Consider the following 230,686-nt stretch of genomic DNA (forward strand, 5'->3'; position numbering starts at 1 on the left):
AGGACCAGAAGCCGAGTAACCATGCCAACTGGAGGCCGGTTGGCAGTGCGGACTTCAGTCAGGGTTACGACCCGATCTCGCCGGTGTATCCGGGCAAGACGGGTACGCAGTACACGGTGCAGGAGGGCGACACCTTGCAGGGCATCGCGCAGGCGGTGTGGGGGGATGGTGCGCTGTGGTTCCTGATTGCGGATGCGAACGGGCTTGGCAGCAGTGAGGCGTTGGTGGCGGGGACGGTGTTGAGCCTGCCGAACAAGGTGACCAACGTGCACAACACCAGCGGGACGTTCCGTCCGTACAGTCCTGGTGAGGCGATGGGGGACACCAGTCCCACCTTGCCTGCGGCGCCTGCCCCACCGGGGCTGGGCGGCTGTGGCGGGCTGGGGGCGATCATCGTCATTGTCATCGTGGTGGTCGCTACCGTCATGACCGCAGGGGCATTGGCACCAGTAAGCGCCAGTATTGCAGCTGGTACAGGCGGCGTTGCTGCTGGTACCTTTGCGACTGGGGTTGCTGTGCTGGGAGGAACGGCTGGCTTAACTGCTGGGGTCGGTCTCAGTATCGGGCTGGCTGCCGGTGCCATTGGCTCGATTGCAGGACAAGTCGCCGGCATGGCCATGGGTGTGCAGGACAAGTTCAGCTGGAGCGCCGTAGCAACAAGCGCCATTGGTTCAGGCTTGGGGGCAAGCGGTGCACTAGGTGGAGTCCTTGGGAAAGTACCAGGCGGGGCGTATGGTCGAGCGATTAGTGGCAATGTAATCAACCAGGGTATTGGGATGATCACTGGCGCGCAAAAGGGCTTCAGCTGGGCAGGTGTTGCCGCAGCAGCCATTGCTGCCCCCATCACCGACAAGATCAGTCAGGGCATTAAAGGCGCTGACTTTGCACAGACCAATCAACTCAATGCAGGTATCGCAGGCGCAGCAGCAGGCGTTGCGACCGGCACGATCAATGAGTTCACCCGTATCGTCATCGAAGGCGGCAAGGTGAGCTGGATGAATGTGGCTGCCGAAGGTATCCGGGAAGGGATCTACAGCTATGGAGGAAAGCTTGGAGAAGGTGATCCCAATAGAGCCACCGCGCGTATCAATCAATTCAAAGGACCAGATGGGGAGCCTCTCTGGAAGAACGAAGATCAGCGTGCGGCATTGATAGATTTGCTTAACCAAGACCCAGCAATGACGCCTGAAAAGTTTGCGCATGACCAAAAGATGGCCATGCTGGCGGATGCAGCTTATCTCAATGATGTGAAAAATCCGCAACTGGGTTTCCGCGACACAGCCCCAGAGCATGTCGTCCGTGTAACTAACTTTGGAGAGGGAGACTTGGCAGGCTTCACTCAAAGTGATTTCGAAAACGATGAAATCGGGTTCAGTGCCAGTCTGTTCCGGGACACGCGCGATGGCAACTACACACTTAGCTATCGAGGTACTGATGACAGTCCTGACTGGCGGAATGGCAACGTACAAGCGCTTAGTCCAAGTGCACCTCAGTACAAACAGGCAATCAATTTGGCGCAGAGGCTGCAGGCTGCGCTCGGTGACCGGTTCACAGATATTACAGGCCATTCATTAGGAGGTGGTGCAGGCGCTGCTGCCTCAATGTTAACTGGCATTCGAGCGACTACCTTCAATGCAGCAGGTCTTAATCCAGAGACCGTCACCAGCCGCGGAGGAACGTGGGATCCAGCCTTAGCCAAAAGCCTGATCACAAACTATCGTGTGAATGACGAGGTACTAACCAGTATGCAAGAACGTGGTTCCATCGGTTCTTTACCACTGTCTTTATTAACGCCAATCATTGGTCCACCTGCAGTCGTCCTAAACGGGCTTGCTGCTGCTTTGCCTGATGCCGCTGGCCGTCAGATTACGATTAACGCTTTTGATCAAAATAACCGGAGCATGTCGTGGTTGGGGCGAAATAATTTATTCAAAATGCAACCCATAGCCCTGCACGGTATGGATTACATCATGCGTGGTATGCTGATAAATAAGGTGAAGGGCTCTCAATGATACGAACCAGTACAGCAGCATTAGCGACATTACTCATGATTGGATGCACGGGATTGGTGAATGGTATGTCCGCGGAAGAACTCATCTTTGAAAAATCGCCCTATGTTGAAGCCGCTAAAGCGGCTAGGCAAGATGACGTAGCTGCGCTTGAAAAACTCATCAAGCAAGGTATCAATGTCAACCATGAAGGCAAGGAGACCAGAACCCCTTGGGGAAGAGACACTGTAACGCTATTGTTATGGGCTACTCTGTCCGAGAGCGAAAGGGGGACTGAAGTGCTGCTCAAGGCTGGTGCTGATCCGAACAAGGCCACGCGCCACGGAATGGTACCGTTGATCGCTGCGTCGGGCTCGAAAAGCGATTCTCTCTTTGAGTTACTTCTAATAAGTTACAAAGCAGACCCAAACAGAATTCTCCGAAATGGTCCCTCTAATACAGCACTGACAGTGGCGTTAGAAGAAAGAAATAACTTGGGAGAAAAGCGATTCGATCGTGCTGAGACCCTGATCAAATACGGTGCAGATGTTAACTTGGACATGGATAGAGGAGCGACCGCAGCTATTGTCTTCAGCATTTTGGGAGACTGGCGTGCCGTATTCTGGCTACTGGAACATGGCGCCAATGTCGAGGTGCGGGACAGTGTGCGTGGCACGATGATGTGTTATCTACGAAACAGCTATCGAGCCAATACACTAGCCCCTTCTGAAGCCTACAGCTACCGTGAAAAAGTTCGAGATTGGTTGCTTGCGCACGGTGTAATGCGTTCTCGCCTTGATCCTGCGCTGCACCCAAGTGCAAAGTGTGACGATTAAAGCGCCCTGCTTTTTCATCGCAGTAAACGTAGGGCAGTCTCGCTTTAGCAGTCTGCCGTAGATGCGATAGCTGCCCAGACTATCTAACGCCGCTAGCGTTACAATGCGTTTGGTGAGATCGCTCAAGAGATTGACGGCCGCGACAATGTGACGGACTTTGCGTATACGCACTATGCCAATGGCTATGTGCAGTCCATCCACGACAAGGCACTCGGCATGTACACCTACTATGCCTACGATGCCAACGGCAACAAGACGGTGGAAGGCTACATCAGCCTAACCAATCCCCTTGACCTCACCTTTGGTGCGACGGATCTCTACCAATACAGCACCATCCGTTACGACAGCCATAACCGCATCGTCGATATCCTCGATCCCAAGATCAACATCCACTACGAATACGATGCGGTGGGCAACCGCCGCATGGTGAAGAGCGTGTACCACGAGGTGGGGACCGGTACCCGGCGCACGCAGGAGTACTGGTACCGCTATGACAACATGGACCGCTTCACGGTCACCATGGGGCAGCTGGGCACGCTGGAGAACGGCATCTTCACGCCTTCTGGCCGGGCGACTTCGGCAGCCGATACCGATGTCTTTATCAACAAAGGGGTTCCCGGTGGGGATGGGCTCGCCATCAGCTACAACTTCGCAGGTGAGCGTGTGCAGGTGGTCAATGCGAGTAACGGCAGCCGGGAGCACTACACCTACACCGCCGATGGCTACCTCGAAGAGGTCAGGATCGACGGCAACCTGCGTGCACTTCGTGTCAACGATGCGCTGGGCCGGGTCACCACCTACCACGAATACACGCCGGATGGCACCACGGTCAACTACACCAAGTCCACGGTGTATCACAAGGATGGCCGCCTGTTCAGTGAGAGCGGCACGGATGGCAACACCCTCTATGAGTATTACCTCGCCAAGGGCGAAACCGACCCGAGTGGGAACCTGTTTGCGCAGAGCGGCAAAGGCGCCTTGGCACACATCTACAACGACGCGAACGGCGATCAGAACGGTGGCACGCTCACCAACACCTATTATGCGTATGCGTATTGGGACGAGGCCAAGGTCAATGCCATACAGACCGAGGCCTACAACCAATCGATCGGCAAGAACCACACCAAATGGAAGCCCGGCTACAGCGACATCAACTTTGATGTCAACGGGCACATCAAGAACGCGATCGACCGGGTGGGCAACCGTACCATCCAGTATGTGAGCGATGCACAGGGCATGATCCTGCTGCGGGACGAGATCACCGGCACCATCACCCCACCCAACTATCGCCATCACCCTGCCAACTACAACCCAGGCACGGCCGCCAACAAGGTGGCCCGCTACTACTACGTGGACGGTCAGCGTGTGGGGGACATCAGCAATACCGGGGACAGCCGGGTGGACTACCTGCAGTCCTTGAAGGACCGCAAGGACAAGAAGAGCGGCAACTACGCGGACTGGACACCGATCGCGAGTGCGGACTTTGATCAGCGCTACACCCCCATTGGGGCGAACACCCCGGGCAATGTGGCGGGAAGTTATACGGTCAGGAGCGGGGACACCCTGCAGAGCATCGCGCTCAGTGTGTGGGGTGACAGTGCGATGTGGTTCTACATTGCGGATGCGAACGGGCTGACGGACACCGATGTGCTGGTTGCGGGGACGGTGTTGACCCTGCCCAACAAGATCACCAACGTGCACAACAACAGCGGGACGTTCCGTCCGTACAGTCCGGGTGAGGCGATCGGGGACACCAGTCCGACCCTGCCTGCGGCGCCTACCACGATGCCATGGGCTATTTATTCAAGGGTCTTAGGAAGCAATACACCTGTTGAGGTGTGATAACTTCCTAATATGGTTGATAAAAATAGGTACTACCGCTGTTCTAAGATTGGCGAAGCTAAATTCAGGCAACTTGTCAGGTGTTTTGCCCTGGATTTCACGGCGACCAGTAGCGCAGAATTGACTGGGATTTCGGTCAGGTCGGTAAACAGTATTTACCTGAAGATTCGGGCACGTATTGCTGATTCTTGCGAACTGGAATCGCCGCTGCAAGGCGCGGTAGAAGTCGATGAATCGTACTTCGGTGCGCATCGTGTTCGTGGCAGGCGCGGTCGTGGGCCTTATGGCAAGACCATTGTATTTGGACTCTTGAAGCGTCAAGGCAAGGTCTACACCGAAATCATGCCGGACTGCTCCAAAGCCACGCTGCAGGGCATTATCCGCGGCCATGTGGAACCCAGTACCGTGATTCACTCCGATGGCTGGCGCGGCTATGACGGTTTGGTGGGCATTGGTTTTGATAAGCACTTTAGGGTGCATCATGGTGGGAATGAGTTTGCGAACGGTGAGCGACATATCAATGGCATTGAGTCTTTCTGGAGCTATGCAAAGCGCCGTCTGGCCAAGTTTAACGGCGTCGCCAAACATACGTTTTACTTGCACCTGAAAGAAACTGAATTTCGATTCAACCATCGTCGTGATAATCTTTACCTTGAGATACTCAAACTTTTAAGAAAAACCCCGCTTTAGCTTCCTAAGACCCAAAATAATTAATAGGGTTGGAGTGATCTTACCCACGTTTGGTGGACACCTTAACAAGTGGTGCTATGGTTTTCACGATTGACAGACAGTCGACTTGGTTTCTCAGCAGATTCTAGATAGCCACTATCGGGAGATTTAGATGCACAGCCTTTCATTCATCGCCGCATTAACATTCCACCTTGCAGTTTCATCGACGGCCTACGCTCAGGCGCCCGCTGCCGTTCAAGTCGAATTCGTCCAGCCAGAGCAGTTTACCGATGCGGGGGATAGTTTTAATCAGGTAAGGCCGGGCACCTTGAAGTTATTGAGTAATTATCTGGTTAAACAAGCACAGAGCAAGCTGCCAGCCGGTCAGCGCCTCAACATCGCCATCACCGATATCGACCTTGCTGGCAATTTTGAGCCATGGAACTGGCAAGCCCGCGATGTGCGTATCGTGCGTGATATCTATCCGCCGCGCATCGCGCTGCGCTACACCTTGCAGGATGCGGATGGTACGGTGCTGCGTGAGGGTGAGCGTGTGTTACGCAATGCTGCGTTCCAGATGACGGTACTGGGGAGTTCCAGTGACCTGGTGCGTTACGAGAAGGCGCTGCTTGCTGACTGGTTAGCCTCGGAGTTTCCGTTAACACAGTGAACGTCAGTGAGCACTGAGCGCAATTAAAACAAACGCAACACGCAGCAGCAAACAAGCCAGGCCAAGCGCACATTGTGTAAGCTTCTGTTACATAAGGTTACCTTGCCGAAACATCCTGGAAATCATTTGTTTACAACTGACCCCCATACTGTGCTCTGACTAAGTCCACATGATTTAGATCATCTCCTCCATTTGCTAGGCAACCCCCGGGTTGCCTATCTTTTTTTGTGCGTCCGATGTTCAAACGCCCACATGTATCCAGCCGCCTGATCTGCATAATCCGCAGGCAATCCGGTCAACTAGGCTAAAATACGTGTCTCCCAATCCGGCATGCCAGCACGGCACTCGCACACGACCAGCACATGAACGTTTTTTACGAAGAAGATGGCAGTTTCAAGGTGGCCTCGGTAATGACCGAGAACCCCGGTTCGCTGCAGGTGGAATCCATCAGCGGCAAGCGCTCCAAGATCAAGACCAACAATGTGCTGCTGCGTTTTGAAGGCGCATTGTCCGGCTTTATGGAGGGCGCGCAGGCCGAAGCGGAGTCACTGGAAACTGATTTTCTGTGGGAATGTTGCGGCGAAGACGAATTCGCATTCGATGCGCTGGCCAAGGAATATTACGGTCAGGTGCCCAGCCCCACACAGGCAGCGGCGGTGGCTATTCGTTTGCACGGCGCGCCTGTGTATTTCTATCGCAAGGGCAAAGGGCATTACAAGGCGGCACCTGCTGACACGCTGAAAGCCGCCCTGGCGGCGCTGGAAAAGAAGCGCCTGCAAGCCGAGATGCTGGCGCAGTGGGTGGAACAATTAAAGGCTGGCACGCTGCCCGAACCCATGGCTGGCAAGCTGGATATGCTGCTGTACGAGCCGGACAAGAACACCTTGGAATGGAAGGCGCTGGAGCAGGCCGCGGGCGAACTCAATCTGCCTGTCGTGCAGGTGCTGTCGCAGTGCGGTGCCATTCCGTCCCCGCACGATTACCATCTGGGTGCGTTCCTGCGTGAATATTTCCCCAAGGGCAGCATGTTCCCGGCCTTTGAACCGGTTATTGCGCCAGATGATCTGCCGCGTGCCGATGTGGAAGCGTTCAGTATCGACGATGCCACCACCACCGAGATCGACGATGCGTTCTCGGTGACCTGGCTGGCAGATGGCGAGGTGCGTGTGGGCATCCATATCGCGGCGCCGTCGCTGGGCATACTGCCGCATAGCCCGCTGGATGGTGTGGTCATGCAGCGTTTGTCCACCGTGTACATGCCCGGTCACAAGATCACCATGCTGCCTGAGCAGGCCATCACGCCGTTCAGCCTGAACGAAGGCGACTGGCATCCGGCTTTGTCTTTGTACCTGCATGTGGCGGCTGACCTCAGCATCGTTTCCCACCATACCTGTGTGGAGTTGGTGCACATGACGGCCAACCTGCGTCACGACACGCTGGAGCCGTACTTCAACGAGACCACGCTGGAAAGTGACAGCGGTCACCCGTACTGGCCCAGGCTGCAATGCTTGTTCAGGTTGGCGGAAGCGCTGGAAAAAGGCCGCGGCAAAGATGACCCGACCCGTCCGCCGCAGAGCGATTACAACTTCTATGTGCAAGACGGCAAGGTGCGCATCGTCAACCGTCTGCGCGGTTCGCCCATGGACAAACTGGTGGCTGAGCTGATGATCGCCGCCAACAGCCACTGGGGTGGTCTGCTGGCTGAATATGGCTTGCCTGGCATCTACCGTGCCCAGAACGGCGGCAAGGTGTACATGACCGTGAAAGCCGAGCCGCATCAGGGCCTGGGGGTGCCGCAATATGCCTGGTGCACCTCGCCGCTGCGCCGTGCGGTGGACCTGGTCAACCAGCGTCAGATCATCGCGGCAGTGCAGGGCAGCGAGCCGGTCTATCCGCAAGATGCTGATGCGCTGACCGACATCATGCGTCAGTTCGACCTGACCTATAACGCGTATAACGAATTCCAGACGCGCATGGAGCGCTACTGGTGCCTGCAATACCTGATCCAGGAAGGCATAGAGGACGTCACCGCCACGGTGTGGCGCGAGAACCTGGTGCGTCTGGAAGCCTTGCCTTATATGACCAAGGTGTTCAGCCTGCCCGAGCTGGCACCTGGCACCCGGGTTCGCCTGGCCGTGAAGCGCGTCAACCCTTTGCTGATGGAGCTGGATTGCAAGTTCATAACAGTGGAAGCGCCGGCCGATCCCCTGGCTGCTGAAGCTGTCGTGGAGACGGAGGCCGCAGAAGCCCAGGTACCGGCGACCGCAGCCCCAGCTACGCCGCCAGCGGAGCAAGCCTGATGTTCAGCATGGGACGACGCATCCACCGCGATCTGCGCAATAAAACTGCCGATAACGACAGTGTGGATGTCAGCGAGCTGAACGGCATCCGTTCCCTGCACCTGGGCACGGACACCATCCAGAGTTCCATGCGCGTGAAAGCGCCCTACGACTTGGAGCTTACCTACACGCGCGGCATGATGATGTTTCTGCCCTTTGTGGACGAGGTGCGCGATGTGCTGTTGATCGGGCTTGGTGGCGGCTCCATCGCCAAGTTCATCTACCACTACCTGCCCGCCATGCGCACCACGGCGGTGGAGATCAACCCGCGTGTCATCGCCACGGCACGCAGTCATTTCTATCTGCCGGACGACGATGCGCGTCTGCGCGTGATCGAAGGTGACGGCATCGCGCATGTGATGAACAACCCGAACAGTTGCGATGTGCTGATGCTGGACGCCTTCGGCAGTGATGGCATCGCTGAAGCCATGTGTTCCCAGGGCTTTTTCGATCATTGTGCAGCAGCGTTGACACGCAACGGCGTGTGCATGGTCAACCTGTGGGGTTCAGACCCCAATTTCGAGCTATACCGTCAGCGCATCGCGCTGAGTTTCGAAGGCCGTGCACTGGTGCTGCCGACCGGCCGCCCCGGCAACATCGTGGTGATGGGCTTCCGTCAGCTGCCCGCCGAGCTGCGCTGGACCAGCCTGCGCGACCGTGCGCGTACCTTGCAGGTGCTGTACAAGATCGAGTTTGTCGACTTTATTGAAAAGCTGCGCGATCACAATCCGGGCACTGCCCACCGATTACAACTTGGAGTTGAGCCATGAGCGCCAGCCTGTCATTTTTTGCTACCTGTCCGCGTGGACTGGAAGCCTTGCTCAAGGATGAGCTCACCGCACTGGGTGCCACACAGCTGGATGCCACCGACGGTGGCGTCGGTTTCGCTGGCGATCTGGCGCTATGTTATCGCGCCAATCTGCACAGCCGCCTGGCTACCCGCATCCTGTGGCGTGTGGGCAAGGGCAAGTACCTGAACGAAGAAGACATCTACAAAGCGGCATTCGCACTGAACTGGCCTGGCTGGTTCGCGGTGGGTAAAAACTTCATGGTCAAGGTGACGGCCACCAAATCGCCAGTCAAGAGCCTGGAATTCGTCACCCTGCGCATCAAGGACGCCGTGTGTGACCGTTTCCGCGAAGCAGTCGGCAGCCGCCCGTATATCGATACCAAGACGCCGGATGTGCGCGTGCATGCTTACCTGACCGACAGCGCTTACGAGTTGTTTGTGGATACCTCGGGCGCTGCGCTGTACCAGCGCGGCCTGCGTCGCAACAGCATCGAAGCACCGCTGCGCGAGAACCTCGCGGCTGGTATCCTCAAACTGTCTGGCTGGCAGCCCGGCACGCCCTTGCTGGACCCGATGACAGGCAGCGGCACTTTCCTGCTGGAAGCCGCCATGATGGCGCTGAATATCGCACCCGGCAGCAAGCGCAAGTTCGGCTTCGAGAACCTTAAGAACTTCGATGCCACGCTCTGGCAGAAGCTGCAGCAGCAGGCCCTGCAACAGGCGCAGCCGGTCAGCTTCCAGAAGCTGTATGGCAATGATATGGACTTGCGTGCGGTGCGCATCGCGCGTCAGAATCTGCAACAAGCTGGCCTGCTGGACGCGGTACAGCTCACCAATGTCGATTTCACTGTGCTGGTGCCGCCCACCGATCACGGTGTGCTGGTGGCCAACCCGCCGTACGGCGTACGCATCGGTGAAGATGAGGAACTGGCGGCTTTGTATCCCAAGATGGGCGAGGCGCTGAAGCGCCGGTTTGCCGGCTGGAACACCTATTTCCTCACCAACGACATGCGCATGCCCAAGCTGATGCGTCTGGCGCCATCCAAACGCACGCCCATGTTCAACGGTGCGCTGGAATGCCGCCTGTTCGAGATCAAGATGGTGGCCGGTTCCAACCGCAAAGAGGCCAAGGAATGAAGATAGATCAGCAAACCACGGATAGCCTGAGTGCATTGCGCGCCCGCATCAATGCCTTTGTGGCCGAACGCGACTGGGAGCAGTTCCACACCCCCAAGAACCTGGCCATGGCCATGATCGTGGAAGCGGCCGAGCTGGTGGAGCATTTTCAGTGGGATACGGCAGAGGAAAGCCAGCGACTCAGCGCCGACAAGCGCGAACAGGTCGGGCATGAACTGGCGGATACGTTTGTTTATCTGCTGCGCATCGCCGAAGTCTGCGGCATCGACCTGATTGCGGCAGCAAATGCCAAGATCGAGCTCAACGCGCTGAAATATCCGGCGGAAAAAGCCAAAGGCAGTAACGCCAAATACACCAGCTACATACAGGATGATGATTGAACCGCGCGCTTGAGCGCAGGCGCACAGGGATCAACACCGCAAATAAAAACGCCAGCATCACGCTGGCGTTTTGAATTACACACGCCTATTTGGCAGTGACAATGTCTTTACGATATTTCTGCAAACCTGCCATCAACTCATTGATTTCCTTGGTTGGTACGTTGAACGTATAGAACGTATGCAAGCATTCATTCATGATGATATCGAACTCCCGGTCTGTGATTGCCAGATGCGGATGTGAGTTTTTCATTGATTTTCCGCGCCCGAACTGGTCCGGCTGGTAAATCTTGGGCCCGCCGGTCTCCTGAACCACCCAGTTTGTCAGCATTACCTTGAAGCCAGCCTTACTGGCTTTATTGGCGTGGACGGCAGCCAGCTTGGGATTGGCGTTCAAGCCCTGATTCTCATAAATCTTGTCGACAAGATGGTCCACAGTGGATGCAATTGGGTAAGTACCACCCAAGCGCTCATACAACGATGCTTCTTCTGCGGACGTATGCAAACTTCCCAACATCATGATTGTACTGATTAGCAACAAGCTGCTGAGCTTTGCTGCCCGTTTTTGTTGAATCTCCATGCTTTCATCTCCTCTGATCATTGATTTATATGTTGTACCTGACCTTGTTGAAGCAGCTGCTTTGCTTTTTATTTTGCGACTTTACAAGCAGCCCTATAATTATTATCAAATAAATAATTTGTGCGCAATATAAATATTAAAAATAGCGGCCAGTATGTACTGCAATGAAATGTTATGTAGTGCCAAGCAACAGGTGAGTGCTGCTGAAAGAAATAACCTTGAGCGCACATGCTCACCAGGCAAGCCGCCAGCGCATATAAAAAAACGCCAGCATGCTGCTGGCGTTTTTTGTTCCCAGCTTGGGCTGGGCATTCAGAGCTGACAATTACTTCAGCACAGCCAGAGCCGCTTCGTAGTTTGGTTCGTCAGCGATCTCGCTCACCAGTTGGCTATGCAGTACCTTATTATCGGCACCCAGCACCACAACGGCACGAGCCAGCAGACCAGCCAGGCTGCTGTCCTTGATCAGCACGCCGTAGCTTTCGCCAAAAGCAGCGGTGTTGCGGAAGCTGGACAGGTTGACCACGTTCTCGATGCCTTCTGCGGCGCAAAAACGGCCCTGCGCGAAGGGCAGGTCAGCCGAGATGTTGACGACCACCGTGTTGTCCAGTGAGGCAGCGCTCTTGTTGAAGGCGCGTACCGACATCGCGCAGGTCGGGGTGTCGATGCTAGGGAAGATGTTCAGTACTTTGCGCTTGCCAGCGAAGCTGGCCAAGTTGGTGTCGGCGCGGGATTTATCGGCCAGGGTGAAGTCCGGGGCGCTTTGGCCAGATTGCGGCAGATTGCCGGCAAGATTAACGGGATTGCCTTTGAGCGTAACGGTCGCCATGGTGTTTTCCTTGTGTCGGGTTGGACGAATAGGTGTCTCGCGCGGCGCACGGACACGGATTGCTGACTGATTATCCCACGCCAGTGTTAATTTTCAACCTTGGCCGTAAAGCGGTCATGGCAAAAAACGCCGTTCATGAGCGCGGTCACCACGCAAATTACGGGTAAAATTCAGCCCATGCAACAACCGAAATTCATCCATCTGCGCTGCCACAGCGAGTATTCCATCGCCGACGGCACGGTGCGTATCGACGATTATGTGGCGGCCGCACGGCGCGACCACATGCCCGCACTGGCATTGACCGACCTCGCCAACCTGTTCGGTGCCGTCAAGTTCTACAAGGCCGCCCGTGGCAAAGGCATCAAGCCTTTGCTGGGCTGCGATGTCTGGCTGCAGAACGACAGCAACCGTGACCAGCCATACCGTCTGCTGCTGCTGTGCCAGAATCACGCAGGTTATTTGCGCTTGTGTGAGCTGCTCACCCAGGCTTATCTGCATAACCAGCACCGTGGCCGCGCCGAGATCAAGCGCGAATGGCTGGCTGACAACACCAATGGCCTGATCATGTTGTCGGGCGGCTTGCTGGGCGATATCGGTCAGGCGCTGTTGCAGGGCAACACGGCACTGGCCAGCAGCTGCGCCAGCGAGTGGGCCGCCATGTTCCCGCAGCGTTTCTACCTGGAGTTGCAGCGCGTCAACCAGCCGCAGCAGGACGCAATGGTCAACCAGACCTTGCATATCGCCACAGCGCTGGGCTTGCCCGTGGTGGCTACCCAGCCCATCCAGTTCATGGAAGCGGATGATTACAAGGCCCACGAAGCGCGTGTCTGCATCGCCGAGGGTTATGTGCTGGCAGACCGCAGACGTCCGCAGCATTTCACGCCTGTGCAGCACTTCAAGACCCAGGACGAGATGGCCGCGCTGTTCGCCGATATCCCGGAGGCGCTGGCCAACAGCGTGGAGATCGCCAAACGCTGTAATCTGAGCCTGACGCTGGGCAAGAGTTATCTGCCGCAATTTCCCACCCCGAACGGTGAAAGCCTGGAGCAATACCTGCGTGAGCAGGCAGAGCAGGGCCTGGCCGAGCGGCTGGAGCTGCTTTATCCGGACGTCACGGTACGCGAGGTGCGTGCGCCTGACTATGCCAAACGGCTGGCCTTCGAAGTGGACATCATCATCCAGATGGGCTTCCCCGGTTATTTCCTGATCGTGGCGGACTTCATCAACTGGGCCAAGCATAACGGCGTGCCCGTGGGGCCGGGCCGGGGTTCCGGTGCGGGTTCCGTGGTGGCCTGGAGCCTGGGCATCACCGACCTCGATCCCTTGCAATATGCCTTGCTGTTCGAGCGCTTCCTGAACCCGGAACGGGTTTCCATGCCCGACTTCGATATCGACTTTTGCATGGACGGCCGCGACCGCGTGATTGATTACGTCAAGCAGAAGTATGGCCGCGACTCGGTATCGCAGATCGCCACCTTCGGTACCATGGCCGCCAAGGCGGTGATCCGGGATGTGGGCCGGGTGCTGGATCTGCCGTTCAATTTTGTCGATGGCATCGCCAAGCTCATTCCCAATGAGTTGGGCATCACCCTCAAGGACGCGCTGGAAAAAGAGCCGCAACTCAAGGAAAGGCGCGAGCAGGAAGAAGAAGTCAACGAGCTGCTGGAGTTGGCGCTGCGTCTGGAAGGGCTGACGCGTAACGTGGGCATGCACGCGGGTGGGGTGCTGATCGCGCCCGGCCGTATCTCGGATTTTTCGCCTATCTACTGCCAGGCCAGTGGCGAAAGCGTGGTGAGTCAGTACGACAAGGACGACGTGGAAGCGGTGGGTCTGGTCAAGTTCGACTTTCTGGGCCTGCGTACGCTGACCATCCTTGACCTGGCCATGCTCAATGTCAACAAGCAGCGTGCGCAGCTGGGCCAGCCGCCACTCGATTTTGCCACCTTGCCGCTACGTGACAAACCGACTTTCGATCTGCTCAAAACTTCCAATACCACGGCCGTGTTCCAGCTGGAATCACGTGGCATGAAGGACATGCTGAAACAGGCCAAGCCGGACTGTTTCGAGGACATCATCGCGCTGGTGGCGCTATACCGTCCTGGCCCCATGGACCTGATCCCGGATTTTTGCCGCCGCAAGCACGGTCTGCAGCGCGTGGAGTACCCGCACCCGGCCACCGAATCCATCCTCAAGGAGACCTACGGCATCGCGGTCTACCAGGAACAGGTGATGCAGATCGCCCAGGTGGTCGCAGGCTACAGTCTGGGAGGCGCGGATCTGCTACGCCGCGCGATGGGTAAGAAAAAGCCGGAAGAGATGGTCGCCCAGCGCGCCATCTTCAACGAAGGTGCGCAGAAGAATGGCCTGACGGAGAAGCAGGCCAACGAGCTGTTCGATTTGCTGGAAAAGTTCGCTGGTTACGGTTTCAACAAGTCGCACGCAGCAGCCTATGCACTGGTGGCTTACCACACGGCTTACCTCAAGGCGCATTACCCGGCCGCGTTCCTGGCCGCCACCATGTCGGCGGACATGAACAACACCGACAGCGTGCACATCTTCTTTGATGACTGTGCCCCCAACAAGGTGGAGGTGCTGGCGCCGGACATCAACCGCAGCGGTTTCCGTTTCGAGCCGGTCAGTGCCACGCAGGTGCTGTACGGACTGGGTGCTGTCAAGGGCACAGGCTGGGCCGCTATCGAGGTGATCCTGGCGGCGCGTGAACAGGACGGGCCGTTCAAGGACCTGTTCGATTTCTGCCAGCGTCTGGATCTGCGCAAGGTGAACCGCCGTGTGATCGAATCGCTGATCCGTGCGGGCGCCTTCGACCAGCTGGAACCCAACCGGGCAGCCTTGCTGGCTGGCGTGGGGCTGGCGATCAGCGCGGCAGAGCAGAGCGGCGCGGCATCGGGCCAGAACAGCCTGTTCGGCGCCATCAGCGACAGCGTGGCGCATGTGCTGCCCGCCATGCCGGCCTGGAGCGATCAGGAACGTCTGCAACAGGAAAAAGCAGCGTTGGGCTTCTATTTTAGCGGCCATCCATTCCAGGCCTGGCAGCCGCAGGTGCAAGCCTTTGTGCGCAATGACCTGGCCAGCCTGAGCCCGCAGGAGCAGCCTCAGCTGATGGCGGGCGTAGTGATGGGTGTACGTATCCGCATGACGGCGCGGGGCAAGATGGCCATCGTCACGCTGGACGATGCTGTGACGCGCATCGAGATCGTGGTGGGCAATGAGCTGCTGAACCAGAGCGCGCATCTGCTCAAGGAAGACCAGTTGCTGGTGGTGGAGGGCCGTGTCAGCCATGATGATTTTTCCGGTGGTCTGCGCGTCAATGCGCGCCGTTTGTATGACCTGGCCGCTGCGCGCAGTGCGCACGCCAGCATGCTGAAGATCTCCTGTAACGGTCAGGCCGATGCCTACAAGCTGCGCGAGTTGTTGCAACCTTATTGCCGCAAGACCAGTGAAGAGCGTGGCGGCTGCATGGTGAAGGTGGAATACCAGAACCAGGCGGCACGCGTGGAGGTGATGCTGGGCGAGCAATGGCGCGTCGAATTGCATGACGAATTACTGAGCGGACTTAAACGCTGGTTGTCGGATGACAACGTCAAAATCCTCTATAATTAAACTAACGTGTTGCCAACCAAAGGTTGTTTATGAAAACCAGTTTCCTCGATTTTGAGCAGCCGATCGCCGAGCTTGAAGCCAAGATCGAACAGCTGCGCTATGTGCAGGATGATTCCGCGCTGGACATCTCGGAAGAGATCAACAAGCTGCAACAAAAGAACCAGAACCTGACCAAGGACATCTACGCCAAGCTGAATGCCTGGCAGATCTCCCAGGTGGCGCGTCACCCGCAGCGCCCGTATACCCTGGACTATATTCAGGGCCTGTTCACCGATTTTGAAGAACTGCACGGTGACCGTGCCTATTCGGACGACCCGGCCATCGTTGGCGGTATCGCCCGTTTTGAAGGTCAGTCGGTGATGGTCATCGGTCACCAGAAGGGCCGCGACGTCAAGGAACGCCAGTACCGCAACTTCGGCATGCCACGCCCGGAGGGCTACCGCAAGGCGCTGCGCCTGTACCGTCTGGCCGAGAAATTCAATCTGCCCATCATCACACTGATCGACACGCCGGGCGCTTATCCCGGCATCGGTGCCGAAGAGCGTGGTCAATCCGAAGCCATCGCCCGCAATCTGTATGTGATGGCCGAGCTCAAGACCCCCATCATCGGTGTGATCATCGGCGAGGGTGGCTCCGGTGGTGCGCTGGCGCTGGGTGTGGTGGATCATCTGATGATGCTGCAATACGCGACCTATTCGGTGATCTCGCCGGAAGGCTGTGCCTCCATCCTGTGGAAGAGCGCCGACAAAGCTTCCGAAGCAGCAGAAACATTGGCCATCACCTCCACGCGTCTCAAGACGCTGGGCCTGGTGGACCGCATCGTGACCGAGCCCATGGGCGGTGCGCACCGCGACCCGGAAGTGATGATGCAGAGCCTGCGCCGCGCCCTCGCGGACGAGCTGCACCGTCTGCGTGTCAAAACCATCCCCAACTTGCTGCAAGCGCGTCTGGAGCGTCTGATGAGCTACGGCAAGTACAAAGAAGGCAGCGCGAGATAAGCGCCCGCCGTTTTGTCCGCGACTGCATCGCCTGACCAGATCGTGTCCCAGCTCAGCGGGCTGGCTCTAGTCGAGCCTGTTGAGCTGCAAGACAGTGCCCAGCACAGCGCCGACCTTGCTAACCTTAATCAGCACGCGCCACATCACCAGCTGCGTGATGCCGTGCAGAAAAACCAGTCCACACAGTCCACAGCAAGCCAGACAGCGGCCTTGCAGCAGCAGGTCCTGAGCTTCCTGACTCCGTATCTGCACCCGCAGCCTGTGCTCACGCTGGCCTTCAGCGGCGGTCTGGATTCCCGTGTGTTGCTCCATCTTCTGCATCAGCTGCGTGCTGACCAGTCCTTCCAGCTGCAAGCCGTGCACATTCACCATGGCCTCAATCCCGATGCGGATGCCTGGGCGGCGTTTTGTGCCGCTGAATGCGAACGTCTGCAAGTGCCCTTGCAAATAAAACATGTGCAGGTGCCACGTGACAGCGGGCTGGGTGTCGAAGCCGCTGCCCGCGCTGCGCGCTATGCAGCATTGGCAGAGGCGGGTGGTGATTATCTGCTGCTGGCCCAGCATGAGGACGATCAGGCCGAAACCGTATTGCTGCAGTTGCTGCGCGGTGCGGGTTTGCGTGGCCTGGCTGGCATGGCGGCGGCGGATGTGCAGCGCCGCTTGTTGCGACCCTTGCTGAATTGCTCACGTGCCAGCCTGCTGGCTTGTGCGCGTGAACAGGCGCTGGACTGGGTGGAAGACGGCAGCAATGCCGACCCGCATTACGACCGCAATGACTGGCGGTTGCGTCTGTTGCCGGCCATCCGCGAACGTTACCCGGCTGCCAACACCACCCTGGCGCGTGCCGCCAGGCATCTGGCCGAGGCCGCTGAGCTGCTGGACGAGCTGGCAATGCTGGATGCAGGCGAGCACGCCCAGGCGGCGACCTTGCCGGTGGCGCGACTGACATTGCTATCGGAGGCGCGTGCCCGTAATCTGCTGCGCAGCTGGCTGGCATGGCATGGCGTACAGCCGCCCAGCAGCGTGCGGGTGCAGCAGATGCTGCATCAACTGCTGCATGCCAGGGCTGATGCCGCGATCAAGATCGTGTTGCATGGCCTGGACACTGAAGCCTGGTTGCGCCGCTATCACGGCATGATCTATATCGAGACCAACAACCCCTGGCAGGACAGACCGTTACGCTGGCATGGCGAGGAGGAACTGGCCTTGCCGGACGGCGGCGCTTTGCAGTTTTTGCGGCGCACGGGGGAAGGGCTGAGTCTGCAGTTGCTGCAGGACAAGATATTGGCTATCCGTTTCCGTCAGGGGGGCGAACGCTTCAAGCCAGTGGCGACGCGCCCGACACGCACACTGAAGTATCTGCTGCAGCAGATCGAACTGCCGCCCTGGCAGCGTCAGCGCCTACCCCTGCTGTATGCGGAAGATAGTCTGGTGGTGGTGCCTGGCGTCGGTGTGGCCTGGGATTGGCAAGCCCAGCCCGGCGAGCCGGGTGTGGTGGTGCGCTGGCGTTGCGCGCGTTGATAGTTGACTGGTTTTAAGCGCTGCGTTGCGCGTCTGCTTGCGTAGCTGAGGTTCAAGCACCGGCCAGATGCGGTCAAGGATCAGGCCTTGTGCCTGTGCGTTCGGATGTATGCCATCTGCCTGATTGAGCGCGCGATCACCTGCGATACCCTCCAGCATGAACGGCACCAGCGGCAGGCCGAACTCCATGGCCAGTTTGCTGTAAGACTGCATGAAATCCAGACTGTAGCGTATGCCGTAATTAGGCGGGATGCGCATGCCGACCAGCACCACCGTCGCACCGGCTTGCTGGCTGCTGCGTATCATGCTGCGCAGATTGTCTTCCATGTCTTTCATAGGCAGGCCGCGCAGGCCATCATTGGCGCCCAGTTCCAGGATGACCGTAGAGGGCTGATGGGTTTTCAGTGCAGCGGGCAGGCGTGTAAGGCCGCCACGTGTGGTTTCGCCGCTGACACTGGCGTTTACTACTTGATGGGCGAATCCCTGCTGTTTGATGCGTTGCTGCAGCAGGGCGACCCAGCCTTGCTCTACCGGCATGCGGTAAGCGGCGGACAAGCTGTCACCAAACACCAGCACGGTTTGTGCATGGGCACTGGCACCAAATCCGAATATGGCAGTCAATAAAACCAGAACCATACTAGATAGCGATAACGCGGCGCACTGATGCAGGCGCTTGAACCTGTTTTTGAACTGGAACCTCATGCACAAACCTCCGGCTGTTGAAGCCCTTGAACTTGATAAACATATTAGCAGCAGCACCGCTACCCTCACCATCCTCAACGGCTTGCAGCTCCGCGTAGAACAAGGCGAGCGGCTTGCCATCATTGGTCGTTCCGGCTCTGGAAAATCCACGTTGCTGGCGCTGCTCGCCGGGTTGGACTTGCCCAGTACCGGTAAAGTGCGCATCCTGGGTGAAGATATCGTGGAGCTGGATGAAGATGGTCGCGCCGCAGTACGTGGGCGCAGCATGGGCTTTGTGTTCCAGTCGTTCCAGCTGCTGCCCTCCCTGACAGCCCTGGAGAACGTGATGTTGCCCTTGCAGCTGACCGGTCGCCGTGATGCCGCTGCGCTGGCGCAGGCAGCACTGGCGCAAGTGGGCTTGTCCGCCAGGCTCAGTCACTACCCGCGGCAGCTGTCTGGCGGTGAACAGCAGCGCGTGGCGATCGCGCGTGCCTTCGCACCACAACCGCAGATCCTGTTCGCCGACGAGCCTACCGGCAACCTTGATGCCAGCACTGGCCAGCACATTATTGATCTGTTGTTCCAACTCAACGAGGCGGCGGGTACCACCCTGATCCTGGTCACCCACGACATGGCGCTGGCCAGTCGCTGCGAGCGCATATTGACGCTGCAGGACGGTCAGTTGCAGCAAGTGCCACAAACGCCTGCCCGGAGCGGGCGCTGATGCTGGCGCTGAATCTTGCCTGGCGTCAGCTGCGCAGTCTGTGGGCCTCTGGCGAGGTGCGTGTGCTGTTCCTGGCCCTGGTGCTGGCGGTGGCGGCCACCACCACAGTCGGCCTGTTCACCGACCGTGTCGCCTCCGCACTGGTGCGTGAGGGCGGTTTGCTATTGGGCGGTGATATGGTGGTGCAGGCCGATCACCCCTTGCCTGCACAATTCGTTGAGGCGGCCGAGCAGCAGCGCTTGCACACTGCGCAGACGATGGAATTCCCCAGCATGGTGAGCGATGGCGAGCAGAGCCAGCTTGCCGAGATCAAGGCGGTGAGTGACAGCTTTCCTTTGCGGGGCGAGCTCACCATTGCGGCAGCGCCTGCGACTAGCGGCATCGCAGCCCGCAGTGTGCCGCAACCCGGCAGTGTCTGGCTGGAGCCGCGTCTGGCTGGCCTGCTGGCACTGGCGGTTGGCGATCATGTACAACTGGGTGAATCGAAGTTGCGGGTGGCCGCTTTGTTACAACAGGAGCCGTCGCGTGGCGGTGACATGTTCAGCTATGCGCCCAGGCTGATGATGAACCTGGCGGATGTAGAAGCGACCGGGCTGGTGCAGTACGGCAGCCGTGTACGCTATCAGCTGTTGCTGGCCGCAGGGTCGGGCCCGCTGGCGGATTACAAAGCCTGGGCTGAAGCACGGCTAGGTGACGGCGAAAAACTCATGGATGTGAGCACGGCGCGGCCGGAGATGCGCAGTGCACTGGATAAATCCAGCCAGTTCCTGGGCTTGGCCGCCATGGTGGCGGTATTGCTGGCCATGGTGGCCATGTACCTGGCCAGTTTGCCTTATGTGCAGAACAGCTTTGACAGCTATGCCATGATGCGCTGCCTGGGGGCGAGTCGGGCGCTGATGCTGAAGGTGTTGTTGTATCAGGCGTTGTTGCTCGCTGCGTTAGGCGCCCTGCTGGGGGCAGCGATCGGCTATGTTGCGCAGTCCGGCTTGTCCATGCTGGCGGGCCGACTGTTCGCGGAAGCCTTGCCTGCGGCTGCCTGGACGCCATTGCTGCTGGGCTGTCTGGCCGGATTGCTGATCCTGCTGGCCGTGCTGTGGCCGCAATTGCTGCGCCTGGCACAGGTGCCGGCACTGCGCATCCTGCGTCGTGACCTTGAACATAGCCCCAGCGAGGGTAAGCGCTGGTTGCAGCGCCTTTCCTTGCTGCCGGCCTTGCTGGTGATGGCGCTGCTATTGCTGTGGCAATCCGGTGACTGGAAATTGGGCGGCGCCATGCTGGTGGCTTTATGCGGCTTGCTGGCGGTGACCACGGGGCTGGCACGGCTGGGGAGCAGCATGTTGCAGCGACTGCCGGGCTCGCATAGTGGCTGGCGACTGGGCCTGGCCGGTTTGCGCCGACGTCCCTGGCTGGCTGCGGCACAGGTCAGCGCACTTAGCCTGGGTCTGATGGCCTTGCTGCTGCTGGCACTGATACGTAGCGATCTGCTTAATAACTGGCAGCAATCGCTACCCGCTGATGCACCCAACCGCTTCATGATCAACATCCAGCCTGACCAGCTTGATGCCATCCAGCAGCGCCTGCACCAGGCCGGGCTGCAAGACACCCAGCTGTTCCCCATGGTGCGTGGCCGCTTGACGGCGGTGAACGGCGAACCTGTGCTGGTAGACAATTACACCGACGACAGGGCACGCCGACTGGCCGAGCGCGAGTTCAATTTGTCCTGGGCGGCCGATATGCAGGCCGATAACCAGTTGTTGCAAGGGCGCTGGTGGACCGCGTCGCAGCACGGTCAGCCGCTGGTGTCACTGGAGCAGGACCTGGCGACGGCGCTGGGATTGAAAGTGGGTGACAGGTTGCGCTATGACATCGCTGGCAGTCCGCTGGAACTGACGGTTTCCAGCATACGCAAGGTGGAATGGGACAGCATGCGTGCCAACTTCTTCGCCGTGACGCCGCCAGGCGTGCTGGATGGCTTCGATGCCAGCTATATCAGCAGTTTCCATTTGCCCATAGGCAATGACACGCTGATCAATTCCCTGGTCAAGGCCATGCCTAACCTGACCGTACTGGATATCGCTGCCATCATGCAGCAAGTGCGAGGCGTGATGGCGCGCATGACACACGCAGTGGAGTATGTGTTTGCCTTCAGTCTGCTGGCGGGTATCGCGGTGCTGTATGCCGCGCTGGCTGCCACCCGTGCCGAGCGCACACGCGAGATGACCTTGCTGCGCGTGCTGGGCGCGCGTTCGCGCCAGTTGTATCAGGCGGTGTTCACCGAGTTCGCTGTGATCGGCCTGCTGGCAGCGCTGGTCGCCGTGCTGGTCGCCAATCTGCTCGCTTATTACGTGAGTGTGCAAGTACTGGGTATCGTCTATGCGTTCAATCTGCGCTTCAGTTTGTTGCTGCTGATGCTGGCTGCGTTGCTGGTGCCGACGGCGGCCTGGTTCGGTGTGCGCAGTGACTTGCAACAGCCACCACGGCACTTGCTGCAGAGCGTGTAAAGCGGGATCCAGTCAGGGTTTGGTTGCCAAAGATGGTTGCTGGTGGCTGTAAACAGCCAATATTATGGTTGTATACAGCCAATTAACGCTGTTAGACTGGTGCATAACCATGCTTAGTCACTGATTGTTAAGCAAACAATCAGGCAGGCCCCCGATGGCATGGAACTTGATAGATAAAACGCTGAATCTATCAATCAAATAATCTGGGGAGATTATGATGTACCGCAATACAAGGTTTCAGCGTAAATTGATTCTGATGTTGGTGGCTAGCACCCTGAGTGCGCAGGCCTGGGCCGAAGAGGCTGCCGACACCAAGAATAAGTCCACAGTCAAAACGGATAAGGTGGAAGTGATCAGCACCACACCACTGCCAGGCATAGGCATCGACATCGACAAGGTCCCTGCCAACGTGCAAGTGGTGAAGGGCGAAGAGCTGGAACGCCAGCAAAGCCTCACCATCGCTGACTACATGATGCAGAACATGGTGGGTGTGAACATCAACGACACCCAGAACAACCCGTTCCAGCCGGATGTGAATTTCCGTGGCTTCTCCGCATCGCCATTGCTAGGCACGCCGCAAGGCCTGTCGGTGTTCATGGACGGTGTGCGTATCAACGAACCATTCGGTGATGTAGTGAGCTGGGACCTGATCCCCATGAACGCACTGGCGGGCATGCAACTGGTGCCAGGTTCCAACCCGCTGTTCGGCCTGAATACCTTGGGCGGTGCCATCTCCATGCAAACCAAGCGCGGTGCCACTCACCGCGGTGGTGCGATCGAGTTCTCCGGCGGTTCCTGGGGGCGCCGTCATAGTCAGTTCGAATATGGTGGCAAGGAAGCCAACGGCCTCGATTACTTCATTTCCGGTAATTACTTTGATGAAGATGGCTGGCGTGATGGCTCACCTTCCGAAGTGAAGCAGCTGTTCGGTCAGCTGGGCTGGCAGAACGAGACCACGGATCTGAACCTGACCGTGGCGCTGGCAGACAACAACCTGATCGGTAACGGCCTGGTGCAACGCGAGTTCCTGCGTGCACAGGGCTACGACAGCATCAACACCAAGCCGGACCAGACCGAGAACAAGATGGGGTTCGTGACCCTGAACGGTAGTCATTGGTTGAGCGATACGGTGATGTGGAGCGGCAACGCCTACTACCGTAACGTACGTACCAACACGCTGAATGGTGACGGCAACGATGATATCGATACCGACGCCTTTGCCGGGCTGGGTTTTGCGGGCGATATCAATGATGTCAACCAGCGCAACGCCTTCATCATGAGTCAGTGCGTGGGCGGTGCAGATGAAGACACGGCTGAGGCGGTGTGTAGTGGCGCACTCAACCGCAGCAAATCCAGACGTACTGGTTATGGCACGACGGGTCAATTCACCTTCAATCAGGATGTGTTCGGCCGCAACAACCAGTTCGTGGTGGGCATGGGTTACGACCGCAGCCGTACCGATTTCGAGCAGAGCACCGAGTTCGGCTTGCTGAGCCCCAGCCGCGGTGTGAACGGCGTGAGTGTGTTCGGTGACGAGAACGTGGTGGATCTGCGTGGTGTGAACCGTACCTGGAGCATCTTCGCTACGGATACCTTCTCCATCAACGAACTGTTGCACCTGACCATGTCCGGTCGTTACAACTACACCAGCGTGCAGAACCGTGACCGTATCAACCCGATCCCGGATCCTGATCCAACCCAGAACGAATCGCTGACCGGCAATCACACCTTTGGTCGCTTCAATCCGTCCATCGGCCTGGCCATCACGCCAAACAAGACTACCTCCATCTATGCCAACTATAACGAAGGCAGCCGCGCGCCAACCTCGATCGAGCTGGGTTGCGCCAACCCGGATCAGCCTTGCAAGCTGCCTAATGCGCTGGCCGGTGACCCGCCATTGAGTCAGGTGGTGTCCAAGACCTTTGAAACCGGTGTGCGTGGTAAATTCAGCCCCGAGTTCGGCTATAGCGCCAGCCTGTACCGTACCCAGAACACCGACGACATCCAGTTCATCGCCTCCAACTCGTCTGGTGCTGGCTTCTTCGACAACGTAGGCAGAACCCGTCGCATGGGCCTGGACCTTGGCTTGAATGGTGATGTGGGCCGCTTCCGCTGGTTCGCCGGCTACAGCTACATCAAAGCCACCTACGAGAGCGAGTTCAATATCGTCAATGAAGTCAACACCTCCACCGAAGTGGTGGGTGTGGATGCAAATGGTGAGGATGTTGAAGCGATCCGGGTACGTCGTGGCGACAACATCCCTGGCATCCCGCGTCATCAGTTCAAGTTGCGCGCCCAGTGGCAGGCAACCCCGAACTGGACGATAGGCACCAACGTGCTGGCCTTCGCTGACCAGTTTGCGCGTGGTAATGAAAACAACCGTGATGATGGCCCGGGTGCCAAGATCGCAGGCTATACCGTCGTGAACCTTGATACGCGTTATCGTTTTGGCAACAGTGGCTGGCAGGCCTTTGCCCGCGTTAACAATATCTTTGATCGCGAATATTTCACTGGTGCTTTGCTGGGTGAGACCTTCTTCAATGCGGCCGGGCAATACCAGGGTGGTGAAGACGACCGCTCTTCGTTGGTGGCACCGGGTGCGCCGCGTGCAGCCTGGATCGGTGTGCGTTATGAGTTTGGTGGCAGGAACAGCAACACGGCTTCTGCCAGCAGTAAATAAACCAACAGGAGTTGACTGACTGATTATGCTCGCAGGTGATTTGATGGAAAACGGGTCCTCCACAACGACCCTGCGTAGCACTCAGGTCCTGCTGGTCGAGGACGAGACCCTGTTCGCGCGTGCGGTGGTCAAACGCTTGCAGAAAGCGGGTTGTGTGTGTGAGCACGCGGCGACCATCGCCGATGGTCGGGCGCTGGCCCGGCAGTTCATCCCCGATATCGTGTTGCTGGACATGCGTTTGCCGGATGGCAATGGTTTGGACCTGCTCAACGAATTCGTGGCCAGGAACATGCCCGTGATCGTGATGACGGCTTACGGCGAAGTCAATGATGCCGTCAATGCCATGAAAATGGGCGCCATCGATTACCTCAAGAAACCGGTCGATCTGGAAGAGTTGCTGCTGGTCATCGAGAAGGCGGCCAACTCCACCAAGCTCAAGCATCATGTGGATTTCGCCAAGCAGCGCAATGCCCATGCTGCCGAAGGTGTGGAGCTGATAGGCGACAGTCCGGCCATGCGCAGTGTGCGCATGCAGATCGAGCGTATCGCACAACTTGGCGCCATGGCGGATGCAACGCCGCCTACCGTGCTCATCAATGGCGAGACTGGCACCGGCAAGGATGTGGCGGCCCGTCTGCTGCACCTTTCCTGCAGTCGCAGTGACAAACCCTTCGTGCATGTGGATTGCGCATCACTGCCCGGCGAGCTGATCGAGAGCGAGCTGTTCGGGCATGAGAAGGGCGCGTTCACCAGTGCACAAGGGTCGCGCGCCGGTCTGATCGAGGCAGCCGAAGACGGCACTTTGTTCCTGGACGAGATCGGCGAATTGCCCTTGCCTTTGCAAGCCAAATTGCTCAATGTGCTGGAACGCCGTGTGGTGCGGCGTGTAGGTTCAACACGCGAGCGTCCGGTGGCCGCACGCTTCATTGCGGCAACCAACCGTGACCTGCATCAAATGGTGCAGGAAGGGCGTTTCCGTTCGGACCTGTATTACCGCCTGAATGTGTTGACCATGATGATGCCGCCCTTGCGTGAGCGCGCAGACGATATGTTGATCCTGGCGCAGCACTTCACTGCGCAGACCGAACGTCGTTATGGCTTGCCACGCCGCATCTTCACAGCCGATGCCATCGAAATGCTCAAACACTACCGTTGGCCTGGCAATGTGCGCGAACTGCGACACCAGATCAGCCGCGCGGTGCTGCTGTGTCGTGGCGATGCGCTCACCGCTGAAGATCTGGCGCTGGTGAACACGGCCAGTCACCATGCAGAAGCCAGCGCTCCGGCCGCGGTGGCCGACGTGACGCTGGACGCAGCGGAACGCATGCTGATCGAAGGTGCATTGCGTCAGGTAAACGGCAATGTCTCGGAGGCGGCGCGCAAGCTCGGCATCACGCGCATGGCGATGCGCTACCGCATGGAAAAGCACGGCATCAGCAGCTAAAGCCAGCGCCTCATCATGCTATCATCTGCGGCAATTCGCGTTCCGGAGCCGCTCATGTCCATTGGTACCCCCCTTAGTAAAAACGCCACCCGCGTCATGCTGCTAGGCAGCGGCGAACTGGGCAAAGAAGTCATCATCGCCCTGCAACGCCTGGGTGTCGAAGTCATTGCCGTAGACCGTTATGCCAACGCCCCTGGTCACCAGGTCGCCCACCGTGCCCACGTCATCGACATGACCGATGCGGTGGCCTTGCGTCAGTTGGTTGAGCAGGAACGTCCACACCTGATCGTGCCCGAGATCGAAGCACTGAATACCGCAGTACTGGCCGATATCGAACAGCAAGGTCTTGCCACGGTGATCCCCACCGTCAAGGCAGTGCAGCTCACCATGAACCGTGAAGGTATCCGCCGCCTGGCCGCCGAGACGCTGGGACTGGCGACGTCACCGTATGCCTTTGCCGGCAGTCTGGCTGAATTGCAGGCTGCCATCGATGCTGGCATAGGCTATCCCTGTTTCATCAAGCCCACCATGTCATCGTCCGGCAAAGGCCAGTCGCGCATCACCAGCGCTGACGAGGTCGCCACTGCCTGGGACTATGCCGCCACTGGCGGCCGCGTCAATCAGGGCCGCGTGATCGTGGAAGGGCAGATCGATTTCGATTATGAGATCACCTTGCTCACGGTGCGTGCCCGTAACGCCGATGGCGTGATCGAAACCTGTTTCTGTGCGCCCATCGGCCACCGTCAGGTCAAGGGCGACTATGTGGAGAGCTGGCAACCGCAGCCCATGCTGCCACTGGCGCTTGAGCGTTCGCAGCATATCGCCAAGGCAGTCACGGATAGCCTGGGTGGCCTGGGCCTGTTCGGGGTGGAATTGTTCATCAAGGGCGAGGATGTCTGGTTCTCGGAAGTGAGCCCGCGTCCACACGATACCGGCATGGTCACCATGGCCAGCCAGCGCTTCAGTGAATTCGATCTGCATGCGCGTGCCATCCTCGGCCTGCCGGTGGATGTCGGTCTGCGTGACCCTGCAGCCAGTGCCGTCATCTATGGTGGCGCGGACAGCAAGCAACTGCGCTACGAGGGCATCGCCGCGGCACTGGCCGTGCCAGCCTCGGATATTCGCCTGTTCGGCAAGCCGGAGTCATTCGCACGTCGCCGCATGGGCGTAGCGCTGGCGACCGGCGCCGACATCGATCAGGCGCGCGAGCGCGCCACGCTGGCAGCCAGTCTGGTCAAACCCGTTAGCGATGATGCCTGATGCTGGATAAGGTCGGCGAGCCTGGCAGCAGTCAGGCTACTTTCCATACCCTGTTGGGCGGTACGGAAGTGGTGCGTCAGTTGGTGGAGGCCTTTTACGACATCATGGATGCGGATCCGCGTGCAGCTGGCGTACGTGCCATGCATCCGGCGGACCTCACCGGTTCACGTGAAAAGCTGTTCATGTTCCTGACCGGCTGGAGTGGTGGGCCACAACTCTATATCGAACGCTATGGCCATCCGTTCTTACGCAGACGTCATCTGCCGTTTTCGATAGGCGAATCCGAGCGCGACCAATGGATGTATTGCATGGTGAGTGCGATGCAGCGCATCGGGGTGGAAGAGGCGGTGATGCTGAAACTGGCCGAAGCCTTGTGGGGAGTGGCCGATTTCATGCGAAACCGGCCGGGTTGATAAGGCTGTTCATGCGCACTTTGATGCGCATGAACGCGCTAGCCCGCAACGATAAATGATAGAACGGGCAACAGACAACCTGTGCAACGGGCTTGCCATACAGCTTGCTGAATGCCAGGTAGTTCAGCCAGTTATTAACTAACGGGCCGCTCAGCTAACTAAAGGGGCCCATCAGCCAGCCAAGTCAGCTGCTAGCGAGTCAAGCCACCCAGTAGCGCAGCCAGTTCGCGTTTGGGCTTGCTGCTGCGTTGACGTGGTTCAGGTTGCGGCGCATCCGCAGCAGGCTGATACGGCTGATCGAACCAGGGGTCACTGCTGGGTTTGCGTGTGCTGCGTACCGGCGTACGACGCGGTTCTTCATCGCGTGAGCTTGAATCACGGCCTGTTGAACGTGCCGGACGTGCTGCCACCACGGGCTGAGCCTGTTCCTTGGTGATCTCGCGCTTGATCAGCTTCTCGATCTCCTTCAGATACTTCTCTTCCTCAGGCGACACCAGCGAGATGGCCGTGCCGGAAGCCCCGGCGCGGCCGGTTCTGCCGATACGGTGCACATAATCCTCAGGCGCACTGGGGATCTCGTAGTTGATCACCATGGGCAGTTGGTCGATATCCAGACCGCGTGCCGCCACATCGGTGGCGACCAGCACGGCGACCTTGCCCTGCTTGAACGCATCCAGAGCATCGATACGTTCTTTTTGGCTCTTGTCACCGTGGATCGCATCGGCACTGATGCCGTCACGCTGCAGCTGGCGCGCCAGCTTGCTGGCCGTGAGCTTGGTCTTGGTGAACACGATCACCTGCTTGGCATCGGCCCCTTGCAGCAGTTGCGACAGCAACAAATGCTTCTCGGCTTGCGCTACCAGATACACTTTTTGCGTCACATTCTCTGCCGTGGCATTGCTGCGCGCGACTTCAATGAGCTGCGGATTGGTCAGAAAATCTTCAGACAGTTTCTTGATATCGTTGGAGAAGGTGGCCGAGAACATCAGGTTCTGACGTTTTTTCGGCAGCAAGGCCAGAATGCGTTTCAGATCGGGCATAAAGCCCATATCCAGCATGCGGTCGGCTTCGTCCAGTACCAATATCTGTACTTGACCCAGCTGCAGCGTACGCTGCTCCACATGATCCAGCAGTCGGCCCGGTGTCGCTACCAGCACCTCGACACCCTTCATCAGGGATGGCGTCTGGGTGCGGATATCCACACCACCGAACACCACCAGAGAACGCAAGGGCGTGTGCTTGGCATAGGCCTTGACACTTTCTTCGACCTGGATCGCCAGTTCGCGGGTGGGGGTCAGGATCAGGGCACGGATAGGATGGCGCGCAGGCGAAGCACTGCTGCTCGCAAGCGGCAGCAGCTTCTGCAACACAGGTAACGCAAACGCGGCGGTCTTGCCGGTACCGGTTTGCGCGCCTGCCATCAGGTCGTGACCTGCCAGCACCACCGGGATGGCCTGCGCCTGTACCGGTGTGGGTTTGGTATAGCCGCTTTCAGTCAGCGCCTGTAACAGAGGCGCTGCCAGTCCGAGGCTGTCAAAACTACTGTGCTCGGCGCTGCTCATCATCAAGCGAAAGTACGTGGACGACGATTGCCACGGTCATTGTCGGTGCGCTTGGCAAAACGGTCACCATTGCCGTTACCGTTACCCTTGTTGGCGGGTTGGCGGTCAGCAAAGCTGCGCTTGGCATCTGGTTTGCCTGCATCGTGGCGAGGTGCGTCATGGCGTGGCTTGAAGCCTGGCTTGCCGCGTGGACCAGCCGGACGGTCGGTACGCGGTGCAGCACGCTTGGGTTCCATGCCGGGGATGACCGATGGCTCCAGGCGTTGGCCGGTGAACTGTTCGATCTTGCGAACCTGGTAACGGTCTGCATGCGAAGCGAACGAGATCGCCACGCCAGTGTTGTTGGCGCGACCGGTACGACCGATACGGTGTACATAGTCTTCCGCAAACTTGGGCAGATCGTAGTTGATGACATGGGTGATGCCGTGCACATCGATGCCGCGTGCCGCGACATCGGTGGCCACCAGGACCTTGACGTCGCCATGACGCAGCTTGGTCAGCGTGCGGTTGCGTGCGCCCTGGGTCATGTCGCCATGCAGTGCGGCGGTCTTGTGACCGGCCGCATACAGGTCTTCTGCGAGCAGGTCGGCATGACGCTTGGTAGAGGTGAACACGATAGCTTGATTGACTTCCGGGTCGATCAGCAGATGCTCAAGCAGTTTGTTCTTGTGCCCCATGTCGTCGACGAAGTGCAGACGTTGTTCGATATTGGCGTGCTTTTCCTTTTGTGCGGCAACCTGGATGGTCTTGGGGTTGCGCAGGATCTGGCGGGCGATGGTGCCGATGTTGCCGTCCAGCGTGGCCGAGAACAGCAGGGTTTGACGTTCTGCGGTCAGCTGGTTGCAGATGCGCTCTACATCGGGCATGAAACCCATGTCCAGCATGCGGTCGGCTTCATCCAGGATCAGCATTTGCAGACGCGACAGGTCGATACGGCCGCGTTCCATGTGGTCCAGCAGGCGGCCTGGTGTTGCCACCAGGATATCCAGCGGTTGCGAAAGCAGCTTGTTCTGCAGTGGGTAAGGCATGCCGCCTACGATGCTGACGCAACGGGCGCGGATGTGCTTGCCGTACTTGCGTGCGGCTTCGTTGACTTGAGCAGCCAGTTCACGCGTTGGCACCAGTACCAGAATACGTGGGCCACGGCTCTTGGAAGGGTGTAGGGTGGCCAGCAGGTTGAGGGCTGGCAGTGCAAAGGCGGCCGTCTTGCCGGTACCGGTCTGGGCCGAAGCCATCAGATCATGGCCCGCCATGATCTCCGGAATGGCTTGCGCCTGGATTGGGGTTGCGGTGGTGTAACCTGATTCCTCGACAGCGCGCAGGATGGATGGATGCAGGTTCAGTGAGGCAAAGGTGGTGCTAACTTGTTCAACAGACACAGAGATTCCCTAAAATGATAAAGCTATAAAGGGCGCAAGCAGACGCAGTCGCGTGATAGACACACGAAGCGCAGAATACTCATGGGGTTGAGTATGCAGATTTACCGGCGCACGGGCATAGCCACTAACCAGTAAAATGCACAAGAACTAATGCAAGAAAGCCAAAAACTGCAACAGGCTTAAGAAGGCTAGGGCGATGATTCATTGATGCATAGCCACAGGGGGCTATCACCAAATCAGGCTCGCAGTATACGCAGATGCCGCAGATTGTCAAAGCATTTGTCGAAATTGTAGAAGCACTTATGTGTTAGAATCGCGCCCTTTCAATGAACTGAAACTGCCACTCATGTCCCGCAATCTTCGCAATATCGCCATCATCGCCCACGTTGACCACGGCAAAACCACCATGGTGGACAAGCTGCTGCAACAGGCTGGCACCTTCGCCTCTCACCAGGCCGTCACCGAGCGTGTGATGGACTCCAACGATCTGGAAAGAGAACGCGGTATCACCATTCTGGCCAAGAACACGGCAGTGAATTTCGATGGTACCCACATCAATATCGTTGACACCCCAGGTCACGCGGACTTCGGTGGTGAAGTCGAACGCGTACTGGGCATGGTCGATGGTGTGCTGCTGCTGGTCGATGCGGTGGAAGGTCCGATGCCGCAAACGCGTTTCGTGACCAAGAAAGCACTGGCACTGGGCCTCAAGCCTATTGTGGTGATCAACAAGGTGGACCGTCCCGGTGCACGTACCGATTGGGTCATCAACCAGACCTTCGATCTGTTCGCCAACCTCGGTGCCACCGATGACCAGCTGGATTTCCCAGTGGTGTATGCCTCGGCATTGAACGGTTATGCCACGCTGGACATGAACAAGCCCTCCGAGACCATGCGTCCGCTGTTCGAAACGGTACTGAAACATGTAGAGCCACCGGTCGGTGACCCTGAAGCGCCTCTGCAGTTGCAATTGTCTGCGCTGGATTACTCCAGCTACACCGGCCGTCTGGGCGTAGGCCGTATCCGCAATGGCCGTATCAAGCCAGGCCAGGCTGTGGTGGTCATGCACGGTGAAAAGCAAGTCGCACAAGGCCGTATCAACCAAGTACTTGGCTTCCGTGGCCTGGAGCGTGTCGCAGTAGAACAAGCCGAAGCGGGTGATATCGTGATCATCTCCGGTATCGACGAGATCGGCATCGGCGTGACCATCGCAGACCGTGAAAATCCGGTCGGCCTGCCAGTGTTGGGCGTGGACGAACCCACTTTGACCATGGACTTCATGGTCAACACCTCGCCGCTGGCCGGCACCGAAGGCAAGTTCGTGACCAGCCGCCAGATCCGTGACCGCCTGACCAAAGAGCTGCTGACCAATGTGGCGCTGCGTGTCGAAGACACCGGCGATGCGGACGTGTTCCGTGTTTCCGGTCGTGGTGAGTTGCACCTGACTATCCTGCTGGAAAACATGCGCCGTGAAGGTTTCGAGATCGCTGTCGGCAAGCCGCGTGTGGTGTACCGCGAGATTGATGGCGAGCGTTGCGAGCCGTACGAGATCCTGACCGTGGACCTGGAAGATGACTGTCAGGGTGCCGCCATGGAAGAGCTGGGTCGCCGTCGTGGCGAGCTGCAGAACATGGAATCCGATGGTAACGGCCGTACCCGTCTGGAATACAAGATTCCGGCACGCGGACTGATCGGTTTCCAGAGCGAGTTCCTGACCATGACGCGCGGTACCGGTCTCATGGCCCATATCTTTGATGAATATGCACCGGTCAAGGCGGACATGCCTGGCCGTCGCAACGGCGTGCTGATCTCGTCCGAGCAGGGCGAGGCGGTGGCTTATGCGCTATGGAAGCTGCAGGACCGTGGCCGTATGTTCTCCGTGCCTGGCGACAAGTTGTACGAAGGCATGGTGATCGGCATCCATAGCCGTGACAACGATCTGATCGTCAACCCGATCAAGGGCAAGCAGTTAACCAACGTGCGAGCTTCGGGTACCGATGAAGCGGTGCGTCTGGTGCCAGCCGTACAGCTCACGCTGGAATCGGCCGTGGAGTTCATCGATGATGACGAGCTGGTCGAGATCACGCCCAAGAACATCCGTATCCGCAAGCGCTATCTGCTGGAACACGAGCGCAAGCGTGCGGCGAATGCCAAGCTGTAAGCGACAGCACCCGGCAGACTAATGAAAAACGGCCACTGATGTGGCCGTTTTTTTATGCCAGCAACAGGTGTTGTGCTGGCTGGCTGATATTGCATGGGTGGCAGGGTTTACTTGGGCAGGGCTTTCAGTGCCTTGTCGGTGATATCCACCCCTTTTTTGCCTACATAAGCGGCGGTGCCATACAGTACCAGATCGTAACCTTCCGCCTTGGCGATGCTTTCCACCGCCTTGTTGACGCGGTCCTGCAGCTTATTGCGTTCCTGCTCTTTGCGCAGTTCGAAATCTTCCGCCAGCTCGCGTTGTTTGCGGTTGTAATCCACCTTCTGATTGTTGAGTGCTTCGGTACGCTTGTCGAAGTCGGCTTTGGCCAGTTTGGCGCTTTCCTTGGTGAGCGCAGCTTCTTTGGCGTCGATCTCCTTCTTGAGCTTTTCGAGGGCTGCCTGGCGACCGGAGAATTCCTTGAGCAGCAGTTTGCCGCTTTCGTCTGCTTGTGGCGATTGCATGATCTTGACCAGCTGGATATAGCCTATCTTGGTCGCTGCATACGCTTGTGCACACAGCAGACAGCTGCCCAGCAGCATGGTTAATGTGAGCCATTTTTTCAATGTGATTCTCCTCCTTCGTTTTGCTAGCCAGTCCATGATAACCCAAACCTGGCTGCGTGGTCGCCGTCAGCTTGCCGCCCCGCCATGAAAAGTTTGCCCCGAGACACCCGCGCTGTCAGGGCCCAGCAGGTACAGATATAGAGGCAGCAAAGTGGATGCTGACGGCAGGGCTGCATGCTTTTCACCCGGATGGGAGCGCCTGCGTTGCGGTGATTGTACCGGGCCGGGGATCAGCGTGTTCAAGCGCAGTTGCGGCTGATTTTCCAGCTCTTGTGCCCACAACTGCCACATGAAGTGCGCAGCATGTTTGCTGACGGCGTGGCTACCCCAGTAGGCGCCTGGCGTTTCTGCAGCGCTGCTCGCGGTATATACCACACTGGCATCCTTGGCACCTTGCAGCAACGGCAGGCAGGCCTTGGTGAGTGCAAAGGGGGCGGTCAGATTGACGCGCAGCATCTGTTCCATGCCTTGCTGGGTTTCGCGCTGTAGCGGCGTGAGGGTGTCAAACTGCGCTGCATTGTGCAGGATGCCATCCAGACGCCCCAGTTGCTGATAAACGCCTTCGGCCAGGTTGAGGTGATCCTGCTCGGTCGCCTTGGCCAGATCCATGGGAAAGAGCAGGGGTTCTGCGTGCCCGGCCGCTACGATGTCGTCATAGACCGCTTCCAGCATGCGGGTCTTGCGGCCCAGCAGGATCACCGTGGCGCCATAGGCGGCACAATGTTTGGCAACTTCTGCACCCAGGCCCTGGCCTGCGCCAGTGATCAGGATGACGCGTTCAGCCAGCAAGCCGGCTAGTGGCTGGTAATGCGAGTAATCAAATGCCATGGGTTCAGTCTTGTTGCCTGCGTGTGAATCTGCCGAAATGCAGCATGATGGTCGGTAATATCAATAGATTAAGTATCGTGGAGGTGACCAGGCCGCCGACGATGATGGTGGCCATGGGGCCCTCGATCTCGCGGCCTGGCTGTCCGCTGCCAGCCGCCAGCGGTAGCAATCCCAGCGCGGTGACCAGTGCCGTCATCAGGATGGAAGGCAGGCGTTCGCTGGCGCCACGTATCGCCGTTTCCAGACCCCATACGCAGCCTTCATGGTCGACCAGGTGCTGAAAATGCGAGACCAGCATGATGGAGTTGCGCAACGTGATGCCGAACAGGGTGACAAAGCCGACCAGCGAGCCCAAGGATACCCAGCCGCCGGTCAACATCACCGCCAGTACGCCGCCTATCAGTGCGAACGGCAGGTTGGCGAAGGTCAGCAGCAGGTTACGCAGACGTCCGAACGCGATGTACAGCATCAGGAAAATGCCCGCCGCTGCAAAAATGGAATGCACGATCAGGTCTTCGCGGGCCTGTGATTGGGCTTCTGCTGCCCCGGTGAACTCCAGGTAGTTGCCTGGGCTGATGCGTACCTCCTGGTTGATGCGTTCGCGCAGGTCTTTGCTGAAGGCACTGAGGTCGCGCTCATGGATGTTGGCCGTCACGGTCTGGATGCGTTTGGCACCGGAATGCAGGATCTTGGAGCGGCCGTTCTCCTGACGGATGTCGGCGACATCCTGCAGACGCAGCAAGCGTCCGTCCGGCGTCAGCAAGGGCAGTTCTGCCACTTGCAGGATATGCTGGCGCGCTTCGGGCGCCAGCACCACGCTCACCCCGACGACCTTGTTGCCCTGATAGACCTGGGTGACTGGCACGCTTTGGTAAGCGACGCGTATGGTTTCCAGCACATCCACCGCTTGCAGTCCCCATTGCAGCAATTTTTCGTTGCGCAGGCGTATCACCAGCTGCGGACTACCCGGCGGCGACTGCACGGTCACATCGGTGGCACCTGGCACGCTGGCTAGGGCCGCCGCCACGGCTTGCGCATCACGGTCCAGTGCGTCCAGATTCAGGCCGTAGATGTTGATGACCACGGCGGCGGCATAACCGGAGATGGTTTCTTCGATACGCTCCGTCAGAAAGGTGTTGATGGCAAACGTGACGCCGGGAATGGGCGCGCGCTGGATTGTGCCGGGTGTGCTGCCGTCGGCGATGTTTTCAGCACTGGGTTCGCGCTCATCGCCATCATCATCCAGATCCTGGCCCGCCAGTGTTTCACGAATCTCTTCCAGAACGCGGCGTTGTTCTTCACCCGAAATGGGGCCCATTTCGATCTCGAATTCACTGTAATGGGTGCCAAAGGTGTCCGCCCCGTTCTCGGCACGACCTACCCACTGCACGATGGAACGTATGCCTTCGATCTTGCTGAGCATTTCTTGTATTTGCTTGCCTATGCGCAGCGATTCCTGCTCCGAAGTGCCCGGCACCGTGGTCATGTGCATGATGTAATGGCCTTCATGCAGGTTGGGGATGAACTGGCTTTTGAACAGGATCAGGATGCTCAAGCCTACAGCAATCAACACCACGGACAGGCCTATGGTAAGGCGGTAACGGTGTTCAATCCGGCGTAGCAGGGACACATAACGCTGCTTGATGCTGCGGATCACCGGCGAATCCTCGCTGTCCAGTCTGGCTTTGCCCAGCATCAGATAGCACAAGGCAGGCGTCAGTGTCAGTGCGACCACCAGCGAAGCCAGGATGGCGGCGATGTAGGCAAGACCGAGTGGCGTGAACAGCTTGCCAGCCACGCCCCCCAGTGTCAGCAGCGGCACGAACACCAGCGCCACGATGATGGTCGCATACACCACAGAGCTACGCACTTCCATGGAAGCGGTGTAGACCACCTGGAAGATACTGCGTGGGCTTTCCAGCAGACGGTTCTCGCGCAAGCGGCGGAAGATGTTCTCGGTGTCGATGATGGCGTCGTCCACCACTTCACCCAGTGCGATAGCCAGGCCACCCAACACCATGATATTCAAGCCGATATTGAAATGATGGAGGATCACGATCGCCGATAACAGGGACAGCGGGATGGCGGTGGCCGAGATGAAGGCGGTACGTGCGTTGAACAGGAACAGGAACAATACGGCGATGACCAGTATCGAGCCGATAATGATGTCGGTACGCACGCCTTCGATCGCGGTCTCGATGAAATTCGATGGCCGGAACAAGCCTTCGTGCAGTTTCACCTGTTCTGCTTCCAGCGATGGTTTCAGTGCCTGCAGGGATTTTTCGATGGCTTGGGTCACCGCATAGGTGTTGGCGCCTAGCTGACTCTGTATGGAGAGATAGATGCCGGATTTGCCGTCGATGGCAGCCGCACTGATGGACGGTGCCGCGCCTTCGACCACACGGCCCACATCCCCCAGGCGTATGGTCTGGCCATTACGCTGCAGTAGCGTGGTCTGTGCCAGCTGCTCCGGTGTGAGCGCCTGGCCCTCACTGTTGATGACGATGCGCTGGTTGCTGTTCTCGATATAGCCGTTGCCACGCACCCCGGTGGCTTTTGCGGCGGCATCCGTCACTTGCTGCAGTGACAAACCATAGTGCACCAGCTTGTCCGGTTCCACCTGTATCTGGTATTGCCGGACCTGGCCACCGAACACATTGACATCAGCGACGCCGGGAATGGCCAGCAGGTGCGGGCGTACCGTCCAGTCCACCAGGGTACGCAGTTCCATCAGGCTGCGTTTGTCTGAAGTCAAGCCTATGCCCAGCACCGTGCTGGCTGAGGAGGTGAGCGGGGTGATGTTGGGGGTGATGCCGCGTGGCAGGCGGTTGCTCAGCGTGGCCAGGCGTTCGGCGATGACCTGGCGGTTGCGGTACACATCGGTATCTTCATCGAAGATGATGGTCACAATGGACAGGCCGGGAATGGACTGCGAACGCATGCTGGCGATGCCCACGGTGCCTGCGATGCTGTTCTCGATGGGCTGCGTGACCAGTGATTCCACCAGTTCGGCGGACAGGCCCACCGACTCGCTCTGGATCACCACCTGGGTGGGCGAGAACTCCGGGAACACATCCAGATTGCTGCGACTCAGCGTGAAGATGCCATACAGCACCAGCAGGCTGGCGAGTGCGATGATCACGCCACTGAAGCGGATGGAGAAGCGGACCAGTGCCGACATCATGAGCGGCTAGCCTTTACCGCGTCTGCGTCGTCATGGCGCGACTGCAGGGGTATGGGCCGAGGCTGAAATGACAGGCTCATGTCAGTCTTCATTCTCGTTCTTGATCTGATATTTGAACTCTTCGGACAGCAGCAACTGCACGCCACTGGTGACCAGTCTGTCGCCTGCCTGCAGGCCATCGCTGACGAACCAGCCATCACTGGCCTGTGCATCGGTGTCGATCAGCACGCGCACGAAACGCTCGGCGCTCTCCTGCTTGTAGACCCAGGCCTTGCCGCCATACCAGACCACGGCGGTATGTGGCACGACAACACCGCTAAGCTGCGCATTCTGTTGCTGCATGCGCACGGTGACGCGCATACCGGCACGCAGCTCCTGCGCCGCCGTGCGGTAGTAATAGGTTTTGCCTGGCATGCCGGTGTCGATCACGGCGGCCGGGGAGACGAATTCAGCACTCAGGCTGCGGTTGGGTGCACTGGTCGGGCTGACGCTGATGGTGCTGCGCAGTTGTGGCGCAGGCGCTTCATAGGGCAGGGTGACCTGGATCAAGGCATCCTGATGTTCAAGCAGACGGCGTAAAAAGCTGTCCGGCGTGTCCTGAGTGGCCGCGCTGGCGAGACGTTCACCCCATTGCTGGCGCATGCTGTCGCGCAGATTCAGCGCAGTACGTTCAGCAGCCAGCTGGCGTGCCTGTTCACTCTTCAGCGCTGAACGTGCCAATGCCACAGCGCGTTCGGAGACATTGCGCTCATCCTGATTCAGCAATTTGAGGCGCTCATATTCCTGCGTACTGGTTTCCACCGCCGCCGCCTGCACGGCGGCTTCTGCCCTGGCTTCCAGATAACGTGTACGCAGTTCGAGCAGCGGTTGCAGATTGACCACGATGCCCAGGCTGTTGAGCGTGGTCAAATGGCTGCTGCTCTGGATGCTGCTGGTCGCGATACCGCTCTGCTGCTGGGTCAGTGCGTTCAGGGTCACGATGGTGGCGCCATTGTCGGTGCTGACCAAGTTAGGGGTTTCTATCTCTTCTTCAGTCTCGCCTATCATCGCGTTGTATTCATCCTGGCCGTAGAAGATCAGCATCCAGAACAGGATGATGATCAGCAAGGCCTGCAGCGCCACGATGGCGGTGGTTCTTTTTGTGGTGATGGTGTTTGTGCTCATTGCCCGGGCTCCTGCCGCGTCGATGCATCATTGCGCTGTGCCTGTGGCGGTGTGCCCGATTTTGATGGGGCAGAGGCCGCTGTCAGGTCGTTTCCAATATCGCTGCGCGGGCCAATATCGCTGCGCGGCTTCGTATCGCTGCGCAGTCCGGGTGGCACGCTGGAGTCGCTGTGCAAGGGCCGTTGCAGCACCTGTTCCAGTTCCAGTGTGGCGCGTTGTAACTGTTCTGCGGCCAGCAGCTTGTTCTCGCGGCTTTGCAGGCGATTGAGGTCGGCTTCGGCCAGTTGCAGGCGGTCGATGAGTCCGCGTTCGAACTGGCGCTGCAGTTGGGAGAAATGCTGGTCTTCGGCCTGATACAGACGTTCGGCCTGCGCCAGAAAATCAAGCGCAGCGCCATAGTTGGCGCGACTTCTGGCAAGGTTGGCCAGTACGCCCGCTTGCAATACATCGAATTGTGCTGCTTCGGTCTCGCGCAAGGCGCGTGCTTCGGCGATCAGCCCCTGATTCTTGTTGGCGATATTGAGCAGGCTGGCGATGCCAAGTTGCCACAAGCGATCACCCTGGTCGAACATATAGCCCGGTGACAGCGAGAAATCCGGGTATTGGCGTGCGATCTCCAGCCGCAGACCGGCCTCGGCCGCACTGTAGCGCGCCAGAGCAGCGCGGATATCCAGCCGGTTGAGCAACGCGGCCTGCTGCAATGCAGCGCTATCCAGTGGCGGAGCCTGTTGCATGCGTTCAGGCTCCCAGTCACGCAGGGGAAGCCGCTCCAGTGTCGTCTCGCTAAGTCCGCTACTGTAAGCAAGCGCGGCCTTGCGGGCGGGCAGTTTCGCTTGTTCGATGCCCAGCAGTTGCTGACCTCGCAACAGTTCCAGTTTGACGCGATTGAGTTCGCTGCTGCCCAGCATGCCCAGTTCAAAGCGTTTCTGCAGCATGTCGGCTTGCGCCTGTTGCACCGCCACACGTTGCTGATAGTAAGCGATGCGTTGCAGTGTCATCTGATAATCCAGCCAATGGCTGGCAACACGGCTATACACTTGCCAGGCGGCCTGGGCGATCTCGATGCGCCTGGCTTCTGAAAGAGCGATCGCGCGTGCTGTGCGCGCTTCGATCTTGCCTGCCGTGATGATGGGGATCTCCAGCGACAAACCGAAGGTCCAGGGGGACTCGCCGGACTGGGCTTCCCGGTTGTTCTCGATCTCTGCACCCAGTTTTGGGTTGGGCCGCTGGCGCGCCGTGATCTCGGCGGCCACCGCAGCCTGCCACTGCGCGCGCGCCAGTTGCAGATCCGGGTGGAAATACAGTGCAGTGAGGCCGAGTTCAACCAACCCCCATTGCTGCAACGGTAGCGATTGATAGCCGTAACTGCTCAGGTAGGCCTGGAACTCCTGGCTGAACGGGTCAGCAGACTGCAGTCTGGTAGCACGGTCTTCGGCTTGCAGGGGCTTGGGCTGGTAGGTTTGCAGGCCGCAGCTGGCGAGCAGCAGCGCAGCCAGTGCATAGCCCAAGTAGCGTGTGCGGTGACTTAGGCCATGCATGATGCGTTGGGCGGCCTTAGCCTGCGATACTGGCCTGGACTGAACTTAGCGCATCGCGCAACGTCTCTTCGGTAAGCGTGTTGATGCTGGCAGCCAGCAGCTCTGCGGCTTCCATGCTGCCTTTGGGCAGGTCATGGCTGTCCAGTTCAGCGACCAGGCCGGCAGCAGCGCCAGTGACCTTGAGTAGGGCGTGGCGTTCTTTCATCAGCAGTTCGAGTTCTGCACGCAGCATGTTGACTTCTTCGGGATTGATCGTGCTGTGCATGATGACTTTCTGTAAAAACTTTAAATGTAGTTGGTCGTGCGGTTTGACCCAGCATCTTGCTATCGGGATGGGGGTGCTGTCAATTGCCATCAGCCGTGTATGCAACTTGCGTAGAACTGCAGCAGCAAACTAAGGTGGATGACAGTTTAAGCACGTTCAGCCATTTTCGACACCGTCAGAACTAGGCTATAATCGACGACTGTTTACGGATTGTACGTAGAGGGCTGGCGAAATTTCTGCCAGTATCACCGACAACTAGATGGCGAAAGTGGCGGAATTGGTAGACGCACTGGATTTAGGTTCCAGCGCCGCAAGGCGTGAGAGTTCGAGTCTCTCCTTTCGCACCAGATTATTAAGAGTTTAAGGATCTCAGCATGTCAGCAACTGTTGAAACCATCAGCAATCTTCAGCGCCGCATTACGGTTTCCGTACCATTGCAGCCCATACAGGAAGAAATGGCACAGCGCATCAGCCGCCTGGCCCGCACCGTCAAATTGTCCGGCTTCCGTCCGGGCAAGGTGCCGCTCAAGCTGGTGCAGCAGCAATATGGCGCGCAAGTGCGCGACGAGGTGCTGAGCAATACGGTCGAAAAGACCTTCACCGATGCCGTCAACGAGAACAAGCTGCGTGTGGCCGGTTTTCCGGATATCGAACACAAGCCGTTCGCTGAAACCGAGGGCGAGTTCCAGTATGTGGCGACGTTTGAAGTGTTTCCGGAAGTCGTTGTTGGCGACCTGAGCAAGATCAAGATCGAGCGTGCTGTGGTGGAACTGACCGACGCCGATGTGCAGAAGACCATCGACGTGCTGGTCAAGCAGCGTGCCACCTTCGAGCCAGTCAAGCGTGCCAGCAAGAAGGGTGACCGTATCAACATCAGTCTGACCACCACCATCGCCGGTGAAGTGGTTGAAACCAGTGGGCCGGAAGGCATCAATCTGGTGGTGGGTGAAGATGGCCGTGTGGAAGAGTTCGAGGCACAACTGACCGGTAACAAGCCAGGCAGCAGCAAGACTTTCGAGATCACCTATCCGGAAGATCACAACCCGCCACAACTGGCCGGCAAGACCGTCAGTTACGAGGTGACCTTCAACACCGTAGCGCAGCCTGTGCTGCCGCCGGTGGATGAAGAATTCGCACGCTCACTCGGTGTGGCCGACGGTGATGTCGAGAAGATGCGTGGCGAGATCCGCGACAGCCTGATGCAGGAAGTCGACAAGCGCGTACGTGGTGGTGTCAAGGAACAAGTGTTCCAGGCCCTGCTGGACAACGTGGAAGTGGAGCTGCCTAACGCGTTGATCGCCGTCGAGGTGAACCGCCTGATGGAGATGGCCAAGCAGAATCTGCAGCAACGTGGTGTGGATGTCAGCACCGTGAATCTGGATCCGGCCGTGTTCGAAGAGCAAGCCAAGCGCAACACCAAGCTGCGCCTGATCCTGTCCGAGCTGGTCAGCACGCATTCCCTGCATGCTACTGCCGAGCAGGTGCGCGCCATGGTCGATCAGTTCGGCCAAAGTTTTGAGCAGCCGGAAGAAGTGGTGCGCTGGTACTACGCCGACGTGAAGCGTCTGGACGAGCCTGCGGCCCTGGCGACCGAAGAGAATGTGGTGGCCTGGGTGCTGGCAACGGCCAAGGTCTCCGATAAAAAGACCAAGTTCGATGCATTGATGGGAAGGGATTAAGTCATGGATGCAAGGCAGTGGGAACCGCAAAGCCTGGGATTGATTCCCATGGTGGTCGAGCAGAGCGGTCGTGGTGAGCGTTCTTATGACATCTACTCACGCCTGCTCAAAGAGCGCGTCATTTTTCTGGTAGGCCCGGTCAATGACATGACCGCCAACCTGGTGGTGGCGCAGCTGTTGTTCCTCGAAGCCGAGAATCCGGACAAGGACATCTCCCTGTATATCAACTCGCCGGGTGGTTCGGTCACGGCCGGCATGGCGATCTACGACACCATGCAGTTCATCAAGCCGGATGTCAGCACCTTGTGCACCGGCCAGGCCGCCAGTATGGGCGCTTTGCTGTTGACCGCTGGCGCCAAGGGCAAGCGCTTCGTGCTGCCCAACTCGCGCGTCATGATCCATCAACCGCTGGGTGGTTTCCAGGGCCAGGCATCGGACATCGAGATCCATGCCCGCGAGATCCTCTACCTGCGTGAAAAACTCAATCAGATCATGGCGAACCACACAGGTCAGCCTATCGATGTGATCGCCAATGACACTGACCGCGACAACTTCATGAGCGCGGAGCAGGCAGCCAGTTATGGTTTGGTAGACAAGGTGATTGCCAGCCGTGCTGATGCTAGCTAAGATGAAATCGTATTTAAACTGGAACCTGAAATGACCACTGCTGCCAGCGGAGACAAACTGCTTTATTGCTCGTTCTGCGGCAAAAGCCAGCACGAGGTCAGGAAACTGATTGCAGGGCCTTCGGTATTCATCTGTGATGAATGCGTAGACCTGTGCAACGACATCATCCGTGAAGAAGTGCAGGGCGCTGAAGGCGGCAAAGGTCGCAATGCCGGCCTGCCTTCCCCCAAAGAGATCTGCGATACGCTGGACCAGTACGTGATCGGCCAGATGTCCGCCAAGAAAAGTCTGGCGGTCGCCGTCTACAACCACTACAAGCGTCTGGAACAAAGCACCGAAAAAGACGATGTCGAAATCGCCAAGAGCAACATCCTGCTGATCGGCCCGACCGGTTCCGGCAAGACCTTGCTGGCACAAACGCTGGCACGTGTGCTGGATGTGCCGTTCGTGATCGCCGACGCCACCACGCTGACCGAAGCTGGCTATGTTGGTGAAGATGTCGAGAACATCATGCAGAAACTGCTGCAGAAGTGTGATTACGATATCGAGAAAGCACAGCGCGGCATCGTCTATATCGATGAGATCGACAAGATCACACGCAAGTCCGAGAACCCCTCCATCACGCGTGACGTGTCGGGTGAGGGCGTGCAGCAGGCCTTGCTCAAGCTGATCGAAGGCACTATCGCTTCCGTGCCGCCACAAGGTGGTCGCAAGCACCCCAACCAGGAGTTCGTGCAGCTCGATACCACCAATATCCTGTTCATTTGCGGTGGCGCATTCGATGGTCTGGACAAGATCATCCAGCGTCGTTCGCAAAAGGGCGGCATCGGTTTCGGTGCCGAAGTGAAGAGCAAGGAAGACGCACGTGCCATCGGTGAAGTGCTGCGCGATGTCGAGCCTGAAGATCTGATCAAGTTCGGTCTGATCCCGGAATTCGTCGGCCGTCTGCCTGCGGTGGCTACACTGGAATCGCTGGACGAAGCCGCCCTGATGACCATCCTGGTCGAACCCAGGAACGCGCTCACCAAGCAATATATGAAGCTGTTCCGCATGGAAGGCGTGGATCTGGAGTTCCGTGAATCGGCATTGCTGCTTATCGCCACCAAGGCGCTGGAACGCAAGACCGGTGCGCGCGGCCTGCGTTCCATCCTGGAACATGCCCTGCTCGACATCATGTTCGATCTGCCGTCGATGACCAACCTCAACAAGGTGGTGGTCGATGAGGGCGTCGTGCGTGGTGACACACCTCCTATCCTGATCTATTCCGAGCAGCCCCGCGTTGCCGAATCGGCCAGTTAAGTACTACCCATCTGCCCAGCCCTTGAACTGCCGACAGGTGCCCCCAGCTATTTGCTGTAGGCACCTGTCCACTAGCCATTATTGAGGTCTTTCATGTCAGAGCAAACACTGCCCAGTTTCACCCCAGATAGCGGACTGCTGCCTTTGCTGCCGCTGCGCGACGTGGTGGTCTACCCGCACCTGGTCGTGCCCCTGTTCGTGGGACGCAGCAAATCCGTACGTGCCCTGGAGATCGCCTCCGAAGGCGACAAGCAGATCCTGCTGGTCGCACAGAAGTCACCCAACAAGGAAGACCCGGACGCCAGCGACCTGCATGAGGTCGGTACCATCGCCACCGTGCTGCAGATGCTCAAGCTGCCTGACGGTACGGTGAAGGTGCTGGTCGAAGGCGTGCATCGCGCCAAGGTGCTGGAGTTCGTCGATACCGAAGATTGCTTCGCGGCACGTTCCGAAAAGATCGAGGCCGAAGACGACAGCGATAACGAGACCCAGGCGCTGATGCGCACGGTGTTCACGCAGTTCGACCAGTACGTCAAACTCAATAAGAAGATCCCGCCTGAAGTGCTGACCTCGCTGGCCAGTATCGACGACGCCGGTCGTCTGGCCGATACCATCACGGCGCATCTGACCCTGAAGCTCGAAGAGAAGCAGTCCATCCTGGAGATGTTCAGCGTGGCCAAGCGCATCGAGCATCTGCTAAGCCTGCTGGAAGCCGAGATCGATATCCTGCAGGTGGAAAAACGTATCCGTGGCCGCGTGAAGCGCCAGATGGAAAAGAGTCAGCGCGAGTATTACCTCAACGAACAGGTCAAGGCCATCCAGAAGGAGCTCGGCGAGCAGGACGAGAACGCCGAGATGGAAGAGCTGGAAGCGCGCATCAAATCGGCCCGCATGCCCAAAGACGCGCTGGCCAAGGTGCAATCCGAATTCAAGAAGCTGCGTCTGATGTCGCCCATGTCGGCCGAGGCGTCAGTGGTGCGTAACTACATCGACACGCTGGTCGGCTTGCCCTGGAAGAAAAAGACCAAGATCAGTGCCAACCTGCTCAAGGCTGAAGAGATCCTGGATGCCGACCACTATGGCCTGGAAAAGGTCAAGGAACGCATCGTTGAGTACCTCGCCGTGCAGCAGCGCGTGGATAAGTTGAAAGCACCTATCCTGTGCCTGGTCGGCCCACCTGGTGTGGGCAAGACCTCGCTGGGGCAGAGTATCGCCAAGGCTGTGAACCGCAAGTTCGTACGCATGGCGCTGGGCGGCGTGCGCGATGAATCCGAGATCCGTGGTCACCGCCGTACCTATATCGGCTCCATGCCGGGCAAAGTGCTGCAAAGCATGAGCAAGGTCGCGGTCAAGAACCCGCTGTTCCTGCTGGATGAAGTGGACAAGCTGGGCCAGGATTTCCGCGGTGACCCTTCGTCTGCCTTGCTGGAAGTGCTGGACCCGGAACAGAACCACACCTTCGTCGACCATTATGTCGAAGTCGAGTATGACCTGTCTGATGTGATGTTCGTAGCCACTGCCAACTCGCTCAATATCCCGGCGCCCTTGCTGGACCGTATGGAGATCATCCGTCTGGCCGGGTATACCGAAGACGAGAAGGTCAATATCGCCATGCGCTATCTGTTGCCCAAGCAGCTCAAGACGCATGGCCTCAAGCAGGAAGAGATCAGCGTATCCGAGGCGGCGGTGCGTGATGTGGTGCGCTACTACACGCGCGAAGCCGGGGTGCGTAGCCTGGACCGCGAAATTTCCAAGATCTGCCGCAAGGTGGTCAAGGAGTTGCTGACCAACAAGGCCAAGGCGGGTGCCAAGGCGGCGCGCAAGATCAGTGTCACGCCGCGCAATCTGGAAAAGTATCTGGGTGTGCAACGCTATGACTTCGGTATCGCAGCCAAGGATAACCAGGTAGGGCAGGTCACTGGCCTGGCCTGGACCGAGGTGGGTGGCGAGCTGCTGACCATAGAAGCGACCTTGATGACGGGTAAGGGCAATATCATCCGCACCGGCCAGCTGGGCGATGTGATGAAGGAGTCGATCGAAGCGGCACGTACCGTGGTGCGCAGCCGAGCCAAGCGGCTGGGTATCTCGGAAGATTTCCACGAGAAGAACGACATCCATATCCACTTGCCGGAAGGCGCCACTCCCAAGGACGGCCCGAGTGCAGGCATCGCGATCACCACGGCGCTGGTGTCGGTGCTGACCAATATTCCGGTGCGTGCGGATGTGGCCATGACCGGTGAGATCACGCTGCGTGGTGAAGTGTTGCCTATCGGCGGTCTTAAGGAAAAATTGCTGGCGGCCCACCGTGGTGGCATCAAGACCGTGCTGATCCCGTCACAGAACGTGAAGGATCTGGTCGAGATTCCCGACAACATCAAGAACTTCCTCGACATCCATCCGGTAAAGTGGATTGATGACGTGCTGAGCCTGGCGCTGGAGCGCCCGCCTGTTGCCATCGAAGCAGGAGAGGTGGTCGAAGTGGAGGCTGTCGATGCAGAAACCAGTGTGCCGGTGGTGATCACCAAGCATCAACGCAGGCTCGCCTGTTAAGTCCTTGACACCGGCTTTTCAGGCTTGTTATAAAGCGGGTGCAGGTGACTGCCTGACATCAACGTACATCGAAAGGGGATTTCGCATGAACAAGTCTGAACTGATTGATCAAATCGCCGCAGCTGCCGGCATATCAAAAGCGGCGGCGGGACGCTCACTGGACGCCACCACACTGGCCATCACCAAATCCTTGAAAAAGGGTGATCTGGTGACCTTGGTCGGCTTCGGTACGTTCTATGTTGGTACGCGCGCTGCACGTAGTGGCCGCAATCCGCGTACCGGTGCTTCGATCAGCATCAAGGCCGCAAATTCTCCTAAATTTAGGGCTGGCAAATCGCTAAAGGATGCTGTAAACTAGCGTTCTTTCGTAGGACGAGCGGGTGCTTAGCTCAGTTGGTAGAGCGTCGCCCTTACAAGGCGAATGTCGGCGGTTCGACCCCGTCAGCACCCACCAAAAACTACGAAATGTGACAACAGCTGAGCTGTTAAAATAATAAAAACTGGAGTGGTAGTTCAGTTGGTTAGAATACCGGCCTGTCACGCCGGGGGTCGCGGGTTCGAGCCCCGTCCACTCCGCCAAATGCAAGTACAAAAAACCATGTTAGCGATAACATGGTTTTTTTGTTTTTATGCCCGGTAACTTCCTTACAGGTGAACAGATGGCCAAGTTCCATGTCATCGTACCCGCAGCCGGTGTCGGTGCCCGCATGGCATCCGCCGTGCCCAAACAATACCTGCCTTTACTCGGCAAACCGGTGCTGGCACATGCCATCGCCGCCTGCCTGCAACATCCGCGCATCAGCAGTGTCACGGTTGTGCTGGATGCGAATGACGCATACTGGCCTTCAGCCGGTATTCCCCCTGCAGACAAGCTGCGTGTGCTCTATTCTGGTGGTGCCACGCGCGCTGATACGGTCTGTAACGGCTTGCTGGCTTTGGATGCCGAGTTGCATGCACAAGACTGGGTTTTGGTACACGACGCAGCCAGGCCAGGGCTGACCATTACGCTGCTTGACCGCCTGCTGGATAGTCTGCAAGATGATGTGGTGGGTGGTTTGCTGGCCATACCAGTCGCTGATACCTTGAAGCGAGCCGACGTGGCTCAGCGTGTGCTGAACACCGAACCCAGGGAACACTTGTGGCAGGCACAGACGCCGCAGATGTTCCGCTACGCCATTCTGAGGCAGGCATTGGCTGCAGCACGCCTCAATGGCACGCCGACGGACGAGGCGCAGGCTGTGGAGGCGCTAGGCTATAGTCCCAAGCTGGTGGCGGGCGAGTTGCGCAACTTGAAGATCACCTACCCGCAGGATCTGCCACTGGCAGCGGCGATACTGCAAGCCGACCAGCAAGCATAAGCCTGTGAACACGGGCAACCAGGAGGAGCGAACATGATACGGGTCGGACACGGATTCGACGTGCACCAGCTGGTGGCAGGCCGTCCCTGCATCATCGGCGGTGTCAACATCCCCTATGAAAAAGGCCTGGATGGCCATTCGGATGCAGACGTGTTGCTGCACGCTATTTGCGATGCCTTGCTGGGTGCTGCGGCGCATGGCGATATCGGCAAGCACTTCCCCAACACCGACGAGCGTTACCGCGGCATCGATTCACGCCAGTTGCTGCGCCACGTGGTGAACCTGCTCAAGCATAAACGCTATTCCATTGTGAACATCGACGCCACCGTGATCGCAGAAGCACCCAAGATGGCGGCGCATATCGCGCAGATGTGTGCCAATATCGCACAGGATTGCAACCTGATGCCGGATGCGGTCAATGTCAAAGCCACCACCACTGAAAAGTTGGGTTTTACCGGCAGGGGTGAGGGTATCGCGGCAGAAGCCGTGTGCCTGATCCAGTGTTTCCACCTTTAGTTGTTATTCATTGTTTTAATGTTGGCTGGTACTGCATCCGCATGATTTGCAATCTGAGAGGAGAGCAGCATGAAGCATGTCGTTACGCGCGGTGGTTCGCTGGTCAAGATCGCCAAACGCTACAAGGTCAGCCTCAACGCGCTGCTGGCCGCCAACCCGGTCTATAAAGCCAATCCCGACCTGATCAAGGTCGGTGATGAGGTCATCATCCCGCCAGCGGCGGAAACAATACCGTCTACCCCAGATACCGCGAACGAAAAACCTAACACAGGCCGCGCTGAAACCGTTCCTGAGGCGGGCAGTGGCGATCCGTTCCGGGTCGGGCACGGTCAGCTCACCTTCGATGCCGAAGGCCAGGAAACCCCAGGGCCGTATTTCAGTCGCTCACCGCATGTGCCAGGCCCCAGCTCCGGCGTGACCATAGGCCGTGGTTATGATCTCAAACATCGTTCCACGCAGGGCGTGGCAGCTGACCTGCATCACGCAGCTATCGCCCCTGCTGCGATCAGTGCCTTGACGGGATGCTGCGGACTGCAAGGCGTGCGCGCCAGGCAGTATCTCGAAGCGCAGGGCCTGCTTGCGCTGACCATCACCCCGGCACAACAAAAAGCCTTGTTCATGCTGGTCTACGCGGAGCTGGAAGGGGATGTGATGCGCATCTGCAACAAGGCCGATGTGGTGGACAAGTTCGGTGCGGTGCACTGGCGACAGTTGTCTGCCAAATTGCGGGATGTGGTGGTGGATCTGCGTTACCGAGGGGATTACACGCCGGCCACACGTGAGTATGTACAGCCCTTGGTGGTAGCCAACGATATGGCCGGAATGGCCAGGCTGATGGCGGATCATCGCATCTGGATGCAACGGTTCACCGTGCCTAGAGACCGCTTTCTGCGGCGCAGGGATTATCTGGCCGACTAGGCTGGCGCTCAGGTTTTTAGCGCTTAGGTTTTAGTACTCAGGCCTTAAGCAATACGATGACGGCGCCGCTGCCGCCATCTTCGCGCCGCGCCTGTGCATAGGCGATCACTTCATCCTTCTGCATCAACCAGTTACGCACTTTGTGCTTCAGGATGGGCTCGCGGTTACGCGAACCCAGGCCTTTGCCATGCACGATGCGCACACAACGGATGCCACGTTTTTTGCAATCGGCCAGAAAACTGGCCACATACAGACGTGCTTCATCGGCGACCAGGCCATGCAGGTCGATGGCCGCCTGCACCACCCAATGGCCACGGCGCAACTTGCTCAAGATGTCGGGCGCATGACCATTGCGCAGGTAAAGCAGCTCTTCACCGTTTTCCAGTTCGTGCGCGGGGATGTAATGGTCGCTGAGCGAATCAAGCAGGGCCTGACGCTCGTCACGGATGAACTGATGTGGCACCGGCTTGGGCCGCGCCGGTGGGTGGTGCAGTCGGCGCGGCGCGTTCAACGGGCGTGCATCCTTGACGGCTGCACGGAACAGCGCATGCGCGTCATCGTCCTGTTCTGGCCCGGCCATGGGCGATCAAGCGCTCAGCTCAGCTGAGCCAGATAGCGCTCGGCATCCAGCGCCGCCATACAGCCGGTGCCCGCGCTGGTCACCGCCTGACGGTAGATGTGGTCCTGGACATCGCCGGCAGCGAACACGCCGGGCACGCTGGTCGCCGTGAAGTTGCCTTCACGACCTGCCTGGGTGACGATGTAGCCCCCCTCCATGTCCAGCTGGCCCTCGAAGATGTCGGTGTTGGGCTTGTGGCCGATAGCGATGAACACACCTTTTAGCGCGATATCGCGGCTTTCTCCGCTCTGCACATTCTTGACGCGCATGCCGGTCACACCGGTGTCGTCGCCCAGCACCTCGTCCAGTGTGGAATACAGCTCCAGCACGATCTTGCCTTCGTTCACGCGCTCCATCACCTTGTCGATGAGGATGGCTTCTGCCTTGAATTTGTCACGTCTGTGCACCAGCGTGACCTTGCTGGCGATGTTGGACAGATACAGTGCTTCCTCGACAGCGGTGTTACCGCCACCGATCACGGCGACCTCCTGATTGCGATAGAAGAAACCATCGCAGGTGGCGCAGGCGGATACACCCTTGCCCGCAAACAGCTCTTCGGAGGGCAGGCCCAGATACTTGGCGGACGCACCGGTCGCGATGATGAGCGCATCGCAGGTGTATTCACCCGAATCGCCCACCAGGCGAATCGGTTTTTCATTCAGATGGGTGGTGTGGATATGATCGAAGATCATCTCGGTATTGAAGCGCTCCGCATGACGCTGGAAGCGTGCCATCAGCTCCGGCCCCATCACGCCCTCCGCATCGGCTGGCCAGTTATCCACTTCGGTGGTGGTCATCAGCTGACCGCCCTGGGCGATGCCGGTGATCAGCACCGGTTTGAGGTTGGCGCGGGCAGCGTAGACAGCGGCGGAATAGCCTGCCGGGCCGGAGCCCAGGATCAACAGGCGAGCGTGTTTTGCGGACATACCTTGATTACTCCAATGATTGAATTGCCTAGATGTGGACTCTGTCTGCGATTTCAAGTCGGCTGGCTTGCAGTCGCTTGCCTGAAACAGGCAGGCGCCCATCAAAATAGTAGTTTACCGCCATGTGGCTAGACTGAATGCGCAGATCGGCTGTTTATGGCGACAAACAGACGGCTTGTTCACTTTTCCAGCAGGCTGCGCAGCATCCAGGCAGTCTTTTCATGCAACTGCAAACGCTGCGTGAGCAGGTCGGCCGTGGCTTCATCCGCGGCTTTTTCGGCCGCCGGGAACACCGATCGTGCGGTACGCACCACGGCTTTGTGACCAGCCACCAGTTCGCGTATCATGTCTTCGGCCTTGGGCACGCTTTCACTCTCCTTGATCGAGGCCAGCTTGACGAAGTCGCGGTAAGTGCCCGGTGCATAGAAATCCAGCGAACGGATACGTTCGGCCACCAGGTCAACCGCCAGTGCCAATTCGGTGTACTGGGCTTCGAACATCAGATGCAGGGTGTTGAACATGGGCCCGGTCACGTTCCAGTGGAAGTAATGGGTCTTCAGGTACAGCGTGTAGGTGTCAGCCAGCAGATGGGATAACCCTTCTGCGATCTTCTTGCGGTCTTTTTCGTTGATACCGATATCCATAAAAGCCTCCTTGGTTGATGGTGAAGTTGACGAGATTGATGCAGGTATATTGCAAGAGGGCGAGTCATCAGCTGCGTTATATCCTGACGGTTAGCCAGGTCCAGCTTTCGCCCGTGTCTATTGAGTGACAAGCGCTGTCAGTGACAGTTCGTTTAATGTTCCGCTGGCAACCCCAGTCCGCGGATGCCGCTCAGCTTGGCGTCCAGGATGGCCTGACGGACTAGCTCGACCGCTTGCGGACGCGGGAAACTCTTGCGCCAGGCCAGCGCCATGCGCCTGACCGGTACCGGTTCAGCGAAGGATTTGAACACCAGCATGCGGTTCTCTTCACGCGTGGGGATGCAGGCCGTGCTGGGCAGGATGGTGATGCCGGCACCGGAGGCCACCATGTAGCGTATGGTTTCCAGCGAGCTGCCTTCCAGCGTCTGCTGCATACCGTTGGCGGTCTGACTGACCCCCAGTTGCGGGCACATCTTGAGTACCTGGTCACGAAAGCAATGCCCGGCACCCAGCAGCAGGACCGTCTCGTCACTGAGCGATTCCGCTTCTATACTGCTGCGCTTGCCCCATTCGTGGTCTGCCGGCAGCGCGATCTGGAAGGGTTCGTCGTACAAGGCTTGTGTGACCACGCCGGGCTCGGTGAAAGGCAGCGAGATGATGATCAGATCCAGCTTGCCGCGTTTGAGTTGCTCGCGCAGGTCGGCGGTGTAGCTTTCCTGGATGATGAGCTGCATATTGGGTGCACGTTGGCGCAGCAGGGGCAGGATCTGCGGCAACAGATACGGGCCGGCAGTGTAGATGGCGCCCAGCCGCAGCGGATGCCCGAGTGGATCGCCGCTCTGCTGGGCGATGGCTTTGATGCCTGCGGCCTCTTCCAGGATGCGTCCCGCCTGTGCCACGATGAGCTCGCCCACTGCAGTCAGGGTGATTTCGCTGGAACCACGCTCGAAGATGGCGATGCCCAGCTCTTCTTCCAGTTTCTTGATACCCACACTGAGTGTGGGCTGGCTCACGAAACAGGCTTCTGCAGCGCGGCCAAAATGGCGCTCGCGCGCCACGGCCACCACATAGCGCAGCTCGGTCAAGGTCATCGTTATAGCCTATGCTGAATCACAATGTGATAGATTTTACGCGGCTTTTGTCTCATCACGACAGTCTGTTGATGCTGTTATAATTAAAATCACTTCCAAACACCTTCCGGCCAGTCAAACATTTTGTTTTTCCGCAAAAAATCTGCCCCGCTGAATCGCCGACGTGTCACACCGACCGAGAAGGCGGCACCGTCCCGGTCTGCACCGGCGACGCCCGCGACACCTCTGCACCCGGTGGTACGCGAAGCCTGGTGGCTGGTGCTGGTTACCATAGGACTGTATCTGGCAGTCGTGCTGTTCAGTTACAACCCGGATGATGCGTCCTGGTCGCACAGCGTCAATGAAGCCGCCCAGGTGCACAACGCGGGCGGTAGTTTTGGTGCCTGGCTGTCCGATGTACTGCTTTACCTGTTCGGGAGTTCGGCCTGGTGGCTGGTGGTACTGGCTTTCTATGCCATGTGGCTGATCTATCTGCGGCTGGATACCGACACCGCAGCCCAGCGTCCGGTGCTATGGTTCAACGGCATCGGTTTTCTGCTGCTGTTGCTGGCGTCCGCTGCACTGGAAGCCGGCCACTTCGTGAGTCTGGGCGCGGATCTGCCCGAAGCGCCTGGTGGCGTGCTGGGCCTGGCGGTGGATGCGGGCTTGCGCAACATATTCGGCTTCACCGGTTCTACTTTGATCTTGCTGGTGACGGCGGCGGCCGGTTTCAGCCTGTTCACGGGCTGGTCCTGGCTGATGATGACCGAAAAACTGGGGACTGCGCTGGAAGTCAGCTTCCTGTTCCTGCGTGAGCGCTGGCAGGACTGGATGGACAGGCGTGCAGGCAAGCAGGTGGAAGCCAAGCGCAACCGCTATGTGCAGGAAGAGCGCAAGCGCACCGAAGACCGTCCGCTGGTGCAGATCGAAACACCGGCCTTGCAGATCATCCAGAGTGACCGCGTGGAAAAAGAGCGCCAGGTGCCGCTGTTCCAAGGGCTGCCAGATTCACCCTTGCCGCCGCTGCATCTGCTGGATGAGCCGCAGGGCACGGTGGAGGTGCAATCGGCCGAGACGCTGGAATTCACTTCGCGCCTGATCGAGCGCAAGCTCATGGACTTCGGTATCGAGGTCAAGGTGCTGACTGCCTTGCCCGGCCCGGTGATCACGCGCTACGAGCTGGAACCGGCAGCAGGCGTCAAAGGCAGTCAGGTCACCAACCTTTCCAAGGACCTGGCGCGTGCCTTGTCAGTCGTGAGCATACGCGTGGTGGAGACCATCCCCGGCAAGAGCTGCATGGGCCTGGAGATCCCCAACCCCAAACGTCAGGTGGTCTACCTGTCGGAGATCCTCGGCTCGCAAGTCTATGCCGATGTGCATTCACCACTGGCCATGGCGCTGGGCAAGGACATCGCTGGCAAGCCGGTGGTGGCCGACCTGGCCAAGATGCCGCACGTGCTGGTGGCAGGGACCACCGGTTCCGGCAAGTCGGTCGCCATCAATGCGCTGATCCTCAGCCTGCTTTACAAGGCCGAAGCCAGTCAGGTGCGCCTGATCCTGGTCGACCCCAAGATGCTGGAACTGTCGGTTTACGAAGGCATCCCGCATCTGCTGGCACCGGTGGTCACCGACATGCGTCAGGCCGCCAGTGCGCTCAACTGGTGTGTGGCCGAGATGGAGCGCCGCTACAAACTGATGTCGGCGCTGGGCGTGCGTAACCTGGCCGGCTACAACCAGAAGATCCGTGACGCCCAAAAAGCTGGTACGCCGCTCACCCATCCATTCTCGATCACGCCAGACAGCCCGGAGCCGCTGGACGAGATGCCGCTCATCGTGGTGGTCATCGACGAGCTGGCTGACCTGATGATGGTGGTCGGCAAGAAGGTGGAAGAACTGATCGCCCGACTGGCACAGAAGGCACGTGCTTCCGGCATCCATCTGGTGCTTGCCACGCAGCGTCCTTCGGTGGATGTCATCACTGGCCTCATCAAGGCCAATATCCCTACCCGCGTGGCATTCCAGGTATCCAGCAAGATCGACTCGCGTACCATCCTCGACCAGATGGGCGCAGAAGCGCTGCTGGGGCAGGGTGACATGCTGTATCAGCCGCCCGGCACCAGCTATTCGCAGCGTATCCACGGCGCTTTCGTTTCCGACCAGGAAGTGCATCGCGTGGTGGAGAACCTCAAGGCCCATGGCGAACCAAATTACATCGAGGGCATTCTCACTGGAGCCAGTGAAGAGAACGAAGAGGGCGGCAGCCCGTCTGGTGAAGGTGGCGGCGAGACCGACCCCCTTTACGACGAGGCGGTGGCCATCGTGCTCAAAACACGACGTGCTTCCATCTCTGCGGTGCAGCGTCATCTGCGCATCGGTTATAACCGCGCTGCGCGGCTGATCGAAGAGATGGAACGCGCCGGTCTGGTGTCCTCCATGCAGAGCAACGGCAACCGCGAGGTGCTGGCTCCCAATCACGCCGAATGACAGAGGCTTTATGAAACGACTCCTGATGTTGTTATTGCTGCTACCCGCACTTGCTCATGCAGGCGGCACCGAGCAGCTCAAAACCTTTTTCCGTAGCACCAGTGCCATGAAAGCCCAGTTCCTGCAGGTGGTGACCGATTCCCAAGGTCGCAAGGTGCAGCAGGTGGATGGCAGCATGCAGTTGCAGCGCCCGGGCAAATTCCGCTGGGATTACAACAAGCCCTTCGTGCAGCAGATCATCGGTGATGGCAAACGTGTCTGGCTGTATGACCCGGAGCTGAATCAGGTGACGGTGCGCGACATGGGGCAGGCGCTGGGTTCCAGCCCCGCCGCCTTGCTGGCGGGCAGCAAGGAAATCGAGAACAGCTTCGTACTCAAGGATGAGAAGCGCAGCGATGGGCTGGAGTGGGTATCCGCCACCCCCAAGCAGCAGGAGAGCGGCTTCGAACGCGTGCTGTTGGGCTTTGCTCAGGGCCAGTTGCGCGAGGTGGAGATGCATGACAGCTTCGGTCATCTGACCCGCATCCAGTTCTCCAGCATAGAAGTGAACCCCGGCCTGAGCGCACAGAGCTTCCGCTTCGTGGCGCCCAGCGGCGCGGACGTGGTGGGTGAATAGTCTGTTCGAAACGCCTGCCCCGCAGGCGCCACTGGCAGAACAACTGCGTCCCAAGACGCTGGCGGATGTGGTCGGTCAGTCGCATCTGCTCGGGGAAGGCAAGCCGCTGCGTCTGGCGTTCACCTCCGGCAAGCTGCCGTCCATGATCCTGTGGGGGCCGCCTGGCGTGGGCAAGACCACGCTGGCGCGCCTGATCGCCAACACCGCCGATGCCGAGTTCATCCCCCTGTCGGCGGTGCTGGCAGGGGTCAAGGACATCCGCGACGCAGTGCAACGTGCCGAACATACGCTGCAGCAATCCGGGCGCCGTACCATCATGTTCGTGGACGAGGTGCACCGCTTCAACAAGTCGCAGCAGGATGCCTTCCTGCCTTTCGTCGAGAGTGGTTTGCTCACCTTCATCGGCGCCACCACCGAAAATCCGTCTTTTGAAGTGAATAGCGCTTTGCTGAGTCGTGCCCAGGTGTATGTGCTGAATGCACTCTCCGAAGCCGAGCTGTCACAACTGCTGGATCGCGCGCTCGACGTGGCCGGGCAGGGCGTGACGCTGAGTGCCGAGGTGCGCGAGCAGGTGCTGGGCTATGCCGATGGCGATGCACGCCGCTTGCTCAACTTTGCCGAGGGCTTGTTCAACGCCGCTCATGCGGCGGCGCTCAGGGAAATCGATGTCGACTTCCTGCAATCCACGCTGGGTAGCAAGCTGCGCCGCTTTGACAAGGGCGGCGAGGCGTTTTATGACCAGATCTCCGCGCTGCACAAGTCGGTGCGCGGCTCCAATCCGGATGCGGCACTGTATTGGTTCCTGCGCATGATCGATGGCGGCGCCGACCCGCGATATCTGGCACGCCGCCTCGTGCGCATGGCCGTGGAAGATATCGGCCTGGCTGATCCACGCGCGCAGACCATGGCGCTGGAAGCCAGCGAGATTTTCGAGCGGCTGGGTTCACCCGAAGGCGAACTGGCCTTGTCGAATGCCGTGATCTATCTGGCTGTGGCCGCCAAGAGCAACGCGGCCTACAACGCCTACAATGAGGCCAAGGCCTTTGTCGCCAGCGACCAGTCGCACCCGGTGCCGCTGCATCTGCGCAATGCGCCCACCAAGCTCATGAAGTCGCTGGATTACGGCAAGGAATACCGTTACGCCCATCATGAGCCCGACGCCTACGCGGCAGGCGAGCGCTATTTTCCGGACCAGATGTCGCCACGGCAGTTCTACCTGCCTACGCCGCGCGGGCTGGAAGCCAGGATCGGTGAAAAACTGGCACACCTCAAACAGCTGGATGCGCAGTATCATGCCCGCAATCCTGATAAGAACGATCCCAAAAAGAAATAAACGCAGCGATCAGCTTTACTTGAAATCAACCTTACCTAGAATCAACTTTACAAGAAACAACAGGAATTCCCATGCTCGACATTCAAGCTTTGCGTAATGATCTGGATCAGGTGGCCGCCCGCCTGCAAGCGCGTGGCTACGCCCTCGATATCGCCGCTTTCAACCGTCTGGAACAGGAACGCAAAACCGCGCAGACCCAGACCCAGGACCTGCAAGCCAAGCGCAATACCAGTTCCAAGCAGATCGGTATCGCCAAATCCAAAGGTGAGGACGTCAGTGCCATCCTGGCGGAAGTAGCGGGCCTGGGCGAACAGCTCAAGGCCAATGAGGCCCGTCTCGCCGACGTGCAGGCTGAACTGCAAAGCCTGTTGCTGAACGTACCCAACCTGCCGCACAGCAGCGTGCCAGTGGGTAAATCCGAGGCGGATAATGTGGAAGTGCGCAAGGTGGGCACGCCGCGCCGCTTTGATTTCGAGATCAAGGACCACACCGATGTGGGCACGCCGCTGGGGCTGGATTTCGACACCGGTGCCAAGCTGTCGGGTGCACGCTTCACGCTGATGCGCGGCCAGATCGCCCGTTTGCACCGCGCGCTGGCCCAGTACATGCTGGACGTGCAGACTGAGCAGCATGGCTACACCGAATGCTATACGCCTTATTTGGTAAATAGAGAAACTTTAGTTGGTACGGGACAGTTGCCCAAGTTTGAAGAAGACTTGTTTAGAACAAAATCTTTAAATACGAGTTTAGATTTTGAAGATAACGAGTTACGGGACTTACAAACTGCTTTTCAGTCAGGCGATTTTGACGATACCTTAACAAGGATGAGTAGTTGGTTCGACAGGCAAGGTGGGTTGTACCTGATCCCCACTTCGGAAGTCACCCTCACCAACACCGTGCGCGACGAGATCGTGGCCGCCGAGGCGCTGCCCATCAAGCTCACGGCACACACGCCATGTTTCCGTTCCGAAGCCGGTTCCTATGGCCGTGACACCAAGGGCATGATCCGCCAGCATCAGTTCGACAAGGTGGAGATGGTGCAGATCGTGCACCCGGAAAGCAGTTATGACGCGCTGGAACAGATGGTCGGCCACGCCGAGAACATTCTGAAAGCACTGGAACTGCCTTACCGCGTGGTGCTGTTGTGCACGGGTGACATGGGCTTTGGCGCCGCCAAGACCTATGATCTGGAAGTGTGGCTGCCTGCGCAGGACACCTACCGCGAGATCTCGTCCATCTCCAATTGCGAAGCCTTCCAGGCGCGCAGACTGCAGGCACGTTTCCGTAATGCCCAGGGCAAGCCGGAACTGTTGCATACCCTCAATGGTTCTGGTCTGGCGGTTGGTCGTACGCTGGTGGCGGTGCTGGAGAACTACCAGCAGGCTGATGGCAGTGTGACCATCCCGACCGTGCTGCAGCCTTACATGGGCGGCCTGCAGGCCATACGCGCTTAAGCTGTTGCCAGCAAAAAAGCGCGGCCCTGCGTATGCACGGTCGCGCTTTTGTTTAACTCAGGCGCACTTTTCAGCGCACCTGTTCAGTGCTCGTCTTTTTCCTGACTCAAGGTCTCCATCAGCGAGATCTGCATGTGGTAGTGCAGGCGCACGAACCAGCGCCATAACAAGGCCACCAGCGCGCCGGTGATCAGCAATACCATCATCAGCACCTGCCAGGAAGGCTGGATGCCATGCCCCAGCCAGCCTATCAGCAGCGCGATCACCAGCAGCATGAGCACAGGCACCGCTTGCGAGATCAGCTTGCGCAGCTTTTCACCTTCATTCCAGGGGATGCCCTGGGTGCTGTGGTCGGCGAGCAGCAGGCTCATGGCCTGTGTCTTGCGGAACACCGCGATCAGGAATGGGGAAGACAGCAGCAAGGCACTGCCCCATAGCAGGGCTTTCTCCCAATCCACACTGTTCATCCAGGCAGGCGGTTTGATCCAGTGCAGCCCCAGCAGATGGCTGCCTGCAATGAAGAAGGCGCTGACCAGGCACAGGTTCACAAAGATCTGCAGCAAGGTCTTGCGGTAGATGGATGCCAGTAAGGCGCTGTCGCTCTCGGGCGGGCTGCTCTGCAACCAGCGTGCATACAGGTCGAAAAAGGCCGCCATGCGTGCGGGTACATGCCGGGTGATGCTGGCGGACAAGGGGTCAGCGGCTTTGATCAGGTAAGGGGTCAGCAGGGTGGTGATCACCGAAGCGGCCACCGCGATCGGGTACAGAAAATGGCTGGTCACGCCCAGCGTCAAGCCGAGTGCTGCGATGATGAAAGAGAATTCGCCGATCTGCGCCATGCCCATGCCCACACGCAGCGAGGTGCGACCATCATTGCCGGCCGCCAGGGTGCCCAGGCTGCAGGAGATGATCTTGCCCAGGATCACCACCAGCGTCACCACCATCACCGGTTGTGCGTACTGGATGATGGTGTTGGGGTCCAGCAACAGGCCGATGGTGACGAAGAAGATGGCGCTGAACATGTCGCGCACAGGTTTGATCAGGCGCTCGATGAGCTTGATCTGGCGCGATTCCGCCATGATGGCGCCTATCATGAACGCCCCCAGCGCCACGCTGTATTCCAGCTTGATCACCAGCAGGCAGAAGCCGAAGCACAAGCCCAGCACGGTGATCAGCAGCATCTCGTCGCGCTTGAAGCTGGCCACATACTGCAGCAGGTGCGGCACCAGCAGAATACCGAACACCAGCGACACTACCATGAACAGCGTCAGCTTGCCCAATGTGGCGGCAGCATCCAGGGTGCTGATGCTGCCATTCACGGCCAGGCTGGACAGCAGGGCGATGATGCCGATGGCGAGGATATCCTCCACGATGAGGATACCGAAGATGAGCTGGGCGAAGCGCTCGCGCTTCATGTCCAGTTCTTCCAGCGCCTTGACGATGATGGTGGTGGAGGAGATGGCCAGCATGGCACCCAGAAACAGCGAGTCCATGGTGTTCCAGCTGAAATAGCGGCCGATCTCGTAGCCCAGCCAGATCATCAGCACGATCTCGGTGAGGGCGGCCACGATGGCGGTGGCCCCCACGGCGCGCAGTTTGCGCAGGCTGAATTCCAGGCCCAGCGAGAACATCAGGAATACGATGCCCAGTTCTGCCAGCGTGTTGATGGTGTCCTGATCGTGGATGAACGGGAACGGCGGTGTATGCGGGCCGATGATGAGGCCGGCCAGGATATAGCCCAGCACCACCGGCTGTTTGAAGCGGTGGAACACAATGGTGACCATCCCCGCCACCAGCATGATGACGGCCAGGTCCTGGATGAAAGCGGCTGCGTGCATGATGCCCCGTTTTAATGCATACCGACCAGCAGGCCGGGCAGTGATGCAGGCTGCCGCGCTTCATGCTTCTCCAGGATCTTGTGATAGGTGCGGATCGAATCCACAAAGATCACCGGCGCACCGCCGCGCGCAAAGCCATATTTGAGCGTGGTGTAGTACTCGGCCTTGTTGAGCAGGGGCAGTGTCTTCTTCACGTCACCCCAGCTGTCCGGATTCAGCTGCATACGTTGTGCCAACACGCGTGCATCTTCCAGATGCGCGTAACCGATGTTGTAGGCGGCCAGTGCCAGCCAGGTCCGGTCCGGCTCCTGTATGCGTTCCGGCAGCAGGTCTTTGAGCAGCTGCACATAGCGTGCACCACCCATGATGCTCTGTTCGGCATCAAGGCGGTCGGTCACGCCCATGCGGTCGGCAGTGTCTTCAGTGAGCATCATCATGCCGCGCACGCCGGTAGGGGAGGTGTTGAGGCGGTCCCAGTGCGATTCCTGATAACTGATGGCCGCCAGCAGGCGCCAGTCTATGCCGGTGACGGCCTCGGCACGTTTGAAGGCGGCACGATGTTTGGGCAGCAGGGTGCGGATGCGTTGCAGATAAGTGCTGACATCCACGCTGTGCAAACGCTCGGAGTGGCCGTAGTAGCGTTCCAGCAGGCGACGCAGGCTGCCGTCCTTGTAGATCTTGGCAAAGAACAGATTGGCCTGGCGGTACAGCCACTCATCGCTGTTCTTGGGGAAGGCCCAGGCTACCTGTTCCGGCTTGCCCAGTGGCATGGCCACGCCCAGATTGGGATAGAAGTTCTGCACCATGGCCACCATGTGGCTGTCGGCCACGGTGTAGGCCAATGAACCATCGGCCACTTGTTCCAGCAGCTCGTCCGAACTCACGTTCCTGGGTTCGTTCCAGCGCAGCTTGGGGTGTTGGTGAGATAACTGGCCCAGGCGTTCGGCAAAGCTGGTGCCGGCTGGCACGGCCAGCGTGTCCTCTGACAGCGTATCCAGGTCCTTGGGCTTGGCTTGCGCAGTGTTGTAGACCACCTGTTGCTGCACCGTGTTATACGGCACCGTGAACTTGACCAGATGTTCACGCAGATGGGTGACGGTGATGTCGGCGGCGGCCAGGTCCGCCCGGCCTTTCATGAGCGTGGGGAGCACTTCGTAGATCTTGTTGACCAGCACGAACTCCACACGGTATTCCGGCCCCAGAAACGCCGCGAACTGCTGCGCCAGATCATGTTCCAGGCCGGCGTATTCATTGTCGCCATTCAGGTAATAGGTGTTGGGACCGGAGTGCGTGACGACTCGAATGACCTTGCTATCGCGTACATCGACCATGCTGGTGGCGTTCTCGCCATTCAGGTCGCAGCCCGTCAAGCCCAGCAGTGCCATCAAAACATAGATGCCTGTTCTCATCAGCGGGAGTGTCGCCAAGAATGCGGGCTTTGTCCAGCCTAAACACCGTTGCCATGTTTTCCGGACGCGGCGATACAGAGATATGAACCGCCCATGACAGAGAAAATTTAATCAAACGGTCAGGTAGTGATAGAATGCGCATCGCTTGAAGTGAGTCGCGGAAAGGTGGCAGAGTGGTCGAATGCGCCGGACTCGAAATTCGGTATAGCGGTCTCCGCTATCGTGGGTTCAAATCCCACCCTTTCCGCCATAAGTTTTTCCGTATACGTTCATTTCCTTCCGCATATCTCCGTTATACCCAGTCTTATCAAGCCTTCTTGGCTTTCCGGTTTTCCGAATGCTTCCGTATTCGTTCATATCAGTGCGTTTGAATCCGCGTTTTAAGTGTGGTAAGTTTTGGCATATTTACACACCCACCTCAGTATTTACCACACCCTATGCCAAAGCTGACCGAAATGCAGTGCCGAAAGGCGAAATGCGAGACCCGTACTATTTCAAAGCTTGGGGATGGCGATGGGCTTTATTTGTGGGTCTACAAGACCGGCATAAAGGTATGGCACTACCGTTATAAAATTAACGGTAAGCAAATGGGCATCCATATTGGCCGTTATCCTGATATGTCTTTGGCGGAGGCGCGCATTGAGGCGCGAGACAAGCGCAAATTAAGTTTCGATGGCATCGATCCTGCGGAAGATAAACGCAGAAAGCAGCTGGAAAACAAGGTATCTGGCATGACGTTCGAAGATGTGGCGCGTGAGTGGTACGGGAAACTGCAGCCCACCTGGACAATGTCGCACGCCACAGATGTTCTACGCAGGCTCCAGGTCAACATTTTTCCAACAGTGGGCAAGCGCCCTATAGCCGACATTGATGGTGTTGAATGGTTGGCAGCAATCGCTAAAATTGAGCAGCGTGGCGCAACGGATCTCGCCAGGCGGGTAAGTTCTGTAGGTGGTCAGGTTTTCCGCTACGGCATTGCCACGGGTCGATGCAAGTTTGACGTGCCATCCAGCATACGCGGCGCGCTTGCCCCTCACCAGAGGATCAATCAACCCTGTATCCCTCCCAGGAAGTTGCCGACGTTGATGCAGGCCATCATGCGCTACGCGGACGACATAGGCGACCACCAGACTCAGCTGGCGCTGCTGATGCTTGCGCACACCTTTGTCCGAACAAATGAACTGATCAATGCAACTTGGGCAGAGATTGATTTTGAAAGGGCGGTATGGGAGATCCCGCAAGAAAGAATGAAAGCAGGGCGCGGGCACATCGTGCCGCTGTCTAGGCAGTGCATAGGCTACCTGACAACGCTTAAAGAGCTTTCGCGCGGTAGTGACCTTGTATTTCCTGGAAGAGGGCGATTGAATCCGATCAGTAGCAACACAATGATTTTTGCCCTATACAGGCTTGGGTTCAAGCGTCAGATGACGGGGCACGGCTTTCGTGCGCTTGCCTCTACAATCCTCAACGAATCAGGCTTGTTCAATTCCGACTGGATTGAAAGGCAGCTTGCGCACGAAGAGGGCAACAAGGTGCGCGGCGCATACAACCGCGCTCAGTATTTGCCAGACCGTACGAGGATGATGCAATGGTGGTCTGACCACCTTGATCAAGCCGCTTTAGGCTCGTGATCGTTTGCAGCTAGGCGTAATATCGCCTTGTTTACCTCGGATTCAAGCCACCCGAACTTTGTGCGATGCGGGATCAGGCCTTCCGCCTGCATCTTGTAGATCGCTGTTTTCTTGCGATTAAGCCGCTTTTCCATTTCGGCTAACGATAAAAAACGCTGCTCCATGATGGTTCCTTAATGACTGAACTGCCAAAATCACAGCGCGATACGCTGCTGATTATTCACTGCTCGATTGACTGAGCCATACCCAATGCTGATGTGCAGATGCTGATTGAGCGCGGTCATGTTGTTGCAAAGCACGGCGGTGGCTGGATGACAACCAGATAGTGCTTCCATCGTCCGTTGCTGGCGTTTGTGTCTATTCAGGCTGGTGGCCGGCACGACGCACACAAACTCCATAACCCCCATGGCCAGCACACCACCACTGTTGCGGCAATCCGCCTTCGAAATGGCCAGATACCCTACATAAGCGCCGAGAGCGGCTGCCAGTACGGCAACGATGATTCTTTTCTTGGTCATGGGGCCACTCGCTTAAACTCAACTACCCACACCAATGGGTTTACGTCCCAACTTCCGGGTTCGTATTGGCTGACCAACAGGGCTGGAAGCTCCTTGGTGACGATACAGCGCCAGCAGTAGCGCTGATTCGACATCCTCGCTCATTGACTCCATCAATTCCTCGGCGTCAGAGTGATTGCCAGGCACACATAAAGACTGACGATTGTTGCTCATAGCCACGGTGTCCTTTTGTCATTCGCACGATCCCGGCGGGATCTGCGCTTGCTACCTTTGCGTTGCTTTGCCATGTTCATAAACCTTGTGTCATACGGAACCCGTCAATTCGTAAACCACAGGAAAAAGAGGATTACACCCTGTTTGCCACGCCCTCTCGGTCGTTCGGTACTGCGCGTGGCTGGGAAGTCCTTTTTTCAATGCCCCCTCTTTCCTGCGGACCCTGACGCTTACCCGGTCAGGTTAGGTGTAGTGACTGGATTACTCGCCAGTCCGAGGTATCACCCAGCGTGCCAGTCCTTTAAGGCTTGGCTAAGTTTGGTTACGGGGTGCCGTAGACAACCGGAAGACCTGACTCTCCCTTGATCCGCTCAATCATCTCTTTGCATGCCTCTTCGAGCACTTTGTCAGCGCGCTGTAACTCGTACCAGAAAACGATCTCGCCTGTATTGCGGTCAATCCGGTAGCGCAAGAACGCTCTCACCTTAAAAGGGGTGCCGCCAAAGAAAGGTGCAGCGCCAACGGCAAACTCCCGGAACAATTCGAGCTTGCCCTTTTGGGCTTTTTCGCCATCCTCGATGAACTCAATCTGCACCGTGCCGTTTTGTAAGTTGATGGCGCTTCCGTATTTCACTTTTCGCGTTTCTTGCAGGGACGACACAAATGTCAGCACGTCCGAACCAGTAGGAAGGTCGTCTCCACCATGGATGTCCTGAATGTTTTGTTCCAGGTAGTTGGCAAACTCAACTTGTGACATTGTCTTTTTGTTGTTCTTGTTCCAGCGGCGCCATTCCTCGGTCTGGCGAGGCATGAAAACAGTGGTGTGGTCACGCCAGCCAGCCTGGTCTCCATGGTCGTTATAAACTGCAGTTGCTTGCACCTTGTTGTTTGTGTAGTCCACGTCAACATAGATCACAGCATCGGCAAGCGAGCCGTGGCGTTTGGCCATCATGATGAAGCTGTCTGCATCATGAACATGAACGGTTCCGGATTTCCTGAGCGGGGCAGCGAGCAAGGCTTCTTTTGGCTCCCAGTCCCAGCCACCATTGGAGGCGGGCATCAGCAAATAAGGAACGCCTTCGATATGTTCCACGCGCGGTTGTCTGGTGATTTCCGCCACGGCGTCCGCTTCGGTTCGTACTTTATCCATCATCATTCCCTTCGTCGGTAGTGAGGCGTTTATGCGGAGACTTCACGGAGTGCTGTGGGTGCATCTTCAACACTGCGAAGCAGCAGCTCACCCTGGCCCGGCATGTTGGCTACCAGGTTGTTATCAGTGGTCACAAACATGATGGTTTCGCCCGCAGGAAGCGCAGGAAGCTTGGCTACGATCTTGTCCGCGACTTTCACTGCACCCTGGCCTTTGCTTGCAGGCGACACAGCGATTTCGATAACCAGCTTGCCTGCTTTGCCGGTTTCCTCCACCGCAGCAACGACGCGCTGAAGCTCATCTGCGCATTCATCAATAAAACTGCCACGACGCAAATCACGGATCGTGTCAAAAAATGGCCGTGCGTTATGGCTCGGTACTTTGTCTTTCATGAGATGCTCCTTGTCTTGTTGGCTCATTCAAAACACCTGTCACGCGTTTTGAAAAAGCGGCCTGCACGCAGGCCAAAGAGAGGTTCTGTTACTTCGACTTTCTCATCCGTTGCTTCCGCGCACCGCTCCAGCGCTGGAACTGCTGCTGGGCGGGCTTTGCTTTCTCGGCCTTTGGCCGGAAAAGGCTGGTGATCCATGACAAGAGGCGCATCAGGCAGCCACCTTGATGTCCCGCGCTGCGAAGTAAACGTCGCGGCATGCAATCACATCCCCCATGGCGGTGTGCGCACCATCAAACGTGCTTCCAAAGAAGTGCTGGTATGCCTCAGTCAGGTTTGGCGTTTTGTTGAAGCGGCGGCCACTGGCCACCATTTTTTCTGTGGGCGGCAGCTTGATAATTGGGGTGGTGATTTTTGCGGTGCACGCAGACAGCCCAGCCTTCCAAGCATCTGAACGCTTGCCCTCGTCTTGGAAGTAGCGCTTGAGTGCAATGCGGATGATGCGCGCATCGAACGACTCGTTATGCGCGACGCGGAGGCGGGCACCCACCATATCGACCAGGGCTTCCACGGCTACAAGCTCGCTAACCCCTACATCCATCGCAAACTCGTGCGATATGCCATGGATTGCGGTCAACTCAGGCTCAATCACCCAGCCGTCTGGGCGGATGATCATGTTGATGGACTGCAGGGTTTGCTGCGTGTCCAAGTTCACCATGATGGCGGCGAGCTGCACAATGTGCGGCTGGCGTGGGTCCTCAGAAGGCTCCGAGAAAAGTGGCAGGCCCGTGGTTTCGGTGTCGTAAAAGACGGCAATGTTCTGGCTCATAATCAGGCGGCTTTCTTCATGTTGTAGGTGGTTTCGAACTTGACGAACTCGACTAGCACAGCGCGGATCGATGCTTCGCGTTCGCCAAAATTGCGCGACTTGAGGAACGCGCTGATCACGTCCTGGTTTTCCACAACCACGGACTGCAGCATCGCGGGCGTTGTGGTTATTGCAGGGGATGCTGGATCACCGGCACTGCTGGATGGGAACGAAACGCTCGTGGGCTGGAGAGCGTCATCGGCCTTGATGACCGAAGCAGCAAGCGCGTCAACTTTGGCTGCTTCTGCTTGCAGTGCGGTCTGGGCTTGCTGTTCTGCTTTCAGCCTGGCTTCTGCCTCGTCACGGATTCGCTTTTCTCTGGCTTCAAGCAGCTGCTTGTGTTGATCAATGCGCGACTGAACAAGCAACTTGAAGTCTTCTTCTGGTTTGGTGATCACAGAGCGCAGGTCAGAAAACAGCATCCGGTACTCAGATGCTGTGGCGGCGAACCAACTCAGCTTGACGCGCATGTCACGCGCCAGCGCGTCTGATTCTGCTTTTGCTGTGGCCAGGGTGTCGGCACACTTGCTCTTGATGCTCGCAAGCGTTTTGAGACCGCGAATGGCGGAAGCAAAGTCGGGCACCGGCCATTCAACTCGCACGTCGATCTCACCCTGAAGCGCGTTGGTGTGGCTTTCGTAGATACGCTTTGCATCGAGTACGATGCTGGCTTTTCTGTTTTCCTTCTCTGTCTTAACCAGTTTTTCCAGCATCAAACGCGTCATGCGCGCGGTATCAAGATAACCTGATACCGTGCGACGCAGGTCTTCAAGGCTAGAGGCTTGAGCAAGCGCATTTGCCTCAGCTGCTTTCAGGGCAACCTCGGCTGTGCCAAGGATCTTCACCGCGGCTTCTGCATCTGAAAAGTCCTGGTCGGTTTCGGGCTTGGTATTGAGGTTGGCAACAAAGTCTTTTAACTTGACTCCGAACGCATCCAAATTGTGATGCACGATGATTTGACCTTGTGTTTGCACGGTAACTGCCGGTAGCTGCAGCGTGACCTGGGCCACGGGTTTCACGGCAGTTTCTTCTGGCGCGTAGGCAGAGAGGTCTTTTGCGAACTGCTCCCAGCCGTCAACTATCCTTTGACGCCGATCGAGGTCTGGCACGTACCAGCAGGTTTTGTATGCCAGCAGGCGGTCATAACCATCCCAATCACTGGCCATAAACAGGATGCGCTCGGCCCCGGAAACCATGCACTGCTGCTCCATCTGGATGAGGTAATCATCCGGCAGGAAGTCGGCAGCATTGTTAAGCCATACCAAGTCGTGCAGGCGTGCTGAGAGCTTTTTGTGTTCAAAGCCAATGCGCTCGTCAATCGTCAACCCATCAAAGCTGGCGCTGTACTTGCCCGTTGTGCCGGTTACTGGGTAAACGTCCTCCCCAATGATCTGCTCTGCAAGAGGGCGGGCCAGCGCTTCGCTACGGTGTCCATCATCAAAGCGTCTCTGGGTATATTCATCCACTTCAGGCGCAATGCCGGTCGCGTACTGATGCAGCAGTTCGGAACGTGTTTTGTAAGGCGAGACCCCCATCATTGCCGGTGCATCACTTGCGTTGAAGTGCTGAGCGCGGTGGGCGTGCCACTCTGGTGAGCCTTGAGTTAAATTTCTGATTTCCATGTTAATTCCCTTGGATGTAAACGGAAGGATTAGCCTTGGGCGCCAGGCTCGTTGGCTTCTAATTCAGCGACCCAGCCATCATCTACAGGAGGCAAAACTTCTACGGATTTATCAACAGCCTGCCAACCAGCTATCTCGGCCTTCTGCTTTTCTGAGAACAACTTGCCCTTGGATTCAATAAAATTGATAAATCGACCTGGATCTTTGCCGTTATCGACCGTTTTTTTCCATGCTGGCTTGTTGGTTAAGAATTCGTCATCGCTGTAATACTCGGTTTTCTGGAGCGCTGTGGCTTCTTCTGTCACGTCAATTTCCTTGCCCTCCATTTCATCTGCCGTTGGCTGAGAGCCAACTTCTGGGAATCCCTTTCGAAGGGCCTGCGCCTCCGCGCACTTCGCAAGCTGGGCATAGGGACGCTTTTTCCACATGGCATTCGGTGCGGATGATTCTTTGCTCTTGGAGGCGTAGTTCTCTTTCCATAACTCCTTGGCAGTGAACTCAACGATTTCGCCGCTCGGCATGCGTCTCTTAACAGCAACTCGGCACCACAATGGATAGGTGATTGATACGCCGTCCAGCGTTTCAGTGACATCAGGTCCGAACTCTGGCTCAGATGAGCCAGCGTGCTGTCCAGTGCGCGCCGCGTCAGTGCGGTAGTCATTGATGCCAGGCATGATCACGTCTCGCATTTTCTTTATGTCCCAGCCATTCCGGTCTTTTTCGCCGGTGGCTACAGGCATTGGGACAATGTGATATGGCTTCTTCAGCGGATCCTTACCGGCAGCGCGGCACACATTGATCACCATTTTGATACTGTTTACCTGCGCGCCTGGATAAACTGAATCCTGTAAAACCTTAATCAGGTCATCTTCTGACATTTGTAGCGCCGGGACGGGGGCTTTGTTGACCTTTGCTAATTCTGTGCTGCTCATCTCTTTGCTCCTTGTTATGCCGCACGCAGGCGGCGTGGTTGCTTCTTGTCTTGCGGTATTACGTGCTGCTCAAAGTGGTTGAGGATGCGAATACCTCTGGCCACGTACCAGGCCCAGTCGTCTGCGGCCTTCTCCTTCGCCAGCAGCGCTACGAGAAGGTCGGACGGGTCGGACGGCAGCTCTGCCTCAACAGGACGCCAGTCAGCGCGTGGTCTTAGAATGGCCATGTCGTTACTCCGGCGAGGTTCAGGAACGCATGTGTGTAGGCGAGGGCAAGGACAATCACGCACAGCCATAGCAGCACACGCCAGAAGTCGGAGAAGAAGCGCTTGCTCATGTCAGTCCTCATGCACAAGCGTTTCGCCAGCATGCGCAGCGAGAATGTCTTCGGTTTCGCTTTTGCCGAACACCTTGATCTCAATGCGGGCCAGGGCGGTCAGCTGCTTCTGCGAGCCGAAAGCAAGGGGCTTCAGGGACTTCAGGAAATCCAGTTCCCATTGCGTGATGTTGTACAGGGAGCGCACGCCATCGATCTCAGCTTCAATCAACTGAATGCGCGTCTGCAGGGAGGGGAGGGAGATGCTCATGCGGCCTCCGGAGGGTTGTCTTGAGGTGCCATGCGGTGCACGCCGTAAACCTTGTGCCAGCCTTTGCCGGCCGGCATGCTGTGACTGACCACCGCGAGACGTTTGGATGAATTGGCCCAGACGTGCATGCCTGACTTGCGTGCTTCCGTGTGCGCGGCGATAACGCACTCATCCTCACCGATGATGCGTGGGATCGGTGCTGGTGCCGGAGCATCGGCGCGAATGGGCGCAATGAAATCAATGATGGTTTTGATCATCATGGCGTGCTGCCGTAGATGCGGTGCCAGTTGCCACGCGGCTGGCTGGTGCTGATGACTACCTCATGATTAGTCAGGTTGGTCCAGATCGTGGAGCCCGTGCGTTCCGCTTCATCAAGTAGCTTCTTGTGGCTTTCATCAGGGGCAACGCTGCGGTGGTAGTGCGATATGCACGCCCCCTGCAGCGCAAGGCCCTGCTCAATCAAATTGAAACCTGCGGTCATCATCAAACCCTTTCAGTCTTGCCTTGATTCACGCCCGGCCTGCAACCGGCGTACCCCAAACGTAAGGGCATCAAAGTCGTGTTAGGAGGATGGTTCTTTTCTGCTGCCTCTGGTCTGTTCCGGCTTGGCGTCCTGCCCTGGCTGCCTGTGTTCCGGCAGTTACCTCGGTGATGGCCTTGCCTCCCTAGTCGCACTCGGCGATGTCGGCAGCTGATGAATTATCTTAGCAAGCTAAGAAGTAAAATTCAAGAAGTATTTTAGCTTGCTAAGATTTGAGATTTCACTCAGATTTGCATACGAAAAAAAACCGCCGAGTGGCGGTTTTATGGATGCTGGGTCACATGCTAGTACTCATGTCCCACATTAGGGGGGTAGGAAGGTACTCTTTTGGTACAGTTTTTGACTGCTCCCTCGACACGTCGATGCGCTACGCGGTGGCGTAGATCAAGCGTTCCAGGTGCGAGAAGAAGCCGACCCAGTACCCCTTGGCGCCGGACTCGTCCTTGAAGTCGATGGCCGACACGATGGCGCCCAGCGTGTTGGAGCCAACATAGTACGGGTTGTCCTTCATGAACTGGACGAAGTGAGCGGCGTATTCCCGGCCAATCTCGCACGCCAGACCGTAGTCATCGGTCGGCGGTACGCGCCAGTTGCTGGCGTTCTTGAAGCCGCGCTTGGGGCGGAAAACGAAGGGAAGCGCGGAGAGAGAAGCGGGTTTGACTTCGGGCTTGTAGTCCCGGCGAGCGGGCACGGTAGCGAGAGATTGAGCAGCCATGATGGCCTCCTGACAGAGTCTTTGAAGTTCGCCTTTTTTGAGAAGGCGGCCGGGGGCTCAAAACCGCTGTCAGACGGCGGGCGTATTCCCCCCTTGCGGGAGTCTTTTATTAGCCTCACACCCGGCCATAAGCGTGCATTTTCCCGCAATGCGAGAAGAAGCGAAACCTACGGACGCAAAAAAACCGCTTGTCTTTCGGGTGCGGTGTCCGCTGACAGAAGGTGTTTTGAGCACCTGCGACGACTGTAGCTGCCAGAACGGCACCTGTCAACACATTTGTACGAAGCACCTCAAGAAATGTATGGAACCCCTCAAAGACTCAGATCAACACCCTTTTACGCAAACCCCTTTTATGAATACCCATTATTTTTTGGAGACGTGCAAGAAGTAGGCTATTACTGCAACGACTAGAATTTGCAAAATCAGGGTGGCGTGATCAATGGTGCCCGGAATGGTGACGTAATGAGTTTGTCCATACTGCGTCATGGATTCCTCATAATGCGGCAACGCTAAGATAAAACCATACCCAGCCTTAAGAGTTACCCCTGCATGGTTGAGTGCGTGATAGGGCGGAAAAAGAAGCATGAATCCGATAGCATAAGCCGCGTACTTCAACATAAATGATCTCCGAGATGGTGGCTTATTCTGAAGCTTGCATTTGCGACTCTTTGTCAGGCCAATATCCATGAGCTGGATCACCTTTGCTGTAATCGTTCAGCTTACGCATCTGTTCTTCATACTTAAGCTCTTCTTCAAGTTTGGTATCCCTAAAGTTCAGCAGACGCATAGGCTTTGGCGATTCATCTGGCGTTGAATCCGATTGGCTTGGAGTAGCCTCAGCCACCTCTGGTGACGATCCTGCTGTGTCAGAAGTTGTATTATTTGATGCATTCTGGGAAGGATATAGCCACTGCTTTAGGTGCCTAAGAAAGCTATTCTCTGGTTTCTTAGGCGATTCCATCAGAAATGAGGCGCCCACAATCAGCCAATGCTTTGAGTCCTGGTTGAGTCCGTCACAGTTCATTTCACCGGAGGCGTAGCGCTCAACAAGCCCTGTGCACTTCACAAACTTCTCGTAGGATTCTTTGCGATTACCGCAGCTCATTGAAGGGCATTTGCCGATATAGACTTCTGTGAGAGGGAGGCTGCTTTTGTTGTGGCCAATCATTTTTGTCACGTAATTGGCAAATGAAAAACCAACAGTTGAAAGCAGCTCTCTTTCGTGTTTATTGATTCCATTCCAGACGAATATTGAATAAGAGAAGAACGATCTCATATCCTCATCTTCGACTTTTGGAGGTGGAAACTTGTTTGCACAAGCAGCTCTGATGTTGCCAGCGGCGAGCTGGCTGTGCGCACCCTTCATGTTTTCAAGCACACATTCATCAAAGTCGCCGGGGCCGCAAGCAGTCAGAGCCGCAGATGTTATTAGCAGAAGCAGGAGTCGAAACGTTGCCATGCGTTATCCTAACGCGAAAATGTAAGATTAGATTCGCCTGCCGTTCCACAGGTAGACGATTCTGCCTTTGATCACTACCTGGTGATCGCCATTCAGCACATCCACTGTTTTAACTGCCGGGTTATCTGAAGAAACCTCAAAAGCACCATCAAGGCGCTGCCTTACGCGCTTGATGAATAGGCGGTTGTGCGCTTCCAGCACGTACACTTTGTCAGAAGCTGCCGTTTTGTTGCCTGTATCCACCAACAGTATGTCGCCGTCGTTGAATGTGGGTGCCATGCTGTCGCCAATGGCATGGATGAATGCAAGGTTATTGATGTTGCTGATGGGGCCAAGTGCTTTGGCCACCCAGTCGCGGCTTACTCGCAGCAGATCGATTACAACCTCGTCATCTGGCGTTGCGTCTCCAGGACCCATGGAGGCTCTTGCGTTAAGTAGAGGCACAGTCAGAAACCGTTCACTGCTCACAATATCGCCGGACATGAAAATGCTGGGCAATGTGAGATCAGCATTTGCTTCGTTGCCAGGGACCATTTCGCCTTTGCCGGTTTCGAGCCAGGTAGGAGTCACCTGAAGTATTCTTGCTACCTTGATCAGGTTTTCACCAGTTAGCTTCGATCCATTCATCCACTGGGCATAAACGCCCGAGGATAAACCAGCACCTTTCCAAACGTCCGTCTTGGATAATTTAAGTGCAACTCTTCTTGATTCGATTCTTTGGGCGGTGGTTTCCATATCCCGGTCAACTGTAATCAAATTCATTCTTAGTGTGCTTGCATCTTAAATCTTAGAATGCTAAGATTTTTGGCATGACTGATTCGGAAATAATTGATAAGTGCGGCGGCACATCTACCGTGGCAGAGCTCTGTGAAGTAACTACCGGAGCAGTTAGCCAGTGGAGAGACAACGGTATCCCGAGAGCGCGCTTGATGTTCCTGAAGGCCGTAAGGCCGGAAGTCTTCACAGAGGTTGCGGCAACAGAACACCAGGCGGCCGCATGACCGACTCGCCTGCATTTTCGCGCACAAACGCCCAGGGCGAACCGCTGGTGGATATGCGTGGCAACACCCCCCGCTGGATCGTGGATGTCATCGATGCGGTTTCGCAAAGCAGGGGAGATGACGGGCGCTTCCCGCTGGTCAACGAAATTCTGGCCGACTGGGCTAGGGCTGAGTTGCATAGGACCAGTTTGATCAATCGCATCTGCGGTGACAATCCGCTGCTGTCGGAAGGGCGGAAGTGATGATCCACCCTCAATACACACTTGATCTCAATAGCGAACTGATCATCGATAACTTCGCTGGTGGAGGCGGGGCATCTACCGGCATTGAGTTGGCGCTTGGTCGCCACGTCGATATTGCCATCAATCATGACGAATCCGCTATTGCAATGCACAAGGCCAACCACCCGCAGACAGAGCACTTTTGTGAGTCAGTTTGGGATGTGAACCCCAGAGAGGTGACGCAAGGGCGTCCAGTAGGCCTGGTTTGGCTTTCTCCAGACTGCAAGCATTTCAGCAAGGCAAAGGGCGGCAAACCCGTTGAAAAAAGGATTCGCGGGCTGGCTTGGATCGCGCTTCGCTGGGCAGCCACTGTGCGCCCTCGTGTGATCATGCTGGAGAACGTCGAAGAGTTTAAGACGTGGGGGCCGCTGTCGAAGGATGGCAAACCCTGCAAGAAGAACAAGGGCCGTGAGTTCAATGCCTTCAAGAACGCCCTAGCGCGTCATGGTTATGTCATTGAGCACCGTGAGCTGCGCGGCTGCGACTACGGAGCACCGACCATCCGAAAAAGACTCTTCCTGATTGCCCGCTGCGATGGTCAGCCGATTGTATGGCCGGCCCAGACCCACGGCGACCCCAAGAGCGATGCGGTTAAAGCTAAGAGACTCAAGCCATGGCGTACTGCAACTGAATGCATTGATTGGTCAATCCCATGCCCAAGCATCTTTGAGCGCACCAAGCCGCTGGCCGATGCCACCTGCCGGAGGATTGCCAAAGGGATCATGCGGTATGTGGTGGAGGCGAAGGAGCCCTTCATTGTCACAAACACCACCGGGCATCCGGGTGCGTCCGTTTCTCAGCCACTACGGACCGTCACAACCGGCGGACACCACGCACTGGTATCGCCCACCCTGGTCCAAACCGGCTACGGCGAGCGCGAAGGCCAGGCGCACCGCGCACTGGACATAAACAAGCCACTGGGCACCGTGGTGGGCAGCCAAAAGCATGCGCTGGTTTCCGCATTCCTCGCCAAGCACTACACCGGCGTGGTGGGCAGTAGCATCGACTGCCCACTCGGGACTGTAACGAGCGTTGACCACCACAGCCTTGTAACGGCCAGCATGATCCACATGGGGCACGGTGAAGGTCGGGATGGAACCAAGCGGTTTAGCCACGGTATCCGCAGCCTGACGGAACCGCTTAACACCATCACAGCCAGCGGAGCCGTTGGGGCTATTGTCACCTCACACATGGTGACCATCGATAACAAGAGCAGTGCCGCCGGGCACTCGCCTGCTGATGCACCATTACCAACAACAACGACCGAAAACCGTCACGCAGCTGTCCAGGCTTTCTTGGTGAAATATTACGGCACTGATCAAGATCCCGATCTGCGAGATCCGCTACATACCATCACAACAAAAGACCGCTTCGGCCTGGTCACGGTTCACGGCGAAACATATCAGATCGAAAATATCGGACTCCGCATGCTGCAGCCGCGTGAGCTTTTCTTGGCTCAAGGATTCCCGGCCAACTACATCATCGGCGACGACCCATCACAAGGGCTGAAGCTCATCAAGAGCGATCAAGTGCGCATGGTCGGTAACAGCGTATGCCCGCCGCTTGCTGAGGCGCTTGTAAGGGCCAATTTGGTTGATATGCAAGCGAAGAGGGTGGCCGCATGACGCTCGGCGACCGTACCTCACACCTCCATTGCGCTCGCGTCTACATTGCGCAGTCCCGACATTTTTCACGTGCTGGGCACCGTGACTTTGCATTTCTTCTATTGCAGTGGGCTGGCGACCAGCGTCGCCAGGCCGCAGCAACCAAACAGGAGGGGCTGCAGATCGACCTGTTTGCCTGCGTTTCATGATCCGCGACTACTACAACGAACTTTGCATCAAATGGCACATTTGGATGATCTCCAGAGTGCACACCACAGAGTGCATGAAAGCGCATGCCGCTGCTGCTGCAAAGCACGTAAAGGCGCGCAGCCAACGTCAAAAAAACAAGATGGAAGCAAGGATGAAGTTATGAGCTTTTACACAACTCATTGCGGAGTAAAGAGGGCTTGCAAGCATTGTGTTAAGCCTTCCATAAAGCCTTTCGATAAGCCTTGGCATCTGCTTATGGGCTTTGCTAATGATGGTGGAACGAATGACTAAAAAAGCGCCAACAAAGGCGCAAGGCGGTTGCCATGCGTGACTACTCAAAATCTCCAGGCGGGACGTGGACTGATTATCTCGGGCGAGTTTGGCCTGTGATTAAGAGCCGCCACCGGCTCAAATTCAAGTACCCAGCACATGCGGCGCTCAGAGCCCATGTATTTCACCGTGACGGGTACAAGTGCGTCCACTGCAAGGCTTCCGGCATTGATGTTCCCTTCGACTATAGCGGAGCGGATACGCTTTTTACCGACTCGTTCGTATTGAGTGGATTCAGAGACTTTCTTGTCGTCGATCACGTCCTGACATTGAAGGCAGGTGGACTGAACGTCATCGAAAACTTCCAGACGCTATGCGAGACGTGCAACAAAAGGAAGTCGCGCGATGATAAAGCAGCAATTGCGGCTGCAGGGAGGTCGATGTGAGCCGGTATCGCAAGATCGAAGTGAGGACATGGGCCGATGAGCGATTCCGCCGCCTATCACCTATGCCGCCATCCGGGCAGGGGTTATGGTTTTTTCTGTTAACCGGGCCACACACCGGGCCAATTCCAGGGTTATTCCGCGCAGGACGAGCGGCGATGGCAGAGGAGCTTGACTGGGATGTGGAAGCCTTTGACGAAGCCTTTCAGGAAGTCTTTGAGAATGGCATGGCAAAAGCCGACTTCAAAGCCCGTCTAGTATGGCTTCCGAACGCCCTAAAACACAACAAGCCTGAGTCTCCAAACGTGGTGCGCTCTTGGCGTGTTGAGTTAGACCTATTGCCTGAATGTGACCTCAAGAACGAGGCCATATCACGTATCCGTGAAATCCTTGAAACCATTGGCCCATCGTACTCCCAGGCGTTTGATGAGGTACTTTTTGGCGACTCTCGAAAGCCTTCGTCAAAGGCTTCCGTTAAGCCTTCCGTAAAGACTATGCCTAATCAGGAACAGGAACAGGAACAGGAACAGGAACAGGAACAACAAAAAGCATTGTCGCCTGACGGCGACCTGTCCCCGGCCCCCATTGAAGACCTTGTCAAGATCTACCACGAGGTCATGCCACTGAACCCGAAATGCAAAGTCCTGAACAACACCCGCCGAACAGCAATACGATCCAGATGGCTGGAGGCATCACGGCTGAAGTGCGCACCGTTCAGTGGTTATTCGACCAGACGTGCTGGGTTGGATGCTTGGCGACAATTTTTCGAAGTGTGCGCTGAGTCGCTGTTCCTGACAGGGCGCTCTCCACCAGCACCCGGTCGACCGCCATTCGTTGCTGACATCGATTTCCTTTTCTCACCATCCGGGTTTGCTAAGTGCCTGGAAAACAAATACCACCGGGAGGCCGCATGACCATCGAGACATTCTCGATCGATAGCGAACAGTCCCTGCTTGGCGGTCTGTTGCTGGAGCCGTGGCGCATAGACGATCTGCCATGCTCACCAGCGGACTTTTACCGGAACGATCACCGGGTCATTTTCCAGACCATGGCGGACATGGCCAACGAGGCGCAGCGAATTGACCTGGTGACGGTCGCGGAGCGTCTGGAAGGGCTTGGCAAGATCAACGATGTTGGTGGGATTGCCTACGTGGCCAGCTTGATGCAGAACACGCCGGGTGCTGCCAACGTCAGGCACTACGCGCAAACGGTGCACGAGAAGGCCATGGTCCGCGAGTTGATCACGGTCGCCAACGGTATTGCAGAGCGCTGCGCTACCACCATTGACTCTGCAGATGAGCTGGTGGCCCAAGCGGAGGCGGAAATCTACGCCATCATGGACAAGCGGGAATCACGCGAACCAGTCTCGATCAGCACCGCCATCGACGAAGCGCTGGAATACATCGATCAAACGCTTGAAGGGGTCACGTACCAGCCATCCGGGCTCAAAGACCTGGACGCATTACTGGGCGGTTTCCGAGGTGGTGCCGTGTACTACATCGCAGCGCGCCCATCGATGGGCAAGACGGCGCTGATGTGCTCGATTGCGCACCATGTTGCGACTGCAAAGCCGATCTACATCGCCACGCTGGAAATGCCACGCCGGGAGATTGCCGGCCGAATGATGGCGATTGACGGCAACGTGGCCATTGGTGACGTGAGGTCGTGGGAGGCGAATGACTATGACCGCTTGGCGAAGGCCGCCTCAACGCTCCGTGGCATGTCAATCACCATCGATCACCAAGAGGCCCTGACGCTCGCCCAGTTGCGAAGCCGTACGCGGCGCATGAAGCGCAAGTCTGGTCTTGGGGCAATCTTCGTTGACTACCTGCAGCTGATGAAACAGAAGGCCGACAGCCGAGAACGCGAGATCAGCATGCTGTCTGCTGGCATGAAATCACTGGCCAAGGAACTGGATGTTCCGGTGATTGTGCTATCGCAACTGAACCGAAAGTGCGAGGAGCGCGCAGACAAACGCCCAATGATGTCGGACCTGCGTGAGTCCGGTGGCATTGAGCAGGACGCAGACGTGATCGTGATGCTGTACCGCGACGAAGTGTACGACAAGGACAGCCGCTACAAGGGGGTTGCAGAGTTGCTGGTGCGGAAAAACCGACACGGCCGCATTGGTGATGTCTTTGTTCAGTTCAATGCTGAGACGATGCACTTCCGCAATGTCGTGCACGGCTGGGAGATGCCTGAGCCGCCCCCCGTCATTCGCTCACCGCGTAGGAGGTTTGATTGACATGCGAACTCTGCCAACGGCCCGTCACGTACCGCTACAACTTCAACAACCGTTGCTGCCTGGTGCGCTGGCTGAGGCGTGCCTATCCAGAGCACGCAAAAAGCTATCTGGACCAGTACCAAATCCTGCATGGGCGAGCTGCCATGCTGGAGTTAATCGAAGCAGCCAAGAAATCCGAAAGTAAAGCCAATGATTCCTGACTCCATCCGCGCCCAACTGATCAGCGCATCCAAGATCCAGCAGACCGTGCCGCCCGGCCAAAGCCCGGCTCGCACCGAGGCCATCGACAATATCGTGGCTGCAGCCAAGGTGGTTTACCCGGAGCATTTCCAAGCTGGTGTTGCTCAACATGCCTGAGATCGTGCTGGTGCGCCAACCGGACGTACATGTGTCAGATGCTGACCGAGAAGCGGCGCGACGTGTGCTGTTCGCTCACATCGAAGGGCTGGGCGAAGTGAATCGCAAGCGCTGGAGAAACTTCATCTCGACCCTGATGCGCTTGGACGCCGGTGAGGTGGCCACCATCAAAACCGAGAAGGCACGCAGCCACCCGTTCCATCGTCGCCACATGGCCATGGAGCAGCAGGTGTTCGAGGCACAGGAGAGGTTCGAAAACTTCGAACGCGGCTTCCGTGACTGGCTGAAAGTCGGCGCCGGACATTGCGACTGGCACCCTGGGCCTAAAGGTGGTGTTTTCCCAGTGCCCAAGAGCATCAGTTACACCGAAATGGAGGAGGGTGAAATGCGCGAATTCCATGATGCTGCAGTTGCATTTTTGCGCACCGCGCACGCACAAAAAACGCTATGGCCACACTTGGCTGAGGCCGTGCGGGCCGAAATGATTGAAACGATACTTGGGGAGTTTGGAGAGTGATCGAGATTATAAGTCCAGCCCTACGCTACCACGGTGCCAAGTTCCGCCTCGCACCCTGGGTGATGATGCATTTCCCCGCTCACACGACGTATGTTGAAGCATTTGGTGGGGCTGCGGGCGTTCTGCTGCAGAAGCCACGAGTTTACGCAGAGGTATACAACGATCTGGATGGCGACGTAGCTAACTTCTTTGCTGTGTTGCGGGATCCGGATCTCCGCACCCAGCTGATCGAAAGCATTGTCCTGACACCCTACTCCCGACATGAGTTCGAGATGGCCTGGCGACCTTGCCGCGGCAAGGTCGAGCGCGCTCGTCGCCTGGCCGTACGGGCCCAGATGGGGTTTGGCTCTGCCGGTGCCACGAAGGGCTCGACGGGCTTCCGCATCGACACGAAGCGCCAATACAGCACGGCGCAGCAACTCTGGGCGGAATACCCGGCAGCGCTGGCTGATGCTGGACAGCGGTTTGCTGGTGTGCTGGTCGAAAACCGTCCGGCGATCGAGGTAATGGAAGCACACGACGGGCCGGAAACCTTGCATTACGTGGACCCGCCTTACATGCATGCAACTCGCGTTATGGACAAGAACCGAAAGTACTACCGGCATGAAATGAGCGACGAGATGCATACGGACCTACTGTCCGTCATAAATAAATTATCCGGCTATGTCGTGCTCTCGGGGTACGACCACGAGCTGTACAACAGCCAACTGCCTGGGTGGACGAAGAGGTCAATCCGAAGTCGTATTTCTGGCGGAAGAGGCACAAAAACGCGAATGGAGGTCATCTGGATTAACCCCCGGTGCGCCGAGGCGCTTGATAACGAAAGAGTCCAGAAAAGGATGTTTGCATGAACCGCGCACAACGCAGACAGGAAAATCGTCTGGCAAGGGCCAAGCCCAACCGGAGCAGGGCCATTTACTCAACGAGCTTTACTCTGCTGTTTGAGAGCTTCGACACGATTGACAGGATGATACAGAAGCTGCGGCACGGCGAACTGGAATACATCAGCGGCGTACCGGTGGTCATGTCGCTCAAAGGCGAATGGTACGCGATGCTGCCTGCCCTGGACGGCTGGATTGCGTATTGGCGCGAACTGACAGAGCAACACAACATTTCGTACGACGACAGCCCGCTGGCTAAGTTGCGTAACAAGTTGGAGTACAGCATGCCGCTAACCCTAGATGACGTGGATGCTGCAGAGAGCGTGGTCCATTTGCAACGCAAGTTGTACATGTGCCTTCCAAAATCCGTGACCACCAGAGTTGCACACAAGGTCCAGGCCGACATCATGGCCGCGGAGGAAATAGCAGAGTTGATGAAGGTTGCCGCATGAACAACAAATACCTGATTGAGTTTGTCCTGGTGATCACTATTGGAATTGCTGCTGTTTGTATACATCTGTTTATTCTCGGCCTGTTCTTCGGGTGGTGGTGATGAAAGCCAAGGCCGTTTCAAAACACATGCAGCGCGTGGCAGCGCTGCCATGTTGCCTATGTGGTGCTATGCCGGTAGAACTGCACCACATCCGGGAAGGGCAGGGCGCCTCTCAGCGCGCTGGAGACATGCTGGTGATCCCCCTTTGCCCGGCATGTCATCGCGGTCCAAAGGGCGTGCACGGCGACAAGACCATGCTCCGCATTCGCAAGGCGTCCGAAATGGATCTTCTTAACGAAACGCTGACGAAGGTGTTTGCATGAGCTGGGTCAGAGCAACCACGGCAAAGAGCGCAATGCAGGCGCTTGGCAGGCTCAAGACCGGGCAGATGAACAAAAGCGAGAAGGCCTACAGCGACCATTTGTTTCTGCAGCAAGTCGCAGGTGAAGTCGCCTGGTACAAGTTTGAAGGCGTGAAGCTTCGCTTGGCGGACAACACGTTCTACACGCCGGACTTTGCGGTGATGTTGGCTGATGGTCAGATGCAAATGCACGAAGTGAAAGGGTTCTGGCAAGACGATGCACGGGCAAAGATCAAGATTGCCGCAGACATGTACCCGTTTCAATTCATCGCAGTGACCAAAAAAAGCAAGAAGGCGGGTGGTGGATGGAATCGGGAGGAGTTTTGATGCTTGAGTTACTTCAGCTTGATGTGACCGGCTCGATGCACGCTGAATCCGACACACATAGCCGCATCATCGTCACGTGTCTGCAGAACCCTTGCACAATCAACGAACTCTACCGCCGCCTGCCAGAGATCAGCCCAGAAATCATTGCACCTCTGGTGGCCAACATGCACCGAGACGGCAAGATATTCGCTATCGGCAGTCGGGTGGCGCCGACCAGCCAGGGTATCAATCGCAGGCAGACGGTGTGGAGTTCCCGAAACGTCGATAAACCCCAGGACAAGATGACCATCTCGTTTGCCCACCTCGCATCCGTTTTTTGTTCGTCCCCTGATCCGGAAAAGCGATTCCAAGACTGCAACAAACACGTCAGGGTGCACCGCACTGAATGAACAGCCTACAACGCTCCCCGCACGAGGTTAAATCTACCCATGACGATCAATCAACATCTATCGGGGGTCAGGGTGGTGGAACAGCAACAAGCAGCATACGACGCCGCCTCGGCCACAGCGATGAAAGCGACCTACACCGGTGCAGGAATGACCACCTATTTTGGCTTCACGCTCAATGAAATCGGCATCCTGGTCGGCATTGCAATCGGCGTAGCGGGCTTTGCTGTGCAGTGGTACTACAAGCACCTCAGCTATCAGCTGGAAAAGCGCAGGGCAGGGCTTTCATGAACAAGTACCTCAAATTCTCAGCCGCTGGATTGATTGCGCTCGCGCTGGCAGAGGGCTATGTGGGAGGCGCATATCGGGACGTTGCTGGAATCTGGACTAACGGGTTCGGCAACACTCACAACGTAGATCCTGGACGCACAGTGAACGTGCCAGACGCGTTGAACCAACTCGGCGAAAACATCAAGGACGCCGAGAGGGCTGTTCACCGTTGCACAGCCGTCCCCCTGAACCAAAACCAATACGACGCATTCGTGAGCTTTACATTCAACGTCGGCGCCAAGGCTTTCTGTGATAGCACACTGGTAAAAAAACTCAACGCAGGTGACTACACGGCCGCGTGTGACCAACTGCTGCGCTGGGACTACGCCGGAGGCAAGCGTGTCCGTGGCCTCACCCGCCGCAGGCAAGAGGAGAGGGCGCAATGCCTATCTTGAGCAACCCGTGGTTCATCCTCGGCATGCTGCTGGCCTGGGCCGGCAGTGTCACCACAACCGCGATCTGGCAACGGGATGAGGGGCGTCAGCTGGAGCGTGCTGTGTGGGTAGAGAAACAAGCCAAGCAAGCTGAGGTTCGGAATGCCGAGCAGCTGGCTATGGCGCATTTCGCCACCACCCTGGAGCAGCAGGCACGGCTGATCGAGCAAGACGAGGCCAAGCGACTGAACCTCGTCTCGGCAAACTATGAAAGGAAGCTATCCAATGCCACCAAAGCAAACACCGCCGCTCTTGATGCTATTCGCAATGGCCATATCGTCCTGCGCGTCCCAGCAGAGGCTGCACCCAGTAGATCTGGCCCATTGTCCGGCGATAGCCTCGCCACCTGCCAACGTGATGGAGCCCAGACGGGCCAACTTCCGCGAGGAACTGCTGAATTTCTTTTCGGACAAGCCAGCCTCGCCGACCAAATCACCGAGCAACTGACAGCGTGTCAGGAAGTGATCCAAGAACTGCAATGGCAAGACCGCGCCCAGCCGGATGGTGGCGCAAGCGGGAGCCCAGGACACCCTCCCCAGTAACACCGGCAGCCAGCGATGAGCCTCCTTTGTAACCATCTCGGTGGTGAGTTTATCAGGCGCTGGCAACAACACTCACCATCCTCGGACGTGAACCATGAACCACCCCAAACGACTGCGGCGCCCACATCCGCCACGAGACCTCGGCGGCCTTCATGAAGATGTGATTATCAGCGTGTGCCCGGCTCTTGATATGCCAGCCTGGGTACATGGCACCTTTATCGCAGATGATGCATCGCTCCACAACCCAGATCATCAGCACTTGTTCGCAGCCATGGATGGCGATGTGGGTTTTCTCTGGGCGAGCGGAGCCTATGTAAAGCACGGGCGCCAGGTGCATGGGCAAACCGAGCAGCTAGCTTTCAGAGCAGGTGGCTGGCAGAAGATGCGGATGGAGCAGCAGTTCATGCAGTGGTTCGGCATGCACCTCCCCAGCTTCATCATCACGCTGGATGCAGGCTATTGCGGCCAAGCATCAGACGCGGAGTTCTGCGCGCTCGTTGAGCATGAGCTTTATCACATCGCCCAGGCAACGAACAACGAGGGTATGCCTGCTTTTCATCGGGATACAGGAAACCCAAGGCTCACATTACGTGGGCATGATGTTGAGGAGTTCTATGGCGTCGTCAGGCGTTACGGTGCAAATCCGGAGGTGGCGGAGCTGGCCAGACTCGCAGCGCAAAAGCCAGAGGTGTCACGTGTCTCTATTGCATCAGCCTGCGGCAACTGCCTCAAGCTGGTGGCATAAAACTCAATAACCGCTAGTTACACAAAGAAGATATGGCAAGCCTAAGCGACGAAATCAAACAGTTCATTGTGGTGCGGATCGCATGTTACGACTCGCCACAGGAGGTCGCGGACGCCGTGAAGGAGGAATTCGGTGTCGAAATCGACAGGAATCAGACCGGCAGTTATGACCCGACGAGATCAAAGGGCAAGACTCTCGGGAAAAAGTGGAAGGAAGTCTTCACACGGACACGCGAGCAGCTGCTGAAAGACCTGAGTACCATCCCACTCGCCAACCCGTCGGTGCGAGTGCGGGAGCTGACAAAGCTGTATCACCTCGCCAGAAAAAACAAGAACAGCGTGCTGGCCGCGCAGCACTTGGAGCAAATCGCCAAGGAAGCTGGCGGGGCGTACACCAATAAAATCAGGCTGGCCGGTGCAACTGATCCTGGGGATGCGCCGATTCAGCATGAGCATAAACACAGTGGAGCCATTCAGTTGCTGAGGCAGAAGCAGAAAGCCCATGGTGAATGAGCATGACGGTGAGCTGAACCAGCAGCTGCGCAAAGATATACAAGAAGCAAAATTCCAGTCTGTGCTGGACTGGTGGGAGGCCATCGAGGCCGACTATGGGCATGAAGGCAGAAGGTGGCTCGGTCGCAATGATCGGTTTTATCTTCTGTGCGTCCTGCTTCACCGGCCAGATGCTTATCACCCATGGTTGTATGCGCGAACGCGTGAGGTTGAGAGCAACCCCGACGGTTATTTGGACCTGTGGGCTCGCGAGCACTACAAAGGCGAGCCGCTAGATCAGCCTATTGCAACGCCATCAGGCTGGACGACATTCGGTGAATTGAATATCGGGAGCTGGGTGTTTGGTGCTGATGGGCAACCTTGTCAGGTCATTGCTATGACAGAGGTTTTTCAAGATCCGAACTGCTATGAAGTTGAGTTTGATGACGGTGCCAAATGTCGTGTATCAAGCAATCACTTATGGACCGTTGAGCGTAAGACTAGAAAGAGGCTTGGAAGAGGTCGAATGTACCGCGAGTCTGTCACGGTTCATACTAAAGACATGGCAGAACTAAGGCATCTGCAAGATAATCGGCTTGCGGTACGGATAAACGACCCAATTCAAATGCCAGACGCGCTTCTTCCGATTGAGCCGTATACGTTAGGGGCGTGGCTTGGTGATGGCGCGTGTGCAGCTGGGAGTATTACAGGTGCTGATGATGAGGTGTTTGAGCGAATCTCTGCAGAAGGTTACAAATTAAGTCACAACATAACGCCAGATGAAAATGCCAGAAGGCACACGGTCTATGGCTTGAGTGTATTGCTGCGCGGGGTGGACATTCTTGGCAACAAACATATCCCTATTTGGTATCAGAGAGGATCAGTAAGCCAGCGGTTGGAATTGTTGCGCGGCCTTATGGATACTGATGGACATTGCAACACGCGCGGAACGGCAACATTCGTCAACAAGAATGAGCGTCTTGCCAACGATGTATATGAGCTTTGCACCGGATTGGGATTGAAGCCAACAATCAGACGGTATGACGTGGATCACGGAGCATTTTGGCAAATCTCATTTCAAGCTTACCAAGAATTCAACCCGTTCCATATTAAGAGAAAAGCAGATAGAGCAAAGACTGGTGAGAGAAGGGCTCGTCGGTTCATTGTAGCAGTGCGGAAAATAGACACCATCCCGATGCGTTGCATTCAAGTTGACCGCAAGGACGGGCTGTATCTTACGGGCAAAGAAATGGTGACCACGCATAACAGCACAGTCATCACGTTCGCGGGATCTATCCAGGAAATCCTGATTGATCCTGAAATCACCATCGGTGTTTTCAGCCACACGAAGGCCATCGCGCGCAAGTTCGTCCAGCAGGTCAAGTACGAGCTGGAGAGCAATGAAGAGCTGCAGCAGTTGTACCCGGACGTGCTGTATCCAAACCCGCACAAGCAAGCGCCAAAGTGGAGCCTGGACGCAGGCCTGATTGTCCGCCGTAAAACAAACCCTAAAGAAGCAACGCTAGAGGGGCACGGCTTGGTCGATGGCATGCCAACTGGCGCGCACTTCCGCCTTCGGATCTACGATGATGTGGTGACCCCGGCATCGGTCACCACGCCGGAGCAGATCAGCAAAACAACTGAGGCATGGTCGCTCTCAGATAACTTAGGGGCGGTCACCACATTGCCCGACGGGAATGAGGTCATGCGGCGGTGGCATGTGGGCACCCGCTACAGTTTTGCAGACACCTATCAGCACATCATTGACAAGGAAATCTTAAAGCAGCGCATCTATGCCGCAACGGATGACGGCACCATCCATGGCACACCGGTGTTCCTATCGCAAGCGATATGGGACCACAAACTCAAAACACAGACAGAATCGACCATCGCCTGCCAGCAGCTGCAGAACCCTATCGCAGGCAGCCAGGCGATGTTCAAGAAAGAGCATCTGCGCTTCATGGAGGTTCGGCCAAAGTTCCTAAACGTGTACATCATGGTTGATCCTGCGAGCAGCAAGAAAAAGGGTAGCGATCGCACTGCGATGGCCGTGGTCGGCGTAGATCCTCAGATGAACAAATGGCTGCTTGACGGGTACTGCCACAAGATGAACCTGGCAGAGCGCTGGGAAGCGCTTCGCGGCCTGCGCAAGCGCTGGATGAATGTCCCCGGCGTGCAGCGTGTAGAGGTCGGCTATGAGAAGTACGGCATGCAATCTGACATCGAGCATTTCAACGAAAAGATGCAGATCGAACGTGACGTGTTCGACATCAAGGAATTGAACTGGACCAAAGAAGGCAACCAGAGCAAGACGGACCGGGTACAAAGACTCTACCCGGACTTCAGAAACGGCAAGTTCTTCCTTCCACGCATCCTCAAGGAAGAGAGTCCGTCGCAGATCAAATGCCGCGCTGCTGGTGAAATCTATCGTATCTATCTTCCAACGCGCCGACGCGATGAAGCCGCTAACGTCTACACGCTGAACAAGCGCTTCCTTGATGAGTACCTGACGTTCCCATTCAGCAAGAAGGACGACATGATCGACTGTGTCAGTCGGATCTACGATATGGAAATCGTACCTCCTGTCGTCATCGATATGAGGCAGCTTGACCCCGTGGAGTACGTTGACGGGGTGTAGAGGACACCTACAACGCAGCATTGCGGGGGCACCATGACTGCACTTCAACAGGAGGTGCAGTCATGGCGACACCAGACAACCAATACCACGAAAAGCTGTTCAGCGATGAAGTGCGGGACGTTGATCCGAACTTCGACACGGAGCGCATTCCGGTCTATGAGTTTACAGGCCGCATCTTCCGCGAAGAGCAGAACAAGCCCTATGAACCCAGCCGATAGTCAGCAGCACGACTTACAACGCTCGGGAAATCCCTACGATTCGTTACCAGAGCCCATCAAGGCCATCTACACGCTGAAGGAATGGCTGTGGCTGAGTGACCGCGAGAAGGCAACACTGATCGAATCGGAGTGCGCACCGGATGTCATTGAGTAACCAGGTTATCGCTATTGGCAAAGCGTCAGACCTCGCAGATTTTTCGTTGGCAAAGCGTCTCAGCGAGCGCTTAACTGCTATCTACCCCGGTTACGCCTGGGGAGTTCATGTATCAACAGAGCATGGGATGGTCTCCGTTCGCAACTGGTCCCTGTCGGGAGAGTGGGGCTACATGATTCACTTGTCCCAGGTGCAGGAGGACGTAGGGGACAGGCTGGTGATACGAGCCGCTGGCGAAGTGCTGGAGCGCTTTAACGTCAGCCGCCGCCGTCTCGATGATACACAGTTAGACAGCCTCCCAACGGACTTTGCCGGCCGTCATGTCCCAGATACCGCAGGTGCTATCTATGCAAGACCAAAGTAACGCAACGCTCGACGAAGAAGAGGCAATCCGCCTCGCCAAAGCCGCGTTCTCGACCAGCGACAGCTGGTTCAATGTGTCGGTGCGCAACACCATGGAGCGCGACATCCGGCAAGTCCAAAGTCAGCACCCGTCAGGCTCGAAGTACGACAGCGATCACTACAAGGGCCGGTCCAAGCTGTTCCGCCCGAAGACACGTGCGACATTGCGGCAGGCAGAAGCCGTATGCGCGCAGGCATTCTTCTCAACAGCTGATGTTGTGCATGTCGTCGCCGAAGACGATACCTCAAAAATCGATCAAGCCAGTGCAGAGGTCATGAAGCAGTTGATGAACTATCGGCTGCAAAAATCCATACCGTGGTTCCGCATTCTGGTCGGGGCATTCCAGGAGGCGTACACAGTTGGCGTGGTGGCCAGCCTGCAGACCTGGGAGTACGACGAGACCAACAGCATCGACCGGCCAAAGGTACAACTGCTCCCCCCGGAAAACGTGCGCATCGACCCAGCGGCGGACTGGACTGACCCGGTGAACAGCAGTCCGTACGTCATCCTGCTGCTGCCAATGTACGCCTACCAGATCAAAGAAATGGCGGATAAGCCCAAAAATCCATGGAAGAAAATCGACGACAGCAAAATGCTGTCTGGTTCAACCCGCGTCAGCGACTCAATTCGTCTGCAGCGTGAGCATGGACGCACTGACAGCAAGGAGCAAACAAATGAAATCGGCGCCTACACGATTGTGTGGGTGCACATGAATTTTGTGAGGCACAAGGGGCGGGATTATGTGTTCTACACCCTGGGCGACCAGGAACTACTTAACACACCCAGCTTGGTAGAGCATGAGTTCCCACACCTGGCTGGCACAGGTCAGCGGCCCATCGTATTCGGCGTAGGCACGATTGAAGCACACAAGGTCTATCCAACGTCACACCCAAGCATGAGCCGTCAAGTGCAAGCCGAGATAAATGAGGTGGCCAACCTGCGCATTGATAACGTGCGATTCGCACTCAATAAGCGGTATTGGGTTAAGCGTAACCGTAACGTCGATATACGCAGCCTGGTGCGTAACGCGCCGAGCAGCGTGACACTCATGGACGACATCACAACAGATGCGAGAGTGGTAGAAACCAATGACGTGACAGGATCTGCTTACCAAGAGCAAGACCGTTTGAACATGGATTTTGATGACATCGCGGGCGGATTCTCCGGTTCAAGCGTGGCCACAAATCGTAAGCTGAATGAGACGGTAGGCGGTATGCAGATGTTATCCAGCAGCGCCAGCCAGATAGGGGAATACGACCTCAAGGTGTTCACGGAAACCTGGGTAGAGCCCGTACTCCGCCAGGTCATGCTTATGGAGCAGGCGTACGAGACTGATGAGACGGTCCTAATGCTGGCTGGAGAGCGGGGAAAGCTCTTTCGCCGGTTTGGTCTTAACGAGATCACGGACGAGATGCTGCGTAAAGAGTGCACGCTGAACGTCAACGTCGGCACCGGAAGCACCAATACATTCAACCAGCTAGAAAAGCTTGTGTACGCATTCAGTCAGGTCAACCAGCTTCTGGGTGAGCAGGGCATGTCGCGCCTGCGTTCCGACGAGATCGTGAAAGAGATTCTGGGTAAAGTCGGCTACAAGGATGGCGGCCGCTTCTATGTTGAAGAAGGCGAAGACCCAAAGTATGACGAGCTGATCGCAACCATCCAAACCCTGCAGCAGCAACTCAACGAGAAGAAGCCGCCCGAGCTGTTAGCGGCCGAGATCGAGGCACTGAAGGCCAAGACCATGCTCACCAAGGCGGATGCGGTAAATACCGGTGTGCAGTCCGTGTTCAGTGCAGTGCAAGCCGGTGCCGCAATCACACAAAACCCACTCATTGCGCCAGTCAGCGACCAGGTCATGGTTGCAGCAGGGTATCAAACGCCAAACCCAGCCGGTGTAGACCCAAACATTCAGGCGCCTACAACGCTCGCAGATGGCGTTATAAATGGCGAAACGCTGCCAGAGGTTCGGCAAAACACGTCGCCGACTTTCCCGCCGGTGCCCTCTGATCCAGTCAGCCCGCTACAGGGCATTGAAACAGGGGATGTGAATGACGCGCCAGGCTGAAGAGATTGAATTGCTGTCAAGGATTGAGCTTGGACTGGACGCCGAGCGGTTCATGATGAGCAATCTGGGCAAGAGCATCGTCAAGCGGGCTTCAATTGAGGTCAACGAAGCGCTGATGGCCCTTAAAGCCGTGGATTGCAATGACAGTCGGGCAATCAGGGAGCTGCAGACCAAGATTGAGGTGGCAGAGCTTGGAATCGTGTACTTGCTGGAAAGCATCAACGCGGGATCAGTGGCTGAAGAACAGATTAACAACAACCAGGAGTAACCATGGCCATCCAAGAGGACGCTGTGAACAACGAGACATCCAACGCCAATGAAGAGATCGACCCGATTGAGTTGATTGCGCAGAAGGCAGAAGCCAAGCGCGACGCAGAAATGCGCGAAGCGATGGCAGAAATGAACCAACCCGAGGACACGGGCGCTGGTGATGAAGCCCAGCAGCAGATTGAAGCCGCCAACATCATTGAAAACGTAGATAACGTAAAGGTGAAGGTGAAGCTGGAGGGCCAAGAGGTGGAAATGCCATTGGCAGACGTGATTCGCAGCTACCAAAAAGAAAGCGTTGCAACACGTCGTCTGCAAGAGGCCACGAATTTGAAGAAGGAGGCGGAGGCATTGCTTGAAAAAGCGCGGGCAGGTGGTGAACCAGCCGCAGCGAATCAGGCAACCCAAACGCCAAATCAAGATGACGCAACTGGCAAAGCCAAAAGCGTCGTCAACTCATTGCTGGAAGGCGATGAAGACGCAGCAGTGAAAGCACTGATGGAACTGACGGCAGGGCGCGAGAACGCTACCCAGTCGACAGTGGACACTGGTGATGTTGCTGCTGCTGTAAAGCAACAACTCGATGTAGACAGTGCATTGAGCGCATTCGAGAAGGATTACAGCGACGTTCTCGCAGATCCATATCTTGCCAATATGACCAACACGTTCTTGCGTGATGAGATGGACTCCGGCATCCATGCCAGCCCGCTCGATGCAATGAAGGTGGCCGGAAATAAAACGCGAGACTGGCTTGCAAGCATGGGCGTTGTTAGCCAGGAGAAAAGCTCAACCATTCGAGATAACCGAGTTGCGGCAAAAGCGGGGATGCAGCAAATCCCCGCATTGAGCGCAAGCGCAGGCAACGGTGGTGAAAAGCCAGAAACCGCATCAAGCGTCATTCAGCAGATGAAGCGCGATCGCGGGTTGCTTGTGGATTAACCAAACTCGTTTAGGAGCAATCATCATGGCAGGTCAACTTTGGAGTGTGAATGCGCTCGGCGGCTTTATGTCGGCCGCAAAACTCAGCAAGACCTTGCGCATGGCCGTGAAGCCAATGTGCAAGTTTCGTCAACTCACCCAGCCTGAAGATGCCGTCAGCAAGAACAAGGGCCAAATCTTCCACTGGAACGTCTATAGCCGCGCTGTAACGGCGGGACGACAGATCGAAGAAACCGAAGTGATGCCGGAAACCAATTTTCGCATCACGCAGGGCAGCCTGACGATCACTGAGTTCGGCAATTCGGTGCAATTTAGCGAGAAGCTGGACGATCTGTCCGAGCATCCAGTGAAAAGCATCATCCAGAACGTCATGAAGCAGGATTGCTCCGAAACGCTGGACAAAGCGGCCTATGAACAGTTTGATGCCACCCCTTTGGTTGTTGCCCCCACCGGCGGCACAGCAACCGATTCCGTGGTGCTGGATACGGACGGCACGACTGCGATCACCAACAACATCGGCCTGGGTAAAGACCACGTGAAAGCCATCGTCGACATCATGAAGGAACGGAACATCCCGACCTACATGGGCAACGACTACGTGGCGATTGGGCGCCCAACCGCATTCCGCGAGCTGAAGAACGATCTGGAAGAGCTGCACAAATACGTGCATGACGGTTTCACCATGATCCTGGCGGGTGAAATCGGCCGCTACGAGGGAGTTCGCTTCGTTGAGCAGACCAATGTTGCCAAAGAGGCCTGGGCAAACAACAAATCCAGCCAGGTGCACTTCATGGGCGCTGATCGCGTAGTTGAAGGTATCGCCATCCCTGAAGAGGTGCGTGGCAAGATCCCGACCGACTACGGCCGCTCCAAGGGCATCGCATGGTACTACCTGGGTGGCTTTGGTTTGGTGCACGCCGACCCAGTGGAAGCACGCATCATCAAGTGGGCATCCGCAGGCTAATTGCTGCGGCCAGTACGTGTCCGGGGTAACTCGGACACGTTCTACCAACCAGATTCAGGAGATTCACCATGTATGACAACCCTAGTACCGTGACCTTCCAGTTCGGCAACCACGACTTTGGCGCCGGTGCCGCAGCGCTGTCGTTCAAGCTGCCTAAAGGCAAGTCGGGGCGCTTGATTGATGTTGGTGTCATGAACATCAGCGAGGCATTTACCGCGACCACAACCCCGGCCTACGTCCGTGTAGGCACTGGTTTGGATCCAGACGCTTATGCACAGTTGTCCTGCGGCACTACCGCAATCGGCGACACCGTGAATACCGTTGACGATACCGACGCCATCATTGATGCGCAGTTGCCAGCCGACACGCAAATCGAAGTGGCCTTGGTGGCGCCGACCGGCGGCACTCCGGCAGGCATTGGCACCGCCTTCGTCGTGGTCGAGGTCTACTAAGCCCAGGTACTGGCCGGTGTCACACTGCCGGCCAGCCCAGATTCAAGCCAAGGAGTAACGATGATGAAAGACGAAAAGAAGGGCGATGGCGAAGGCTGTGGCCATATCTGCAACAACCACCATACCGAGCGCGGTGACAAGGTGCCCAGCATCCCGGACCGTGGCGTGAATACGGGAGTAACGGACACCTACGGCGGCAGCCTCAGCGAAGGTGTGCAGAACCGCACCAAGCTCAATACCAATCCCGGCGGCCTGGACTGGGCATAGGAAGACACCACATGAAAATCGATTTCAGTAAAAAGTATGGCAATGTGTTTGGCAAATATGGCCAAGCGCAGTATTTCCAAGACGGGAAATACTTCGACAGCCAAGGTAACCTGCTGGCCGATGATGGCAACCCGTTGAAGATTCAGGTCGCGAAAGTGGCCAATCCGAAGGTGTCGGATGCTGGTGATGACGAAAAGAAACTGCTCGTAACTCGCGCAAAAGAACTGGGCATCAAATCGCCGCACTTGATGGGCATTGATAAGCTCAAGTCGTCCATCGCTGATCGAGAAGCTGAAATCGACGCCGACCTGAAGGCAAGCACCGAAAGCGAAGAAGACCTGGGCCTGGGCGGCGAGTAATGAAGTGGCGTGAGATCATCAGTCAGGCACGTCTGGAGCTGGACGACACCGAGCCGGACTACCTGTGGAATGATTCAGAGCTGCTGATGTATGCAGCTCAAGCTGAGCAAGAAGCCTGCAGACGCTCACGCCTCATCATAGATTCATCGACGGCCGAGATCTGCAACATCACTTTGATACCGAACCAAGCCCTGTACCCCCTCCATGATCGTGTTATCGGGGTGCGTGCAGCCTACCGTGATGGATATTCGCGTCCTCTCTGTGGTGCAACGACTGGCGAGATGGATACCTACCGCTCCTCATGGACCACTACCACCGGCGATCCAAGCACCATCATTACCGATTATGAAACAGGTGCAATCAGGGTGTGGCCAATTCCCCAGACGGCTGGCACGCTGCGATTGCGTGTGGTTCGCCTTCCGCTCATCAGCAACATCAATCCGGATGCCGAGCCGGAGATCAAGCCGCAGTATCACCTGAACCTCGTTCACTGGATAAAGCACCGGGCGTACCTCAAGAAGGATGCCGATACGCTGGACAAGGCTGCATCCATGGACGCATTGCAGCTATTCATCGCAGAGTTTGGTGAGGCAAGACCCGCCTACAGCACTGAGTTCGACCTGACGCACTTGCCTGTTGATGGCCTTGATGGGACGTTCTAATGCCCGTCATCAAGCAGTTTGGTGGCCTCGATAACGTCAACGCCCCAACCGAATACGGACTGGAGCGTTTGGCTGTTGCCAAGAATGTCGATATTACGGCAGCAGGCAAGCTGGTAAGGCGACGGGGCAGGCAAAGGCTGCATGCCATGGTGATCGATGCAGCTGTGGATTGTGACAACGGCACGATGCTGATGCAGTCAGGGCGTGACCTTTACCGCCTAAGCAAGTCGCTTAACCCAACCCTAATTCGCGGCTCCCTTCAGCCAAGTGGGTTGTTGTCAGCCACCAAGGTCAACCATCAGGTGTTCTGGTCCAATGGTGTGGACACCGGAGTGCTGAATGACAATGGCAGCGCCGAGCCGCTTGGTATACGCGTGCCAGCATTGCCAGCGGCCAGCGCTGTTTTTGGTCACATGCCACCGGGTCGCTATCAATACACGATGACATATCAACGCGCAGATGGCACCGAATCCGGCGCTCCTGTCGCAGGCCTGCTGGATATACAGGATGGTGGAATCTTGGTGGAATCGCCAGCAAACGCCCCATCGGACGCGGTGTTCCAGAACCTCTACCTCACTAACGCTAACGGCACGACCCTCTACCTAGCCTGCACAGTGAACGTTGGAATGGCCATGGAGTACAAGGGCGACACGCTGGATCTAGTCACCCCGCTGCGCACGCAGTTTTGTGGGCCTCCCCCTGCATTTTCCACGGCATGCCACTTCCGCGGCCGCATGTACTACGCGTTTGGTAACGTGCTGTGGGCTTCGATGCCGCACAACTACCAGTTGGTGGACTACACGAATGGGTATATCCAACTACCCGAAAGCATTACCCTGCTGGCGGTCGTGGATAACGGCATCTACATTGCAACCGAAACCGAGACCGGGTTTTGCTCCGGCGATGATATTGAGGCGTTCACCTATGCGCAGGTGCTTGATTACGGCGCAATCCCCGGCACGGCTAGGCAAGTTGACGCAGCGTCTGTTAGCGATGAAGCATCAGGGAAAGCGGCGCTGTGGGCATCTCTGCGCGGTGCTGTTGCCGGGTTTTCTGGTGGCATCGCCAAGAATCTGACAGATCGGGTTTATGCCTATCCAGCAGCCAAAGCTGGTTGTGCGGTCCTGCGTGAGCAGGGCGGTCAACGTCACTTCCTCGCTTCTCTCCAAGACACTTCACAGCCTTACAACGCTCGGCAAATCCCTATGCTTGTGAACGTGGCCTTACCGCCGCTGGAGGTTGTAGGTAGCGCATAAACCGAGTCCAGTGGCCTGGCGATTTCATTGACTTAGCTAGGAGAACTTCACATGGCTCTGCGCCTCTCTACTGGACTGCGTAACAAGGCAATGGGCATTCGCACCAACCTGGTGTCGAACGGCTCTTTTGATACCAACACAACCGGATGGACCGCCTCCGGCGCCACACTTTCATCGGTAGCTGGTGGCTCCAATAGCACCAATGGCCTCAGTATTGCCAACTCGGGCGCCGCCTCCGGCTCCGCTTATCAGGATGTGACCACCCGTATTGGTCGTGTCTATATGGTGACGTTTGGCGGCGATACTGGCGATGCTGACGGCTTCCAGGTTAAGGTCGGCACCACGGCCGACGATGATGCCATCCTCACTTCGCCGGTCTATACCGATGCAACGCTCACCACCAAGAAGCTGGCATTCGTAGCTACTGCCACGACCACCCGCATCAGCCTGGTCAACACCTCTGTGCAATCCGGCGAATTCGTGCTGTTCGATGATGTGCTGGTCGAAGAAGTGCTTGATGGCTTCGGCGAGATCATGCGCGGCAGCAAGATCAATATCTATACCGGCACTCAACCGACTTTGGCGAACGATGCAGCCACCGGTACGTTGCTGTGCACCATCGGCAAGAATGGGTCTGACGGCCTGGAATTCACCTCGGCGGACAGCGGCACCATTGGTAAACCGGTAGGCGACACGTGGAACGGCACGTCGGTCGCCAGCGGCACTGCAGGCTGGTTCCGTTGCTACGAAGAAGGGGATGACCCAACCCAAATCAGCGCGACCGCAGCCCGGTTCGATGGCAGCGTCGCGGTATCGGGTGGGCAGCTCAACATGACGAGCACCACGGTGGCAAGCGGTGCAGTGCAGACCGTCTCCAGCATGAACCTCACCCAACCAGCAGCGTAACGTGACAACAGCGGGGCTTCGGCCCCGCATGACTGGATGAGACCTGATGAGCATACTAACCCTCGAACTTGTCAATGACCCGCTCCAGCTTGGCTACTCCGAACACTTGCCACATGCGCCTGGTGTTGTCGCCGACATTCTGAATAGCCGAACCATAGCCGCAGTCGTCAGTATCCCAGTCAGCACGATGTTCGACGTGCTTTACGAGACTGGCTGCTACGCCATGATCAAGCAGGCACAGTTGGCCGGGGATCCCATAGCCGTGCTGGCGTTCGAGGCGCTGAAAGACGCGCAGAGCATCGGCCCCGGCACTGTCAACATTGGAAAGCAAACGACCGTCACCATTCTGGATCAGTTGCAGCAAGCCAACCTGCTGTCTCAGGCTGGCCGGGATGCACTCATCCAGGCAGCGCAAGGCGTAGTCAGCCGTGCGGAACAGCTCGGCATTGGCCGGGTTACTGAAGAGCAAGTCAGGGAGGCGCTGTAATGTCTACTATTAAGCAAATCGTCGGGACCGCCGGTACTGTTACAGTTACTGGCCTGGATTCGTTGGCCAGTGCCACCTTCGTCACGTCAGCTGTGGTTGATAACACCACGAACGATCCACTCGATCTGCTCATTACGCTGGAAGTCACACCGGGTAGCGTGGCCAGCAACAAGCAGGTGCTGCTGTATGCCAAAGCCAGTCTGGACAATACCAACTACCAGTCCGGTCCTGAGTCCGGCACCACGGCCACCGATGAGCCAAATCTGACACTGATCGGCGCATTGCCATGCAACACAAACAGCACGCTTCAGCGTGGTGTATTCAGCGTCTCTGGGGCTTTTGGTGGCGCGCTGCCGCCATACCTCAAGTTCGTCATCAAGAACGAGACCGGCGCAGCTCTGGCCGGTAGTGGCAACGCACTCAAGGTAGCGGAAGTCACCGGCGAGGTCGTTTAATGTCCATTCTGCTGCCCACCAGGTGGCGGAAACAGCCCCAAACCCCTGTTGAAATCGACTGGTCGCACCCCTTAGCCAAGGGGCTGACCGGCATGTGGGTATTCAATTCACAGACACCCTACAACCTCGTTACAGGGGAGCGTGCCTCAAGCCCGGCGCTAAGCGTGCCCGGCGCAAACCGCCACGGCAAAACGCTGCAGCCGACCGATATGGTGCTGGCCGCCGACATGATCAAGCTTTTGCCGGCCGCAACAGGGTCAGTATACTTTCAGGCGACAGGTAGCAACGAGAGCACAGGCTATACAACTTACGTATTTGCAAGCGTATCTGGGAGCATAAATAATTCGCTGGCAATTCATGGGTTCGATTCAGCGAATGGCAATTATCTCTATTTTTCGACAGGCGTAGGTGGTACATACCGCTCAGTAATTTCGAACACAAGCAAACTAGCTGACGCTGCCATGCTGTTTACCTATGGTGGCGGCAGCTATAAAGCCTACAACGCCGGTAAGCCTGATGGCACGCTATCAACAAGTCAAAACCACCCAGTCGGTAGTGGCAGGCAGCTTCTGATCAACAGCGCGCCTAGTGGCTTGGTTGATGGCGCAAAAAACTTCAACGTGCTATGCACGTGGAATAGAAAGTTAAGCGATTCGGAAGCCAAGCTGCTGGGCAGTAACCCTTATCAGCTGTTAGTTTCTCATGCGAACCAGCGGCGATACGGGCTGGTTGTTCCTGGTCCGATATTCCTCTCTGCAGACATCGTGTTGCCGGGTTATGGGATTGATTCCGAAGTGGCAACTGGCGTAATGCTTGATGCTGACCTGACGCTGCCGGTCCTTGAAGTCGATATTCAGGTCCGTGATGACAAGCTGAATGGTGATATTGATTTGCCCATGTGGCTGGTCGAGATTGATACTTTCACCACGGACTTCGGTGAGGCGGATCTTGAGCTACCCTTGCTAGAGATTGACGGCCGCATCGTTCCGCCTGGGCCGCCAATGACGATCACGGCCACCCTGCCAGCACTCACCATTCAGGCCTCACTCCTGTTCCCGATGAGCGGCAACATCACGCTGCCAATGATCGAGATTACTGCAGATACGATTTCTGGCGCATCCATCACAGCCAACATCGCGCTGCCTGCCATTATCATGGAGGCCGGGCTTGCCTCGGAATCCAACATTCTGCTGCCCGCCATCACCATGTCGGGTGCTGTGCTGCATGGTAATGCTCTTAACGCAAACCTAGCCATGCCATCGATCACGGCGCTGATGCAGGTCGGCGTTGTGGGTGACGCACATATCGCAGCCACCTTGCCAATGTTGCAAATGCAGTCTGCTGGCATCACCGGCGGCACCATTGCTGCAGAGATCGGATTGCCGTCGCTTCTGGCGGGCATATCAGTAGCTGTCGAAGGTCTGGTCTCAGGAAACATGCAGTTGCCTTCGCTACGAGCCGCTGGTGAGGTGCTGTCTGGTAGTTCGCTTGCCGCCAGTCTGTTGCTTCCTCAGATCACTGTGTCCGCTACCGTTGCGCATGGTGCTGTCATGGGTGCGTCAATCACCCTTCCCATACTGCAGATGGATGCGGTCATGGTCGGAGACGTGCGCGTTACAGCGAACCTCATTCTTCCACGCCTGGTGATGGATGCGTTCGTCCAGCAGCAGATCGCCAGAACCTTCTACACGTCAGCGCTTAATCTGGCGAATGCCGCCGCCGCCGAATACGAAAACTTCCCGGCGCTGGCCATGGGCAGGGTAGGGGATGCCTATGTGATGATTGCACAGGATGGGGTGTACCTCATGGACGGTGACACCGACGCTGGGCAACCTATTGATGCGATCGTAAAAACAGGGGAGTCGGATCTGGGAAGCTCTAACCTCAAGCGCCTGCAATATGCGTATGTGGGGGCTCGTGGAACTATGGATCTGGCCATGCACGCCGACGGAGGCCATCAGAGCCCCTTTTATTCAGCTAGCCATAGCGGAAACGGCATTGCCACCACAAGGATCAAAATGGGGAAGGGCACCAAGTCCCGCTACTGGCAGGCCGTGCTGCGAAATGTTGATGGAGAGGCGTTCGAGCTGGATGCGCTTGAACTGATCGAAGAGGTAACGGGCAGGAGGGTGAGTTGATGTTCCAAGGTGCAGAAGAAGAGCGGCGTGTTGCTTGGTTGGAGAAGATGGTGAAATTTCTACTCTCAAAAAGGACAAACGGGGGTCGTTTATGCGAAATCCTTTGTAATGTTCCTGATGGTGCAGGCGGAATTAGTCATGCAGTTCGTGAGTTTGATAGCAACAAGATTGTAAGGGCATTCTCATTGGCCAGATCTTCAGAAATCCTTGAGAGCGAAGATCTTTCTATATACAAGCAACCGTTCATGTCAGTTTCTGAGGTTGAGAACCGAACAGCATCATTTTCTGGGCCAGGTAGCGCGGATTTTGTACTTTCTAGCACATTTGGACATCCGAACATAATTTTCCCGCGCCAGATCGCCGTTGTTCACCAAGTTAGCGGTATCATTTTCATCAGTGAGCCAACTAACCCGTCAAGTCGACAATTTGTGAATTTTGATTTGATTAGTGAAGTTAATAGCCCAGGTAACGCGTCAGGGCTAACCTTTAATATTGAGTACGAGGATGGTGTTGTATACGAAATAGCGTGCAATTACAGTAGTATTGTATTTAACTCCAGTGTTGGAAATTATCCAACTGGCGATTTGTTGCTTGATTCATTTGTAGAGTGGATTTCCATAATAAAAAGTGGATCCGGCTCTGAATTACTCAACGCATTTTGTAGATCAATGAGGTACTTCCCTATCAATCAGGGCGGCCAGCCATGGATTACAGGGCAAACTATTTATTCGGGTCCTGTTTTCATTAAACTATTGACCTGCCCTTATTTAATCTAACAACGCTCACGCTTTCCCCATAATTCCCTCAAACCCAAGAGGGCATTGTTATGGCAAGCGTCGAAGAAATCACACAACAATCACTGGAGCGCGTCGATCAGACGCTGAGTGATGCAAACATATTCCTGGACTCGCTGGCGAACGCTGCGACCACGGATCTGTTCAACGGTGTGCCCTACGTTTCCACAGTTGTTCCGTTCTACAATGTTACCCAGAACGTCCGCCTGGCCCCTGTTCTGAGCAGCGCGCAGCCTGCTGCTATTCCAGACACGGAGCCAGCTCCATCAGTTGGAATCACGGCCCCAACGACGCTGGCAGTGCCGGAGTTCAACCTTGCAGCGCCCACGGTGCAGCCGGTTGGGGACGTTGGCGTGGTGGTGGATGAGTTTTCGGATGCACTGCCAGATCTGGAGCAGCTTGAATTAGATGTTCAGCCAGTCCCGTCATTCGATGATGCGTCGCCTGCGCTTAATTTCCCTGCACCGCCAAGTACATCTCTGCCTATCTCACCTGGTGCGGCACCCGAGTTTGTTGCACCCAACATCCCCCAGGCGCGTGACTACACGCTGCCTGACGTGCCGGTGTTGCTGCAGTACAGCATCCCATCCCCGCCTACTACGCAGATCCCGCTGTTCAGTGAGATTGCGCCGGACTATGACCTAACGCCCCCTTCAGAGGAGTTTGTGTGGACTGAGCGCGAGTATCAGTCTGATTTGCTGGATGAAGCCCGGAAGATCCTGTTGTCGGATATCCAGAATGGCGGGTACGGAATCCGTACCGAAGATGAGACGCCTTTGTGGGATAGGGCGCGTGACCGCATTGTGAATCAAGCTGAGGCTGAGCTTCGAAGCGCAGATCGCATGGCCGCTGCGCGTGGCTTCCCGCTCCCTACTGGTGCACAGAATGCACTTATCACCCAAGCACAACAGTCGGTCACCAGTCAGCTTTCAGACATTAACCGCGAGATCAGCATCAAGCGCGCTGAGATGTACGTGCAGGCGCGGCAGTTTGCCATCACGACAGGGTTGTCAGCGGAGCAGTTCCTGCTGAGTTATCACGCCAGCGTCGAAGAGCGCGCCCTGAACGCGGCCAAGTTTGTGATTGAAGCCGCAATCAACCTGTTCAATGCGCGTGCTCAAGACTTTAATGCGCGGCTTGGGCGCTGGCAGGCCAAAGCGCAATTCTACGAGACCGAGATACGGGCTGCTCTAGCGCCACTGGAGCAATACCGTGCCGAGCTTGAGGGCTCGCGTATCACTTCGCAGATCAATTCCGACCAGCTTGACCTTTACCGCTCGCAGATAGCCGGTGTAGAGGCACTGATCGGCATCTACCAGAGCGAGATGCAAGCGGCCAACATCGCAGCTGACATCGAGCGGATAAAGCTGCAGGCCTTTGCGGAGCAGGTGAATGTCTATGCTACCCGGGTGCGTGCGCGATCCGATGAGTTCGGGATGTACGAAACCGGAGTGCGTGCGGAGATTGCCAAGTCGGATAACTATCAGGGGGCATTCGCACAGCGCTTGAATGCTGCCAGGCTGGGGTCTGACATCAATCTGGCGAAGGTGAACGTCACTCGGGAGGACAACCGTCTACGGCTGGATCGTTTCGGCGTCAGTGCAGACAAGTTCCGCTCGAACCTCGATGCCGGTCGCTTGAGACTCAGTGGCCAGGAAGCCAACGTCAACGCCAAGCTGGGTGAAGGGCGCCTGCGTCAGGATGGGTTTCAGTCCGAAGTGGCGGGCTTTGGTGCCCGCATTGATGCAAACCGAGCCCACAATGCCAATGAGGCACTGAAACTTGATGCCGAGGTGCAAGAGGGGCGATTGCTGTTGGATGCGTATCAGCAGAAGCTCAACAAATACTTAGCCGTGCTCAGCAACGAGAACGACAAGGTGCGGCTTTTGCTACAGAAGGCGGGTATCGATGTCGATGTATGGCGTGAGCAGCAGCGTAACGATGCGGCGTTTGAGGGCCTGCGCAGCAACAATCTCAACGAGGGCGTCAACAACTCGCTACGTGCGTATGCTGCCAACATCCAGAACGCAGAACTCAGCCTGCGCAATGTGATTGCTGGGCTGGACGCCAATATTCGCGGATCTGCAGCTGGCGTCGATTTCTACAAGTCGCTGGTTGCATCGGCGCAATCTTCTATCAACGCAATCGCAACGCTCGCAGAGTAAGGGGTACACCATGGCATATACCGATCCAGAGTTCATGCGCCAAGCAACCGGCGGAAACCGCAGCTTCCGTGACATGGCAAAAGAAACCTTCAGTCAGTTCAAGGCGGGGCCGTCGCCGAACGCAGGCGCCGGAGCTGGTCCAGGCGCTGCGCCAAACACAGGCCCGGCCAGTCCAGCTGGCGGGATCAAACCTCCAGGCTCAAACCCTAATGTGCTGGCCAGACTCAAGACTGGCAATCTCGGCACCGTGGGCCGTGTAGCCGGGGTAGGGGCTGGTGGCGCTGGCCTTGCGTATCAGGCAAGCGACATCTACAAGAATGGCCTCAACAAGCAGAACGGCGCAGCGGCTGCTGGTTACGGGATGATGATGATACCCAGCCTCCCGACCGCAGTGGGCGGCGCAGCCTTGGTTGCTGCAAGCCCATACCTGACGCGAGATCGCGGTGAGGCTGTCGTGGGGGGGCTTGTCGGCAGTAATGCGCCAGCCCAGAGGACGTTCTTGGGCGGTCTGGTCGGCAACCAGCAAGGAAACCCCATTGCTGAGCTGCGCAGCACGCTACTCAACGCACCAGTCCGTGCGGAAGTGGCACGCAAGGCGGCAGAGGCGGAAGCTGCAGCGAAGCTGAAGTTGGAGGAAGACAAAGGCCCCAACACGCTGGTGGGGAGCAACTTCAACGAGACCTTTCAGAAGCCGTTCCAAGATGAGGAGGGCAGGCCGATTGCCGGGACGAAGGCGGGAGTAGCCGCTGGTGGCCAGCCCAACAGACCAGCTGCAACGCCAGAAGCCATCCAGCTGCTGCGCCAGTCGATCAATGAGGCGAACAAGCTGCAAAACCCATTCAAGGCACAGGTGAGCGGCCAGGTGGGGGATGGACCATTCTCAGGAATCATCGGCCTTCAGCAAGCGCTGGGGGCAGGACTCTCGGCCAAGGCAGGCAACAATCTTGCTGCACTGCGCTCAACGTTGCTATCGAGCGGAGCGGGGGCGTTGCAGGATGCAAGCCTCAAGCAAGTGGAGCTGGACAAGGCAGCACAGCTGAACAAGTCGCTGGCGGAGTTGGCAGCCCTGAATGATGATAACGACGAGACGGGCAAAAATCGTGAGAATCTTCGCAAGACAATTCTCACCTATCTAGGCAAAGAGCCGCGGGCGAACTTCGAGTTTAAGGAAGTTGGTGGTGGCAATGATCCTACCGACCCGACCAGGGTTCTTCCGAAATCACTTGCTGTTGCAAATGCCCAGACTGGACAGGTCGATATCAGGTCTGTCAATCCGGGATATTTGCCTGGCAACAATCAAGCTGGCCAGTTCAACCCTCAGACTGCTGTCGTCGGTAAAACTTACATTCATCAAGGAATACCAAAGCAATTCGTTGGCTTTGATGAAAATGGCCAGGCTATGATGAACGACTTCAAGTAGCGACCACAACAAAAAACCCCGCAATGGCGGGGTTTTTATAACGCTTCATAGAACTGATCTTTTGTAACTCCCGCCTGTCTGGACATGGATTTTATCAGGTCATGAGAGAAAGGCGCTTTTGGGCAGTCAACTGTTACTTTGTAAAGCTGGCCGTCTTCAACTTTTTTCCATTGCACATGAGAGCTTGCATTCTGATTTCCTTCTTTAAACCCTAGGTTTGTCAGGATGCGCTTAACCTGCCTACATGTGAGTGGAGGATAAATGCTACTCATGCAGCGCAAGGAGTAAGCGGTATTGGCTCCTTGAATGCACTTGCAGAGGTTTGGCGCTTTTGTCTAAAGTTAGAGATAAAGTTATACCAATGCCATTTGATAAAATGGGAAATTGGTGCTTTGCGTGAAAGCAGCTGATCGGCAAACTCACGGTCTTCGCCTACAAGCGCATCTTTCAAGTAATCGAAGATTTGTGCCTCCAACTTATGCTTTACCTCATCCAAGCTGTCCGCCTGAGCAGCCAAATCAAAGTCAATACAAAAAGCCTGCCACTGATTACCAATGGGCTCGGCATAGCATCTAAGAATAAGATTTTTGAGACTGATTTCTGGATTATTCATGCCATACTCCTTATTACTTAATTTGGAATTGCGTTGCATTTGACACTAAGTCAAAAGTAGGACGCTCACCAAAAACATATCGGCGAACATGCTGTCTTTACCAAAGACCCGCATGACGCCGATGTTTTAATCACATTTTTCGTATAAAGCGAATTCATCGGCAGATAATCAAACTGATAAATCACTCTACACTGCTAGTGACACTGAACCTTTTGTCAAGTTCTTTTATATTCACAATGTAAATAGTAGTGTACCGCTTGCGGAATAGCAATTCACTTAGGAATTATTATCGGTCTAAAAGGCGCTTTCATGAGAAAAGTGTTGTAGAAGGATCTTTTGTCATTCTGGCGCATTATGGAATAGCCACGCTTTTGCTACGAAACGGAATAACTGACCAACAGTGCTGCCATTATAGCGAGCGCCGCAATATCAAAAGCCAAGTCGTAAACGTCGCGCTTCCACATACTATGTCCCTCCATGTCGAAGCCATGGTAAATCTGCAAACGGCTTCAAACTATCCCCAGTTCGTCCGCATCCAGCCCCCGCATTACGTGTGCGAATAATGATCTATAAATGCCCCACGTAATACCCCGTCCAGGCTAACAACGCTCACAGTTTGATTAGCATGGTCACCAGCACTTACAAGGAGCTGGTATGGCCATCGTTAAAATCCCTCAGTCCGAATTCCAGAACATCACACCAGTTGAGGACACTGGCGTGGTTCGCGGCGGCGTCGATCTCGGCATCAACCTACTGCGGGGCACGCTTAATGCGGCCAAGGGCATCAGTGATTCGGTAAAGGTCAATAACCCGGTATCCAAGGCGATCCAGACCGGCACGGAGTTTGTGGGCAAGGGCTTGTCACCAGGCGCCGTGGCGCAAGAGCAAATCAACGCACAACGATCAGCAGGGGCTGCTGGCAAGGGGGCTGGCACCGAGATCGGGGCGGCATTACAGAACTTTGCGGATGCACCGCTTGATACCATCGCCCAAGGGGCCGGGACGATTGTGCCGACGTTGCTTGCGCAGCGCCTGCCGGGCGTTCGTAACTCTCCCGTAGCCCAGAAGGCGGTAGGGGCCGGAACGGGTGCGGCAATGGCCGCAGGCTTCGTTAAGAGCGGTATCTATGATGGTGTTGAAAAGGATTACCTGGCCAGTGGCGCATCACCTGAAGAAGCCGCTGCGCGCGCCGAAGATGCGCAGCGCTACACCGGTGAGAACTGGGATCAGATTGCGCTAGGTGCTGGATTAGGTGCCTTGGCGAGTGTAAGTGGTGTAGAAAAGGCGCTTTTGCCTGGCGTTCTCGGGGCCGGTGCAAAGGCGCAGGTCGGCCAAGGCGTTCGTAACATGCTGAAGGAAACGCTCAAGGGCGGGTTCGCGGAAGCCATCCCTGAAGCCATCCAGGGTGGTCAAGAGCGGCTTGCCGAGAACGTGGCCCTGCAGCGAGAAGGGTTCGATGTGGACACCTTCAAGGGCGTTGCCGGTAACGCAACCCTCGAAGGCTTGGCCGGTGGTGTGCTTGGTGGCGGAGTGGGTGCTGCACAAGCCGCCATCAGCCCTCGTGAGAAGCTCAAGCAAACCCTGCTGGAAAGCGGATCACCAGGCCCGCTTACCCAGGCGGCAGTGGCCGGCATTAACAGCGGCGCATCGGACAATATCGCTGCGGCTGGCGCCACGCAAACACCGTCTCGCTTGGAACCGATGCGGGATTTCGTGGAATCAAATCAGGACGGCCTTGAACGGCTCATCAGCGGCGCTGGTGGCGTGGCCGGTGTTCGCCGCGTGCTGGGTGACCAGGCGGCCAGCGAGTTTTCAGCCTTCTACAACATTGCACGCAATCCAGAGGCCTCGCCAGCGGCACGCAAGCTTGCACTTACCGCAGTGGGTGCAATCAGCCAGCGCATGATAGATAGCGCACCGAGCCAAGACCAAGCAACCTCGTCCTTTGCAGTGCCGCCGCAACCACAGCAGGAGTCCAGCAATGTCAGCGTGCCTACTCAGCCAACCCCTACCAACGTGGATCAGCGAGCCGCTGGAGTTGGGATTGATAACGGAAACGGAAGCCCAGCACTTGTACCTTCTGGTGCAGATAACCCCGCAGGGAGAAGAAGTGATGATCAAAGAGGGCGACCAGGTATTGGGCAGAGCGGTGCGAGCAGTCGGGCTGCACCAGCAGTACCTGAACAAGCAGTTGATGCTAGAGCAGGGAGCGGCGATGCACTGACAGCAGCACCGGTAGCGCCAGCTGTTGGCGACATTGTCGAATCGGGTGGTGTGCGCTTCCGGAAGACCGAGAACGGATATGAACGTGTTCAAGCGCCGGTGGACGTTGGCGGTACCGACATTCCTTTGATCAACGGCAACGACCAGAAGGCCAACGAAGCGGCTACGTCTGACCTGAATGAGCGGCCAGCGCCAACCGATGGCCAGAAGCAGGCTGGGAATTACAAGAAAGGCCAAATCAAGCTTGCCGGACTAAGTGTGTCAGTCGAGAACCCAGCTGGTAGCAAGCGGCAAGGTAAAGGCGCAGATGGAAAGCCGTGGAGCAACACCATGGCCGGTCACTATGGCTATATCAAGGGCGTTGCAGCACGGGCGCCTGACAAGGAGCACGTGGATGTATACGTGAAGCCCGGTAGTCCCGATGACTTTGCAGGTGATGTCTATGTGGTGAATCAGGTTGACCCAGTTACAGGGAAGTTCGACGAACCCAAGGTCATGATGGGGTATGACTCGCAGGAGGAGGCGGAGCAGGCATACCAAGCAAGCTATTCAGATGACTGGAAGGGTAATGGCGGCGTGGTGCCGGTGGCAATGCCAAAGTTCAAGGAAATGCTGCAGGATAAACAGGCCTTCCTGAAGCCAGTTGTAGCTGAAGCTGTGACGCAGATCCCTGAAAAAGTACTCGCACCACGTGTTGATTCAATTCCGTCGATGGCGTTTGGACCAGGTGCTATTCAGCCCAAAGTGATTGCAGAAGGTCGCCAGCTTTTCCGTGAAACAAACCAAAGTGGGCTGGATGACCTGCTGCGTGGTGATTCCACGTTTGATTACAACGGCGTCTTTGTTGCTGACAACAAGGACATCGCAATCGGGCAGAGCGACAACAAAGGTGTAATGGTGGAGTTTCGCCCAAACTCGTTGAGTGGTCGAGAAAACATCAAGCCTGGAACAGGCAACATAGCAGGCCGGGAATACAAAGTTGATATTGTGGCACCGCGTGCCGTGCAGTCTGTAACGTTCGCCAATCCAAAGTTTGAAAAAGGCTTAGGCGGTATTTCAATACGCCGCCTGAAAGCGGAGTTCGACAGGGAAGTAAATCCTGACGGAAGCATTACCTATACACGGAAGCCACAATTCGGCTCTTCAGATCTTGCGGCATTGCAGGATTCTTCTCCATCGCAAGAAGCCAAGCCACTGAAGGGTGCAGACAAGTACAACTCACTGGTCGCGCAGTGGAATGACCTTGCAGATCGCTACAAAGCCGCCGACGATCAGGGCAAGGCCATCATCAAGCCAGCCATGGACTTGCTGGACTCTGAAATGAAGAAGGTGGGCCGCGAGTCCATGATTGATGCCAAGCGACAGATAGCTGAGGCGGGCAAGAAGAGGGCTGCAGAGGAAGCTGAGCAATTCAAGGCCATGGCGCAGGGTGAACGCTTGCGCCCTTCCGAGTTTTCAGAGGGCAAAGGCATATTTTGGGAAAAGACTGGGCCAGACGAGTGGACCGGCCGTGGCGAGTGGTTCAATTCTGGCAAGACCATGACCAGTTCGGAAATGGCCGCGCGTGGCGGTTTTTTGCCCATGCCGGCCACCGTGTTTCAAGCGGAGTCGAAGGTCGAAGGCGTTGCAAAGACGGCGGATCCAGCAGAAGAAGATGATGGTTTCATTAAAATGACTAAACAAGAGCTGCAGGATGAGCAAATCAGGCAGCAGCAAGAACGCATCGCGGAAGAAAAGAGAAAGCGCCCAACTGACGAGCGCGGAAAAAGAGTGAAAGCTCAGAAAATTGAGGAGTTAGAAAAACGCTTAGAGGAATACAGGATATTCATTGCAAAGCAGAATCGCCCTCAGCCTGAAGGTGGCAAGCAAGGCAGCTTAATTCAGTCGAAAACGTCAGAAGCTGATGAGCCCAGTCTAGGCGCGGATTCTGTGTCGAAATTGAATGATGAGGCCGGGGCTGAAGAAGGCAAACAGCAAGTAGCCACCAAAGGCGAGACCCCGGCGGCGGACTATCAAAATCGCCAGCACACTGTGGCTGTTCACAAGAATCTGTTTGAACGGATACTGGATTACAAGGTAACTGCCGATGAGGTAAAAGCTTCGTTTAATAGCCTGATCGACAACAAGGAAAGCTTGCTGGAAGAATTGGGGAAGATGACCAAGCCTGAGTTGCTTGATCGATTCCCCGGAATTGGATTCCGCTACAAGAACGAGCGCAAAGACCGTGTGATTGAGGCGGCTTATAACGATATGCTGGACGACTTTGCTTTGCGCAATTCCATCAGCTGGGGGATGAGTTCTGGTCTGGATGGGTATGCTGCAGGTGTCCGGGCTTTCATCGAAAAGATCACCGATGAGGATGTAAGAGCCTACGCTGACAAGGTGAACGCTGCCCGTTCAGAGCGCGAGGCCGAGAGGCAAGGGCGCAATGCCGGTATGCAGGAGCCCAAAACCCTAGACGACTTCCAGAATTTGCTGCGTTCCAAGATGGGGACGGGTCTTGATTTCAAGCAGGCACGCCTTTCGTTGTCACCAGAGCAAAGAGCGACCTTTGACGACCTTACTGCGTCCAAGACCATGGCAGAGCGTGCTGGCCGCAAGGAAAATCAAAAGACCGAAGTGCGCGTTGCTGGCCAAACCGTAAGTGGCCAGATCATCGAAACAAAGCACACCAAGAAGGGACACGATCTCTACGTGGTGCAGCTTTCAGAGCGCATCGAGCGCGATGACTACAACACGCTGAATGCCGGTGCAAAGAGCCTTGGTGGCTATTACTCTGCGTTCCGTGGCAACGGTGCTGTACCGGGTTTTCAATTCACAACCCGTGAGAACGCAGAAGCATTCGTTGCGCTTGCCGGTGGGAACAAGGAAGCCGCACAAGATGCCGTCAAGGAGCGTCGTGACGCTTTTGAGGATGATCGCTCACAGTCAGCAGTAGAGCGGTTGACCGAAATGGCAGCAAAGCTGGAAGAGCGTGCAGATTCTGAGTTGAATCGGGATCGCAAGGTCAACACCACGCGTCGTGCTGGCATGGCTGAGCGTGCAGAACGCGCTGCGTCAGCAGAAAAGGCCACGGCCAAGACCATGCGCAACATTGCGAACGCCATTCAAACTGGATCCGCAAAATACCTCGGTCAAGTCCGCCAGAAATCGCAGGTTGAGTATCTGCAGCGCGCGCTGACGAGTGCGCAGTTAGAAATGCTGCGTCAGCAATATCCATCCTATGCTGATCAAGAGAAGCACAAGTTCGATCCGATGACGCCAGAAGTCGCAGACTATGCCGAATTCCCAGGCTACCGCCTGCGACGTTCAGACTGGGCGGCACTGGGCCGCGCCATGGTGGAGATTGATGGTCTGAAAACGGACGGCAAGCGGATTTTGTCTGTTGCTGATGACGTGACTGCCGCATATCTCAAGTTCGCAAAAGAGAACATCACCAAGGTCGGCGTCTTCGCCAACCAGAAGGGTGAACGTGCCGTGTTCACCAGCAAAGCCGATGCCGAAAACTCAATTTCACGATCTGGATTCAAAGGAAAGGCCGTCGTACTGCCATTCAAGCGTGGTGAGAATCTGATTGTTCTCAGCCCGGCCGAGGCCCAGTTGCGTGGAATTTGGCGCGGGGACGATGACCAATACATCGAGGTACGCAGCGACTTTGGTGCTGAGCTGGTGCAGAAGATAGGCAAAGCAAATCGCCGTGCAGCCAAAGTTGAGTTGCCCTGGCAACTTGAAAACGCCCACGACCGTCGTGAAAAGCTGAGACGCATGGGGATAGAAACGCCTGCAGAGTTCCGCGCTGCATTGCGAGAAATGATCAGCTTGCGTGAGACACCGGCAGAATCTGACAAGGTTAAGAAGCTTGAACGCGCGATGGTTGGACGGCGCAATGACGGCCTTGATTTCTTCCCGACCCCGTCCAGCACTGCCGATGAGATGGTGGAGGCTGCCGACATCAAGGACGGCATGACGGTGTTGGAACCGTCTGCAGGCATGGGCCACATTGCGGAGCGCATCCGTGAAACAGGTGTTGAGCCTGATGTGGTGGAGATTTCTGGGGATCGTCGGGAGCTTCTTGAAGCCAAAGGATTTAACGTCGTTGCCTCGGATTTCATGGAGCTGACTGAGCAGTATGACCGTATCATCATGAACCCGCCGTTCAGCGACAGACGCGACGAAGCGCACGTGCGACATGCCTACGAGTTGCTGAAGCCGAATGGTCGTCTGGTGGCCATCATGGGCGAAGGCGTGTTCTTTGGTAGCGATCGAAGAGCAGGCGAGTTCAGGGACTGGCTGGAAGCTGTCGGCGGTACCTCAGAAAAGCTGGAATCAGGCACATTCATGGACCCATCGCTGCCGGTGACTACGAGTGTTGCCGCGCGCATGGTGGTCATCGATAAGGGCACCGGCCCAGCATTTAGCCGCAGCGCCATGAAGTCTGTCGATGCCAACATTCAGCGCGGTGAGCGTGCCATGAACCAGGTGCTGCTTGATCGGGCTGACGTTGCTCGTGCGATGTACCACAACGAGCTTGGCTGGATTGATTTTGTGTGGGGCGATAACCTCAAGGGCGTTCAGCACATCATCAAGCAGAGAACCATCAAGGATGGATTGACCGTTGATCAGGTTTATCAGCTACTGACTGAGCGCATTGTGGATGCGGTTGCCACCGGGAACCTCGTGCGTGTCCGAGAATTTCAAGTATCGAGACAGGTAGTTCTTGAGAAAAACGGATACGAGGCCGTGCTGGTCAGAAACAAAGGCTCGAATGGCTGGGTGTTGAGCGGCTGGAAAGTAAAAACGCCTGGTGCCAAGACGGGGGGAAATGACCCCGCCAAGGCTACTGACACAGCCGCTGACTCTACCGACGGCCGTGCAGTTTCAGGCGTTATGGCCGAATTATCCTCCCTGGCTGAGCAAGCTGTCAACAACCCGGCCTTGTCACGTGGCGCTCCCGGTGGCATGCCTGTTGACGTGGTGCAGACCATCACCGATGCCATTGGCCAGCGCTGGAAGGGGGCTCCCGAGATCATCGTCGTGTCGGACATGAATGATGCACGGATTCGCAAAGTGGTCCGCGATGAGAACCAGCGCCAGTTGTCCCAAGGCGCCACCGGTGAGCCCGAAGGATTCTTCGACGCTGGGAAGGTCTATGTCGTGGCAAGCCAGATGCGCAGCGTCAACGATGTGGTACGCGTGCTATTCCACGAGACCCTTGGCCATGCAGGATTGCGTGGTGTATTTGGTGAAGAGCTGAAGCCGATACTGCGTCAGATCGCCAACATGCGCAAAGCGGAAGTGGCCGCCAAGGCCGCCGAGTACGGTTTGAACATGGAGGTGGAGTCGGATCGCCTGATTGCTGCAGAGGAAGTGCTGGCCGTGATGGCGCAGACCAAGCCGGAAATTGGCTTTGTGAAGCGTGCTATTGCTGCGATTCGCGCATGGCTGCGTCAACACGTGCCGGGATTTGCCAAGATGCAGATGACGGATAACGACATCATCGCCAACTTCATTCTTCCGGCACGCCAGTTTATTGAATCAGGGCGTGCTGAGCTGAGTCTACGAGAGGGCCAGAACCCTCCGCTGCCTGCAATGAGTCGTGACGATGCGCGCGCGATCCTCAATGGTGAACCCGTTGCTTCACTGAATTCAGAAGACGCGCCCAAAGGGGGCTTCGCTGCCGTCGTGGACTGGGCGGCCGAGATATTTGCATCGCAAGGCGGGAAAGCTGTCCGGGATGGCTTTGGTGAAGTTGCGCTGGATCGACGTGCTGCAAAGGACTCAATGGCACATGGTGGTGCTAACCGCTACAAGAAGGTGGCTTTTGCTGCAGTGAAAGATGTGATTGAGAAGGGAGCGCTGGTCTGGTCCGGAAAGGACGGGCGCGAGGACAGCTATTACTTCTCAGGGCCAGTCGAGATCGATGGTGTCACGAATATTGAAACAGTGTTGGTGAAAAAAGATTTCAACACCAAGCGAATGTACTTGCACAGCATTATCACAAAACAAAACCTCCTGAACCAAGGAGTGTCCAGGGTTGATGCCGTAGCATCCGAACGGTCTGGCTCAATTGATTCAGAAGGCATTGCCAGAATACTGCAAAACCTGATGACAGACAATCAGGGCGATGGCAATACCGCGTTCAGCCGAGCCTCTACCGCCACCCCGGAAGGCGTGATGGGTTCCGGCGCACGCCGTGCTGCTTTCGACATGGGGGTAATGAACAAAGCACTCGATGTGCTCAAGCAACCATCCATGCGCACGTTCGGCGTTATCAGTGGCATTCGCACCCAGTTGGACAAGGCCCGCCAAGATCCAACTGGCTTTGGCCGCGTGTTCGACCTGATGGTGGGGTTCGAGAATGACTTACGCCGCACGGCAGCAAGACCATCCACGTTGGCGCCGAGCATTTTCCCGGTGGACAACGAAGGCATGGTCAATGGTCTTAAAAAGCTGCTTAAGGGCAAGCAGAACAGCGCAGCCGATAAAGCCGTTGCTGATGCGTTGTTTGATGGCACGCTGGACGGGGATGACGCATTCAGCGGCAAGGTGTTCACGGATGCCGAACTCATGGACCGTGGTTTTACACCGGCTCAGGTCACCAAATACCGTGAAGCGCGCGCGGTGGTAGATGCAAGCCTGATGGAAGCCGCAGCAGCGACTGCTTTCCAGATGGCGCAGAAGTACATTCCGGGATACAAAGACGCCATCCGCGACAACCCGTCCATGGCCAGTGATCTGGTGCCAACCGCGCTTGAAAATGCGGCTCAGCGTGTGCAAGACAAGATTTCAAGCACCGCAGATCCCAAGGAACTTGGCAGGCTTGAGAACCAACTACTCAGTATCACTGAGACCATTGATGCCGTTCGCCTCGTCTTCGAGCGCGTTGGGCAGCTGCAGCAGGCGGGTTACATGCCGCTGATGCGCTTCGGGAAATACACCGTCACCGGATATGACGCGACTGGGGCCGTTGAGTACCACGCCCGGTTTGATACGGAGACAGAGGCAAAGCTGGCCGAGTCCTGGGCAAAAGTCAGGTTTGAACGTGCGGAGCGCGGCATAGCACCGACAAACCCAAACACCCTATTTGCTGGCGTTGACCCAGAGACCGTGAGCCTGTTCGTCAATCAGCTGGGCGTGAAATTTGGTGATGAGTCGGTCAACGAATCCGTGATGCAGGAGTGGTACCGTCGCGCAGTCAGCGAGCGCAGCGCGTGGAAGAGATTGATCAACCGAAAGGGCACGCCTGGCTATGACGATGATATAGAGCGTGTGCTGGCATCATTCATCACCTCCAATGCACGGTTCGCAGCGCAGGCCTACAATCGCGGCGGCATTCTGGATGCGATGAACTTCCTGCAAACAGATCCGGAGTACAAGCGCCGTGGTGACGTGTTCGACGAGGCCAACAAACTCAAAGAGTACATGGACAACCCCGAAGAGCCGTTCGCCGTCGGCCGCAGCCTGATGTTCACCTGGTTTCTTGGTGGGTCGATCTCGTCTGCCGTCGTTAACCTGACGCAGCCGGTCCTGATGACGTTCCCCTACCTGTCACAGTGGGGGCCCGCAAAGGCAGGCCAGTATCTGGCTGGTGCCGCAAAAGACGCTGTACGTCCGACAGGTATTCAGGATCAGGGCATGAAAGACGTGCTGGCCAGAGCATCCGAAATGGGGATCGTGGAGCCGCAGGAAATTCATCACCTCTACCGCCTGGGCATGAAGAGCTTGCTGAGTCGCGTTCCAGCAGGCGAAAACTTCCGCACGCGGCTGCAGGGCGCCGGGCAGATGTGGGGTTACCTGTTTGGGCAGGCTGAGAAGTTCAATCGCCGCCTGACGTTCATCGCGGCCTACCGCATGGCCGTGGATAACCCGGATCTCGGTGACGCCTATGAGTTCGCGGAACGGGCGGTCGAAGAAACGCAGGGGATTTACTCCAAGGCCAACCGGCCAAACTGGGCGCGCGGTACTGGCTCACTGGGTGCTGTAGGCGCGGCGGCCTTCACGTTCAAGCAATACTCGATTGCCTACGTTGAATTGCTTCGCCGCATGTGGATGGCCGGGCCGGAAGGTAAGCGCGCCGCCGGGATCATGCTGGGCATGCTGGTGCTGGCATCCGGCCTCCAAGGTCTACCCTTTGCAGATGACGGTGAAGACGCACTGGATACCGCACTGCAGTTTATGGGAAGGGAAGGGAACACCAAGGCTGATGTTCGCAACTGGGCGCTGGATATGCTGGGTGAAGAGGCAGGCCTGTTTGCACTGTATGGCGTTTCTGCCTTCTTGCCGCTCGACATACAAAGCCGTTTGGGCATGGCCAACCTCATCCCATCCACGACGCTGCTCAAACCATCTGAGGATAACAAAGCACGGGCGCTGGGAGAGCTGTTCGGTGCACCTGGCTCATACCTGACTGACATAGCAGACGCGATCAGCGCTTGGGAGGCTGGGAAGTCTGGCGTGGATACCCTAATTGAGATGGCGCCGGTGGCGATCAAGAACCTCAACAAGGGGTTCGATATGGCAGCTGATGGTTTCTACTCGGACACGCGAGGCAAGAAGGTTGTGGATACCGACGCCGGTGATTCATTTATCAAGGGCGTGCTAGGCTTCCAGCCGACCAAGGTCTCAATGGAAACCAGACGGCTGGGCAGCATCCAGCAGAGTGTGAGCCGTGTGAAGCAAAAGGAAGGCGACATTGCAGACCTGCTTGCACAAGGCCGATTTGAGGGGAGCCAGGAGAAGATCCAGCGCGCCATGCAAATGCTGAATGACTGGAACGAGCGGAATCCGAACTTGCGAATCAGTATTGCACCACGCCAGATCATTCAGCGATTGCGAGCAATGGCGATGACGAGAGAGCAGCGCTTGCTTAAAACGATACCAAAGGAGCTTAGAGCATCACTTATTGAGTGATGGTGCAGTATTCAGTCGCACAGGTATAAGGCATGTCGCTGGCATGCCTTTTTTTCATGGTGTGGTGTAAAGTGTGGAAAAAAATTATTGTAAAATATGAATTTATAAATAAAATCAATTGATTATGTTAGATATATGGCGGACACCCTTTCCGCCAAGCCTCCCTGCTCACGCTGTCCTGCTTGTCCCCTGCGCCATTCCCTGATGCCGTATCCGTTTTGCCTGATCATTGTTCTAATCTGAGATTCTGATGTGCGATATTCTGTTTGTTCGTCATGTTGAGCTTGTCTCTTGAGCACGATCAATGGAACCTGCTGCTTTTTCTGTTTGTCCCATTGGCCGTGTATCGCTTAATATCGATGCAAGCCTGCATCTCCCTGACGGGATACACGCTGTTTAGTGATGCATGTTGCTCGTCTCGACATGCACTGCCTGTGAACCCTGGTGTCAGCGCCATGCGTACGGTTCCCATGTGTAGGGTCTAACAAGAGCGGCATGCTGCCCATAGCATGGGACACGCTGTCATTTTCTGACACACTGTCCCTGCGCCCGAGATCTACTGAAAGAGTTATTGATGCCACATGACGTCAGTCTGATCGCCACCATTGCCGCCGGTTTTGGTCTTGCCCTGATCTTTGGATACTTCGCGGCGCGTCTGCGCATGCCACCACTGGTCGGCTACCTGCTGGCGGGGATCGTCATCAGCCCCACCACGCCAGGCTTTGTCGCCGATATCGGTCTTGCCAGCCAGTTGGCCGAGATCGGCGTGATGCTGCTGATGTTCGGTGTGGGCCTGCATTTTTCGCTGGACGATCTGATGCAGGTACGCAAGATCGCGGTGCCCGGTGCCATCGTGCAGATCGGGGTGGCGGTGCTGCTGGGCATGCTGACCGCTTCCTTGTGGGGCTGGGATTTCGGCGCTTCCCTGGTGTTCGGTCTATGTCTTTCGGTGGCGAGTACGGTGGTGCTGCTGAGGGCGCTGGAATCCAAGGGCTTGCTCAAATCCATCAACGGGCAGATCGCCGTGGGCTGGCTGGTGGTAGAAGACCTGGTCATGGTACTGGTGCTGGTGTTGTTGCCTGCGCTGGCCGGTGTGATCTCCTCCGTCGATAGCGCTAGCACTACTGCCATTTCCTCCAGCAACATCTGGCAGACGGTGGGCATCACCCTGGCCAAAGTGGTGGCCTTTATCGTACTGATGCTGGTAGTGGGGCGCCGCGTGCTGCCCAAGCTGTTATGGTTCGTGGCCAAGACCGGTTCGCAGGAGCTGTTCACGCTGAGTGTGGTGGCCGTGGCGGTTGGTGTTGCCTTCGGCGCAGCGGCGCTGTTCGATGTGTCGTTTGCCTTGGGTGCCTTCTTCGCCGGCATGATGATGCGCGAATCCGAGTTCAGTCACCGTGCCGCGGATGAATCGCTACCCTTGCGCGATGCGTTCGCGGTGCTGTTCTTCGTGTCGGTGGGCATGCTGTTCGACCCGGCGGTGCTGTGGAACGAGCCGGTCAAGCTGGTGGCCGTGGTGGCCATCATCATGGTGGGCAAGACCATCGCCGCCGTCGGGCTGGTGCTGCTGTTCCGTTACCCCCTTAACACGGCACTCACGGTAGGTGCCAGTCTGGCGCAGATCGGTGAGTTCTCGTTCATCCTGGCGGGTCTGGGGGTGGGCCTGGGCCTGATGCCCGTGGAAGGGCAAAGCCTGGTGCTGGCAGGTGCCTTGATCTCTATCGCCGCCAATTCCGCCTTGTTCGCCGCCATCGAGCCATTGCAACGCTGGATACGTGGCCGTTCCGATCTGGCGCGCAGACTGGAACGCAGTGTGGATCCGCTGGCCGAGCTGCCATATTCCACCGATCAGACCCTGCTCACCGGTCAGGTGGTATTGGTTGGCTATGGCCGCGTGGGCAAACGCATCGGCCAGAAGCTGCGTGATGCGCACATTCCTTATGTGGTGGCCGAGCAGAACCGCGAGATGGTGGATGCACTGCGCCACAGTGGCATCCCTGCCGTGAGTGGCGACGCCGCCACGCCCGAGGTGCTGATCCAGGCCCACATCGCACGGGCCGCCATGCTGGTGATCGCCATTCCCGAGACCGTGCATGTACGCAAGATGGTGGACATCGCCAAAACACTGAATCCCTCGGTGCTGATCGTGCTGCGCACGCACAGCGAGGAAGAAGCCGCCATGTTCGAGAAAGAGAACCTGGGCAAGGTGTTCAATGGCGAGAAGGAATTGGCCAATGGCATGACTACCCACATCCTGCGTGAATTGCAGAGCCGTTTCGTCACCACCTGAGTGTTTCAAGCTCCGTGCAGGCCACCTGCATGGGGCAGCAGCATCCATCGCGCAAACAATCCTTAATGTGCAAATTATTTGTTGTTTCTGAGCAACAAAATCCCTGCAATTCATTTTGCGTCATCAATCTGTCACATTTGATACGCAATATCGCCCCTGTGTTGAAACACGCAATTTTCAATTACCAAGGGGTTAACAATGACGAATTTCAAAGTACGCAGTTTGCTGGCTGCTGTTTCCGGTGCACTGCTGCTGTCCGCAGGTGGTACCGCAATGGCGGATTCCACCGATGACATCGTAAATGCACTGATTGCCAAGGGCGTGCTGACCGAAGAAGAAGGCGCACTGCTGATGCGGGGCCGCCAAGGCGAGAAAGAAGCTGCCGAGAAGAAAAAAGAAACCGCCATCAGCGCTGGTTACAAGGACGGCATCGTGTTCTCCAGCGGTGACGGCAAGACCAGCATGGCCATCAACGGCCGTATCCACGCTGACTACCGCGCATTCAACTACGACGAAGATGACAATGGCTCCACCGGCCTGAGCGCTAACGGTGCCGACACCTTTGATATCCGCCGTGCGCGTCTGGGTGCCAAGGTCAAGTTCCTGGACTACTACGAAGCTGAAGTCGTTGCCAACCTGTCCGGTGGTTCCACCACCATGGACGTGGCTTACCTGAACATCTCCTGGTTCAAGAACGCACAACTGCGTTTCGGTCAATTCAAGATGCCATTCAGTCTGGAACAACTGACCAGCTCCAACAACATCGATTTCGTTGAGCGTAGCTTTGTTGACGCTTATGTACCAGCCAAGGAAGTGGGCGCCATGATGCACGGTGCGCCGTTCACTGGCTTCACCTACGGCGTGGCGGCTTCTACCGGTCGTGGTATCAACAGTGCAGAGAACGACGTGCGTGTGGATGACGTGGACCTGATCGGTCGCGCCACCATCAACTTCGCTGAGATCATGGGCGACAAGAACATGGTATTGCACGCAGGTCTGGCCGCTGCCAAGGGTGATATCTCCAAGGGTGACGCTGCTGCTGCCTTCGGTGGTAACCGTAGCACCGAGGCACGTGGTGCTTCCTTCTTCAGCGCACCGGTGGTGAATACGCCAGCTGGCGCCGATGCTTCCATCGATCGCACCCGCGTTGGCCTGGAAGGTGCTGCTGCTTATGGTCCATTCAAGGTTCAAGCGCAATACCTGACCAGCAGCTTCGATTTCGACACCGCAACGCGTGGTTATGACGTGGACATCAACACCTGGTACGCAGAAGCCCTGTGGACGCTGACCGGTGAAACCCATGCCAGCCGTTACAAGGGTGGTGCTTTCGGTGCCCTCAAGCCTACCAACAACTTTGACCCGGTCAAATTCACGGGCGGTGCCTGGGAACTGGGCCTGCGTTACAGCAAGTTCGACGCCAGCGATTTCAACACCCTGGGCCTGCGTGCAGGTGCTGGTCAGGATGCTCAAGTCGGTACCGGTGCCAGCCGTTTTTCCGAAGCCAATTCCTGGACCATGGGTGTGAAGTTCGTAGCGAACCCACACGTACGCTTCATGCTGGATTTCGTACAGACCGATTTCGAGAACAACTTCGGTGGTGGGGTCGTCAACGTCAATGGCAAGCCAGAGAACGACGAAAAGGCACTGTTGCTGCGTACGCAATTCACGTTCTAAACGCAACTCAGGTTCTACCTTTTGCAACAAAAGCCCGCGCAAGCGGGCTTTTTGTCTTTTGCAGGGCATAGACCGCCTTGCACAGGGCTGGCGAATTTGGCTCGGGGTATAATCAGGCATGTCCACGATACGCTTATTGCCCGATCAGTTGATCAGCCAGATCGCCGCAGGGGAGGTGGTTGAACGCCCGGCCTCGGCACTCAAGGAGTTGCTGGAAAATAGCCTGGATGCCGGTAGCACCGACATCAGCGTGGCCTTGCTGCAGGGCGGTGTGAAGCAGTTGCGCGTTGCCGACAATGGCGGCGGCATCAGCCAGGACGATCTGACGCTCGCGCTCACGCGTCACGCCACCAGCAAGATCGCCACACTGGATGACCTGGAAGCGGTGGCCAGCCTGGGCTTTCGTGGTGAGGCGCTGGCCAGTATCGCCTCCGTGTCACGCACCCAGATCATCAGCCGTGCTGCCAGCGCGCGGCATGCCTGGCGCATCAGTTCGGTAGGCAGCCAGATCATGCCAGTCGAGCCTGCAGCGCTGGATGCCGGCACCATCGTCGAAGTCTCGGATCTGTATTTCAACACCCCGGCGCGCCGCAAATTCCTCAAGACCGAGGCCACCGAGTTCGGTCATTGTGACGATGCCTTCCAGCGCATCGCGCTGGCCCGCCCGGACGTCAGCCTGATGCTGCAGCACAACGGCCGCGCGGTCAGCCGCTACCAGGCAGGGCCTGCAGCCAGGCGTGTCGCTGAAGTGCTGGGGCAGGAGTTCGCCGATCAGGCTTTGAGCATAGAGGAATCCGCCGCGGGTTTGCGCCTGTGGGGCATGGCCGCCAAACCCACCTACCAGCGCAGCAGTCGCGACAGCCAGTATGTGTATGTGAATGGCCGTTTCGTGCGCGACAAGCTGATCGCCCACGCCATCCGTCAGGCATATCAGGATGTGCTGCACCATGACAGGCACCCCGCATTCGTATTGTTCCTGGAGCTGGATCCGGCTCTGGTGGATGTGAACGTGCACCCGGCCAAGACCGAGGTGCGTTTCCGCGAAGGCCAGTCCATCCATCGCTTCGTGTTCCACGCCTTGCACAAGGTGCTGGCAACCCCGGTTGGCACGGCCACACCGGCCAGCCACAATCCCTTCGCCAGCCAGCCATCACTACAGAATCAGCCGCCGAATTACCCGACCTTCCAGTCGCGCATGGATTTGCAGGCGGCGCAACGCCCGGACTTCTATCAGGTGCTGTTCGGTGCCGGTCAGCCCGGGTCTGCTGCACAGGCGGATGGCGCGCCTGCCTGGTCCGCACCGCCTGAGTATGATGCAGGCAGGGAATTGTCAGCCGGTTCTGCTGCGTTTGGCGGGTTCACGCCGTCGGTGACTCCGGCATCCACGCTGCAGCCTGATAGCGAGTTCCCCATGGGCTTCGCCATCGCCCAGCTACACGGTGTGTATGTGCTGGCGCAGAACAGCGCTGGTCTTATCGTGGTGGACATGCATGCCGCGCACGAACGCATCATGTACGAACGCCTCAAAAGCGCGCTGGATGATGACAGCGTGCCCATGCAGCCCTTGCTGTTGCCGGTGAGCTTCCATGCCGACCGCATCGAAGTCGCCAGCGTGGAAGAACAGTTGAGTTCAGTCCAGTCGAACGGCCTGCAACAACTGGGCTTCGACATCGCCGTGCTGTCACCGACCACGCTGGCGGTGCGCGCCGTGCCCGCCATGCTGCAGGACGCCGATGCTGTTGCGCTGGCGCGTGATGTCTTGCGTGACCTGCGTGAATACGGCGCCAGCCGCGCGCTCACCGAGCGTCGTAATGAGCTGCTCGGCACCATGGCCTGCCATGCCGCAGTGCGCGCCAACCGCAGCCTGACCATCCCGGAGATGAACGCACTGTTGCGTGACATGGAAACCACCGAGCGCTCCGGTCAATGCAACCATGGTCGTCCGACCTGGTTCCAGGTCAGCATGAGCGAGCTGGACAAGATGTTCATGCGCGGCAAATGAAGCGTTCACCCGCATGAGCCTGCTTACTCCCGTCATCCTTCCTCGCGCCATTTTCCTGATGGGCCCCACCGCCAGCGGCAAGACCGGCGCCGTGGTGGAACTTGCACAGCGCCTGCCCGTGGAACTGATCAGTGTGGATTCGGCCCTGGTGTACCGCGACATGGACATCGGCACTGCCAAGCCGGATGCCGCTACGCTGGCGCTTGCGCCGCACCACCTGATCGACCTGATCAGTCCCCTGCAGTCCTATTCTGCCGCGCAGTTCCGTAGCGATGCGCTGGCGCTGATGGCCGACATCACGGCGCGTGGTCGCATCCCGCTGCTGGTGGGTGGCACCATGTTGTATTTCAATGCCTTGCAGCAGGGGCTGGGTGAATTACCGCAAGCCGATGCCGCCGTGCGTGCGCAACTGGACGCCGAAGCCCTGCAGACAGGCTGGCCGGCCATGCATGCACGTCTGGCGGTCATCGACCCCGACACCGCAGCGCGCCTGATGCCTACCGATGCGCAGCGTATCCAGCGGGCGTTCGAGGTATGGATGCTGAGTGGCAAGACCATGACGCAGCTGTTTGCCGAACAGCAAAACCAGGCGCTGCCTTACCGGCTGCTCAAGCTGGCGCTGATGCCGTCGGATCGCAGCGTGCTGCATCAGCGTATCGCGCTGCGTTTCGGGCAGATGCTGCAGGCCGGGCTGCTGGATGAAGTGCAACAATTGCGCCAGCGCTACCCGGATTTGCAGCCCGAGCTGCCGTCCATGCGCTGTGTGGGTTACCGTCAGGCCTGGCAATATCTGCAGGGTGAGTTCGACATGAACGAGCTGCGCGACAAAGGTATCGCCGCGACGCGTCAGTTGGCCAAGCGCCAATTGACCTGGCTGCGCGGCATGGACGATACCGTGCCGGTCGATTGCCTGGATCCTGCGTTGACAGACCGCTTGCAAACCACCATCACCAACTGGCTAGGCTGATGCCTGATTCGGCTTTAATATCCTCAACATGACCCAGCACCTTATTTCTTCCTTGAACCTGAACCTATGAGCATCTCATGACCACACCTCTTTTGATCGGCCAGGCGGGTAGCCAGCTACTGTATCTGTTGCCACGTATGGCCAATCGCCACGGTTTGATCGCAGGCGCCACCGGCACAGGTAAAACCGTTACTTTGCAATCACTTGCAGAGGGTTTTTCACGTATCGGTGTGCCTGTGTTCATGGCCGATGTGAAGGGCGATCTGTCCGGCTTGAGCCATGCAGGTGGCGGTAATGCCCGTGTGGACGCGCGCGTGCAGCAGATGGGGCTCAGTGATTTCAGTTATGCGGCTTGCCCGGTGACGTTCTGGGATGTGTTCGGCAAGAAAGGGCACCCGGTACGTACCACCATCGCCGAAATGGGGCCGGTACTGCTGGGGCGTTTGCTCAACCTCAACGAGGTGCAGTCCGGGGTGTTGACGGCGGTGTTCCGTATCGCAGATGACAAGGGCTGGCTGCTGCTGGATCTTAAAGACCTGCGTGCCATGATCCAGCATGTGGCCGAGCAGGCGTCGGATTACACGGCGCAATACGGCAATATCTCCACCGCCAGCATAGGCGCAGTACAGCGCGCCTTGCTGCAACTGGAGCATGAAGGCGCGGACCAGTTGTTCGGCGAGCCGGCCATGAACATCGATGACCTGATGCAGACCGACAGCCGCGGGCATGGCGTCATCAACATCCTCGCCGCCGATACGCTTTACAACGCACCACGTGTCTATGCCACGCTGCTGTTGTGGTTGCTGTCCGAGCTGTTCGAGCAGCTGCCGGAAGTCGGCGATCTGGATCAGCCCAAGCTGGTGTTCTTCTTTGATGAAGCGCATCTGCTGTTCAATGACGCGCCCAAGGCGCTGCTGGACAAGATCGAGCAGGTGGTGCGGCTGATCCGCTCCAAGGGCGTGGGCGTGTATTTTGTGAGCCAGAACCCGCTGGATATCCCGGATGCAGTGCTCGGCCAACTGGGTAACCGTGTGCAGCATGCGCTGCGTGCGTTTACGCCGCGCGACCAGAAGGCGGTGCGTGCCGCCGCCGAGACCTTCCGCGCCAACCCTGGTCTGGATGTGGAGTCTGCCATCACCGAATTGGGCGTGGGCGAAGCGCTGGTGTCCCTGCTGGATGCACAAGGTCGGCCATTGCCTGTGGAGCGCGCCTTTATCTCGCCGCCCGGCAGCCGCATCGGCCCGGCCAGCGACGCCGAGCGCCAGAAAGCCATCAGCGCCAGCTTGCTGTACGGGCACTACGAGAAGCAGGTGGACCGTGAGTCGGCTTACGAGATCCTCAAAGGCCGTGCCGGGCAGGCCGCGCTAGCCGCACAGCAGCCTGCGCCTGAAGCCGAGCCCGCGTCGTCTGGCTGGGGTGATCTGCTGGGCGGTGGCAGTGCACCGGCCAAACGCGCTGGTCGCCCAGCTGACAGCATGATGACCACGCTGGCCAAGACCGCGGCGCGCACCATAGGCAGCGAGCTGGGACGGCAGATCGTACGCGGTGTGCTGGGCAGCCTGCTCGGTGGCAGCAAACGCCGCTAGAGTCAGTATGCAAAGTACCAGCATGCAAACCATAGGCCGTGCCGGTCAGGCCGAGCAAACCATCACCAAGTCCCGCTTCATCGCGGTGGCGGAATATTGCGCGGATGAGCGTGCGGTGGCTGTGACTCTGCGGCGCTTGGCGGCTCTGCATAGCAGTGCGCATCACCTGGCCTATGCCTTTCGCCTGAAAACACCAGACGGCATCGTGCAGCGCTTCAGCGATGCCGGCGAGCCATCAGGCACGGCAGGCAAGCCCATCCTGCAATTCCTGGAAGGGCGTGACCTGATCAATGTGTGTGTGGGCGTGATCCGCTATTACGGCGGCATCAACCTGGGCACTGGCGGCCTGGCGCGTGCCTACGGCGGCACCGGGCGCATGGCGCTGGAAGCCGCCGAGATCGTGCCCTATGTGGAAATGACCAGCATCGCGCTGGAGCTGGATTACGCCAGACTGGACATGCTGACGCGTGAAGTCAGCAAGCTGCACGGTGAAGTCATCGACAAGCAGTTCGGCGAACGTGTAAGGCTCATCATCCGGCTGCCGACCAAAGAAGCGCAGACCCTCAAAGCACGCTACACCGCCTTATAACGCTTTGCTGGCATGTCTGCCGTTCCATTTCGGGAGACATCATGCGACTACGCGGCTGGTACGAGCAATTCAAGCGGCAATTCCGCGCCAATCTGGTGGCCATCATCAGTCTGCTGACCGCGCTGAGCGGCTTCTACTACAACACCTGGCGCGACCATCAGAACGAACTCAACCACAATATGCGTAACGCTGCCTTTGAAGTATTGAAGGAGCTGGGCGAGCTGCAGACCGTGGTGAACTATGCGCATTTTGAACGCGACAAGCAGCGCGGCAATACACTGGATGGCTGGGGCCATGTGGTGCTGATCCGTGATGTGAGCCGCTTGATGACGCCAGCAGCGGCAGCAGAAGGGCAGCAGCTTTATGCGGCCTGGCAACAGCAGGTGGATAGGCTGGGCGCGGATGCGGCGAGCGAGCAAGCTATCAGCAAGGAGATCACTGAGATGCGTGAGGCGGTGCTGGCGTCGATCAGGCAATTGCAGTAAAAGCGAGTGATTGTAGTAAAAGCTAGCGCTGAAAGAGGATGAGGGTTTCCCAAACCGGATACCTGTCACGCGCTTGCCATCAGGCGCTCACGTCTCATCGTGCAGATGCTGGGTGATGCGCTTGAGGCCCAGTTCGCGCAGCGCGAAGCGGTTCGGACTCAATGCCGCCAGCAAGCCTGTGTCCATGGGCGCAGGTTCGCCGCTGGCATGGCTGGCGATCCACTCTGCGCATAGCGGTGCCTGGATCAGGCCTTTGGAGCCTTGCCCCACATTCACATACAAGCCCTGCAGCCAGGGCAGGCTGGACGGATGTGCGCTGTGCCTGGGCACCTTGCACTGCAATGCCGCGAGGTCCAGCATGGGGCCCGCCAGTGGCAGATAGTCGGGGCTGGCGCAACGCAGTGCGGCACGGCCTTGCATGGCCTTCCCAGCCAGTGCGGCATGCATGACAGGCGCGCTGCGTTGCAGCATGTCCAGATTGGCCAGATGGTCTGCCTCGGTCACCTCAGTACTGGTTTCATATCCCACGAAGGTAGCACCCAGGCAGTGATAGCCGGCACGGGCTGGACTGATGTAACCATCACTGCACAGCACGGTCTTCAATGCCAGGCTAGCCTCCGTAGCGGGTACAAAACTCAGCTGACCACGTACGGGCCGCAGCGGCAGTGCGGCTGTCTGCGTGAACGCTTTACAGTCATTGGCGTTGGCCACCACCACCATGTCAGCCTCCAGTTGCACGCCGGTGCTGGTTTGTAGTTGCCAGCCATCTGCGGTCTGATGCAATGCCAGCGCTGCGCTGCAGGTCAGCGTACTGATGCCTGGCTGGGCAGCGAGAGCCGTGCACAGGGCTGCCGGGTCCACCCAGCCAGCGGCAGGGAAATACAGTGCCTCATGCTGCAGCGGGATACCTGCGATGTGGCTGGCTGTGGCGGCGTCCACGCGCTGCACCAGCGTCTGTGGCAAGCCACGCGCCGCGATGGCATCCAGCCGTGCCTGATGCTTGCCATTGCCCGGTTGCTGGCCTTTGTCCTGACCCGGCTCAGGTTCCTGTGTGCCGCGATGCGCCAGTTGCAGCAGGCCGCAGCGGGCATGGGCGTCTGCTGGCAGGTTGAGGGTCTGCAGTAGTCGCAGTGTAAAGGTGTAAGCATGCAGAGCGAGCCGCCCCAGCGGGGTATCCTGCCCGGTGAGCTTGGGGTAGAGCATGCCCAGCGGGTTGCCAGAGGCCTCCTGTGCCAGTGCGGCATGCCGTTCGATCAGCGTCACCTGCCAGCCACGCAGCGCCAGGGCATGGGCGCTGGCAGTGCCGCTGACGCCGCCGCCGATGACGATGGCACGACGTGCAGACGGGGTGTGGTTGTGCACCGTGGTGGTGGCTGCATAGTGTCCACACAGCATCTCGCGCTTGCGACCAAAACCGGCCACTTTGCGCACGCTGAAGCCAGCTTCGCTAAGGCCGCGCTTGACCAGGCCAGCACTGGTGAAGGTGGCAAACGTGGTGCCCGCATGGGACAGCCTGGCCATCTGCGCGAACAGCGGCGCCTGCCACAGGTCAGGGTTTCTGGACGGCGCAAACCCGTCCAGAAACCAGGCGTCTATACCAAATTTGAGGCTGGAGTTAAGGCCAGCGCTGACACAAGAGCCGCCTCCGGCATGCAGACCTGGCAATGTAGTGAGCGCATCGCCGATCAGCAGGGTCAGCAGCACACGGCCCTGATCGAACTGCAGCCGGTGCCAGCCCGGTGCCAGCATCTGGTATTGCGCCAGCAGTGCCTGACTGTAGCTGTGCAGCTCCGGCCATAATGCCAAAGCCTGCTGCAGATCGTCATGGCTTAGCGGATAGCGTTCGGTGCTGATGAAATGCAGTCGTGCCGACGCTGGTGCTTGCGCGCGCCACAGCTGCCAGGCACACAGAAAATTGAGGCCGGTGCCAAAGCCGGTTTCGGCGATGGTAAAGTGCGGTTGTTGCAGCGCCTGCCAGCGTTCTGCCAGCGCATTGTGGTGCAGGAACACATGGCGTGTTTCGTTCAGGCCATCGTCACGCGAGAAATATACATCACCGAACTGCCGCGAATAGGGTTGCCCATCCGGCCAGTCCAGCTGGGCGTCTTGGGTGGGTTCAGGCGATGAGGGCGATTGGCTCATGAGGATGCCGATGTTGAAGTGGGGTGACGTAAAGCGTTAAGCCTCGGTCCATAGGCATGGATATCAGGATGAAAGACATAATGAAAGCCAACTGGAACAAGGCCACATGAAACATTACCCGGACAAAATGATGCCTCAAATAGTGTCAGCCCATGGCGCCTATGACAAGCATCAGCCGCATTATAGCCACAGCAGTCGCCACCACTGCCATGTCGGCTGAGTTACACGTCGCCTCTGTCCCATCTGGCTGGGTCACGCAGCACGCGCAGCATATCCGCGCCTGTGGTCGGGTGCTCGATCTGGCCTGCGGTTCAGGGCGGCATGCGCGCTGGCTGGCGGCGCAGGGCTGGCAGGTGGATGCAGTGGACAGGGATAGCGACGCGCTGGCCAGTCTGGCCAATATGCACAACATCCAGGTGCTGCATGCCGATCTGGAAAACGCACCCTGGCCGTATGACGGCCTGTTCGACGGCATCGTGGTCACCCGTTATCTGCACCGTGCCCTGTTTCCACACCTCACCGCGGCGCTCGCGCCCGGTGGCGTGCTGATCTACGAGACCTTCATGCGCGGTCATGAGCAATATGGCAGACCGGCCAATCCGGATTTTCTGCTCATGCCGGACGAATTGCGCAAGGTGTTCGAGCCAACGTTGCAGGTGCTGGCTTTCGAACAGGGCATGCTACAGACCATGCCGCCCGCCATGCTGCAGCGTATCTGCGCGCAGCGCGCCGCTTGAACAACTGACTGAGCTTATTGCAGCGTGGTCAGCAGCGGGCTGCGACGGTTGCCTGGCTTGACCAGCAGCAGATGCACATCGCCCAGTGCGCGTTCTTCAAAGCCGCCTTCGCAGTAACACAGGTAGAACTCCCACATGCGGATGAACTCTTCCGGGTAGCCGAGCGCACGTACCTGTTCGATGTTCACAAAGAAGTTATGCCGCCATTCGGCCAGGGTGCGGGCGTAGTGCGGGCCTATGTCTTCCAGATTGTAAAGGCGCAGGTCCGAGGCCCGCGTCGCGCTGCTGAGCAGCGCCGTCACCGAGGGGATGCAGCTGCCCGGGAAGATATAGCGCTGGATGAAATCCACCGAGCGCTTGGCAGATTCATAACGCTGGTCGGCGATGGTGATGGCCTGGATCAGTGCCATGCCTTCAGGTTTTAACAGCCGGGCGCAGGTGTGGAAATATTCGTCATAGAACTGGTAGCCTACGGCTTCTATCATCTCGATTGAAACCAGTTTGTCAAATGTGCCTTCCAACTCCCTGTAATCCTTAAGAACGATATTGATCTTGCCGGACAATCCGGCCGCCTCTACACGTTCCACCGCCAGATCGTACTGGGCTTTGGAAATGGTGGTGGTGGTGATACGGCAGCCATAATGGCGGGCGGCGTAGATGGCGAATCCGCCCCAGCCCGTGCCGATCTCCACCACATGGTCGGTGGGCTGCAGGTCCAGTTTCTGGCAGATGCGTTCCAGCTTGCTGATGGAGGCTTGTTCCAGGGTCATCTCGGCTGCATCGAAGATCCCCGAGGAGTACATCATGGTCGGGTCCAGGAACAACTGGAACATGTTGTTACCCAGGTCGTAATGCGCGGCAATGTTGCGGCGGCTGCCGTCTCTGGTATTGCGGTTCATGCTGTGCAGCAGCTTGAGCAGGGGTTTGGCCAGCCAGGCCAGACCACCTTCCAGCGTGTCCATCACCGATTGATTAAGCACCATGAGGCGGATCAGCGCCGTGAGGTTGTCTGCGCTCCAGTAGCCCAGCATGTAGGCTTCACCTGCACCGACCGAGCCGCCAAAGGCGATATCCCCGTAGAAACGCGCGTCACTGACCTGCAGGGTCACGCTGAGCCCGCCAGGGCGCCCGAAACGGTGACGCTGGCTACCCTCCATAATGACGAGCTCACCCACCGTCATGCCTTGCAGGCGTTTCAGTACCATGCGTCTGGCCAGGTTCTGCAACCAGCCGGACTTGCGTGGCAGCCCGAACAGGGCGGTATTGCCTACACGCACCGCGCTGGCGTCCTTGGCGTTGACTGCAAGGGAGTTGACTGGATTGGAAGGGGGACGGGCGGATTTCATGAACGTGTTCCTTGCGACGACGATACGCCGGGTTTGCTGATCTTGGCCGGGTGGCTGTGAAACGGGACGCCCTTGAGCCACAGGCACAGGGCTTGCCAGTAGATGGCGGCGCTGACCTTGAGCGTCATGAGCGGGAACTGCAGCAGCACCTTGGCCAGGGTCGCGCCAGTGACAGGCTGGTGCTGCAGTTGCAGGGTGGCATCGAACATCTTTCCATCGCCACGCAGATTGCGCATGTGCACATACAGGGCTTGCCCCGGTTTGCCGAAATGCCAGTCGTATTCGATCTGCATGGGCATGAACGGCGAGACGTGGAAATCCTTGCTGAAGCTGAAATCCAGCTGCTGCACCGGCTTGTTGCGGCAATCCAGCACGTAGGCGTGGCGCTCTTTCCAGGGCGTGTTGGTGATCTCGGCGACGATGCTGTCCAGCGTGACGCCATCTGCGGCGTAGCAGTAGTAGAAGGTGACCGGGTTGAAACAGTGCCCGAAGTAGCGCATGTGCGTGAGCATGCGTACCGGTCCGCTCAGTGCATGGCCGGTTTCCTTGAGCACCACGGCCTGCACGGCAGCGCGGATAGGCTGGGCGGGGTCACCCAGATAATCGGCGCGCCGCAGCCAGGCCAGGTTCCAGCGGCCTACCGACCACAACCAGCGGCCTTTGAACAGCAGGTCCAGTTCGTCCAGATCCAGATACAGCATGAACAGCTTGTAGCGGAAGCTGTGCGCTCTGGGGGCAAACCGGCGGTGCTGCACCCAACCGCTGTAAATGGCGCTATGCAACATGCGCCTGTGCCTGCCGGAAATGTTCCAGTGCAGCCAGTGCACTGACCACGCCGTCTTCATGGAAGCCGTTACGCCAGTAGGCACCGCAGTAGCCAGTGCGGTTCACGCCGCTGATCTCGTGGTGACGCGACTGCGCTACCGTGCCCTCGGGCGTATACACCGGATGATGGTAGCTGAGGCGCTTGATGACATTGGCCGGATTGATCTCATCGGTATGGTTAAGCGTCACCAGCAAGGGCTTGGGTGCATCCAGCGATTGCAGGATGTTCATATTGTAGGTGACGGCGACCTTGCCCGTGGGCTGGCTGGGGACATGGTAGTTCCAGGCCGCCCAGGCCAGCTTGCGACTGGGCATCAGGCGCGTGTCGTGGTGCAGGAACACGCTGTTCTGCTGATAGGGGATCGCCCCCAGGATCTGCTGTTCTGCACTGGATGGGTCGGCCAGCATGGCCAGCGCCTGATCACTGTGGCAGGCGAAGAACACCCAGTCAAAGCGCTCTGCTGGGCCACCTTGTGGCGTGACTTCGACCGAATCCTTGAGTCTGCGCACCTTGACCACCGGCGTGTTGAGGCGGATGCGCTCACTGAACCCGGCGGTGAGGGCCTCCACATAACGCGCTGAACCGCCCTTGATGGTGCGCCACTGCGGCCGGTTGTTCACGGTGAGCATGCCGTGGTGATGGAAGAAGCGCACAAAGAAGCGGGCCGGAAAGGCCAGCATCTGCTGCGGTTCCGTGGACCAGATGGCGGCGCCCATGGGTACGATGTAATGGTCGGTGAACTGCTGGCTGTAGCCGTGCTGTTGCAGGTAAGCCCCCAAGGTGATCTCGGTGCCTTCTTCCAGCAATTCCAGCGCCTCTTTGTTGAAGCGCAGGATGTCGCGGATCATGCGGTGAAAAGAGGGGCGGAACAGATTGCGACGCTGCGCGAACAGCGAGTTCAGCGTAGTGCCGTTGTATTCCAGCCCGGTCTTCTCGCAGCGCACGCTGAAGCTCATGTGGCTGTCCTGCCAGGCCACACCGAGTTTTTCCAGCATGGCGATGAAGTTGGGGTACGTGCGGTCGTTGAACACGATAAAGCCGGTGTCCACACTGTAACTCCGGCCGAAATGCTCGATGTCATGCGTGTGGGTATGGCCGCCTATGTGGCTGCCGGCTTCAAATACGGTGATGTCGTGGTCCTGGTGCAAATGCCAGGCCAGCGTGTTGCCTGACACGCCGCTGCCGATGATGGCGATCTTCATGGGTTCAAACTGCTCCGCTGCTATCAGGTTTGCGGTATTCGCGTATCTTGCTGGGCACCGGCCGTAAATCCCAGATCAGTCCCATGGCGCGCAGCATCTGCAGGCCGTAGTAGGTGAGGTCAATCTCCCACCAGTAGAAGCCCTGGCGCGCGGCACCCGGATAGTGATGATGGTTGTTATGCCAGCCTTCGCCCAGGGTCAGGATGGCCAGCAGGAAGTTGTTGCGGCTTTCATCACGGGTAGGATAGCGGCGGCTGCCCCAGCCGTGGGCCAGCGAGTTCACGCTGAAGGTGGCGTGATACAGCACCACGGTCGAGATCACAAAGCCCCAAACCAGCAGTTGCCAGCCATTGGTACCCAGGCTGGGCGCTGCCGCTGCCAGCCATTCGCCCAGGCCATAGATGGCCAGCGCGAATAACACCGGTACCAGCACATCGAAGCGATCCAGAAAACGCAGTTCCGGAAACGCGGCCAGCTCTTTCACACGCTCGGTGCGCGTGGCGAAGTAGGCATCCGACAGGAACCAGCCCAGGTGGCTCCACAAAAAGCCATGCTGCACCGGCGAGTGGGCGTCTTCGACACGGTCGGAATGCATGTGGTGATGCCTGTGCATGGAAGCCCACCACAGCGGGCCGCGCTGCACGGCAGTGGCGCCCAGCAGTGCGAACAGGAATTGCATGAAACGTGAAGTGCGGAAAGCCTTGTGCGAAAAATAGCGGTGGTAAAAGCCGGTCACCGCGAACATGCGTATGCCATACAACAGCACGGCGAACAGCACGGCGAACGCGCTCCAGCCCACCCAGATCACGGACAGGCAAGCCAGATGCAGCAGCACAAAGGGGATCACGCGCAGCCAGTCTATGCGCGGGGTATCGATGTCCGCAGCAGGGTCTGTGCTGCTGTCGAACCAGCGTACCAGGCGGCTCCACAACGGTCGTGCGGCTGCTGTCATGGCTGTCCCTTTGTTGCGCTGGACTGATGCGGCACACGGCGCAACTTGCTCATGTCGTAACCCATCTGGCTGACCAGGCTGGTCAGTGCGCTATATTCAGCCTCGCTCATGTCCGGGCTGCGCGCCATGATCCACACGTAGTCACGCGCATTGCGTGCGATGATGGTCTGGCTGTAGGCCGCGTCCAGGTGCGCGATCAGGTATTCTGCCTTGATGGGCCAGATGAACTGCATGCCCCACAGCGCATTGCCCGTGCCTGGTTTGACGAAGCCGGTGGGCTTGTAGGTCTTGACCGGGCCATCCAGGCTACCCTTGTTGAAACGGAAGGTGGTGGCGATGCTGCCATCCGCATTCTGCGTATAGGACTCGACCGCATTGTAGGACTCGGTCTCGATCAGGGTCGGAATGGCGGCGATCACATACCAGTCGCCCATGAAGCGGGGCAGATCCACCTGCGACACAGTCGCGATAGGCGGCAATTTGTTGGCAGTACAGGCATTAAGCATAAGCGCACAGCCTATCAGCAAGGCGCGCAGGTAGAGGGACTTGGTCATTGCAGTTCGCTTTCATGTTAACTTTTCAATGCAATCAATTGATCTATATGGATAAGCTGTTTTTTAATCAACGTAACTTCTCAACGTAACTTATAGCGCAGTACATAGCCTTCAGGCGTGGTGGATTGCAGTGCCAGCCATTCCTGTTGCGGCGAATACCACAATTCGATCTTGAGTTTGGGGGCTTCCAGCTTGTAGTGATCGGCTTCCACGGCCGTGCCACGTACATCAATGGTTTGCTTGCCCAGCTTGCTGATGTTGACGTTCAGCCATTCCCCGGTTTGCGGGTTGAGCAGCTTCTGCTGCTTTAGCATGAGCGGGTTCCAGTAGGCGAAGGTCATCACACAGGCTGGCAGTTCCAGTGCGCCCTTGGGGGCTTGCACGCGAAATATTCCCTGGTCGAGCTTGCCTTTTACATCCGTGACATCGCTGTTCTCTTTGGTGTTGGCTTCCAGGCTGCTCAGGCAGTCGCCTTGCCAGGTTTCCGTGGCACGGTGCTGATACTTGTAAGCATTGATGAACAGGACTTTCACATTGAAGCTGGCCACGCTGGTCAGCGTCCTGGTATCCCCGTTCTGCTGCAAGGTGAAAGTGTGCTGGCCTATGGCTTTCCCGTCCAGGCTGGCATCGAATGCCCATTGTTCAGCGGCGGCCGGCATGCTGATGGCACACAGCAAAGCACACATGGCGGACATGGTTCTCATCGGATCTCCCATCTGGTTTTAGCTTCCGTTTGCGCGCTGGTGTTTGCGCATGTGGTTGCGGGACACCATCAACGCGGCAGGCCCGGGATGAAGGCATTGGTGCGCGCGATGTAAGCCGCATACGCTGGTCTGCGCTCGCCTATGTCTTTTTCCAGCAAGGCCACACCACTGACCTTGAGCAGTAGCAATGTCATCAGCACTGGCGCAGGCAAGGACCACCAGGCACCCGCGCTCAGGGCGATCAGATAAAAGCCCCACCACAGGCAGCATTCACCGAAATAATTGGGGTGACGGCTGTAGCGCCACAAACCGCTATCCATGACCTTGCCACGGTTGGCCGGGTCAGCCTTGAAGCGGCTCAGTTGTGCATCGCCTATGCTTTCCCACAAAAACCCGAACAGCCAGAGTGCCAGGCCCAGGCCATCCAGCCAGCTCAACGGCGAGCTGCTATTGGCCGCTCCCAGCAGCGGTAGCGAGATGATCCAGGCCAGCAACACCTGAAAGCCGAACACGATATACAAACTCTTGAACCAGAATGGCTGGTTATTCTTGCGTATGGCGGCATAACGGTGATCTTCATGCTGCATGCCACGGCTCATGGGGCGGTTGCGCCAGGTGAGGTAACCAGTCAGACGCGCTGACCAGGCAGTGACCAGCACCAGGATCAGCAAACCGCGCTCCGTCATGGTCTCGTTGCCGGTCACAAAGCACAGCACGCCCAGCAGGAAGAACATGGCCCACATGCTGTCGACGATGGTCACATTACGCAGGAACACACTGAGCACCCAGCCCAGCAGACCGAAGGTGGCCATTGATTCCAGTGCTTCCAGATAAAGTGCCCAGTCGAACATGATGAATAATCCTTATGGTTGGTTCACTGCTTACTTGCTGACTGCATTACCGTCAAAGCGCGCCGACAGCCACAACAATGCTGGCATCAGGCAGCCCCAGCCTATCGCCAGGGCGATCAGCATCGCCTCGGTATCGAGCAAACTCATCGCGCCCAGCTTGGCGCCAGCCAGGTAAGCCAGCGGTCCGCCGACGGCACCAAACACCATTGCGATCAGCCAGCGCCCATGCATCCAGCGCATGCTGACGTTGAGTGTCGTGCAGAACAGCAGCCACAGGCTGACCATCCAGGCAGGCAACAACCAGGCGGGCCAGCTACTGCTAACAAAACTGATCCAGCCCAGCGACAGCAGTGCCTGGTCGAACAGGCTGCCGACCGCGACGGCCGCCAGTATCCAGCTCAGTTCACGCCCGGCATCAGCCTTGTGGCGCAAGTGCCAGAGCACCACCACCAGCGCAACCAGTGGCCCCAGCCAGGGCATGCCCTGTGCTGCGCCGATCACACAGGCCAGCCAGCCTAGCTGGAATGCGATGAAGTTGATGGCGACGCGCATGTTCAGGCCGGCCGCTCGAACAGATAATGCGTGACCCACCATTCCTGACCATTGCGATAACCGAACAGCTCGGCGCAGGCCATGTAGAAGATGCGCCAGCGCTGACGCCAGCGTGCCGCCTCATCCTTGCCATAGGTGGCTTCCAGAATGGGTGTGATCTGCTCGGCGTGACGGTCCATATTCGCCAGCCAGGCATTGGCGGTCTTCTCGTAATGCGTGCCGTCCCAGCGCCACAGTTGCAGCAATTTGAGTTTTTCCTGGAAGCGCAATGGCAGGTCGTCGCTGGGCATGATGCCGCCTGAGAAGAAGAACTGGCTCATCCAGTCGTCTTCACCTTGTACCTCGAAAGCGTAGGGCGTGAGGCGGTGCACGAAAATATGCTTGAACAGGCGGCCACCAGGCAGCAGCCAGTCGTGCACACGGCTGTACAGCTCGCGGTAGTTACGCATGTGTTCGAACATCTCGACGGAAACGATGCGGTCATATTGCTCCGGTGCCTGGAACTGGTTCATGTCACAGGTGATGACGTGCACGTTATTGAGTCCGCGTGCTCTGGCTTCTGCCATGATGTACTCACGCTGCGAATTGGAGTTGGACACGGCGGTGATCTGGCTGTGCGGGTAGTGCATGGCCATCCACAGAGTAAGCGAACCCCAGCCGCAACCCAGCTCCAGGATCTTCTGTTTGTTGGCCAGTGTGGCGTGTTCGCAGGTGAGTTTCAGTGCCAGCGCCTCGGCCTGGTCCAGCGTTTTGGTATTGGCATCCCAATAGCAGGAGCTGTATTTGCGGTGTTGTCCCAGACAATAGTGGAAGAAGGCGGCAGGCACTTCATAATGTTGCTGGTTGGCAAGCTCGGGTACCGGTGCGATCGGGCCGCTGTGCATGCCCTTAAGAAAAGTGGTTTCCAGATCAGCCGATGCTTCGCAGTCGCTGGCCTGGATCTCGCGCAGGCGTTGCGCGCTAAGTTTGCGTATACCGGCGCGTATCAGGCTATCTGGGATCAGGCCACGCTCTACACCGGCGATGGCCATTTTAATCAATGACATGGTTGTTCCTGGCTATTAAGTTCTAGTGATGGTTGAAGTGATCAAGATCGATACAGCAGCTGTTTAATGTTGCAAACGAACGGCAGCGTGATTAGCCAGTGTTACGCTGATGTGCTGCAAGCTGCTGTTGATGTCGGTGCCCAGCGCAATGGCACCGGTCTGTTCCAGCGCGTCTGAAAAATACACCGCCGCCTGGCCGCCAACGAATACCGGTACCCCACAGCGGGCTGCAAGCTCAGCCAGTTCCTCGTTCTGCAGGTCAGGATTGTATAGCGTGGAAGCAGATAGCACGATGGCTTGCGCATTGGCCTGCTTGACTGCGGCGGTCAATTCTTTGAGGGGGATGTCCGTGCCAAGCAGGATACAGCGAAACCCTTGCTCGTAGGCACTCAGTGCGAACAGCAACAGGCCGGCTTCATGCCGCTCTCCCGGCATGCAGGCGCAGATCAGTGCCGGGCCGTTCTCATGGCGTTTGCGATGGTGGAAGCGCGCTCCCAGTTTATTGCGCAGATAGACGCCGAAGAAATGCTCCTCGGCGATGGTGCCTTCGGCATTGGCCCAGCGTTCACCCAAAGTACTCAGCATGGGCACCAGCAGACGCTGCGTGACGGTTTCGATCGGGTAGAGCGCCATGGCTTCGTTATAAGCCGCTTCCAGCGTCGCTTCGTTGAAACGGCTGACGGCGGTGACCATGCGCGTGATCAGGCGTTGCCAGAATTCGGTTTCCTGTTGGGTGCGATTATCACTGTCCCCGGCGATCAGGGTGTGGTTGATGCGGCTGATGGGGATGCCGCGGTCCAGCAGGGCGACCACGCGCTGCAGCATGGAGATGTGTTCCTTGCTGTATAGGCGATGGCCTTTGGGGGTACGCAGTGGCTCGATCAGATGGTATCGACGTTCCCAGGTGCGCAGTGTGATCGGGTTGATGCCGGTCAGCGCTGCAACGGTGCGGATGGGGAATGCTTCACTGGATGTCTGCGTCGTTTTCATAAGTAACCTCATGGATGCAATCAGGTTGAGTGCAATCATGATTTACGATTCAACTATTATGCAAAAGTTCTTCAAAAAATGATTCAAGCTGAATCGATCTGCGTTTTCATATTCAAAACCTATTCGTTCATCGTTTGGGTGCGCTCAGATATGCCGCAAACTATCACCCATAGCTGTACGCAATAGCCGCTGTTTTGGATTCATGCACAGCCTTGGCTTGTGACGATAAGCAGATAGCGGGCGCAGGCACCGGCCTCGCCAACCCACACCATGCTTGCCTGCCCATCCGCGCTACGCTCAGATCACGCCGATCTTGCCCTGATAAAGCACTGCACCGGTCGGTTGACCACTGGGTGAGCCTCCCGGCGGTTCTACGCTGACGGCAAGTGCACCCGTCAGCAGTTGTGCTGCAAGCTCAGGCTTGATACTCAAACTGGCTTTGCCTTGTTGCGGCAGCAGGCCGATGGAGACAGGTGCTGACTGGTCAGCCGGTAACAGCCACAACTCATAGGCTTTGTCGGCCTGGACCTGCAGGCCAGGCAAACTCGCCACACGCAGTTCCTGTGACTGGCGTTGTAGTTGGCTCAGTGTCAACAGCCAGCCAGGTTGTGCAGACGTGTCAGCCAGCAGGGCGATGTGGATGCCGCTAGTCTGGGTTTGTTGTGCAGGTGGCTGTAGCGGATTGAGCGCAGGGTTGATCAACAGCACCAGCAATAGCGCGGAAACGGCAGAAAAGCCCAGCGCCAGCGTGCGCCACCATTGGCGGGTGCGGCTGTATGCAGGGAACAGACGCCGGTCTATGTCGCGCCAGACAGAAGAGGCGGGTTTGACGGCAACCACGGTGTCGGCAAGCAGGCTCACACGCATCAGCCACCAGTCCGTGCAGTTCTGCCAATCCTCGCGTTGCAACACCAGGTGTTCGAAGCGCAGGCGTGCAGCACCGCGCAACGTTCCCAGTGCGTACTTGGCGGCCAGCATGTCGCGCAGTTCAGGTTTGTCGTATCTCATCTCAAAGGGCTCCCATGCAGGATCGCAGTACCTGCAAGCCGCGCCGTATCCAGGTTTTCACCGTTCCTATCGGTTGCACCAGCTGGCGCGCCAGCTGTTCGTGCGCCATGCCCTGGAAATAGCTCAAGGCGATGGCCTGGCGTTGTAATGGCGCCAGTTGTTTCATGCATTGCAGCAAGGCACGCGCTTCACTGTTGCTGGTCGCTTTTTCCAGCGGCCCCAGGTCGTCCGAAGCCCATTCATCAAAACTCTGTTCTTCATTTAGCCCATGTTCGGGGGGCAGGCTGCGTAACAGGTCCAGGCAGCGGTTGCGTGTGATGGTGGTCATCCAGGTCATCACCGCTGCCTTGTCAGCACGATAGCTAGGGGCGTGATGCCAGATCTTGACGTATACATCCTGGATCGCCTCTTCAGCCAGGTCGCGTCTGTGCAATATACGTAGCGCCAGCCCAAACAGTTTCGCTGAGGTGGCTTGATAAAGTGCGGCGAACGCGGCGCGGTCACCCTGACCGCTACGGTTCAGTAACAGGATCAGCGTTTCGGCATTGTCTTTGCTATTCAGGGCCATAGTGTCAGCGGCATGAGGTTGGTCTGCATCAGGGTCTTTGTTGTGGCGCAAATAGTGTGTGTGCGACTTTATAATGTCAACCGAATTTACTGATGCAAACACGGTTTGGATGCAAGCACCCGAATTTTTTTGCTGAACTTCACCTGGTGTGGCTATACTAATCTGTATAGACGGCTTGCAAAGCGTATGTCAGGCTGTCAGAAGATGATGTTGCAAGAATCAAAAACCAACAAGTGAGCCCATGATGACCAGCCGCCAATATACCCCTGTAATCGCCTGCCTGTTGATGACCAGCCTGCTGATCAGCGCATGCGCCAGTATGCAGCCAGTCAACGATGCAGCCACGACGCGCATCGATGCAGCGGCCTCAGCAGAATGGCCCAGCTTCGGCCGCGATTATTCCAACCAGCGCTTTTCACCGCTGACCCATATCGACAAAAGCAACGTCCACAAGCTGGACCTGGCCTGGCAGCACAAGACCGGCATCAACGCCAGCTTCCAGAGCACGCCGCTGGTGGTGGACGGGGTGATGTATGTCTCACTGCCGTTCAATCATGTGCTGGCGCTGGACGCTAAGACCGGCAAGGCCTTGTGGCGTTATGAACACCAGCGCAGGCCAGACTGGAAGCTGTGCTGTGGCCCCGCTAACCGAGGTGTCGCGGTCGCCGATGGCAAAGTGTTCATGGGCACCGTGGACGCGCGTCTGCTGGCACTGGACGCCAGAACCGGCAAGGTACTGTGGGATATCGATGCCGTGCAGGACGCGGTGACCACCGAGGGACAGGAGTCCTTGAATGACAAGGACCCGAACAGCACGCGCAAAATCACCGGCGGCACTGGCGTGGGCATCGCCATGGCGCCAGTGGTCTACAAGGGTAAAGTGATCGTCGGCATCACGGGCGTCGGCTATGGCCTGCATATCGACAACCCGCGTGAGGATGCGCCACTGGGTGCCGTGATCGGCGTGACCGGGCGCTATGGCCGTCCCGGTTTTCTGGCGGCATTTGATGTCAACACCGGTGCACGCGTCTGGCAGTTCGATACCATCCCCGCGCAGGGATGGGAAGGCGAGTTCGCCAGCAAGACGGCAGATGGCGTGCCGCTCAATCGCGATGTGGCCGCAGAAAAAGCCAGTCTCAAGGATTACCCGGATTCTGCCCGTTTTGGTGGTGGTTCCGCCTGGAGTACGCCGGCCATAGACGCCAAACTCGGGCTGCTTTACTTTGGTACTGGCAACCCTTCGCCGCAGATGAACGATGTGTCGCGGCCCGGCGATAATCTGTATACGGTTTCGCTGGTGGCGCTGGATGTGCAGACTGGCAAGCTGCGCTGGCATTACCAGCAGGTGCCGCATGACCTGTGGGGCTATGACTTGGCCAGCCCGCCCGTGCTGTTCGATCTGAAGCGTGATGGCAAAGTGATCCAGGCGGTGGGGCAGGCTGGCAAGACCGGCTGGTTCTATGTGCATGACCGCCGCACCGGCAAATTACTGATCAAGTCAGATGCTTTCGTGCCACAGCATAACCTGTTCGCCAAAGCCACCTTTGAGGGCACACGGGTGTTCCCTGGCATTCTGGGTGGTGCGAACTGGTCACCGGTGGCGCTGGATCAGGCTGCACAGCAAGCGTACGTAGCCGCCATCCATGCGCCCATCAATTACACCCTGCATGAAAAGCCTGGCCTCAACGGTGCCGCGCCCATACGTTACGCAGCCTCGGAGCCGCTGGACGAAGCGCGCTGGGGCTTGTTGTCTGCCATCGATCTGACGGACGGCAAGATCCGCTGGCAGGTGAAGACCGAGCAGCCGCTGGTCGGTGGCGTGCTGGCCACCAAGGCTGGCCTGCTGTTCACGGGGGAGGGCAATGGCCATTTCAATGCTTATGACAGTGCAAATGGCAAGCTGCTGTGGCAGGCCAGGTCGGATGCGGGCGTGAATGCACCCCCGATCAGCTATGCCATTGATGGCGAACAGTACATCGCGGTGGCTGCGGGCGGAAATTCCATTTTTGGCTACAAGCAGGGCGACAATATCCTGGTTTACAAGCTGAAGCCTTGATTAGGCTGCACAGCTGGCACAGGCTCTGCTAGGCTTTTACCAGGCTGACGCTTTTGTCGGCATGGAAAAGGGAAGTCGATGCGGAAAATCAAATGGGCTCTGCCGGGCTTGCAGCTGCTGATGGTGTGCTTGTCGTTGCCGCTGAATGTGCTGGCCGCGGAGGACTGGCTGATCGCCAGCCATTCCACCCAGGTGCACGGTGGTCAGGAGTTGAGCATTGCGGTGATCAAGCCGGATAATGTCAAAGACTGGCCACAGCAGTTGCTACTCAGCCTGTCTGCGGCAGGCAGCACCGAGCAGGTGCAACTCAGCTTGCAGCCTGCCAGCGACAGTGCACGCCGTGAATACAAGGGCGTGCCCAGGCAGGACTATGTTGGCGTGGTGCGCGCCAGCCTGGTGGAGCGTGCCTCCAATCAGATGCTGTTGCTGGCCGTGAATGAAGCGGACATCGGCGCCTTAGCCGCATTACCGGTGGACAAGAAACGCCTGGTGGTGCCTGAAGACCGACCCTTGCTGGTGTTCCCGGAGCCCGGTGAGCAGCCCGCCCTGACCGCATACGAGCCTACCTATTTTGTGTTTGGCGCAGGCGGGGACAACGGTTTGGACGCGCGTTTCCAGATCAGCTTCAAATACCGGCTGTTCGACCCGGAAGGGCCGGTGGCGCGCTTCTCGCCCTTGCTCAGCAATCTGCATTTCACGTATGCACAGACGTCCTTGTGGGATCTGGGCGGCGACTCCAGTCCGTTCCGCGACACCAGTTACCGCCCCGGCTTTATGTACCACTGGGCGGGCAGCGGGCAGAAACTGCGCCCGGATGAGTGGCGTGGTGGCTTTGAGCACGAGTCGAACGGCCGTGAAGACCCGGATTCGCGCTCCATCAATATCGCTTACATACGCCCAAGCTGGCATCTGGACCTGGCCAACGGCAAGCGCTTCACCTTCTCCCCGCGTTTTTACCATTACCTTGAAAAATCCGACAACAGTGACATACAGCGCTATCGCGGCTATGCCGATTGGCAGATGCGTTATGGGCGCGAAGATGGCTGGATGCTGACTGGCTTGTACCGGCAGGGTACGGGCGGCTATGCCAGCGGGCAGATTGATCTGTCGTATCCGTTGAGTCAGCGCATCTTCTCGCGCATCGGTGCCTTTGCACACCTGCAACTGCTGTCGGGATACGGTGAGACCTTGCTGGAATACAACGAGCGCAGCGATACGCAACTGCGCTTGGGCTTGTCCATCGTGCGTTGAGAGCGCGTTAGCAACTGTCGTATAAAGGCTGGCGCGCGGCGGGTGCCAGATCGGCAGGAAAATGTGGCCACCTGATGTGTTGTAGCTCTTGGCATAAAATGCCAGAAAGTATGGCAGCATAAGCTTGGCGTGCTGAAACCTTGGATTTCTGAAACCTTGGATTTCTGCAATTGTGATGTCAGGCACAAAGGGTTCAGGCAATAAAAAAGCCACCTTGCGGTGGCTTTTTGTCTGGCGTCCCCACGGGGATTCGAACCCCGGTCGCCTCCGTGAAAGGGAGGTGTCCTAGGCCTCTAGACGATGGGGACCTATGAACTTTTAACGAACAACATTTTACTACAAAACCCGTCTTTTTCCAGTAAAAATTTTTACTGGTGGAGGTAAGCGGGATCGAACCGCTGACCTCTTGCATGCCATGCAAGCGCTCTCCCAGCTGAGCTATACCCCCGAAAAGAGGCGCAATATTAAAGACGCGGAGACACCTTGTCAATCACAATTCGACACTGAATCGCAGCTTCATGAAAATCAGCATGTGCGCTTGATGAATCACCGGATGACATTCATCAGCGTCAGCGTAATAATGCGACGTTGATCGCTTATACAAAAAAGAAAATGCGCGCATGATGAGCTTACGCTTTCGTTTGAACCTGCTGATCACCGTGGTGTTGCTGATGTTCATGACCGCAGTGGGCGGCATTGTGATCAAGGGCATGCGCACTTCTATCCAGGAAGGCGTGGAGGCAGCCACTCGCGTCACCATCCAGCTGCTGGATACCGTCATCATCAGCTCTTACCAGAACCCGGAATGGGGCTATACCCATGATGTACTGCGCGCTTTCCTGCAATCGCTGGGTCATGTGCGCAGCAATGAGATCTCCTTGTATGACATCCGAGGTCAGTTGATCTACAAGTCCCCTCCGTCACGCTATCGTGCTGATGTCACACCACCGGAGTGGTTCTCGCACATGGTGATGCCGACCGAAGAGCTGGTTAACCGTCGTATCCGTTACGGCACGCTGGAAGTGAAATCCCAACCAGGTGGTGCCATCCGTGAGGCCTGGACCAGGCTTAGTGACCTGCTCTGGGTGGGGCTGGGCTTCTTCATCGTGCTCAATTTGGTGGTGTACTGGATGCTGGGGCGCTGGTTACGTCCCTTGAATGCCGTGATGGGGGCGATCAGCCGGGTGGAGCAGGGCGATTACACCACGCGTCTCACCGAGTTCCGGCTGCCAGAGTTCTCGCGCATCGCCCGCAACTTCAACCAGATGAGTACGACGCTGCAGGCCAGCACGGAAGAGAACCGCAAGTTGGCCTTGATAGCGGATCAGACCGCAGATGCCATCATCATTCACGACACCAACGGCAATATCTCGTATTCCAACCCGGCCGCGCAGCGTATCTTTGGTTACAGTGCGGAGGAGATGATAGGCAAATCTGCCACCATGCTCACGCCGCCGGATTATCAGGAAGATCTGGCGCAGAATCTGCGCGCACTGACCAATAAACACCATATCGAGCATTACGACACGCAGCGTCTGGCGCGTGACGGCAGGCTGATCGACGTGTCATTGTCTGCGGCGCCCATGGTGGACCCGCGTACCGGTGAAGTGATGGGCGACATCTGCAGCATGCGCGACATCACCGAGCGCAAGCATGCCGAGGCTGCCGAGAAGCAGCTGGAAGAGAACCGTCAGCTGACGCAACTGATCCAGCGCCATATCGAAGACGAGCGACGCAGCCTGGCGCGGGAGCTGCACGATGAGCTGGGGCAATACGTGACGGCGATCAAGACCTTTGCGGTGGGGATCGCCAACAAGGCCAGAACCCAGATGCCGGAGATCGAGGCCAATGCCCAGACCATCGTGGCGGCGGCCAATCATATCTACGACGGCATGCATAACATCATCCGCCAGCTGCGTCCTGGGTCGCTGGACAATCTGGGCTTGTCCGAGACCTTGCGCGACGCGGTTTCCAACTGGCAGGCGCAGAACCCGACCATACGCTTCAGTTTGAACTTGTCTGGCGAACTGGATGCCCTAGGTGAAACGCTGAATATCAATCTGTATCGCATCGTGCAGGAATCGGTCACCAATGCCATCCGTCATGCCCAGGCCAGCAGCATCGAGATCAGGCTGGCCATGAGTGCGGCAGGTGAGTTGCAGCTGACGATCAAGGACGATGGTGCAGGCATGGATATCTGCATGGTGGATCAGACCAGCCACTTTGGTCTGCTAGGCATCCGCGAACGTGCGCAGGCACTACGCGGCAGCTTCAGCCTGGAATCCTTACCGCAACAAGGCACGACCATCCACGTGAACATACCTAAAGGAAGTCAGACAACATGAGCGGTACTATCAAGGTGATGCTGGTGGATGACCATGCCGTGGTGCGTATGGGATTCAAGATGCTGCTGGAATCGGCAGCCGATATCAAGGTGATCGCCGAGGCCGAGAACGGCGAGCAGGGTGTGAAGATGTATCAGGAACACCAGCCGGATGTGGTGGTGATGGACATCACCATGCCCGGTATAGGCGGCCTGGAGGCTATCGAGCGCATCATGGCCAAGGACAACAATGCGCGCATCCTGGTGCTGTCTGCGCATGAAGATTCGGTGCACCCCAAGCGCGTGCTGAGCGCCGGTGCCATGGGCTATCTGACCAAGCGCAGTGCTGCCGAGGAGCTCATCAAAGCCATACGCACGGTGGCCGGACGCAAACGCTATCTGGAAGCCAGCATCGCGCAGCAGATGGCGATACAGCAGCTTTCTGGCGAACAGAATCCGGTGGATGTGCTGTCTGATCGGGAGTTTGAAGTGTTCATCGCGCTGGCCAAGGGCAAGAGCACCAACGACATCGCCGATACCCTGTGTCTGTCACCCCGCACCGTGGGCACCCACCTTTACAACATCAAGCAGAAATTGAATGCCAACAACTCAGCCGAGATCGCGCTGATCGCCATGCGCTCCGGTCTGATCGATCCTTGATTTGTGATTTGTTGGCTCTGGATGTGCTTGCCAAGTCATAGCCACTTTTTTGACGCGTCGTCGCGGCCCGGTCTGCAGTACGACGCGTGGCGTGGCCGCCCCGGCTATTGTTTGACGCGTGGCGTGGCCGCCACGCTTATGACCCCACTCAGTATGATCAGCGCCACCGCGAGCCAGCGGTCGGTGGAGAGTGTTTCCCCCCACAGTACGATGCCGAACAGGCTGGCCAGTACCACGGTGCTGTAAGCCAGGCTGCCGACGACAAGCGGGCTGCCGGTGCGATAGGCGCGGGTCATGGCCAGTTGTGCCAGTGTGGCACTGACGCCTATGCCCAGTAGCAATGGCAGGTCACTCCAGTTCAGCATAGTGAAACGGTGCAGCAGCATCCAGGCCCCACCGCCCAGTGTGCACACCAGCGTGAAATAGAACACGGTGCGCCAATCGGGCTCACCGGCCCGACCCAGCTGGGTCACCTGCACATACACGATGCCCGCCAGGATGCCGGATAACAGGCCCAATCCGCCCGCCAGCAGCTCGTCAGCGTGCATGCTGGGGCGCAATAGCAACGCCACGCCGATAAAGCCCAATAACACCGCCCCCACCAGCCAGGGCCTGGGCCGCTCGTGCAGCATGAAGGGCATGGCGATGGCAAGGAAGATGGGCGAGGTGTAATTCAAGGTGACGGCGGTGGCCAGTGGCAACTCGCTGATGGCATAAAAGAACAGCACCAGCGCCAGAAAGCCCAGAAAAGAGCGTGACATGTGCATGCCCAGCATGCTGGTGCGTAGTGACAGGTGCTGCACCTGAGCGACCAGGGCGATGAACACCAGACCGAACAGCGAGCGGTAGAACACCAGTTCTGCGCTGGAGAATTTCTGCGCGCCTATCTTGACCAGCACACCCATGATGGCGAACAGCAGGCCGGCCACCAGCATCCACAGGCTGCCGATGCGCGGGCGGCTCATGGCTCAAGCCTTGATGAGATCAGGGGCGTTATCAGAGGTGGCGATCAAGCTGCAGGTGCAACCAGTGATGAAAATGTTCCAGACCGGTCTCCATGGGGTGTTGATAAGGACCGGATTCATCCAGTTGCTGCGCATGCAATGCCTGACGGCCACGGTGCATGCGCTCGCAGATCTCTTTATCTTCGACGGCGGTCTCGTTGTAAGCCGCCTGCTGCGCTTCCACGAATTCGCGCTCGAACAGGACGATGTCTTCCGGATAGTAGAACTCGACTACATTGCTGCAGGCATGTGGGCCACGCGGGATCAGGTGCGACACCACTAGCACGTTGGGGTACCACTCGATCATCAGGAATGGGTAATACACCATCCAGATCGCACCATGCCGGGGTGTTTTACCCTGATTGTATTGCAGCACCTGCTGCTGCCAGCGCTGGTAGGTGGGGCTGCCGTGCTTGTTGAGCGCCTGCTTGACGCCTACCGTCTGCACGCTCCAGTGGTCGCCGAACTGCCAGTCCAGCTGTTCACAATCGACAAACTGGTTGAGACCCGGATGGAACGGCCCCACGTGATAATCCTCCAGATAGACTTCGATGAAGGTCTTCCAGTTGAAGTCATACTCTTCCACCATCACGCGGTCCAGCATGTAGCCGGTGAAATCGAAATCCTGCTTGCAGCCCAGCTTGGCTAGATCGCGAGCGATGTCACGTTTGCCAGCGAACAGCAGGCCTTGCCACTCCTGTAGCTCGGTGTTGTGCAGGTTGAGGCAGGGGTTTTCGTTGAAATGCGGAGCGCCCATCAATTCGCCACGCAGGTTGTAAGTCCAGCGGTGCAAAGGGCAGACGATGTGCTGTGCATGGCCGCGACCTTCCAGCATCACGGCCTGGCGGTGGCGGCAGACATTGCTGATCAGGGCAACGCCACCCTGATTGCGCACCAGCGCTTTCGCGTCCTGCATCCAGCCCAGTGTATGAAAGTCGCCCGGATTGGGCACCATCAGCGTATGGCCCACGTAAGCAGGCTGGTGCGGGAACAGGTGTTGCTGTTCGAGCTGGTAGATGGACGGATCCACATACCAGGACACCGGGATATGCGAGCGTTTAAGTGTGGCTTTGTTTAGATCGGAAACTGGAACTGAGGTGAGTGTGACCATCGTGCTTCATCTACATTTTAAGCAAGCAGTCTGTCAAAACTGGCTGGCCTGGATTCTTAAGCAAGCTGGCTAGCGATTACGTTGCCAAGAATGCCATATACCCATTGGATTTTGCCCTAAACGCAGATTTTTTCAAGTGAATTTTGCGTTTTTGCTGGTCAAAATGCGACCTGGAAACAAGCCTATTCTTGATTGTTGACCGCTTTTCAGCTAACCTCAAGGTGCTGTTGTGCAACCATTTAGCGCTGCCTGCAACCATTTCAGAGAGGGATGCACGTTATGAAAAATCCATTGGATTCGATCTCGGGTACCGTCATATCCGGCTTGTTGCTGACGGTGGTGCTCTATCTGATTGTGGTGAACTGTTTGACGGCAGGAGCCTGACCATGGAATACGGTATCGAAATCGGCGCATTGTTTCGCTGGGTTCACGTCGTGGCCGGTGTGGCCTGGGTGGGCCTGCTGTACTACTTCAATCTGGTGCAAGTGCCTGCCATGGCCGCTGCGGCGGCAGATCAGGGTGGTCCGGGTGGCGCAGGCATAACCAAATATGTGGCACCACGTGCTTTGTTCTGGTTCCGCTGGTCGGCACTGGTGACCTGGCTGGCGGGGGCTGCGTTGCTAGGGCCGGCTTTTGTGGATGCCTTTACCTTGCAGCCTGCTTATGCAGCGATCGGCGTGGGTGCCTGGCTGGGCACCATAATGTTGCTCAACGTGTGGGGCATCATCTGGCCGAATCAGAAACGCATACTGGGCATGGTGCCCGCCAGTGACGAACAAAAAGCAAAAGCCCGACGGCTGGCTTTTCTGGCATCACGGACCAACACCATGCTGTCGATACCCATGCTGTTCTTTATGGTGAACGGCCTCACCCACAAGGCACTCATCGGTCTGTAATATTGCCGTATTAGAGTGCACACGGCGGCGGGTGCCGCCGTTTTCTTTTTAACGAGTAGTAACGAGCATAGAAGCAAGCCATGTCGCAACATTTAATGAATACCTACAATCGGCAGCCGGTGACTTTCGCACGGGGCGAAGGCGTCTGGCTGTGGGACCAGCATGGCAAACGCTATCTGGATGCCTTGTCCGGGGTCGCCGTCAATGGTTTGGGTCATGCCCATCCCAAGCTGCTGGCCGCCATCAATGCGCAAGCAGCGCGCATGATTCATGTCTCCAATATCTACCAGATCGCCGAACAGGCCGCGCTAGCGGACAAACTGTGTGCCGTGGCCGGCATGGACAAGGTGTTCTTCTGCAACTCCGGTTGTGAAGCCAACGAGGCTGCCATCAAGCTGGCACGCTTATATGGGCATCAGCGGGGTATCGAGAACCCGGAGATCATCGTCATGGAGCGCGCGTTCCATGGCCGTACCATGGCGACCTTGTCCGCCACCGGTAATCGCAAGGCACAGGCTGGTTTTGAACCGCTGGTGAGTGGTTTCGTGCGCGTGCCCTTCGATGATCTGGATGCTGTCGAGCAGATCGCCGCGCACAACAAGAATGTGGTCGCCGTGCTGGTTGAGCCCGTGCAGGGGGAGGGCGGCATCAACATCCCCCATGACGTGGCCGCTTATCTGCAAGGTCTGCGTCGTATTTGCGACCGCCATGGCTGGTTGCTGATGGTGGATGAGGTGCAGAGTGGCATAGGCCGTACCGGCACCTGGTTCGCGTTCCAGCACACCGCTATCGTGCCTGATGTGATGACCCTGGCCAAAGGGCTGGGCTCGGGCGTGCCTATCGGCGCCTGTGTCGCGCATGGCGCTGCGGCTGACGTATTCAGTTATGGCAAGCATGGCTCCACGTTCGGTGGTAACCCGCTGGCCTGTGCGGCTGCGCTGGCCACGCTGGACGCCATCGCAGAGGATAAACTGCGCGAAAATGCCCAACAGCAAGGCGACTGGATCCGCGAGCAGTTCCTGCAGGCATTCAAGGATGTGCCGGGCGTGCTGAAGGTGCGCAATGCCGGCCTGATGATCGGTATCGAGCTGGATCGCCCTTGTGGCGAACTGGTCGCGCAGGCCCTGGAAGCGGGTGCACTGATCAATGTCACTGCAGACAGTGTGGTGCGCCTGCTGCCCTCGCTGATTATCCAGCGCGCAGAAGCTGCGCAATTGGTCGCCATACTGGTACCTTTGATCAAACAGTTTCTGACGGTGGGTGCAAAATGAGTATCCGTCACTTTTTGCAATTCAATGACTTGAGTCGTGATGAGCTGGACTACATCTTCGAACGCGCTTTGTGGATCAAGGCGCAGTTCAAGGATTATCAGCAATACTGGCCGCTGACCGACCGTACGCTGGTGATGATCTTTGAAAAAGCCAGCACGCGTACGCGCTTGTCGTTCGAAGCGGGTATGCAGCAGTTGGGTGGCAGCGCGATCTACCTGAACACGCGTGACTCGCAACTGGGGCGTGGCGAGCCGGTGGAAGATGCGGCGCAGGTGATCTCGCGCATGAGCGACATCGTCATGATCCGTACCTTCGAGCAGGAGATCATCGAGCGCTTCGCGGCCAATTCGCGCGTGCCTGTCATCAATGGTCTGACCAATGAATACCATCCTTGTCAGATCCTGGCGGATATCCTGACCTTCATCGAGCACCGCGGCCCTATCCAGGGCAAGACGGTGGCCTGGATAGGCGATTCCAACAATGTCTGCAACACCTGGTTGCAGGCGGCGGAAGTGCTGGATTTCAACGTGCATGTCTCCACGCCGCCCGGTTACGAGGTCGAGCAGGAGCGCGCTGGTCTGTATGGCCATGCCCACTATGAAGAATTCGCTGACCCCATGGAAGCGGCGCGTGGTGCTGATCTGGTCACCACGGATGTGTGGACCAGCATGGGCTTCGAAGCCGAGAACGAGGAGCGCATGCGCGACTTCGCCGACTGGCAAGTGGATGCCGATATGATGAAGGTGGCAGCCAAGGATGCGCTGTTCATGCACTGCCTGCCCGCGCACCGCGGCGAGGAAGTTTCTGCCGATGTCATCGACGGTCCGCATTCCGTGGTCTGGGACGAAGCTGAAAACAGGCTGCATGTACAAAAAGCGCTGCTGGAATTCCTTTTGCTGGGACGTATCAACAAGGTGTAGCAGTAGAATGCAGCCTGTTTCGGTGCAGGCTAACTCGCGTAGCGATGTTAAGCCGCCATGCGGCGGCCGCAGCCAAAACGGCTAGCATATACAAAAAGCGCTGCTGGAATTCCTTTTGCTGGGACGTATCAACAAGGCGTAGCAGTAAAGAGCGTAGCAGTAGAATGCAGCCTGTTTTGATTTAAATATTGTTTTAATACATTGGGTAACACAGGAAAACTAAAGTAATGAGTGATATCAAGAAAGTGGTGCTGGCCTATTCGGGTGGCCTGGATACTTCAGTGATCCTGAAGTGGCTGCAGGATACCTATCAATGTGAAGTGGTGACCTTCACGGCCGATATCGGCCAGGGCGAGGAGCTGGAGCCGGCACGCGAGAAGGCCAGGAAATTCGGCATCAAGGAGATCTACATCGACGATCTGCGCGAAGAGTTCGTGCGCGATTTCGTGTTCCCGATGTTCCGCGCCAACACCGTCTACGAAGGTGAATACCTGCTGGGCACTTCGATCGCCCGTCCGCTGATCGCCAAGCGCCTGATCGAGATCGCCAAGGAAACCAATGCCGTTGCCATCTCGCATGGTGCCACCGGCAAAGGCAACGACCAGGTACGTTTCGAGCTGGGTGCCTATGCGCTGAACCCCAACATCAAGATCATCGCGCCCTGGCGTGAATGGGACCTGTTGTCGCGCGAAAAGCTCTTGGCCTACGCAGAGACCAACGGCATCCCGGTCGAGATGAAGCACAAGCAGGGCGGTAGCCCGTATTCCATGGACGCCAATCTGCTGCACATCAGCTATGAAGGTCGTCATCTGGAGAACCCGGCGGCTGAAGCGGAAGAAGACATGTGGCGCTGGACGGTGAGCCCGGAAAAAGCGCCGGATGCCGCCGAGTATCTGGACATCGAATACCGGAACGGCGACCCGGTCGCCCTGAATGGGCAAGCCATGGCCCCGCACGACTTGCTGGCGCACCTGAATGCGCTGGGCGGCAAGCACGGTATCGGTCGTCTGGATCTGGTCGAGAACCGCTATGTGGGCATGAAGTCGCGTGGCTGCTACGAGACTCCGGGCGGTACCATCATGCTCAGAGCCCACCGTGCGATTGAATCCATCACACTGGACCGTGAAGTGGCCCATTTGAAGGACGACCTGATGGCACGTTATGCCAGCCTGATCTATAACGGCTACTGGTGGAGTCCTGAGCGTGTTGCGCTGCAAACGCTGATCGATCACACGCAGCATAGCGTCAACGGCTGGGTGCGCCTCAAGCTGTACAAGGGCAACGTCATCGTGGCCGGGCGTGATAGCGATACCGATTCCCTGTTCGACCCGACCATCGCGACCTTTGAAGATGACGCGGGTGCCTACGATCAGAAGGATGCAGGCGGCTTCATCAAGCTGAATGCCTTGCGCATGCGCATCGCCGCCAATCGCCGCAAACTGTCCTGATGGTTTGATAGCTAGTCAGCACAGTCTGTATTGACTAAAGCCAGATCAACAAAGCCAGCGCATGCTGGCTTTGTTGTTTGCGCTGGCCCGAGGCCGCATTCGTTCAGCCTGGATTCAGCAACTCGCTCTAAACTGTGCTTGTTGATATACGGAGTATGCTTGCGCAAACGGCGCTGAACAGCAGACACAACAGGCAAATGAAGCAGAATGGATTGATTCACTCATGTCGCTCACACGCATGCTCTTAACTGTCTTGCTGCTGGCAAATGCATGGACAGGGCCAGCACATGCCATGGACATCGGCCCGGCCGAGGCGCGCGACCTGGTGAAATCGGGATATATCCTCTCCTTCGAGAAGATCGCCAGTCAGGCACTGGCGATCAGGCCCGGCGATATCCTTGAAACCGAGCTGGAGCTGAAAAAGGGCCGTTACATCTACGAGGTGGAGGTGCTGGATGCCAAAGGCAATGTGTGGGAGCTTAAGCTCGATGCCAGTACCGGTCAGCTGATCAAGCTGGAGTTGGATCACTGATGCGCCTGTTGCTGGTCGAAGACGATGCAACACTGGGGCCGCAATTGCGCAGTGCTTTGCAGCGCGCCGGTTATGCCGTCGACCTGGCGGTGGATGGCATGGATGCCGAGGCGCTGGGCGATATCGAGCCTTACGATCTGGCGGTCCTCGATCTGGGCTTGCCCGGTCGCCCCGGTCTTGAGGTGTTGGCGCGCTGGCGCAGTCGGGGTAACCGTTTGCCCGTTGTGGTGCTGACCGCCCGTGGCAGCTGGCAGGAGAAGGTAGAGGGCTTTCGTGCCGGTGCGGATGATTACCTGAGCAAGCCGTTCCAGATGGAGGAGTTGCTGGTACGGGTCAGTGCGGTGTTGAAACGCAGCCAATCGCAACTGGCAGGGCCACTGACCATCGATGGCCTGATGCTGGACGAAGCCACGCAGAGCGTGGTGGATGCGCAGCAACAGCGCCACCCGCTGACCGGCACCGAGTACCGCTTGTTGCGCTATCTGATGCTGCACCCCGGGCAAGTGCTGTCCAAGACCAGGCTGGTCGAGCACGTGTATGACAATGACAGCGACAAGGACAGCAACGTCATCGAAGTCTATATCAACCGCTTGCGCCACAAGCTGGGGGCTGAGCTGATCCAGACGCGGCGTGGTCAAGGTTATGTGTTCGGGTTGAGTGCCTGATGCGGCTCAGCGTACGCCTGGCCTTGGGGCTTACCGTCAGTCTGGTGCTGTTGCTGACCTTGCAATGGGTGCTGGCCAGCATCGTGATCCGTCACCTCGCCGAAGATCAAGTCCTGATACGCTTGCAGCAGGACGCCGAAAGCCTGTTGTCCGGTGTGGATATTGAGGCGGATGGCAGGATGGTGCTCGATAAAGCGCGCATCAACACCAGCTATCAGCGGCCTTTTTCCGGTCATTATTACAGCATCAGTAGTGCAGGGCAGGGGCTGCTGTCGCGTTCCCTGTGGGATAGCGAGCTGGCCGTTGCCGAGCTCAATCCTGGCGTCACCGTGCACTTCAAGGCCAGCGGCCCACAGCAACAGCCTTTGCTGGTCCTGGTGCAGGGGTACCGCAAACATGGGCGCAATATCAGCATCGCGGTGGCCGAAGACACCAGCAAGCTGCGCGCCGGTATGCAGCAGTTCCAGATATTGAACGGTACGCTATCGCTGCTGGTATTGCTGTTGTTGCTATTGCTGCAGTACCGCATCGTCAGCACTGGCTTGCGCCCCTTGATGAATCTGCGCGGTGACATGGCAAAGTTGCAGCGCGGCGAGACCGACCGCGTTTCCAGCGCTGCCCCCGCCGAGATCGCGCCTGTCATCAATGAATTGAATCGACTGCTGGCCACCATGGGCAAGCGCAGCAAACGTTCGCGCGAAGCGCTGGGTAATCTGGCACATGCCCTCAACACACGCCTGGCCGCACTCAATCAGCTGGCGGATGCGCCTGCGCTGGCCGAGCATGCGGAGCTGCGTGTCGCCATCACGGATACCAGCGAAGCCATGCGCCGTATCGTGGCGCGTGAATTGAAGCGTGCCAGGCTGATCGGCGACACGCTGCCTGGCCGTCGCGTAGACCTGCACGGTGAAACCGGTTTGCTGCTGCAGACCTTGCAGCTCATGTACCAGGGCAAGCCGCTCTATATCGATAGCCAGGTGGCTGAGGACGCGCACTTCGCTGGCGATCAGGAAGACCTGCTGGAGATGCTGGGCAACCTCATGGATAACGCCTGTAAATGGTGTAAGCACCAGGTCAGCCTGACCATACTGCAACAGCGGGGTGTGCGTTTTATCGTGGAAGATGATGGGCCTGGCTGCTTGCCCGAGGAGATGGAGCATCTCACCTCCCGTGGTTTCCGTATCGATGAGAGCAAGCCGGGCAGTGGCCTGGGTCTGGCCATCGTGCGTGACATCGTCGAAAGCTACGGAGGTCAGCTCAGTTTTTCCCGTTCTGAGCGACTTGGTGGCCTGCGCGTGTCAGTGACCATGCCGGAGCGTGATGCGGATAAATTTTAGCTGTGGAGTTAGCGGCTGCGATTTGCGATAATCCAGCTTGTTTAACAGGAGCAAACTCATGGCCCAATTCGATCACGTCAGTGTCAAAAAGAAAGCAAACGTCTATTTCGACGGTAAATGTGTCAGTCACACGGTCATGTTCCCGAATGGTACGCGCTGCACGGTAGGCGTCATTTTTCCCAGCACCCTGACCTTCAACACCGGCTCGCCTGAGCTGATGGAGATCAACTGCGGCAGCTGCCGGGTACGCCTGGCCGGCGAGGAAAGCTGGAGAAGCTACGCGGCCGGTGAGAAATTCACCGTGCCTGGTAATTCCAGTTTTGAGATCGAGACCATCGAGATGGTCGATTACGTCTGTCATTTCGAGTAGATCATGCCTTCGTTCGATATCAGCTCCGAAGCCGACATGGTCGCGTTGAAGAATGCGGTCGATGTCGCAGCACGCCAGATCGGCAACCGTTACGATTTCAAGGGCACCTCGGCCAGCATCGAGCTGAACGAGAAGGACAAGCAGATCACTTTGTTCGGTGATTCGGATTTTCAGCTCGATCAGATCAAGGACATCCTGTTCCCGGCGCTGGAGAAAAAAGAGCCGGACAGTGCCAAGCGCCTGGACCATCAGGATGTGCAGAAGATCTCTGGCAACAAGGTCAAGCAGATGATGAAGATTCGCGATGGCATCGATACGGAGTTGGCCAAGCGTATCGTCAAGCTGATCAAGGACTCCGGTCTGAAGGTGCAGGCCAGCATCCAGGGCGACACGGTACGCGTCAATGGCGCCAAACGTGACCTATTGCAGGACACCATCGCATTTGTGCGAAAATCGGTGACGGATTTTCCATTACAATTCGGAAACTTCAGAGACTGAAGCTTTCAGGCTTTCGATGTTGGTTGGATAACTTTTAGGAGAATGCAATGAACAAAGTGTTTTTACTGCTGGTTTCCATGGCGTTTCTGGCTGGCTGCAACACGGTTGCTGGCGTAGGCAAGGATCTGGAAAAGGGTGGCGAAGCCATTCAGAAATCTGCCAAGTAAGTAAGCTTAGGCGTCATGCTGCCCGGGCGCGTCTTGGGCCGCTGACGCTTTTTCATTTTTTAAACCTGCAGTACTGCAAACGCAGTACCAAGATACGCAGGACAGGACATCGCAATGTTGACAGTTGGCTTTATCGGATGGCGCGGCATGGTGGGCTCGGTGCTCATGCAACGCATGCGCGAAGAACAGGATTTTTCTTTGATCGATCCGGTGTTCTTCACCACTTCGCAGCCCGGCGGGCAAGGCCCCTCGGTAGGCAAGGAGGTGCCGCCACTCAAGGATGCCCGCAGCATCGCCGAACTTAAGGCCATGGATGTCATCGTCTCCTGTCAGGGGGGAGATTACACCACCGAGATATTCCCGCAGTTACGCGCTGCAGGCTGGCATGGGCACTGGATCGATGCAGCCTCCGCACTACGTATGGAGCAGGACGCTGTGATCATTCTGGATCCGGTCAATCAGCCGGTGATCGACGCGGCATTAGCTAAGGGCGGCAAGAACTGGGTGGGCGGTAACTGTACCGTATCGCTGATGCTGATGGCCTTGCATGGCCTGTTCAAGGCCGATCTGGTCGAGTGGGCCACCTCCATGACCTATCAGGCGGCTTCCGGTGCTGGTGCGCAGAACATGCGTGAACTGCTCAAGCAGATGGGCGAGGCGCATCGCGTGGCTGCTGATCTGCTTGCACAACCAGCGTCTGCCATTCTGGATATCGACCGCGAAGTGGCTGGTATCCTGCGCGATGAACGCTTCCCGACCGCCCACTTTGGCGTGCCGCTGGCGGGCAGCCTGATCCCCTGGATAGACAAGGATCTGGGTAACGGTCAAAGCAAGGAAGAGTGGAAGGGTGGTGTTGAAACCAACAAGATCCTGGGGCGCAGCGCCGATCCGCTGGTCATCGACGGCCTGTGCGTGCGCATCGGCGCGATGCGATGCCATTCGCAGGCGCTCACCATCAAGCTGCGTCAGGATGTGCCGCTGGATGACATCACCGCCATGCTGGATGCGGCCAATCCATGGGCCAAGGTCATCCCCAATGAGCGCGAGATCACTATGCGTGAATTGACGCCAGCGGCCGTGACCGGCACCTTGATGACGCCGGTAGGTCGCCTGCGCAAGCTGGCGATGGGGCCACACTACCTGTCCGCATTCACGGTGGGCGACCAGCTGTTATGGGGCGCAGCCGAGCCATTGCGCCGCATGTTGAGAATACTGGTCGCACAATGACCCTGCACAGGCTGAATGCCGGCGCTATCAGCCCGTGCCTTGACAAACACGTCGCGCAGCGGGCGCTTTATCCTGGCGACCGCACGCAACGCTCGCCTAAATGAGCTTGGCCGACTAAGATATCTGCTATGCGGGTGAATCACATCAAGCTGCGTAGCGACACGCACATCCCCAAGCGTATGGCACGGCAGTTCCGTGCCTGGTGTACAGCCTGCCTGCTGGGCTTCAGTTTTAGCGCGCATGCGGCCAGTTTGGGGCAGTTGCAACTTGGCTCTGGCCAAGGCGAGCCCCTGTTCGCCACACTGCCTGTTGCGACTGAAGGCGACCCTGTCGACAGCGTGTCCGTTTCAATCGTCGGCCGAGAATACCTTGCAGCCCGCGGCTATGCGGTGCCTGCGTTGTATGAGCAGCTGGCCTTCAATCTGCGTGAGCTGAACGGCCAGCCTGTGCTGGTGATCACCACCGCAGATGCGGTCACTGAGCCGCAATTCGACCTGCTGGTGCAGGTGCACTGGCCAAGTGGCAGCCAGGTGCGTGCTTATCGGGTCGATTTTGCTGCCGTGCGTATCGGTGCAGACGATGCCGCCACCCTCGATGGTCCTGTCATCGACCGTACCTCCACCCCATTACAAACCCATACCATCGCCAGGGGCGATACATTGAACACGGTCGCAGAGCGCATGCGGCTGGCGGGGCAGACCCGTGAGCAGATGCTGCTGTCGATCTTCAAGTCCAATCCGGATGCGTTCGATGACAATAATATGCATCGCCTCAAGGTCGGCAAGATCTTGCGTGCACCGGATGCCGACACGGTAGAGGCCGTGCCCCAGCCGGAAGCCGTCGCCGAGATCCGTGTGCAGACACGTGACTGGAACGCTTACAAGGCCCGTGTTGCCGCCGCTGCCAAACCACTGCCGGAAGCAGCAGCTGCGCCGGAGAAAGAAGCGAGTCCGCAAGCCAGCACAGGCAACATCACGGTGGCAGAGCCGCCTGCCGCTACACAGGGTGACAGGGTGGTGCTATCCAAAGGCGCAGAGCTGCAGGACGGTCAGCAGAGCCTGATCGACAAGCTGAATGCCATTCAGGAAACGGCCGCTGCCCGCGAGCGCAGCATCAAGGAAGCCAACGCGCGCATCGCCATACTGGAAAAACAGATCGAAGACCTGCAAGCGCTGTTTGCCATGAAAAGCAAGCTGCTGGCAGACCTGCAAGTTGCCGAACAAGCGCTTGCCAAAGCGCAAGCAGAAGCCAAAGCGCAAGCTGAATCAGAGGCGCAAGCAGATGCACAACGAGAGGCTGAATCGCCGTCAGCAGCCCAAGCCGGGGCCCAAGATGTCGCCAGCGGCTGGTTCTCCCAACAGTTCCCCATGGTGGCCGGTTTTGCCCGCGAGCACTTGAGTGGGCTTTGCAATGGCGTGACCGGCTTGTTCATCGGCCTGCTATTGTTGTTGCTACTGGTGGTTGCTATTGTGCGATCCAGTGTGCGATCCAGCCGTCGTCGTGCTGCGGCTATCGCAACGCCCAAGCCCGAAGTGCGCATGCCGTCCAGAGAGACCAGGCATACGCCACGCATCATCGATCATGTCATCCTGCCGGCGAAGCCTGCAGAGGCGGTGCCAGTGGGGGCCGACAGCGCTGCGAAGACGGATGCAACGCCTGGCGTGCTTGCAGATGCCAATGTAGCGGCTGCAGGAGAGCCCGCCATCCGTGCCGAGCCCGTCGCCAATGATGGCGGTGAGCAATCAGACTCTAGGCCAGTCGATGCAGTCGACTATGCTACGGATGTTTCGCCAGTCGCAGCGCCAAGTGAGTCCATCAGTTCCTCTGACGCCCCCGTCGAACTGGTAGCGCAGGTCGTCACGCCAGCTGAAGACATGGCCAGCACCAAGGTTGAGCCTGCTGAACCTGTTGTGGCTGCAGAGGCTTCAGCATCCGTGCCTGCATCTGCGAAACCCCCTTCAGCAAAATCCACTGCCGCTGATGGTGCGGCTGATCTTGATTTCTCCAGCATCAATCTTGACTTCGAGGTGGGAGGCGATGCGACGCCTGCGCCTGCAGAAGTTGAACTGGATCAGCCGGAAATGGACACCAAAATCGACCTTGCCACCGCCTACATCGACATGGAAGATCTGCCAGCAGCGCGCGTGCTGTTGAACGAGGTCGTCAAGTCTGGCAGTCAGCGTCAACAGGCGCGTGCCCAGGCACTGCTGACGCGCATAGGCTAGGGCGCAAGCGCTACTTGTTATTGTGCACGCCTGTGTCCGTATCCTGTTATTGGTGTTGATGGCGATCGCCGTCGCCGACTCAGGCCTGGTTCAATTGCTGTTGTTGGCTGCTCCGGTTGCCGTCTGGTTGTACTTTGGCAGTTGGCCGCGATTTGTGTCCATGTTGCGGCGCAGCCGCCTGTTATTACTTTCCCTGCTGTTGATCTATGCCTGGACCACGCCCGGCGAATACCTGCCCGGCTGGCCTTTGTGGCTGGCACCCAGTTATGAAGGCCTGGCGGCTGGTGGCTTGCAGCTATTGCGACTCGCACTGATGCTGGCGGCACTGAGTCTGTTATTGCAAACCACCAGCCGTGAGCAGTTCATCGCCGGTCTGTTGCAGCTGGCCAGCCCTTTGCGGTTTGTTGGCCTGGACCCGCAGCGTTTTGCTGCGCGGCTGTGGCTGACCTTGCATTATCTGGAAGAGATGCCGCCACGCCAGTCGCTGCAGCTCGCATTTGCACAGTTGCAAGCGCCGCCATCTGAACCGCAGTCCCTGCATACCATCCACCTGCAGCTTGCGCCCTGGCGCAAGACGGATACCGTCCTGCTGTTGCTGGGCGTGATACTGACTGTTCTGGTGTGCGTGCTGTGAGGATAGCGCTGGGTGTCGAGTACGATGGCAGCCATTTCTGTGGCTGGCAGAGTCAGCCTGGTGGATGCGGTGTGCAGGACGCCCTGGAGCGTGCATTGCAGGTATTGGCTGGTCACGATGTGCGCGTTACAGCGGCCGGACGTACCGATACCGGCGTGCATGCCCTGTCGCAGGTGGTGCATTTCGATACCGATACCGAACGGCCCATGACGGCCTGGGTGCGTGGCGTCAACGCACACATGCCTGGCTGGGTGAGGGTGTTGTGGGCCCAGCATGTGGATGCACGTTTCAATGCACGTTTTGACGCGCATAGTCGTCGCTATCAGTACATTCTGGTCAATCAAGCCGTGGCACCGGCCGTGCTGGCGGGGAAGGTGGGCTGGTTCCATCTGCCGCTGGATGTGCATGCCATGCAGCAGGCCGCTGAACAGTTGCTGGGCGAGCATGACTTCAGCGCCTTCCGGGCTGCCGAGTGTCAGGCCAAGTCACCGGTGCGTACCCTGACAGAAGCCAGCCTCGCTCGGCAGGGTAACAGCATCACCTTCAGTTTTTCCGCCAACGCCTTCTTGCATCATCAGGTACGCAATATGGTGGGCATGCTGGTCTATGTAGGAAAAGGCAAACTGCAGGCGAATGCGGTGCAAATGTTGTTGTCTGAGCGTGACCGCCGTCTGTCGCCACCCACCTTCGCGCCTGATGGCTTGTATCTTGCCGGAGTCGGTTATGATGCGCATTGGGGTCTGCCATGCACCACGCGCAGTGTGAATCTCAGTTTATGAATGGATGCTGTCAGGTAGGGTCAAGTTGAGGACACGTGTCAAAATTTGCGGTATCACCCGGGTCGAGGATGCGCTGGCGGCGGTCGCTGCCGGTGCAGATGCCATTGGTCTGGTGTTCTATGCGCCCAGCCCGCGCTGTGTCAGTGTGGAACGGGCTGCCGAGATCGCGGCTGCCATCCCCGCATTCGTCAGTGTCGTTGGCTTGTTTGTCGATGCCAGCCGTGACCAGGTCGAACAGGTGCTGCAGGCGGTACCGCTGGACTTGTTGCAGTTCCATGGCGAAGAGCCGCCTGACTATTGCCGCCAGTTCGCACGCCCCTATATCAAGGCGGTCGCGGTGCGGGAGGGGACAAATTTGCTACAATACGCCGCTGATTATCATGATGCGCGCGGCTTGCTGCTGGATACCTATCATGCTGCCATGCCGGGTGGCACCGGTCAGGTGTTCGACTGGGGTTTGATCCCGGCTGATCTGGCCAGGCCGGTGATCCTGGCAGGCGGGCTGCAGGCAGATAATGTAGCTCAGGCCATCGCACAAGTGCGGCCTTACGCAGTCGATGTCAGTGGTGGCGTAGAACAATCAAAAGGAATCAAGGATGCAGCCAGAATGGCGGCATTCATGCGAGGAGTTGGGAATGCAAGTGTATGACATGCCGGATGGACGTGGCCACTTTGGACCTTACGGAGGTACGTTCGTCGCCGAGACCCTGATCGAAGCACTGGACGAGTTGCGCGCCATGTATGAGCGCTACCGTCATGATCCGGAGTTCCTGGCAGAGTTTGCTTACGATCTCAAGCACTTTGTCGGTCGGCCCAGCCCGATCTATCACGCCAGGCGCTTGAGCGACCAGGTAGGCGGGGCGCAGATTTATTTCAAGCGTGAAGACCTCAACCATACCGGTGCACACAAGGTGAATAACACGGTAGGGCAGGCATTGCTGGCCAAGCGCATGGGCAAGCCGCGCGTAATTGCCGAGACCGGTGCCGGTCAGCATGGCGTGGCCACTGCCACCATTGCCGCCCGTCTGGGTCTGGAATGTGTGGTCTATATGGGTTCCGAGGACGTGAAGCGTCAGGCGCCCAATGTGTACCGCATGAAGCTGCTGGGCGCCACCGTGGTGCCAGTCGAGAGCGGCTCCAAGACCCTCAAGGATGCGCTCAACGAAGCCATGCGTGACTGGGTCACCAATATCTCGGATACCTTTTACATCATCGGCACGGTGGCCGGCCCGCATCCTTACCCCATGATGGTGCGCGATTTTCAGGCCGTGATCGGCGTGGAAGCCAAGGTGCAGATGCAGGAGATGCTGGGGCGCCAGCCTGATGCGGTGGTCGCCTGTGTGGGCGGTGGCTCCAATGCCATGGGTATCTTCTATCCCTACATTGACGTGGATGGTGTGCGTCTGATCGGTGTCGAAGCGGCAGGGCATGGTATCGAGACCGGCATGCATGCCGCCCCGCTCACCGCCAACAGCCCAGTCGGTGTGCTGCATGGCAATCGTACCTACCTGATGCAGGATGCTGATGGCCAGATCATCGAGACCCATTCCATCTCGGCTGGTCTTGATTATCCTGGCGTGGGCCCGGAGCATGCCTGGCTGAAAGACATCCAGCGCGCTGAGTATGTGGCGGTGACTGACGATGAAGCCATGGCCGCTTTCCATAATCTGTGCCGCACCGAGGGCATCATCCCGGCCCTGGAATCCAGCCATGCCATCGCCTACGCTAGCAAGCTGGCCGCGACCATGAGCAAGGACCAAGTCATCCTGGTGAACCTGTCCGGGCGCGGCGACAAGGACATCAATACGGTGGCACGTCTGTCCGGCATCACGCTATAAACTACTATAAGAAAACATCGTAACGTTATGTCTCGTATAAAATCTGTATTCGCTGAACTCAAGGCGCAAGGCAAAAAAGCCTTGATCCCCTACATCACGGCAGGTGACCCGCACCCACGGTTCACGGTCGATCTCATGCACACCATGGTCAAGCACGGTGCCGACATGATAGAGCTGGGCGTGCCGTTCTCTGACCCCATGGCGGATGGCCCGGTGATCCAGCGCGCCAGCGAGCGTGCTTTGGCGCACCGCGTCGGTTTGCGTCATGTGCTGGAGATGGTGGCCGAGTTCCGCAAAGAGGATGGCCACACACCCGTGATCTTGATGGGCTATGCCAATCCGGTGGAAGCCATGGGGGTGGAGCGTTTCGCCGAGCAGGCGCGTTTGTCCGGGGTGGATGGCGTGCTGACCGTGGATTATCCACCTGAAGAATGTGCCGAGTTCGTGGGTTTGCTGCAGAGCAAGCAGATCGATCCCATCTTCCTGCTGTCGCCTACCTCCGAGCCCGCCCGCGTGGATCTCATCGTGAACCAGGCCAGTGGTTTTGTTTATTATGTTTCCCTCAAGGGCGTGACCGGTGCCAAGAACCTGGACATGAGCGAGGTCGCCGAGCGCGTAGCGACCATCCGCACCAAGACCGACTTGCCTATCGGCGTGGGCTTTGGTGTGCGCGATGCCGCCACCGCCACCGCTGTAGCGGCCGTGGCTGATGCTGTGGTGGTAGGTAGCCGTACCGTACAAATGATAGAGCAGTCCGATGAAGCTGCACTGAGCCAGAATCTGGCCGGGCTGATCGCGGAATTGCGCCAGGCGATAGACGCCGTACACTGATCGAAAAGGATTCCTCATGAGCTGGTTACAGAAACTGCTACCGCCAAAAATCAACCGCCCGGCAGGCATCAATCGCAATAAAGTGGTGCCTGAGGGACTGTGGAGCAAGTGCCCCGCCTGCGATGCCGTGCTGTACCGTACCGATCTGGAAAAGAATGCCGAAGTCTGCCCCAAGTGCAGCCATCATCATCGCATCTCGGCGCGTGAGCGCCTGGATCTGTTGCTGGATGCGGAAGGTCGTAGTGAGATCGGCGCTGAAGTGCAGCCGCTGGACCCGCTCAAGTTCAAGGACAGCAAGCGCTATATCGACCGCCTGAAAGCCAGTCAGACCGAAGTCGGTGAAACGGATTCGCTGATCGTCATGCAGGGCAGTATCAAGGGTATCCCGGCCGTGGCGGCTGCGTTTGAATTCAAGTTCATGGGAGGCTCCATGGGCTCGGTGATGGGCGAACGTTTCGCCCGCGCCGTGCAAGCCTGCATCGAGCAGCGCATGCCCTTCATCTGCATCTCTGCCAGCGGTGGCGCACGCATGCAGGAGGGCTTGTTCTCGCTGATGCAGATGGCCAAGACCAGTGCTGCTCTCACCCAGCTCAGTCAGGCTGGCCTGCCTTATATCTCCGTGTTGACCGACCCGACCATGGGCGGTGTGTCTGCCAGCTTCGCCATGCTGGGCGATGTGATCGTCGCCGAGCCTAATGCCCTGATCGGTTTTGCCGGCCCGCGCGTGATCGAGCAGACCGTGCGCGAGACCTTGCCGGAAGGTTTCCAGCGTGCCGAATTCCTGCTGGAGCATGGGGCGATCGACATGATCATCGATCGCCGCGAGATGCGTGATCGTCTGGCTAACATGCTTAGCGTCATGATGCGTCTGCCTTCTGCAGCCTGATCGACCTGTTGTTTCTGTGACATCGCCCCTAGTGCTGCCAGACTCACTGGCTGCTTGGCTGGTTTATATTGAGTCTCAGCACCCCAAATCCATCGCCATGGGACTGGAGCGCGTGCAGCAAGTGCGCAGCCGCCTCCAGCTCGATTTCAGTTTTCTCCTAATTACCGTAGGTGGCACCAATGGCAAAGGCTCTACTTGCGCCATGCTGGAGCGTATCTACTGTGAAGCCGGCTACCGTGTGGGCTGTTACAGCTCGCCTCATTTTCTGCGCTACAACGAACGCGTACGCGTGAGCGGCATGGAGGCAGACGATGCCGCCCTGTGTGCCGCATTCACCGCAGTGGAACAGGCGCGAGGTAGCACGCCGCTGACCTATTTCGAGTTCGGCACGCTGGCGGCTGCCTGGCATTTTGTGCAGTCTGGCCTGGACGTGCTGGTGATGGAAGTAGGGCTGGGCGGACGCCTGGATGCCGTGAATCTGTTCGACCCGGACTGTGCGGTGGTGACCGGCATCGATCTCGACCACATGGATTACCTCGGGGATAGCCGCGAAAGCATAGGTTTTGAGAAGGCGGGCATCTTCCGCAGCGGCATCCCGGCCATTTGCGGTGATCGTCAGCCACCGGCCAGCCTGATCGCCCATGCCCGTGGCTTGGGCGCTGAGCTGCAGTGCCTGGGGCTTGATTTTGAGCATCAGCAGCGCCATCTGCATTGGGCCTGGATGCAGGGCGATAAGGTGCTGGACGGTTTGTCGCAACCCGCGCTGACCGGTGATTTCCAGCATGACAACGCGGCCTGTGTAGTGGCCGTCACCCAGGCCTTGCAAGCGCGCCTGCCCTTGAGCGTTGCGGACATCAACGCGGGCCTGCAGCATGTGCAGTTGGCCGGACGCTATCAGCAGGTTGGGCAGCGGCCCTTGCGTATCCTGGATGTGGCGCATAACCCGCAAGCGGCGCGTGCGCTGGCTGACAATCTGCAGCGTCAAGTGGTGAACGGGCGCACGTTGGCGGTGTTTGCCATGCTGCAAGACAAGGATATCGGGGCCGTGGTGGATGCGGTCTCTGCGCATATCGATGTGTGGTGCATCGCCGGCATAGCCCTGCCGCGCGGCGCCAGCGCGGCCTTTCTGGCAGATACGATAGCGAGGCACCAGCCCGATGCCGTGTTGCATGTGAGTGCCAATGTGACACAAGCCTATGCGTCAGCCTGTCAGCAAGCGGCTGAAAATGATAGAATTATCGTGTTTGGTTCCTTCTTCACCGTGGCCGACGTGATGCGCGTTTTAGTCCACGATCAGACAACAGGGTAGCGAATGGCATCCAAGCAGTTGAACGAGCAGGAAATTCAGTTTCAAAAACGCGCCCGGCGCCGTCTGGTCGGCGCAGTCGCACTGGTGTTGGTCATGGTCACGGTGTTGCCGATGATCCTCGACGACCACGCCGAGCCGCTTCCCCAGCAGGCTATCGACATCAGCATCCCCAGTCAGCAAGGTACAGAGCATCGCCTACCGGTAGAGGAGGAAGCCGTCGAGCTGCCGCTTGCCGATAGCGCAGAGCCTGAGTCCTTGCCAGCCGATGACCTGCCCGAGCTAGCCCCAGCGCCAGCCGCGCCGCAAGCACCTGCAAAATCCGAGACCAGGTCGCAAGAATCCAAGGCAGTGGAAGCTAAGCCAGCAGCATCTAAGCCAGCAGCCCCCAACTCTGTAGAAGCCAAGCCCAAACCGGCTGCCGTCAGCACCGCGTCATCGTTTGCCGTGCAGATCGGTGTGTTCTCGGAGGCGGATAACGTCAAGCAATTGCAGGCCAAACTGTCATTGCTGGGCGTTGAATCTTATACGGAAACCGTGGAAACCAGCGCAGGCCAGAAGATCCGCCTGCGTGCTGGCCCTTACCCAGACCGGGCAGCGGCTGACAACGTGCTGGTCAGGCTGAAGTCTGCGGATATTCCAGGTATGGTCGTCAGCAACAAATGATGCATGGATGCTTTTGACTCATGAACGCTTTTGATTACAGCATCATCGCGATTGTCGTTATCTCGGTCATTCTGAGCATGATGCGTGGCTTTGTACGCGAGACCTTGGCTTTGCTGAGCTGGGTCATCGCCTTCATGGTCGCCAAAACCTACAGCCTGCAGTTCATGCCCATGCTGCCGGATGTCTTGACCGGCGAGTCCATGCGCATGTTGGTCGCATTCGTGTTGCTGTTCATTGCCAGCTTGCTGGTGGTCAGCCTGCTGGCGGCGCTCATTTCCAATTTTTTCAGCAAAGTCGGCCTGAGTTCGGTCGACCGTTTACTCGGTGGCCTGTTCGGGCTGGCGCGCGGTACGCTGGTGGTCGTGCTGCTGGCCTTGCTGGCCGGGTTGACCGCCTTGCCACAGCAGTCCTGGTGGCGCGATGCGGTGCTCAGTGCGCCGCTGGAGGCTTTGGTGCAGCATGTGCTGCCCTGGCTGCCGGAACAGATCGCGCAGCGTATCAGTTACGAGTAAGATGCTGGTCATGACGCAGGGCATGACGCGCAATATGAAATACATGAATTCTAGTTTCAGGGTCATCACGCTATGTGCGGAATTATTGGTGTAGTTGGTAAGAATCCGGTGAATCAGTTGCTCTACGACGGGCTGCTGGTTCTGCAGCATCGCGGTCAGGATGCGGCAGGCATCGCCACCTGTGACGGCAACACGTTCTACATGCACAAGAACAATGGTCTGGTGCAGGATGTGTTCCAGACCCGTCACATGCGCAGCCTGCTCGGCAATGCCGGCATCGCGCATGTGCGTTATCCAACCGCAGGTTCTTCTTCTGCTGCCGAAGCCCAGCCTTTCTACGTCAATTCCCCATTCGGCATTGTGCTGGGGCACAACGGCAACCTCACCAACTCCGCTCAGCTCAAGCAGGAGATGTTCCGTCAGGACCTGCGCCACATCAACACCAGTTCCGATTCCGAAGTGCTGCTGAATGTGTTGGCCCACGAGATCGAGCATAGCGCCCACAACGCGGTACTTAACGCCGACATGGTGTTTGAAGCGGTGGCTGGCGTACACAAGCGCGTGCGTGGCGCCTATGCCGTGGTGGCCATGGTGGCCAATTTCGGTCTGCTGGCGTTCCGTGACCCGAACGGGATACGTCCTCTGGTCATCGGCAAGAACGAGAGCGAGCAGGGCGTGGAGTACATCGTTGCCTCCGAAAGCGTGGCGCTGGATGTGCTGGGTTTCAAGCTGATCCGTGATGTGGAGCCTGGCGAAGCCATCTTTATCGACATGGATGGTAACTTCTCGTCGCGTCAATGTGCCGAAGCCCCCAAGCTCAATCCTTGTATCTTCGAATATGTCTACCTGGCGCGTCCTGACTCCGTGATCGACCATGTGTCGGTCTACCAGACCCGTCTGCACATGGGTGAAAGCCTGGCCGAAAAGATCAAGCGCGAATGGAAAGACCTGCATATCGACGTGGTGATCCCCATCCCGGACACCAGTCGGCCCAGTGCCCTGCAACTGGCCAATGCCTTGAACCTGACCTACCGGGAAGGGTTCATCAAGAATCGTTACATAGGCCGTACCTTCATCATGCCAGGCCAGGCCCTGCGTAAAAAATCCGTGCGCCAGAAGCTGAACCCGATCGGCATGGAGTTCAAAGGCAAGAACATACTGCTGGTCGACGACTCCATCGTGCGCGGCACCACGTCTCAGCAGATCGTGCAGATGGCGCGTGACGCCGGTGCCAACAAGGTATTCTTCGCTTCCGCTGCGCCGCCGGTGCGTTTCCCTAACGTGTACGGCATCGACATGCCATCGCGCCACGAACTGCTGGCCACTAACCGCACCGACGAAGAGATCTGTGCCGAGATCGGTGCAGACGCGCTGATCTATCAGGACCTGCAAGCGCTGGTAGAAGGTGTCAAGCTCAGTAACCCGCATATCCAAGCGTTCGATTGCTCCTGTTTCGATGGCAAATACGTCACCGGTGATATCGATGAAGCTTACCTGAGCAGCATAGAGACCGTGCGCAGCGACGGTTCTGCGCAAAAGCGCCCACCTAACTCCATCACCCAGCTGGATCTCAATCTGGTGGCCTCCAGAGAAGAAGAAGCGGCCGCTGCCTGATACAGGGCTTAAGCTCAACTGGCTGGTGGCCAGCTTGACCTTGACCGCGACGGCTGGCTGCCGCTACCATGTGGTTGCGCTGATTTGAGATTGTCCTGGTTTACAGTGATGAAGACTCAGCTTGCGGGCGCATGATAAATACAGCTAAAGCGAGTTGCTGCAATGACACAACCCGTTTTGGCTCAGGCAGAACGGGTTTTTTTACGTCCAGCTGTTTTGCGCTTGTTAGTACGGCAATGACTGGACAGCCGGGCATTGCCCATGAAACACAGAAAGGCAACACATGACTGAGCGCTCTATAGAGCAATGGCGTGCCGAGACGCAAGGCGTACGCGCAGGCAGTGCCCATACCCAATTCGGCGAGAATTCCGAAGCCATGTTCCTGACCTCGAGCTTCGTGTTCGAGAGTGCGGCCCAGGCTGCCGCACGTTTTGGCGGGCAGGAGCCTGGCAATATCTATTCACGCTTCACCAATCCCACGGTCACCATGTTCCAGGACAAGCTGGCAGCGCTGGAAGGGGCTGAATTCTGTGTCGCCACCTCCAGTGGCATGTCCGCCATTCTGGCCTGCGTTATGGGCTTGTGTTCGGCAGGTGATCATGTGATCGCCTCACGCAGCATCTTCGGTACCTCGGTGCAGCTGTTCGCCAACATCCTGCAGCGCTGGGGTTTGCAGACCACCTTTGTGTCGCTGACCGACCCGGATGCATGGCAAGCCGCCGTGCAGGGCAACACCAAACTGTTCTTCTGCGAAACGCCGTCCAACCCGCTCACCGAGGTGTGCGACATCCGCGTGCTGGCTGACATTGCGCATCAGGCCGGCGCCTTGCTGGCGGTGGACAACTGCTTCTGTACGCCTGCCTTACAGAAACCACTGGAGCTGGGGGCTGACATCATCATCCACTCGGCCACCAAATACATCGACGGTCAGGGCCGTTGTCTGGGTGGTGCCGTGCTGGGCAAGAAGGCGGTACTGGAGCCGGTGTATGGTTTTCTGCGTACCGCCGGGCCGACCATGAGCGCCTTCAATGCCTGGGTATTCCTCAAGGGCCTGGAGACCTTGCATGTGCGCATGGCCGCCCACGCCGCTAATGCGCTGGCGCTGGCGACCTGGCTGGAACAACAGCCGCGTGTGGCACGCGTCTATTACCCGGGGCTCACTTCGCACCCACAACATGCCCTGGCCATGCGCCAGCAGAAGAGCGGCGGTGCCATCGTGTCGTTTGACGTCAAGGGTGGCAAGGAAGCCGCCTGGCAGCTTATCGACGCAACGCGCATGATCTCGATCACAGCCAATCTAGGCGATGCCAAGAGCACCATCACGCACCCGGCCACCACCACACATAGCCGCGTTTCACCAGAAGCGCGTACCGCAGCCGGTATCGGTGATGGCCTGGTACGCATCGCCGTCGGGCTGGAACATATTGACGACCTCAAGGCTGATCTGGCTTTGCTGCAACGTTGATTCAGGTCGTTCCTCTTTAATCAACCACCACCAAAGGGAGTTCTTGAATGAAAGCATCTATCGTCGTAGGTTGTCTGTTGATCGTATTGGGTGCAGCGGGTTTGGTATACAAGAGTTTCAATTACAGCTCTGAAGAGACCGTGGTTCAGATCGGTGAATTGAAAGCCACCGCTGAAATCGAGAAGGAAGTCGAAGTACCAACCGCCTTGAGTCTGGTTGCCCTGGCCGCTGGTCTGGCAGCACTGTTCATCGGTATGCGCAGCAAATAATCCATCTGTCAGGCCCTGTCGTCCTAATACTGACGACAGGGCCTGCTGATGCATACCGCAACGCTAGGCCCGAGGCGGTGCAAAGCCTTGTGCGCAATACGTTCGTGGCTGGCCACTGCGCCAACAGGGCCGCCATAACATGCTAAAATCTGCGGTATTCCTATAACGAAAAGCTGCCACAGCCCGTCGTTGCAGTCGGCAGCTCTACACATTTTTGATTGCCCCCATGGACCAGTTCGCTAAAGAAACGCTTCCCATCAGCCTAGAAGACGAGATGCGTCGTTCCTATCTGGACTACGCCATGAGCGTCATCGTGGGTCGGGCTCTGCCTGATGCGCGCGACGGCCTCAAGCCAGTTCACCGCCGTGTGTTGTTTGCCATGCACGAGTTGTCGAACGACTGGAATCGCGCTTACAAGAAATCGGCCCGTATCGTCGGTGACGTGATCGGTAAGTATCACCCGCACGGTGACACGGCTGTCTACGACACCATCGTGCGTATGGCGCAGGATTTCTCGTTACGCTACATGCTGGTCGATGGTCAGGGCAACTTCGGTTCTGTGGATGGCGACAACGCGGCCGCGATGCGCTATACCGAGATCCGTATGTCACGTATCGCCCATGAACTGCTGGCCGATATCGACAAGGAAACGGTCGATTTTGGGCCTAACTACGATGGTTCCGAAGACGAACCGCTGATCATGCCAGCGCGTATCCCCAACCTGCTCATCAACGGCAGCTCGGGTATCGCCGTGGGCATGGCCACCAATATCCCGCCACACAATCTGGGTGAAGTGCTGGACGCCTGTCTGGCCGTACTGAAAACTCCGGACATCAGCGTGGATGAGCTGATCGAGCTGGTGCCTGCCCCTGACTTCCCGACGGCTGGCATCATCTACGGCACCATAGGCGTCAAGGAAGGCTACCGTACCGGCCGTGGCCGCGTGGTGATGCGGGGCCGCACTCACGTGGAAGACATGGAGAAGGGCGGTCGTCAGGCGCTGATCGTCGACGAACTGCCATACCAGGTCAACAAGAAGACCTTTGTCGAGAAGATCGCCGAGCTGGTCAACGACAAGAAGATCGAAGGCATCTCCGACCTGCGCGACGAATCGGACAAATCCGGCATGCGTGTGGTGATCGAGCTCAAGCGCGGCGAAGTGCCTGAAGTCGTGCTTAATAACCTGTACAAACAAACCCAGCTGCAAGACACCTTCGGTATGAACATGGTGGCCTTGCTGGACGGCCAGCCACGCTTGCTCAACCTGAAGCAGATGCTGGAAGCCTTCCTGCGCCATCGCCGTGAAGTAGTCACGCGCCGCACCGTGTTCGAGCTGCGTAAAGCGCGTGAACGTGGCCATGTGCTGGAAGGCCTGGCCGTAGCGCTGGCCAATGTGGACGAGATCATCGTCCTGATCAAGGCCGCGCCTACGCCACCGGATGCCAAGCGCGAGCTGATGGCACGTAGCTGGCATTCGCCGGTGGTGGAAGAGATGCTCAAGCGGGCTGCCATGGAAGCCTCGCGTCCCGATGGCCTGTCCATCGCGTTCGGTCTGACACCCGATGGTTACCGCATGTCGGACGTGCAGGCCTCCGAGATCCTGCAGATGCGTCTGCAACGCCTGACCGGACTGGAGCAGGACAAGATCGTTGACGAATACCGGGAAGTCATGAACGTGATCGCTGACCTGCTGGATATCCTGTCCAAGCCCGAGCGCGTCACCCAGATGATCATCGAAGAGCTGTCGGTGATCCGTAACCAGTTCGGCGACAAGCGCCGTAGCGAGATCGTGCACAATGCACAGGATCTGTCGCTGGAAGATCTGATCACCCCGCAGGATGTAGTGGTCACGCTGTCGCACACCGGCTATATCAAGTCACAGCCGCTGGATGAATACCGTGCCCAGCGCCGCGGTGGCCGTGGCAAACAGGCGGCTGCCACCAAGGAAGACGATTTCATCGACAAGATGTTCATCGCCAACACGCATGATTACATCCTGTGCTTCTCCAGCCGTGGCCGTGTCTACTGGCTCAAGGTCTACGAAGTGCCGCAAGGCAGTCGCATCAGCCGTGGCAAGCCCATCGTGAACCTGTTCCCATTGGAAGAGGGCGAGAAGATCAATGCCATCCTGCCGGTCAAAGAGTTCGACGAGAATCACTATGTGTTCATGGCCACCTCGCTGGGCACGGTCAAGAAAACGGCATTGGTCGAATTCTCCAACCCGCGCAAGTCCGGCATCATCGCCATCAATCTGGACGACAACGATTACCTGATCGGGGCCGAGATCACCGATGGCAGCAATGGCATCGTGCTGGTGTCCGATAATGGCAAGGCGGTGTGGTTCGACGAGCAGGATGTACGCCCCATGGGCCGTACCGCACGCGGCGTGCGCGGCATGAGGTTGCTGACCAAGCAGATGGTCAACTCGCTGCTGATCGCCACCGGTGACAAACAGACCGTGCTGGTCGCTACCGAGAACGGTTATGGCAAGCGCACCGTGTTGTCTGACTTCCGCCATTCCGGCCGTGGTACGCAAGGCGTGAAGGCCATCGCCACCAGCGAGCGCAATGGTGCTGTGGTGGCGGCGCGCCTCGTCAACGACGAAGACGAGATCATGCTGATCACCACCGGCGGTGTGCTGATCCGCACCCGCGTCAAGGAGATCCGTGAGCTGGGCCGTGCCACACAGGGTGTCACACTCATCAACCTTGGAGAAGGCGAAAAGCTGTCTGGTCTGGAAAAAGTGGTCGAAACCGATGAGGTGAGTGCCGACGCAGGCGGCGCCCAATAAGCTCTGAAAACGACAAAGCCATGACGCAAATCTTCAATTTTTCTGCAGGCCCGGCGGTGTTGCCACAGGTGGTGCTGGCACAGGCGCGTGACGAGATGATGGACTGGCGTGGTAGCGGCATGTCGGTGATGGAGATGAGCCATCGCGGCAAGGAGTTCCTGTCCATCGCGGCCGAAGCCGAAGCCGATCTGCGCAGCTTGATGGCCATCCCCGACAACTACAAGGTGCTGTTCCTGCAGGGCGGGGCGCATAGCCAGTTCAGCATGATCCCGCTCAACCTGTTGCGTGGCAAGACGGCGGCGGATTACCTGAATACCGGCATCTGGTCAGAAAAAGCCATAGACGAAGCAGCGCGCTTTTGCGAGGTGAATGTGGTGGCCTCGTCGGCGGATCGCAACTTCACCTATGCACCAGCCCAATCGGAATGGAGGCTGAACCCGGACGCCGCTTATGTGCACTACACCTCGAACGAGACCATAGGTGGTGTCGAGATCTTCTGGACGCCCGAGACCGGCGATGTGCCGCTGGTGTGTGATATGTCCTCGCACATCCTGTCGCGGCCCATCGATGTGTCCAGATACGCATTGATCTATGCCGGTGCGCAAAAGAACATCGGCCCGGCCGGCCTTACCATCGTCATCGTGCGTGATGACCTGATCGGCCATGCACAAGCCGGCACGCCCACCATGATGGATTACCAGATCCACGCGGATAACGATTCCATGTACAACACGCCGCCGACCTTTGCCATCTACATGGCGGGCCTGGTGTTCAAGCATGTGCTCAAGCTGGGCGGCCTCGCTGCGATGGAGCAGAACAACATCGTCAAAGCGAAGCTGCTTTATGATTATCTGGATGCTTCTGCCTTCTACAGCTCGCCGGTGGCAGTGGACAATCGTTCGCGCATGAACATCCCGTTCATGCTCAAGGATGCAACGCTGGATGGCGAGTTCCTTAAGCAGGCGCAGCAGCATGGCTTGCTGCAATTGAAGGGGCACAAGCTGGTGGGGGGTATGCGTGCTTCCATCTACAACGCCATGCCCATCGAGGGTGTGCAGGCGCTGATCCGCTTCATGCAGCAGTTCGAACAACAATACGCTTGACGCCCGCTAAACTGACTAGAGTAGATAGACCCGAGTAGACAGACATGGACGACGCGCTCAAACAACATCGCGACCAGATCGATGCCATCGACGAGCAATTGCTCAAGCTGGTCAATGCGCGTGCCCAGCATGCGCGTGATATCGGCAGCCTCAAGGGTGAGGGGCCGATCTACCGTCCTGAACGCGAAGCGCAGGTGCTGCGTCGTCTGCTGGCCCTGAATCAGGGCCCGCTGAGCGCCGAAGCGGTCACGGCCATCTTCCGTGGGGTGATGTCCAATTGCCGTGCGCTGGAAAAACAGTTGTCGGTGGCCTTCCTTGGCCCGGCAGGGACCTATAGTGAGGAGGCCGCCAACAAGCAGTTCGGTGGCGTCTCGGCCCCCGTGCTGTGCAACACCATAGACGACGTGTTCCGTATGGTGGAGTCCGGCAAGGTCGATTATGGCGTGGTGCCGGTGGAGAACTCCACCGAAGGTGCGGTTGGCCGCACGCTGGATCTGCTCATGAGCACGCAACTGCGTATCTGCGGCGAAGTCACGCTGCCCATCCATCACAATCTGCTGACTAACACAGCGACTCGTGAACAGGTCACCACGGTCTATGCGCACGCGCAGTCGCTGGCGCAGTGTCACGCCTGGCTGAATCAGCATCTGCCCAATGCGCAACGTCAAGCGGTGTCCAGCAATGCCGAAGGCGCACGCCTGGCAGCCAGCGAAGCAGGCGCGGCCGCGATCGCCAGTCGCCGTGCGGCCGAGCTGTTCACGCTGAATGTGCTGGCAGAGAGCATAGAAGACGACCCCAAGAACACCACGCGTTTTCTGGTGCTGGCCACGCATGATGTCGCGCCTTCTGGTCAGGACAAGACTTCCTTGCTGCTTGCCACGCGCAACATCCCGGGTGCCATCGTCGACCTGCTGGCACCACTGGCTCTGCATGGCGTGAGCATGAGCAAGCTGGAGTCGCGCCCGTCACGCAATGGTTTGTGGGAATATGTGTTCTTTGTGGACGTTGAAGGCCACTGTCAGGATGCGGCACTGGCAAGCGCGCTACAGGAGATCGGCCAGCGTGCCTCGCTGGTCAAGGTGCTGGGTTCTTACCCGCTAGCCGTTGCCTGACGTTGATGCCGTGATGACGCTGCCATGGCGGAGCACTGACCGAACGCAGCACTGAGTGGGCGCAGTCATTTCGTCCCCTACCTGCCTGCACCGGCCTGCCGGGGCAGGCATTGTTTTATGCTGAATGGCATGACTGGTTTGTTTGATGGGTCAGCATGTCTGGCAAGGATTGAACCGATCCCGCCTGTCGCCATCAGAACCAAACCGTTAACGATGATACTACTATTAGAAAGGCGAGCTTCTTGAATACTCCGTGCGATCTGGCCCCTGCGCATATCCGTGCCATCCTGCCTTACCAGCCAGGCAAACCGATGAGCGAGCTGGCCCGCGAAATGGGCCTGGAGCTGCACCGCATCGTGAAGCTGGCCTCCAACGAGAACCCACTGGGCATCAGCCCCAAGGCCCATCTGGCCATGCAGGATGCGCTGGAAGATATCGCACGTTATCCGGACGGTAACAGCTATGCACTGCGCACCGCCGTGTGCGAAAAGTTCGGCCTGCAGCCAGCACAGCTGGTATTCGGTAACGGCTCCAACGACATTCTGGAGCTTGCGGCGCGTGCTTTCCTGACGCCGGGTAGCGAGGCCATCTATGCCGAGCACGCCTTTGCTGTCTATGCCTTGGTCACCCAGGCCATAGGCGCTACCGGCATCACCGTGCCTGCCAAGGATTTTGGCCATGATCTGGATGCCATGCTGGCAGCGATCACGCCACGCACGCGCATGATCTTCATTGCCAACCCCAATAATCCGACCGGCACCTGGCTGAGTAAAGACGCCTTGCTGGACTTTCTGCGACAAGTGCCATCCAGCGTGCTGGTGGTGCTGGACGAGGCGTACGACGAATACCTGGCAGCAGACCTGAAATCCACCAGTCCACAGTGGCTGGATGAATTCAGCAATCTCATTGTGTCGCGCACCTTCTCCAAAGCCTATGGACTGGCCGGTTTGCGTATCGGCTTCGGTATGACGTCGGCTAGCGTCGCGGACATCATGAACCGCGTGCGTCAGCCATTCAACGTCAACAGCGTGGCGCAGGCGGCGGCGGTAGCCTCACTGGCGGACGAGGATTTCGTAGCGCGCAGCTACGCCCTCAATAGCGCCGGCATGCTGCAGATCACACGTGGTCTGCAGGCACTGGGGCTGGAGTGGATCCCGTCGTATGGTAATTTCGTGAGTTTCCGCATAGATGGCGCAGCGGCTGCCTATCAGTATCTATTGCGTCAGGGCGTCATCCTGCGCCCGGTGGCCAATTACGGCATGCCGGATTACTTGCGTGTCAGCATCGGCCTCCATGATGAGAACACACGCTTCCTGGAAGTGCTGCAGCAATACCTGGCGCAGGCTTGAGTGGGGTTTGTAACAATTTGTAATGATAATCATGAGGCGGCTTTGGTGATTTGCGCCCTGTGAGATCGTACGGGCTCCACGCACAATGTACATACGTTGCAGACATTCATCGGCAACGTAAAAATCAACCAACTTAAGGAGATTCATTATGTGGACCACCCCAGCAGCTACCGAAATGCGTTTTGGCTTTGAAGTCACGATGTACGTTTGCAATCGCTAAGATTGCAAACAAAAAAGTGCGCAATCGATAAGGTTGCAAACAAAAAAGTGCGCAATCGCTAAGATTGCAAACTGAAAGCAGGTGTAATCGTTAAGATTGCAAGCAGTACCAGCGTCATCATCAAATGATCACGCGGCATGGTCCGGCTAAAACCGGGCCATGCATCGAGCCCGACAGAACGGGCCGGTATAATAGGGTGCAAGGCCGCCGCCTCACCCTATAATTTTTTAACAGAGAGCTGTCATGCATATTCATGTTTTAGGCGCCGCCGCTGGTGGTGGTTTTCCGCAGTGGAACTGCAATTGCCCTAACTGTGACGGCTTGCGCAAGGGCACCATCAAGGCCAAGCGCCGCACGCAATCTTCGATCTGTGTCAGCAGTGATGGTATCAACTGGGTACTATTCAATACCTCTCCCGATGTCTTGCAGCAGATCCAGGAATTCCCACCTTTGCAACCTGGTCGCGCCATACGCGACAGTGGCATCGCTGGCATCATCCTCATCGATGCACAGATCGACCATACCACCGGGCTGCTGATGCTGCGCGAAGGCCAGGTCAAGCGCGAGATCTATTGTACCGACATGGTCTATCAAGACCTGACCACAGGCAATCCGCTGCTGAATATCCTCGGCCACTACTGCGGCATCAATCATCACCAGATCCCCACTGACGGTAGCAGCAGCTTTGAGGTGCCTGGTGCACCTGGCCTGCGCTTCACGGCAGTCGCGTTGAAGAGCGCAGCACCACCGTATTCCCCGCATCGCAACGACCCGCACCCTGGCGACACCATAGGCGTGCTCATCGAAGAAACCAGCACCGGCAAGAAGTGCTGGTACTCGCCCGGCCTGGGCGAGATCGAACCACATCTGCCCGCACTCATGCAACAGGCCGACTGCATCATGGTGGATGGCACGTTCTGGACCAACACCGAAATGATCGACATGGGCCTGATGACCAAGACTGCCCGTTCCATCGGCCACAATCCGCAATCCGGCCCCGGTGGCATGATAGAAGTGCTGGATGCTTATCCGCAGGCACGCCGCGTGTTGATCCACATCAACAACACCAATCCCATATTGAGAGAAGATTCCGCCGAGCGCACCGAGCTCGACCGTCATGGCATCGAAGTCGCCTATGACGGCATGGACATCATTCTTTAGGAGGAGAGCAGCATGAACGCACCAATGGACAACCGTCTGGCCCCATGGTCACGCGAGGAATTCGAAGCCAAGCTACGTGAAAAAGGGCAGGGTTACCATATCTATCACCCTTTTCACGTGATGATGTATGAAGGCAAACTGAGCAAAGAACAGCTGCAGTGCTGGGTGGCCAACCGTTTTTATTACCAGATCGGTATTCCGCAAAAAGATGCTGCCATCCTCTCCAACTGCCCGGACAAAGAGATCCGCAAGGGCTGGATTGTGCGTATCACCGACCACGATGGTGTCGATGGTAACGAAGGCGGTATCGAAGCCTGGATCAAGCTGGGCCAGGCTGTGGGCCTGAGCCGTGACGATGTGACCTCCTTGCGCATGGTCAGCCCTGGCGTGCGTTTCGCTGTGGATGCCTATATCAACTTCGCACGTCAGCGTCCCTGGCAGGAATCGGTTTGTTCCAGCCTGACCGAACTGTTCGCGCCACACATCCATCAGCAGCGCATCAGTTCCTGGCCTGCCATGTACCCCTGGATCAAGGAAGAAGGCCTCACTTATTTCAAGAAGCGCCTGACCGAAGCCAGACGCGATGTGGAACAGGGGCTTGGCGTCACACTGGAGTATTTCAGCCAGAGCCGCGAGATGCAGATGCGCGCGCTGGATATCCTGCAATTCAAGTTGGATGTATTGTGGGTCATCGCCGATTCCATCATGCTGGCTTCTACCGATATCAAGACCGAAGGACGCGACTACCTGCGTCAGCCGGTGATTCGTTTCGATTGATGCCGGTCTGACCCGGCTCACGTCACTTAAATAGGCTTTACTGGATTGGCATGCAAAATACGATACAACACACCGATATTTACGCCATTGCGCTGCATCACCGTTTTCAATGGGAAGAAGCCCAGCAGTGCTATGTGATCCTCTTCCCGGAGGGCATGGTCAAGCTCAATGGCGGCGCCGGTGAAGTGCTCAAGCTGGTCGATGGCCAGCGCAGCGTAGGCGAGGTGGTCGCCAGCCTGCAAGCCACATTTCCGGATGTGCCTGACATCGAAAAGGATATCCTGGCCATGTTCGACCTGGCCCTGGGTAAAGCCTGGCTGCGCAAACTGAACTAAGTCGCACTAAAGTCGCCCAATAAAAAATACAATCAAAACATAATAATAAAAGATACATTGAATCGAGGAGTGGAAGATGGCCCAGCAGAATAACGGCGTTGCCGCCAACGTCACGCATACCCAGCCGCTGTGGTTACTGGCTGAAGTCACCTACCGCTGTCCGCTGCATTGTGCCTTCTGCTACAACCCCACCGACTACGACAAGCACACCCAGAACGAGCTTTCCACCGAGCAGTGGATACAGGCGCTGCGTGATGCACGCAAGCTTGGCGCCTTGCAGCTGGGCATTTCGGGTGGTGAGCCCTTGTTGCGCGACGACATCGAAGACATTGTGGTCGAAGCCAAGAAGCTGGGCTATTACAGCAACCTGATCACTTCCGGTGTGGGCCTGACCGAAAAGCGCATCCAGGCCTTCAAGGAAGGTGGTCTGGACCATATCCAGCTGTCCATGCATGACATCACCGAAGAGATCAACAATTTCATCACCAATACGCGCACCTTCGAGCTGAAAAAGAAGGTCGCCGCCATGATCAAAAATCACGGCTACCCCATGGTGCTGAACGTGGTGATCCACCGCTACAACATCGGTCATATCAAGGAGATCCTCGAGATGGCGGAAGCGCTGGGCGCAGATTATGTGGAGCTGGCCAACACGCAGTACTACGGCTGGTCGCTGGTCAACCGCAGTCAGCTCATGCCCAGCAAGGAACAGATCGATCACGCCGAGAAGATCACCAACGAGTTCCGTGCCAAGGTCGGCAACAAGATGAAGATCTTCTTCGTGGTGCCGGATTACTTCGCCGAGCGTCCCAAGAAGTGCATGAACGGCTGGGGTGAAGTGTTCATGATCGTCACCGCTAACGGCGATGTATTGCCCTGCCACTCGGCGCGCGTGCTACCCAATATGCAGTTCCCTAACGTGCGTGACAAGGGACTGGAATGGGCATGGAAGGACTCTCCCGCGTTCAACAAGTACCGTGGTGACAGCTGGATGAAAGCGCCTTGCCGCACCTGCCCGGAAAAAGATAACGATCTGGCTGGTTGCCGTTGCCAGGCTTTCCTGCTGACGGGGGATGCGGAAAGTGCCGACCCGGTATGCAGCCTGTCGCCTAACCATCACATCATCGAAAAAGCCATCGAGGACGCCAAGAACCCGCAGCTGCAGGCGCAGCCCATCGTGTTCCGCACGGACAAGAACTCCAAAAAGATCATCGCCGGCGAGCTCCAGGAGCGCGTCGCCGATTTCCACGCACTGCCTTGATGGCGTGTGTTGCATGCTAGTCAGTTAGAATGGGCGCAGCGATGCGCCTGTTCTTTTTCGTAGCCCGCTTTGTGGCCCACCGCTCAACATCAACCACCTCGTCTGATGCGATCAACCTCACCATGGTCATGAAATCCACATCCACCACGCTGGTCCTGGTGCTCGCCAGCCTGACGGCGCTGGCACCATTCGCCATTGACACCTATCTGCCAGCCTTTTTCACACTGGAGCAGGCGCTGGGTGGCAGCGCCTTGCAGATCCAGCAGAGCCTGACCTTTTATCTGGTGCCGTATGCCTTGATGACGCTATGGCATGGGGCCATCTCGGACGCCATCGGGCGTATCTGTACCTTGCAGATCGGCCTGGGCGTGTTCGTGCTCGCTTCCATCGGCTGTGCACTAGCGCCTAATGTGGAAACCTTATGGTTCTTCCGGGTATTGCAGGGTGTCTCAGGTGGGGCGGGCAATGTGGTGGCCCGCGCCATGGTGCGCGACCTGTTCGAAGGTGCCCAGGCGCAGCGCGTGATGGCCACCGTGCAGATGCTGTTCGGGATCGCACCTGCGGTTGCGCCCATGATAGGTGGCTTGCTACTCGGCATCCACTGGCAGGCTATCTTCCTGTTTTTGGCCTTGTATGCGGCGCTCAGCCTGTGGGCCGCCGTGCGCTGCTTGCCGGAGACCATGCCTCTAGACAAGCGCATGCCCTTGTCGGCGAAGCGGGTCTGGAGCAGTTATGGTCAGGTGTTTGGGGACGCCGAGTTCCGGCGCCTGTGCTTTGCGATCGGCGCTAATTTCTCGGCTTTCTTCATCTATGTGCTGGCCAGCCCGGTGTTCCTGATCCGTCACCTGGGGCTGGATGAACATCAATTCGGTTATATGTTCGTGCCCACCGTCTGCGGCATGATCCTGGGCTCCTGGCTGGCGCGTTTGGCTGCCGGGCGATGGAGCAGTGCCCTGGTGGTGCGCAGCGCATACGCCTGGATGGCCTTGCTGGCTACACTCAATCTGGTGGTCTGCCTCAACCTGCCTGCTGACGTACTGAGCAATATCGCTCCCATCGCCTTGTTCAACATCGGCATGGCCGCTGCCGTGCCCATCCTTTCCCTGGCGGCACTGGACCGTCATCCGCGCATCCGCGGCACGGCCGCCTCTGCGCAGGCGTTCATGCAGATGCTGTTGTCCTCCCTCTCTGCTGGCCTGATCGTCCCGCTGGTATGGGACCACCCGGTCGGTCTGGCAGTCGCAATGCTGGTCTACCTGCTACTCGGCTGGCTGGCCATCCGTGGCACGGCGCTATATCGAAAAACCTGAGCATCGCAACAGCTGAGTATCGAAACACCTGCAGCCATCACGCAAAAGACAACGCGCGCAGACTGCGCGCGTTGAGCTTGCCCTAAGCGCTAAGCAGCGCGCTTCTGTTCAGTCGGCTACCTGCTTCAGTGCGCCATCTCGGCTGGCTTTTCACTGAACTGCGCCCGGCGCGCGCAAACATACAGCATCACCGCCACGATCAGATACGCGGCAGCGACCGGTGACGCATGGCCGAATACCAGTTCTTCACTGTGCATGAAGCCAAAGAAGGTCAGCACCGCCCCCGCCAGGGCGAATGCCGCAGCCTTGGCAAGCTGGCGCTCGATGATGAGCGCCGCGATGGCCCCCAGGATCAGGCCGCCCAGAATGGCGCCGCCCCCAAGTACGGATAAACCCTGATACAGCACACCAGTCTGACCAAGTTTGTCCAGACCGACTGCCATGGCGCTGGTGCCTGCCGCGCCCAGCGCATTGTCGATCTGCAACTTGCCCCAGGCGGCCAGGTGCGGCATCAGCGCCAGCACGATGGCCGGTGCATGGCTGCGTGGGGTTTCCTGAAAGGCCTGTGCACCGATCAGCATGCCGATATAGAGCAGGATGGGCGAGATCGCCACCACAGGCACCAGCGAGGCCAGCAAGGCGATGATGCCCAGCAAGGACAACACCAGTACCACCACGCCGGTGGCCAGTGAATAGCCTATGCGGCCGCCCATGGCCTTCCAGCCTGGGTGGCCGATGTACACTGCGTTGATGAAGGGGTTGCCCATCAGGCAGCCGACCAGGCTGATGGCACCATCGGCGGTCAGCACACGTGTGGTGGGGTAGCTGTCACCACCGACAGCAGCGCTCTCAACATTGTCCATCGCTTCTACCAGGTCGTAGATGCCGAACGGGATAGCCGTGACCAGGATCACGCCCAGGAATTCAAAGCCAGAGAACACATGGTCAACGGCGGGCAAGGGCAGTGAAAAGCCAAAATTGCCCAGCGCTGCGCCTACATTGGCCAGACTCATGCCACCGTAATGAAGGCCTAGCGCCGTCGAGCCCCAGGCGATCAGGGTGCCGACCGCGATGGCGATCAGGCCTGCAGGGATGCCCTTGTAATAACGCACACCGCCGAACCAGCCTGCCAGGATGATGGCCAGGCTGACGATGCCGATCACCGGCGTCATGTACATCTCCAGTGCCGGACGCAGTGCGATGAAGGCCACCGAGACCCCGGCCAGCGTGCCCAGCAGGGCAGCGCGCGGTGTGATGCGGCGCACCACGGGCGCGATGAAGGCACCCAGCATCAGCACAAAGCTCTGGATGAACACCCAGGTCAGCCCGGCCTCCCAACCCTTGATCGGGTCGCCCGTGGCCAGCGAGATAGGCAGCATGATCACAAACGTCACCACGAACATATGCGGCACACTGACGCCCGAGGGCAGGGCGCATACATCGGTGCGGCCTGTGCTCTTGGCCAGCTTCCAGGCCAGCCAGGCATAGTAGGCCGTGCTCAGGAACAGCATCAGGCCGGTGGCGGGCAGGATACGCCCGAACACGATGTCGTCCGGCATCTGCAGCACAAAACGCAACAGACCGGTGAGCACCAGCAGATTGACCAGGATGTTGGTACCAAAACCGAATAGTGCGTTCCAGTCCCCCGAGGTCCACAGGGCGGGCTTCCAGGTGTCTGAGTTAGGCGAGGCGGACATGTAGATCTCCTTGAGATTTAAGCTGAAAGCGCGGCGATGATGCGTTCGGAATCACTGACCCAGCCAAAGATGCCGCCCTGGGCTTTGATCATGCGTAGCGCAACGTCGTGAAATTCTGGGAAGTAAGAGGCACAGCAATCACCGGGTACGATGCAGCGGTAACCACGGTCATTGGCTTCGCGCACGGTGGTATGCACGCAGACTTCGGTGGTGACACCGCACACGATGAGGCTGCGGATACCACGGTTTTGCAGGATGCACTGCAGGTCTGTGGCGAAGAACGCGCCTTTGCCCGGCTTGTCGATGACAGGCTCGCCTGTTTGTGGATACAAGGCCGGGATGATGTCCTGACCGGGCTCGCCACAGATCAGGATGCGCCCCATGGCTCCCTGCGACCCTATATTCAGGATGGGGTGACCACGTTCCAGCTTGGCCGGAGGCGCATCAGACAGATCAGGACGATGCCCCTCGCGGGTATGCAGCACGAACATCCCGGCTGCACGGGCTGCCTGCAGCAAACGCTGACAGGGGGCTATGCTGGGGTGCAGCAGACTGACATCGTTGCCCAGGGAAGCGCCGAATCCACCTGGTTCGAGAAAATCGCGCTGCATGTCGATGATGAGCAGTGCAGTCGTCGCAAAGTCAATCGGCATGTCATAAGGTTCGGCGGCTATGGTGAGCTTGGACATCGGTGGTGTTCCCTGCAGGCTTTGTGGTGCAACGTTGTATACAACAAGAGCAAGAGCCGTGCCGGGGACCAGGCGTGGATACAATCAATCTATTGCCTGATATTAATCATTTAATAGATTGAAAAATAATGAAGTTATGTTTATTTATAGCGGCGGTTGATACACGCTTGCTGTGCACGGAGGGTGTGCACGCAGGCATGCTCATGGTGCAATGCCTGCTGTAATGTGTGGTGCAACGCCGCCAATCATGGCCCGCCCGGGGTGTCCTGGCTTGGGTGACTTAGCTGATCTCGGGTCGCAAGGAGATATGCGCAGCCGCGATACGCCAACCCGCATCCGTGCGTACCCAGCTTTGCATCTGCCGGCCGCAAACCCCTGCACTATTGCGGTATTCGGTGCTGATATTGGCGTAGTCTTCGCCAAAGGTGGTGATGACGGTATTCATCAAGGTGCGTGGCAGTGGTGGCTGACGGTTCTGGCGAAAATTCACGATCGCATCCCAGCCGTACAGATTCTCCGTGGCGCCAAAGCGTACCGCCTGCGGGCTTTGCCAGAAGAACGGGATCAGTGCTTCTACATCGTTACGCATCAGCGCAGCTTCATAGGCCTCAAAAGCTGCAGTGACCGACGCCAGGGTTTCAGGCAGGTTGACGTTCAGCATGCGGCCTCCACCCGGGTGACCACCGGGGCAGCTACCACAGCAGTGGATTCCAGATAAGCGGCGACCTGCAACGCGATGTCCTCACGCCAGGGCGGGGCGATGATCTGCACGCCTATCGGCATGCCACCCGCTTGCTGCACCGGCACACTCACTACCGGCAGGCCGATGAAGGAGATGGGCTGTGTGAACATGCCGATATTAGGGCGTGTCGGCATCTCGACCCCGTTGATGGTCATGCTGTCCTGACCGATCTTCTGGGCACTGCATGGCGTGCTGGGCGCAAGGATGATATCCACATCCTGAAACAACTTGGCTACTTCGCTCTGGAACCAGTGCCGGAAACGCTGTGCACCGATATACCAGGCGGCGGGCATCATGCTGCCCGCCAACAGGCGTGGGCGTGTCATGGGGTCAAAGTCAGCGGCGCGCGTACGCAGGCGTTGCAGGTGTTGCTGCGCGCCCTCACTGGCGGTGATCAGGTAGGCTGCAGAGCGCGCACGTGCCGCTTGCGGCAACTCCACCATCTGTTGGGTGCCCAAGGCACTGGCGATCTTCTGCACCGCAGCATTCGCTTCGGGATTGCCCTGGGTGAAATGCCCGCCCGCGATGGCGATGCGCAAGCGGCTGATGTCCGTGCTCAGCGTGCCGCTATCCACCGTGGAGCGCGTTTGATCATGGCTGGCGCGGTGCAGCAGCGCGTAACTCAATGCCAGATCATGGCTGCTGCGCGCAAAGATGCCAGCGTGATCCAGGCTGTGCACGAACGGGAACATGCCCTGCAATGACAGTGCGCCATAGGTGGGTTTCAGTCCGAAGATGCCGCACATGGAAGAGGGCACGCGTACCGAGCCGTTGGTATCCGAGCCCAGCGTGAGTGGCACCATGCCCGCCGCGACGGCGGCACCACAGCCACCAGACGAACCACCGGCACTGCGGGCTGGGTCGTGCGGGTTGCGTGCCGGCCCATAATGGCTGTTTTCCGTGGTGAAGCCGTAGGCGTATTCATCCATATTGAGTGCGCCCAGCAGCACCGCACCCTGGGCCTGCATGGCACGCACCAGCAAGGCGTCCTCACTGGCGGCAGGCAGGTCACGGTTGATGCGCGAGCCGGCCAGCGTGACCAGCCCGGCCACATCGAACAGGTTCTTGACGGCATAAGGCACGCCGGCCAGTGGCGGCAGTGTTTCACCGCCTGCGCGCCTGCGGTCGATGTCGGCGGCTTCTGCCAGCGCACGCACGCTGGTCACTTCGGTGAAGCTGTTATAGAGGCCGTCGTGGTCGTCTATGCGCTGCAACGCGGCCTGGGTCAGCGCAGTGGCACTGACGCGGCCTTCAGACAAGGCGCTGACCATGCCGCTCACTGTCCCTGTCAGCAGCTTTTCGGCCAGGCTGGCCTCACGCTGGGGCAAGCCTGCTGTAGAAGCGCTGGTCTCTGCCAGCATTTGTTCCTGTGCGCTCGCCGCTGGAATGCTTGCTGAAGCCGCATTCATGGGCGAAACTCAGGCGCTGCGTCGAGTTCTTCATGCAGCGCAAAAGACAGCACGTTGGCGGCATGCTGGCCTAGCAGGCCGAAATGCAGGGCAAGTAGTGGCATGTCGGTCTCTGCCAGCCTGATGTCATTCAGCGCGGCCAGCGCATGCAAGGTGTCGTGGTCTGTAGGGGCGAGTGGCATGGCATCTCCGTGGCTGGTGTCGTCTACGTGATCGCCCGGCGCGGACGATCCGTTTTTATATGCTACCCGATGCAATGTTGTATACAAGCAGCGCATGCAGATTCAAGCAAACTTGATACCAGCGGGCTATCTGAGATTATGGGCTGACATTACTGGCTGTCCTTGCTAGCGCTTGTTACCGGCCGCTATCGGGTATCAGCATGCGGTGCTGCAGGGCGGATCAGCGCGTGTTGCCAGCGCGGATCTGGGCTTTCTTCTGCGCCAATGCGGTCAGTGTGAGGGTTTTTGCGAAGTCACGGCTACGCAGGATATGGCGCTTGATGGCCAGTTTTGCCTTGCCTGCATCACGGTTGAGAATGTGCTGCAGCACTTCAAAATGCTCACGATAGGTGCGCAGGCTGCGATTGTCGGCATTGATATCCAGCCTGCGGATGATGCGGATGCGGTTGTTGATGCTGCGTAGCATGTCCGCCAGCATGGGCTTTTGGGCGCCTTCGGCCAGCCCGATATGGAAGGCTTCGTCCTTGACGCTGAGGTCTATGCCCCTGGCCATGTCGTCGTCATGCCTGGCCGGGTCCCAGGCTTCCATGGCCTGTTTGACCAGTTTGTCCGGCATGCTTTCACAGGCATGCTCGACCGCCAGCTGTTCCAGGGCGATGCGGATATCGTAATACTCGGCCAGTTCGACGATGTCAAAGTCACGGATGAAGCACCCGTGCTTGGGGCGTACCGATACAAAGCCTTCCACCTCCAGCCGCTTGAGCGCCTCACGTACCGGTGTGCGACTGACTTCGAACAGGTCTGCCAGCTCGTGCTCGGTGACGCGGTCGCCCGGGAACATCTCGAACGAAGTGATCTTGTTGCGGATCAGTTGATAGATCTCGGCAGTGGTTTTGCGTTTGCCAGGCAGCTTGGTCATGGTGTCATCTCATCAAAGTGGCATGCCACGCTGCCCGCCAGTACCAGCAGCGATTGCTGGCGGGCGGCGATCCGCATGCTGCAGTCCTTGTTCAGGGATGATAAGCCTGAATGGGTCAGCCGCGTATGTTGGACTGCAGGTCGAACTGGGACAGCTCCACACGTGGGGCTGCTTGCCAGCCAGCCTGGCGGTATTCGGCCACCACGTTGGTGAAGATACCGCCACGCACGTAGAACTTGGCAGTCAGGCGCATGAAACGCGGCGAGGTCGCGGCGACCAGGTCATCGAGGATGCGATTGGTGACCGCTTCGTGGAAGCAACCTTCATCACGGAACGACCACATATAGAGCTTCAGGCTCTTCAATTCCACACAGGTCTGGTCTGGGATGTAATCCAGCAGCATGATGGCAAAGTCCGGCTGGCCGGTCTTGGGGCACAGGCAGGTGAATTCGGGCACTTCCATGTGGATATGGAAGTCGCGCTCCGGCTTGGGGTTAGGGAAAGTCTCCAGAGATTTACTGGGCTGGGTGGTTGCGGGTTGACTGGACATGTGGGCTACCGTATAAATGAATCGATTATTATAAAACTCCGTGCCGTATTTATAAAATTCAACTTATAAAATCGCAAATAGAATCTAGACAGAATCCAGGTCGCTCATTGATAAAACCTAGTTTATAAAACTTAGCACATTGCGTCTGACTCAATTAAAACTCGCTGGTTTCAAATCCTTCGTCGATCCGACCACCTTGCATCTGCAAGGCCAGCGTATCGGCGTGGTGGGCCCCAACGGCTGCGGTAAATCCAACATCATGGAAGCCATGCGCTGGGTGCTGGGTGAATCCAGTGCCCGCGAGATGCGCGGCGATACCATGGATGCGGTCATCTTCAATGGTTCCGGCACGCGCAAGGCCATCTCGCGCGCCAGTGTGGAACTGGTGTTCGATAACAGCCTGGGCAGCGCCAACGGTGAATGGGGCCAATATGCCGAGATCGCCGTCAAGCGCGTGATCGAGCGCGACAAGGGGTCCAGTTACTACATCAACAACAGTCTGGTGCGCCGCCGTGATGTGGCCGACCTGTTCCTGGGTACCGGGCTTGGTGGCCGCGCCTATGCCATCATCGGCCAGAACACCATCTCGCGTATCGTCGAAGCCCGCCCGGAAGAGTTGCGCGTGTTCCTGGAAGAGGCGGCTGGTATCTCCAAATACAAGGAACGCCGCCGTGAGACCGAGCTGCGGCTGCGTGACACGCGCGACAACCTGGCACGTGTGCAGGACATCCTCACGGAATTGCAGGCGCAGATCGACAAGCTGGAATCGCAGGCGGCGGTGGCCCGCGAGTACCAGCAATTGCATCAAGCGCTGGCACTGGCGCAGCAACAGCTGGCCCTGCTGCAACAACGTAAAGCCGCGACGCACTGGGAAAAGACCCGCCAACAGGTGGACAAGCTGCTCAATGCGCTGGAAGCCCATATCGCGGCGTTGCGCCATCAAGAAAGCCAGCTGGAACAGCGCAGGCAGCAGTTCCAGCAAGCCAGCAGTGCGCTGCAGGCTGCGCAGGCCGGGTACTACGAAGCGAATGCAGCGCTGGCCAGCCTGGAACAGCAGATACGCCATCACGAAGAAAGCCAGCAGCGCCTGCAACAGCAGATCCAGCTGCTGCAGACCCAGCAGACACGGGTGCAGACCCAGCAACAGCAATTACAGGAACGCCAGCACGTTCTGCAGCAGCAAGCCGCGCAGGCTGGTACCACAAGTGCCGCCCTGCAAGCGCGTCTGGATAACTGCCTGCAAGGCTTGCCCGCACTGGAACAGGCGGCGGGCAGCAGTGCACAGAGACATCATGTCGCACGTCAGGACGCCGAGCGCCAGGAGCAGCAACTGCGTCTGGAGAAGACCCAGGTCAGCCATCTGCAAACCACGCTCACACGCTTGCAACAGCGTGCCGTGCGGCTGGATCAGGAACGCACGCAGTGGGTGTTGCCGGATGCCAGCCTCATCGCCGATACCAGCCGCGTGCTGGCCGAGCTTGCTACGCAATTAAGCGGGCTGGAGCAGACGCGTCAGCACAATCAGCAGCAGGAGCAGCGCTGCCGCGATGCCATCAAGCTGCAACAGGCCACACGCGACCAGGCCAATGCTGCGTTGACGCAATGCAAGGCGCAGGTCGGCAGCCTGCAGAAGATCCAGGCGGCAGTCGCCAGCCCGGAAGCCCTGCAACGCTGGCTGGCGCAACATCAGCTGGAACAGCAGCCACGGCTGTGGCAGCACATCCAGATCGCTCCCGGCTGGGAGCGGGCACTGGAAGCCGTGCTGGGCGCACGCCTGAATGCAGTCCTGGCAGACCACACGCCTGAGCAGCGCCCACCTGCGTCACTGGCCATGCTGCTGTCGGCCAGTGGTACAGCTAGCGATGCAGCATGCGATGCGGCTATCAGGGATACGACCGCAGCAGCAAACCCGGACCCAGCCAGCTTGCTGGGGCAACTGCAGGTCAGTGACGCCAGTCTGCTCAGCGCGCTGGCGAGCTGGTTACAGGGCGTGCAAATCTGTGCAGACCCAGCCAAGCTCTCGGCCATGCGCTCAGGCTTGCAGCCCGGGCAGGTGTTGGTGACGCGTGATGGCGATATCCACGACCGCCACAGCGTCTGCTTCCATGGCGCTCAGTCCGCCTTGCAAGGCGTGATGGAGCGTCAGCGCGAGCTGCAACAGCTGGAAGCCGCTTTGCCAGCCCTGCAGGTGGCCTTGCAAACCGCGCATGGCCAGCTTGCCGAAACGGAGACCGAGCTGCAACAGCTGCAGCAGCAAGCGCGTCAATGGCAGCAGGCCTGGTCCACGGCCACGCAACAACAGCATCAGCACGACATGCAGCTACAGCGCCTCAAGCAGCAGCAAACGCATGCCGAGCAGCGCCTGCTGGCCTTGCAGAGCGAGCAGGCCGAATTGCAGCAGCAACTGCAGGAGGCCGATCAGGCATCGTCCCAGCAGCAGGACAAGATCGCAGCGCTGGAAGCGGGCATGCCTGCCTTGCAAGCGGCCTGGAAGCAAGCGGCGGGCGATGCCGAACGCGCGCAACAGCAAGTGCGCCAGTTACGCGAGCAACGTCAGCAGCTGGAGCGCGAGCTGCAACAGCAGACATTGTCAGGGACAGTGATCTCGAATCAGATCAACGACCTGAAAGACAGACTGAAAGCAGGTGAAGAAGAACTGGCCAGCCTGGCTGTGCAGCAACACAAGCTGCAAACACAATGGCAATCCGCCCCCATGCTGAACCTGCGCGTGGCGCTGGAGCAGGCGCTGCAGCACAAACAACAGCGTGAAGCCGCGCTGGCAGACAGTCGCAACCAGCTGGCCGAAGTGGAACAGCAGTTACAGGCAGAAGACCGTAATCGCATGCAGCTGGAGCAGCAATCACACCCGCAGCGTGACCGCCTGGAGCAGGCGCGCCTGCAGGAGCAGCAGGCGAGGCTGGAATTCGAGCAGTTCCGCGATGCACTGCTGGCTGGCGCGGTGGACCTGGAACAACTGGAAACCAGCCTGCCGCGTGGCGCAGACATCGCCTGGGCGCAGCAGCAGTGCCAACAATGGCAGCAGCAGATCGAAGCACTGGGCGCGGTCAACCTGGCTGCCATCAGCGAGCTGGAAAGCCAGCGCGAGCGTCAGCACTATCTGCAAAGTCAATCCACCGATCTGCAGCAGGCCACCGATACGCTGGAAGATGCCATCCGCCGCATAGACCGCGAGACGCGTGCGCGACTGCAGGACACCTTCGACCGCACCAACACGGAATTCGGCGAACTGTTCAGCGTGCTGTTCGCGGGCGGCCATGCGCGTCTGGAGCTGCTGGGCGACGAGATCCTCGATACTGGTATGCAGGTGTTCGCGCAGCCACCGGGCAAAAAGAACAGCACCATCCACTTGCTATCGGGTGGCGAGAAAGCGCTGACCGCGCTGGCGCTGGTGTTTGCATTGTTCCGGTTGAACCCGGCACCGTTCTGCCTGATGGACGAAGTGGACGCGCCACTGGATGACAGCAACACCGAGCGTTTCTGCGCCATGGTGAAAAAAATGTCCGAACGCACACAGTTTTTGTTTGTGAGTCATAATAAAATAACGATGGAAATGGCGCAGCAGCTGGTCGGCGTGACCATGCAAGAGTCTGGAGTATCGCGCGTGGTCGAGGTGGATCTGGCCGCAGCGATGCAATTGCACGAGGAGGTCGCCGCATGACGATCATAAAAAAAGCAGCCACAACATGACAGATCTACACCTTGCGCTCATCGCCATCGGCATCTTGCTGATCGTCGCCGTGATCGCCTACAACAGCTGGCAGGAAAGGCAGTTACGCCGCCAGGCCAACAGCCTCACCACACCGGAGATCGATCCGCTCATGGAGGCTGGCCTCACCTTGCGCCAGCGTGAATTGGAACAAGCCGTGCCGCTGGCTGGCCTTTCTGACGTGCATGAATCCTTGTCTGCACATGACGATGCGCTGGCAGAAGCCGATTTCGAGGAGTATGTCTCGGAGCCAGTGAAGCGTGGCAGCAAAGTGGCTACGCCAGCCCAGCCTGTGGATGTGCCTGAATTTTCTGAACTGCCTGTGCAGCTGGCGCCGGACTTGCCAGCCGAGCCAGCGGTGAGCGCTGCGCATACCGTTAAACCCGACGCTAAAGCTGTCTCCAAACCCATATCCGAGCCCGTTGCGGCATCCGGCAGCGCTCCTGACCCCCGGCCAGCCGCTGAGCCGGAGGCGCAAGCCCTTGAGCCCCAAATCCCGGCCACCCCAGCGCTCAAACCATCTAGCGACATCAGTGCGCCTGAACCACTGCCTGCCGGCATCGATCCGCGCATCGACCTCATCGCCCAGTTGCAGTTTGCCAGCATGGACGCGCAGCAGCTGCAGGATTTCATGCAGCAACTTACCGATATCGAAAAGCCCTTGCTGGTGTATGGCCGTGGTCGCAACACCGACTGGCAGCTACTGCACCGTGACACGCGAGCCCAAGGTTTGCAGCAACTGGCGTGTGCGCTGCAGCTGGCGGATCGTTCCGGCGTCATTTCGACAGCGCTGCTGCAGCGCTTCCAGTTGCTGATCAATAGCCTCAGCAACAGCCTGGATGCCAAGCTGCAATGGCTGCCTGCGGTCGCCAATGAGGCCGGTCATGCCGAGATCATGCACCACGCACAGGCACTGGATGCGTTTTGTGTGGAAGTGGATCAGATGATCAGCCTGCATCTGGTGCCATCCAGCACCTTGCTGGGCAGCAAGCTGCGCGGTCTGGCGGAAGCCAGCGGCCTGAGCCTGCAGCCAGACGGGAAATTCCACTGGCAGGATGCCGCCGGTCAGACCCAGTTCCTGCTGCAAAGCGAGAGCGGCACCCCCTTCGATAACGAGACCATGCGGACTGTCATCGTACGTGGCCTGCTGCTCAAGCTGGATATCCCGCATGTCAGCGATAGCCTGGAAGTCTTCAACCGCATGATCCTGCTGGCACGCCAGATGGAAACCGCGCTGGGTGCGCATCTGGTCGATGACCAGCAGCGCCCGCTCAGCGAAGCCCAGATCGACAAGATCCGCGTGCAGTTGAAGGCCTTGCATAACAAGATGCTGGCACGTGGCATCACCCCAGGCAGCGCACTCGCGCATCGCCTGTTCTCCTGAACCTGAGCCTTGTTGTGAGAACTTTGCATGACGACTGACCCGGTCAGCCGAGCCGCAGCCTTGCGTGAGCAGCTCAATCGCTATGCCTATGAGTACTACACGCTGGCGGCACCCAGCGTGCCCGATGCGGAATACGACCGCCTGTACCGCGAGTTGCAGGCACTGGAACAACAGCATCCAGCGCTGATCAGTGCCGACTCACCGACCCAGCGCGTCGGTGCTGCCCCGCTGGCGGCTTTCCCCAGTGTGCGGCATCGCGTGCCCATGCTCTCCATCGAAACCGAGACCGACATCAGCGCCGAAGGCGCACGCGCCTTCGATGCACGCACCCGCAAAAAACTGGGCCTGACACCTGAAGAAGCTGACATCGAATATGCGGCCGAGCTTAAATTCGACGGACTGGCCATCAACCTGCGTTACGAACAGGGTGTGCTGGTGCAGGCGGCCACACGCGGGGATGGTGAAACGGGCGAGGAGGTGACCCAGAACGTGCGTGCCATACGCCAGATCCCGCTGCGCCTGCAGGGTGCCGCGCCGCCGGTGCTGGAGGTGCGTGGCGAGGTGTACATGAGCCGCTCTGATTTTGAGCGCTACAACGCCAGCCAGCTGGCACAGGGCAAAGCGCTGCTGGTCAACCCGCGTAATGGTGCGGCAGGCAGTCTGCGGCAGCTGGATCCGCGCCTCAGCGCCCAGCGTCCTTTATCTTTCTTTGCCTATGGTTTGGGTGAAACCAGCGGCTGGGATGTGCCAGCGACGCATAGCGCCTTGCTGGATGCGCTGCATGACTACGGTTTGCCGGTATGCGCGCTGCGCGCCGTGTGCACTGGCGCAGAAGCCCTGGTCGCATTCCATGCCGCTGTAGCCAGCAAGCGCGACCAGTTGCCATACGACATCGATGGCGTGGTCTACAAGGTCAACAGTCTGGCGCTGCAGCGCGAACTGGGTTTCCGCACCCGCGAGCCACACTGGGCGGTGGCGCATAAATTCCCGGCCCAGGAAGAGATCACCGTGGTCGAGAACATCGAGGTGCAGGTGGGCCGTACCGGTGCCATCACCCCGGTGGCGCGCCTGCAGCCAGTGTTCGTGGGAGGGGTCACGGTCACCAATGCCACCTTGCATAACCAGGACGAGATCGACCGGAAGGATGTGCGCATCGGCGACAGCGTGATCGTGCGGCGTGCTGGCGACGTGATCCCCGAAGTGGTGTCTGTGGTGCTGGAGCGCAGGCCCATGGTGGAAGGGCTGGGCAGTGACCTGTTCAATCCGGCCCGGCAGCCTATGTATCCGCGCTTCCTGTTGCCGACCAGCTGTCCGGTGTGCGGCTCGCATGTGGTGCGCGAGCAGGGCGAGGCCATCGCGCGCTGTTCCGGCGGGCTGTTCTGCTCGGCACAGCGCAAGGAAGCGATACGCCATTTTGCCGGGCGCCGCATGATGGATATAGAGGGCCTGGGTGAGCGCTACATCGAACATCTGGTCGAGCTGGGCTATGTGCACGGCATCGCCGACCTGTACAAACTCACGCTGACTGATTTTCTGACCATGAAGCAGCGCGCCGACGAGCGTGACGGCATCACCCCCGAGACCGTAGCCAATGGCAAGGTCGCCACCAAATGGGCGGAGAACCTGCTGGCGGCGATACAAGCCAGCAAAACCCCGCCACTGGCGCGCTTGCTGTTCGCACTGGGCATACGCCATGTGGGTGAATCCACGGCCAAGACGCTGGCTGACTGGCTGGGCAGTCTGGCGCTCATCCGCCGTGCACCGGCACCCTTGCTGCTGAGTCTGCCTGACGTGGGCGCCATCGTCGCCGATTCCATTGCTGACTTTTTCGCAGAACCCAAGAACCAGCAAGCGCTGGATGCCTTGCTGGCGGCGGGCGTGATGCCGCAGGGCGAACACGCACCCAGTGCGCGCTTGCGTGAAAAACTCGCACCGGCCGCCTTGTATGCCACGCTGGGTGTGCCCAAGCTCACCGCCACGCGTAGCAAGCAACTGGCCATGGCGGTGCCCAGCATGACCGGGCTGGCGGCCTTGAGCATAGCGCATCACGCTGCCCTCGCAGACTTTCCGGCAGAGGTCATGGCGTCCTTGCTGGGCTGGCTGGAAGGCGATGGTCACCGTGATTTGTTGTTGCAACTTGATGCGCTATGCCATGAGTTGCTGGCCAGCCTGCCTGCTGACGAAGCGGAGCACGGTGTGCTCGCGGGCAAGACGCTGGTGCTGACCGGCACCTTGCCCACGCTGACGCGTGACCAGGCCCAGCAGATGATAGAAGCAGCGGGCGGCAAGGTGAGCAGCAGCGTATCCAAGAAGACCGATTATGTGGTGGCAGGCGCTGAAGCCGGCAGCAAGCTCGGCAAAGCCCAGGCTTTGGGGTTGGCGATCCTCGATGAGCAGGCTCTATTGCAGATGTTGAGTGAGGAGTGATGCGCAAGTGATTGAAGATAAACAGCCTGTTTCGATCGAGGCGCTGATCCATATCGCCAGGCAGGCGGGCGAGGCCATCATGCAGGTCTATGCCGGTACCATTGAGGTGGTGCGCAAGGAAGACCATAGTCCGCTGACACAGGCCGATCTGGCGGCGCACACCTGTATAGAGCAAGGCCTGCTGGCATTGACGCCCACACTGCCCGTGCTGTCCGAAGAATCAGCCGCACTGCCTTATAGTGAGCGCAGCCAGTGGACGCATTACTGGCTGGTGGACCCGCTGGATGGCACGCGCGAATTCATCAAGCGCAATGGTGAATTCACCGTCAACATCGCGCTGATCAGTGCAGGCCGCCCAGTGATGGGGGTGGTGTACGCGCCTGCGATGGAGGTGCTGTACTACGCCGATGCACATGGCGCCTACAAACAGACAGGGCAGGCAGATGCCAAGCCCATCCATGCGCGCAGGCTGCCAGGCCATGATCTTAATGCGGGCGGTTCGAATGCGAGTGGTCTGGTGGTGGCGGGCAGTCGCTCCCACTCCGATCACAGGATGGAAGCTTTTGTGCATGCGCTGCAGCAGCATTTTGGTGAAGTCAGCCTGTTATCCATGGGCAGTTCATTGAAGATCTGTCTGGTGGCGGAGGGCAGGGCGGATGTCTACCCGCGTCTGGGCCTCACTTCCGAATGGGATACTGCCGCTGCGCAATGTGTGCTGGAACAAGCAGGCGGACATCTGGTCAATAGGCAGGTCGCTGGCATGCACAGCCTGCCACTACGTTACAACACCAAAGAATCATTACTTAACCCTGAGTTTTTTGCATGTGGCGCCACGCTGCATGACTGGAATCAGTATCTGGAGTCATAACAATATGAAAATCGCTTCCACCGTTCTGATGCTGGGCCTGCTGGCTGGCCTGCAAACTGTCCATGCTGCCGAGGAGGATGTGGCGACCATGGTCGCGGAATGCAATAAATCCGTGAAGCAGGGGGATGCTGCCAAAGCCCAGGCCTGGGCCGAGCGTATCCTGAAAGTCGATGCCAAGCAGCGCGATGCCTATCTGTGCAAAGGCCGGGCATTGGGTGCCACAGGCCAATTCCCGCAGGCGCTGGATGCCTTGCAGATGGCGGTGAAACTGTCTTCCGCGGCGAACGACCGCATGATCGCGCTCGCCTTGTTGGGTAATGTGCAGAAATCCATGAAGAGTTACGAACCGGCACTGGTCAGCTACCGTGACAGCCTGAAGCTGGCACAGCAGGAAAAGAACCGCACCTTCGAGCGCGTATCACTCAACCTTATCGGTGAGACGCTGATGGACAGTGCGCAATATCAGGCGGCCCTGGACAGTTATATCGCCGGTGACAAGCTTTCTGGCAATGATAACGAGCGCGCAGACAACGCCGTGCGCATTGCCGCAGCATCCAGCCAACTGGGCAAGCATGATCAGGCCATCGAGTATCAGATACGCGCCACCTTGATGCTGGAGCGTGCGGGTACCCTGGATCAGATCGCCAATGCCAATCTGGAACTGGGTCGCATCTACACGCGTGCCGGTCAATACGAGAACGCCGAGCGTGCGATCAACAAGACGTTGAAACTGAGCAAACAAAATGAAGGTCCTTACTGGGAGGCCATGAGTTACTTTTACCTGGCCGAAACCAAGGTCGCCAGTGGTGATAAAACGACTGCGCGCAGCCTGCTCAATGACATGGCAACCATCGCTGAGCAAATGAATGCCTTCGACCTGCTGGATCAGGCGCGTGCTGCCATTGCCGACCTGTCGAAAAAGTAATGGGGTGATGTAAGGTTCGCGTGTTGTCTGCGACCAAGCGTTATAGTCACCGCGGTAACCTGGAGTCAGACATCATGTGGATCAGCAAGAAACCGGACATCCTCGCATCGGAGATCACGCCACGCGAGGTGTTCGAGCAGCGCAGGGAATTCATCAAGGCAGCCGGGTTGGGCGCTATCGGTGCTGCGCTGGCCAGTGCCGGCCTGATGAACAGCACGCGCGCAGAAGCCAACAGCCCGGCAAGCGGGCTGCAAAAGATCAGTGATTTCAAAAAGACCCCATATGGCGCAGGTGAGACCCTGACGCCATATGAGGATGTCACCAGCTATAACAACTTCTATGAGTTCGGCACCGGCAAGAGCGACCCCAAGCCGCAATCGCGCCTGTTCAAGCCGCGTCCCTGGACGGTGAGCATAGAAGGCGAGGTTAGCAAGCCCAGGACCTTGTCCATTGACGACATCTTCAAGATCGCGCCGCTGGAAGAACGCATCTACCGCATGCGCTGCGTGGAAGGCTGGTCCATGGTGATCCCCTGGATAGGCCTGCCACTGGCAAGCCTGATCAAATATGCCGAACCCACCGGCAAAGCCAAATATGTGGAATTCATCTCCCTGGCCGACCCCAAGATGATGCCAGGGGTGAGGGCGCCCATCCTGGATTGGCCGTATGTGGAAGGCCTGCGTATGGATGAAGCCATGAACCCGCTCACCATCATGGCAGTGGGCCTGTATGGTGAAGTGCTGCCCAACCAGAACGGCGCACCCATGCGCCTGGTGGTGCCGTGGAAATATGGTTTCAAGGGCGGCAAATCCATCGTCAAGATCCGTTTCACCGACAAGATGCCGCTGACCACCTGGGTGCGTTCTGGCCCGACAGAATACGGTTTCTATGCCAATGTGAACCCCACGGTGGACCACCCGCGCTGGACCCAGTCCACAGAGCGGCGCATCGGTGGCGGGCTGTTCTCGCCACGCATCAAGACACAGATGTTCAACGGCTATGCCGACCAGGTGGCCAGCCTGTATACCGGCATGGACCTGCGCAAGAATTTCTGATGGCGGCGCCATTCAAACCCAGCAGCCTGCAGCTTAGCTGGATCAAGCGCGTGCTGTTCCTGCTGGCCCTGCTGCCATTGGCGCGGCTGATCTGGCTGGGCATGCACGATGCGCTAACGGCCAACCCGATCGAGTTCATCACCCGTTCCACCGGTACCTGGGCGCTGGTGATGTTGATGCTGACGCTAAGCATCACGCCGCTGCGCATGCTGACCGGTGTGGCCTGGCCGGTGCAGTTGCGGCGCATGCTGGGTCTGTTCATGTTCTTTTACGCCTTGCTGCATTTCAGCATCTATCTGTGGCTGGATCACTGGTTCGACCTGATGGCGATAGGCAAGGACATCGCCGAGCATCCCTATGTGCTGGTCGGCTTTACTTCCTTTGTATTGTCCATCCCGCTGGCGGCCACCTCCAACTCTGCCATGATCCGGCGTCTGAAGACCCGCTGGAAGACCCTGCACCTGCTGGTTTACCCGATCGCCATCCTGGGTGTGTTGCACTTCTGGTGGCTGGTCAAGAAAGATGTAAGCGAGCCGCTGGTCTATGTGCTGGTGCTGGCCGCGCTACTGGGCGTGCGACTGTGGTACCGCTATCGGCCTGCAAGCCAGGCAGCTTCCAGAAAGCCGCTGCCAACGAGGATGCCGAAAGCTGGCTGACGCGTTGCTGCAGAAACAATAACAACCTACAAAACAACACAAAAAGGGGATCACCATGACACTTACGCGCAGCTATGTCACTTTACTCAATATGCTGGACCGCATCGCACCCATCCTACCGCCGCTGCTGTTGCGCTTGATCCTGGCATGGGAGTTTGGCGAAGCCGGGTTGGAAAAACTGCATGGCGAGAACTGGTTCGCTGATATCGTCTTCCCGTTCCCGTTCAATATCCTGCCCGCTGACTTCAACTGGGCGATCGCCACCTGGTTCGAGCTGATCGGGGCAGGGGCCTTGATCGTGGGCCTGGCCACACGCTTCTTCAGCTTGTCCCTGATTATCCTCACCATCGTGGCGGCCTTGACTGTGCACATGCCAGCCCAGTGGGATACCCTGGCTGAGCTGTGGAACGGCTACCGCATCATCGGGGAAGATGGTTCCGGCAACTTCAAGCTGCCATTGCTGTACCTCATCATGCTGCTGCCATTGCTGTTCGGCGGTGCGGGCAAGTTAAGCCTGGATCACCTGCTCAGCAAGCTCTACAAACGCTGAACCTTGGCATGCAAGAGCCTCAATAGCTAACAGGCCTAACAAAGTAAAAAGACTGGGGACATAACCTTAGCCCCCCAGTCTAACGTATCACTTTAACTAAACAGACTAACTTGTTTGCGCGATGATGGTATTTGCGCCAGAATGTACCGGTGCAACGCACGATAGCAAGCCGGTATCAAACGCTACGCCGGTGCCGCATCATCAAACAAGGAGGTCACAATGCAATATCAAATCGATGTATTCCTGTCATCGTTGAATCTGTTCTGGCAAGAAGTGGTCATGTTCTTCCCGAAGTTTCTTGCCGTTATCCTCATCGTGCTGTTCGGCTGGATATGCGCCAAGATCGCCTGCCTGATCACCAAACGGGTGCTGGTTCTCACACGCTTCGACCAGTTTGCCGAACGATCCGGGCTGGAAGCCTTCCTGCGCCACGGTGGCTTTGACCTGACGCTGAGCGACATCATCAGCCTGGTAATCTATTGGCTGGTCATCCTGCTGTTTGTTACCACGGGTGCCAATACGCTGGGTCTCAACGAGATCGCCAGCATGCTCAACAACCTGGCTAACTATCTGCCCAAGATCATCTTGGCCATCATCGTGCTGATCTTCGGTACCTTGTTCGCACGCTTCATCAACCGCCTGATCTTTGCCTGGCTGCATGGCATCAAGATCGAAGGGGCGCTGGCCATCAGTACCTCGGCAGAATACGGTGTTCAGATCTTCGCCATCTTCGTGGCGCTGGAGCAACTGGATATCGGCACGCACTTGCTGACCGCCATGTTCATCATTGCCTTCGGCGCGGTGTTTCTGGCACTGGCGATTGCATTCGGTCTGGGCGGGAAGGAATGGGCAGCCAAGCAGATCGATACGCTGCAAGACCGCATCAAGAAATAGTTTACTTTACATAATATACATTATGCGAAGTCAAGGGCGCGTTAACGCGGTATAGTTTTAACGCGCCCTTGCATGGTTTCTGCATTTTTCAGGAGCACCTGAACATGCAAGAAACGATCAAGCAAACCCGCATCACCGATGCAATCACCGTTAGCCTCACTCCCGACCAGCTCAAGCTGTGTCTGATTACCCTCCATGCGTTTGACAATATGGCCAGCAAGGCCGAGCAATTGCCGGACTTGCTGCGCATTGTTCACGAGGCATGCACCTTTTACTCGATCCGCTTCGACCCGTCACGGCTGCGCGATGACACGCGCCATTTCCTCGATCATGACCTGGGCTTCACGTCTGACCGCCTGTTCAATGCCTACATGGACGAACGGGAAAAGCACCTGTCCGCGCTAAACAGCGTCTTCATGCCGCCCGGCATGGACTACGATGAAGAAGTGCTCGAACTCATCCACGGCCACCTGAACGAGCAACGGCAAGGAATGCAATTATGAGCCTTCATTGCCGACATGAAACCGTCCCCGCCCACCTGCAAGGCGTTTCTGCTGCTACTTTTGCTCGCCGCTCTGGCCTCTCCGAAGCCGCCGTTCAACGTCTCTGCCGCCAAGGGCGCATCACAGGCGCGCGCAAGCATCCCCTAACCCGTAAGTGGTGGATATACCCGCCCGCCAAGTTAGTGCCGGCGGGGCATTGGTAAAGCGCCGCTACAAACGAAAACCTTACAAGCCGATTGACTATGAACGATTCCGACAAACCCGCTTACTGGCCGGGCTCACCCAGACGGAGGCCGCATGTCTGCTGCATGTAACCGAACGCACTGTCCGGCTCTGGGAGCAAGGCCGTCACCCGGTCCCCTATGCCGCCTTCAAGCTGCTGCGGATCCTGACGGGCTACGCGCTGCCAGGGGACGCATGGGCAGGCTGGCAGTTGCACGGCGAACACCTGACCTCACCTGGCGGGCGCACGTTTACCGCCAAGGAGCTGGGCTGGATGTGGTTGACCTTTGCGATGGCGCGCAACTGGCAAGAGCAGCGCTTGGCAGAACAAGCGGCCAGAAGCCAAGCCCGGGAGGCTGCCGCCCTCTCCCCGCCTTCAACGTTGCGGTTGGTGAAGTGACGGGGGGTATCGGGGGCTTTGCCCCTGATAGAGACGGGGTGCAGGTGAAGCACACCCCATGCTTGCCGCGAGCGGCCGCCATGCCCCGGCAGACCCATCGACCACGCGCCCTGCAAGCGGTCTTTAACGTGCTGCCGGATGCCGCCGCCTGCACAGCGCCTAGCGCTGGCGGACGGACGGTGTCCGCGGCACGGGATGGCCTGACGAAAAAGCGCTGTTCGAGGCTGTCCGGGTGCTATGTAACACCCGGACTTAGTCTCATGGGTGAGACTCTGTCTTTAGTGCAGTTTCCAGTCGTGGCGCGGCTTAGCGCCAGATTTGCACCGTCAAAACTGTTCCGCGTGTTTTTAGGGGAGTCAAGGCAGGTGCAGGCTGGCTGTTTCGGGGGTGTTTGCAGGGTGTACGCGTGCTATGTAACACGCGTACAAACGCTAACGGGTTAGCGCCATGCATCAGGTCAAAAGTGAGCAATGGCGCGGTTTACAGGCAGTTTCAGGCGTTCAAAACTGTTCCGCATGGTGTTAATGGGTTTTGGGGGTGTTTATGTTGCTGGTTGAAGTATCGAAGGCGGCCAAGTCGTTAGGGGTGTCGCCGCGCCGTGTGCGTGCCCTGCTCGCGCAAGGTCGGCTCATTGGTTACAAGAACCAGCGCAAGGTGTGGATGGTGATGTACCCGCTGGAAGTGATTCCGGGCAAACGGGGGCCAGACCTGCACAAGTTCCCGATACGGCACATTTACGCGCCGCCAACGCCTCGAACGGTTGGCGGTAAGGGGTCAGCCTCCCCTGATGCGAAAAAGCGCCTTAAAACGTCTTAAATGATGCGGCTGGCAAAAGGGGTGTTTCGTGGTGTGTGGCAGTCGTTCAAATTTGTTGAATGACGGAATAGTTTTAATCTATGATGAAAAGGAGACCGGAAATCATTTCAGCACCGATACTGCATAGTTTTTATCTATCAGAGACTAGCAGAAGCCATGCCTTCGCAGACTTGAACCCGTATACATTATGCGAAGTCAAAGGCTAAAAAAGTTAAGGCTCAACTGTGGGCTTGGGTTCATAATCTGTTCCTGCATCCTTGCCCCATCTGACTCCCTGTAGGTCGCCATATACCTGCATACAGCTCCGGCTAGTTCCTGGCACAGTCCAGATCAACTAGTCGGAGTTTTTCTTTATGGATTCGACGGTACAACTGCCGCCGTCTTGCTCCCTTCGGTTTTTCAACTCTGATCCTCCAGTACAGACAATAAAGACGCGAATGCGACCACACCGGAACTGGCTGCTCTCCTTAATGAACATGGCCACGCATGATTATTGCTGTTTACATGCAATGCGAGCTTTGTGGCTAACTTACTCAAGGAATGGCTGTTAACAGCCATATCTGGTGGCTGATATGAAAGACAAGCGCGAAATGCTTCTGGAAGGTTCGCTATTCTTCACGGTCTGCGTGCTCATGTTTTTGGCCACAGGCAAAACCTATGCTTTCATCGTCGATGTGATCAATGCCAGGTTAAAAGCTGGAAACATCAACATCATCGATATTTACTTCTTTGTTGGGCTGCTCATTGGAGGGAATCTGATCGTCTGGATCGTCATGCTGTTCACCTGCGACGACGAGCATCAGCCTATGTGGCAACATCCTTGCCTGCTGGATAAGTCAAGATCGGATAGTCTTTAAGGCGCGTGGATACATAACCTGGCCTTCCAGCTCTTAGCGCGCGTTTAGATGTTTCGGAATATTGGCGAATTAGCGCTGTCACCCTGGGGTGACCGAGAGATCACTCTATGAAGCTGGCAATGCGGCCGGCCACTTTGTATAGCCCAAGGCGATTACGCACATTCATTTTTGAATAGATGGAGCGCAGGTGATTGCGCAAGGTGTTCTCCGAGATGGTCATGCGTGCCGCAATCTCTCCCAGTTCATGCTCTGCATTCAGGTGCAGTGTCTTCACCACATCACGTTCTTTGCGCGTCAGTGTCAGGTACTGACGGTACAGGCTTTTTTCGGCGACCCCTCGCTCGCTCATGCTATCCAGCATGGAGGCAATGTTGTCACGATCAAACCAGTATTCACCCTTTGCAACGCGCGCTATCGCCTCCAGCAGGGTCTTTTGATCCGTGTGCGGGTTGATGACACCATAAACCACTCCGGCTAGCGACTCGTCGAGCTTGAAATAGTCCTGCTGTTTGGGCATGATCAAAACCTTGGCATTCGAGTATTGGCGCAGTAATGGCAGCGCCTCAAAGAAAGCAGGCTGCTGGTACTCCATCAACAGGATGTCCAGGGGATTGTCTTGTAGTTCGGCAAGAAGCTTGGGTATGCTGATTGCACTGACAGTGCAATGAATCCTTGCACTGTTGATCCACGTATATAACCCTGCCAGCATTGCGGGTTGGGAATGATATAGGCCTATGTTGGGTTTTTTCATCTTGGTGCGCTGTGGCTGAATACGAGTAGCAAGCGTTTTCGCCTCTTAGCCTATTGGATGCTGCATTTCATCATCATCCGTACTTGCAGGGAACCACCCTAGTGGGTAGGTAATAAACGGTTTGAAAATTGCTTATCTGCATCTTGTTGCGTACCTATATCCATAGGACAGGTTCAAGCTGATGAGTGCTTGGCATACGTGGCGGTAAAACAACAATAAGTGAATAATCATGCGATTGATGTGTGCTGTTTTTTGGGGTGTCCTGCTTACGTGGAGCGTCAGTCATGCTGACGAAGCACAGGAGCCGGTTAAAGACCAGCCCGCTGCTGCGGCTAACAGCAGGCAAGCAAGCAATATCAGCATCCCGCCCGTGGTGGTCACTGCACGTCGCCGCGAAGAACCGGCTCAGCAGGCCCCGCTACCGGTCAGTGTGGTCGAGCAGTCCCGTCTTGAAACCGAGCGGCAATATCAGATCCAGGATCTGGAACAGGTGTTCACCAATGTGACCTCGCAGTTCCTGCATGCCCGTCAATCCAGCTTGTCGATACGCGGCATCGGTAACAATCTGCCTAATGAAGGCCTGGAGGGCAGCGTGGGTATCTTTCTCGACAATGTCTATCTTAGCCGGCCCGGCATGGCAGCATTTGACCTGTTCGATGTAAAGAAAATAGAGCTTTATCGTGGCCCGCAAGGCAGCTTGTTTGGCAAGAACACCACGGCGGGCGTGCTCAATATCGTCACCAACAAACCCAGTTTCGAAGCGGAAAGCTCGCTGGAAGCCTCGTTTGGCAGCCGCGATTTTCGCCAGTTCAAGGCCATGCTCAACCAACCACTCAACGAGGTGGCTGCGCTGCGTATTTCAGCTTATGACACCCATGATGACGGCTGGATCAAAAATATCTTCAATGGCAAACAACTCAACGAGATCAACCGCAAAGGCATACGCGGGCAGTTGCTGGTCCAACCTGACCACCTGACAGAGTTTCGTTTGATCGTCGAACGCAACGAAGAGGATTCCAGTACAGGCACGCTGGTGCCTTACGGCTACGCTCCCTGGCGTGGCACGCCTGCCGCCCCGGTAAGCTATGCCGACTTTTTGCGTCGCCCTGTCATCGCCGGGATGCCGGGTGCTAAAAACGTCATCACCGACCCGGAAGATTACAAGGTCAGTTTCAACGACGACCAGCGTGTCAAGGTGGATCAGAACGCACTCACACTGGAAATGAACCGGGATATCAACGGCTACAAGCTGACCTCGGTGACAGCCTGGCGCGACTGGCACTTCAAGCCGCAGAACGATCTGGACTTCTCCGATCTGGATGTATTGCGTGGCGGCTTCGGGGTAGACCACTACCAGCGTTCTCAGGAGATCAGGCTGGCTTCGCCGGTCAGCAAGGTGTTCGATTATGTGATCGGTGCCTACGCGCTGGACCAGGACACCACCAGCCGTCAGGCGTATACATCCGGCCCTTACTCACTGGCCATCAACTCCACGCCCAACAACTCCTCGATCGCGGGCACTGGCACTCAGGAAAGCCGCCTGTATGCCCTGTTCGGCAGCGCAACCTGGCATCTGCGCCCGGAACTGGATCTGACGGTAGGCTTGCGTGAAAGCCGGGAGCGCAAAGAAGCACGCGTCATTCAGAACAAAGCCGTGGGCGACCCGCTCAACAACGTGTTCCCGTTCTCTTTCATTCTGGGTGACTTCGATAGCGGTAAACTCACCACTTCGGAAAAAAGTCTCGCCTGGAACATCAGTCCCAGCTACCACTTGTCCGAGGACACACTGGCCTACATGAATTTTTCGGCTTCAACCAAAAGCGGTGGCTTCAACCTGAACAGCCTGGTATCGCCCGCGATCACGGGTGGGCCTGATGCCATCACCATCGATCCGGAACGTGCCCGCAACATCGACATCGGCATCAAATCCAATTTCCTCGACCAGCGACTGTATGTGGACGCCAATCTGTTTCTCACCAAGGTGAGGGATTATCAGGCCATCGTCAGTGATGTGTTCATACCGCGACTGACCAATGTAGGTGATATCACCAGCAAAGGCCTGGAAACCGAGTTCCGCTTTTATCCTGACCGGCACTGGAGCCTGCAAGGCAGCCTGGCCTACACGGACGCCAGCTTCGATAACGGCACCGCCCCTACCCCTTTTGAGGAATTCACTACCGGATTCGGAGCAGGCAATAAATCCGTACGTGGCAATCAGGTCAATGGCGCACCGCGCTGGACCTCCAATACCTCGATCCGTCATCAGTGGCGGCCTGTGGATGGCGTTGAACACTACACCAACCTGCACTATGCCTGGCGTTCCGAGAGTTTTGGTGATGTCACTAACTCGTCATTTTCCAGGATCCCATCCTATGGCCTGCTGAATTTGACCACCGGGTTCAAGTTAACCGATGGCCGGCAGCATTGGGATATCGCCCTGTGGATCAGAAACGCACTGGATGAACGCTACTTCCAGGGCCTTACCTCTACCTATAACAGTTACTTTGCCTCAGCCGGCCCCCCGCGTACCGCTGGCATTACCGTGAGAATGGACTTTTGATGCGATTGCCTAGCCTGCCCGACCAACAGCCGGTGAAGTCACGTTACAGTCAGCTTGCCTGGCTGTTTGTCTGGTGTTTTTTGATGATGACGGTTGCGGGCGCCGTGCAGGCGATGGAGAACCACATCGTCAGCATGAGCAGCCTTGAAGACCCCAAGGGTAGTTTCACCATCGAGGATGTCGCTGGCCAGACCTTCAAGCCGGAAGGCAGGCTGGTATCCAAGGGTTACAGCCCTTCCGTGTACTGGCTGAAGGTGGTGGTCAAGCCCACTGTCCCTGACCAGCTGCTGATTCTACGCATACGCCCCACGTTTCTGGATGAAGTGCGCCTGTATACGCCAGCCCGTGACAGCTCAGGCTGGCTGATTCAAACCTCGGGCGACCGTACACCCTTCCTGGAGCGTCCGGCGGTGTCCACACTGTCGCTCAATTTCAAGATCAGCCCCGCCGAAGAGACCACCTACTTTCTGCGCGTAGCCACTACCAGCAGCGTGGTGGTATATGCGGAAGCACTGACGGAGAACCAGTCTGGCCAGAAATCAACGTTGATGAATCTGGCCCACCTGTTTTTGATGTCGCTGATTTTTGCAGTCAGCCTATGGGCTCTCAAGGAATTCATGGTGCGCAGGGAGGCCGTGTATCTGGCCTTCTTCTTCACCCAGATCTTTCTGATCGCCTACAACCTGGCGCTATCCGGCTATCTTGCCGTGCTGATCCCTCACAGCAACCTTTCGGACCGTCTGTCGTCCATCATCTTTGTCACCACAGCCTCGGTAGGTGTGGTCATGCACTATCTGTTTCTGAAAGCGTTCCGGGTACGTGCTTTCGTATTGCGTGCTTTGGAACTGATCATGTTCATGGCCATCCCCCTGAACATCCTGTTGCTGATGGGGAATTACAAGCTTGCATTAACGATCAACGTGCTGGACATCACCTTTCTTGCCGTGCTGTATATGCTGATCCCGCTGACACTGCGCGCCTCTGCACCGCCCGGTCGCGCCGTGGCCACCGTGGTCTACCTGCTGCTTGGTTCGACCTTGTTCGTCAGCACCACACCGTATCTGGGCTGGTTTGGTTCACACACCGAAATGATCTTTTTTGGCGCGCCCATACAGGCGTTCATTTCTGCGTGCGTGTTCTTTGCTGCACTGGTGCTGCGCTCGCGGGCACTGGTCAAAAAAGCCGCTGCAGCCCATATCGATCTGCAGCTTTCACAGCAGGCCCTCAAGCTGGAGCGCTGGCTAGCCGAAGAACGCAAACAGCTCATGGACATGCTCACCCATGAGCTCAAGACGCCGATCGCCATCACCCGCCTGACGGTGGATGGGGTCAGCATGGACGACAGCAAGCGTGGACGCATCAACCGTGCGCTGCAAAGCATCAACGGCATCATTGAACGTTGTAGCTTGTCCAACCAGATGGAGCAGGATGTGATCAAGGTCTCCAGTAGTGATCTTGATCTGACGATGCTGGTGCGCGGCCTGGTCGATCAGTCATCGGCGCCCGAGCGTTTTGAAGTCGATGCAAATGAAGCACTGAAAGTCAATTCGGACAGGCAGTTGCTTTCCATCGTGATCAGCAATCTGCTTGATAATGCCGTCAAGTATTCACGGCCGCAGTCATCGATCAGTGTGCAAGCACAGCCGCAGCTGCTGGATGGCAAAAAAATGGTGTTTCTGCATGTCATCAATGAGCCTGGGCCTGCCGGACTACCGGACGCCGACCAGATGTTCGAGCGTTATTATCGCAATCAGGCGGCCAGGGATGTCACGGGCTCCGGACTGGGGCTTTATCTGGTCAAAGGCCTGTGCGAAAAGCTCAATATCCACATCGCCTACGCCTGCATCTCGGGCAAGGTGCGCTTCACCCTGCACATCCCGGTGGTTTGATGAAGTTTCATATTCTGGTGGTTGAGGATAATGCCGACCTGCGTGATTCCATCGTCGAAACCCTGCAAGCGCATGGTCATCATGTGCTTGCAGTGGAATGCGCTGAGGAAGTAGCAGAAACCCGCTTGCCCGCCACGTTTGATTTGATGATCGCGGATGTGGGCTTGCCTGGCGAAGATGGCATTTCATTATCGAGAAGGATACGGCTCACCCACCCCAACATCGGCATCATCATGCTGACGGCCAGGGTTTCGCAGGCTGATCGTCTGGCCGGCTATGAATGCGGTGCCGATATCTACCTGACCAAACCCGCCTCGCAGCAGGAGTTGCTGGCTGCCATCCATGTGCTGATGCGGCGGGTCATCCCCGCCGAGACGAGCGCGCAATCCCTGCTGCTGGACATCAAGACCTTTACCCTCAGCAAGGGGCAAGCCACCGTGAAACTGACGGCGCGTGAAGTGACGCTGCTGCTGGCATTTCTACGCGCCTCTGATCATCGCCTGGAAAGCTGGCAGATCATCGAGATACTGGAACTGGATGAACTTGCAGACCCCAAGGCCAGCGCTGAAGTGCAAATCGTACGCCTGCGTAAAAAGATCAACGAAGTGCTGCAGGATGCGGCGAGCTCCATACAATCGTTAAGAGGCTGGGGGTATCAGCTGGGGGTGACCATCAATATCCTGTGAATGGCCTGTAGGCTTTTGAAGGAAAAGTCCTGAAGCTCAGGGCTAGTATCTACCTACCATGAAAATTAATTCATGGAGCATAAATGAATTTTATGGGGGGATACATCCATGGACTTTGCCATCTCGATCAAACAAGGCATGCACTTTTCTTCAGCGCATGAACAACATGCTCGTATCCTAGAGCGCCCAGGCACCAATAACGCACAGCCCTCCTCGCTGACCGATCGTGAAATACAGGTGATGGAATGGATCTCGGAAGGCAAGACCAACGGCGAGATCGCCAGCATCCTTGCCATCAGTCACAACACGGTGAAATTCCACGTACAGAACATTCTTAACAAACTGAATGTGTTTAACCGCATTCAGGCGCTGTCTGCCTGGCAGCGCATGCACCAAGGCCGCGGTGAGCATCATCACGATTGAAAATGTAGCATTCTTCAATACCAAGTTTTTAATACAGTCAGTCCGTCACTGAAACCTGATTATAGACGGCTGGCCACCCCCTTAAAGCAGCCAGACCCCGCATGCAATGTGGCAGTCCATTATCGCGTACAAGCGGGCTGTCATCGGTCACGATGCAACAGTCGGTACAACACCGGCAACACCAGCAAGGTCAGCAAGGTAGACGACCAGATACCCCCTATCACCACCGTCGCCAGCGGACGCTGCACTTCTGCACCCGTACCGGTAGCGATGGCCATGGGCACGAAGCCCAGTGACGCCACCAGTGCTGTGATCAATACCGGGCGCAAGCGCGTCATCGCACCATCGACAATGGCAGCATCCAGCGCACTGCCCTGCTCGCGCAACTGGCGGATGAAGCTGATCATCACCAACCCGTTCAACACCGCCACGCCAGATAAGGCAATGAAGCCCACACCCGCCGAGATGGACAGTGGAATGTCACGCAGCCACAAGGCCAATACACCGCCGGTCATGGCGAATGGCACACCGGTGAACACCATCATGCCGTCGCGCAGGTTGTTGAACATGGCATACAGCAGCATGAACACCAGCAGAAAAGCGATGGGCACCACCCACTGCAACCGCTGAGTGGCCGATGCCAGCTGCTCGAATACGCCGCCCCAACTGATCCAGTAGCCTGAGGGCAGCTTGACCTCGGTTTGCACGCGTTGCTGTGCTTCCGCGATGAACGAGCCGATATCGCGTTCACGTACATTGGCGGTGATCACCACGCGGCGCTTGCCGTTCTCGCGGCTGAACTGATTGGGGCCGGGGGCCAGATTCAGTGTAGCGATCTCACCCAGCAGCAGATAGGTCGTAGCGTTCTCGGTGCTGCTGGCCAGTCGCACCGGCAACTGTCGCAAAGCCTCCAGATCGGCACGTACCTGTTCATCCAGACGCACGGTGATATTGAAGCGGCGGTCCCCCTCGAACAGCTGGCCGGTCGGCTGCCCGTTCAGTGCAGTCGCCACCGCCTGCTGCACTTCGCTGATGTTGACTCCCAGCCGTGCGATCTTGTCGCGGTCTATGTCCACCGACAGGATGGGCAAGCCTGTGGTCTGCTCCACCTTGACGTCCTGCGCGCCCGGTATGCTTTGCAGGATACTGCCGATCTGCTCGGCACTGTCGTTCATCTGGGCGATGTCGTCACCGAACACCTTGACCGCCACATCGCTGCGCACACCGGAGATCAGCTCGTTGAAACGCATCTGAATAGGCTGGGTGAACTCATAGTTGTTACCAGGCACCTGCGCCAGCGCCTGCTGCATCTGTGCGATCAGCGTGGCTTTGGGCAAATGGCGGTCCGGCCACTCGCTACGCGGTTTCAGCATGATGAAGTTGTCGGCCACACTGGGCGGCACCGGGTCGGTGGCGATCTCGGCCGTGCCGATCTTGGCAAAGATGCGGTCCACCTGCGGGAATTCCTTGATGATATGTTCCAGCTCCAGCTGCATGCTGACCGCCTGAGTGAGGCTGGTGCCAGGGATGCGCAAGGCGTGCATGGCAATATCACCCTCATCCAGGCTGGGCACGAACTCGCTGCCCATGCGCGTCGCCATCACGCTGCTCAGCAGCAGGCACACCAGTGCGATGGTGAGCACCAGCGCTTTGTTGAACAAAGCCCATTCCAGCACCGGCGCATACAGCCGCCGCGCTGCCAGCATCAGCCGCCCTTCTTTCTCCTCGACCCGGCCAGTGACGAACAGCGCCACGGCGGCCGGGATGAAGGTCACCGACAGCAGCATGGCGCTGATCAGGGCCACCACCACCGTGAACGCCATGGGGTGGAACATCTTGCCTTCCACACCGCTCAGCGCAAAGATGGGCAGGTAGACCACCATGATGATGAGCTGGCCGAACAACAATGGCCGACGCGCCTCTCTGGCCGCCTCGAACACCTCGTGCAAACGCTCTTTGCCTGTCAGCAGACGCCCGTTCAGGTGCTGGGCGTGGGCCAGCCGACGTATGCAGTTCTCGACGATGACCACCGCACCGTCGATGATGATGCCAAAATCCAGTGCCCCCAGGCTCATGAGGTTGGCGCTGACCTTGTTGCCTACCATGCCGGTGAAGGTCATCAGCATGGACAGCGGGATCACCAGCATGGTGATAAGGGCAGCGCGCATATTGCCCAGGAACAGGAACAGCACAGCGACCACCAGCAAAGCCCCCTCGATCAGGTTGGTCTTGACCGTGTTGATGGCCTTGTCGATCAGCGTGGTGCGGTCATAGACGGTATTGACCATGATCCCGTCTGGCAGGCTCTGGTTGATCTGCAGCATGCGCTGGTCCACCGCGCGCGACACCTGGCGGCTGTTCTCGCCTATCAGCATGAACACCGTGCCCAGCACCACTTCTCCACCATTCTCGGTGGCAGCGCCACTACGTAACTCATGGCCTATGCTGACCACGGCGACATCCTTGATGCGCAGCGGCACGCCCTGACGCGTGGCCACCACCACATTGGCGATATCGGTGGTGTTGCGCAATTGACCGGGCACGCGGATCAGGTACTGCTCCCCCGATTTTTCAATATAGCCAGCGCCGACATTGGCATTGTTGCGCTCCAGTGCCTCCACCACATCCGTGAGTGCAAGGCCATGTGCCCGCAACTGCTGCAGATCGGGGGCCACCTGATATTCCTTGCTGTAGCCCCCCACCGTGTTGATCTCGTTGACACCGGGCACGGTGCGCAGCTGTGGTTTGACGATCCAGTCCTGGATCTCGCGCAGGTCGGTGGGCGTATACGGCGTGCCATCGGCTTTGAGTGCCCCCTCCCTGGCTTCAACTGTCCACATATAGATCTCGCCCAGTCCGGTGGACGTAGGCCCCAGCATGGGGGTGATGCCGGGTGGCAGCTTCTCTCTTGCCTGATTCAGGCGTTCGCTGATGAGCTGCCGCGCAAAATAGATGTCCGTACCCTCTTTGAACACCACGGTGATCTGCGACAAGCCATAACGCGAGATGGAGCGCGTCTGTTCCAGCCTGGGCAGGCCGGCCATGACCGTTTCCAGCGGATAGGTGATGCGCTGCTCGGATTCCAGTGGCGAATAGCCTGGGGCAGGTGTGTTGATCTGTACCTGCACATTGGTGATGTCAGGCACGGCATCGATGCGCAGCTGCTGATAACTGAGCAGGCCGAGTGCCGCCAGGCCAGCGACAGCGATAATCACCAGCCAGGCCTGGTCTATGGAAAAGCGGATCAGTCTCTCAAACATGACGACCCCCGTTGATATTGTCATTCATTACATGACATAAACAAAACAAACTATTGATTGATTTGTTTTTATAAAGATCAGTGATCATGCGTGGCCCCTGCTTTCCCTAGCTCTGCCTTGATCAGAAAGCTGTTGCCTGCGGCATAGGCTTCGCCCGGTAGCAAGCCGGATAGCACTTCCACGTGCCGGGCATCGGCACGCCCCAGTTGCAAGGGTCTGGCCTCGAAGGCATCACCGTGGCGCACGAACACCACTTTCCAGTCACGCAGGCTCTGCAGGCCTTCCACGGATACCGCCAGTGGCACTTCCTTTTCCTCTGCCACCAGCGTCATGTTGACGGGCATGCCGGGGCGCCAGGCGCGTTGCGGGTTGGGCAGCACCACGCGGGCACTGGCTGTACGCGAACTGGTGCCTAGCAGGCTGCCGATGTAGCTGATCTTGCCGGCTTGTTCGGTAGCGGTAGCACTGGAGCGCACCGTCACCTGCTGGCCCAGTGCCAGCGTGTCGATGTCCTTGGCGTATACCGTCATTTCCGCCCACACGCTGCCCAGATCCGCGATCACGAATACGCTGGCGTCTTCCCTGACCACCTGGCCCACGGCGATCTGCTTGTCGGTGACCATGCCATCCAGCGGCGCGCGCAGCGTGTAACGGGTCAACTGGCTGCTGCTATCGGACACGTCGGCACCCAGTGCACGCAGCTTCTGTCTGGCGCTTTCTACGGCGATCTCTTCCTGCATCATCACGTTACGTGCCTGCAGGTAATCCTGTTCAGCGGAGATCTTCTCCTCCCACAGGGTTTTTTCGCGTTGAAAGGTGGTGCGTGCCAGCGTCAGGCGCTTTTGTGCTGCCAGCAGTTCGCTGCGCTGGTCCGCCAGTGCCTGGCTGGAGAGCACGGCCAGTACCTGACCTTTGCGCACGCTATCGCCTGCATTCACCGCCACCGATTCCACCACACCGCTCAGGCGCGGCACGACGTGCACGGTCTTGTCTGCATCCAGCTTGATCTCGCCTATCAGCTGCAAGTTGGTGCTGATGCGCGCCGGGCCGGCCTTGAGCACCTCGATGGCATTGTTCTGCAACTGCTTGTCGCTAATGCTGACGCGCCCTTCCAGCTGCGTGTAGTGGAAGTCATAATGTTTGCCCGCGTGGCTGGCGTGCAGGGTGACCTCGAACGAGTGTGGCTCCTCGATCACGGCCTGGCCTTTGAGGTAGTCACCTTCCGCTACAAAACTTATGGATTGTGCCTCACGGCCCAGACGCTGCAGCACTACAGCCAGACTGGTGTCCTGGGGTGGCAGTGGCTTGCCATTCAGATAGGTGTAGATGCGGAATTCCGGTGGCACATTCTGCTCGAAGATCACCACTTCCAGGCTGTAATCGCCCTTGCTGAACAGCTTGCCGGCATGCGGCCCTCTGGCTTGTGGCGTTGGGCCGGGCGCATGCGCATGATCACTACCCGGAAGTTCGGCTGGCCCTGCATCATGCTCGCCGTGCTCTGCATGGTCCTGGTGCCCGGTGTCCGCAACAGGTGGTGCGGCCTTGTTGGCCAGTAGCATAGCCAGTACGGCGCCGGTGAGGATCACCGCGATCAGCCAGATCCACTGACGCTGGCTGAGTCGGTTAGTTGGGTTTGAATGTGTGGACATGGTTTACTCCTGATGCGATACGCGTGCCGGCTGGTCGACGACGGCTAAGTCGTTAGCGGGCAGCTCACCCAGCAGGCCGGTCAATTCGGCGATGCTCTGATGGGCACGCTGCAATGCGTTGAGGTATTGGAACCTGGCCTGGAACAAGGTGCGCTGCGCATCAAGCACATCCAGAAAACCGAATTTTCCGAACTCGAAGCCGCGCACAGCGGCATCGTAGTTCTGGCGTGCATCAGGCAGGATACCGTCCTGCAAGGTGGTGCTTTCCTGCCGGGCCGCCAGGTAGCGCTCATAAGCCGATTGCAGCAGAGCAGTCTGCTGCACTTGCAGTGCCAGCAGTTCATCGCGCGCCTTGTCGGTGCGTATCAGTGCCTCCTGCAGGTTACCCTGATTGCGGTCGAACACCGGGATGGGGATGGATAGGCCCAGCACCGCCTGGTTCAAGCCCATCTCTTCATCACGCCGCGCACCCACACTCAGGGTCAGGTCAGGCACGCGCTTGCTACGCTCCACCCCGACCACGGCATTGCGCTGTTCGATCTCCAGGCGCGCGCGCTGAATGGCAGGCGCCTGCTCAAGCTGGCGCGTCAGGCTTTCCAGCCCAGCAATCACAGGCAGGTGCTCAATCTCGCCCTCTACACGGCTGTAGTCAGGCGTGTCCTGCCCCCATAAGGCACTCAGCCGCTTGCGGCTGGCATTCAGCTGGCTGCGCGCCAACTCCAGTTCGATGCGCACATTGGATTCTGCCAGCCTGGATTTGGTCTCCTCCACAGGCGAGATCTTGCCTGCCTGCACGCGCTTGCTGGCTGCGTCACGTACACCTTGTGCCAGCTCCAGCGTGGAAGCGGTCAAGGTTTCGCGTTCCTGTGCTACCAGCACCTCATAGAAAGCTGCCATCACTGCCGCGCGCACGTCGCTGCGTTTGCGTACCAGTTCAGCTGCCGCCAGGTCGTAGCGCGCGTCAGCAGCGCTGATACGCGCTGCACGCTTGTTACCTAACTCAAGTGGCTGATTGATCTGCACCGTGGTCTGGCGCGTGGCAGTGCGGGTGTCCTCCACAAAGGTCGAGATGGAAGGATTGGGGCGCACGGCGGCCTGCACCTGCACGCCGGTGATGGCTTCACGCTCGCGACTGGCGACAGCCAGCTCCGGGTTGGCCTGCATGGCGCGTGCGATGGCGTCTGACAGGGTCAGGGCCTGAGCATCGCCTGCATGGCTGATGGTGGTTTGATAAGGCTGGGCAGCTTGAACTGACAAAGGCAGCGACAAGCTGGCCAGTAATAGCGTGATTAAAAAAGATGCACGCATGAGGCTCTCCTGGAAAACAATGATGCAAGGCACAGCAGCGCGAGGCTGGGTGCGATCAAGGTGTATTCAGGTTAGCGTGCGGGTGGTGCGCGTGGCGGTGCCAGCCGCCATTTGAAATGCGGGACTAAAGCCCGTGAGTAGAAGGAATTGACGCGCTGCCTGCTGGTCAGCAGCACCAGCAAGGCGATCAGGAACAGCAGTGCCAGCTGGCTGGCGACGAGGCTGTCCTGCTCTTTATTGATACCGGGCGCAATGGCAATGGTATGCACCACATGACTGGCTTCATGCAGAAACTGTCCGCTGGGCTGGTCGAAACCATGGTCATGCTCGCTGGCATGCAGATGCAGGCCATGCGCTTCATGCGCTTCCTCGATACCGAGGTGGGCCTGATCCAGATGGCCGTGGATGAACGGTGCCATGGTTTGCAATAAAGCAAACCACAGTACGATCATCCACATCAGCGATTTATGACGGTGTAAAGCCATGGTGTTTGCGCTGTTCTATACTCCTAATTGAGTCCTAATTGAGTCCTGGCTGAGCCCCGGTTGACTGTTCATGTTGAGTGGCTGGCCTGATTAACAACATCCACGATGAGGGCTTGTTTAACAGACCTATGCACCAACTTACATACTACACCTGCCGCCCGGTCGTGCATGTGACATCCTGGTGACGGTCATGCAATGTGACCATTGCATGCCAAACAGGTTGCATCCACGTGTCGTTGGCTTATGATGCTGCAGCCTGACGATCAAGAAACCATCCAGTTATCTGGAATTTAATCCATCATATTCAATAACTAAGAAGTTGAAATTCAACAGGAGCGCGAAGTGCCATATAAATTTCTGATCTTCTATTTTGTATCGCTGGGGCTATGCTCGTTCGCCACCATCTACAAAACCAGTTGCTTCAAGAACATGCCCTGCCGCCAGATCCTGGGCAATATGTTCTGGAGCCTGATCCCTATCGCCAACACCTTCAAGGCCTTGCTGTGGCTTTTCAGCATGCTCAAGGCCTGGTTGCAGAAACGTCCATCTCACTAGCCTTCAGGCCAATCAACCGGCTTCCGGCCGCATGTGCGGGAACAGGATCACGTCGCGGATGCTGGCACTGTCGGTGATCAGCATCACGATACGGTCTATGCCGATGCCACAGCCGCCAGTGGGCGGCATGCCATATTCCAGCGCACGGATAAAGTCCGCGTCGTAATACATCGCCTCGTCATCGCCTGCCTCTTTCGCCGCCACCTGCGCCTGGAAACGTGCTGCCTGATCTTCGGCATCGTTTAGTTCGGAGAAGCCGTTCGCCATCTCGCGGCCGGTGATGAACAGCTCGAAGCGCTCGGTGATCTCGGGATTGCTATCCGACGCGCGTGCCAGCGGTGACACCTCTACCGGGTAATCGATGATATAGGTCGGTTCCCACAACTGTGCTTCCGCCGTTTCTTCGAACAGCGACAGCTGTAAGGAACCCAGCCCCGCGTGCGCAAAGGCTTCCACACCAAACTTTTTCAACTCGCTGCGCAGGAAGGCGGCGTCACCCAGCTGCTCCAGCGTGTAGTGCGGCGCGTATTTCTGAATCGCGCCTACGATGGTCAGGCGCTGGAACGGCTGGCTCAGGTCCAGCGCACGGCCCTGATAGCTCAGCACCGCCGTGCCACGCGCGGCGATGGCTGCGGTGCGTATGCACTGCTCGGTGAAATCCATCAGCCATTTGTAGTCCGTGTAGGCCGCATAGAACTCCATCATGGTGAATTCCGGATTGTGACGGACCGACAGGCCTTCATTGCGGAAATTGCGGTTGATCTCGAACACACGCTCGAAACCACCCACCACCAGACGCTTCAGATACAGCTCGGGCGCAATGCGCATGAACATCTGCATGTCCAGTGCGTTGTGATGCGTAATGAACGGCTTGGCCGATGCGCCACCCGGGATGGGGTGCAGCATAGGCGTTTCCACTTCCAGGAAGGCGTTATCCAGCATGAAAGAGCGGATGGCGGCCACCACCTTGCTGCGCGCCACAAAGGTCTGACGCGTCTCTTCGGACATGATCAGGTCCACATAACGCTGGCGGTACTTGGTCTCCTGATCAGCCAGGCCGTGGAACTTTTCTGGCAGCGGGCGCAGCGATTTGGTCAGCAGGCGCAGCTCGGTGACCTTGATGGACAGCTCGCCGGTACGGGTCTTGAACAGCGTGCCTCGCGCGGCGAGGATATCGCCCATGTCCCACTTCTTGAACGCGTCGTACAGGGTTTCGCCCAGATTATCGCGGGCAATGAATAGCTGGATACGGCCAGTGCGGTCCTGCACGGTAGCGAAACTGGCCTTGCCCATCACGCGCTTCAGCATCATGCGGCCTGCCAGCGACACAGCCACGTTCCCGGCTTCCAGCGCCTCGGTTTCGGTTTCGCCATGAGCAGCATGCAGATCGGCGGCCTGATGTTGAGGCTTGAAGTCGTTGGGGAATGCGGCACTCCCGGCTTCGGCCGCCTGCTGACGGATCAGCTGCAGTTTTTCGCGCCGCTCGGCGATCACATGGTTTTCATCGACGGCGACGACGGCTTGTTGTTCACTCACGCTGACACTCCCTGCTTCAAACTCTCGGAAATAAATGGATCCAGATCGCCATCCAGCACGCCCTGCGTGTTGCCGATCTCGACATTGGTACGCAGGTCCTTGATGCGCGACTGGTCCAGCACATAGCTGCGAATCTGGTGACCCCAGCCGATGTCGGTCTTGGCGTCTTCCATGGCCTGCTTCTCTTCGTTGCGCTTGCGCAACTCCAGCGCGTACAGCTGCGCTTTCAGCATGTTCATCGCCTCGTCCTTGTTGCGGTGCTGGGAACGGTCGTTCTGGCACTGCACCACAGTGTTGGTGGGGATGTGGGTGATGCGCACGGCGGAATCGGTCTTGTTGATGTGCTGACCACCGGCGCCCGAGGCACGGTAGGTGTCGATACGCAGATCGGCCGGGTTGATCTCCACCACGATGGAGTTATCCACTTCCGGGTAGACGAACACGCTGGCGAACGAGGTATGACGGCGGTTGCCGGAGTCGAACGGCGATTTGCGCACCAGGCGGTGCACGCCGGACTCGGTACGCAAGAAACCATAGGCATAATCGCCGCTGACCTTGAGTGAAGCGCCCTTGATGCCGGCGATATCACCTTCGGACTCTTCCAGCACTTCCACCTGGAAGCCGCGTTTCTCACAATATTTCAGGTACATGCGCAGCAGCATGCCGGCCCAGTCCTGCGCTTCCGTGCCGCCGGAACCGGACTGGATGTCGATGAAACAGTTGTTCGGGTCCATGGGGTGCGAGAACATGCGGCGGAATTCCATCTGCGCCACTTTGGCTTCCAGCGCTGCACCGTCAGTGTCCACGCTGAGCAGCGTGTCGTCGTCGTTCTCGTCGCGTGCCATCTCGAACAGTTCGCGGCTATCGCGCAAGCCACTGTCCACCTCGATCAGGGTGCCGACGATGAGCTCCAGCTCACGTTTTTCCTTGCCTAGTTTCTGCGAACGTTCGCTATCGTTCCAGACATTGGGGTCACCTAATAGCTGGCTGACTTCTTCCAGACGTTGCTGTTTGGTGTCGAAGTCAAAGATACCCCCGTAGCGCCTGGCTGCGCTCGGCGAGGTCGGTGAGGCGATTGGCGATTTGATTTAACTGTTCGGCTTCCATGCTGACACAATGTCCGTGTAACTTGATTGAAAGGCGGAATTATACCGCCTGGCGCGCTTCCGCCCTAGGCCCTTGCTTGCGGCCAAAAGCAGCGATCATGACAATTTTGTTAAAATGGCTTTTGTTGTGCCCTGAACAGCAAGTTCTATGGTCAGTTCGATGGCCTGCAAACGTGCTTGGATGACTACAAATAGTGGCGTTAATCAGGCTGGGCAGATCCGCCCAGGCAAGATTTTTCACTCGTGCATTTTGGATATTGAAAGGATGGGCATGTCTTCACGCCTTGGTAAAATCGGCTTCACCTTCACTCTCATTGCGGCTGCGCTGACCGGCATCAGCGCTTGTTCCAAATCCTCCGACGCCCCGGCGGTCTCCACCGAGATCGTGCGTGTGGATGGCTCCAGCACCGTGTTCCCGATCACCGAAGCCATCGCCGAAGAGTTCCAGCGTGAATCCGGCATCCGCGTCACGGTGGGGATCTCGGGCACGGGCGGCGGCTTCAAAAAGTTCTGCCGTGGCGAGGTCGACATCACCCAGGCATCACGCCCTATCCTCGACAAAGAGATCGCCGCCTGCAAGGAAGCCGGTATCGAGTATGTGGAACTGCCTGTGGCCTATGATGCACTCACCGTGGTGATCAACCCGGACAATACCTTTATACAGAGCCTGAGCGTAGAGGAGCTGAAAGCTATGTGGCAGCCTTCCGCCCAGGACCAGATCAAGAGCTGGAACCAGGTCAACCCTGCCTGGCCGGACAAGCCGCTCAAGCTGTTCGGTGCCGGTTCGGACTCCGGTACCTTCGATTACTTCACTGAAGCCATCGTCGGCAAAGCCAAATCCAGCCGTGGCGATTTCACGGCATCCGAAGATGACAATGTGGTGGTGCAAGGCGTGGCGGGCGACGTGAACGCACTGGGCTACTTCGGATTTGCCTACTATGAAGAGAACAAGAACATGGTCAAGGCTGTGCCCATCCGTCGTGCCGAGAATGCCGATGCGGTGATGCCTTCCGAGAAAAGCGTGATGGATGGCAGCTATCAGCCACTGTCACGCCCCTTGTTCCTGTATGTCAAAGCCGCTGTCATCAAGGACAAGCCGGAAGCCAAGGCCTTCGTTGATTTCTACCTCGACAATGCCACCGATCTGGTCAAGGAAGTAAAGTTCATCCCGCTGCCGCAACAGGAACTGGATGCCGTGGTCGCGCATTGGCAGGCTGGTAAAGTGGGTACTGGTTTTGGTGGCGTACCGGAAGTGGGCATCAAGATCCAGGAATTGCTGAAGCGCATCTAAAGCAGCCCTAGAAAGCAGCTCTGGCACGCTAGCTCGCGCTAGCCGGCAAATGTCAGCGGCAGTGTCCTTGATGCAAGGGCGCTGCCGTTCTCATTTTCAGCGCGCCATGTTTATTTCACAGATATTTCACGCTATCTCAAGGTTTGTCACAAAACCGTCACAGACTGTCATTAAAGTTCACCTCGTGTTGCGGCGCCACCTGCGCCTGCAGTCCATTTTCTTAAATGACGGAGGTTGTAATGCAATCCAAATTTGTTATGTCCATGAGTGTCGCTGCATTTGTTGCAGCTGCATTTGCTGCACCAGTCAGCCATGCCGCTCCTGAGAAAATCATCAAGGTCGATGGCTCCAGTACCGTATACCCGATCACTGAAGCCGTTGCTGAAGAATACCAAAAGGCTACCAAGACCAAGGTGACCGTGGGCATCTCCGGTACCGGCGGTGGCTTCAAGAAGTTCTGCCGTGGCGAGACCGACATCTCCAACGCATCGCGCCCCATCCTGCAAAAAGAGATCGATGACTGCAAGGCCAACGGCGTGCAATTCATCGAACTGCCGATCGCATTTGATGCGCTGACCGTAGTGATCAACCCAAAGAACGAGTTCGCTAAGACCCTGAGTGTTGCTGAACTGAAGAAGATGTGGGAGCCAGCAGCGCAAGGCAAGGTCAAGACCTGGAAGCAAGTCAACCCAGCCTGGCCTGACCAGCCTCTGAAGCTGTTCGGTGCTGGCGCAGACTCCGGTACGTTCGACTATTTCACCGAAGCCATCGTTGGCAAGGCCAAGTCCAGCCGTGGTGACTTCACCGCTTCTGAAGATGACAATGTCCTGGTGAACGGTGTTGCAGGCGACGTGAATGCCATTGGTTACTTCGGTTACGCTTACTACGATGAAAACAAGGACAAGCTGAGAGCCGCTGCCATCGTGGAAAAGGCGGGTAGCCCAGCTGTACTGCCATCGCGTGAATCCATCGAGAACGGCACCTATCAGCCACTGGGTCGCCCGATCTTCATCTACGTGAATGCCACCGCTGCTGCGTTCAAACCGCATGTCAAAGGCTTCGTTGATTACTATCTGACCAAGTCCAAGCCACTGATCGAAGAGGTGAAGTATGTGCCTCTGCCACAGAAGGACCAGGACGCAGTGATCAAGCACTGGAAGGAACTGAAACCAGGTACCGGCTTCGGCGGTGTGGCTGAAGTTGGCGTCAAGGTTGAAGACCTGCTGTCCCGTATCAAGTAATCTCGGCTAAGTTTGAGGGGCGCGCAAGCGCCCCTCTGCTGTCTACGCCCCGCTTAAATCCGTTACAATGCCCGGGTTAAAAACATGAATATGGCCACCCAAGTGCTCGATACTCCAGACCTGCCCATCAGTGCCCGTTTTGCCAAGAACATCAAGCGCAACATCAAGGAACGCGTCATCGAGTTCATCTTGATGCTTGCTGCCATGTCGGCAGTTGCCACCACACTGGCCATCGTCGCCATCCTGTTATACGAATCTGCTTCCTTCTTTGAGCATGTTTCCATCGTTGATTTTCTGACCGATACCCAATGGACGCCGCTGTTCGAAGACGCCCATTACGGCATCATGCCGCTGGTGGCCGGTACGCTGACCACCTCCTTCATTGCGCTGCTGGTTGCCGTGCCGATCGGCACCATAGGCGCGATCTACCTGTCGGAGTTCGCTTCCCACAAGACCCGCGAGATCGTCAAACCCATCCTGGAACTGCTGGTCGGCGTGCCTACTGTGGTGTTCGGTTACTTCGCCCTGCTGTTCGTGACCCCGATGTTGCAAACCTTCCTGCCCAACCTGCCTGCATTCAATATGTTGGGGCCAGGCATCGTGATCGGCATCATGGTGGTGCCTTATATCGCCTCGCTGGCTGAAGACGCCATGCGTGCCGTGCCGATGAGCATGCGCGAAGGTTCTTATGCCATGGGCGCCACCCGCTTCCAGACCGCCCTCCGTGTGGTGACCCCGGCAGCGGTGTCCGGCATCGTGGCGGCCTACATTCTGGCCATTTCGCGTGCTGTAGGCGAAACCATGGTGGTGGCGATCGCCGCCGGTCAACAACCTACGCTGACCTTCAACCCGATGGAAGGCGCCGCCACCATCACCGCCTACATCGTGCAAGTGGCCATGGGTGACCTGCCACACGGCAGCATCGGCTATCAGAGCATCTTCGCGGCTGGTCTGGTACTGATGCTGATGACGCTGGCCTTCAATCTGATTGGCCATGCAACACGCAAGAAATTCCGTGAAAGCTACTAAGATGACCGACCAAGTGAAACCTCAAGCTTCCGTGCTCGCCAACCTCGACGAGGTGCGGGCCATGATCAAGCGCCACAAACTCAACGACTCGATCTTCGCCATCATCGGCCTGGTCGCGCTGATGATAGGCCTGCTCACCCTGTTGACGCTGTTCGTTGACCTGGTGATGGACGGCTACCCGCGCTTCAATCTGGACTTCATGAGCGAGTTCCCTTCCCGCCGTGCCGGTTCCGCCGGTCTGTTGTCGGCCTGGGTAGGTTCCCTGCTGGTGCTGTCGGTGACCTTCATCTCGGCCGTGCCCATGGGCGTGGGCGCTGGTATCTACCTGGAAGAATATGCGCCCAAGAACTGGTTCTCTGATCTGATCGAGATCAACGTGACCAATCTGGCTGGCGTGCCTTCCATCATCTACGGTCTGCTGGCGCTAGGCTTGTTTGTGTATATCCTGGGCCTGGGTCAGAGCATCGTCACGGCTGGCCTCACCTTGGGCCTGCTGATCCTGCCGGTGGTGATCGTCTCCACCCGTGAAGCCATCCGCAGCATCCCGGTGGCCATCCGTGAAGCGGCCTACGCGGTAGGTGCTACCAAGTGGCAAGTGGTGTCGCAGCACGTGGTGCACTACTCCTTTGGCGGCATCCTGACCGGCGTGATCATCGGCATGTCGCGTGCCATCGGTGAAACGGCGCCCATCATCACCATCGGCGCGCTGACCTTCATTGCTTTCCTGCCGCCATCGCCAGTGAGTGCTGAACCGCCCTACCTGAACTTTGACTGGCTGTTCTCCGGCTTTACCGTGCTGCCTATCCAGATGTTCAGCTGGCTGTCACGTCCTAATCCAGAGTTCCATATCAATGCGGCAGCGACTGGCGCGATCATCATCGTGGTCACCCTGCTCATGAACGGTACGGCCATCTGGTTGCGCTACAACATGCGCAAGAAGATCAAATGGTAAAGCTCACGTCGTCACCAGTGCTCGGTGCTCACCTGCACTGAGCCAGCGACTCACGATACCCAACGCATACAAACATTCAGGAAAACTTATGGTGACCGTTACAACCCCGATCAAAGCTGAATCGCGCAATCTGAATTTCTTTTACAACGGTGGCAATCACGCGCTCAAGGGCATTACCATGCCTCTCTATGACAAGAAGATCACCGCGCTGATCGGCCCTTCCGGCTGTGGTAAATCCACCTACCTGCGCTGCTTCAACCGCATGCACGATCTGTACCCTGGCAACCGCTACGAAGGCCAGATCGTCATGCACCCGGACAACACCAATGTGCTGGCCGATGGCGTGGACGCCATCGAAGTGCGCATGCGTATCAGCATGGTGTTCCAGAAGCCCAACCCCTTCCCCAAATCCATCTACGAAAACGTCGCCTATGGCCTGCGTGTGCGTGGCGAGACCAACAAACGCGTGCTGGACGACAAGGTGGAAGAAGCGCTCAAGGGCGCGGCGTTGTGGAACGAAGTGAAAGACAGACAGCAGGACCTGGCCTTCAACCTGTCCGGCGGCCAGCAACAACGTCTGTGTATCGCCCGTGCATTGGCCACCGACCCGGAGATCATGCTGTTCGATGAGCCCACCTCCGCGCTGGACCCGATCGCCACGGCCAACATCGAAGAACTGATGTCCGAACTGCGCAACAAGCTCACCATCCTGGTGGTGACCCATAACATGCAGCAGGCTGCACGTATCTCCGACTATACCGCCTATATGTACCTGGGCGACCTGATCGAATACGGTGACACCGACAAGATCTTCACCAACCCGTCGCGCAAGGAAACCGAAGACTACATCACCGGCAAATTCGGCTGATACGCTTCAGTAAGACAAAAGCCCCGCAAGGGGCTTTTTTATTGGGCGTGAACGCTGTGATCTGCGGCCCCAGATAGTGTTAGCTTCAAGTATGGAGCTGAGCTACTTAGCTGCGCGCCACAATTGTGAGCCTATCCGGCAGACTCGGGAGCAAGTCCACCCTACCAGGTTTGTGCTTGCGGCTTGGCTGCGTTTTTTTGTTCTTCTTCTGCCCGGATACGTCGTTCTTCAGGCGTGTTTATCCACATCCAGTCGGATGTCACAAACAAACCATTGTCATAAACGGCAACCAACAGCTCCGTGTTATCTGGTAAGCGCCAAGTAAATTCATAATGCTTGGTATCAACCTCTTTATTTACTCCCGCTTCAAATGGTCCTTGGAAGTCATCCTCTATAAATCCGTATTCTTTACAATGCATTTCGCATTGGATTTTCAACCGCACTTTTGCTTCCTGGAGCGCAGATTCCCGCGTTAAATAATGCAGCTCCTGATAGCACTTCACCATTAGAAACAAGGGCAGCAATAACACTAAAAACAGAACCAAGATTCTCTTATGGTGGGTGTTCATGATTGCTCTGATCCATGGATGATTGATGTTGTCAGGCAGCTTGTTGGCTTGGCAATGTGAATGGTCAGCTTGTTCAATGGCTATCCCGTTCCGACACCGCCGCCCAGAACGAGGCCAGCACGATCAGCGCGCCGCCTACCCATTCCTGCACTTGCATGGTCTCGCTTGCGAGGTAGTAGGACGCGATGGCGGCCACGACCAGTTCGAACAGGAAGATCACCGCAGCTTTGGAGGCCGGGATGCGCGTCACGCCGTATTGCACGAACAGTGTGGCGGCCATCAGCAGCAAGGCGATCAGGGCCATGATAAGCCAGTTCAGCGCCGTGAACACCTGCGGTGACGGGAATGGCTGATCAAGCACCGGTTGCACCAGCAGCGACATGCCGATCACGCCGAACCACACCGCCATGGATTTGACGCGCAGGCTCATGTGGCTGGCGCGGCGTGTGATCACATTGGTGAGCGCAAAGCCGATGCCCGCTGATAAAGCCAACCATTCGGCCGTGTTGTGCGGGATGGGCATGGCGTTGGGTTGCCACAGCATGATGAATGCGCCGGTTAGCGAAATGCCCATCACCAGCAGGCCTTTGCGGCTGATGTGTTCGCGCAGCCAGAAATGCGCCAGCAGCAATGTCCACAGCGGGGAAAGATAGAACAGCAGCATCACGCGCATCACTTCGCCGTCGATCACGGCCAGCACGTAACTGAGGTTGGTCCAGCCCGCCACGATGGCCAGCCAGAAGGCGGTCTGCGGCAAGCTGCCCAGGCCGCGCCAGTGCCGGGCGAACAGCAGCAAGCCCAGGCTGGCCGCGATGGCGTAGGTGTAGAAGCTGGACGCCACGCCGGAAACACCGGCTTCCTGCATGATGCGGTAGGGATACCAGATCACGCCCCAGCTGGTGGCGCCGAACAGCAGCCCGAAAACGGCCCAGTAGTTCTTTGTTGTCGTGTTATCGCCCACTATAATGCTCACATGAATACCCATCTGAATGCTGCATTGAATCCGAGTCTGAACCTGCTGCAGCCCTACCCGTTCCAGCGTTTGCGCGAATTATTCGCGGGCGTGACGCCCAACCCGTCATACAGCCCGATCAACCTGTCCATAGGCGAGCCCAAGCACGCCACGCCCCAGCTGATCAAAGATGCCATGGTCAGCAATCTGGCTGGCCTGGCCAATTATCCCACGACTGCAGGCATCCCTGCCTTACGTCAGGCGATTTCAGACTGGGCCACGCGCCGTTACGGCATCCCGGCCCTGAACATCGACACCGGGATCATTCCCGTTAATGGCAGCCGTGAAGCGTTGTTCGCGTTCGCGCAGGCGGTGATAGACCGTAGCCGCACCGCGCCTGTGGTGATCTCGCCCAACCCGTTCTATCAGATCTACGAAGGTGCTGCGCTGCTGGCCGGTGCCGAGCCTTATTACCTCAACACCCTGCCGGAAAACCAGCATGCGATGGAGTTTGATAGCGTGCCGGTCAGCGTATTGCAGCGCACCCAGCTGGTGTATGTCTGTTCGCCCGGCAACCCCTCCGGCAAAGTGATGACGCTGGCGCAGTGGAAAGCCATCTTTGAGCTGTCTGACCGTTATGGTTTTGTCATCGCGGCGGATGAATGTTATTCCGAGATCTACTTTGATGAAGCCCAGCGGCCGTTGGGTGCATTGCAGGCGGCCCACCAACTGGGCCGTGACTACACGCGCCTGGTGGTGTTCAGCTCGCTGTCCAAGCGCTCCAACGTGCCGGGCATGCGCTCCGGCTTTGTGGCAGGCGATGCGAAGATCCTGGAAAAATTCCTGCTCTACCGCACCTACCATGGCTGTGCCATGAGCCCGACGGTGCAAGCCGCCAGTATCGCAGCCTGGAACGACGAAGCGCACGTGCAGGACAACCGTCGCCAGTACGCCGAGAAATTCAGCCAGGTCACCCCGCTGCTGCAAACCGCGCTGGATGTGCGGATGCCGGATGCCGCCTTCTATCTGTGGGCACGCACCTCCGGTTCGGATACCGATTACGCCCTGCGCTTGTACCGCGATCTGAACATCACCGTGCTGCCAGGCAGCTACCTGGCGCGTGAAGCCCATGGCCTCAACCCGGGCGACGGCTTTATCCGGCTGGCACTGGTGGCCTCCTTGAACGAATGCCTGGAAGCTGCAAGGCGTATTGCGCTGCTCTAGCTGAGTGCTGAGGCGGTGCCGCTTTCTGTGCAGGGTATTCAATAAGAAGCAGCATCTTTAGCGCTTGATGCAATATGCTGGTGGCCCTGGATGCGGCGGCACGCCCCAGTCAGGTTGTCTCTTTGCACCATCATATGAACAATCCAATCTGTCCACTGCGCTGTCTCTGCATTCAGACCAACCCCGCATGACAAGCTCGCCATGATCGGTACTGCCTGCTTTTCAAGATCTTGTCGCGCCTGCGCCATTATTGACCTGCATCAATAACGGTCGCCCATGCCATGCGTACCATGCCTTTCATTCGATCACGGAACAGGCAGAGGATGAAACATGGAAGGGCAGCTGAAAAAAACAGGATTCATGATTGTGGCATTGGGGCTATGCGCCCCGATGTTCGTGCAGGCAGAGACCGGTGACTGGGTGATACGTGGCCGTGCCGTGCATGTCAGTCCGAACGAAAGCAGCGACCTTGGGCGTACCGTCAACCGCAATGTAGCCCCAGGTGCCATGTCGCCCGGTGCCGCACTGGCGGTTGAAAGCAACACCATTCCTGAGCTCGACATCAGTTATTACCTGAGCAAGCACGTGGCTGCAGAACTCATCCTGGCGTTAGGCAGCAAGCATGACGTGAGCATACGCGACGACCAGCTGGCTACCGTAGGCAATCAGCCATTGGGCAACATCGATGCCCTGCCCCCCACGCTGACACTGCAATGGCATTTCAACCCGGACCAGAAGATCGACCCCTATGTAGGCGCTGGTTTCAACTACACCCGCATGCTGGACCGTGACCTACGCCTGACACAGGGCGCACTCGCTGGCAGCCGTATCAAGGTGGACAGCGACAGCTTCGGCTTTGCCGTGCAGGCTGGTGTTGACATCAAGCTGTCTGACGGCTGGATATTGAATGCTGACCTCAAATACCTGGACATGGACACCAATGTGAAACTCAGGACCGCAGGCTGGACGCGCATCGACCGCCTCGACATCAATCCATGGCTGTTAGGCATTGGCATAGGCAGACGCTTCTGATGGCTAATTGCCCATAATACTGTATGGGTCACGCTCCACCCTCGCCCTGCCACCCATTCTGGCAGGGCTTTTTTTGGATCGTTGAGTTTGATTCAAACGATACGCGAATAGCGTGCCTGTGTCCTCGTGCCCCGCAAATAGTGATCGAAGTGCATGGCGATGCCACGCACAAAATACCAGCCCAGGGCGGTCACTTGCAGTGACCGGGTATCCAGTTCGATTATCCCTTCGTTCACCAGCTCACTCAAGGCTGCCAGCTCGACAGCAAAGTAGGTATTGAATTCAATCAGATGCGCCGCTTCGATGGATTCGAACTCTACCCTACCCTGGCACATGATGGCCATAATCACTGCGCGGCGCAGCAGGTCATCGCGGGTGAGTTGTAGGCCGCGTGCGATCGGCAAGTGTCCACGTTCCAGCGCTTCGTAATAGCGGGTCAGCGTCTTTTCGTTCTGACTGTAGGTGGCCCCCACTTTGGCTATGGACGAGACGCCCAGCGCGATCAAGTCGCCTTCCTGCCGCGTGGTGTAGCCCTGAAAGTTGCGGTACAAGCGCCCCTGCCTGCGTGCCACCGCCAGCGCATCGTCAGGCAGGGCAAAGTGGTCCATGCCGATGTAGTCGTAGCCTGCCACTTGCAAGCGCTCAATGGCCATGGCCAGCATCTGCAACTTGTCGGGGCCTGCTGGCAGGCTGGCACTGTCGATCTGTTGCTGGGGTTTGAAGCGCTCAGGCAGATGGGCATAGGCATACAAGGCGATGCGGTCCGGGCGCAGTTGCAGCAAGGTCTTCAAGGTCTGCATGAAACTGGCCGGTGTTTGTCTGGGTAATCCATAGATGAGATCCACATTGATGCCATGAAAACCAAGTTGCCGCGCCTGTGCTACCAGTTCGAACACCTGCTGCGTGGATTGGCGGCGGTTGACCTCCACTTGCACTTCGGCATCAAAATCCTGCACGCCTATGCTGAGACGATTGAAACCAAGCTCGCGCAGGCGGACTAAACGCGCACTATCCACGGTGCGTGGATCCACCTCGATGGCCAGCTCCGCATCGTCCATGACGCCGAAATGATGGCGCAATGCCGCCATCAGACGTGCCAATTCAGCGTCATTGAAATAGGTGGGCGAGCCGCCGCCTAGGTGCAACTGCGTAACAGCGGCCTGACGGCCGTCCGGTTGCGTGTGCAGATGGACGGCATGCAAGGCCATCTCGCGTATCAGGTAACGCAGGTATTCGCTGGCACGTTCATGACGACGGGTGATGATCTTGTTGCAGGCGCAGTAGAAGCACAGATTGGCACAGAACGGCACGTGCACATAGATGGACAATGGTTGCTGTGGGAGCACGCGCTGGTACAAAGCCTGCAGGTAATCTTGCTGGTCGAAGCCATCATTGAATCGGTCAGCGGTCGGATAGGAAGTGTAACGCGGGCCGCTGATATCAAAACGTTGCAACATGGCGGCCGGGATCGAGACGTTGGGGCGACTGGAAGACGGTGTGCTGGTCATGGCGTGTGCTTGGTGATTGAGCATGCCAGCTTGCCAGCCCTGCCCGCATTCGTATTTGATGCAGCGCAAACAAAGTGTAATTCGTGCTACCGCAGTGTGCTTAAACGCGCTAAGCTGGACATCATGGATATGCAAGCTCATCAAGCTCATGGAGAGGCTGTAACCAGCCTGACTCCTGCCACCATCAAAGTAGCCTGTTCCAACTGTAACCTGCGCGAACTGTGCATGCCAGTCGGCATGGACGCGGATGATTTGCAGCGCCTGGATGTCCTGGTCGCTAATCGCCGCAAAGTGCTACGCGGGGATCGGCTGTTTCACGCAGGCGATACCTTCACCTCACTTTATGCGATCCGTACCGGCTTCTTCAAGACCTCGGTGGCCAGCGAAGATGGGCGTGAACAAGTGACTGGCTTTCAGATGGCAGGCGAGATCCTGGGGCTGGATGGCATTGTGCATGACCGGCACGATTGCGACGCGATCGCGCTGGAAGATGCGGAAGTTTGCGTGATGCCATTCGTGCAGGTGGAGTCCTTGTCAAGGGAGTTCCCGGTGTTGCAGCGCCATGTCCACAAGATCATGAGCCGGGAGATCGTGCGCGAAAACGGCGTTATGCTGCTGTTGGGCAATATGCGCGCTGAAGAGCGGCTAGCCGCTTTTTTGCTTAACCTCACGCAACGCCTCAGTGTGCGGGGGTTTTCGCGTTCACAACTGGTACTGCGCATGACGCGTGAAGAGATCGGCAGTTATCTGGGCCTCAAACTGGAGACAGTGAGTCGCACTTTCTCGCGATTTTCCGAGGCCGGCATCATCGAAGTCAAACAGCGTCAGGTGAAGATTTTGCAGCCGGACATGCTCAACCAGATCTTTAACGGCGCAGCCAGCTGCGGTTAGCCCGCTTAACGGGCTGACTTTATCTTGGCGCGATTTTACCGCTCGCAGATGAGTTGATTGGCATTTGCTGCACTGGGGCTTGTAAAGGCTGCGCCAGCATGCTGCTCAGTAGCGCAGGTGAGGCGTAACCATCGGCGCTGAGCCCCACCGAAAGCTGGTAGCGCCGGATCGCCGCCTGGGTCTGCGGGCCGGGGAAACCGTCCGGCTCACCTGCCTCAAACCCCAGCAGATTGAGTTGCTGCTGCAGCTGTTTCAAGGCTTCATGACTGAGCGCGTCATGGGCGGATTCGTCACCGTGCATCAGGTCAGGGCCGCCTATGATGCGCTCGCTGAGCAGCGCCACCGACAGTGCATAGTTCACCGAGCGGTTCCAGCGCATGACGATGTCAAAATTATCAAACACCAGGAAAGCCGGGCCTTTGGCCCCCTGCGGCAGGATCACCGCGGCAGGCGCATCCAGACTGTCTTGCCGCAAGGTTTCGACTGGTAAAACCCCCATGGCCAGCCAGTTGCGCGCTGGTTGGCGCAGATGCAGGGCCGCCTGTTGCCAGTCGAACTGCTCTGGCAGCCAGACTTCGACGGCAGTGGGCTGCGTGCCCTGCCAACCCATCTGGCTCAGGTAGTTGGCCGCTGAGTGGAAGGCATCTGGTAAAGAGTTCCACACGTCGATATACCCATCCTGATCGCCATCCACAGCGTAGCGCAAAAACGTCGATGGGATGAACTGCATGTGGCCCATCGCGCCCGCCCAGGAGCCGCGCATTCCGCTGGCTTGGATATGCCCTTGTTCAATGATGCGCAAGGCATCCAGCAACTGGCTGCGAAAGAACTGATGGCGGCGTCCATCATACGCCAGGGTGGCCAACGCTGCCGGGATGGCATGGCTGCCCATGAACTGGCCATAATTGGTTTCCAGGCCCCAGAATGCCAGCAACACCGAAGACGGCACGCCATAGACAAGCTCAACGTCGT

General features: G+C 57.7%; 210 protein-coding genes and 6 tRNA genes (1 of these 216 cut by a window edge). 146 read left to right on the forward strand and 70 right to left on the reverse strand.

The window, feature by feature from the left end; translation table 11 throughout:
* The 9 genes from ED236_RS00005 to ED236_RS00045 all read left to right on the forward strand — a co-directional run.
* Positions 1–2,012 (forward strand): LysM peptidoglycan-binding domain-containing protein (locus ED236_RS00005; RefSeq protein WP_148042216.1); only part of this gene is annotated, 2,012 nt, incomplete at its 5' end.
* Between the two features lie 65 nt (positions 2,013–2,077).
* Positions 2,078–2,824, forward strand: a complete 747-nt coding sequence (locus ED236_RS00010; RefSeq protein WP_123235913.1) for an ankyrin repeat domain-containing protein — start codon at positions 2,078–2,080, stop codon at positions 2,822–2,824.
* Positions 2,825–2,971: 147 nt separating this feature from the next.
* A complete protein-coding gene (locus ED236_RS00015; protein ID WP_123235914.1) occupies positions 2,972–4,666 on the forward strand; it encodes a LysM peptidoglycan-binding domain-containing protein in 1,695 nt (564 codons plus the stop codon).
* A gap of 12 nt (positions 4,667–4,678) precedes the next feature.
* Positions 4,679–5,356, forward strand: coding sequence for an IS1595 family transposase (locus ED236_RS00020; protein WP_123235915.1), 678 nt, complete (start codon positions 4,679–4,681; stop codon positions 5,354–5,356).
* 151 nt (positions 5,357–5,507) lie between these two features.
* Positions 5,508–6,005: a DUF3016 domain-containing protein gene (locus ED236_RS00025; protein WP_123235916.1), complete on the forward strand. Its 498-nt coding sequence runs from the start codon at positions 5,508–5,510 to the stop codon at positions 6,003–6,005.
* A gap of 362 nt (positions 6,006–6,367) precedes the next feature.
* Positions 6,368–8,305, forward strand: a complete 1,938-nt coding sequence (locus ED236_RS00030) for a ribonuclease catalytic domain-containing protein (protein ID WP_123235917.1) — start codon at positions 6,368–6,370, stop codon at positions 8,303–8,305.
* On the forward strand, positions 8,305–9,114 hold the full coding sequence (locus ED236_RS00035; RefSeq protein WP_123235918.1) for a polyamine aminopropyltransferase: 810 nt from the start codon (positions 8,305–8,307) through the stop codon (positions 9,112–9,114). The genes ED236_RS00030 and ED236_RS00035 overlap by 1 nt, the downstream gene beginning before the upstream one ends.
* Positions 9,111–10,271 carry a THUMP domain-containing class I SAM-dependent RNA methyltransferase gene (locus ED236_RS00040; RefSeq protein ID WP_123235919.1) on the forward strand — a complete coding sequence of 387 codons (1,161 nt, stop codon included), beginning with the start codon at positions 9,111–9,113 and terminating at the stop codon, positions 10,269–10,271. Before ED236_RS00035 ends, ED236_RS00040 begins: the two co-directional genes overlap by 4 nt.
* Complete coding sequence (locus tag ED236_RS00045) at positions 10,268–10,651, forward strand: nucleotide pyrophosphohydrolase (protein WP_123235920.1); 384 nt, start codon at positions 10,268–10,270, stop codon at positions 10,649–10,651. The genes ED236_RS00040 and ED236_RS00045 overlap by 4 nt, the downstream gene beginning before the upstream one ends.
* Positions 10,652–10,736: 85 nt before the next feature.
* Here ED236_RS00045 and ED236_RS00050 read toward each other — a convergent pair whose 3' ends face one another.
* The gene (locus ED236_RS00050) at positions 10,737–11,228 is read right to left on the reverse strand and encodes a group I truncated hemoglobin (protein ID WP_123236540.1); all 492 of its coding nucleotides are present in this window, start codon (positions 11,226–11,228) and stop codon (positions 10,737–10,739) included.
* A 325-nt stretch (positions 11,229–11,553) separates the two neighbouring features.
* Positions 11,554–12,057: a thiol peroxidase gene (tpx, locus tag ED236_RS00055; protein WP_123235921.1), complete on the reverse strand. Its 504-nt coding sequence runs from the start codon at positions 12,055–12,057 to the stop codon at positions 11,554–11,556.
* Between the two features lie 177 nt (positions 12,058–12,234).
* Between tpx and dnaE the strand changes: the two genes are divergently transcribed.
* The 3 genes from dnaE to tilS are packed head-to-tail and all read left to right on the forward strand — an operon-like array spanning position 12,235 to position 18,197.
* The gene (gene dnaE, locus ED236_RS00060; protein ID WP_123235922.1) at positions 12,235–15,678 is read left to right on the forward strand and encodes a DNA polymerase III subunit alpha; all 3,444 of its coding nucleotides are present in this window, start codon (positions 12,235–12,237) and stop codon (positions 15,676–15,678) included.
* A 29-nt stretch (positions 15,679–15,707) separates the two neighbouring features.
* A complete protein-coding gene (locus ED236_RS00065; protein ID WP_123235923.1) occupies positions 15,708–16,676 on the forward strand; it encodes an acetyl-CoA carboxylase carboxyltransferase subunit alpha in 969 nt (322 codons plus the stop codon).
* A 12-nt stretch (positions 16,677–16,688) separates the two neighbouring features.
* Entirely contained in the window at positions 16,689–18,197 is a 1,509-nt protein-coding gene (tilS, locus tag ED236_RS00070; RefSeq protein ID WP_240031967.1) for a tRNA lysidine(34) synthetase TilS, read from the forward strand.
* Here the strand turns inward: tilS and ED236_RS00075 are convergent.
* Positions 18,078–18,818: an arylesterase gene (locus ED236_RS00075; protein ID WP_275669172.1), complete on the reverse strand. Its 741-nt coding sequence runs from the start codon at positions 18,816–18,818 to the stop codon at positions 18,078–18,080. The genes tilS and ED236_RS00075 overlap by 120 nt on opposite strands.
* A 79-nt stretch (positions 18,819–18,897) precedes the next feature.
* On the opposite strand from ED236_RS00075, the gene ED236_RS00080 reads away from it, so the two are divergent.
* The 6 genes from ED236_RS00080 to ED236_RS00105 all read left to right on the forward strand — a co-directional run bounded on the left by ED236_RS00080 (position 18,898) and on the right by ED236_RS00105 (position 27,900).
* Complete coding sequence (locus tag ED236_RS00080; RefSeq protein ID WP_123235925.1) at positions 18,898–19,602, forward strand: ABC transporter ATP-binding protein; 705 nt, start codon at positions 18,898–18,900, stop codon at positions 19,600–19,602.
* Positions 19,602–22,103: an ABC transporter permease gene (locus ED236_RS00085; RefSeq protein WP_240031968.1), complete on the forward strand. Its 2,502-nt coding sequence runs from the start codon at positions 19,602–19,604 to the stop codon at positions 22,101–22,103. The genes ED236_RS00080 and ED236_RS00085 overlap by 1 nt, the downstream gene beginning before the upstream one ends.
* A gap of 256 nt (positions 22,104–22,359) precedes the next feature.
* Positions 22,360–24,783 (forward strand): TonB-dependent receptor, encoded by a 2,424-nt coding sequence (locus tag ED236_RS00090; protein ID WP_240031969.1) that lies wholly within the window; start codon positions 22,360–22,362, stop codon positions 24,781–24,783.
* A 43-nt stretch (positions 24,784–24,826) separates the two neighbouring features.
* On the forward strand, positions 24,827–26,227 hold the full coding sequence (locus ED236_RS00095) for a sigma-54-dependent transcriptional regulator (protein WP_123236542.1): 1,401 nt from the start codon (positions 24,827–24,829) through the stop codon (positions 26,225–26,227).
* 54 nt (positions 26,228–26,281) lie between these two features.
* Entirely contained in the window at positions 26,282–27,487 is a 1,206-nt protein-coding gene (purT, locus tag ED236_RS00100) for a formate-dependent phosphoribosylglycinamide formyltransferase (protein WP_123235928.1), read from the forward strand.
* Positions 27,487–27,900, forward strand: coding sequence for a group II truncated hemoglobin (locus ED236_RS00105; RefSeq protein WP_123235929.1), 414 nt, complete (start codon positions 27,487–27,489; stop codon positions 27,898–27,900). The genes purT and ED236_RS00105 overlap by 1 nt, the downstream gene beginning before the upstream one ends.
* Positions 27,901–28,091: 191 nt before the next feature.
* Here the strand turns inward: ED236_RS00105 and ED236_RS00110 are convergent, their stop codons facing one another.
* Entirely contained in the window at positions 28,092–29,465 is a 1,374-nt protein-coding gene (locus tag ED236_RS00110; RefSeq protein WP_240032013.1) for a DEAD/DEAH box helicase, read from the reverse strand.
* The gene (locus ED236_RS00115) at positions 29,465–30,841 is read right to left on the reverse strand and encodes a DEAD/DEAH box helicase (RefSeq protein ID WP_123235930.1); all 1,377 of its coding nucleotides are present in this window, start codon (positions 30,839–30,841) and stop codon (positions 29,465–29,467) included. The genes ED236_RS00110 and ED236_RS00115 overlap by 1 nt, the downstream gene beginning before the upstream one ends.
* A 346-nt stretch (positions 30,842–31,187) precedes the next feature.
* On the opposite strand from ED236_RS00115, the gene typA reads away from it, so the two are divergent.
* A complete protein-coding gene (gene typA / locus ED236_RS00120; protein ID WP_123235931.1) occupies positions 31,188–33,002 on the forward strand; it encodes a translational GTPase TypA in 1,815 nt (604 codons plus the stop codon).
* Positions 33,003–33,109: 107 nt separating this feature from the next.
* Here the strand turns inward: typA and ED236_RS00125 are convergent, their stop codons facing one another.
* The 6 genes from ED236_RS00125 to ED236_RS00150 form a co-directional block, all read right to left on the reverse strand.
* Entirely contained in the window at positions 33,110–33,607 is a 498-nt protein-coding gene (locus ED236_RS00125; RefSeq protein WP_240031970.1) for an OmpH/Skp family outer membrane protein, read from the reverse strand.
* Between the two features lie 66 nt (positions 33,608–33,673).
* Positions 33,674–34,435: an SDR family NAD(P)-dependent oxidoreductase gene (locus ED236_RS00130; RefSeq protein ID WP_123235933.1), complete on the reverse strand. Its 762-nt coding sequence runs from the start codon at positions 34,433–34,435 to the stop codon at positions 33,674–33,676.
* Between the two features lie 4 nt (positions 34,436–34,439).
* On the reverse strand, positions 34,440–37,619 hold the full coding sequence (locus ED236_RS00135) for an efflux RND transporter permease subunit (RefSeq protein ID WP_123235934.1): 3,180 nt from the start codon (positions 37,617–37,619) through the stop codon (positions 34,440–34,442).
* An 81-nt stretch (positions 37,620–37,700) separates the two neighbouring features.
* On the reverse strand, positions 37,701–38,783 hold the full coding sequence (locus ED236_RS00140) for an efflux RND transporter periplasmic adaptor subunit (RefSeq protein ID WP_123235935.1): 1,083 nt from the start codon (positions 38,781–38,783) through the stop codon (positions 37,701–37,703).
* Complete coding sequence (locus tag ED236_RS00145) at positions 38,780–40,321, reverse strand: TolC family protein (protein WP_123235936.1); 1,542 nt, start codon at positions 40,319–40,321, stop codon at positions 38,780–38,782. Before ED236_RS00145 ends, ED236_RS00140 begins: the two co-directional genes overlap by 4 nt.
* Before the next feature lie 16 nt (positions 40,322–40,337).
* A complete protein-coding gene (locus ED236_RS00150; RefSeq protein ID WP_123235937.1) occupies positions 40,338–40,586 on the reverse strand; it encodes a hypothetical protein in 249 nt (82 codons plus the stop codon).
* A 262-nt stretch (positions 40,587–40,848) separates the two neighbouring features.
* On the opposite strand from ED236_RS00150, the gene ED236_RS00155 reads away from it, so the two are divergent.
* The 11 genes from ED236_RS00155 (at position 40,849) to ED236_RS00205 (ending at position 49,533) form a co-directional block, all read left to right on the forward strand.
* Positions 40,849–40,933 (forward strand) — tRNA-Leu (locus tag ED236_RS00155).
* A gap of 27 nt (positions 40,934–40,960) precedes the next feature.
* Positions 40,961–42,265 (forward strand): trigger factor, encoded by a 1,305-nt coding sequence (gene tig, locus ED236_RS00160; protein WP_123235938.1) that lies wholly within the window; start codon positions 40,961–40,963, stop codon positions 42,263–42,265.
* A 3-nt stretch (positions 42,266–42,268) separates the two neighbouring features.
* Positions 42,269–42,892 (forward strand): ATP-dependent Clp endopeptidase proteolytic subunit ClpP, encoded by a 624-nt coding sequence (gene clpP / locus ED236_RS00165; protein WP_123235939.1) that lies wholly within the window; start codon positions 42,269–42,271, stop codon positions 42,890–42,892.
* 30 nt (positions 42,893–42,922) lie between these two features.
* Positions 42,923–44,191 carry an ATP-dependent Clp protease ATP-binding subunit ClpX gene (gene clpX / locus ED236_RS00170; protein WP_123235940.1) on the forward strand — a complete coding sequence of 423 codons (1,269 nt, stop codon included), beginning with the start codon at positions 42,923–42,925 and terminating at the stop codon, positions 44,189–44,191.
* 93 nt (positions 44,192–44,284) lie between these two features.
* Complete coding sequence (gene lon / locus ED236_RS00175) at positions 44,285–46,741, forward strand: endopeptidase La (protein WP_123235941.1); 2,457 nt, start codon at positions 44,285–44,287, stop codon at positions 46,739–46,741.
* Between the two features lie 85 nt (positions 46,742–46,826).
* Positions 46,827–47,099: an HU family DNA-binding protein gene (locus ED236_RS00180; RefSeq protein ID WP_123235942.1), complete on the forward strand. Its 273-nt coding sequence runs from the start codon at positions 46,827–46,829 to the stop codon at positions 47,097–47,099.
* A gap of 20 nt (positions 47,100–47,119) precedes the next feature.
* Positions 47,120–47,195, forward strand: a tRNA-Val gene (locus tag ED236_RS00185).
* Positions 47,196–47,243: 48 nt separating this feature from the next.
* Positions 47,244–47,320, forward strand: a tRNA-Asp gene (locus tag ED236_RS00190).
* An 80-nt stretch (positions 47,321–47,400) separates the two neighbouring features.
* Positions 47,401–48,099: a 2-C-methyl-D-erythritol 4-phosphate cytidylyltransferase gene (gene ispD / locus ED236_RS00195; RefSeq protein ID WP_123235943.1), complete on the forward strand. Its 699-nt coding sequence runs from the start codon at positions 47,401–47,403 to the stop codon at positions 48,097–48,099.
* A 33-nt stretch (positions 48,100–48,132) separates the two neighbouring features.
* Complete coding sequence (ispF, locus tag ED236_RS00200) at positions 48,133–48,615, forward strand: 2-C-methyl-D-erythritol 2,4-cyclodiphosphate synthase (protein ID WP_123235944.1); 483 nt, start codon at positions 48,133–48,135, stop codon at positions 48,613–48,615.
* Between the two features lie 69 nt (positions 48,616–48,684).
* Complete coding sequence (locus ED236_RS00205) at positions 48,685–49,533, forward strand: LysM peptidoglycan-binding domain-containing protein (RefSeq protein ID WP_123235945.1); 849 nt, start codon at positions 48,685–48,687, stop codon at positions 49,531–49,533.
* Between the two features lie 37 nt (positions 49,534–49,570).
* Here the strand turns inward: ED236_RS00205 and ED236_RS00210 are convergent, their stop codons facing one another.
* The 4 genes from ED236_RS00210 to ED236_RS00225 all read right to left on the reverse strand — a co-directional run bounded on the left by ED236_RS00210 (position 49,571) and on the right by ED236_RS00225 (position 52,813).
* Positions 49,571–50,113 carry a Smr/MutS family protein gene (locus ED236_RS00210; RefSeq protein WP_123235946.1) on the reverse strand — a complete coding sequence of 181 codons (543 nt, stop codon included), beginning with the start codon at positions 50,111–50,113 and terminating at the stop codon, positions 49,571–49,573.
* A 14-nt stretch (positions 50,114–50,127) separates the two neighbouring features.
* Entirely contained in the window at positions 50,128–51,078 is a 951-nt protein-coding gene (gene trxB, locus ED236_RS00215) for a thioredoxin-disulfide reductase (protein ID WP_123235947.1), read from the reverse strand.
* 179 nt (positions 51,079–51,257) lie between these two features.
* Positions 51,258–51,722, reverse strand: a complete 465-nt coding sequence (locus tag ED236_RS00220; RefSeq protein WP_123235948.1) for a Dps family protein — start codon at positions 51,720–51,722, stop codon at positions 51,258–51,260.
* Between the two features lie 152 nt (positions 51,723–51,874).
* The gene (locus ED236_RS00225) at positions 51,875–52,813 is read right to left on the reverse strand and encodes a LysR substrate-binding domain-containing protein (protein ID WP_123235949.1); all 939 of its coding nucleotides are present in this window, start codon (positions 52,811–52,813) and stop codon (positions 51,875–51,877) included.
* Positions 52,814–52,936: 123 nt separating this feature from the next.
* Here ED236_RS00225 and ED236_RS00230 point away from each other — a divergent pair, with 123 nt between their 5' ends.
* The 4 genes from ED236_RS00230 (at position 52,937) to serS (ending at position 58,679) form a co-directional block, all read left to right on the forward strand.
* Positions 52,937–55,276, forward strand: a complete 2,340-nt coding sequence (locus ED236_RS00230) for a DNA translocase FtsK (RefSeq protein WP_123235950.1) — start codon at positions 52,937–52,939, stop codon at positions 55,274–55,276.
* 10 nt (positions 55,277–55,286) lie between these two features.
* Complete coding sequence (lolA, locus tag ED236_RS00235) at positions 55,287–55,892, forward strand: outer membrane lipoprotein periplasmic chaperone LolA (RefSeq protein ID WP_123235951.1); 606 nt, start codon at positions 55,287–55,289, stop codon at positions 55,890–55,892.
* The gene (locus tag ED236_RS00240; protein WP_123235952.1) at positions 55,885–57,225 is read left to right on the forward strand and encodes a replication-associated recombination protein A; all 1,341 of its coding nucleotides are present in this window, start codon (positions 55,885–55,887) and stop codon (positions 57,223–57,225) included. Before lolA ends, ED236_RS00240 begins: the two co-directional genes overlap by 8 nt.
* A gap of 71 nt (positions 57,226–57,296) precedes the next feature.
* Complete coding sequence (serS, locus tag ED236_RS00245; protein WP_123235953.1) at positions 57,297–58,679, forward strand: serine--tRNA ligase; 1,383 nt, start codon at positions 57,297–57,299, stop codon at positions 58,677–58,679.
* Between the two features lie 83 nt (positions 58,680–58,762).
* Here the strand turns inward: serS and ED236_RS00250 are convergent, their stop codons facing one another.
* Together ED236_RS00250 and mltF are read right to left on the reverse strand one after the other, a co-directional pair.
* A complete protein-coding gene (locus tag ED236_RS00250; RefSeq protein ID WP_123235954.1) occupies positions 58,763–60,517 on the reverse strand; it encodes a cation:proton antiporter in 1,755 nt (584 codons plus the stop codon).
* Positions 60,518–60,528: 11 nt separating this feature from the next.
* On the reverse strand, positions 60,529–61,926 hold the full coding sequence (gene mltF, locus ED236_RS00255) for a membrane-bound lytic murein transglycosylase MltF (RefSeq protein ID WP_123235955.1): 1,398 nt from the start codon (positions 61,924–61,926) through the stop codon (positions 60,529–60,531).
* Between the two features lie 159 nt (positions 61,927–62,085).
* On the opposite strand from mltF, the gene ED236_RS00260 reads away from it, so the two are divergent.
* Together ED236_RS00260 and ED236_RS00265 are read left to right on the forward strand one after the other, a co-directional pair.
* Positions 62,086–62,176, forward strand: a tRNA-Ser gene (locus ED236_RS00260).
* Positions 62,177–62,363: 187 nt separating this feature from the next.
* Positions 62,364–63,557, forward strand: coding sequence for a tyrosine-type recombinase/integrase (locus ED236_RS00265; protein ID WP_123235956.1), 1,194 nt, complete (start codon positions 62,364–62,366; stop codon positions 63,555–63,557).
* Here ED236_RS00265 and ED236_RS00270 read toward each other — a convergent pair.
* The 16 genes from ED236_RS00270 to ED236_RS00340 form a co-directional block, all read right to left on the reverse strand.
* Positions 63,536–63,721: a helix-turn-helix transcriptional regulator gene (locus ED236_RS00270; protein ID WP_123235957.1), complete on the reverse strand. Its 186-nt coding sequence runs from the start codon at positions 63,719–63,721 to the stop codon at positions 63,536–63,538. The two genes, ED236_RS00265 and ED236_RS00270, sit on opposite strands and share 22 nt — an antisense overlap.
* Positions 63,722–63,751: 30 nt before the next feature.
* On the reverse strand, positions 63,752–64,075 hold the full coding sequence (locus ED236_RS00275; protein WP_123235958.1) for a hypothetical protein: 324 nt from the start codon (positions 64,073–64,075) through the stop codon (positions 63,752–63,754).
* 535 nt (positions 64,076–64,610) lie between these two features.
* Positions 64,611–65,438, reverse strand: a complete 828-nt coding sequence (locus ED236_RS00280) for a DUF2303 family protein (protein ID WP_162299556.1) — start codon at positions 65,436–65,438, stop codon at positions 64,611–64,613.
* A gap of 29 nt (positions 65,439–65,467) precedes the next feature.
* A complete protein-coding gene (locus tag ED236_RS00285; protein ID WP_123235960.1) occupies positions 65,468–65,830 on the reverse strand; it encodes a hypothetical protein in 363 nt (120 codons plus the stop codon).
* A 210-nt stretch (positions 65,831–66,040) separates the two neighbouring features.
* On the reverse strand, positions 66,041–66,658 hold the full coding sequence (locus tag ED236_RS00290) for a 3'-5' exonuclease (RefSeq protein WP_123235961.1): 618 nt from the start codon (positions 66,656–66,658) through the stop codon (positions 66,041–66,043).
* Between the two features lie 2 nt (positions 66,659–66,660).
* Complete coding sequence (locus ED236_RS00295; protein WP_123235962.1) at positions 66,661–68,319, reverse strand: lambda-exonuclease family protein; 1,659 nt, start codon at positions 68,317–68,319, stop codon at positions 66,661–66,663.
* Positions 68,320–68,348: 29 nt separating this feature from the next.
* Positions 68,349–69,251, reverse strand: coding sequence for a phage recombination protein Bet (gene bet, locus ED236_RS00300; protein ID WP_123235963.1), 903 nt, complete (start codon positions 69,249–69,251; stop codon positions 68,349–68,351).
* A 14-nt stretch (positions 69,252–69,265) separates the two neighbouring features.
* Positions 69,266–69,478 (reverse strand): hypothetical protein, encoded by a 213-nt coding sequence (locus ED236_RS00305; RefSeq protein WP_123235964.1) that lies wholly within the window; start codon positions 69,476–69,478, stop codon positions 69,266–69,268.
* Positions 69,466–69,588: a hypothetical protein gene (locus ED236_RS12700; protein ID WP_275669175.1), complete on the reverse strand. Its 123-nt coding sequence runs from the start codon at positions 69,586–69,588 to the stop codon at positions 69,466–69,468. Before ED236_RS12700 ends, ED236_RS00305 begins: the two co-directional genes overlap by 13 nt.
* A gap of 1 nt (position 69,589) precedes the next feature.
* Positions 69,590–69,838 carry a hypothetical protein gene (locus tag ED236_RS00310; protein WP_123235965.1) on the reverse strand — a complete coding sequence of 83 codons (249 nt, stop codon included), beginning with the start codon at positions 69,836–69,838 and terminating at the stop codon, positions 69,590–69,592.
* Positions 69,835–70,098, reverse strand: a complete 264-nt coding sequence (locus ED236_RS00315) for a hypothetical protein (protein ID WP_123235966.1) — start codon at positions 70,096–70,098, stop codon at positions 69,835–69,837. Before ED236_RS00315 ends, ED236_RS00310 begins: the two co-directional genes overlap by 4 nt.
* Entirely contained in the window at positions 70,095–70,325 is a 231-nt protein-coding gene (locus tag ED236_RS00320) for a hypothetical protein (protein ID WP_162299557.1), read from the reverse strand. Before ED236_RS00320 ends, ED236_RS00315 begins: the two co-directional genes overlap by 4 nt.
* Before the next feature lie 421 nt (positions 70,326–70,746).
* Positions 70,747–71,094, reverse strand: a complete 348-nt coding sequence (locus ED236_RS00325) for a hypothetical protein (protein ID WP_123235968.1) — start codon at positions 71,092–71,094, stop codon at positions 70,747–70,749.
* 363 nt (positions 71,095–71,457) lie between these two features.
* The gene (locus tag ED236_RS00330; protein ID WP_123235969.1) at positions 71,458–71,712 is read right to left on the reverse strand and encodes a hypothetical protein; all 255 of its coding nucleotides are present in this window, start codon (positions 71,710–71,712) and stop codon (positions 71,458–71,460) included.
* Positions 71,713–71,734: 22 nt separating this feature from the next.
* Positions 71,735–72,553, reverse strand: coding sequence for a hypothetical protein (locus ED236_RS00335; protein ID WP_123235970.1), 819 nt, complete (start codon positions 72,551–72,553; stop codon positions 71,735–71,737).
* Between the two features lie 27 nt (positions 72,554–72,580).
* Positions 72,581–73,315, reverse strand: a complete 735-nt coding sequence (locus tag ED236_RS00340; protein WP_123235971.1) for a S24 family peptidase — start codon at positions 73,313–73,315, stop codon at positions 72,581–72,583.
* Positions 73,316–73,550: 235 nt separating this feature from the next.
* On the opposite strand from ED236_RS00340, the gene ED236_RS00350 reads away from it, so the two are divergent.
* From ED236_RS00350 to ED236_RS00520, 37 genes are all read left to right on the forward strand, one after another.
* Complete coding sequence (locus tag ED236_RS00350) at positions 73,551–73,796, forward strand: hypothetical protein (RefSeq protein ID WP_123235973.1); 246 nt, start codon at positions 73,551–73,553, stop codon at positions 73,794–73,796.
* Entirely contained in the window at positions 73,796–75,460 is a 1,665-nt protein-coding gene (locus ED236_RS00355; RefSeq protein WP_123235974.1) for a DNA cytosine methyltransferase, read from the forward strand. Before ED236_RS00350 ends, ED236_RS00355 begins: the two co-directional genes overlap by 1 nt.
* 512 nt (positions 75,461–75,972) lie before the next feature.
* Complete coding sequence (locus tag ED236_RS00365) at positions 75,973–76,365, forward strand: HNH endonuclease (protein WP_123235976.1); 393 nt, start codon at positions 75,973–75,975, stop codon at positions 76,363–76,365.
* 155 nt (positions 76,366–76,520) lie between these two features.
* Complete coding sequence (locus ED236_RS00370) at positions 76,521–77,276, forward strand: hypothetical protein (RefSeq protein WP_205125615.1); 756 nt, start codon at positions 76,521–76,523, stop codon at positions 77,274–77,276.
* Positions 77,273–78,607 carry a replicative DNA helicase gene (gene dnaB, locus ED236_RS00375; protein ID WP_123235978.1) on the forward strand — a complete coding sequence of 445 codons (1,335 nt, stop codon included), beginning with the start codon at positions 77,273–77,275 and terminating at the stop codon, positions 78,605–78,607. Before ED236_RS00370 ends, dnaB begins: the two co-directional genes overlap by 4 nt.
* Positions 78,604–78,807 (forward strand): hypothetical protein, encoded by a 204-nt coding sequence (locus ED236_RS00380; RefSeq protein ID WP_123235979.1) that lies wholly within the window; start codon positions 78,604–78,606, stop codon positions 78,805–78,807. Before dnaB ends, ED236_RS00380 begins: the two co-directional genes overlap by 4 nt.
* The gene (locus tag ED236_RS12435; protein WP_155522416.1) at positions 78,797–78,964 is read left to right on the forward strand and encodes a hypothetical protein; all 168 of its coding nucleotides are present in this window, start codon (positions 78,797–78,799) and stop codon (positions 78,962–78,964) included. The genes ED236_RS00380 and ED236_RS12435 overlap by 11 nt, the downstream gene beginning before the upstream one ends.
* Positions 78,957–79,481, forward strand: coding sequence for a DUF1367 family protein (locus tag ED236_RS00385; RefSeq protein ID WP_123235980.1), 525 nt, complete (start codon positions 78,957–78,959; stop codon positions 79,479–79,481). Before ED236_RS12435 ends, ED236_RS00385 begins: the two co-directional genes overlap by 8 nt.
* Entirely contained in the window at positions 79,478–80,332 is an 855-nt protein-coding gene (locus ED236_RS00390; RefSeq protein WP_240031971.1) for a DNA adenine methylase, read from the forward strand. Before ED236_RS00385 ends, ED236_RS00390 begins: the two co-directional genes overlap by 4 nt.
* Complete coding sequence (locus tag ED236_RS00395; RefSeq protein ID WP_123235981.1) at positions 80,329–80,814, forward strand: hypothetical protein; 486 nt, start codon at positions 80,329–80,331, stop codon at positions 80,812–80,814. The genes ED236_RS00390 and ED236_RS00395 overlap by 4 nt, the downstream gene beginning before the upstream one ends.
* Positions 80,815–80,914: 100 nt before the next feature.
* Entirely contained in the window at positions 80,915–81,178 is a 264-nt protein-coding gene (locus tag ED236_RS00400) for a DUF968 domain-containing protein (protein ID WP_123235982.1), read from the forward strand.
* Positions 81,175–81,543, forward strand: coding sequence for a hypothetical protein (locus ED236_RS00405; protein ID WP_205125616.1), 369 nt, complete (start codon positions 81,175–81,177; stop codon positions 81,541–81,543). The genes ED236_RS00400 and ED236_RS00405 overlap by 4 nt, the downstream gene beginning before the upstream one ends.
* Positions 81,543–81,932, forward strand: a complete 390-nt coding sequence (locus ED236_RS00410) for a hypothetical protein (protein ID WP_123235984.1) — start codon at positions 81,543–81,545, stop codon at positions 81,930–81,932. The genes ED236_RS00405 and ED236_RS00410 overlap by 1 nt, the downstream gene beginning before the upstream one ends.
* A 39-nt stretch (positions 81,933–81,971) precedes the next feature.
* Complete coding sequence (locus ED236_RS00415) at positions 81,972–82,220, forward strand: holin (RefSeq protein ID WP_123235985.1); 249 nt, start codon at positions 81,972–81,974, stop codon at positions 82,218–82,220.
* Complete coding sequence (locus ED236_RS00420) at positions 82,217–82,654, forward strand: lysozyme (protein ID WP_123235986.1); 438 nt, start codon at positions 82,217–82,219, stop codon at positions 82,652–82,654. Before ED236_RS00415 ends, ED236_RS00420 begins: the two co-directional genes overlap by 4 nt.
* On the forward strand, positions 82,642–83,235 hold the full coding sequence (locus ED236_RS00425; protein WP_123235987.1) for a lysis system i-spanin subunit Rz: 594 nt from the start codon (positions 82,642–82,644) through the stop codon (positions 83,233–83,235). Before ED236_RS00420 ends, ED236_RS00425 begins: the two co-directional genes overlap by 13 nt.
* 94 nt (positions 83,236–83,329) lie before the next feature.
* Positions 83,330–83,980 (forward strand): putative metallopeptidase, encoded by a 651-nt coding sequence (locus ED236_RS00430; protein ID WP_123235988.1) that lies wholly within the window; start codon positions 83,330–83,332, stop codon positions 83,978–83,980.
* A 32-nt stretch (positions 83,981–84,012) separates the two neighbouring features.
* Positions 84,013–84,492: a DUF2280 domain-containing protein gene (locus ED236_RS00435; RefSeq protein ID WP_123235989.1), complete on the forward strand. Its 480-nt coding sequence runs from the start codon at positions 84,013–84,015 to the stop codon at positions 84,490–84,492.
* Entirely contained in the window at positions 84,482–87,109 is a 2,628-nt protein-coding gene (locus tag ED236_RS00440) for an LAGLIDADG family homing endonuclease (RefSeq protein WP_123235990.1), read from the forward strand. The genes ED236_RS00435 and ED236_RS00440 overlap by 11 nt, the downstream gene beginning before the upstream one ends.
* A gap of 62 nt (positions 87,110–87,171) precedes the next feature.
* The gene (locus ED236_RS12440; RefSeq protein WP_155522417.1) at positions 87,172–87,327 is read left to right on the forward strand and encodes a hypothetical protein; all 156 of its coding nucleotides are present in this window, start codon (positions 87,172–87,174) and stop codon (positions 87,325–87,327) included.
* The gene (locus tag ED236_RS12445; protein WP_155522418.1) at positions 87,311–87,481 is read left to right on the forward strand and encodes a hypothetical protein; all 171 of its coding nucleotides are present in this window, start codon (positions 87,311–87,313) and stop codon (positions 87,479–87,481) included. The genes ED236_RS12440 and ED236_RS12445 overlap by 17 nt, the downstream gene beginning before the upstream one ends.
* Positions 87,482–87,828: 347 nt before the next feature.
* Positions 87,829–89,949, forward strand: a complete 2,121-nt coding sequence (locus tag ED236_RS00450; protein WP_123235992.1) for a portal protein — start codon at positions 87,829–87,831, stop codon at positions 89,947–89,949.
* Positions 89,933–90,217, forward strand: coding sequence for a hypothetical protein (locus ED236_RS00455; RefSeq protein ID WP_123235993.1), 285 nt, complete (start codon positions 89,933–89,935; stop codon positions 90,215–90,217). Before ED236_RS00450 ends, ED236_RS00455 begins: the two co-directional genes overlap by 17 nt.
* A gap of 2 nt (positions 90,218–90,219) precedes the next feature.
* Positions 90,220–91,155: a hypothetical protein gene (locus tag ED236_RS00460; RefSeq protein WP_123235994.1), complete on the forward strand. Its 936-nt coding sequence runs from the start codon at positions 90,220–90,222 to the stop codon at positions 91,153–91,155.
* Between the two features lie 25 nt (positions 91,156–91,180).
* Positions 91,181–92,119 carry a major capsid protein gene (locus tag ED236_RS00465; RefSeq protein ID WP_148042218.1) on the forward strand — a complete coding sequence of 313 codons (939 nt, stop codon included), beginning with the start codon at positions 91,181–91,183 and terminating at the stop codon, positions 92,117–92,119.
* A 68-nt stretch (positions 92,120–92,187) separates the two neighbouring features.
* Positions 92,188–92,571 (forward strand): hypothetical protein, encoded by a 384-nt coding sequence (locus ED236_RS00470; protein ID WP_123235996.1) that lies wholly within the window; start codon positions 92,188–92,190, stop codon positions 92,569–92,571.
* Positions 92,572–92,631: 60 nt separating this feature from the next.
* Positions 92,632–92,838, forward strand: a complete 207-nt coding sequence (locus tag ED236_RS00475) for a hypothetical protein (RefSeq protein WP_123235997.1) — start codon at positions 92,632–92,634, stop codon at positions 92,836–92,838.
* An 11-nt stretch (positions 92,839–92,849) separates the two neighbouring features.
* On the forward strand, positions 92,850–93,197 hold the full coding sequence (locus ED236_RS00480) for a hypothetical protein (RefSeq protein ID WP_123235998.1): 348 nt from the start codon (positions 92,850–92,852) through the stop codon (positions 93,195–93,197).
* Positions 93,197–93,859, forward strand: coding sequence for a phage adaptor protein (locus ED236_RS00485; protein WP_123235999.1), 663 nt, complete (start codon positions 93,197–93,199; stop codon positions 93,857–93,859). The genes ED236_RS00480 and ED236_RS00485 overlap by 1 nt, the downstream gene beginning before the upstream one ends.
* The gene (locus ED236_RS00490) at positions 93,859–95,115 is read left to right on the forward strand and encodes a hypothetical protein (RefSeq protein WP_123236000.1); all 1,257 of its coding nucleotides are present in this window, start codon (positions 93,859–93,861) and stop codon (positions 95,113–95,115) included. Before ED236_RS00485 ends, ED236_RS00490 begins: the two co-directional genes overlap by 1 nt.
* Positions 95,116–95,166: 51 nt before the next feature.
* Positions 95,167–96,021: a DUF642 domain-containing protein gene (locus tag ED236_RS00495; protein ID WP_123236001.1), complete on the forward strand. Its 855-nt coding sequence runs from the start codon at positions 95,167–95,169 to the stop codon at positions 96,019–96,021.
* A gap of 46 nt (positions 96,022–96,067) precedes the next feature.
* Entirely contained in the window at positions 96,068–96,508 is a 441-nt protein-coding gene (locus ED236_RS00500; RefSeq protein WP_123236002.1) for a hypothetical protein, read from the forward strand.
* Positions 96,508–96,963: a hypothetical protein gene (locus tag ED236_RS00505; RefSeq protein WP_148042219.1), complete on the forward strand. Its 456-nt coding sequence runs from the start codon at positions 96,508–96,510 to the stop codon at positions 96,961–96,963. The genes ED236_RS00500 and ED236_RS00505 overlap by 1 nt, the downstream gene beginning before the upstream one ends.
* Complete coding sequence (locus tag ED236_RS00510) at positions 96,963–99,101, forward strand: hypothetical protein (protein ID WP_123236004.1); 2,139 nt, start codon at positions 96,963–96,965, stop codon at positions 99,099–99,101. Before ED236_RS00505 ends, ED236_RS00510 begins: the two co-directional genes overlap by 1 nt.
* Entirely contained in the window at positions 99,101–99,877 is a 777-nt protein-coding gene (locus ED236_RS12325) for a hypothetical protein (protein WP_148042220.1), read from the forward strand. Before ED236_RS00510 ends, ED236_RS12325 begins: the two co-directional genes overlap by 1 nt.
* Positions 99,878–99,927: 50 nt before the next feature.
* Positions 99,928–102,060, forward strand: coding sequence for a coiled-coil domain-containing protein (locus tag ED236_RS00515; protein WP_123236005.1), 2,133 nt, complete (start codon positions 99,928–99,930; stop codon positions 102,058–102,060).
* Between the two features lie 10 nt (positions 102,061–102,070).
* Positions 102,071–103,480 carry a hypothetical protein gene (locus ED236_RS00520; RefSeq protein ID WP_148042221.1) on the forward strand — a complete coding sequence of 470 codons (1,410 nt, stop codon included), beginning with the start codon at positions 102,071–102,073 and terminating at the stop codon, positions 103,478–103,480.
* A gap of 35 nt (positions 103,481–103,515) precedes the next feature.
* Here ED236_RS00520 and ED236_RS12775 read toward each other — a convergent pair whose 3' ends face one another.
* Positions 103,516–103,752 (reverse strand): type II toxin-antitoxin system HicA family toxin, encoded by a 237-nt coding sequence (locus ED236_RS12775; protein WP_123236007.1) that lies wholly within the window; start codon positions 103,750–103,752, stop codon positions 103,516–103,518.
* Positions 103,749–104,093, reverse strand: coding sequence for a hypothetical protein (locus ED236_RS00530; protein ID WP_205125617.1), 345 nt, complete (start codon positions 104,091–104,093; stop codon positions 103,749–103,751). Before ED236_RS00530 ends, ED236_RS12775 begins: the two co-directional genes overlap by 4 nt.
* Positions 104,094–104,747: 654 nt before the next feature.
* Between ED236_RS00530 and ED236_RS00535 the strand changes: the two genes are divergently transcribed.
* From ED236_RS00535 to ED236_RS00570, 8 genes are all read left to right on the forward strand, one after another.
* Positions 104,748–115,226, forward strand: a complete 10,479-nt coding sequence (locus tag ED236_RS00535; protein ID WP_123236008.1) for a PLxRFG domain-containing protein — start codon at positions 104,748–104,750, stop codon at positions 115,224–115,226.
* 574 nt (positions 115,227–115,800) lie between these two features.
* Positions 115,801–117,516 carry a cation:proton antiporter domain-containing protein gene (locus ED236_RS00540; protein WP_123236009.1) on the forward strand — a complete coding sequence of 572 codons (1,716 nt, stop codon included), beginning with the start codon at positions 115,801–115,803 and terminating at the stop codon, positions 117,514–117,516.
* Positions 117,517–117,714: 198 nt separating this feature from the next.
* Positions 117,715–119,190, forward strand: coding sequence for an OprO/OprP family phosphate-selective porin (locus ED236_RS00545; protein WP_123236010.1), 1,476 nt, complete (start codon positions 117,715–117,717; stop codon positions 119,188–119,190).
* A gap of 118 nt (positions 119,191–119,308) precedes the next feature.
* The gene (gene mutL, locus ED236_RS00550) at positions 119,309–121,192 is read left to right on the forward strand and encodes a DNA mismatch repair endonuclease MutL (RefSeq protein ID WP_123236011.1); all 1,884 of its coding nucleotides are present in this window, start codon (positions 119,309–119,311) and stop codon (positions 121,190–121,192) included.
* Between the two features lie 13 nt (positions 121,193–121,205).
* On the forward strand, positions 121,206–122,159 hold the full coding sequence (gene miaA, locus ED236_RS00555) for a tRNA (adenosine(37)-N6)-dimethylallyltransferase MiaA (RefSeq protein ID WP_123236012.1): 954 nt from the start codon (positions 121,206–121,208) through the stop codon (positions 122,157–122,159).
* A gap of 77 nt (positions 122,160–122,236) precedes the next feature.
* Complete coding sequence (locus ED236_RS00560; protein ID WP_123236013.1) at positions 122,237–123,745, forward strand: helicase HerA-like domain-containing protein; 1,509 nt, start codon at positions 122,237–122,239, stop codon at positions 123,743–123,745.
* A 22-nt stretch (positions 123,746–123,767) separates the two neighbouring features.
* The gene (locus ED236_RS00565) at positions 123,768–124,334 is read left to right on the forward strand and encodes an IMPACT family protein (RefSeq protein ID WP_123236546.1); all 567 of its coding nucleotides are present in this window, start codon (positions 123,768–123,770) and stop codon (positions 124,332–124,334) included.
* Positions 124,335–124,375: 41 nt separating this feature from the next.
* Entirely contained in the window at positions 124,376–124,819 is a 444-nt protein-coding gene (locus ED236_RS00570; RefSeq protein WP_123236014.1) for a hypothetical protein, read from the forward strand.
* An 87-nt stretch (positions 124,820–124,906) separates the two neighbouring features.
* Here ED236_RS00570 and mnmC read toward each other — a convergent pair whose 3' ends face one another.
* Positions 124,907–126,961, reverse strand: coding sequence for a bifunctional tRNA (5-methylaminomethyl-2-thiouridine)(34)-methyltransferase MnmC2/FAD-dependent 5-carboxymethylaminomethyl-2-thiouridine(34) oxidoreductase MnmC1 (gene mnmC, locus ED236_RS00575; RefSeq protein ID WP_123236015.1), 2,055 nt, complete (start codon positions 126,959–126,961; stop codon positions 124,907–124,909).
* Positions 126,962–127,170: 209 nt separating this feature from the next.
* On the opposite strand from mnmC, the gene ED236_RS00580 reads away from it, so the two are divergent.
* Positions 127,171–127,698 (forward strand): class I SAM-dependent methyltransferase, encoded by a 528-nt coding sequence (locus tag ED236_RS00580; RefSeq protein WP_123236547.1) that lies wholly within the window; start codon positions 127,171–127,173, stop codon positions 127,696–127,698.
* A gap of 14 nt (positions 127,699–127,712) precedes the next feature.
* Here the strand turns inward: ED236_RS00580 and ED236_RS00585 are convergent, their stop codons facing one another.
* The 12 genes from ED236_RS00585 to ED236_RS00640 form a co-directional block, all read right to left on the reverse strand.
* Positions 127,713–128,903: an SAM-dependent methyltransferase gene (locus tag ED236_RS00585; RefSeq protein WP_240032016.1), complete on the reverse strand. Its 1,191-nt coding sequence runs from the start codon at positions 128,901–128,903 to the stop codon at positions 127,713–127,715.
* A 137-nt stretch (positions 128,904–129,040) separates the two neighbouring features.
* Entirely contained in the window at positions 129,041–129,829 is a 789-nt protein-coding gene (locus ED236_RS00590) for a DUF1365 domain-containing protein (protein WP_123236017.1), read from the reverse strand.
* The gene (locus ED236_RS00595) at positions 129,819–131,072 is read right to left on the reverse strand and encodes an NAD(P)/FAD-dependent oxidoreductase (RefSeq protein ID WP_123236018.1); all 1,254 of its coding nucleotides are present in this window, start codon (positions 131,070–131,072) and stop codon (positions 129,819–129,821) included. The genes ED236_RS00590 and ED236_RS00595 overlap by 11 nt, the downstream gene beginning before the upstream one ends.
* Before the next feature lie 4 nt (positions 131,073–131,076).
* Positions 131,077–132,024 carry an acyl-CoA desaturase gene (locus ED236_RS00600; protein WP_123236019.1) on the reverse strand — a complete coding sequence of 316 codons (948 nt, stop codon included), beginning with the start codon at positions 132,022–132,024 and terminating at the stop codon, positions 131,077–131,079.
* On the reverse strand, positions 132,021–132,578 hold the full coding sequence (locus tag ED236_RS00605) for a lipocalin family protein (protein WP_123236020.1): 558 nt from the start codon (positions 132,576–132,578) through the stop codon (positions 132,021–132,023). The genes ED236_RS00600 and ED236_RS00605 overlap by 4 nt, the downstream gene beginning before the upstream one ends.
* A gap of 80 nt (positions 132,579–132,658) precedes the next feature.
* Positions 132,659–133,282: a DUF6134 family protein gene (locus tag ED236_RS00610; RefSeq protein WP_123236021.1), complete on the reverse strand. Its 624-nt coding sequence runs from the start codon at positions 133,280–133,282 to the stop codon at positions 132,659–132,661.
* Between the two features lie 68 nt (positions 133,283–133,350).
* Positions 133,351–134,133 (reverse strand): DUF1295 domain-containing protein, encoded by a 783-nt coding sequence (locus ED236_RS00615; RefSeq protein WP_123236022.1) that lies wholly within the window; start codon positions 134,131–134,133, stop codon positions 133,351–133,353.
* A gap of 30 nt (positions 134,134–134,163) precedes the next feature.
* Positions 134,164–134,685 carry a DUF2878 domain-containing protein gene (locus ED236_RS00620; RefSeq protein WP_240031972.1) on the reverse strand — a complete coding sequence of 174 codons (522 nt, stop codon included), beginning with the start codon at positions 134,683–134,685 and terminating at the stop codon, positions 134,164–134,166.
* A gap of 2 nt (positions 134,686–134,687) precedes the next feature.
* Positions 134,688–135,731 carry an SAM-dependent methyltransferase gene (locus tag ED236_RS00625; protein ID WP_123236023.1) on the reverse strand — a complete coding sequence of 348 codons (1,044 nt, stop codon included), beginning with the start codon at positions 135,729–135,731 and terminating at the stop codon, positions 134,688–134,690.
* 63 nt (positions 135,732–135,794) lie between these two features.
* Entirely contained in the window at positions 135,795–136,721 is a 927-nt protein-coding gene (locus ED236_RS00630) for a MerR family transcriptional regulator (RefSeq protein ID WP_123236024.1), read from the reverse strand.
* A gap of 297 nt (positions 136,722–137,018) precedes the next feature.
* Positions 137,019–137,729: an anti-sigma factor gene (locus ED236_RS00635; RefSeq protein ID WP_123236025.1), complete on the reverse strand. Its 711-nt coding sequence runs from the start codon at positions 137,727–137,729 to the stop codon at positions 137,019–137,021.
* Position 137,730: 1 nt separating this feature from the next.
* Positions 137,731–138,297, reverse strand: coding sequence for a sigma-70 family RNA polymerase sigma factor (locus ED236_RS00640; RefSeq protein WP_123236026.1), 567 nt, complete (start codon positions 138,295–138,297; stop codon positions 137,731–137,733).
* Positions 138,298–138,616: 319 nt separating this feature from the next.
* Between ED236_RS00640 and ED236_RS00645 the strand changes: the two genes are divergently transcribed.
* Both ED236_RS00645 and ED236_RS00650 read left to right on the forward strand, forming a co-directional pair.
* Positions 138,617–140,353 (forward strand): pyrroloquinoline quinone-dependent dehydrogenase, encoded by a 1,737-nt coding sequence (locus ED236_RS00645; protein ID WP_240032018.1) that lies wholly within the window; start codon positions 138,617–138,619, stop codon positions 140,351–140,353.
* 78 nt (positions 140,354–140,431) lie between these two features.
* Positions 140,432–141,604 carry a phospholipase A gene (locus ED236_RS00650; protein WP_123236028.1) on the forward strand — a complete coding sequence of 391 codons (1,173 nt, stop codon included), beginning with the start codon at positions 140,432–140,434 and terminating at the stop codon, positions 141,602–141,604.
* Between the two features lie 232 nt (positions 141,605–141,836).
* Here ED236_RS00650 and ED236_RS00655 read toward each other — a convergent pair.
* Both ED236_RS00655 and ED236_RS00660 read right to left on the reverse strand, forming a co-directional pair.
* Positions 141,837–141,912 (reverse strand) — tRNA-Glu (locus tag ED236_RS00655).
* A gap of 64 nt (positions 141,913–141,976) precedes the next feature.
* Positions 141,977–142,052 (reverse strand) — tRNA-Ala (locus ED236_RS00660).
* Between the two features lie 175 nt (positions 142,053–142,227).
* On the opposite strand from ED236_RS00660, the gene ED236_RS00665 reads away from it, so the two are divergent.
* Both ED236_RS00665 and ED236_RS00670 read left to right on the forward strand, forming a co-directional pair.
* Positions 142,228–143,949 (forward strand): PAS domain S-box protein, encoded by a 1,722-nt coding sequence (locus tag ED236_RS00665; RefSeq protein ID WP_123236029.1) that lies wholly within the window; start codon positions 142,228–142,230, stop codon positions 143,947–143,949.
* Positions 143,946–144,587 carry a response regulator gene (locus tag ED236_RS00670; RefSeq protein ID WP_171001664.1) on the forward strand — a complete coding sequence of 214 codons (642 nt, stop codon included), beginning with the start codon at positions 143,946–143,948 and terminating at the stop codon, positions 144,585–144,587. The genes ED236_RS00665 and ED236_RS00670 overlap by 4 nt, the downstream gene beginning before the upstream one ends.
* Positions 144,588–144,691: 104 nt before the next feature.
* Here ED236_RS00670 and ED236_RS00675 read toward each other — a convergent pair whose 3' ends face one another.
* Together ED236_RS00675 and ED236_RS00680 are read right to left on the reverse strand one after the other, a co-directional pair.
* The gene (locus ED236_RS00675; protein WP_275669177.1) at positions 144,692–145,552 is read right to left on the reverse strand and encodes a DMT family transporter; all 861 of its coding nucleotides are present in this window, start codon (positions 145,550–145,552) and stop codon (positions 144,692–144,694) included.
* 31 nt (positions 145,553–145,583) lie between these two features.
* The gene (locus ED236_RS00680) at positions 145,584–146,702 is read right to left on the reverse strand and encodes an aromatic ring-hydroxylating oxygenase subunit alpha (RefSeq protein ID WP_123236030.1); all 1,119 of its coding nucleotides are present in this window, start codon (positions 146,700–146,702) and stop codon (positions 145,584–145,586) included.
* A 386-nt stretch (positions 146,703–147,088) separates the two neighbouring features.
* On the opposite strand from ED236_RS00680, the gene ED236_RS00685 reads away from it, so the two are divergent.
* The 34 genes from ED236_RS00685 to ED236_RS00850 all read left to right on the forward strand — a co-directional run bounded on the left by ED236_RS00685 (position 147,089) and on the right by ED236_RS00850 (position 180,477).
* Positions 147,089–147,598 carry a urate hydroxylase PuuD gene (locus ED236_RS00685; RefSeq protein WP_123236031.1) on the forward strand — a complete coding sequence of 170 codons (510 nt, stop codon included), beginning with the start codon at positions 147,089–147,091 and terminating at the stop codon, positions 147,596–147,598.
* Between the two features lie 80 nt (positions 147,599–147,678).
* Positions 147,679–148,869 carry an acetylornithine transaminase gene (locus ED236_RS00690; RefSeq protein ID WP_123236032.1) on the forward strand — a complete coding sequence of 397 codons (1,191 nt, stop codon included), beginning with the start codon at positions 147,679–147,681 and terminating at the stop codon, positions 148,867–148,869.
* Complete coding sequence (gene argF / locus ED236_RS00695; RefSeq protein WP_123236033.1) at positions 148,866–149,789, forward strand: ornithine carbamoyltransferase; 924 nt, start codon at positions 148,866–148,868, stop codon at positions 149,787–149,789. The genes ED236_RS00690 and argF overlap by 4 nt, the downstream gene beginning before the upstream one ends.
* A 227-nt stretch (positions 149,790–150,016) precedes the next feature.
* Positions 150,017–151,237 carry an argininosuccinate synthase gene (locus tag ED236_RS00700; protein WP_123236034.1) on the forward strand — a complete coding sequence of 407 codons (1,221 nt, stop codon included), beginning with the start codon at positions 150,017–150,019 and terminating at the stop codon, positions 151,235–151,237.
* 292 nt (positions 151,238–151,529) lie between these two features.
* Positions 151,530–151,769: a PepSY domain-containing protein gene (locus ED236_RS00705; RefSeq protein WP_240031973.1), complete on the forward strand. Its 240-nt coding sequence runs from the start codon at positions 151,530–151,532 to the stop codon at positions 151,767–151,769.
* Positions 151,769–152,434, forward strand: coding sequence for a response regulator transcription factor (locus ED236_RS00710; protein ID WP_123236036.1), 666 nt, complete (start codon positions 151,769–151,771; stop codon positions 152,432–152,434). Before ED236_RS00705 ends, ED236_RS00710 begins: the two co-directional genes overlap by 1 nt.
* The gene (locus tag ED236_RS00715; RefSeq protein ID WP_240031974.1) at positions 152,434–153,771 is read left to right on the forward strand and encodes an ATP-binding protein; all 1,338 of its coding nucleotides are present in this window, start codon (positions 152,434–152,436) and stop codon (positions 153,769–153,771) included. The genes ED236_RS00710 and ED236_RS00715 overlap by 1 nt, the downstream gene beginning before the upstream one ends.
* Positions 153,772–153,829: 58 nt before the next feature.
* Positions 153,830–154,141, forward strand: coding sequence for a pyrimidine/purine nucleoside phosphorylase (ppnP, locus tag ED236_RS00720; RefSeq protein WP_123236038.1), 312 nt, complete (start codon positions 153,830–153,832; stop codon positions 154,139–154,141).
* A gap of 3 nt (positions 154,142–154,144) precedes the next feature.
* On the forward strand, positions 154,145–154,639 hold the full coding sequence (locus ED236_RS00725; RefSeq protein WP_123236039.1) for a YajQ family cyclic di-GMP-binding protein: 495 nt from the start codon (positions 154,145–154,147) through the stop codon (positions 154,637–154,639).
* Between the two features lie 47 nt (positions 154,640–154,686).
* A complete protein-coding gene (locus ED236_RS00730) occupies positions 154,687–154,806 on the forward strand; it encodes an entericidin A/B family lipoprotein (RefSeq protein WP_123236040.1) in 120 nt (39 codons plus the stop codon).
* A gap of 114 nt (positions 154,807–154,920) precedes the next feature.
* Entirely contained in the window at positions 154,921–156,033 is a 1,113-nt protein-coding gene (gene asd / locus ED236_RS00735; protein WP_123236041.1) for an aspartate-semialdehyde dehydrogenase, read from the forward strand.
* Between the two features lie 128 nt (positions 156,034–156,161).
* Positions 156,162–158,258: a motility hub landmark protein FimV gene (locus tag ED236_RS00740; RefSeq protein WP_123236042.1), complete on the forward strand. Its 2,097-nt coding sequence runs from the start codon at positions 156,162–156,164 to the stop codon at positions 158,256–158,258.
* Positions 158,259–158,280: 22 nt separating this feature from the next.
* Complete coding sequence (locus tag ED236_RS00745) at positions 158,281–158,892, forward strand: CbiQ family ECF transporter T component (protein ID WP_338053132.1); 612 nt, start codon at positions 158,281–158,283, stop codon at positions 158,890–158,892.
* Positions 158,889–159,671: a tRNA pseudouridine(38-40) synthase TruA gene (gene truA / locus ED236_RS00750; RefSeq protein WP_123236551.1), complete on the forward strand. Its 783-nt coding sequence runs from the start codon at positions 158,889–158,891 to the stop codon at positions 159,669–159,671. Before ED236_RS00745 ends, truA begins: the two co-directional genes overlap by 4 nt.
* Positions 159,672–159,696: 25 nt before the next feature.
* Complete coding sequence (locus tag ED236_RS00755) at positions 159,697–160,320, forward strand: phosphoribosylanthranilate isomerase (RefSeq protein WP_123236552.1); 624 nt, start codon at positions 159,697–159,699, stop codon at positions 160,318–160,320.
* Positions 160,307–161,509: a tryptophan synthase subunit beta gene (trpB, locus tag ED236_RS00760; RefSeq protein ID WP_123236044.1), complete on the forward strand. Its 1,203-nt coding sequence runs from the start codon at positions 160,307–160,309 to the stop codon at positions 161,507–161,509. The genes ED236_RS00755 and trpB overlap by 14 nt, the downstream gene beginning before the upstream one ends.
* Before the next feature lie 27 nt (positions 161,510–161,536).
* Positions 161,537–162,340: a tryptophan synthase subunit alpha gene (gene trpA / locus ED236_RS00765; RefSeq protein ID WP_123236045.1), complete on the forward strand. Its 804-nt coding sequence runs from the start codon at positions 161,537–161,539 to the stop codon at positions 162,338–162,340.
* Positions 162,341–162,356: 16 nt separating this feature from the next.
* Positions 162,357–163,226, forward strand: coding sequence for an acetyl-CoA carboxylase, carboxyltransferase subunit beta (gene accD, locus ED236_RS00770; protein ID WP_123236046.1), 870 nt, complete (start codon positions 162,357–162,359; stop codon positions 163,224–163,226).
* Positions 163,227–163,242: 16 nt separating this feature from the next.
* A complete protein-coding gene (gene folC / locus ED236_RS00775) occupies positions 163,243–164,535 on the forward strand; it encodes a bifunctional tetrahydrofolate synthase/dihydrofolate synthase (RefSeq protein WP_240031975.1) in 1,293 nt (430 codons plus the stop codon).
* Between the two features lie 3 nt (positions 164,536–164,538).
* Positions 164,539–165,198, forward strand: coding sequence for an SPOR domain-containing protein (locus tag ED236_RS00780; RefSeq protein WP_123236047.1), 660 nt, complete (start codon positions 164,539–164,541; stop codon positions 165,196–165,198).
* 20 nt (positions 165,199–165,218) lie between these two features.
* Complete coding sequence (locus ED236_RS00785; protein ID WP_123236048.1) at positions 165,219–165,710, forward strand: CvpA family protein; 492 nt, start codon at positions 165,219–165,221, stop codon at positions 165,708–165,710.
* A 72-nt stretch (positions 165,711–165,782) separates the two neighbouring features.
* Positions 165,783–167,324: an amidophosphoribosyltransferase gene (gene purF, locus ED236_RS00790; protein WP_123236049.1), complete on the forward strand. Its 1,542-nt coding sequence runs from the start codon at positions 165,783–165,785 to the stop codon at positions 167,322–167,324.
* A gap of 283 nt (positions 167,325–167,607) precedes the next feature.
* Entirely contained in the window at positions 167,608–168,789 is a 1,182-nt protein-coding gene (locus ED236_RS00795; protein WP_123236050.1) for an O-succinylhomoserine sulfhydrylase, read from the forward strand.
* A gap of 47 nt (positions 168,790–168,836) precedes the next feature.
* The gene (locus ED236_RS00800; RefSeq protein WP_123236051.1) at positions 168,837–169,058 is read left to right on the forward strand and encodes a hypothetical protein; all 222 of its coding nucleotides are present in this window, start codon (positions 168,837–168,839) and stop codon (positions 169,056–169,058) included.
* Positions 169,059–169,284: 226 nt separating this feature from the next.
* Entirely contained in the window at positions 169,285–171,849 is a 2,565-nt protein-coding gene (gyrA, locus tag ED236_RS00805; protein ID WP_123236052.1) for a DNA gyrase subunit A, read from the forward strand.
* 20 nt (positions 171,850–171,869) lie between these two features.
* On the forward strand, positions 171,870–172,952 hold the full coding sequence (gene serC / locus ED236_RS00810) for a 3-phosphoserine/phosphohydroxythreonine transaminase (RefSeq protein ID WP_123236053.1): 1,083 nt from the start codon (positions 171,870–171,872) through the stop codon (positions 172,950–172,952).
* A gap of 44 nt (positions 172,953–172,996) precedes the next feature.
* Positions 172,997–174,064, forward strand: coding sequence for a prephenate dehydratase (pheA, locus tag ED236_RS00815; RefSeq protein WP_123236054.1), 1,068 nt, complete (start codon positions 172,997–172,999; stop codon positions 174,062–174,064).
* A gap of 242 nt (positions 174,065–174,306) precedes the next feature.
* Complete coding sequence (hisC, locus tag ED236_RS00820) at positions 174,307–175,413, forward strand: histidinol-phosphate transaminase (RefSeq protein ID WP_123236055.1); 1,107 nt, start codon at positions 174,307–174,309, stop codon at positions 175,411–175,413.
* Positions 175,414–175,561: 148 nt separating this feature from the next.
* Entirely contained in the window at positions 175,562–175,633 is a 72-nt protein-coding gene (pqqA, locus tag ED236_RS00825; RefSeq protein ID WP_123236554.1) for a pyrroloquinoline quinone precursor peptide PqqA, read from the forward strand.
* 243 nt (positions 175,634–175,876) lie between these two features.
* On the forward strand, positions 175,877–176,794 hold the full coding sequence (pqqB, locus tag ED236_RS00830; RefSeq protein ID WP_123236056.1) for a pyrroloquinoline quinone biosynthesis protein PqqB: 918 nt from the start codon (positions 175,877–175,879) through the stop codon (positions 176,792–176,794).
* Positions 176,795–176,806: 12 nt separating this feature from the next.
* Positions 176,807–177,571: a pyrroloquinoline-quinone synthase PqqC gene (gene pqqC / locus ED236_RS00835; RefSeq protein WP_123236057.1), complete on the forward strand. Its 765-nt coding sequence runs from the start codon at positions 176,807–176,809 to the stop codon at positions 177,569–177,571.
* Positions 177,572–177,621: 50 nt separating this feature from the next.
* The gene (pqqD, locus tag ED236_RS00840; protein WP_123236058.1) at positions 177,622–177,906 is read left to right on the forward strand and encodes a pyrroloquinoline quinone biosynthesis peptide chaperone PqqD; all 285 of its coding nucleotides are present in this window, start codon (positions 177,622–177,624) and stop codon (positions 177,904–177,906) included.
* A 76-nt stretch (positions 177,907–177,982) separates the two neighbouring features.
* Positions 177,983–179,167, forward strand: a complete 1,185-nt coding sequence (gene pqqE, locus ED236_RS00845) for a pyrroloquinoline quinone biosynthesis protein PqqE (protein WP_123236059.1) — start codon at positions 177,983–177,985, stop codon at positions 179,165–179,167.
* 128 nt (positions 179,168–179,295) lie between these two features.
* Positions 179,296–180,477 carry a multidrug effflux MFS transporter gene (locus ED236_RS00850; protein ID WP_123236555.1) on the forward strand — a complete coding sequence of 394 codons (1,182 nt, stop codon included), beginning with the start codon at positions 179,296–179,298 and terminating at the stop codon, positions 180,475–180,477.
* A 125-nt stretch (positions 180,478–180,602) separates the two neighbouring features.
* Here the strand turns inward: ED236_RS00850 and ED236_RS00855 are convergent, their stop codons facing one another.
* The 7 genes from ED236_RS00855 to queF form a co-directional block, all read right to left on the reverse strand.
* Positions 180,603–182,174: a regulator gene (locus ED236_RS00855; RefSeq protein WP_123236060.1), complete on the reverse strand. Its 1,572-nt coding sequence runs from the start codon at positions 182,172–182,174 to the stop codon at positions 180,603–180,605.
* A 17-nt stretch (positions 182,175–182,191) separates the two neighbouring features.
* Positions 182,192–182,863, reverse strand: coding sequence for a cysteine hydrolase family protein (locus ED236_RS00860; protein WP_193726044.1), 672 nt, complete (start codon positions 182,861–182,863; stop codon positions 182,192–182,194).
* Positions 182,864–183,143: 280 nt separating this feature from the next.
* Entirely contained in the window at positions 183,144–183,524 is a 381-nt protein-coding gene (gene hpxZ / locus ED236_RS00865) for an oxalurate catabolism protein HpxZ (RefSeq protein ID WP_205125618.1), read from the reverse strand.
* Positions 183,518–185,014 (reverse strand): AtzE family amidohydrolase, encoded by a 1,497-nt coding sequence (locus ED236_RS00870; RefSeq protein WP_205125619.1) that lies wholly within the window; start codon positions 185,012–185,014, stop codon positions 183,518–183,520. Before ED236_RS00870 ends, hpxZ begins: the two co-directional genes overlap by 7 nt.
* Positions 185,011–185,196 (reverse strand): hypothetical protein, encoded by a 186-nt coding sequence (locus ED236_RS00875; RefSeq protein WP_123236062.1) that lies wholly within the window; start codon positions 185,194–185,196, stop codon positions 185,011–185,013. Before ED236_RS00875 ends, ED236_RS00870 begins: the two co-directional genes overlap by 4 nt.
* A 220-nt stretch (positions 185,197–185,416) precedes the next feature.
* Positions 185,417–186,115 (reverse strand): GntR family transcriptional regulator, encoded by a 699-nt coding sequence (locus ED236_RS00880; protein ID WP_123236063.1) that lies wholly within the window; start codon positions 186,113–186,115, stop codon positions 185,417–185,419.
* 115 nt (positions 186,116–186,230) lie between these two features.
* On the reverse strand, positions 186,231–186,665 hold the full coding sequence (gene queF, locus ED236_RS00885) for a preQ(1) synthase (protein WP_123236064.1): 435 nt from the start codon (positions 186,663–186,665) through the stop codon (positions 186,231–186,233).
* 139 nt (positions 186,666–186,804) lie between these two features.
* On the opposite strand from queF, the gene smc reads away from it, so the two are divergent.
* From smc to ED236_RS00950, 13 genes are all read left to right on the forward strand, one after another.
* Positions 186,805–190,344: a chromosome segregation protein SMC gene (gene smc, locus ED236_RS00890; RefSeq protein WP_123236065.1), complete on the forward strand. Its 3,540-nt coding sequence runs from the start codon at positions 186,805–186,807 to the stop codon at positions 190,342–190,344.
* A 25-nt stretch (positions 190,345–190,369) separates the two neighbouring features.
* A complete protein-coding gene (locus tag ED236_RS00895) occupies positions 190,370–191,776 on the forward strand; it encodes a cell division protein ZipA C-terminal FtsZ-binding domain-containing protein (RefSeq protein ID WP_123236066.1) in 1,407 nt (468 codons plus the stop codon).
* Positions 191,777–191,803: 27 nt separating this feature from the next.
* Positions 191,804–194,203: an NAD-dependent DNA ligase LigA gene (ligA, locus tag ED236_RS00900; protein ID WP_123236067.1), complete on the forward strand. Its 2,400-nt coding sequence runs from the start codon at positions 191,804–191,806 to the stop codon at positions 194,201–194,203.
* 7 nt (positions 194,204–194,210) lie between these two features.
* Positions 194,211–195,071 carry a 3'(2'),5'-bisphosphate nucleotidase CysQ gene (gene cysQ, locus ED236_RS00905; RefSeq protein ID WP_275669180.1) on the forward strand — a complete coding sequence of 287 codons (861 nt, stop codon included), beginning with the start codon at positions 194,211–194,213 and terminating at the stop codon, positions 195,069–195,071.
* A 4-nt stretch (positions 195,072–195,075) separates the two neighbouring features.
* Positions 195,076–195,996 (forward strand): tetratricopeptide repeat protein, encoded by a 921-nt coding sequence (locus tag ED236_RS00910; protein ID WP_162299558.1) that lies wholly within the window; start codon positions 195,076–195,078, stop codon positions 195,994–195,996.
* A gap of 74 nt (positions 195,997–196,070) precedes the next feature.
* Positions 196,071–197,051 (forward strand): protein-methionine-sulfoxide reductase catalytic subunit MsrP, encoded by a 981-nt coding sequence (msrP, locus tag ED236_RS00915; protein WP_123236069.1) that lies wholly within the window; start codon positions 196,071–196,073, stop codon positions 197,049–197,051.
* Positions 197,051–197,707 (forward strand): protein-methionine-sulfoxide reductase heme-binding subunit MsrQ, encoded by a 657-nt coding sequence (locus ED236_RS00920; protein ID WP_123236070.1) that lies wholly within the window; start codon positions 197,051–197,053, stop codon positions 197,705–197,707. Before msrP ends, ED236_RS00920 begins: the two co-directional genes overlap by 1 nt.
* Positions 197,708–197,762: 55 nt before the next feature.
* Positions 197,763–198,257, forward strand: a complete 495-nt coding sequence (locus tag ED236_RS00925) for an HvfX family Cu-binding RiPP maturation protein (protein WP_123236071.1) — start codon at positions 197,763–197,765, stop codon at positions 198,255–198,257.
* Positions 198,258–198,476: 219 nt separating this feature from the next.
* Positions 198,477–199,151: a mechanosensitive ion channel family protein gene (locus ED236_RS00930; protein WP_123236072.1), complete on the forward strand. Its 675-nt coding sequence runs from the start codon at positions 198,477–198,479 to the stop codon at positions 199,149–199,151.
* Positions 199,152–199,255: 104 nt separating this feature from the next.
* The gene (locus ED236_RS00935) at positions 199,256–199,654 is read left to right on the forward strand and encodes a hypothetical protein (RefSeq protein ID WP_123236073.1); all 399 of its coding nucleotides are present in this window, start codon (positions 199,256–199,258) and stop codon (positions 199,652–199,654) included.
* Between the two features lie 196 nt (positions 199,655–199,850).
* Positions 199,851–200,276, forward strand: a complete 426-nt coding sequence (locus ED236_RS00940; RefSeq protein ID WP_162299559.1) for a VC1465 family Xer recombination activation factor — start codon at positions 199,851–199,853, stop codon at positions 200,274–200,276.
* Positions 200,277–200,819: 543 nt separating this feature from the next.
* Positions 200,820–201,092 (forward strand): helix-turn-helix domain-containing protein, encoded by a 273-nt coding sequence (locus ED236_RS00945; protein ID WP_148042223.1) that lies wholly within the window; start codon positions 200,820–200,822, stop codon positions 201,090–201,092.
* Between the two features lie 572 nt (positions 201,093–201,664).
* Entirely contained in the window at positions 201,665–201,949 is a 285-nt protein-coding gene (locus ED236_RS00950; RefSeq protein ID WP_123236076.1) for a hypothetical protein, read from the forward strand.
* Between the two features lie 100 nt (positions 201,950–202,049).
* Here the strand turns inward: ED236_RS00950 and ED236_RS00955 are convergent, their stop codons facing one another.
* Positions 202,050–202,700 carry a LuxR C-terminal-related transcriptional regulator gene (locus ED236_RS00955; protein WP_123236077.1) on the reverse strand — a complete coding sequence of 217 codons (651 nt, stop codon included), beginning with the start codon at positions 202,698–202,700 and terminating at the stop codon, positions 202,050–202,052.
* Positions 202,701–202,938: 238 nt separating this feature from the next.
* Between ED236_RS00955 and ED236_RS00960 the strand changes: the two genes are divergently transcribed.
* From ED236_RS00960 to ED236_RS00975, 4 genes are all read left to right on the forward strand, one after another.
* Complete coding sequence (locus ED236_RS00960) at positions 202,939–205,260, forward strand: TonB-dependent receptor (RefSeq protein WP_162299560.1); 2,322 nt, start codon at positions 202,939–202,941, stop codon at positions 205,258–205,260.
* A gap of 83 nt (positions 205,261–205,343) precedes the next feature.
* On the forward strand, positions 205,344–207,149 hold the full coding sequence (locus ED236_RS00965) for a sensor histidine kinase (protein ID WP_162299561.1): 1,806 nt from the start codon (positions 205,344–205,346) through the stop codon (positions 207,147–207,149).
* Positions 207,149–207,835 carry a response regulator transcription factor gene (locus ED236_RS00970; RefSeq protein ID WP_123236080.1) on the forward strand — a complete coding sequence of 229 codons (687 nt, stop codon included), beginning with the start codon at positions 207,149–207,151 and terminating at the stop codon, positions 207,833–207,835. Before ED236_RS00965 ends, ED236_RS00970 begins: the two co-directional genes overlap by 1 nt.
* A 108-nt stretch (positions 207,836–207,943) precedes the next feature.
* Positions 207,944–208,258, forward strand: a complete 315-nt coding sequence (locus ED236_RS00975; protein ID WP_123236081.1) for a helix-turn-helix domain-containing protein — start codon at positions 207,944–207,946, stop codon at positions 208,256–208,258.
* 140 nt (positions 208,259–208,398) lie between these two features.
* On the opposite strand, the gene ED236_RS00980 is transcribed toward ED236_RS00975, so the two are convergent.
* The 4 genes from ED236_RS00980 to ED236_RS00995 form a co-directional block, all read right to left on the reverse strand.
* Positions 208,399–211,518, reverse strand: coding sequence for an efflux RND transporter permease subunit (locus tag ED236_RS00980; RefSeq protein ID WP_123236082.1), 3,120 nt, complete (start codon positions 211,516–211,518; stop codon positions 208,399–208,401).
* 77 nt (positions 211,519–211,595) lie between these two features.
* Positions 211,596–213,167, reverse strand: coding sequence for an efflux RND transporter periplasmic adaptor subunit (locus ED236_RS00985; protein WP_123236083.1), 1,572 nt, complete (start codon positions 213,165–213,167; stop codon positions 211,596–211,598).
* A 3-nt stretch (positions 213,168–213,170) separates the two neighbouring features.
* A complete protein-coding gene (locus tag ED236_RS00990) occupies positions 213,171–214,475 on the reverse strand; it encodes a TolC family protein (protein ID WP_123236084.1) in 1,305 nt (434 codons plus the stop codon).
* Between the two features lie 71 nt (positions 214,476–214,546).
* Positions 214,547–214,960 carry a hypothetical protein gene (locus ED236_RS00995; RefSeq protein ID WP_123236085.1) on the reverse strand — a complete coding sequence of 138 codons (414 nt, stop codon included), beginning with the start codon at positions 214,958–214,960 and terminating at the stop codon, positions 214,547–214,549.
* Positions 214,961–215,302: 342 nt separating this feature from the next.
* Between ED236_RS00995 and ED236_RS01000 the strand changes: the two genes are divergently transcribed.
* Complete coding sequence (locus ED236_RS01000; protein ID WP_123236086.1) at positions 215,303–215,515, forward strand: hypothetical protein; 213 nt, start codon at positions 215,303–215,305, stop codon at positions 215,513–215,515.
* A gap of 12 nt (positions 215,516–215,527) precedes the next feature.
* Here ED236_RS01000 and lysS read toward each other — a convergent pair whose 3' ends face one another.
* Both lysS and prfB read right to left on the reverse strand, forming a co-directional pair.
* The gene (lysS, locus tag ED236_RS01005) at positions 215,528–217,051 is read right to left on the reverse strand and encodes a lysine--tRNA ligase (protein WP_123236087.1); all 1,524 of its coding nucleotides are present in this window, start codon (positions 217,049–217,051) and stop codon (positions 215,528–215,530) included.
* A protein-coding gene (prfB, locus tag ED236_RS01010) for a peptide chain release factor 2 (protein ID WP_123236088.1) occupies positions 217,048–218,158 on the reverse strand; the annotation gives its coding sequence in 2 pieces (ribosomal slippage) (positions 217,048–218,076 and positions 218,078–218,158; 1,110 coding nt in all). The genes lysS and prfB overlap by 4 nt, the downstream gene beginning before the upstream one ends.
* Before the next feature lie 270 nt (positions 218,159–218,428).
* On the opposite strand from prfB, the gene ED236_RS01015 reads away from it, so the two are divergent.
* The 5 genes from ED236_RS01015 (at position 218,429) to pstB (ending at position 223,538) form a co-directional block, all read left to right on the forward strand.
* Complete coding sequence (locus ED236_RS01015) at positions 218,429–219,448, forward strand: PstS family phosphate ABC transporter substrate-binding protein (RefSeq protein ID WP_123236559.1); 1,020 nt, start codon at positions 218,429–218,431, stop codon at positions 219,446–219,448.
* A 239-nt stretch (positions 219,449–219,687) separates the two neighbouring features.
* Positions 219,688–220,689, forward strand: a complete 1,002-nt coding sequence (locus tag ED236_RS01020; RefSeq protein ID WP_123236089.1) for a PstS family phosphate ABC transporter substrate-binding protein — start codon at positions 219,688–219,690, stop codon at positions 220,687–220,689.
* A gap of 84 nt (positions 220,690–220,773) precedes the next feature.
* Positions 220,774–221,718 (forward strand): phosphate ABC transporter permease subunit PstC, encoded by a 945-nt coding sequence (pstC, locus tag ED236_RS01025; RefSeq protein WP_193726045.1) that lies wholly within the window; start codon positions 220,774–220,776, stop codon positions 221,716–221,718.
* Between the two features lies 1 nt (position 221,719).
* A complete protein-coding gene (gene pstA, locus ED236_RS01030) occupies positions 221,720–222,670 on the forward strand; it encodes a phosphate ABC transporter permease PstA (protein WP_193726046.1) in 951 nt (316 codons plus the stop codon).
* An 88-nt stretch (positions 222,671–222,758) separates the two neighbouring features.
* Positions 222,759–223,538: a phosphate ABC transporter ATP-binding protein PstB gene (gene pstB / locus ED236_RS01035; protein WP_123236091.1), complete on the forward strand. Its 780-nt coding sequence runs from the start codon at positions 222,759–222,761 to the stop codon at positions 223,536–223,538.
* A gap of 161 nt (positions 223,539–223,699) precedes the next feature.
* Here pstB and ED236_RS01040 read toward each other — a convergent pair whose 3' ends face one another.
* Positions 223,700–224,107: a hypothetical protein gene (locus ED236_RS01040; RefSeq protein WP_123236092.1), complete on the reverse strand. Its 408-nt coding sequence runs from the start codon at positions 224,105–224,107 to the stop codon at positions 223,700–223,702.
* Between the two features lie 73 nt (positions 224,108–224,180).
* On the reverse strand, positions 224,181–225,080 hold the full coding sequence (locus tag ED236_RS01045) for a DMT family transporter (RefSeq protein ID WP_240031976.1): 900 nt from the start codon (positions 225,078–225,080) through the stop codon (positions 224,181–224,183).
* Between the two features lie 24 nt (positions 225,081–225,104).
* Between ED236_RS01045 and dapC the strand changes: the two genes are divergently transcribed.
* Positions 225,105–226,283: a succinyldiaminopimelate transaminase gene (gene dapC / locus ED236_RS01050; RefSeq protein ID WP_123236561.1), complete on the forward strand. Its 1,179-nt coding sequence runs from the start codon at positions 225,105–225,107 to the stop codon at positions 226,281–226,283.
* A gap of 360 nt (positions 226,284–226,643) precedes the next feature.
* Entirely contained in the window at positions 226,644–227,315 is a 672-nt protein-coding gene (locus tag ED236_RS01060; protein WP_123236562.1) for an OmpW/AlkL family protein, read from the forward strand.
* Between the two features lie 92 nt (positions 227,316–227,407).
* On the opposite strand, the gene hemN is transcribed toward ED236_RS01060, so the two are convergent.
* Complete coding sequence (gene hemN / locus ED236_RS01065) at positions 227,408–228,847, reverse strand: oxygen-independent coproporphyrinogen III oxidase (protein WP_123236095.1); 1,440 nt, start codon at positions 228,845–228,847, stop codon at positions 227,408–227,410.
* A 105-nt stretch (positions 228,848–228,952) separates the two neighbouring features.
* Here hemN and fnr point away from each other — a divergent pair, with 105 nt between their 5' ends.
* The gene (fnr, locus tag ED236_RS01070; RefSeq protein WP_205125620.1) at positions 228,953–229,714 is read left to right on the forward strand and encodes a fumarate/nitrate reduction transcriptional regulator Fnr; all 762 of its coding nucleotides are present in this window, start codon (positions 228,953–228,955) and stop codon (positions 229,712–229,714) included.
* A gap of 19 nt (positions 229,715–229,733) precedes the next feature.
* Here fnr and ED236_RS01075 read toward each other — a convergent pair whose 3' ends face one another.
* Positions 229,734–230,686 carry the 3' portion of a lytic murein transglycosylase gene (locus ED236_RS01075; RefSeq protein WP_205125621.1) on the reverse strand. The gene runs 268 nt beyond the window's last position, so 953 of the gene's 1,221 nt are visible here — the last part of the coding sequence; its start codon lies off the right edge, out of view; the stop codon is at positions 229,734–229,736.

It is taken from the genome of Pseudomethylobacillus aquaticus (assembly GCF_003730115.1).
Lineage (GTDB): Bacteria > Pseudomonadota > Gammaproteobacteria > Burkholderiales > Methylophilaceae > Pseudomethylobacillus > Pseudomethylobacillus aquaticus.

What these genes read in the sequence shown, in the direction of transcription:
- ED236_RS00010 (WP_123235913.1), top strand. Translation starts at nt 2,078, where the DNA reads ATGTCCGCGGAAGAACTCATCTTTGAAAAATCGCCCTATGTTGAAGCC.
- ED236_RS00020 (WP_123235915.1), top strand. Translation starts at nt 4,679, where the DNA reads ATGGTTGATAAAAATAGGTACTACCGCTGTTCTAAGATTGGCGAAGCT.
- ED236_RS00025 (WP_123235916.1), top strand. Translation starts at nt 5,508, where the DNA reads ATGCACAGCCTTTCATTCATCGCCGCATTAACATTCCACCTTGCAGTT.
- ED236_RS00030 (WP_123235917.1), top strand. Translation starts at nt 6,368, where the DNA reads ATGAACGTTTTTTACGAAGAAGATGGCAGTTTCAAGGTGGCCTCGGTA.
- ED236_RS00035 (WP_123235918.1), top strand. Translation starts at nt 8,305, where the DNA reads ATGTTCAGCATGGGACGACGCATCCACCGCGATCTGCGCAATAAAACT.
- ED236_RS00040 (WP_123235919.1), top strand. Translation starts at nt 9,111, where the DNA reads ATGAGCGCCAGCCTGTCATTTTTTGCTACCTGTCCGCGTGGACTGGAA.
- ED236_RS00045 (WP_123235920.1), top strand. Translation starts at nt 10,268, where the DNA reads ATGAAGATAGATCAGCAAACCACGGATAGCCTGAGTGCATTGCGCGCC.
- ED236_RS00050 (WP_123236540.1), bottom strand. Translation starts at nt 11,228, where the DNA reads ATGGAGATTCAACAAAAACGGGCAGCAAAGCTCAGCAGCTTGTTGCTA.
- tpx (WP_123235921.1), bottom strand. Translation starts at nt 12,057, where the DNA reads ATGGCGACCGTTACGCTCAAAGGCAATCCCGTTAATCTTGCCGGCAAT.
- dnaE (WP_123235922.1), top strand. Translation starts at nt 12,235, where the DNA reads ATGCAACAACCGAAATTCATCCATCTGCGCTGCCACAGCGAGTATTCC.
- ED236_RS00065 (WP_123235923.1), top strand. Translation starts at nt 15,708, where the DNA reads ATGAAAACCAGTTTCCTCGATTTTGAGCAGCCGATCGCCGAGCTTGAA.
- ED236_RS00080 (WP_123235925.1), top strand. Translation starts at nt 18,898, where the DNA reads ATGCACAAACCTCCGGCTGTTGAAGCCCTTGAACTTGATAAACATATT.
- ED236_RS00085 (WP_240031968.1), top strand. Translation starts at nt 19,602, where the DNA reads ATGCTGGCGCTGAATCTTGCCTGGCGTCAGCTGCGCAGTCTGTGGGCC.
- ED236_RS00090 (WP_240031969.1), top strand. Translation starts at nt 22,360, where the DNA reads ATGTTGGTGGCTAGCACCCTGAGTGCGCAGGCCTGGGCCGAAGAGGCT.
- ED236_RS00095 (WP_123236542.1), top strand. Translation starts at nt 24,827, where the DNA reads ATGGAAAACGGGTCCTCCACAACGACCCTGCGTAGCACTCAGGTCCTG.
- purT (WP_123235928.1), top strand. Translation starts at nt 26,282, where the DNA reads ATGTCCATTGGTACCCCCCTTAGTAAAAACGCCACCCGCGTCATGCTG.
- ED236_RS00105 (WP_123235929.1), top strand. Translation starts at nt 27,487, where the DNA reads ATGCTGGATAAGGTCGGCGAGCCTGGCAGCAGTCAGGCTACTTTCCAT.
- ED236_RS00110 (WP_240032013.1), bottom strand. Translation starts at nt 29,465, where the DNA reads ATGATGAGCAGCGCCGAGCACAGTAGTTTTGACAGCCTCGGACTGGCA.
- typA (WP_123235931.1), top strand. Translation starts at nt 31,188, where the DNA reads ATGTCCCGCAATCTTCGCAATATCGCCATCATCGCCCACGTTGACCAC.
- ED236_RS00130 (WP_123235933.1), bottom strand. Translation starts at nt 34,435, where the DNA reads ATGGCATTTGATTACTCGCATTACCAGCCACTAGCCGGCTTGCTGGCT.
- ED236_RS00135 (WP_123235934.1), bottom strand. Translation starts at nt 37,619, where the DNA reads ATGATGTCGGCACTGGTCCGCTTCTCCATCCGCTTCAGTGGCGTGATC.
- ED236_RS00140 (WP_123235935.1), bottom strand. Translation starts at nt 38,783, where the DNA reads ATGAGCACAAACACCATCACCACAAAAAGAACCACCGCCATCGTGGCG.
- ED236_RS00145 (WP_123235936.1), bottom strand. Translation starts at nt 40,321, where the DNA reads ATGCATGGCCTAAGTCACCGCACACGCTACTTGGGCTATGCACTGGCT.
- ED236_RS00150 (WP_123235937.1), bottom strand. Translation starts at nt 40,586, where the DNA reads ATGCACAGCACGATCAATCCCGAAGAAGTCAACATGCTGCGTGCAGAA.
- tig (WP_123235938.1), top strand. Translation starts at nt 40,961, where the DNA reads ATGTCAGCAACTGTTGAAACCATCAGCAATCTTCAGCGCCGCATTACG.
- clpP (WP_123235939.1), top strand. Translation starts at nt 42,269, where the DNA reads ATGGATGCAAGGCAGTGGGAACCGCAAAGCCTGGGATTGATTCCCATG.
- clpX (WP_123235940.1), top strand. Translation starts at nt 42,923, where the DNA reads ATGACCACTGCTGCCAGCGGAGACAAACTGCTTTATTGCTCGTTCTGC.
- lon (WP_123235941.1), top strand. Translation starts at nt 44,285, where the DNA reads ATGTCAGAGCAAACACTGCCCAGTTTCACCCCAGATAGCGGACTGCTG.
- ED236_RS00180 (WP_123235942.1), top strand. Translation starts at nt 46,827, where the DNA reads ATGAACAAGTCTGAACTGATTGATCAAATCGCCGCAGCTGCCGGCATA.
- ispD (WP_123235943.1), top strand. Translation starts at nt 47,401, where the DNA reads ATGGCCAAGTTCCATGTCATCGTACCCGCAGCCGGTGTCGGTGCCCGC.
- ispF (WP_123235944.1), top strand. Translation starts at nt 48,133, where the DNA reads ATGATACGGGTCGGACACGGATTCGACGTGCACCAGCTGGTGGCAGGC.
- ED236_RS00205 (WP_123235945.1), top strand. Translation starts at nt 48,685, where the DNA reads ATGAAGCATGTCGTTACGCGCGGTGGTTCGCTGGTCAAGATCGCCAAA.
- ED236_RS00210 (WP_123235946.1), bottom strand. Translation starts at nt 50,113, where the DNA reads ATGGCCGGGCCAGAACAGGACGATGACGCGCATGCGCTGTTCCGTGCA.
- trxB (WP_123235947.1), bottom strand. Translation starts at nt 51,078, where the DNA reads ATGTCCGCAAAACACGCTCGCCTGTTGATCCTGGGCTCCGGCCCGGCA.
- ED236_RS00220 (WP_123235948.1), bottom strand. Translation starts at nt 51,722, where the DNA reads ATGGATATCGGTATCAACGAAAAAGACCGCAAGAAGATCGCAGAAGGG.
- ED236_RS00225 (WP_123235949.1), bottom strand. Translation starts at nt 52,813, where the DNA reads ATGACCTTGACCGAGCTGCGCTATGTGGTGGCCGTGGCGCGCGAGCGC.
- lolA (WP_123235951.1), top strand. Translation starts at nt 55,287, where the DNA reads ATGAAACGACTCCTGATGTTGTTATTGCTGCTACCCGCACTTGCTCAT.
- serS (WP_123235953.1), top strand. Translation starts at nt 57,297, where the DNA reads ATGCTCGACATTCAAGCTTTGCGTAATGATCTGGATCAGGTGGCCGCC.
- ED236_RS00250 (WP_123235954.1), bottom strand. Translation starts at nt 60,517, where the DNA reads ATGCACGCAGCCGCTTTCATCCAGGACCTGGCCGTCATCATGCTGGTG.
- mltF (WP_123235955.1), bottom strand. Translation starts at nt 61,926, where the DNA reads ATGAGAACAGGCATCTATGTTTTGATGGCACTGCTGGGCTTGACGGGC.
- ED236_RS00265 (WP_123235956.1), top strand. Translation starts at nt 62,364, where the DNA reads ATGCCAAAGCTGACCGAAATGCAGTGCCGAAAGGCGAAATGCGAGACC.
- ED236_RS00270 (WP_123235957.1), bottom strand. Translation starts at nt 63,721, where the DNA reads ATGGAGCAGCGTTTTTTATCGTTAGCCGAAATGGAAAAGCGGCTTAAT.
- ED236_RS00275 (WP_123235958.1), bottom strand. Translation starts at nt 64,075, where the DNA reads ATGACCAAGAAAAGAATCATCGTTGCCGTACTGGCAGCCGCTCTCGGC.
- ED236_RS00280 (WP_162299556.1), bottom strand. Translation starts at nt 65,438, where the DNA reads ATGGATAAAGTACGAACCGAAGCGGACGCCGTGGCGGAAATCACCAGA.
- ED236_RS00285 (WP_123235960.1), bottom strand. Translation starts at nt 65,830, where the DNA reads ATGAAAGACAAAGTACCGAGCCATAACGCACGGCCATTTTTTGACACG.
- ED236_RS00290 (WP_123235961.1), bottom strand. Translation starts at nt 66,658, where the DNA reads ATGAGCCAGAACATTGCCGTCTTTTACGACACCGAAACCACGGGCCTG.
- ED236_RS00295 (WP_123235962.1), bottom strand. Translation starts at nt 68,319, where the DNA reads ATGGAAATCAGAAATTTAACTCAAGGCTCACCAGAGTGGCACGCCCAC.
- bet (WP_123235963.1), bottom strand. Translation starts at nt 69,251, where the DNA reads ATGAGCAGCACAGAATTAGCAAAGGTCAACAAAGCCCCCGTCCCGGCG.
- ED236_RS00305 (WP_123235964.1), bottom strand. Translation starts at nt 69,478, where the DNA reads ATGGCCATTCTAAGACCACGCGCTGACTGGCGTCCTGTTGAGGCAGAG.
- ED236_RS12700 (WP_275669175.1), bottom strand. Translation starts at nt 69,588, where the DNA reads ATGAGCAAGCGCTTCTTCTCCGACTTCTGGCGTGTGCTGCTATGGCTG.
- ED236_RS00310 (WP_123235965.1), bottom strand. Translation starts at nt 69,838, where the DNA reads ATGAGCATCTCCCTCCCCTCCCTGCAGACGCGCATTCAGTTGATTGAA.
- ED236_RS00315 (WP_123235966.1), bottom strand. Translation starts at nt 70,098, where the DNA reads ATGATGATCAAAACCATCATTGATTTCATTGCGCCCATTCGCGCCGAT.
- ED236_RS00325 (WP_123235968.1), bottom strand. Translation starts at nt 71,094, where the DNA reads ATGGCTGCTCAATCTCTCGCTACCGTGCCCGCTCGCCGGGACTACAAG.
- ED236_RS00330 (WP_123235969.1), bottom strand. Translation starts at nt 71,712, where the DNA reads ATGTTGAAGTACGCGGCTTATGCTATCGGATTCATGCTTCTTTTTCCG.
- ED236_RS00335 (WP_123235970.1), bottom strand. Translation starts at nt 72,553, where the DNA reads ATGGCAACGTTTCGACTCCTGCTTCTGCTAATAACATCTGCGGCTCTG.
- ED236_RS00340 (WP_123235971.1), bottom strand. Translation starts at nt 73,315, where the DNA reads ATGAATTTGATTACAGTTGACCGGGATATGGAAACCACCGCCCAAAGA.
- ED236_RS00350 (WP_123235973.1), top strand. Translation starts at nt 73,551, where the DNA reads ATGACCGACTCGCCTGCATTTTCGCGCACAAACGCCCAGGGCGAACCG.
- ED236_RS00355 (WP_123235974.1), top strand. Translation starts at nt 73,796, where the DNA reads ATGATCCACCCTCAATACACACTTGATCTCAATAGCGAACTGATCATC.
- ED236_RS00365 (WP_123235976.1), top strand. Translation starts at nt 75,973, where the DNA reads ATGCGTGACTACTCAAAATCTCCAGGCGGGACGTGGACTGATTATCTC.
- ED236_RS00370 (WP_205125615.1), top strand. Translation starts at nt 76,521, where the DNA reads ATGGCAGAGGAGCTTGACTGGGATGTGGAAGCCTTTGACGAAGCCTTT.
- dnaB (WP_123235978.1), top strand. Translation starts at nt 77,273, where the DNA reads ATGACCATCGAGACATTCTCGATCGATAGCGAACAGTCCCTGCTTGGC.
- ED236_RS12435 (WP_155522416.1), top strand. Translation starts at nt 78,797, where the DNA reads ATGATTCCTGACTCCATCCGCGCCCAACTGATCAGCGCATCCAAGATC.
- ED236_RS00385 (WP_123235980.1), top strand. Translation starts at nt 78,957, where the DNA reads ATGCCTGAGATCGTGCTGGTGCGCCAACCGGACGTACATGTGTCAGAT.
- ED236_RS00395 (WP_123235981.1), top strand. Translation starts at nt 80,329, where the DNA reads ATGAACCGCGCACAACGCAGACAGGAAAATCGTCTGGCAAGGGCCAAG.
- ED236_RS00400 (WP_123235982.1), top strand. Translation starts at nt 80,915, where the DNA reads ATGAAAGCCAAGGCCGTTTCAAAACACATGCAGCGCGTGGCAGCGCTG.
- ED236_RS00405 (WP_205125616.1), top strand. Translation starts at nt 81,175, where the DNA reads ATGAGCTGGGTCAGAGCAACCACGGCAAAGAGCGCAATGCAGGCGCTT.
- ED236_RS00410 (WP_123235984.1), top strand. Translation starts at nt 81,543, where the DNA reads ATGCTTGAGTTACTTCAGCTTGATGTGACCGGCTCGATGCACGCTGAA.
- ED236_RS00415 (WP_123235985.1), top strand. Translation starts at nt 81,972, where the DNA reads ATGACGATCAATCAACATCTATCGGGGGTCAGGGTGGTGGAACAGCAA.
- ED236_RS00420 (WP_123235986.1), top strand. Translation starts at nt 82,217, where the DNA reads ATGAACAAGTACCTCAAATTCTCAGCCGCTGGATTGATTGCGCTCGCG.
- ED236_RS00425 (WP_123235987.1), top strand. Translation starts at nt 82,642, where the DNA reads ATGCCTATCTTGAGCAACCCGTGGTTCATCCTCGGCATGCTGCTGGCC.
- ED236_RS00430 (WP_123235988.1), top strand. Translation starts at nt 83,330, where the DNA reads ATGAACCACCCCAAACGACTGCGGCGCCCACATCCGCCACGAGACCTC.
- ED236_RS00435 (WP_123235989.1), top strand. Translation starts at nt 84,013, where the DNA reads ATGGCAAGCCTAAGCGACGAAATCAAACAGTTCATTGTGGTGCGGATC.
- ED236_RS00440 (WP_123235990.1), top strand. Translation starts at nt 84,482, where the DNA reads ATGGTGAATGAGCATGACGGTGAGCTGAACCAGCAGCTGCGCAAAGAT.
- ED236_RS12440 (WP_155522417.1), top strand. Translation starts at nt 87,172, where the DNA reads ATGGCGACACCAGACAACCAATACCACGAAAAGCTGTTCAGCGATGAA.
- ED236_RS12445 (WP_155522418.1), top strand. Translation starts at nt 87,311, where the DNA reads ATGAACCCAGCCGATAGTCAGCAGCACGACTTACAACGCTCGGGAAAT.
- ED236_RS00450 (WP_123235992.1), top strand. Translation starts at nt 87,829, where the DNA reads ATGCAAGACCAAAGTAACGCAACGCTCGACGAAGAAGAGGCAATCCGC.
- ED236_RS00455 (WP_123235993.1), top strand. Translation starts at nt 89,933, where the DNA reads ATGACGCGCCAGGCTGAAGAGATTGAATTGCTGTCAAGGATTGAGCTT.
- ED236_RS00460 (WP_123235994.1), top strand. Translation starts at nt 90,220, where the DNA reads ATGGCCATCCAAGAGGACGCTGTGAACAACGAGACATCCAACGCCAAT.
- ED236_RS00465 (WP_148042218.1), top strand. Translation starts at nt 91,181, where the DNA reads ATGGCAGGTCAACTTTGGAGTGTGAATGCGCTCGGCGGCTTTATGTCG.
- ED236_RS00470 (WP_123235996.1), top strand. Translation starts at nt 92,188, where the DNA reads ATGTATGACAACCCTAGTACCGTGACCTTCCAGTTCGGCAACCACGAC.
- ED236_RS00475 (WP_123235997.1), top strand. Translation starts at nt 92,632, where the DNA reads ATGATGAAAGACGAAAAGAAGGGCGATGGCGAAGGCTGTGGCCATATC.
- ED236_RS00480 (WP_123235998.1), top strand. Translation starts at nt 92,850, where the DNA reads ATGAAAATCGATTTCAGTAAAAAGTATGGCAATGTGTTTGGCAAATAT.
- ED236_RS00485 (WP_123235999.1), top strand. Translation starts at nt 93,197, where the DNA reads ATGAAGTGGCGTGAGATCATCAGTCAGGCACGTCTGGAGCTGGACGAC.
- ED236_RS00490 (WP_123236000.1), top strand. Translation starts at nt 93,859, where the DNA reads ATGCCCGTCATCAAGCAGTTTGGTGGCCTCGATAACGTCAACGCCCCA.
- ED236_RS00495 (WP_123236001.1), top strand. Translation starts at nt 95,167, where the DNA reads ATGGCTCTGCGCCTCTCTACTGGACTGCGTAACAAGGCAATGGGCATT.
- ED236_RS00500 (WP_123236002.1), top strand. Translation starts at nt 96,068, where the DNA reads ATGAGCATACTAACCCTCGAACTTGTCAATGACCCGCTCCAGCTTGGC.
- ED236_RS00505 (WP_148042219.1), top strand. Translation starts at nt 96,508, where the DNA reads ATGTCTACTATTAAGCAAATCGTCGGGACCGCCGGTACTGTTACAGTT.
- ED236_RS00510 (WP_123236004.1), top strand. Translation starts at nt 96,963, where the DNA reads ATGTCCATTCTGCTGCCCACCAGGTGGCGGAAACAGCCCCAAACCCCT.
- ED236_RS12325 (WP_148042220.1), top strand. Translation starts at nt 99,101, where the DNA reads ATGTTCCAAGGTGCAGAAGAAGAGCGGCGTGTTGCTTGGTTGGAGAAG.
- ED236_RS00515 (WP_123236005.1), top strand. Translation starts at nt 99,928, where the DNA reads ATGGCAAGCGTCGAAGAAATCACACAACAATCACTGGAGCGCGTCGAT.
- ED236_RS00520 (WP_148042221.1), top strand. Translation starts at nt 102,071, where the DNA reads ATGGCATATACCGATCCAGAGTTCATGCGCCAAGCAACCGGCGGAAAC.
- ED236_RS12775 (WP_123236007.1), bottom strand. Translation starts at nt 103,752, where the DNA reads ATGAGTAGCATTTATCCTCCACTCACATGTAGGCAGGTTAAGCGCATC.
- ED236_RS00530 (WP_205125617.1), bottom strand. Translation starts at nt 104,093, where the DNA reads ATGAATAATCCAGAAATCAGTCTCAAAAATCTTATTCTTAGATGCTAT.
- ED236_RS00535 (WP_123236008.1), top strand. Translation starts at nt 104,748, where the DNA reads ATGGCCATCGTTAAAATCCCTCAGTCCGAATTCCAGAACATCACACCA.
- ED236_RS00540 (WP_123236009.1), top strand. Translation starts at nt 115,801, where the DNA reads ATGCCACATGACGTCAGTCTGATCGCCACCATTGCCGCCGGTTTTGGT.
- ED236_RS00545 (WP_123236010.1), top strand. Translation starts at nt 117,715, where the DNA reads ATGACGAATTTCAAAGTACGCAGTTTGCTGGCTGCTGTTTCCGGTGCA.
- mutL (WP_123236011.1), top strand. Translation starts at nt 119,309, where the DNA reads ATGTCCACGATACGCTTATTGCCCGATCAGTTGATCAGCCAGATCGCC.
- miaA (WP_123236012.1), top strand. Translation starts at nt 121,206, where the DNA reads ATGAGCCTGCTTACTCCCGTCATCCTTCCTCGCGCCATTTTCCTGATG.
- ED236_RS00560 (WP_123236013.1), top strand. Translation starts at nt 122,237, where the DNA reads ATGACCACACCTCTTTTGATCGGCCAGGCGGGTAGCCAGCTACTGTAT.
- ED236_RS00565 (WP_123236546.1), top strand. Translation starts at nt 123,768, where the DNA reads ATGCAAACCATAGGCCGTGCCGGTCAGGCCGAGCAAACCATCACCAAG.
- ED236_RS00570 (WP_123236014.1), top strand. Translation starts at nt 124,376, where the DNA reads ATGCGACTACGCGGCTGGTACGAGCAATTCAAGCGGCAATTCCGCGCC.
- mnmC (WP_123236015.1), bottom strand. Translation starts at nt 126,961, where the DNA reads ATGAGCCAATCGCCCTCATCGCCTGAACCCACCCAAGACGCCCAGCTG.
- ED236_RS00580 (WP_123236547.1), top strand. Translation starts at nt 127,171, where the DNA reads ATGTCGGCTGAGTTACACGTCGCCTCTGTCCCATCTGGCTGGGTCACG.
- ED236_RS00585 (WP_240032016.1), bottom strand. Translation starts at nt 128,903, where the DNA reads ATGGTACTGAAACGCCTGCAAGGCATGACGGTGGGTGAGCTCGTCATT.
- ED236_RS00590 (WP_123236017.1), bottom strand. Translation starts at nt 129,829, where the DNA reads ATGTTGCATAGCGCCATTTACAGCGGTTGGGTGCAGCACCGCCGGTTT.
- ED236_RS00595 (WP_123236018.1), bottom strand. Translation starts at nt 131,072, where the DNA reads ATGAAGATCGCCATCATCGGCAGCGGCGTGTCAGGCAACACGCTGGCC.
- ED236_RS00600 (WP_123236019.1), bottom strand. Translation starts at nt 132,024, where the DNA reads ATGACAGCAGCCGCACGACCGTTGTGGAGCCGCCTGGTACGCTGGTTC.
- ED236_RS00605 (WP_123236020.1), bottom strand. Translation starts at nt 132,578, where the DNA reads ATGACCAAGTCCCTCTACCTGCGCGCCTTGCTGATAGGCTGTGCGCTT.
- ED236_RS00610 (WP_123236021.1), bottom strand. Translation starts at nt 133,282, where the DNA reads ATGAGAACCATGTCCGCCATGTGTGCTTTGCTGTGTGCCATCAGCATG.
- ED236_RS00615 (WP_123236022.1), bottom strand. Translation starts at nt 134,133, where the DNA reads ATGTTCGACTGGGCACTTTATCTGGAAGCACTGGAATCAATGGCCACC.
- ED236_RS00620 (WP_240031972.1), bottom strand. Translation starts at nt 134,685, where the DNA reads ATGCGCGTCGCCATCAACTTCATCGCATTCCAGCTAGGCTGGCTGGCC.
- ED236_RS00625 (WP_123236023.1), bottom strand. Translation starts at nt 135,731, where the DNA reads ATGTCATTGATTAAAATGGCCATCGCCGGTGTAGAGCGTGGCCTGATC.
- ED236_RS00630 (WP_123236024.1), bottom strand. Translation starts at nt 136,721, where the DNA reads ATGAAAACGACGCAGACATCCAGTGAAGCATTCCCCATCCGCACCGTT.
- ED236_RS00635 (WP_123236025.1), bottom strand. Translation starts at nt 137,729, where the DNA reads ATGAGATACGACAAACCTGAACTGCGCGACATGCTGGCCGCCAAGTAC.
- ED236_RS00640 (WP_123236026.1), bottom strand. Translation starts at nt 138,297, where the DNA reads ATGGCCCTGAATAGCAAAGACAATGCCGAAACGCTGATCCTGTTACTG.
- ED236_RS00645 (WP_240032018.1), top strand. Translation starts at nt 138,617, where the DNA reads ATGCAGCCAGTCAACGATGCAGCCACGACGCGCATCGATGCAGCGGCC.
- ED236_RS00650 (WP_123236028.1), top strand. Translation starts at nt 140,432, where the DNA reads ATGCGGAAAATCAAATGGGCTCTGCCGGGCTTGCAGCTGCTGATGGTG.
- ED236_RS00665 (WP_123236029.1), top strand. Translation starts at nt 142,228, where the DNA reads ATGAGCTTACGCTTTCGTTTGAACCTGCTGATCACCGTGGTGTTGCTG.
- ED236_RS00670 (WP_171001664.1), top strand. Translation starts at nt 143,946, where the DNA reads ATGAGCGGTACTATCAAGGTGATGCTGGTGGATGACCATGCCGTGGTG.
- ED236_RS00675 (WP_275669177.1), bottom strand. Translation starts at nt 145,552, where the DNA reads ATGAGCCGCCCGCGCATCGGCAGCCTGTGGATGCTGGTGGCCGGCCTG.
- ED236_RS00680 (WP_123236030.1), bottom strand. Translation starts at nt 146,702, where the DNA reads ATGGTCACACTCACCTCAGTTCCAGTTTCCGATCTAAACAAAGCCACA.
- ED236_RS00685 (WP_123236031.1), top strand. Translation starts at nt 147,089, where the DNA reads ATGGAATACGGTATCGAAATCGGCGCATTGTTTCGCTGGGTTCACGTC.
- ED236_RS00690 (WP_123236032.1), top strand. Translation starts at nt 147,679, where the DNA reads ATGTCGCAACATTTAATGAATACCTACAATCGGCAGCCGGTGACTTTC.
- argF (WP_123236033.1), top strand. Translation starts at nt 148,866, where the DNA reads ATGAGTATCCGTCACTTTTTGCAATTCAATGACTTGAGTCGTGATGAG.
- ED236_RS00700 (WP_123236034.1), top strand. Translation starts at nt 150,017, where the DNA reads ATGAGTGATATCAAGAAAGTGGTGCTGGCCTATTCGGGTGGCCTGGAT.
- ED236_RS00705 (WP_240031973.1), top strand. Translation starts at nt 151,530, where the DNA reads ATGGACATCGGCCCGGCCGAGGCGCGCGACCTGGTGAAATCGGGATAT.
- ED236_RS00710 (WP_123236036.1), top strand. Translation starts at nt 151,769, where the DNA reads ATGCGCCTGTTGCTGGTCGAAGACGATGCAACACTGGGGCCGCAATTG.
- ED236_RS00715 (WP_240031974.1), top strand. Translation starts at nt 152,434, where the DNA reads ATGCGGCTCAGCGTACGCCTGGCCTTGGGGCTTACCGTCAGTCTGGTG.
- ppnP (WP_123236038.1), top strand. Translation starts at nt 153,830, where the DNA reads ATGGCCCAATTCGATCACGTCAGTGTCAAAAAGAAAGCAAACGTCTAT.
- ED236_RS00725 (WP_123236039.1), top strand. Translation starts at nt 154,145, where the DNA reads ATGCCTTCGTTCGATATCAGCTCCGAAGCCGACATGGTCGCGTTGAAG.
- ED236_RS00730 (WP_123236040.1), top strand. Translation starts at nt 154,687, where the DNA reads ATGAACAAAGTGTTTTTACTGCTGGTTTCCATGGCGTTTCTGGCTGGC.
- asd (WP_123236041.1), top strand. Translation starts at nt 154,921, where the DNA reads ATGTTGACAGTTGGCTTTATCGGATGGCGCGGCATGGTGGGCTCGGTG.
- ED236_RS00740 (WP_123236042.1), top strand. Translation starts at nt 156,162, where the DNA reads ATGCGGGTGAATCACATCAAGCTGCGTAGCGACACGCACATCCCCAAG.
- trpB (WP_123236044.1), top strand. Translation starts at nt 160,307, where the DNA reads ATGCAAGTGTATGACATGCCGGATGGACGTGGCCACTTTGGACCTTAC.
- trpA (WP_123236045.1), top strand. Translation starts at nt 161,537, where the DNA reads ATGTCTCGTATAAAATCTGTATTCGCTGAACTCAAGGCGCAAGGCAAA.
- accD (WP_123236046.1), top strand. Translation starts at nt 162,357, where the DNA reads ATGAGCTGGTTACAGAAACTGCTACCGCCAAAAATCAACCGCCCGGCA.
- ED236_RS00780 (WP_123236047.1), top strand. Translation starts at nt 164,539, where the DNA reads ATGGCATCCAAGCAGTTGAACGAGCAGGAAATTCAGTTTCAAAAACGC.
- ED236_RS00785 (WP_123236048.1), top strand. Translation starts at nt 165,219, where the DNA reads ATGAACGCTTTTGATTACAGCATCATCGCGATTGTCGTTATCTCGGTC.
- purF (WP_123236049.1), top strand. Translation starts at nt 165,783, where the DNA reads ATGTGCGGAATTATTGGTGTAGTTGGTAAGAATCCGGTGAATCAGTTG.
- ED236_RS00795 (WP_123236050.1), top strand. Translation starts at nt 167,608, where the DNA reads ATGACTGAGCGCTCTATAGAGCAATGGCGTGCCGAGACGCAAGGCGTA.
- ED236_RS00800 (WP_123236051.1), top strand. Translation starts at nt 168,837, where the DNA reads ATGAAAGCATCTATCGTCGTAGGTTGTCTGTTGATCGTATTGGGTGCA.
- gyrA (WP_123236052.1), top strand. Translation starts at nt 169,285, where the DNA reads ATGGACCAGTTCGCTAAAGAAACGCTTCCCATCAGCCTAGAAGACGAG.
- serC (WP_123236053.1), top strand. Translation starts at nt 171,870, where the DNA reads ATGACGCAAATCTTCAATTTTTCTGCAGGCCCGGCGGTGTTGCCACAG.
- pheA (WP_123236054.1), top strand. Translation starts at nt 172,997, where the DNA reads ATGGACGACGCGCTCAAACAACATCGCGACCAGATCGATGCCATCGAC.
- pqqB (WP_123236056.1), top strand. Translation starts at nt 175,877, where the DNA reads ATGCATATTCATGTTTTAGGCGCCGCCGCTGGTGGTGGTTTTCCGCAG.
- pqqC (WP_123236057.1), top strand. Translation starts at nt 176,807, where the DNA reads ATGAACGCACCAATGGACAACCGTCTGGCCCCATGGTCACGCGAGGAA.
- pqqD (WP_123236058.1), top strand. Translation starts at nt 177,622, where the DNA reads ATGCAAAATACGATACAACACACCGATATTTACGCCATTGCGCTGCAT.
- pqqE (WP_123236059.1), top strand. Translation starts at nt 177,983, where the DNA reads ATGGCCCAGCAGAATAACGGCGTTGCCGCCAACGTCACGCATACCCAG.
- ED236_RS00850 (WP_123236555.1), top strand. Translation starts at nt 179,296, where the DNA reads ATGAAATCCACATCCACCACGCTGGTCCTGGTGCTCGCCAGCCTGACG.
- ED236_RS00855 (WP_123236060.1), bottom strand. Translation starts at nt 182,174, where the DNA reads ATGTCCGCCTCGCCTAACTCAGACACCTGGAAGCCCGCCCTGTGGACC.
- ED236_RS00860 (WP_193726044.1), bottom strand. Translation starts at nt 182,863, where the DNA reads ATGTCCAAGCTCACCATAGCCGCCGAACCTTATGACATGCCGATTGAC.
- hpxZ (WP_205125618.1), bottom strand. Translation starts at nt 183,524, where the DNA reads ATGCTGAACGTCAACCTGCCTGAAACCCTGGCGTCGGTCACTGCAGCT.
- ED236_RS00870 (WP_205125619.1), bottom strand. Translation starts at nt 185,014, where the DNA reads ATGAATGCGGCTTCAGCAAGCATTCCAGCGGCGAGCGCACAGGAACAA.
- ED236_RS00875 (WP_123236062.1), bottom strand. Translation starts at nt 185,196, where the DNA reads ATGCCACTCGCCCCTACAGACCACGACACCTTGCATGCGCTGGCCGCG.
- ED236_RS00880 (WP_123236063.1), bottom strand. Translation starts at nt 186,115, where the DNA reads ATGACCAAGCTGCCTGGCAAACGCAAAACCACTGCCGAGATCTATCAA.
- queF (WP_123236064.1), bottom strand. Translation starts at nt 186,665, where the DNA reads ATGTCCAGTCAACCCGCAACCACCCAGCCCAGTAAATCTCTGGAGACT.
- ED236_RS00895 (WP_123236066.1), top strand. Translation starts at nt 190,370, where the DNA reads ATGACAGATCTACACCTTGCGCTCATCGCCATCGGCATCTTGCTGATC.
- ligA (WP_123236067.1), top strand. Translation starts at nt 191,804, where the DNA reads ATGACGACTGACCCGGTCAGCCGAGCCGCAGCCTTGCGTGAGCAGCTC.
- ED236_RS00910 (WP_162299558.1), top strand. Translation starts at nt 195,076, where the DNA reads ATGAAAATCGCTTCCACCGTTCTGATGCTGGGCCTGCTGGCTGGCCTG.
- msrP (WP_123236069.1), top strand. Translation starts at nt 196,071, where the DNA reads ATGTGGATCAGCAAGAAACCGGACATCCTCGCATCGGAGATCACGCCA.
- ED236_RS00920 (WP_123236070.1), top strand. Translation starts at nt 197,051, where the DNA reads ATGGCGGCGCCATTCAAACCCAGCAGCCTGCAGCTTAGCTGGATCAAG.
- ED236_RS00925 (WP_123236071.1), top strand. Translation starts at nt 197,763, where the DNA reads ATGACACTTACGCGCAGCTATGTCACTTTACTCAATATGCTGGACCGC.
- ED236_RS00930 (WP_123236072.1), top strand. Translation starts at nt 198,477, where the DNA reads ATGCAATATCAAATCGATGTATTCCTGTCATCGTTGAATCTGTTCTGG.
- ED236_RS00935 (WP_123236073.1), top strand. Translation starts at nt 199,256, where the DNA reads ATGCAAGAAACGATCAAGCAAACCCGCATCACCGATGCAATCACCGTT.
- ED236_RS00945 (WP_148042223.1), top strand. Translation starts at nt 200,820, where the DNA reads ATGTTGCTGGTTGAAGTATCGAAGGCGGCCAAGTCGTTAGGGGTGTCG.
- ED236_RS00950 (WP_123236076.1), top strand. Translation starts at nt 201,665, where the DNA reads ATGAAAGACAAGCGCGAAATGCTTCTGGAAGGTTCGCTATTCTTCACG.
- ED236_RS00955 (WP_123236077.1), bottom strand. Translation starts at nt 202,700, where the DNA reads ATGAAAAAACCCAACATAGGCCTATATCATTCCCAACCCGCAATGCTG.
- ED236_RS00960 (WP_162299560.1), top strand. Translation starts at nt 202,939, where the DNA reads ATGTGTGCTGTTTTTTGGGGTGTCCTGCTTACGTGGAGCGTCAGTCAT.
- ED236_RS00965 (WP_162299561.1), top strand. Translation starts at nt 205,344, where the DNA reads ATGATGACGGTTGCGGGCGCCGTGCAGGCGATGGAGAACCACATCGTC.
- ED236_RS00970 (WP_123236080.1), top strand. Translation starts at nt 207,149, where the DNA reads ATGAAGTTTCATATTCTGGTGGTTGAGGATAATGCCGACCTGCGTGAT.
- ED236_RS00975 (WP_123236081.1), top strand. Translation starts at nt 207,944, where the DNA reads ATGGACTTTGCCATCTCGATCAAACAAGGCATGCACTTTTCTTCAGCG.
- ED236_RS00980 (WP_123236082.1), bottom strand. Translation starts at nt 211,518, where the DNA reads ATGTTTGAGAGACTGATCCGCTTTTCCATAGACCAGGCCTGGCTGGTG.
- ED236_RS00985 (WP_123236083.1), bottom strand. Translation starts at nt 213,167, where the DNA reads ATGTCCACACATTCAAACCCAACTAACCGACTCAGCCAGCGTCAGTGG.
- ED236_RS00990 (WP_123236084.1), bottom strand. Translation starts at nt 214,475, where the DNA reads ATGCGTGCATCTTTTTTAATCACGCTATTACTGGCCAGCTTGTCGCTG.
- ED236_RS00995 (WP_123236085.1), bottom strand. Translation starts at nt 214,960, where the DNA reads ATGGCTTTACACCGTCATAAATCGCTGATGTGGATGATCGTACTGTGG.
- ED236_RS01015 (WP_123236559.1), top strand. Translation starts at nt 218,429, where the DNA reads ATGTCTTCACGCCTTGGTAAAATCGGCTTCACCTTCACTCTCATTGCG.
- ED236_RS01020 (WP_123236089.1), top strand. Translation starts at nt 219,688, where the DNA reads ATGCAATCCAAATTTGTTATGTCCATGAGTGTCGCTGCATTTGTTGCA.
- pstC (WP_193726045.1), top strand. Translation starts at nt 220,774, where the DNA reads ATGAATATGGCCACCCAAGTGCTCGATACTCCAGACCTGCCCATCAGT.
- pstA (WP_193726046.1), top strand. Translation starts at nt 221,720, where the DNA reads ATGACCGACCAAGTGAAACCTCAAGCTTCCGTGCTCGCCAACCTCGAC.
- pstB (WP_123236091.1), top strand. Translation starts at nt 222,759, where the DNA reads ATGGTGACCGTTACAACCCCGATCAAAGCTGAATCGCGCAATCTGAAT.
- ED236_RS01040 (WP_123236092.1), bottom strand. Translation starts at nt 224,107, where the DNA reads ATGAACACCCACCATAAGAGAATCTTGGTTCTGTTTTTAGTGTTATTG.
- ED236_RS01060 (WP_123236562.1), top strand. Translation starts at nt 226,644, where the DNA reads ATGATTGTGGCATTGGGGCTATGCGCCCCGATGTTCGTGCAGGCAGAG.
- hemN (WP_123236095.1), bottom strand. Translation starts at nt 228,847, where the DNA reads ATGCTCAATCACCAAGCACACGCCATGACCAGCACACCGTCTTCCAGT.
- fnr (WP_205125620.1), top strand. Translation starts at nt 228,953, where the DNA reads ATGCAAGCTCATCAAGCTCATGGAGAGGCTGTAACCAGCCTGACTCCT.